This is a genomic window from Streptomyces sp. NPDC002776 (assembly GCF_053592195.1).
In genome coordinates this window covers 1-213,950 of record NZ_JBSFVG010000003.1, presented here as the reverse complement: position 1 = coordinate 213,950, position 213,950 = coordinate 1, and the positions used below count along the sequence as shown (strand labels likewise).

The 213,950-nt window shown below is 71.0% G+C and carries 185 protein-coding genes, 3 tRNA genes and 1 pseudogene; 75 read left to right on the top strand and 114 right to left on the bottom strand.

Features of this window, described 5'->3' with window-relative positions:
* Positions 1-363 precede the first annotated feature (363 nt).
* A complete protein-coding gene (locus ACWD11_RS08530) occupies positions 364-1,326 on the top strand; it encodes a nucleoside hydrolase (protein ID WP_389416737.1) in 963 nt (320 codons plus the stop codon).
* Here the strand turns inward: ACWD11_RS08530 and ACWD11_RS08525 are convergent.
* The 4 genes from ACWD11_RS08525 to ACWD11_RS08510 form a co-directional block, all read right to left on the bottom strand.
* Complete coding sequence (locus ACWD11_RS08525) at positions 1,323-2,075, bottom strand: GAF and ANTAR domain-containing protein (RefSeq protein WP_389416736.1); 753 nt, start codon at positions 2,073-2,075, stop codon at positions 1,323-1,325. The two genes, ACWD11_RS08530 and ACWD11_RS08525, sit on opposite strands and share 4 nt — an antisense overlap.
* 112 nt (positions 2,076-2,187) lie before the next feature.
* Entirely contained in the window at positions 2,188-2,865 is a 678-nt protein-coding gene (locus ACWD11_RS08520; protein WP_451282059.1) for a TIGR03943 family putative permease subunit, read from the bottom strand.
* Positions 2,862-3,830 carry a permease gene (locus ACWD11_RS08515; RefSeq protein ID WP_451282317.1) on the bottom strand — a complete coding sequence of 323 codons (969 nt, stop codon included), beginning with the start codon at positions 3,828-3,830 and terminating at the stop codon, positions 2,862-2,864. The genes ACWD11_RS08520 and ACWD11_RS08515 overlap by 4 nt, the downstream gene beginning before the upstream one ends.
* A gap of 83 nt (positions 3,831-3,913) precedes the next feature.
* Entirely contained in the window at positions 3,914-5,257 is a 1,344-nt protein-coding gene (locus ACWD11_RS08510) for a tetratricopeptide repeat protein (RefSeq protein WP_451282057.1), read from the bottom strand.
* A 124-nt stretch (positions 5,258-5,381) separates the two neighbouring features.
* Between ACWD11_RS08510 and ACWD11_RS08505 the strand changes: the two genes are divergently transcribed.
* Complete coding sequence (locus ACWD11_RS08505) at positions 5,382-5,582, top strand: hypothetical protein (RefSeq protein WP_451282056.1); 201 nt, start codon at positions 5,382-5,384, stop codon at positions 5,580-5,582.
* 31 nt (positions 5,583-5,613) lie between these two features.
* Positions 5,614-6,855 carry an amidohydrolase gene (locus ACWD11_RS08500; protein WP_389416732.1) on the top strand — a complete coding sequence of 414 codons (1,242 nt, stop codon included), beginning with the start codon at positions 5,614-5,616 and terminating at the stop codon, positions 6,853-6,855.
* A 23-nt stretch (positions 6,856-6,878) separates the two neighbouring features.
* On the opposite strand, the gene ACWD11_RS08495 is transcribed toward ACWD11_RS08500, so the two are convergent.
* The gene (locus ACWD11_RS08495; RefSeq protein WP_389416731.1) at positions 6,879-7,931 is read right to left on the bottom strand and encodes a hypothetical protein; all 1,053 of its coding nucleotides are present in this window, start codon (positions 7,929-7,931) and stop codon (positions 6,879-6,881) included.
* Between the two features lie 52 nt (positions 7,932-7,983).
* Entirely contained in the window at positions 7,984-9,174 is a 1,191-nt protein-coding gene (locus ACWD11_RS08490; RefSeq protein ID WP_389416730.1) for a PP2C family protein-serine/threonine phosphatase, read from the bottom strand.
* A 114-nt stretch (positions 9,175-9,288) separates the two neighbouring features.
* Between ACWD11_RS08490 and ACWD11_RS08485 the strand changes: the two genes are divergently transcribed.
* Complete coding sequence (locus ACWD11_RS08485) at positions 9,289-9,735, top strand: hypothetical protein (protein WP_451282053.1); 447 nt, start codon at positions 9,289-9,291, stop codon at positions 9,733-9,735.
* A gap of 58 nt (positions 9,736-9,793) precedes the next feature.
* Here ACWD11_RS08485 and ACWD11_RS08480 read toward each other — a convergent pair whose 3' ends face one another.
* Positions 9,794-10,324, bottom strand: coding sequence for an SH3 domain-containing protein (locus ACWD11_RS08480; protein ID WP_451282051.1), 531 nt, complete (start codon positions 10,322-10,324; stop codon positions 9,794-9,796).
* A gap of 153 nt (positions 10,325-10,477) precedes the next feature.
* Here ACWD11_RS08480 and ACWD11_RS08475 point away from each other — a divergent pair, with 153 nt between their 5' ends.
* Entirely contained in the window at positions 10,478-11,323 is an 846-nt protein-coding gene (locus tag ACWD11_RS08475) for a hypothetical protein (protein ID WP_451282049.1), read from the top strand.
* A gap of 76 nt (positions 11,324-11,399) precedes the next feature.
* Positions 11,400-13,340 carry an FUSC family protein gene (locus tag ACWD11_RS08470; RefSeq protein WP_451282047.1) on the top strand — a complete coding sequence of 647 codons (1,941 nt, stop codon included), beginning with the start codon at positions 11,400-11,402 and terminating at the stop codon, positions 13,338-13,340.
* Between the two features lie 78 nt (positions 13,341-13,418).
* On the opposite strand, the gene ACWD11_RS08465 is transcribed toward ACWD11_RS08470, so the two are convergent.
* Entirely contained in the window at positions 13,419-15,485 is a 2,067-nt protein-coding gene (locus ACWD11_RS08465; protein WP_451282045.1) for a PhoX family protein, read from the bottom strand.
* Positions 15,486-15,721: 236 nt separating this feature from the next.
* Between ACWD11_RS08465 and ACWD11_RS08460 the strand changes: the two genes are divergently transcribed.
* The 5 genes from ACWD11_RS08460 to ACWD11_RS08440 all read left to right on the top strand — a co-directional run bounded on the left by ACWD11_RS08460 (position 15,722) and on the right by ACWD11_RS08440 (position 23,825).
* On the top strand, positions 15,722-17,248 hold the full coding sequence (locus ACWD11_RS08460) for a VWA domain-containing protein (RefSeq protein WP_451282043.1): 1,527 nt from the start codon (positions 15,722-15,724) through the stop codon (positions 17,246-17,248).
* Positions 17,249-17,390: 142 nt separating this feature from the next.
* Positions 17,391-19,115: a methionine--tRNA ligase gene (gene metG, locus ACWD11_RS08455; protein ID WP_451282041.1), complete on the top strand. Its 1,725-nt coding sequence runs from the start codon at positions 17,391-17,393 to the stop codon at positions 19,113-19,115.
* Positions 19,116-19,208: 93 nt separating this feature from the next.
* Positions 19,209-19,574, top strand: a complete 366-nt coding sequence (locus ACWD11_RS08450; RefSeq protein ID WP_250077801.1) for a PH domain-containing protein — start codon at positions 19,209-19,211, stop codon at positions 19,572-19,574.
* Positions 19,575-19,712: 138 nt separating this feature from the next.
* The gene (locus ACWD11_RS08445; RefSeq protein ID WP_451282039.1) at positions 19,713-21,221 is read left to right on the top strand and encodes a polysaccharide pyruvyl transferase family protein; all 1,509 of its coding nucleotides are present in this window, start codon (positions 19,713-19,715) and stop codon (positions 21,219-21,221) included.
* Between the two features lie 81 nt (positions 21,222-21,302).
* Positions 21,303-23,825 carry an FG-GAP-like repeat-containing protein gene (locus ACWD11_RS08440; RefSeq protein WP_451282037.1) on the top strand — a complete coding sequence of 841 codons (2,523 nt, stop codon included), beginning with the start codon at positions 21,303-21,305 and terminating at the stop codon, positions 23,823-23,825.
* A gap of 31 nt (positions 23,826-23,856) precedes the next feature.
* Here the strand turns inward: ACWD11_RS08440 and ACWD11_RS08435 are convergent, their stop codons facing one another.
* On the bottom strand, positions 23,857-24,069 hold the full coding sequence (locus ACWD11_RS08435; protein ID WP_451282035.1) for a DUF397 domain-containing protein: 213 nt from the start codon (positions 24,067-24,069) through the stop codon (positions 23,857-23,859).
* The gene (locus tag ACWD11_RS08430; protein WP_451282033.1) at positions 24,066-24,941 is read right to left on the bottom strand and encodes a helix-turn-helix domain-containing protein; all 876 of its coding nucleotides are present in this window, start codon (positions 24,939-24,941) and stop codon (positions 24,066-24,068) included. The genes ACWD11_RS08435 and ACWD11_RS08430 overlap by 4 nt, the downstream gene beginning before the upstream one ends.
* A 163-nt stretch (positions 24,942-25,104) precedes the next feature.
* Here ACWD11_RS08430 and ACWD11_RS08425 point away from each other — a divergent pair, with 163 nt between their 5' ends.
* Complete coding sequence (locus tag ACWD11_RS08425) at positions 25,105-25,635, top strand: ATP-binding protein (protein ID WP_451282031.1); 531 nt, start codon at positions 25,105-25,107, stop codon at positions 25,633-25,635.
* Here the strand turns inward: ACWD11_RS08425 and ACWD11_RS08420 are convergent.
* On the bottom strand, positions 25,615-27,258 hold the full coding sequence (locus ACWD11_RS08420; protein ID WP_451282029.1) for an IS200/IS605 family accessory protein TnpB-related protein: 1,644 nt from the start codon (positions 27,256-27,258) through the stop codon (positions 25,615-25,617). The genes ACWD11_RS08425 and ACWD11_RS08420 overlap by 21 nt on opposite strands.
* Positions 27,251-27,826, bottom strand: a complete 576-nt coding sequence (locus ACWD11_RS08415; RefSeq protein WP_389416716.1) for an IS607 family transposase — start codon at positions 27,824-27,826, stop codon at positions 27,251-27,253. Before ACWD11_RS08415 ends, ACWD11_RS08420 begins: the two co-directional genes overlap by 8 nt.
* Positions 27,827-27,922: 96 nt before the next feature.
* On the opposite strand from ACWD11_RS08415, the gene ACWD11_RS08410 reads away from it, so the two are divergent.
* Both ACWD11_RS08410 and ACWD11_RS08405 read left to right on the top strand, forming a co-directional pair.
* A complete protein-coding gene (locus ACWD11_RS08410; protein WP_451282027.1) occupies positions 27,923-28,696 on the top strand; it encodes a helix-turn-helix domain-containing protein in 774 nt (257 codons plus the stop codon).
* A gap of 62 nt (positions 28,697-28,758) precedes the next feature.
* On the top strand, positions 28,759-29,106 hold the full coding sequence (locus ACWD11_RS08405) for a hypothetical protein (RefSeq protein ID WP_389417005.1): 348 nt from the start codon (positions 28,759-28,761) through the stop codon (positions 29,104-29,106).
* A gap of 205 nt (positions 29,107-29,311) precedes the next feature.
* Here ACWD11_RS08405 and aspS read toward each other — a convergent pair whose 3' ends face one another.
* Positions 29,312-31,075 (bottom strand): aspartate--tRNA ligase, encoded by a 1,764-nt coding sequence (gene aspS / locus ACWD11_RS08400; RefSeq protein WP_451282025.1) that lies wholly within the window; start codon positions 31,073-31,075, stop codon positions 29,312-29,314.
* Between the two features lie 142 nt (positions 31,076-31,217).
* Here aspS and ACWD11_RS08395 point away from each other — a divergent pair, with 142 nt between their 5' ends.
* Positions 31,218-33,347, top strand: a complete 2,130-nt coding sequence (locus ACWD11_RS08395) for a SpoIIE family protein phosphatase (protein ID WP_451282023.1) — start codon at positions 31,218-31,220, stop codon at positions 33,345-33,347.
* A gap of 8 nt (positions 33,348-33,355) precedes the next feature.
* Here ACWD11_RS08395 and ACWD11_RS08390 read toward each other — a convergent pair whose 3' ends face one another.
* The 4 genes from ACWD11_RS08390 to ACWD11_RS08375 all read right to left on the bottom strand — a co-directional run bounded on the left by ACWD11_RS08390 (position 33,356) and on the right by ACWD11_RS08375 (position 38,174).
* A complete protein-coding gene (locus tag ACWD11_RS08390; protein ID WP_389416712.1) occupies positions 33,356-34,405 on the bottom strand; it encodes an AI-2E family transporter in 1,050 nt (349 codons plus the stop codon).
* Positions 34,406-34,481: 76 nt separating this feature from the next.
* Positions 34,482-35,453 carry a pirin family protein gene (locus tag ACWD11_RS08385; protein WP_389416711.1) on the bottom strand — a complete coding sequence of 324 codons (972 nt, stop codon included), beginning with the start codon at positions 35,451-35,453 and terminating at the stop codon, positions 34,482-34,484.
* A 113-nt stretch (positions 35,454-35,566) separates the two neighbouring features.
* Entirely contained in the window at positions 35,567-37,513 is a 1,947-nt protein-coding gene (locus ACWD11_RS08380; protein ID WP_451282021.1) for an Ig-like domain repeat protein, read from the bottom strand.
* Positions 37,514-37,700: 187 nt separating this feature from the next.
* Positions 37,701-38,174, bottom strand: a complete 474-nt coding sequence (locus ACWD11_RS08375; RefSeq protein ID WP_389416709.1) for an SseB family protein — start codon at positions 38,172-38,174, stop codon at positions 37,701-37,703.
* Between the two features lie 153 nt (positions 38,175-38,327).
* Between ACWD11_RS08375 and ACWD11_RS08370 the strand changes: the two genes are divergently transcribed.
* From ACWD11_RS08370 to ACWD11_RS08355, 4 genes are all read left to right on the top strand, one after another.
* A complete protein-coding gene (locus tag ACWD11_RS08370; protein WP_451282020.1) occupies positions 38,328-39,164 on the top strand; it encodes an intradiol ring-cleavage dioxygenase in 837 nt (278 codons plus the stop codon).
* A 128-nt stretch (positions 39,165-39,292) separates the two neighbouring features.
* Positions 39,293-41,119, top strand: coding sequence for an acyl-CoA dehydrogenase (locus ACWD11_RS08365; RefSeq protein WP_389416707.1), 1,827 nt, complete (start codon positions 39,293-39,295; stop codon positions 41,117-41,119).
* Positions 41,120-41,197: 78 nt separating this feature from the next.
* Positions 41,198-42,490: a M18 family aminopeptidase gene (locus ACWD11_RS08360; protein WP_389416706.1), complete on the top strand. Its 1,293-nt coding sequence runs from the start codon at positions 41,198-41,200 to the stop codon at positions 42,488-42,490.
* A 61-nt stretch (positions 42,491-42,551) separates the two neighbouring features.
* Entirely contained in the window at positions 42,552-42,806 is a 255-nt protein-coding gene (locus ACWD11_RS08355) for a DUF6458 family protein (protein ID WP_389416705.1), read from the top strand.
* Here the strand turns inward: ACWD11_RS08355 and ACWD11_RS08350 are convergent.
* Both ACWD11_RS08350 and ACWD11_RS08345 read right to left on the bottom strand, forming a co-directional pair.
* Positions 42,794-44,623, bottom strand: a complete 1,830-nt coding sequence (locus ACWD11_RS08350) for an NHL domain-containing thioredoxin family protein (protein ID WP_451282017.1) — start codon at positions 44,621-44,623, stop codon at positions 42,794-42,796. The two genes, ACWD11_RS08355 and ACWD11_RS08350, sit on opposite strands and share 13 nt — an antisense overlap.
* A 29-nt stretch (positions 44,624-44,652) precedes the next feature.
* Positions 44,653-45,045: a cupin domain-containing protein gene (locus ACWD11_RS08345; RefSeq protein WP_389416703.1), complete on the bottom strand. Its 393-nt coding sequence runs from the start codon at positions 45,043-45,045 to the stop codon at positions 44,653-44,655.
* 52 nt (positions 45,046-45,097) lie between these two features.
* Here ACWD11_RS08345 and ACWD11_RS08340 point away from each other — a divergent pair, with 52 nt between their 5' ends.
* Positions 45,098-46,108 (top strand): GlxA family transcriptional regulator, encoded by a 1,011-nt coding sequence (locus tag ACWD11_RS08340; RefSeq protein WP_451282015.1) that lies wholly within the window; start codon positions 45,098-45,100, stop codon positions 46,106-46,108.
* A complete protein-coding gene (locus ACWD11_RS08335; RefSeq protein ID WP_389416701.1) occupies positions 46,105-46,602 on the top strand; it encodes an LURP-one-related/scramblase family protein in 498 nt (165 codons plus the stop codon). Before ACWD11_RS08340 ends, ACWD11_RS08335 begins: the two co-directional genes overlap by 4 nt.
* Before the next feature lie 30 nt (positions 46,603-46,632).
* Here the strand turns inward: ACWD11_RS08335 and ACWD11_RS08330 are convergent, their stop codons facing one another.
* The gene (locus ACWD11_RS08330; protein WP_451282013.1) at positions 46,633-47,406 is read right to left on the bottom strand and encodes a carbon-nitrogen family hydrolase; all 774 of its coding nucleotides are present in this window, start codon (positions 47,404-47,406) and stop codon (positions 46,633-46,635) included.
* A 179-nt stretch (positions 47,407-47,585) separates the two neighbouring features.
* On the opposite strand from ACWD11_RS08330, the gene ACWD11_RS08325 reads away from it, so the two are divergent.
* Together ACWD11_RS08325 and ACWD11_RS08320 are read left to right on the top strand one after the other, a co-directional pair.
* On the top strand, positions 47,586-48,410 hold the full coding sequence (locus tag ACWD11_RS08325; RefSeq protein ID WP_389416699.1) for a maleylpyruvate isomerase family mycothiol-dependent enzyme: 825 nt from the start codon (positions 47,586-47,588) through the stop codon (positions 48,408-48,410).
* A gap of 56 nt (positions 48,411-48,466) precedes the next feature.
* Positions 48,467-49,234: an SAM-dependent methyltransferase gene (locus tag ACWD11_RS08320; protein ID WP_389416698.1), complete on the top strand. Its 768-nt coding sequence runs from the start codon at positions 48,467-48,469 to the stop codon at positions 49,232-49,234.
* Between the two features lie 78 nt (positions 49,235-49,312).
* Here the strand turns inward: ACWD11_RS08320 and ACWD11_RS08315 are convergent, their stop codons facing one another.
* Together ACWD11_RS08315 and ACWD11_RS08310 are read right to left on the bottom strand one after the other, a co-directional pair.
* Complete coding sequence (locus tag ACWD11_RS08315; RefSeq protein ID WP_451282010.1) at positions 49,313-50,608, bottom strand: MFS transporter; 1,296 nt, start codon at positions 50,606-50,608, stop codon at positions 49,313-49,315.
* Positions 50,605-51,279, bottom strand: a complete 675-nt coding sequence (locus ACWD11_RS08310; RefSeq protein ID WP_451282009.1) for a GntR family transcriptional regulator — start codon at positions 51,277-51,279, stop codon at positions 50,605-50,607. Before ACWD11_RS08310 ends, ACWD11_RS08315 begins: the two co-directional genes overlap by 4 nt.
* A 200-nt stretch (positions 51,280-51,479) precedes the next feature.
* Between ACWD11_RS08310 and ACWD11_RS08305 the strand changes: the two genes are divergently transcribed.
* Positions 51,480-52,379: a D-alanyl-D-alanine carboxypeptidase family protein gene (locus tag ACWD11_RS08305; RefSeq protein WP_451282007.1), complete on the top strand. Its 900-nt coding sequence runs from the start codon at positions 51,480-51,482 to the stop codon at positions 52,377-52,379.
* A gap of 21 nt (positions 52,380-52,400) precedes the next feature.
* Entirely contained in the window at positions 52,401-53,339 is a 939-nt protein-coding gene (locus ACWD11_RS08300; RefSeq protein ID WP_389416694.1) for a D-alanyl-D-alanine carboxypeptidase family protein, read from the top strand.
* Between the two features lie 60 nt (positions 53,340-53,399).
* Here ACWD11_RS08300 and ACWD11_RS08295 read toward each other — a convergent pair whose 3' ends face one another.
* From ACWD11_RS08295 to pdhA (ACWD11_RS08285), 3 genes are read right to left on the bottom strand one after another with little or no spacing between them, the layout of a single operon-like run.
* A complete protein-coding gene (locus ACWD11_RS08295; protein ID WP_451282004.1) occupies positions 53,400-54,785 on the bottom strand; it encodes a dihydrolipoamide acetyltransferase family protein in 1,386 nt (461 codons plus the stop codon).
* Between the two features lie 10 nt (positions 54,786-54,795).
* Positions 54,796-55,773, bottom strand: a complete 978-nt coding sequence (locus ACWD11_RS08290) for an alpha-ketoacid dehydrogenase subunit beta (protein ID WP_389416692.1) — start codon at positions 55,771-55,773, stop codon at positions 54,796-54,798.
* A 1-nt stretch (position 55,774) separates the two neighbouring features.
* Positions 55,775-56,926 (bottom strand): pyruvate dehydrogenase (acetyl-transferring) E1 component subunit alpha, encoded by a 1,152-nt coding sequence (gene pdhA / locus ACWD11_RS08285; protein ID WP_389416691.1) that lies wholly within the window; start codon positions 56,924-56,926, stop codon positions 55,775-55,777.
* A gap of 552 nt (positions 56,927-57,478) precedes the next feature.
* On the opposite strand from pdhA (ACWD11_RS08285), the gene ACWD11_RS08280 reads away from it, so the two are divergent.
* Positions 57,479-58,474: a phosphotransferase gene (locus ACWD11_RS08280; RefSeq protein ID WP_389416690.1), complete on the top strand. Its 996-nt coding sequence runs from the start codon at positions 57,479-57,481 to the stop codon at positions 58,472-58,474.
* A 19-nt stretch (positions 58,475-58,493) separates the two neighbouring features.
* Here ACWD11_RS08280 and ACWD11_RS08275 read toward each other — a convergent pair whose 3' ends face one another.
* Positions 58,494-60,080 (bottom strand): protein kinase domain-containing protein, encoded by a 1,587-nt coding sequence (locus ACWD11_RS08275; protein WP_389417004.1) that lies wholly within the window; start codon positions 60,078-60,080, stop codon positions 58,494-58,496.
* Positions 60,081-60,419: 339 nt separating this feature from the next.
* Between ACWD11_RS08275 and ACWD11_RS08270 the strand changes: the two genes are divergently transcribed.
* A complete protein-coding gene (locus tag ACWD11_RS08270) occupies positions 60,420-62,033 on the top strand; it encodes a protein kinase domain-containing protein (protein ID WP_451282002.1) in 1,614 nt (537 codons plus the stop codon).
* A gap of 42 nt (positions 62,034-62,075) precedes the next feature.
* On the opposite strand, the gene ACWD11_RS08265 is transcribed toward ACWD11_RS08270, so the two are convergent.
* Positions 62,076-62,615: a bacterial proteasome activator family protein gene (locus tag ACWD11_RS08265; RefSeq protein WP_389416688.1), complete on the bottom strand. Its 540-nt coding sequence runs from the start codon at positions 62,613-62,615 to the stop codon at positions 62,076-62,078.
* 143 nt (positions 62,616-62,758) lie between these two features.
* Between ACWD11_RS08265 and ACWD11_RS08260 the strand changes: the two genes are divergently transcribed.
* Positions 62,759-63,148 carry a hypothetical protein gene (locus tag ACWD11_RS08260; protein WP_451282000.1) on the top strand — a complete coding sequence of 130 codons (390 nt, stop codon included), beginning with the start codon at positions 62,759-62,761 and terminating at the stop codon, positions 63,146-63,148.
* Between the two features lie 58 nt (positions 63,149-63,206).
* Here the strand turns inward: ACWD11_RS08260 and ACWD11_RS08255 are convergent, their stop codons facing one another.
* Positions 63,207-64,187, bottom strand: a complete 981-nt coding sequence (locus tag ACWD11_RS08255; RefSeq protein ID WP_389416686.1) for an NAD(P)H-quinone oxidoreductase — start codon at positions 64,185-64,187, stop codon at positions 63,207-63,209.
* Positions 64,188-64,337: 150 nt separating this feature from the next.
* Between ACWD11_RS08255 and ACWD11_RS08250 the strand changes: the two genes are divergently transcribed.
* Together ACWD11_RS08250 and ACWD11_RS08245 are read left to right on the top strand one after the other, a co-directional pair.
* Positions 64,338-65,336, top strand: coding sequence for an ATP-binding cassette domain-containing protein (locus ACWD11_RS08250; protein ID WP_389416685.1), 999 nt, complete (start codon positions 64,338-64,340; stop codon positions 65,334-65,336).
* Positions 65,333-66,181, top strand: a complete 849-nt coding sequence (locus ACWD11_RS08245; protein WP_389416684.1) for an ABC transporter permease — start codon at positions 65,333-65,335, stop codon at positions 66,179-66,181. Before ACWD11_RS08250 ends, ACWD11_RS08245 begins: the two co-directional genes overlap by 4 nt.
* An 11-nt stretch (positions 66,182-66,192) precedes the next feature.
* Here the strand turns inward: ACWD11_RS08245 and ACWD11_RS08240 are convergent, their stop codons facing one another.
* The 6 genes from ACWD11_RS08240 to pdhA (ACWD11_RS08215) are packed head-to-tail and all read right to left on the bottom strand — an operon-like array spanning position 66,193 to position 73,121.
* Positions 66,193-67,290, bottom strand: coding sequence for a potassium channel family protein (locus ACWD11_RS08240; protein WP_451281997.1), 1,098 nt, complete (start codon positions 67,288-67,290; stop codon positions 66,193-66,195).
* Positions 67,287-68,642, bottom strand: coding sequence for a molybdopterin molybdotransferase MoeA (locus ACWD11_RS08235; RefSeq protein ID WP_451281995.1), 1,356 nt, complete (start codon positions 68,640-68,642; stop codon positions 67,287-67,289). Before ACWD11_RS08235 ends, ACWD11_RS08240 begins: the two co-directional genes overlap by 4 nt.
* A complete protein-coding gene (locus ACWD11_RS08230) occupies positions 68,639-69,550 on the bottom strand; it encodes an NTP transferase domain-containing protein (protein ID WP_389416681.1) in 912 nt (303 codons plus the stop codon). The genes ACWD11_RS08235 and ACWD11_RS08230 overlap by 4 nt, the downstream gene beginning before the upstream one ends.
* Before the next feature lie 54 nt (positions 69,551-69,604).
* A complete protein-coding gene (locus ACWD11_RS08225) occupies positions 69,605-70,990 on the bottom strand; it encodes a dihydrolipoamide acetyltransferase family protein (RefSeq protein WP_451281993.1) in 1,386 nt (461 codons plus the stop codon).
* Positions 70,990-71,994, bottom strand: coding sequence for an alpha-ketoacid dehydrogenase subunit beta (locus ACWD11_RS08220; protein WP_351984077.1), 1,005 nt, complete (start codon positions 71,992-71,994; stop codon positions 70,990-70,992). Before ACWD11_RS08220 ends, ACWD11_RS08225 begins: the two co-directional genes overlap by 1 nt.
* Positions 71,991-73,121, bottom strand: coding sequence for a pyruvate dehydrogenase (acetyl-transferring) E1 component subunit alpha (gene pdhA, locus ACWD11_RS08215; protein ID WP_389416679.1), 1,131 nt, complete (start codon positions 73,119-73,121; stop codon positions 71,991-71,993). Before pdhA (ACWD11_RS08215) ends, ACWD11_RS08220 begins: the two co-directional genes overlap by 4 nt.
* 190 nt (positions 73,122-73,311) lie before the next feature.
* Here pdhA (ACWD11_RS08215) and ACWD11_RS08210 point away from each other — a divergent pair, with 190 nt between their 5' ends.
* A complete protein-coding gene (locus ACWD11_RS08210; protein ID WP_451118931.1) occupies positions 73,312-73,794 on the top strand; it encodes an Lrp/AsnC family transcriptional regulator in 483 nt (160 codons plus the stop codon).
* A gap of 1 nt (position 73,795) precedes the next feature.
* Here ACWD11_RS08210 and ACWD11_RS08205 read toward each other — a convergent pair whose 3' ends face one another.
* A complete protein-coding gene (locus ACWD11_RS08205) occupies positions 73,796-74,386 on the bottom strand; it encodes a TetR/AcrR family transcriptional regulator (RefSeq protein ID WP_451281990.1) in 591 nt (196 codons plus the stop codon).
* Positions 74,383-75,903 carry a 3-hydroxyacyl-CoA dehydrogenase gene (locus tag ACWD11_RS08200; RefSeq protein ID WP_451281988.1) on the bottom strand — a complete coding sequence of 507 codons (1,521 nt, stop codon included), beginning with the start codon at positions 75,901-75,903 and terminating at the stop codon, positions 74,383-74,385. The genes ACWD11_RS08205 and ACWD11_RS08200 overlap by 4 nt, the downstream gene beginning before the upstream one ends.
* 159 nt (positions 75,904-76,062) lie before the next feature.
* On the opposite strand from ACWD11_RS08200, the gene paaN reads away from it, so the two are divergent.
* Positions 76,063-77,754: a phenylacetic acid degradation protein PaaN gene (paaN, locus tag ACWD11_RS08195; protein WP_451281986.1), complete on the top strand. Its 1,692-nt coding sequence runs from the start codon at positions 76,063-76,065 to the stop codon at positions 77,752-77,754.
* Positions 77,755-77,825: 71 nt separating this feature from the next.
* Here paaN and ACWD11_RS08190 read toward each other — a convergent pair whose 3' ends face one another.
* From ACWD11_RS08190 to ACWD11_RS08180, 3 genes are read right to left on the bottom strand one after another with little or no spacing between them, the layout of a single operon-like run.
* Positions 77,826-78,575, bottom strand: a complete 750-nt coding sequence (locus ACWD11_RS08190; protein ID WP_451281984.1) for a TrmH family RNA methyltransferase — start codon at positions 78,573-78,575, stop codon at positions 77,826-77,828.
* On the bottom strand, positions 78,572-79,861 hold the full coding sequence (locus ACWD11_RS08185) for an HTTM domain-containing protein (protein WP_451281982.1): 1,290 nt from the start codon (positions 79,859-79,861) through the stop codon (positions 78,572-78,574). Before ACWD11_RS08185 ends, ACWD11_RS08190 begins: the two co-directional genes overlap by 4 nt.
* A complete protein-coding gene (locus ACWD11_RS08180; protein WP_451281980.1) occupies positions 79,858-80,565 on the bottom strand; it encodes a DUF5819 family protein in 708 nt (235 codons plus the stop codon). The genes ACWD11_RS08185 and ACWD11_RS08180 overlap by 4 nt, the downstream gene beginning before the upstream one ends.
* 205 nt (positions 80,566-80,770) lie before the next feature.
* Here ACWD11_RS08180 and ACWD11_RS08175 point away from each other — a divergent pair, with 205 nt between their 5' ends.
* Positions 80,771-81,904, top strand: coding sequence for an acyl-CoA dehydrogenase family protein (locus tag ACWD11_RS08175; RefSeq protein ID WP_451281978.1), 1,134 nt, complete (start codon positions 80,771-80,773; stop codon positions 81,902-81,904).
* A gap of 47 nt (positions 81,905-81,951) precedes the next feature.
* On the opposite strand, the gene ACWD11_RS08170 is transcribed toward ACWD11_RS08175, so the two are convergent.
* The 24 genes from ACWD11_RS08170 to ACWD11_RS08055 all read right to left on the bottom strand — a co-directional run bounded on the left by ACWD11_RS08170 (position 81,952) and on the right by ACWD11_RS08055 (position 111,198).
* Positions 81,952-82,281 (bottom strand): rhodanese-like domain-containing protein, encoded by a 330-nt coding sequence (locus ACWD11_RS08170; RefSeq protein WP_389417003.1) that lies wholly within the window; start codon positions 82,279-82,281, stop codon positions 81,952-81,954.
* 21 nt (positions 82,282-82,302) lie between these two features.
* On the bottom strand, positions 82,303-83,142 hold the full coding sequence (locus tag ACWD11_RS08165) for a hypothetical protein (protein ID WP_451281976.1): 840 nt from the start codon (positions 83,140-83,142) through the stop codon (positions 82,303-82,305).
* 71 nt (positions 83,143-83,213) lie between these two features.
* Positions 83,214-84,638: a DUF2252 domain-containing protein gene (locus tag ACWD11_RS08160; protein WP_389416669.1), complete on the bottom strand. Its 1,425-nt coding sequence runs from the start codon at positions 84,636-84,638 to the stop codon at positions 83,214-83,216.
* 157 nt (positions 84,639-84,795) lie between these two features.
* A complete protein-coding gene (locus ACWD11_RS08155; RefSeq protein ID WP_451281974.1) occupies positions 84,796-85,071 on the bottom strand; it encodes a hypothetical protein in 276 nt (91 codons plus the stop codon).
* A 34-nt stretch (positions 85,072-85,105) separates the two neighbouring features.
* A complete protein-coding gene (locus tag ACWD11_RS08150) occupies positions 85,106-86,098 on the bottom strand; it encodes an alpha/beta fold hydrolase (protein WP_451281972.1) in 993 nt (330 codons plus the stop codon).
* A gap of 218 nt (positions 86,099-86,316) precedes the next feature.
* On the bottom strand, positions 86,317-87,759 hold the full coding sequence (gene pcaB, locus ACWD11_RS08145; RefSeq protein WP_451281970.1) for a 3-carboxy-cis,cis-muconate cycloisomerase: 1,443 nt from the start codon (positions 87,757-87,759) through the stop codon (positions 86,317-86,319).
* 83 nt (positions 87,760-87,842) lie between these two features.
* The gene (locus ACWD11_RS08140) at positions 87,843-89,795 is read right to left on the bottom strand and encodes an FAD/NAD(P)-binding protein (RefSeq protein ID WP_451281968.1); all 1,953 of its coding nucleotides are present in this window, start codon (positions 89,793-89,795) and stop codon (positions 87,843-87,845) included.
* Positions 89,792-90,580 carry a 4'-phosphopantetheinyl transferase family protein gene (locus tag ACWD11_RS08135; protein ID WP_389416664.1) on the bottom strand — a complete coding sequence of 263 codons (789 nt, stop codon included), beginning with the start codon at positions 90,578-90,580 and terminating at the stop codon, positions 89,792-89,794. The genes ACWD11_RS08140 and ACWD11_RS08135 overlap by 4 nt, the downstream gene beginning before the upstream one ends.
* On the bottom strand, positions 90,577-92,784 hold the full coding sequence (locus tag ACWD11_RS08130; RefSeq protein WP_451281966.1) for an anthranilate synthase component I: 2,208 nt from the start codon (positions 92,782-92,784) through the stop codon (positions 90,577-90,579). Before ACWD11_RS08130 ends, ACWD11_RS08135 begins: the two co-directional genes overlap by 4 nt.
* A gap of 271 nt (positions 92,785-93,055) precedes the next feature.
* Positions 93,056-94,663, bottom strand: coding sequence for an FAD-dependent monooxygenase (locus tag ACWD11_RS08125; protein ID WP_451281964.1), 1,608 nt, complete (start codon positions 94,661-94,663; stop codon positions 93,056-93,058).
* A gap of 5 nt (positions 94,664-94,668) precedes the next feature.
* Positions 94,669-96,216 carry a class I adenylate-forming enzyme family protein gene (locus tag ACWD11_RS08120; protein ID WP_451281962.1) on the bottom strand — a complete coding sequence of 516 codons (1,548 nt, stop codon included), beginning with the start codon at positions 96,214-96,216 and terminating at the stop codon, positions 94,669-94,671.
* A complete protein-coding gene (locus tag ACWD11_RS08115) occupies positions 96,216-96,473 on the bottom strand; it encodes a phosphopantetheine-binding protein (protein ID WP_451118766.1) in 258 nt (85 codons plus the stop codon). The genes ACWD11_RS08120 and ACWD11_RS08115 overlap by 1 nt, the downstream gene beginning before the upstream one ends.
* A gap of 92 nt (positions 96,474-96,565) precedes the next feature.
* Positions 96,566-98,827, bottom strand: a complete 2,262-nt coding sequence (locus ACWD11_RS08110; RefSeq protein WP_451281960.1) for an MMPL family transporter — start codon at positions 98,825-98,827, stop codon at positions 96,566-96,568.
* Positions 98,828-98,893: 66 nt separating this feature from the next.
* The gene (locus ACWD11_RS08105) at positions 98,894-99,892 is read right to left on the bottom strand and encodes a transglutaminase domain-containing protein (protein WP_389416659.1); all 999 of its coding nucleotides are present in this window, start codon (positions 99,890-99,892) and stop codon (positions 98,894-98,896) included.
* Complete coding sequence (locus tag ACWD11_RS08100) at positions 99,889-101,451, bottom strand: class I adenylate-forming enzyme family protein (protein WP_451281958.1); 1,563 nt, start codon at positions 101,449-101,451, stop codon at positions 99,889-99,891. The genes ACWD11_RS08105 and ACWD11_RS08100 overlap by 4 nt, the downstream gene beginning before the upstream one ends.
* Positions 101,451-101,732, bottom strand: coding sequence for a phosphopantetheine-binding protein (locus tag ACWD11_RS08095; protein WP_389416657.1), 282 nt, complete (start codon positions 101,730-101,732; stop codon positions 101,451-101,453). The genes ACWD11_RS08100 and ACWD11_RS08095 overlap by 1 nt, the downstream gene beginning before the upstream one ends.
* A gap of 62 nt (positions 101,733-101,794) precedes the next feature.
* Positions 101,795-102,940 (bottom strand): SDR family oxidoreductase, encoded by a 1,146-nt coding sequence (locus ACWD11_RS08090; protein WP_389416656.1) that lies wholly within the window; start codon positions 102,938-102,940, stop codon positions 101,795-101,797.
* A 164-nt stretch (positions 102,941-103,104) separates the two neighbouring features.
* Positions 103,105-103,998, bottom strand: a complete 894-nt coding sequence (locus tag ACWD11_RS08085; protein ID WP_389416655.1) for an alpha/beta fold hydrolase — start codon at positions 103,996-103,998, stop codon at positions 103,105-103,107.
* Between the two features lie 200 nt (positions 103,999-104,198).
* Positions 104,199-106,850 carry a BTAD domain-containing putative transcriptional regulator gene (locus ACWD11_RS08080; RefSeq protein ID WP_451281955.1) on the bottom strand — a complete coding sequence of 884 codons (2,652 nt, stop codon included), beginning with the start codon at positions 106,848-106,850 and terminating at the stop codon, positions 104,199-104,201.
* Positions 106,847-107,053 carry a hypothetical protein gene (locus ACWD11_RS08075; RefSeq protein WP_389416653.1) on the bottom strand — a complete coding sequence of 69 codons (207 nt, stop codon included), beginning with the start codon at positions 107,051-107,053 and terminating at the stop codon, positions 106,847-106,849. The genes ACWD11_RS08080 and ACWD11_RS08075 overlap by 4 nt, the downstream gene beginning before the upstream one ends.
* Positions 107,050-108,057 (bottom strand): helix-turn-helix domain-containing protein, encoded by a 1,008-nt coding sequence (locus ACWD11_RS08070; protein WP_389416652.1) that lies wholly within the window; start codon positions 108,055-108,057, stop codon positions 107,050-107,052. The genes ACWD11_RS08075 and ACWD11_RS08070 overlap by 4 nt, the downstream gene beginning before the upstream one ends.
* 175 nt (positions 108,058-108,232) lie before the next feature.
* Positions 108,233-109,621, bottom strand: a complete 1,389-nt coding sequence (locus tag ACWD11_RS08065; RefSeq protein WP_451281953.1) for a class II 3-deoxy-7-phosphoheptulonate synthase — start codon at positions 109,619-109,621, stop codon at positions 108,233-108,235.
* 537 nt (positions 109,622-110,158) lie between these two features.
* The gene (locus ACWD11_RS08060) at positions 110,159-110,485 is read right to left on the bottom strand and encodes a LysR family transcriptional regulator (RefSeq protein WP_389416650.1); all 327 of its coding nucleotides are present in this window, start codon (positions 110,483-110,485) and stop codon (positions 110,159-110,161) included.
* Between the two features lie 47 nt (positions 110,486-110,532).
* Positions 110,533-111,198 carry a ScbR family autoregulator-binding transcription factor gene (locus ACWD11_RS08055; RefSeq protein ID WP_389416649.1) on the bottom strand — a complete coding sequence of 222 codons (666 nt, stop codon included), beginning with the start codon at positions 111,196-111,198 and terminating at the stop codon, positions 110,533-110,535.
* Between ACWD11_RS08055 and ACWD11_RS08050 the strand changes: the two genes are divergently transcribed.
* Entirely contained in the window at positions 111,176-112,360 is a 1,185-nt protein-coding gene (locus tag ACWD11_RS08050; RefSeq protein WP_389416648.1) for a ScbA/BarX family gamma-butyrolactone biosynthesis protein, read from the top strand. The genes ACWD11_RS08055 and ACWD11_RS08050 overlap by 23 nt on opposite strands.
* A gap of 532 nt (positions 112,361-112,892) precedes the next feature.
* Here ACWD11_RS08050 and ACWD11_RS08045 read toward each other — a convergent pair.
* Positions 112,893-113,657: an SDR family NAD(P)-dependent oxidoreductase gene (locus ACWD11_RS08045; protein ID WP_389416647.1), complete on the bottom strand. Its 765-nt coding sequence runs from the start codon at positions 113,655-113,657 to the stop codon at positions 112,893-112,895.
* Positions 113,658-113,836: 179 nt separating this feature from the next.
* Between ACWD11_RS08045 and ACWD11_RS08040 the strand changes: the two genes are divergently transcribed.
* Complete coding sequence (locus ACWD11_RS08040) at positions 113,837-114,823, top strand: NAD-dependent epimerase/dehydratase family protein (protein ID WP_451281950.1); 987 nt, start codon at positions 113,837-113,839, stop codon at positions 114,821-114,823.
* A gap of 307 nt (positions 114,824-115,130) precedes the next feature.
* A complete protein-coding gene (locus ACWD11_RS08035) occupies positions 115,131-116,351 on the top strand; it encodes a beta-ketoacyl-[acyl-carrier-protein] synthase family protein (protein ID WP_389416645.1) in 1,221 nt (406 codons plus the stop codon).
* Between the two features lie 84 nt (positions 116,352-116,435).
* Here ACWD11_RS08035 and ACWD11_RS08030 read toward each other — a convergent pair.
* Positions 116,436-116,519: transfer RNA gene (locus tag ACWD11_RS08030), tRNA-Leu, on the bottom strand.
* Positions 116,520-116,965: 446 nt separating this feature from the next.
* On the opposite strand from ACWD11_RS08030, the gene ACWD11_RS08025 reads away from it, so the two are divergent.
* The 6 genes from ACWD11_RS08025 to pknB all read left to right on the top strand — a co-directional run bounded on the left by ACWD11_RS08025 (position 116,966) and on the right by pknB (position 125,156).
* Positions 116,966-117,826 carry an FhaA domain-containing protein gene (locus ACWD11_RS08025; protein WP_389416644.1) on the top strand — a complete coding sequence of 287 codons (861 nt, stop codon included), beginning with the start codon at positions 116,966-116,968 and terminating at the stop codon, positions 117,824-117,826.
* Between the two features lie 10 nt (positions 117,827-117,836).
* Positions 117,837-118,352 carry an FHA domain-containing protein FhaB/FipA gene (locus ACWD11_RS08020; protein WP_250073558.1) on the top strand — a complete coding sequence of 172 codons (516 nt, stop codon included), beginning with the start codon at positions 117,837-117,839 and terminating at the stop codon, positions 118,350-118,352.
* Between the two features lie 98 nt (positions 118,353-118,450).
* Complete coding sequence (locus tag ACWD11_RS08015; RefSeq protein ID WP_451282315.1) at positions 118,451-120,019, top strand: Stp1/IreP family PP2C-type Ser/Thr phosphatase; 1,569 nt, start codon at positions 118,451-118,453, stop codon at positions 120,017-120,019.
* Positions 120,020-120,046: 27 nt separating this feature from the next.
* Entirely contained in the window at positions 120,047-121,498 is a 1,452-nt protein-coding gene (locus tag ACWD11_RS08010; protein WP_389416643.1) for an FtsW/RodA/SpoVE family cell cycle protein, read from the top strand.
* Entirely contained in the window at positions 121,495-122,970 is a 1,476-nt protein-coding gene (locus tag ACWD11_RS08005; RefSeq protein WP_389416642.1) for a peptidoglycan D,D-transpeptidase FtsI family protein, read from the top strand. Before ACWD11_RS08010 ends, ACWD11_RS08005 begins: the two co-directional genes overlap by 4 nt.
* Before the next feature lie 170 nt (positions 122,971-123,140).
* The gene (pknB, locus tag ACWD11_RS08000) at positions 123,141-125,156 is read left to right on the top strand and encodes a Stk1 family PASTA domain-containing Ser/Thr kinase (RefSeq protein ID WP_451281947.1); all 2,016 of its coding nucleotides are present in this window, start codon (positions 123,141-123,143) and stop codon (positions 125,154-125,156) included.
* Between the two features lie 70 nt (positions 125,157-125,226).
* On the opposite strand, the gene ACWD11_RS07995 is transcribed toward pknB, so the two are convergent.
* The 6 genes from ACWD11_RS07995 to ACWD11_RS07970 are packed head-to-tail and all read right to left on the bottom strand — an operon-like array spanning position 125,227 to position 129,330.
* The gene (locus ACWD11_RS07995) at positions 125,227-125,967 is read right to left on the bottom strand and encodes a class E sortase (RefSeq protein ID WP_451281945.1); all 741 of its coding nucleotides are present in this window, start codon (positions 125,965-125,967) and stop codon (positions 125,227-125,229) included.
* Positions 125,968-125,980: 13 nt separating this feature from the next.
* Positions 125,981-127,012 carry a class E sortase gene (locus ACWD11_RS07990; RefSeq protein ID WP_451281943.1) on the bottom strand — a complete coding sequence of 344 codons (1,032 nt, stop codon included), beginning with the start codon at positions 127,010-127,012 and terminating at the stop codon, positions 125,981-125,983.
* The gene (locus tag ACWD11_RS07985) at positions 127,009-127,647 is read right to left on the bottom strand and encodes an aminodeoxychorismate/anthranilate synthase component II (protein ID WP_351982853.1); all 639 of its coding nucleotides are present in this window, start codon (positions 127,645-127,647) and stop codon (positions 127,009-127,011) included. The genes ACWD11_RS07990 and ACWD11_RS07985 overlap by 4 nt, the downstream gene beginning before the upstream one ends.
* Positions 127,644-127,841 carry a hypothetical protein gene (locus ACWD11_RS07980; RefSeq protein WP_389417017.1) on the bottom strand — a complete coding sequence of 66 codons (198 nt, stop codon included), beginning with the start codon at positions 127,839-127,841 and terminating at the stop codon, positions 127,644-127,646. The genes ACWD11_RS07985 and ACWD11_RS07980 overlap by 4 nt, the downstream gene beginning before the upstream one ends.
* An 18-nt stretch (positions 127,842-127,859) precedes the next feature.
* Positions 127,860-128,531, bottom strand: coding sequence for a class E sortase (locus ACWD11_RS07975; protein ID WP_451281941.1), 672 nt, complete (start codon positions 128,529-128,531; stop codon positions 127,860-127,862).
* Positions 128,532-128,550: 19 nt separating this feature from the next.
* Positions 128,551-129,330 (bottom strand): DUF881 domain-containing protein, encoded by a 780-nt coding sequence (locus ACWD11_RS07970; protein ID WP_389416637.1) that lies wholly within the window; start codon positions 129,328-129,330, stop codon positions 128,551-128,553.
* A gap of 141 nt (positions 129,331-129,471) precedes the next feature.
* Here ACWD11_RS07970 and crgA point away from each other — a divergent pair, with 141 nt between their 5' ends.
* Positions 129,472-129,726, top strand: a complete 255-nt coding sequence (gene crgA, locus ACWD11_RS07965) for a cell division protein CrgA (protein WP_269660472.1) — start codon at positions 129,472-129,474, stop codon at positions 129,724-129,726.
* Positions 129,727-130,004: 278 nt separating this feature from the next.
* Here the strand turns inward: crgA and ACWD11_RS07960 are convergent, their stop codons facing one another.
* Together ACWD11_RS07960 and ACWD11_RS07955 are read right to left on the bottom strand one after the other, a co-directional pair.
* Entirely contained in the window at positions 130,005-130,892 is an 888-nt protein-coding gene (locus ACWD11_RS07960) for a rhomboid family intramembrane serine protease (protein WP_451281939.1), read from the bottom strand.
* 87 nt (positions 130,893-130,979) lie between these two features.
* Complete coding sequence (locus tag ACWD11_RS07955; protein ID WP_389416635.1) at positions 130,980-131,507, bottom strand: peptidylprolyl isomerase; 528 nt, start codon at positions 131,505-131,507, stop codon at positions 130,980-130,982.
* 278 nt (positions 131,508-131,785) lie between these two features.
* Between ACWD11_RS07955 and ACWD11_RS07950 the strand changes: the two genes are divergently transcribed.
* The gene (locus ACWD11_RS07950; protein WP_451281937.1) at positions 131,786-132,484 is read left to right on the top strand and encodes a DUF5324 family protein; all 699 of its coding nucleotides are present in this window, start codon (positions 131,786-131,788) and stop codon (positions 132,482-132,484) included.
* A gap of 135 nt (positions 132,485-132,619) precedes the next feature.
* On the opposite strand, the gene ACWD11_RS07945 is transcribed toward ACWD11_RS07950, so the two are convergent.
* From ACWD11_RS07945 to ACWD11_RS07935, 3 genes are read right to left on the bottom strand one after another with little or no spacing between them, the layout of a single operon-like run.
* Positions 132,620-133,033: a DUF2000 family protein gene (locus tag ACWD11_RS07945; RefSeq protein WP_389416633.1), complete on the bottom strand. Its 414-nt coding sequence runs from the start codon at positions 133,031-133,033 to the stop codon at positions 132,620-132,622.
* On the bottom strand, positions 133,033-133,647 hold the full coding sequence (locus ACWD11_RS07940; RefSeq protein ID WP_389416632.1) for a hypothetical protein: 615 nt from the start codon (positions 133,645-133,647) through the stop codon (positions 133,033-133,035). The genes ACWD11_RS07945 and ACWD11_RS07940 overlap by 1 nt, the downstream gene beginning before the upstream one ends.
* Positions 133,648-133,687: 40 nt before the next feature.
* Positions 133,688-135,010, bottom strand: coding sequence for an ATP-grasp domain-containing protein (locus tag ACWD11_RS07935; protein ID WP_451281935.1), 1,323 nt, complete (start codon positions 135,008-135,010; stop codon positions 133,688-133,690).
* Positions 135,011-135,126: 116 nt separating this feature from the next.
* Between ACWD11_RS07935 and ACWD11_RS07930 the strand changes: the two genes are divergently transcribed.
* Complete coding sequence (locus ACWD11_RS07930) at positions 135,127-136,353, top strand: MDR family MFS transporter (protein ID WP_451281933.1); 1,227 nt, start codon at positions 135,127-135,129, stop codon at positions 136,351-136,353.
* A gap of 90 nt (positions 136,354-136,443) precedes the next feature.
* On the opposite strand, the gene hisC is transcribed toward ACWD11_RS07930, so the two are convergent.
* Positions 136,444-137,541 (bottom strand): histidinol-phosphate transaminase, encoded by a 1,098-nt coding sequence (gene hisC, locus ACWD11_RS07925; protein ID WP_451281931.1) that lies wholly within the window; start codon positions 137,539-137,541, stop codon positions 136,444-136,446.
* Between the two features lie 136 nt (positions 137,542-137,677).
* Positions 137,678-137,750: transfer RNA gene (locus ACWD11_RS07920), tRNA-Ala, on the bottom strand.
* Positions 137,751-137,933: 183 nt separating this feature from the next.
* Between ACWD11_RS07920 and ACWD11_RS07915 the strand changes: the two genes are divergently transcribed.
* Complete coding sequence (locus ACWD11_RS07915) at positions 137,934-138,485, top strand: helix-turn-helix domain-containing protein (protein WP_389416628.1); 552 nt, start codon at positions 137,934-137,936, stop codon at positions 138,483-138,485.
* 154 nt (positions 138,486-138,639) lie between these two features.
* Positions 138,640-139,920 carry a serine/threonine-protein kinase gene (locus ACWD11_RS07910; RefSeq protein ID WP_389416627.1) on the top strand — a complete coding sequence of 427 codons (1,281 nt, stop codon included), beginning with the start codon at positions 138,640-138,642 and terminating at the stop codon, positions 139,918-139,920.
* A gap of 249 nt (positions 139,921-140,169) precedes the next feature.
* Here the strand turns inward: ACWD11_RS07910 and ACWD11_RS07905 are convergent, their stop codons facing one another.
* Both ACWD11_RS07905 and ACWD11_RS07900 read right to left on the bottom strand, forming a co-directional pair.
* Positions 140,170-141,432: a hypothetical protein gene (locus ACWD11_RS07905; protein WP_389416626.1), complete on the bottom strand. Its 1,263-nt coding sequence runs from the start codon at positions 141,430-141,432 to the stop codon at positions 140,170-140,172.
* A 178-nt stretch (positions 141,433-141,610) separates the two neighbouring features.
* The gene (locus ACWD11_RS07900) at positions 141,611-141,739 is read right to left on the bottom strand and encodes a DLW-39 family protein (RefSeq protein ID WP_389416625.1); all 129 of its coding nucleotides are present in this window, start codon (positions 141,737-141,739) and stop codon (positions 141,611-141,613) included.
* A gap of 328 nt (positions 141,740-142,067) precedes the next feature.
* Between ACWD11_RS07900 and ACWD11_RS07895 the strand changes: the two genes are divergently transcribed.
* Both ACWD11_RS07895 and ACWD11_RS07890 read left to right on the top strand, forming a co-directional pair.
* Positions 142,068-142,472 carry a DUF6344 domain-containing protein gene (locus ACWD11_RS07895; RefSeq protein ID WP_389416624.1) on the top strand — a complete coding sequence of 135 codons (405 nt, stop codon included), beginning with the start codon at positions 142,068-142,070 and terminating at the stop codon, positions 142,470-142,472.
* A 143-nt stretch (positions 142,473-142,615) separates the two neighbouring features.
* A pseudogene (locus ACWD11_RS07890) lies at positions 142,616-143,359 on the top strand (glycosyltransferase family 2 protein); the annotation flags it as partial.
* Here ACWD11_RS07890 and ACWD11_RS07885 read toward each other — a convergent pair.
* Positions 143,356-143,550 (bottom strand): ferredoxin, encoded by a 195-nt coding sequence (locus ACWD11_RS07885; protein WP_389416623.1) that lies wholly within the window; start codon positions 143,548-143,550, stop codon positions 143,356-143,358. The pseudogene ACWD11_RS07890 and the gene ACWD11_RS07885 sit on opposite strands and share 4 nt — an antisense overlap.
* Before the next feature lie 50 nt (positions 143,551-143,600).
* Positions 143,601-144,815, bottom strand: a complete 1,215-nt coding sequence (locus ACWD11_RS07880; RefSeq protein ID WP_451281929.1) for an amidohydrolase family protein — start codon at positions 144,813-144,815, stop codon at positions 143,601-143,603.
* Positions 144,816-145,239: 424 nt separating this feature from the next.
* Here ACWD11_RS07880 and ACWD11_RS07875 point away from each other — a divergent pair, with 424 nt between their 5' ends.
* Positions 145,240-149,163: an nSTAND1 domain-containing NTPase gene (locus ACWD11_RS07875; RefSeq protein WP_451281927.1), complete on the top strand. Its 3,924-nt coding sequence runs from the start codon at positions 145,240-145,242 to the stop codon at positions 149,161-149,163.
* A gap of 200 nt (positions 149,164-149,363) precedes the next feature.
* Here ACWD11_RS07875 and ACWD11_RS07870 read toward each other — a convergent pair.
* The 9 genes from ACWD11_RS07870 to dnaA form a co-directional block, all read right to left on the bottom strand.
* Positions 149,364-149,437 (bottom strand) — tRNA-Ile (locus tag ACWD11_RS07870).
* Between the two features lie 111 nt (positions 149,438-149,548).
* A complete protein-coding gene (locus ACWD11_RS07865) occupies positions 149,549-150,274 on the bottom strand; it encodes a DUF3566 domain-containing protein (protein WP_389416620.1) in 726 nt (241 codons plus the stop codon).
* Between the two features lie 17 nt (positions 150,275-150,291).
* The gene (gene gyrA, locus ACWD11_RS07860; RefSeq protein WP_389416619.1) at positions 150,292-152,886 is read right to left on the bottom strand and encodes a DNA gyrase subunit A; all 2,595 of its coding nucleotides are present in this window, start codon (positions 152,884-152,886) and stop codon (positions 150,292-150,294) included.
* A gap of 42 nt (positions 152,887-152,928) precedes the next feature.
* Complete coding sequence (gene gyrB / locus ACWD11_RS07855) at positions 152,929-154,998, bottom strand: DNA topoisomerase (ATP-hydrolyzing) subunit B (protein WP_451281925.1); 2,070 nt, start codon at positions 154,996-154,998, stop codon at positions 152,929-152,931.
* A 363-nt stretch (positions 154,999-155,361) separates the two neighbouring features.
* Positions 155,362-155,931, bottom strand: coding sequence for a DUF721 domain-containing protein (locus ACWD11_RS07850; protein WP_451281923.1), 570 nt, complete (start codon positions 155,929-155,931; stop codon positions 155,362-155,364).
* Positions 155,928-157,049: a DNA replication/repair protein RecF gene (recF, locus tag ACWD11_RS07845; RefSeq protein ID WP_451281921.1), complete on the bottom strand. Its 1,122-nt coding sequence runs from the start codon at positions 157,047-157,049 to the stop codon at positions 155,928-155,930. The genes ACWD11_RS07850 and recF overlap by 4 nt, the downstream gene beginning before the upstream one ends.
* A gap of 39 nt (positions 157,050-157,088) precedes the next feature.
* Complete coding sequence (gene gnd / locus ACWD11_RS07840) at positions 157,089-157,967, bottom strand: phosphogluconate dehydrogenase (NAD(+)-dependent, decarboxylating) (protein ID WP_389416615.1); 879 nt, start codon at positions 157,965-157,967, stop codon at positions 157,089-157,091.
* A 128-nt stretch (positions 157,968-158,095) separates the two neighbouring features.
* A complete protein-coding gene (gene dnaN, locus ACWD11_RS07835) occupies positions 158,096-159,226 on the bottom strand; it encodes a DNA polymerase III subunit beta (protein WP_389416614.1) in 1,131 nt (376 codons plus the stop codon).
* An 861-nt stretch (positions 159,227-160,087) separates the two neighbouring features.
* Positions 160,088-162,031 carry a chromosomal replication initiator protein DnaA gene (gene dnaA / locus ACWD11_RS07830; protein WP_389416613.1) on the bottom strand — a complete coding sequence of 648 codons (1,944 nt, stop codon included), beginning with the start codon at positions 162,029-162,031 and terminating at the stop codon, positions 160,088-160,090.
* Positions 162,032-162,416: 385 nt separating this feature from the next.
* Here dnaA and rpmH point away from each other — a divergent pair, with 385 nt between their 5' ends.
* The 9 genes from rpmH to ACWD11_RS07785 all read left to right on the top strand — a co-directional run bounded on the left by rpmH (position 162,417) and on the right by ACWD11_RS07785 (position 169,325).
* Positions 162,417-162,554, top strand: a complete 138-nt coding sequence (gene rpmH, locus ACWD11_RS07825; RefSeq protein WP_003975051.1) for a 50S ribosomal protein L34 — start codon at positions 162,417-162,419, stop codon at positions 162,552-162,554.
* 21 nt (positions 162,555-162,575) lie between these two features.
* Positions 162,576-162,947, top strand: a complete 372-nt coding sequence (gene rnpA / locus ACWD11_RS07820; RefSeq protein WP_186287966.1) for a ribonuclease P protein component — start codon at positions 162,576-162,578, stop codon at positions 162,945-162,947.
* Positions 162,944-163,297, top strand: a complete 354-nt coding sequence (gene yidD / locus ACWD11_RS07815) for a membrane protein insertion efficiency factor YidD (RefSeq protein WP_389416611.1) — start codon at positions 162,944-162,946, stop codon at positions 163,295-163,297. The genes rnpA and yidD overlap by 4 nt, the downstream gene beginning before the upstream one ends.
* Before the next feature lie 3 nt (positions 163,298-163,300).
* Positions 163,301-164,560: a membrane protein insertase YidC gene (gene yidC / locus ACWD11_RS07810; RefSeq protein ID WP_389416610.1), complete on the top strand. Its 1,260-nt coding sequence runs from the start codon at positions 163,301-163,303 to the stop codon at positions 164,558-164,560.
* Positions 164,561-164,575: 15 nt separating this feature from the next.
* Positions 164,576-165,088, top strand: coding sequence for a Jag family protein (locus tag ACWD11_RS07805; protein WP_250073626.1), 513 nt, complete (start codon positions 164,576-164,578; stop codon positions 165,086-165,088).
* A 128-nt stretch (positions 165,089-165,216) separates the two neighbouring features.
* Entirely contained in the window at positions 165,217-165,933 is a 717-nt protein-coding gene (rsmG, locus tag ACWD11_RS07800) for a 16S rRNA (guanine(527)-N(7))-methyltransferase RsmG (RefSeq protein WP_389416609.1), read from the top strand.
* Positions 165,934-166,217: 284 nt separating this feature from the next.
* Complete coding sequence (locus tag ACWD11_RS07795; protein WP_389417000.1) at positions 166,218-167,291, top strand: ParA family protein; 1,074 nt, start codon at positions 166,218-166,220, stop codon at positions 167,289-167,291.
* The gene (locus ACWD11_RS07790; protein WP_389416608.1) at positions 167,288-168,388 is read left to right on the top strand and encodes a ParB/RepB/Spo0J family partition protein; all 1,101 of its coding nucleotides are present in this window, start codon (positions 167,288-167,290) and stop codon (positions 168,386-168,388) included. Before ACWD11_RS07795 ends, ACWD11_RS07790 begins: the two co-directional genes overlap by 4 nt.
* 319 nt (positions 168,389-168,707) lie before the next feature.
* On the top strand, positions 168,708-169,325 hold the full coding sequence (locus tag ACWD11_RS07785; RefSeq protein ID WP_451281917.1) for a GNAT family N-acetyltransferase: 618 nt from the start codon (positions 168,708-168,710) through the stop codon (positions 169,323-169,325).
* A gap of 73 nt (positions 169,326-169,398) precedes the next feature.
* On the opposite strand, the gene trxA is transcribed toward ACWD11_RS07785, so the two are convergent.
* From trxA to ACWD11_RS07750, 7 genes are all read right to left on the bottom strand, one after another.
* Entirely contained in the window at positions 169,399-169,731 is a 333-nt protein-coding gene (gene trxA, locus ACWD11_RS07780; RefSeq protein WP_451281915.1) for a thioredoxin, read from the bottom strand.
* A 41-nt stretch (positions 169,732-169,772) separates the two neighbouring features.
* Positions 169,773-170,744, bottom strand: coding sequence for a thioredoxin-disulfide reductase (trxB, locus tag ACWD11_RS07775; protein WP_451281913.1), 972 nt, complete (start codon positions 170,742-170,744; stop codon positions 169,773-169,775).
* A 185-nt stretch (positions 170,745-170,929) separates the two neighbouring features.
* A complete protein-coding gene (locus tag ACWD11_RS07770) occupies positions 170,930-171,847 on the bottom strand; it encodes an anti-sigma factor family protein (RefSeq protein WP_451281911.1) in 918 nt (305 codons plus the stop codon).
* A complete protein-coding gene (sigM, locus tag ACWD11_RS07765) occupies positions 171,844-172,563 on the bottom strand; it encodes an RNA polymerase sigma factor SigM (protein WP_389416603.1) in 720 nt (239 codons plus the stop codon). Before sigM ends, ACWD11_RS07770 begins: the two co-directional genes overlap by 4 nt.
* A gap of 21 nt (positions 172,564-172,584) precedes the next feature.
* Positions 172,585-174,285 carry a protein kinase family protein gene (locus tag ACWD11_RS07760; RefSeq protein ID WP_451281909.1) on the bottom strand — a complete coding sequence of 567 codons (1,701 nt, stop codon included), beginning with the start codon at positions 174,283-174,285 and terminating at the stop codon, positions 172,585-172,587.
* Positions 174,286-174,402: 117 nt separating this feature from the next.
* Positions 174,403-176,670, bottom strand: a complete 2,268-nt coding sequence (gene murJ, locus ACWD11_RS07755) for a murein biosynthesis integral membrane protein MurJ (protein ID WP_451281907.1) — start codon at positions 176,668-176,670, stop codon at positions 174,403-174,405.
* A gap of 44 nt (positions 176,671-176,714) precedes the next feature.
* Positions 176,715-179,075 (bottom strand): DUF6049 family protein, encoded by a 2,361-nt coding sequence (locus ACWD11_RS07750; RefSeq protein ID WP_451281905.1) that lies wholly within the window; start codon positions 179,073-179,075, stop codon positions 176,715-176,717.
* 212 nt (positions 179,076-179,287) lie between these two features.
* Here ACWD11_RS07750 and ACWD11_RS07745 point away from each other — a divergent pair, with 212 nt between their 5' ends.
* On the top strand, positions 179,288-180,736 hold the full coding sequence (locus tag ACWD11_RS07745; protein WP_389416599.1) for a CCA tRNA nucleotidyltransferase: 1,449 nt from the start codon (positions 179,288-179,290) through the stop codon (positions 180,734-180,736).
* A 101-nt stretch (positions 180,737-180,837) separates the two neighbouring features.
* Here the strand turns inward: ACWD11_RS07745 and ACWD11_RS07740 are convergent, their stop codons facing one another.
* From ACWD11_RS07740 to ACWD11_RS07725, 4 genes are all read right to left on the bottom strand, one after another.
* A complete protein-coding gene (locus ACWD11_RS07740) occupies positions 180,838-181,314 on the bottom strand; it encodes an LppU/SCO3897 family protein (RefSeq protein ID WP_389416598.1) in 477 nt (158 codons plus the stop codon).
* A gap of 123 nt (positions 181,315-181,437) precedes the next feature.
* Positions 181,438-182,700 carry an MFS transporter gene (locus ACWD11_RS07735; RefSeq protein WP_451281903.1) on the bottom strand — a complete coding sequence of 421 codons (1,263 nt, stop codon included), beginning with the start codon at positions 182,698-182,700 and terminating at the stop codon, positions 181,438-181,440.
* 88 nt (positions 182,701-182,788) lie between these two features.
* Positions 182,789-183,871, bottom strand: coding sequence for an inositol-3-phosphate synthase (locus tag ACWD11_RS07730; protein WP_389416596.1), 1,083 nt, complete (start codon positions 183,869-183,871; stop codon positions 182,789-182,791).
* Positions 183,872-183,915: 44 nt separating this feature from the next.
* On the bottom strand, positions 183,916-184,599 hold the full coding sequence (locus tag ACWD11_RS07725) for a PadR family transcriptional regulator (protein ID WP_250073660.1): 684 nt from the start codon (positions 184,597-184,599) through the stop codon (positions 183,916-183,918).
* 355 nt (positions 184,600-184,954) lie between these two features.
* Between ACWD11_RS07725 and ACWD11_RS07720 the strand changes: the two genes are divergently transcribed.
* Together ACWD11_RS07720 and ACWD11_RS07715 are read left to right on the top strand one after the other, a co-directional pair.
* Positions 184,955-187,636 carry a transglycosylase domain-containing protein gene (locus ACWD11_RS07720; protein WP_451281901.1) on the top strand — a complete coding sequence of 894 codons (2,682 nt, stop codon included), beginning with the start codon at positions 184,955-184,957 and terminating at the stop codon, positions 187,634-187,636.
* 144 nt (positions 187,637-187,780) lie between these two features.
* Entirely contained in the window at positions 187,781-189,280 is a 1,500-nt protein-coding gene (locus tag ACWD11_RS07715; protein ID WP_389416594.1) for a glycosyltransferase family 87 protein, read from the top strand.
* Positions 189,281-189,398: 118 nt separating this feature from the next.
* Here ACWD11_RS07715 and ACWD11_RS07710 read toward each other — a convergent pair whose 3' ends face one another.
* From ACWD11_RS07710 to ACWD11_RS07700, 3 genes are all read right to left on the bottom strand, one after another.
* Positions 189,399-190,430, bottom strand: coding sequence for an alanine racemase (locus ACWD11_RS07710; protein WP_389416593.1), 1,032 nt, complete (start codon positions 190,428-190,430; stop codon positions 189,399-189,401).
* Between the two features lie 74 nt (positions 190,431-190,504).
* A complete protein-coding gene (gene femX / locus ACWD11_RS07705) occupies positions 190,505-191,626 on the bottom strand; it encodes a peptidoglycan bridge formation glycyltransferase FemX (protein WP_389416592.1) in 1,122 nt (373 codons plus the stop codon).
* Positions 191,627-191,801: 175 nt separating this feature from the next.
* Positions 191,802-192,116 (bottom strand): hypothetical protein, encoded by a 315-nt coding sequence (locus ACWD11_RS07700; protein ID WP_389416591.1) that lies wholly within the window; start codon positions 192,114-192,116, stop codon positions 191,802-191,804.
* Between the two features lie 265 nt (positions 192,117-192,381).
* Between ACWD11_RS07700 and rpsF the strand changes: the two genes are divergently transcribed.
* The 4 genes from rpsF to rplI all read left to right on the top strand — a co-directional run bounded on the left by rpsF (position 192,382) and on the right by rplI (position 194,108).
* Complete coding sequence (gene rpsF, locus ACWD11_RS07695; RefSeq protein WP_003956532.1) at positions 192,382-192,672, top strand: 30S ribosomal protein S6; 291 nt, start codon at positions 192,382-192,384, stop codon at positions 192,670-192,672.
* A gap of 77 nt (positions 192,673-192,749) precedes the next feature.
* The gene (locus ACWD11_RS07690) at positions 192,750-193,349 is read left to right on the top strand and encodes a single-stranded DNA-binding protein (protein WP_389416590.1); all 600 of its coding nucleotides are present in this window, start codon (positions 192,750-192,752) and stop codon (positions 193,347-193,349) included.
* 57 nt (positions 193,350-193,406) lie between these two features.
* A complete protein-coding gene (rpsR, locus tag ACWD11_RS07685; protein WP_003949403.1) occupies positions 193,407-193,643 on the top strand; it encodes a 30S ribosomal protein S18 in 237 nt (78 codons plus the stop codon).
* An 18-nt stretch (positions 193,644-193,661) separates the two neighbouring features.
* The gene (gene rplI / locus ACWD11_RS07680; RefSeq protein WP_250073675.1) at positions 193,662-194,108 is read left to right on the top strand and encodes a 50S ribosomal protein L9; all 447 of its coding nucleotides are present in this window, start codon (positions 193,662-193,664) and stop codon (positions 194,106-194,108) included.
* 146 nt (positions 194,109-194,254) lie between these two features.
* Here rplI and ACWD11_RS07675 read toward each other — a convergent pair whose 3' ends face one another.
* Positions 194,255-195,592 (bottom strand): MATE family efflux transporter, encoded by a 1,338-nt coding sequence (locus ACWD11_RS07675; RefSeq protein ID WP_389416589.1) that lies wholly within the window; start codon positions 195,590-195,592, stop codon positions 194,255-194,257.
* 460 nt (positions 195,593-196,052) lie between these two features.
* Here ACWD11_RS07675 and dnaB point away from each other — a divergent pair, with 460 nt between their 5' ends.
* Positions 196,053-197,531 carry a replicative DNA helicase gene (gene dnaB, locus ACWD11_RS07670; protein WP_250073678.1) on the top strand — a complete coding sequence of 493 codons (1,479 nt, stop codon included), beginning with the start codon at positions 196,053-196,055 and terminating at the stop codon, positions 197,529-197,531.
* 60 nt (positions 197,532-197,591) lie between these two features.
* Positions 197,592-198,977: a serine hydrolase domain-containing protein gene (locus ACWD11_RS07665; RefSeq protein ID WP_451281897.1), complete on the top strand. Its 1,386-nt coding sequence runs from the start codon at positions 197,592-197,594 to the stop codon at positions 198,975-198,977.
* 75 nt (positions 198,978-199,052) lie between these two features.
* Here ACWD11_RS07665 and ACWD11_RS07660 read toward each other — a convergent pair whose 3' ends face one another.
* Positions 199,053-199,505 (bottom strand): GNAT family N-acetyltransferase, encoded by a 453-nt coding sequence (locus tag ACWD11_RS07660; protein WP_389416587.1) that lies wholly within the window; start codon positions 199,503-199,505, stop codon positions 199,053-199,055.
* A gap of 129 nt (positions 199,506-199,634) precedes the next feature.
* On the opposite strand from ACWD11_RS07660, the gene ACWD11_RS07655 reads away from it, so the two are divergent.
* The gene (locus ACWD11_RS07655) at positions 199,635-200,852 is read left to right on the top strand and encodes an MFS transporter (RefSeq protein ID WP_451281895.1); all 1,218 of its coding nucleotides are present in this window, start codon (positions 199,635-199,637) and stop codon (positions 200,850-200,852) included.
* A gap of 171 nt (positions 200,853-201,023) precedes the next feature.
* Here ACWD11_RS07655 and ACWD11_RS07650 read toward each other — a convergent pair whose 3' ends face one another.
* Positions 201,024-201,890 carry a GNAT family N-acetyltransferase gene (locus ACWD11_RS07650; protein ID WP_451281893.1) on the bottom strand — a complete coding sequence of 289 codons (867 nt, stop codon included), beginning with the start codon at positions 201,888-201,890 and terminating at the stop codon, positions 201,024-201,026.
* A gap of 706 nt (positions 201,891-202,596) precedes the next feature.
* Here ACWD11_RS07650 and ACWD11_RS07645 point away from each other — a divergent pair.
* Positions 202,597-204,072, top strand: coding sequence for a globin domain-containing protein (locus ACWD11_RS07645; RefSeq protein ID WP_451281891.1), 1,476 nt, complete (start codon positions 202,597-202,599; stop codon positions 204,070-204,072).
* 2 nt (positions 204,073-204,074) lie between these two features.
* Here ACWD11_RS07645 and ACWD11_RS07640 read toward each other — a convergent pair whose 3' ends face one another.
* The 5 genes from ACWD11_RS07640 to ACWD11_RS07620 form a co-directional block, all read right to left on the bottom strand.
* Positions 204,075-204,557 carry an NUDIX hydrolase gene (locus tag ACWD11_RS07640; protein ID WP_389416583.1) on the bottom strand — a complete coding sequence of 161 codons (483 nt, stop codon included), beginning with the start codon at positions 204,555-204,557 and terminating at the stop codon, positions 204,075-204,077.
* A 49-nt stretch (positions 204,558-204,606) separates the two neighbouring features.
* Complete coding sequence (locus ACWD11_RS07635) at positions 204,607-205,512, bottom strand: LysR family transcriptional regulator (RefSeq protein WP_451281889.1); 906 nt, start codon at positions 205,510-205,512, stop codon at positions 204,607-204,609.
* A 232-nt stretch (positions 205,513-205,744) separates the two neighbouring features.
* On the bottom strand, positions 205,745-206,866 hold the full coding sequence (locus ACWD11_RS07630; protein WP_451281887.1) for a cystathionine gamma-lyase: 1,122 nt from the start codon (positions 206,864-206,866) through the stop codon (positions 205,745-205,747).
* Complete coding sequence (locus tag ACWD11_RS07625; RefSeq protein WP_451281885.1) at positions 206,863-207,354, bottom strand: low molecular weight protein-tyrosine-phosphatase; 492 nt, start codon at positions 207,352-207,354, stop codon at positions 206,863-206,865. The genes ACWD11_RS07630 and ACWD11_RS07625 overlap by 4 nt, the downstream gene beginning before the upstream one ends.
* Positions 207,355-207,360: 6 nt before the next feature.
* Positions 207,361-207,738, bottom strand: a complete 378-nt coding sequence (locus tag ACWD11_RS07620; RefSeq protein WP_389416579.1) for a phage holin family protein — start codon at positions 207,736-207,738, stop codon at positions 207,361-207,363.
* 60 nt (positions 207,739-207,798) lie between these two features.
* Here ACWD11_RS07620 and ACWD11_RS07615 point away from each other — a divergent pair, with 60 nt between their 5' ends.
* The 4 genes from ACWD11_RS07615 (at position 207,799) to ACWD11_RS07600 (ending at position 210,190) form a co-directional block, all read left to right on the top strand.
* Positions 207,799-208,116 (top strand): cupin domain-containing protein, encoded by a 318-nt coding sequence (locus tag ACWD11_RS07615; protein ID WP_250073700.1) that lies wholly within the window; start codon positions 207,799-207,801, stop codon positions 208,114-208,116.
* Positions 208,117-208,298: 182 nt separating this feature from the next.
* On the top strand, positions 208,299-208,511 hold the full coding sequence (locus ACWD11_RS07610) for a DUF5326 family protein (protein ID WP_389416578.1): 213 nt from the start codon (positions 208,299-208,301) through the stop codon (positions 208,509-208,511).
* 339 nt (positions 208,512-208,850) lie between these two features.
* Entirely contained in the window at positions 208,851-209,654 is an 804-nt protein-coding gene (locus ACWD11_RS07605; RefSeq protein ID WP_389416577.1) for an IclR family transcriptional regulator, read from the top strand.
* A 98-nt stretch (positions 209,655-209,752) separates the two neighbouring features.
* Positions 209,753-210,190: an SsgA family sporulation/cell division regulator gene (locus ACWD11_RS07600; RefSeq protein WP_389416576.1), complete on the top strand. Its 438-nt coding sequence runs from the start codon at positions 209,753-209,755 to the stop codon at positions 210,188-210,190.
* 163 nt (positions 210,191-210,353) lie between these two features.
* On the opposite strand, the gene ACWD11_RS07595 is transcribed toward ACWD11_RS07600, so the two are convergent.
* Positions 210,354-211,748, bottom strand: a complete 1,395-nt coding sequence (locus ACWD11_RS07595) for a YibE/F family protein (protein WP_389416575.1) — start codon at positions 211,746-211,748, stop codon at positions 210,354-210,356.
* A 253-nt stretch (positions 211,749-212,001) separates the two neighbouring features.
* Between ACWD11_RS07595 and thiC the strand changes: the two genes are divergently transcribed.
* Positions 212,002-213,807 (top strand): phosphomethylpyrimidine synthase ThiC, encoded by a 1,806-nt coding sequence (gene thiC / locus ACWD11_RS07590; protein ID WP_451281882.1) that lies wholly within the window; start codon positions 212,002-212,004, stop codon positions 213,805-213,807.
* Positions 213,808-213,950 lie beyond the last annotated feature (143 nt).

Here is a 213,950-nt window from a genome sequence, read left to right as displayed (position 1 = left end):
ACCGTCCGGGCGAGCGGGGCACCCGGCCGAGGGGCACGTCCCAGCCTCCGACCCTCGCCCGGATCGGCCCGGAGCACCCGGCCGGGGGCGCGCTCCAGCCTCCGGACCCCCTCGCCCGGATCGGCCCGGAGCACCCGCCGGGGGGCCGTGCTCCAGGCTCCGGATCCTGGCGTCCGTATCGGGTCCGGGGCGCCCCCCGGCCGGGGCGTGCCCCACGCTCCGGGCCCCGTCGCCCCGATCGGCCCGGTCGCGAGGTGCGGCACCTCTCGGCCGGTCGCGCGTGCCGGAGTTCGGGGCGGCGGGATGATCCGGGCGGCAGGCTCTAAGGTCGGTCGGGTAGGGACCGACGATGAGGGAGCGCCCGTGACCGGTCAGCCCATTCCGGTGGTCATCGACTGCGACACCGGTGTCGACGACGCCCTGGCCCTGCTGTTCGCCGTACGGCATCCGGGCCTCGATGTGCGGGCGGTGACCTGCGTGGCGGGGAACACCGACGTCGAGGGTGTCGTCCGCAACACGCTGACGGTGCTGGAGCACGCCGGTGCCGGGGACATCCCGGTCGCGCGGGGTGCCGAGCGGCCGCTGATCGAGCCGGTGCGCACGGCGCGCCACGTCCACGGCCAGGACGGGATGGGCGACCTGGGCCTGCCCGCGCCGACCCGGCGGCCGGTGGACGTGGACGCGGTGACGCTGCTGCGCCGCGAGATCCTGGCGTCGCCCCGGCCGGTGACGCTGATTCCGACCGCGCCGCTGACGAACATCGCCCTGTTGCTGCGTACGCACCCCGAGGTGGTGCGGAACATCGAGCGGATCGTGTTCATGGGCGGGGCGGTGGCGACCGGGAACGCCACACCCGTCGCCGAGTTCAACGTGTGGCACGACCCCGAGGCGGCGGCGGTGCTGCTCACCGCGGGGGTGCCGATCACGATGTACGGCCTCGACGTGTTCCAGCGGGTGCTGGTCCCGGCGGGGGACGTGGAGCGGCTGCGGGCGAGTGCGCAGCCGCGGCTGCGGCTGGCCGGGGAACTCCTCGCCCACCGCGACCCGGCCCTGTCGGGCGACCCCACGCCGTCCGGCGGTCTCGGTGACGCGGGCGCGGTATGCGCGGTCGTCGACCCGGCCGGCATCACCACCGAACTCCTCCCGGTGGAGGTCTCGTTGGCGCCGGGCCCGACCCGGGGCCAGACGATCGTGGACCGCCGCGCGCGTCCCGGCGAGGCGGAGATCCACGACGGGGAGCGGGAACAGCGGCTGGTGGACGTGGCGTTGGACGTCGACGTCGAGCGGTACGTGAAGCTGTGGCTGTCGGCGGTGGAGGGCGACTAGGCGCCCGGGGAGAACCGCAGCCGGTGGCTCACCACGTCGCGGGCCACGTCCGCCACCGTGCGCCCTCGGGCGAAGGCGTGGCCGCGCAGTCGGGCCACGGCCTCGTGGGCGCCGACGCCGAGCTGGGCCATCACCATGCCGATGGCCTGGTAGATGCCGTCGTGGTCGGGCGCCAGCCCGTCCAGCCAGCCGGACCGCCCCTGACCGTCCGCCCCGCCCTCCCAGCCCTCGCCGTCGCCGCTGTCCCGGGACAGCGCCATCACCGCCATGGTCATGGCTCCCGCCAGGGCCCGCGCCGTCCGCAGCTCGGTGGCGGAGAGCCCGCCGGGGGTGTCGCGGTACAGGTCGAGCGTGCCCACGCAGACCGCGTCGTCGCCGAGCGGCAGCGAGTACGCCGCCAGCACCCCGGCCTCCGTGGCCTCCTCGGCGAAGACCGGCCAGCGGTCCACGTCCTGCCCCTGCGTCAGGTCGGAGGCGAGCACCGGCCGCCCGCTGCGCACCGCGCTGGAGCAGGGTCCGTCGCCCAAGGTGGCTTGGAGGTCCGTCACATACGCGGCCTGCGCGCCGGTCGCGCACAGCCGCACCGGCATCTCGTCGTCGTGCAGCGAGACACTGGCTCCGGTCACCGGGAGCAGTTCCAGCGCGACGGCACAGAGCCGACGCGGGATCTCTGCGGGGCCGTTGCCCTCGGCCGGACGGCCGTCGCCGCCTGCGGCACCGCGGTGGTCGTCCCTGGGCCGCACGGTCACCGCCTCCTCACACCGTCGGCGCGACGCACACCGTCCCCCGTGCTCGACGGCCCTGCGGCCGTCCGCCCCCGGACTCCGCCCGACTACCCGGCGCCCAGGGGGCGAAACGCGCTCACCGCTTCTCGTAGGGGTTGGCCGGCTGCGCGATCCGCCGCACCGACTCCGCGTCGAGCACGGCCGGCCAGGCGTCGTCGCCGCCGAGTGTCCCCTCGGGGTGCCAGGTGCCGGTGACCGTGACCCAGGTGTCGTCCGGCGCGGCGGCGGCGCCCCGGATCTCGACCTTGCCGGCGGTGGCGTCGGCGGCACAGCAGGAGACCAGCAGCCGGGTGACGTACCAGGTGCCGTCGGCGTCGTGGGTGACGAACCCGGTCAGCCGGACGGTGCGGCCCTTCAGCGACCGTTCGCTGTCGTAGATCGCCCGGGAGGCGAACTCCCCGAGGGTCAGGTCGACCGGGTCCCCGGCGGGCAGCGCGGGAAAGGTCCCGACGCCCTGGGCGGCCCGCTCGGCGGCCTCGCGCTCGGCGCTGTAGGAGCCGAGGGCGGGCGGCGGGAAGAGCAGCAGGGCCAGGGCGGGCAGCGCGAGCAGCCAGGCGACCCGGGGACCGGGACCCGCATCAGCGGAACGCCCCGCCGCCACCAGCCCCAGCACCACCAGCACCGCCCCCGACACGACCAGGTACGGCCGCAGCCCGGGCTGGACGTAGCGCAGATACACCTCGCTGAACAGCGAGATCCGCAGCACCGCCGCGCCGAGGAGCAGCAGCAGGACCGCCGGTCCGTACCGCCTCACAGCAGCCACCACCCCACGAGCGCACTGCTCGTCACGGCGACCACCCAGGTCGCCGCCGAGAATCGGATCGCGAAGGCCCGCCCGAAGGTGCCCGTCTGCAACGCGATGAGCTTCAGGTCGACCATCGGGCCGACCACCATGAACGCCAGCCGGGCGGTCGGCGAGAAGCCGCTCAGCGAGGCGGCGACGAAGGCGTCCGCCTCGCTGCACACGCACAGCAGCACGGCCAGCACCGCCAGCATCAGGACGGCCGCCCACCCGGGCACGTCCAGCAGGGAGCGGGGCACCACGATGCTGAAGGTGGCCGCTGCCGCCGCGCCCACCACCAGGAAGCCGCCCGCGTGCAGGAAGTCGTGCTGGAGTCCGGCGACGAAGGCCCCCGCCTCGGAGCCGTGGTCGTGCCCGCGGCGTTTGCCGGGCCGCAGCCACTCCTCGCGCCCGAAGCGCACCCACAGCCATCCCATGACCACCGCCGTGGCCAGCGAGGCGACGAGCCGCCCCAGCACCATCTCGGGCTGTCCGGGGAAGGCGACGGAGGTGGCGACGAGCACCACCGGGTTGATCGCGGGCGCCGAGAGCAGGAAGGCGAGCGCGGCGGCGGGGGCGACCCCCCGGCGCATCAGGCTGTCGGCCACCGGCACGGACGCGCACTCGCACCCCGGCAGCACGACCCCGGCCGCACCGGCCACCGGCACGGCGAGCGCCGGGTTGCGCGGCAGCAGCCGGGTGAAGACCCGCTCGGGCACGAAGGCCCCGATCGCCGCCGACACCACGGTGCCGAGCAGCAGGAAGGGCACGCTCTGCACGGCGATGGCGGTGAACACCGTCCACCAGGCGGCCACGGCGGGCGTGTACAGGTCGAGCGCGAGGGTGGGCCCCAGCACGGACGCGACGGTGGCGATGGCGAGCAGCGCGGATCCGCCGACCACGGTGTACACGAGGGCGCGCAGGCCGCCGTAGACCATCGTCCGTTGATTCGCCACGTGCCCGCCCCAAGATCCCGCTCGCCCTGTGCCCCGGGCAGGCTAACCGCAGGTGCTGTGCGCGGTCACAGCGGAGGCTGTGCGGGTGCGGGTCCGAGGGTGGTGGTGCCGGGGGCCGTACGGTGCCCGAGACCCGTCCGGTACGCGTCCAGGGCGGCCTCCACCCGGCCGGTACGGCGGAGCAGGTCGCCGAGCAGCCGGCACAGGTCGGCCAGGTCACCGGCCGCGCCGGCCCGCTCCAGCAGGCTGAGCGCGCGGACGTAGTGCTCCTCGGCGGCCTCGGTGTCGCGGGCGTCCTCGGCGATGATGCCGAGCAGCCGGTGGGCGGCGGCGGAGTGCAGGGCGCCGCGTTCGGAGCTGAGGTCGGCCAGCACCTCGTGGAGCAGGGCGGCGGCCTCGTCGGACTTGCCGCGCCGGTGCAGGACGTCGGCCAGTTCGACGGCGACCTGGCTGGTGTAGAGGGCGGCGCGCTTGGCCGACAGCATGGCCCGCGCCTCCCGCAGCTCGGCCTCGGCCCGGTCCAGCTCGCCGTTCTGCGCGCAGACGTACCCGCGCATCCAGTGGCAGTGCGCCAGCTCGGTACGGATCTGGAGCCCGCGGTACAGCTCGGCCGCCTTGGCCAGGGAGGCGTCGGCCTCGGCGATCCGCCCCTCGGCGAGCAGGGTGCGGGCCACGGACCGGTGCATCCGGGCGACCAGCGCCGGGTCCCCGGCCCGCGGCGCCAGGGCGAGCGCCAGCTCGGCGGCCTGGGCGGCGCGCGCGTGGGCGCCCAGGTCCATGTACGGGCCGATGACACTGGCGTAGAGCAGCAACAGCGCGTCGGGGTCGTGCAGTCCGCCCCGGTTCAGCTCGTCGAGGGTGGACTCCAGCAGGTAGACGGCGTACCGCAGCTCCCCGGCGAGGTAGTGGGCGACGGCCCGTCCGCGCAGCGCCGGGACCCGCGTCGGCAGCGGGGCCGCCCCGAGCGCCTGCTCGGCCTGCTCGAAGTGGCGGCGGGCGGCGTCCAGGTCGCCGGTGTCGATACCGCACTCGCCGAGCCCGAGCAGCGCGGCCACCCGTTCCTCGACCAGCCCGTGCGTCTCCGCCTCGCCGAGCACCGCCGTGAACGCCTCGGCGGCGGCCTCGGTGGCGCCGGTGGCCAGGGTGCGCTGGGCGCCGGTGAGCTGGAGCCGCAGCTCGGTGGCGAGCCGGGCGGAGCGCCCGGTGACCAGCTCGTCGTAGGCCACGCCGAGCCGTTCGGCGATGTGCCGCAGCGCCTCGTCGGAGGCCCGCACCCGCCCGGCCTCCAGGGTGGAGACGTAGGCGGGCGTGTAGGCGGGTTCCGCCAACTGCTTCTGGGTCAGCCCGCGTTCCGCCCGCAGCTGCTGCACCCGGCGCCCGATCGTCACCGGGTCGTCGCGCTCCGACATGCCCAACTCCCCTGGTGCCCCTTGCCGTTCGCCTCGGACAGCCCCTAGGTTAAACCGGGAATTAAGCCTGCTTACCGGAACCGCTTAATACATCGCGTCCATACATCGCTGTTGCGAGGTCGCCGTGCTCGAACGCACCAGCACCACCGAGCGTTACGCCCGAGGCGTCGCCGCCGCCGCGGTGGCGGTGGCCGCGCTGACCCTGGCCGCGAACGCCGGTCCGGCGAGAGCCGCGGAGCCGGTCCGGGAACCGGGGGCGGTGTGTCCGATGGCGGCGGAGCAGACTCACATAGCCGGGAGTGACCACCCGGCTGCGCACAGGTGACGGACGTCATGAGGTCTGACAGGCTGAAGCCATGACCTCCCCCGCCGCTCGTGCCGCGCTGGATCTCACCTCCGATCTCCCCGTCACCGGCCTCGAGGACTTCTACCGGGACCTGCACCGGCACCCGGAGCTGTCCTTCCGGGAGCACCGCACGGCGGTCCGGCTCGCGGCGCGGCTGACCGCGGCGGGGTTCGAGACGGCCGAGGGGATCGGCCGTACCGGCGTCGTGGGGCTGCTGCGCAACGGCGAGGGGCCCACCGTCCTGCTGCGCGCCGACATGGACGCCCTGCCCGTCGAGGAACAGACCGGCCTGCCGTACGCCTCCACCGTGCCCGGGGTGATGCACGCCTGCGGGCACGACCTGCACGTCACCTGGCTGGCCGGGGCCGCCGAGGCGCTGGCGGCGGGGCGGGACGCCTGGTCGGGGACGCTGCTGATGGTGGGGCAGCCCGCGGAGGAGTACGGCGGCGGGGCGGCGGCGATGGTGGCGGACGGGCTCTACGACCGGTTCCCCCGTCCCGACGTGCTGCTCGGCCAGCATGTGGCGCCGGGTCCGGTGGGCGGGATCGCGCATGTGCCAGGGCTGATCATGTCGGCGACGACGGATGTGGAGATCGTGGTGCACGGGCGGGGCGGGCACGGCTCGCGGCCCGAGACGACGGTCGATCCGGTGGTGACGGCCGCGTTCCTCGTCACGCGCCTGCAGTCCGTGGTCAGCCGGGAGATGGCCCCGCGGGAGCAGGCCGTGCTGACCGTCGGGCGGATCGAGGCCGGTACGGCGGCCAACGTCATCCCGGCCACCGCCCGCATCTCCCTCAATCTGCGGACGCAGTCCGAGGCCGTCCGGGACCGGATGCTCGCGGCGATCCGGCGGATGGCGGCCGGGGAGTGCCTGGCCGCCGGCTGCCCGCGCGAGCCGGAGGTGACGGTGAGCGGGACGTTCGCCGTGACCGTCAACGACGCCGACACCGACCACCGGGTGGCCGCGGCGCACCGCGAGGTCTTCGGCGCCGACGCCGTGTTCGACCCCGGCCCGGCGATGGGCAGCGAGGACTTCTCGCACCTGGCCGTGGGCGAGCTGCCGTACTCCTACTGGTTCGTGACGAGCACCCCGCCCGCGCTCTGGGACGCGGCACCCGGCGACGATGTGCCGGCCCGCTCGGAGTCGGTGCCGAGCAACCACAGCCCGCTCTTCGCCCCCGACCTGGCCACGGTGCCGACGGGGGTGCGGACCCTGGTGTCGGGGGCGCTGTCCTTCTTGTCGGTGGCGTGACTACTTCATCTTCAGGTTCATCTTCACGAGCCGAGCCGCTGCAGCTGCCGCTGGACGTGGTCCAGCGCGCCCTGCCGCTGTCCCGGCACCCGGGTCCGCAACTCGGCCAGCGCGGGCCCCAGTTCACGGGCGAGCGCCGGGTCGTCGATGCGGCCCCACTGGTGGTGGGCCCGGTCCACGGCGGACTCGACGTCCGGGTCCGCCGCCGACTGCCCCGCGGCCAGCCGGGCGGACGCCACCTGGAGCCAGGCACGGCAGCTGCGGACGGCGTCCCCGGCGAACATCGCCAGATCGGCCCGGACTTCGGCCCAGTGCAGGGCCTCGGGCGAGCCCGGCCCGTGGGCGCGCACGGCGCTGCGCTCATGGTGGGCGGCGAGCGCGTCGGCGTCACCGTGCCGGCCGGCGTTCACGGCCTCGGTGATGACGGAGTGGGGGTCCGGCGCGGGGGCGCCGACGGCCCCGAGGACGAGGTCCCCGTACCCCTCCGGGCCCACCCGCGCCCACGCCTGCTGATGCAGCTGCGCCAGCTCCGGCCGCCGGCCGCTGCGCAGAATCGTGGCGACCGCCTTCATGTACGAGGGTGCCGCCACCGTCCGCCGCCGCGGGGGCGGCGCGATCCGGCCGTAGACCGCGCTGGTGCGCCCGCAGTCCAGCGGCTGGGTCCGCAGCAGCTCCCAGGCCGCCGCGTCCGCGTGCAGATCGAGCACCAGGCTGGTGCTGCCGGGCGCGCGCAGCCGCAGCTCCTCCCGGATCCAGTGCCAGGGCAGGGCCGTGTAGCGCACGGTCGACGCGGTCGTGCGGGCCAGCGCCAGGTGCACCAGCCGTTGTCGGCGGTCCAGTTGGAGCTGGCCGGTGAGGAACACGGTGAGCGGACCGGGAGCCGCGGCGGCGGCGCGCAGCCGGGTCAGCACGGCCTGCGGTTCGAGGGGGTCGGCGAGTTCGACGACGTTCGCCGTGTCCGTGCCCGCGAGCACCGCGGGCGGTACCGCCGCGAGGACGGGGAGCACGGACGCCGCGTCCACCAGACAGCCCTTGCCCGCCGGGGCGGCGGCGAGCAGCAGCACGGTTCCGGGCATCGGTCCCTCCCCATCCCCCGTCGATCACGTACGGCAGCACCGTAACGGGCTTTCACCCCGCCCGTCGTACGGCGAACACCGTGGTGTCATCGGCCAGCAGGCCGCCGCAGTGGCGCAGGGTGCCGTCGCGGACGAAGGCGACCAGCAGGTGCGGGTCGGTGAGGCGGGGGTCGGCGGCCACGGCGCGGGCGACCTCGTCGGCGAGCGGGTAGAAGGCGCCGGTGGCGTCCCGGGCCTCGGTGACGCCGTCGGTGGTCAGCAGCACCGTCTCGCCGGGGGCCAGGGCGCAGCGGAGCACCGGGGGCGGGCCCGCGGGGCGGGTCAGTTCACCCAGGCCCAGCGGAAGGGCCTCGCCCGGGGGCAGTTGCCGGACCCCCGAGGGGCCCGCGACCAGGGGCGGGTCATGGCCGAAGACGACCGATTCCAGGGTGCCGGGGTCGTCGGCGGGGAAGCTCAGCAGGACGGCGGTGGCGAAGCGGTCGGCGTCCTCCCGGCCGAGGGCCGCGCAGTGGGCGGCGTGCCGGACCATACGGATCTCCAGGCGTTCGGCGACGGTGGCGAGGTCCGGCTCGTGGTACGCGGACTCGCGGAAGGTGCCGAGCAGGGCCGCGGCCGCCTCCACCGCGCCGAGCCCCTTGCCCTGGACGTCACCGAGGAGGACGCGGGTGCCGTGCGGGCCGGGCTGGATGTCGTAGAAGTCGCCGCCCACCGCCGCCTCGACGTCGGCCGTGAGATAGACGGCGGCGTGGTCCAGGCCGCCCCAGCCCGGCGGCAGCGGACGCAGCACGGTGCGGCGGATGGTGTCGGTGACGTCCCGCATGTGCAGCATCCGCCGCTCGCCGCGCACCCGGACGGCGCAGGCCAGCGTGGCCAGGACGCCGCCGATCGCGCAGAGCAGGAAGTCGGCGAGCCCGGCCTGGAACTCCTGCGGCCAGGTGCTGTCCGCGACGAAGTAGGTGGTCGTGGTGAGCACCGCGAACGCGGCGGTGCCCCACACCCCGCAGATCGCCGCGGCGATACCCGGGACGAGGACCACCCAGGAGATGATCCGGAAGTCCCGGGCGGTGTTCCAGTCGGTCGCGACGATCGCGACGAGCAGCAGCAGCGGCGGCACCCAGGTCACGCTCCGGCCGCCCACCCGCAGGATCTGGTGCCGCTGGATACGGTCCGGGGACGCGGTGGCCACAAGCCTCCGGGGGCGAGCCGGGGGACCGCTCACCGGTCTCAGTCCGCGCCCGCTCATGCCGCCAGCGAAACACGCGGCCGTACGCACCGCATCTTCGAGTTGCCAGGCTCCCCGCCTCGGGTGTGCTCTGGAAGCCGGGGGCGGACAAGACCCCAAGGAGGAGGTGCTCCCATGGCTCATGCGGCACCCAGACCCGGCCGGCGAACGACCGGGGTGACGGTCACATCCGACGTCTTCAGCGAGCGCACCCACACCCTCGCGCGGTTCGGCATCCCGGTCGTCCTCGGTCTGGTCTACGGCTACTGGGCCGCGGCCAACCGGCGCGACGGCGGTGAGATCACCGGCTGGAACATCCTGTTCGGCTTCACCACCGCGATCACGTTCATGGTGCTGTGCATCGCGGTGGCCGTGCTGGCGCCCAGGCTGAAGAGGGAGCTGCACTCGCTGACGAAGTCCGCCTTCGCGGGCGCGGCCTTCGGCTTCCTGTACAGCCAGGCCGACGCCACGGTCCTCAGGTCCGTGACGATGAGCCTGCTGGTCACGGCGGGAGTCTTCGCGGTGTTCTTCTACCGCTACTACACGCACGAGGACGGCGAGGGCAATCCACTGCCCCGCTGACCCCCACGCGTGGGCCCCGGCACTGCTGCCGGGGCCCACGCGCTCCCTCACCTTCCCCTCACCAGCCGCCCAGCAGGCTCCAGCCGCTGGACGACGATCCGGAGGCGCTCCAGCTCCACGAGCCGGACGCGCTCCACGAGCCGGACGCGCTCCAGGAGTCGTTGACGTACGGGTCCTCCCAGTTGGTCCAGGACCCGTCCTTCCATACCGGACAGGGGTCCGCGCAGTTCGGCACCCGTGCCCCGCCGGTGTCGACGAAGGCGGCGCTGGCCCAGCCCTGGGCGCCCTCCAGCCAGTACCAGTGCGGGTTGCCGTTGACGCTCTGGCCGCGGACCTTGCACTCCACGCGGTCCTGGCTGCCCGGCGGGAGCCGGTCCACGACGGGCGAGTGAACGGTCGGTTCCAGCCTGACGTTGAGCTTCGTGTGGGAAACGACGGTGCCCCAGATCGGACCGCCATGGCCACCACCGCCGTGTCCGTCGGCGTAGCTGGGCGGTGCTGCCGCGGCTGCCGTCGCGCCCGCTGTGGCAGCGATCAGGGAGCCGCCGGTGAGCAGGGCCAGGGTCCGCAGGGCCGGAGTGGTGCGCATGATCGCCTCCTTCTCCCCAGCACCAGGAAACACCCGTTCGGGTGAACCCTCCACCGGAGAGCCGGGAGCCCAGTTCCCCCAAGGGGTCGGACCGCTCGGCCGGACGGCCGCTCACCGCTGGCGGGCCCGGCCCCGTCCGGCTTGCCTGAAGGCGTGTCCTCCCGGCTGCACAACGCCCTCTCGGCCGCGCTGATCGCGCTGGCCTGCCTCCTGGTGCCGTTCGGCGCGCTGGCCGCCTGGGTGTCGTACGGGCTCGCCGACACCGGCCGGTACGTCACCGCCATGGCACCGCTGGCCGCCGACCCGGCCGTGCGGGACGCGGTCGCGGACACGGTGGGTGACGGGATCGTGCGGGAGACGGACGCCGGGGCGCCGATGCGGCCCTTCGTGCACGACGCGGTGCGGTCCTTCACCGGCACCGCCGCCTTCCGCGCCGCCTGGGACAGCGGCAACCGGGCCGTCCACGACGCGGTCCTGCACGCCGTGCGCGACGGCGGCGAGGGCGAGGTGCGGGTCGATCTCGCCCCGGTCGCCGCCGAGGTGAAGCAGCAACTGGCCGCCGACCACGTGCCGCTGGCGCACCGGATCCCGGTCGAGCACACCGAGATCGCCGTGCTCCCCGCCGGTGAACTGGAGCGGCTGCGCCGGGGGTTGTCCGTGGTGGAGATCGCCGGATTCTGGCTGCCCGTCACGGCCGCGCTGCTCGCCGTCGCCGGGATCGCCGTCGCCGCCTGCCGCCGTCGCGCGGTGACCGCGACCGCGCTCGGCACCGCGCTGGGCGGCGCGTTCCTCGCCCTCGCCGTCTTCCTGGGCCGCCGGCTGACCCTGGCCGACCTGCCCGACACCGTGCACCGCCCGGCCGCGGAGGCGGTGTACGACGCGCTCACCGCGACCCTGCGCACGGTGTCCTGGCTGCTGGTCGCCGTCGGCCTGGCGGTGGCACTCACCACCTGGCTGATCGCCCGGTACAGGCAGTCTCCGGCGGCGCCCCGTCCTTGAGGACCACCGGGCCGTGCTCGCCGGTGTCACGCCGCACGGGCCCGGCTGATTCCCGCCGTCCGCCCATAATGGGCGCATGTCCCGCGAGTTCCCCATCGGCCTCACCCCTCCCGACTGGCTGGTCCGGAACCTCCAGGCACAGCCGGCCCCCGTCAACCGGGCGGCCGTGGCACGGGCGGCCGTCGCGATGGCGCTGCCGCTCGCCGTCGGACTCGCCGCCGGCGAACCGGCGTACGGGGCGCTCGCCTCCATGGGTGCGCTGTCCGGGGTGATCGGGGACACCGCCGACGCCTACCGCATGCGGCTCCTCAACATCGCCGTACCGCAGCTCTTCGGCGCCGTCGGCATCACCCTGGGCGCGCTGGTGTTCGGGCACGGGTGGCTGGCGGTCGCCGCCGTGACGGCTGTCGCGCTGGTCTCCGGGATGATCTCGACGATCGGCGCGGTGGCCTCCGTGTCGGGGCTGCTCCTGCTGCTGAACTCGGTGGTCGGGGCGGGGCTGCCGATGCCCGGCCCGTGGTGGCTGGCGCCGGTGCTGATGACCGGCGGCGGGCTGCTCGTACTGCTGCTGGCGCTGCTCGCCTGGCCGCTGCGCGGCGGGGTGCCGGAGCGGACGGCGGTGGCGGACACGTACCGCACGGTCGCCGATCTGCTGGCGGCGACGGGCCGGACGGAGTCGTACGACGCCGTGCGGCACACCGTCACCCAGTCCCTGAACCAGTCCTACGACCTCGTCCTCGCCCGGCGCACCCGCCACCACGGCCGCAGCCCCGAACTGACCCGCTTGCTGGCCCAGTTGAACGCGGTGATCCCCATCGTGGAGGCCGCCCCCGCCGCCCACCAGGACGGCAGGCCCCTGCCCCCCGAACTCTCCCAAGCGGTACGGCATCTCGCGCAGGCCGTGGAGACCGGCTTCACCGGCCCGATAGGACTCAGCCTCACCGTCCCGACGACCGAGACCGGGCGCGCCGTCGACCACGCCCTGCGCCATGCCGCCGACGTGGTCGCCGCCCCCGACGTGGACCCCCGCGGCATCGACGACCGGCTCGGCCGCCCCGCGGCCCTCGGCATCCGGGCCGCCCGCGCCGCCCGCAGCGTCGCCCTGTCCGCCGCCTCCTGGCGCTACGGCCTGCGGCTCGCCCTGTGCATCGGGGTGGCCCAGGTGCTGGTGTCGATCGTGCCGGTGTCGCGCTCCTACTGGGTGGCGCTGACCATCACCTTCGTGATGAAGCCCGACTTCGGCTCGGTCTTCTCCCGGGCCCTGCTGCGCGCGCTCGGCACGGTCGCCGGACTGGTCGTCGCGGCGGCGGTGCTCTCGCAGGTGCCCCGGGGCTGGTGGGACGTGCCGGTGATGCTGCTGCTCGCCCCGCTGATCCCGGCCCTCACGCCGCGCGGCTACGGCTATCAGACCGCGGCCATCACCCCGGTGATCCTGCTCCTGTCCGACACGCTCAACCAGCAGGGCACCGCCCTGCTCCTGCCCCGGCTGGTGGACTCGCTGATGGGCTGCGGCATCGCGCTGGTCGCCGGGTACCTGCTGTGGCCGGAGAGCTGGCACACCCGGGTCGGCGACCGGCTCGCGGAGGCGGTGGCGGCCACCGCCCGCTATGTGGAGGGCGCCTTCGGCGCGGACGCCGTCGACCCGTCGGCCCGCGCGCGGATGCGCCGCGGCCTGTACCGGGATCTGTCCGTCATCCGTACGGAGTTCCAGCGCGCCCTGACCGAACCGCCGCCCACCGGCCGCCGGGCCGCCGCCTGGTGGCCGCTGGTGGTCGCCGTGGAACGGATCGTCGACGCGACGACGGCGGCCCGGGTCCGGGTCAAGCACGGAGCGGTGCCGCCGTCGCAGGCGGAGGTCGTCCAGGTCGCCCGGCAGCTGAAGGAGCTGTCGGAGGGACTGCGGCAGGCGGAGGTGCTGTACGCGGTCCGCACCGACCTCACCGGACCGTCGGGCAGCGTGCTGGAGCCGCTGCGGCAGGAAGTGGCGGCGGCCAGAGCCATCGCCACCCCGCGCTGAGCGGCCGGGCACGGACGGACGCGGCCGCCGCCGCGCCGGTCCGGGCCCGGCCCCGGCTCACCCGCTCACCTGTGCGGGTCAGACGCCGATGTCGCGGCCGTCCTTGCGCCACACGGCCACCACGGACGGGCGGACGTAGGTGCCGGGCCCGTCGGGCCAGGTGGAGGCCGGGGTCTCGACCGTCGCGCCGTCGATCTCGCCCGGGTGCTGCACGGCGACCAGGACGCGGCGGTCCTGGACGATCGGGCCGCAGGTCTCGGCGCCCTTCGGCACGGTCAGGAACTGCTTGAGCTCACCGCGCCGGTCGCCGCGCGTGGCGACACCGAACAGGCCGTCGTGCGAGCCCAGCTGGGCGCCGTCGGTGGAGATCCACAGGTTGCCGTACGGGTCGAAGGCGACGTTGTCCGGGCAGGAGATCGGGCTGACCTGGTCCTTCGGGAAGCCCGCGAAGTAGGTCGCCGGGTCGCTGGGGTCACCGGCGACCAGGAACAGGCTCCACGCGAACCGGGTGCTGTCGGCGCGGTTCCAGCGCTCGGTCAGCTCCAGGATCTGGCCGTGCTTGTTGCTGTTGCGCGGGTTGGCCTCGTCGGCGGCGGCGTAGCCGGCCTTGCCGCGGTTGGAGTTGTTGGTGAGGGCGATGTACACCTTGCCGGTGTGCGGGTTGGGCTCGACGTCCTCGGGCCGGTCCATCTTGGTGGCGCCGACCTTGTCACCGGCGAGCCGGGTGAAGACGAACACCTCCTCGGCGGTCATGCCCTCGACGTGGCTGACGGCGCCCTTGGCGGTGGCGGTGGCCAGCGGGATCCACTCGCCGGAGCCGTCGAACTCACCGTCGGCCGGGAGCTTGCCGGTGCCGTCGATCTCGATGGCGGGCGAGTCACCGGTGAGCTTGGCGACGTAGAGGGTTCCCTCGTCGAGCAGCGAGAGATTGTGCTCGCGCACCGCGCGGCCGGCACCCTTCTTCATCCGCTTGGTGCCGACGAACTTGTAGAAGTAGTCGAACCGCTCGTCGTCACCGCTGTAGACGACGGGACGGCCGTCGTGCGTGAGCCGCACGGTGGCGCCCTCGTGCTTGAAGCGGCCGAGCGCGGTGTGCTTGCGCGGCGTGGAGTGCGGGTCGTACGGGTCGAGCTCGACGACATAGCCGAAGCGGTGCACCTCGTTGGGCTCCTGGGCCACGTCGAAGCGCTTGTCGAACAGTTCCCACTTGCGCTCGGTGGCGCCGGTGCCGATGCCGTACCGCTTGTCGGTGGCCCGGCTGCTGTTGGCGAAGTACTGGTTGAAGTTCTCCTCGCCGTGCAGCGTGGTGCCCCACGGGGTGGTGCCGCCGGCGCAGTTGTTGAGGGTGCCCAGGACCTTGGTGCCGGACGGGTCGGCGGAGGTCTTCAGCAGGTCGGACCCGGCGGCGGGGCCGGTGATCCGGACCTCGGTGGTGGCGGTGATCCGCCGGTTGAGGGGGTGCCGGGGAACGGGCTTGAGCTGCCCGTTCTTCTTGTTCCCCTCCACCACGACGGCGGACAGCCCGTGCGCGGCCCAGGCGATCTCGACCTGCTCGCGGGTGGGGTTGGCGGCGTCGTAGCCGCGGAACATCAGGATCTCGTCGGTGTACTCGTGGTTGGCGACGAGGATCTGCCGGTTGTACTCGCCGGGCAGCGGCAGCAGGGCGAGGTAGTCGCAGTTGTAGCCGAACTGCTGGGCCTGCGCCCGGGCGGTCTGCTTCTCCGGGTCGAAGGCGGGCGCGCCGCGCAGAATCGGCTCACCCCAGCGGATGACGACGTTCTGGCCGTAGCCCTCGGGCACGGTGACGGCGTCGGCGGTGTTGGGCGCGACGGCCGTGAAGCGCAGACCCCGGGCACCCTTGGCGGTGCCGGGCTTGCCCGTGCCGGCGGGTGCGGCCTCGGCGGCGGGCGCGGCAGCGACGGTGACGGCGGTACCGGCAGCGGCCGCGGCGGTCACGACGGCGGCGGCACGCATCACGCTACGGCGGCTCAGGGCGCCGGCGATGACGTCGCCGACGTACGGGTTGGCGGTGGTGTTGGGCACCTCGTGGAAACAGGCGTCACCACACCGGAAACGGCAGGTCATGGCGGAACGGCCGCCGGGATGGGAACCGTTCGTCCTGATGAGCGGCAGCGGAATGCGCACGTTGTTCTCCCCTTGCTTCCCCTTGGATCCAGCGTGACGGACGGTAGGTGGGCGTTTGTGCGAACGCGGGGACGAGCGATGAACGACGCGTGAACTGGAGGTATCGGTCGCTCGGTTGACACGAGCGACGTGACTCGGGGGAGGGCAGCCGAAGATCATCGCCGGGGGCGGCTAACCTTACGTGTCCGTCCTGGCCAGGGATTGACGGGCTACAACTCATCCGAAGGGTTGCGCACATGGGCATTCTCACTCTCCTGCGGAACGCATTGGGCCGCTCCCGCAAGGGACGCACGGCCGAGGCAGAGGGTGCGGAAGGGACAAAGCCGACCGTGCCGACGCAGCCTGCGCCGACCCCGGCGGCCGACCCCACCCCGACCCCGGCACCGGCGGCTGCCCCCACCACCCAGGTCCCGGAGCCCCGCCCGGCAACGGACGACGAGCACGACCTGGTAGCGGCGGCCTTCGACAACGTCACGGTCCCGAAGCAGACGACCACGTCGGAGACGGCAGAGCCGGAGCCGGAGCCGGTGGCGGAGACGGCAGAGCAGGAGCCGGAGCCGGAGAAGCCGGTGGTGGTGATCGAGCTCGAGCCGGTGGCGGAGACGCCCGAGCCGGTGGCGGAAGCGGAGGCGCCCGAGCCGGTGACCGAGGCTGAGCCGGTGGCGGAAGCGGAGACGCCCGAGGCTGAGCCGGTGGCGGAAGCCGAGACGCCCGAGCCGGTGACCGAGGCTGCGCCGGTGGCGGAAGCGGAGACGCCCGAGCCGGTGACCAAGACGCCCGAGCCGGTGACCGAGCCTGAGCCCGAGGCAGCGGCGGAGACGCCCGAGCCGAAGGCGGAGACGGCGAAGTCCGTCGCAGACGAGGAGCCCAAGCCAGTCGTAGCGGCGGAGCCGGTCGCGGAGTCGGAGCAGGTGGCGGAGGAGCCCGCGGCCGCCGACGGCGAGGACGCCCCACAGGGGCCACCCGCACCTGACAACGAGACCCGCACGGGTGGTGCGGGTGGGAACAACCCGGCCGAAGGCGAAGCCGAGGCCGAACCGGAGCCCACCCCGCCGGCCCCCGCCACCACCCTCACCCACCTGAAGACCACCGCCCCCAGCCTGGCCACCGCCTACAAGGCAGCCACCACCACCCTCAAGAAGAACAACCTCACCGGCACCCGAGCCAAGGTCCACCTCGTCCTCGACCGCTCCGCCTCCATGCGCCCGTACTACAAGGACGGCTCCGCCCAGGCCCTCGCCGAGCAGACCCTCGCCCTCGCCGCCCACCTCGACCCCGAGGCCACGGTCCACGTCACCTTCTTCTCCACCGAACTCGACGGCACCGGCGAACTCACCCTCACCGACCACGAGAACAAGATCGACGAGCTGCACGCGGCCCTGGGCCGCATGGGCCGCACCAGCTACCACGTAGCGGTGGAGGAAGTCGTCACCCACCACCAGAAGACGACCGCCGACACCGTTGACACCTCCGGCACCCCGGACACCCCCGCCACCCCCGCCACCCCCGCCCTCGTGATCTTCCAGACCGACGGCGCCCCGGACGCGAAGACCCCCGCCACCCAGGCCCTCACCGACGCCGCGAAGAACCACCCCCACATCCACTTCGCCTTCGTCGCCTTCGGGGAGCACGACAACAAGGCCTTCGACTACCTCCGCAAACTGAAGACCGGCAACACGTCCTTCTTCCACGCGGGCCCCACCCCCCGCGAGCTCACCGACACCGAGCTCTACACCGGCGTACTCGCGAACTGGAAGCCGTAACCGAAGCCGAAACCGAAGAAACCGAACCCGAAAAGACGACGGCCGCCCCCTTCCCACCCCTCAAAACGGGAAGCGGGCGGCCCACCCGTGTCGGCTAAGATTTCAAGGTTCGAAAAACAACCGACCCGGGAGCAGCCAAACCATGGCTCGACACCTCATCACCAGCGCCCTTCCCTACATCAACGGGATCAAGCACCTGGGCAACATGGTGGGGTCCATGCTCCCGGCGGACGTGTACGCCCGGTACCTCCGCCAGCGCGGCCACGACGTCCTGTACATCTGCGCCACCGACGAGCACGGCACCCCCGCCGAACTGGCCGCGAAGGAGCAGGGCCTGCCGGTGGCCGAGTTCTGCGCGCAGGCGCACGACGCGCAGAAGGCGGTCTACGACGGCTTCGCGCTGGCCTTCGACTACTTCGGCCGCAGCTCCAGCCCGCAGAACGTGGAGATCACCCAGCACTTCGCCCGCCGCCTGAACGAGAACGGCTTCATCGAAGAGCGCGCCATCCGCCAGGTGTACAGCCCCACCGACGGCCGCTTCCTCCCGGACCGCTACGTCGAGGGCACCTGCCCCCACTGCGGCTACGACAAGGCCCGCGGCGACCAGTGCGAGAACTGCACCCGCGTCCTGGACCCCACCGACCTGATCGACCCGCGCTCGGCGATCTCCGGCTCCACCGACCTGGAGGTCCGCGAGACCAAGCACCTCTTCCTCCTGCAGTCCAAGCTCCAGCACGAGGTCGAGGAGTGGGTCGCCCGCCACGAGGACGACTGGCCCCAGCTCGCCTCCTCCATCGCCCGCAAGTGGCTGAACGAGGGCCTGCTCGACCGCGCCATCACCCGTGACCTGGACTGGGGCGTCCCCGTCCCGGCCGACACCTGGCCGGAGCTGGCGGCGGAGGGCAAGGTCTTCTACGTCTGGTTCGACGCCCCGATCGAGTACATCGGCGCGACGAAGGAGTGGGCGGACGCGGCCCCCGCCGGGGAGACCCGGGACTGGAAGTCCTGGTGGTACGAGGCGGACGACACCGTCCGCTACACCGAGTTCATGGCGAAGGACAACGTCCCGTTCCACACGGTGATGTTCCCGGCCACCGAGCTGGGCGTGCGCGAGCCGTGGAAGAAGGTCGACTACGTCAAGGCGTTCAACTGGCTGACGTACTACGGCGGCAAGTTCTCCACGAGCCAGAAGCGCGGCGTCTTCACCGACCAGGCCCTGGACATCCTCCCCGCCGACTACTGGCGCTACTTCCTGATCGCCAATGCCCCGGAGTCGGACGACTCGTCCTTCACCTGGGAGCACTTCACGGCGACGGTGAACAAGGACCTGGCCGACACCCTGGGCAACTTCGTCAACCGCGTGCTGTCCTTCTCCAAGAAGCGCTTCGGCGAGGACGTCCCGGCCGGCGGCGAGCCCGGCGAGGCGGAGGCCCGCCTCGGCGAGGAGATCGCCCGCCTGCTCGCGGAGTACGAGCAGCAGATGGAGGCCCTCCAGTTCCGCAAGGCCGCGGCCGCGCTGCGCGCGCTGTGGTCGGCCGGCAACTCCTACCTGGAGGAGAAGGCCCCCTGGCTGGAGATCAAGACCGACAAGGACGCCGCGGCCCTGACGCTGCGTACCGCGATGAACCTGATCCACCTGTACGCGGTGGTCTCGGAGCCCTTCATCCCGGCGACCTCGGCGGCCATGCGCCAGGCCTTCGCACTCGCCGACGACACCGCCGCCTGGGTCTCGGCGGACGAGGCGAAGTCCCTGACCTCCGTCCCGGCCGGCACGCCCTTCACGGTCCCGCCGGTGCTGTTCGCCAAGCTCACGGACGAGGACCTGCAGACGTACAAAGAACGCTTCGGCGGGGACACAGCCGCGTAACAGCCCTTCTCGGACCCCTCACTCACCAGATATATCTGGCCAAGATCACACAGCCGGTCAAGGCCGTGTGACATTCGAGTGGGGGGTCCTCTCATGGCTCTTTTCGGCAACGCACACCCGATCGACCCGGCGCAGGCCGCGCAGGACTACGCCCGGCTGCTGGGCCAGGGTGAGCAGGTGCACGCCGCCTACCTGCTGGTGCGCGACACCATCCTGCTGACCGACCGCCGCCTGATCCTGGTCGACAAGCAGGGCATCACCGGCAAGAAGACGGAGTACCACTCGATCCCCTACCGCAGCATCACGCACTTCGCGGTGGAGACGGCCGGCACCTTCGACCTCGACGCCGAGCTGAAGATCTGGGTCTCCGGCGCCCAGCTCCCCATCACCAAGACCTTCACCAAGGGCGTCGACATCTACGAGGTCCAGGCCATCCTCACCCAGTACGTGGCCCGCTAGCGGTCCCCGCTCCGCGGACCGCTCCGGCGAACGGCGAACGGTGACCAGTCCTTCACTATCCCTTTACCTACCGATAGTGTTCGATTCAATAAATGTCATCGTTCGCCTCACCGGCGACCCTCAGCATCAAGGAACGTCGTGAAGCGCATCCTCATCCGCTCCGGCAAGAGCCCTTTCCGGGTCGCCACTCCGACGGAGTTCATCCACCAGGACCTCATCGGGACGAACACCGGCAATCTGCTCTTCAGCGACTCCGCGCACAAGATGCTGACGACACCGGACACCGAGGTCACCTCCAACGGCATCCGCACCAACCCCTCCGCCGAGCGCGCCGCGGAGATCAACGAGCAGTACGACGTCTTCGTCGTCCCTCTCGCCAACGCCTTCCGCCCTCAGTTCCAGGCGTCCCTGGACCGGCTCTCCACGCTGATCGAGCAGCTGACCATCCCCGTGGTGGTGTTCGGCGTCGGCGCCCAGGCCACCGACGACTACGCGACCGAGATGCTCAAGCCGATGGAAGCCTCCGTGAAGCGCTTCCTGCGGGCCGTCCTGGACCGGTCGGCGTCTATCGGCGTCCGCGGCGAGCTCACCGCCCGCTATCTGAAGGACCACGGCGCCCCGGACAGCGGCATCGACATCATGGGCTGCCCGTCGATGTTCCTGTACGGCGACACGTTCCCGGCGATCCGTGCCGCGGAGATCACCGCCGCCTCCCGGCTCGCCATCAACCTGTCGCCGAACGCGATACCCGTCGGCCCCCTCACCGGCATCGCCGAGTACGCCCACGCGCACTACCCGAACCTGACCTACTACGCGCAGAACACCGCGGACGCGGAACTGCTGCTGTGGGGCGACACCACGCCCGAGTCCGGCGTCGAGGACCCCTTCCCGCGCCGGCTCAGCCACGCCCTGCTGCGCGAGAACAAGGTGCGTATGCCGCTGGACCCGGCGACCTGGATAGACGAGCTGCGCGGCTACGACTTCGCCTACGGCACCCGCATCCACGGCAACATCGCCGCTCTGCTGGCCGGTACGCCCGCCGTCGTCCTCACCCACGACTCGCGCACCCTGGAGCTGTGCCGGTACTTCGACATCCCGCACCGCCCGCTCTCCACGCTGCCCGCCGACACCGACCCGCGCGACCTGTACGAGGCCGCCGACTTCTCGGGCATGGTCAAGGGGCACGCGGAGCGGTTCGAGCGCATCACCGCCTTCCTCACCCGCAACGGCCTGGACAACGCCTACCAGCACGGCGACGGCGGTGCCGCCTATGAGGCCCGCGTCGCCTCCCTGGACCTGCCCGCCTCCATGGAGGTCTGGGACGGCACCGAGGACGGCCGGATGCGCTACCGCATCAGCCGGCTGCGCGAGCGGATCACCGTCTCCGAGGACAAGCTCACCACGAAGCTCACGGCGGCCACCAAGAAGAACGCCGAACTGCGGGCCAAGCTGACCGCCGCCGAGAAGCGGGCCGCGCAGACGGCCGACCGGCTCGACGCCACCGTCCAGCAGCTGGAAGCCACCCGCAAGCAACTCGCCGCCCTCGAACGCCGCGTAACGGGCATGGAAAAGCGCGTCCTGGTCCGCCTCGGCCCGGCCCTCCGCCGCCGCACCCGCAAACTCTCCGGCTCCACGGACCGCCACTGACTCCCTGCGCCATGATCAACCGCTGATAGTATCCGGCCACTTGTTCGAGGGCGAGGGGCCCTCGCGGGGAGGGAACCTCACGTGGGCAGATTCGCCCTGTCGCGCCGCCGTCTCGCGGTCGCGATCTCTTCGGCTGCACTCGCCATGACCGGTAGCACGGTTCTTCCGGGCACCGCCGCCGCGGCTCCGATCGCCCCCTGGGGCACCGCCACCGCCATCACCGGTACCGACGTCAACACCTCCGTACGCGAGGTGGTCACCGCGGCCGACGGCTCCGCCGTGGCCGTGTGGAACCAGTTCACGGGCCCAACCGGAAACGAACGCACGCTGTACGCCGCGGTGCGCGCCGCCGACGGCTCCGCCTGGGGAACTCCGACCCTCCTGGCGACCACCCCGACCGAGGCCGGGAGGGTCGCCCTGCACGCTTCCTCGGACGGCACCGTGACCGCTCTCTGGGTGGAGTTCCCGAACGAGACCTCGCCCGGCTCGGGCGTCAACAACATCCGGATCGTCAGCTCCGTCCTCGCGGCCGACAAGTCCGCCTGGTCCAAGCCCGTCGAGCTGATCGGCACCGACGAGGGTTGGTCGGACGGCGGCATCGATCTCGCCGAGGCCCCCGACGGCACCCTCACCGCGGTCTGGGGGACCCGTGCCAACGCCGCGTCCAAGTGGGAAGTCAGCACCGCCACCCGCGGCGCCGACGGCACCTGGTCAGCACCCGTGCAGCTCAGCACCGCAGCCGCGGACGGCGCCCTCGCGGCTCACTCACCGAGCGTGGCCGTCACGCCCGATGGCACGACCGTCGTCGCCTACCGGCAGTTCCTCGGTGAGACGTCCCAGATCCGGACCGTGTCCCGGAAGGCCGGTACCACGGAGTGGACCGCGCCCGTCGCGGCAAGCGGCACCTACCAGTCGCTCAGCGAACCGGAGATCGCGGCGGCCGACGACGGTTCGGTGACCCTCGTCTGGCAGGGCCGCGTCGACGAGTCGGTACCGCAGACCATCCGCACCGCCACCCGGGCCGAGGACGGCACCTGGTCCTCCCCCGAGACCGTGGCCGGCACGGACAACCTCGTCAGCACACCCGAGCCGCTCATCGCCCCGGACGGCGACGTCACCCTCGTCTGGGTCGACTGGACCACTACGTTCGGCACCCGCACGGCCACCCGCGAGGCGGACACCGGCACCTGGTCGGCCGTTCGGACCCTGTCCACGTCGTACGTTCCCGAGTCGTACGACACCGCCATCGGCGACGACGGCACCATACGGGTGCTCTGGCCGCAGACGAGCGGCAGTGGGCGCGTGCTGATGGAAGCCGCGCGCAGTGACGGGACGTGGACGGCCGCCGCTCAGATACCCGGTTCCGCGAGCGGCAACGTCTTCGGCCGACTCAGCGTCGGGGCCGACGGCACCGCGACCGCCGTCTGGTCCGGCACCGCGAGCGGCAGCGCCAACGGGCGACTGTACGGCTCCCGCACCGCGTGGCCGGCACTCGCCGTCACCAACTCCTCCGTCCCGGGCACCGTCGCCCTCAAGGGCACCACCGCATCCTCCGCCGCCTGGGCGCCCACCTGGACGCTCAGCAGGCCCGTCTCGTCCTGGTCGGTGACGATCACCGACCGAGCGGGCAGGACGCTCCGTACCCTCGGCAGCACGACCGGCGACCTGAAGGTCACGGCGAGCTGGAACGGCCGTACGACATCCGGGGGTCTCGCTCCCAACGGCCCTCTGACCTGGAGGCTGAGCGCCGTCCAGGAGGGCGCGGCCCAGGCCGTGCAGCTGGCCTCCGGAACCGTCTCCGTCACCGGCGGCGCGGCGGTCGGCCGGGACTTCAGCGACCCGTCGGCCACTCCCGACGGCACAGGCGACCTGCTCACCCTCAACACGTCCGGCACGCTGACCTACCAGCTGGGCAAGCACACCACCGGAACGTTCTCCGGCAAGGTCAACGGCACCGGCTGGCCCACCACCGTCAAGGCCGTCCCCTTCGGCGACCTGAGCGGTGACCGCTGCAACGACGTCCTGGTCCGTTACAGCAGCGGCGCCCTGCGCCTCTACAAGCCGGGCTGCGGCTCAGCGGTCAAGCCGTCGACGTCGTACACCGCCCTCGCCACCAGCGGCTGGACCCAGTACGACGTGCTGACCTCACCCGGTGACCTCAGCGGTGACGGACGTCCGGACCTGCTGGCCCGCAACGCCTCCACCGGCGCCGTCTACCTCTACAAGGGCACCAGCACGGGCAAGCTCGCCGCCCGCGTGAAGCTCTACGACAACTGGAAGACGTACAAGAAGATCGTGGGCGTCGGCGACATCACCGGCGACGGCAAGGCGGACCTGCTCGCCCAGGACAAGACCAACACCCTCTACCGCTACAACGGCAAGGGCGACGGCACCTTCGCCTCCCGCGTGAAGCTGTTCACCAACTGGGGCAGCGCCTACAACGCCGTCGTCGGCGTCGGCGACATCACCGACGACGGCAAGCCGGACCTCGTCTCCCGCGACAGCAGCGGCTACCTGTGGCGCAACAGCGGAGACGGGAAGGGTTCCTTCGGCTCCCGCACAAAGATCGCGACTGGCTTCGGCGGCTACAAGTTCCTTTCATAGACGAGCCGTTCGGGGCGCTTGAAGTCGAGTGTCAGCGCCCCGACGCGTACGCCACGAAGTCAGCCCAGGCCTGCGGCGCCAGCGCGAGGCGGGGGCTGGCGTCGCGGTGCTTGGAGTCGCGGACGTGGATGGTGCCGGGGGTCGTGGCGACCTCAACGCAGGACTCGCCGTCGGTGCCGCCGCTGTAACTGCTCTTGAACCACGCCAGTTCGGAGGCGTCCCGGGCAGAGGCCTTGCGGATCATGTTTCTCCCAGCAGTTGCTCGATGAAGGCCAGCGACTCCCGTGACGAGAGCGCCTGCGCCCGGATGGTGCCATACCGCAGCTCAAGCGTGTGCAGCTGCTTCGGGTCGGTGATCGGCCGCCCGCTGAACGCACCGTCAGAACGACCTGCGGCCGTCCCGTCCGGGAACTTCAACAACTCGATCCTGCCGTCCAGACCAGGATGGGCCTCAGTGTTCGTCGGCATGACCTGAAGCGTGACGAAGTGCAACCGCCCCACCTCCAGCAGACGTTCGAGCTGCTGTCGCCACACCATTGTGCCTCCGACTCGTCGGCGCAGCGGGGCCTCTTCCAGCACGAAGTGAATCGACGGCGCAGGGTCGCGGTCGAAGACCGTCTGCCGAGCCAGACGAGCGGCCACCATGCGTTCCACGTCGTCGAGTGAGTAGGGCGGCTGCGCTGCCTTGATGACGTGCCGGGCGTGGTCAGGCGTCTGCAACAGTCCCGCGATGATGTTGCACTCATACACCCCGATCTCGGCCGCCTTGGCCTCCATCTCCGCCAAAGCCCGCACTTTCTTGGGGTACCGGACCTTGTCCACGTCCTCCTTCATCGCCGCGATTAACCCACCCGCTCCCAACACCTCGTCGGCCATGTCCAGATACTCGGGCCTGGGGATCCGCTTCCCGCCCTCGATCTTGTACACCATGTCCTCGCCGTACCCGAGCCGCTTCCCGAACTCCGCGGCCCGCATCCCCACCGCCTCCCGCCGCAGCTTCAACTGCCGCCCCACGGTGGCGACTACGGCCACGCCCCACTCATCGTCCGGATCCACCTCCCACCCCGGCTCATCCGCCTCCGTCCTGAGCCGTCCCGCCTCCGCGTCCACCGACATGTCCCGCGCCGCCCCTCCGTCGTACCGCCTCGTACCAGCCACGCCCCTACCCGTACGCACCGCCCCGACAAGCCCGGACAGCACCGGACAACCGCTGGACAGTCACCGTACGCAACCATGACGTCACTCCTCACGGTAGGGAGTTCCGGCCACGCTGAGTGACGTGATTCAGGAACTCGCCCAACCCGAGGGCCCCATCCGCAACTTCCGCGTCCTGCTGTCCCCCACACCCCGCGGCGCCCGCCTCGCCCGTCTGCTCGCGACGGAGGAACTGCGCAGCTGGGGACTCCCGTTGGACCCGGCGGCGAACATCGTCGCCGAGCTGGCGAACAACGCGGCCACCCACGGCCGCGTCCCCGGCCGGAACTTCCAGCTCCTGCTCTACGTGGTCGGCGACACCCTCCGTATCGAGGTCACCGACACACTCGGTGACTGGCTGCCGCACCCGCAGCCCACCACCACCGCGGACACCGCCGAAACCGGCCGTGGCCTGATCCTCGTGACCGCGCTAGCCGACCGCTGGGGAGTGACCCGGGACCTGCCACCCCGCAAGACGGTATGGGCCGAAGTCGAACTCGCTGCGCTAGCACCGGAGTCACCAAAGCCTGACGCCCCACGCTCCAGTCATACCTGCGCTCCCTATGAACCACCCACTGGGGAGAAAGCACCGTTCCTAGAGACTGAGCGGGAGTGAGTCCTGTTGCCAGAACCCATGCTCAGCCGAACACCCCGAACGGTCTTGGGTGTTCTGGTCCACCGCGTTCGCTCCGCGTCCGGCGCGCACGGATCGTGTCCGTGGTCCGGGAACGCGGGGGCGGTTTTCCTCGCTCCCTCGGTCGCCGGTTCGGGCCTGGGTGGTCCGATGCCCGTGCACATCGCTCTGGTGTGCACGGGGCGGTGTCGTCCGTCGCCTGATCCGGTATCCGAGGGCGCGCCTGCCGATGGCCACCGAGGCGGCGGCGTGTCGGCTGGTCTTGTGAGTTCTGCTGGTGAGGGGGGCTTGCCAGTGCTGGGCGCCCCAGACGCTGGTGTAGGCGGGATCGACGGCGATCACGCCGATGCCGGCTTCCGCGCACATGGACAGCAGGCGGGCGCGCAGGCGGCCGGTGGGGATGCCCGAGATGAGCTGCCTAAATCGCTTGCGGCGGCCGTGTTTCTCGCGGGTGGTGGAGTCGGTGAAGTCGAGGTCTTCGATCGCGATGGCCTGCACGCCGGTTTGTTTGGCCCAGTGCAGGAGGCGGGTGAGGGCGTGGCGGAGCTGGGCGTCGCGGTGCGAAGTGCTGCCGGTGAGCTGGTAGTCGAAGCGGCGGGGTGTGCCGACTGGGTTGCCGTGTTCGTCGAGGCGCCATGCGGCGAGGTGGTCGGCGTTGGTGTCCACGGCGATCACGCCGTCCGCGCGCAGCGTGGCTAGTGGCACGACGGGGAGTTCTTTGCGGGTCCAGGAGGCGTCGAGGTACCAGCGGCCCCGGACCGTGTCCAGGTGGATGCGGTAGGCCACGGACCGGTTCGCTTCGATCCGGTCTTGCCATTCGTCGCCCCGGTGCCAGAAGGCGACCTTCGCAGCCAGCACGTACCGGCCGTGCTTCGCGTTTGCGTGCTCGGCGAGGGGGGCGGGCAGCTTGATGCTGATCTCGCCGTCGGGGCTGACGCGGATCGTCTCGTTCCCGAACCTTTTGCCGGACTCGCCGTCGGCGGTCAGGAACCACCGCGCCGCCTCCCACTGTGCCCGCCACTGCGTCTCGGTCAGGTTCGCGGCGGTGAGGTGGTGACGGGTGCCCAGCAGTCGGCGGCCCCCGCGTGTGATCGACACGCGTCCGGCGTCGCGTTCGGCCGTGACCTGTTCGTACCGCTCTTCGAGGATCGCCAGGCGCCGGGACTTGCGGAACCACTCGTGCGAGGACCGGTAGCCGCCGGGCTTGCCCCGGCTGCCCCTCTCTGCGACGGGCAGGGACAGCCGGTGCCGGATCATGCGGATACCGGCATCCAGGGATTGCAGGTGTGCGTGCTGCGCACGCCGGGACAGTCCCCACTGGTCGTGCGTGCTGGACGTGATCGAACCGGCCCAGCGGGAGGACGACAACGCCGTCAGATCACGTTTGCGCCCAGCCCACGTGTCGGTGGAATGCTCCAGACCGTCACGGCATCTTCGGGCCAGATCACGCGAGGCCAGCGTGCCCAGGTGCGCGCCGACCAGGCGCAACACCTTCTCGTCCCCGGCCGTCAGTCCCTTGAGACGGTCGCGGATGCTGACGCCCGTCGGGCCGTCGGCGACGAACGGCCGGGCAATCTGCCGCAGCGGCCTGCGCTGGTCAGCCATGCTCGGCGGCCTCCAGCGCCTTGCGGGCACGGTTCTTCGCCGACCGGGGCCCGTACAGGCGGGCACAGAACGAGGTCAGCACCTCCACCATGTCCCGCACCAGGTCGTTCTCGACCTCGCTGTCGTCCAGCACGACCAGGCGGCGCCCGGTCGCGGACAGGGCGGCCTCGACCAGCTCGACGTTCATCCGACCGAGGCGGTCCTTGTGCTCCACCACCACCGCCTGCACAGCAGGATCGGAAAGCAGCCGCTTGGCCTTGGAACGGGCGCCGTTCATGCCGGAGGCGATTTCGGACTCCACCCGCACCACCCGGTGACCTGCGGTGGCAGCCCACCGGGCCAGCCGGGCGACCTGGCGCTCCAGATCGTCCTTCTGATCGTGCGAGGAGACGCGGGCATACAAACCCAGCCCACCGATTGCCTCGGGCGCGGCGTTGGCCCCCACGTTCACGAGGATCGTGCGCGGGCCGACCCGCTGGGCCGGTACCGGCAGCGTCCCCTCACGGAACCAGCGATACGCGGTCTGCGGATGCACGCCCTGCGTCTTCGCCCATTCCGTGAGATTCACGCTCTGACAACGACACTCACTTATACATGGTTACGCTCACTTACCCGACTCCGAGGGCCAGCAGTTGATGACCCCTCCGAGCGCCCGAACTCCGGTGTGGTCCACGACAACGTCCGCCTCACCGAGAACTTCACTGTGATCGGCAACGACCTCGCCCAGCACAAGGAGCTGTCGCTGCTCGCGATCGGGCTGGGCTGCTACATCCAGTCGGTGCGACCGGGCACGGCGATCGACATCAAGACCCTCGCCGCCCGCTTCCCGGAGGGCCCCACCCGCATCGCCGCAGCCCTACGCGAACTCGAAACCCACGGCTACCTGCGCCGCACCCGCTTACGGGCCCCCACCGGCCGGATCGTCACCCGCACGGTCTCCAGCAACAGGCCGGGCCACCGCACCACCCCACCCGACACGTCCACCAGGCCCGCCCGACGCCCGGCCCCGGACAAGCCGCCGCCCCGCAAACGGCGCCTCCCCGCCGTGCCCCAACCCTCGTACACCTCCCCGGCGCTCCTCCAGACAGCCGTCGACGTCCTCGCCGGCCTCCGCCGCCACGACCCCCGCCTCCTCCTCTCGGCCACCGACGCCGAACACCTGGCCCCGGGCGTCGCCGCCTGGCTGGAACGCGACTTCACTCCCACCGCCGTACGGCACGCCCTGACCGAGAACCTCCCGCTGGAGCCCTTGATCCGCCCGGCCGCCTTCCTGGCCCACCGCCTGACCGCCCAGCTCCCACCCCTGCCCCCGTTCCGTCCCCCGGCCCCGGAACCCAGACACCCCTTCCAGACCTGCGACGGCTGCAACCGCGCGTTCCGCGCCCCCACCCCCGGCCGCTGCCGCGACTGCCAACCCGACCCGAAGGAGTCCGTGTGACCACGCGAGCCCTCGCCCAGTCCGGCCCCGATACCCTGGCAGGGGTACTCCTGGAGGACACCATGAGCACACTGGCCGACCACGGGCGCGAGCTGATCCCCCGCCCCGAGCAGACCCCTGACGCCCTGCGTACGGCCCTCGCGGTCGTGGCTCCCGCCCGCTTGGAGGAGATGCAGGCCACGAAGGACGAGGCGTTCGCCAAGGCCGTGGAGTGGGAGTCTCTGAGCCCCGTACAGAGCTGGGTCCTCCTTTGGGCCCGGGACATCGAGATCGCCCGCCGTCCTGACCTGGCCGTCCGTTTCGAGCGCGCGCGGAGCACGCTGGAGGACGAGGATCCCGATGTCGCTCGGGAGGCTCTGCGGGAGCTGACCGCCGTACTGGACGAAGCCATGAAGGCAGTGCGCGGTTGAGCTGGAAGTGGGAGTACGCCTTCGGAGCGGAAGAAGCCGCCCGGGCCGCGCCCGCCGACTTTCTCGCCAGGGTGGCAAGCAAAGCGGATGAGCTGGTCAGGATCACGTACCTGGGTTTCTGAGGCCGCGAGCCGGTGAAACGACGCCGGCGCCGAGAACCCAAGTCGGTTCTCGGCGCCGGCGTCCTACGTCACCCGAGGTGGAACTACTTCGGCTGCGGCTTGCGCACCGACAGGTGGAGTTCCCTCAGCCGGGTCTCGTCCAGCTCCGTCGGCGCGCCCATCATCAGGTCCTGGGCGTTGCCGTTGAGCGGGAAGGCGATCGTCTCGCGGATGTTGGGCTCGTCCGCGAGCAGCATCACGATGCGGTCGACGCCCGGGGCGATACCGCCGTGCGGCGGGGCGCCGAAACGGAAGGCGCGCAGCATGCCGGCGAACTGCTCCTCGACGGTGTCACGGTCGTAGCCCGCGATCTCGAAGGCCTTGAGCATGATCTCCGGCTCGTGGTTCCGGATCGCGCCGGAGGACAGCTCGACGCCGTTGCAGACGATGTCGTACTGCCAGCCCAGGATGTCCAGCGGGTCCTGGGTCTCCAGGGCCTCAAGTCCGCCCTGCGGCATCGAGAAGGGGTTGTGCGAGAAGTCGATCTTCCCGGTCTCCTCGTCCTTCTCGTACATCGGGAAGTCGACGATCCAGCAGAACCGGAAGACGTCCGTCTCGAACTGGCCCGCCCGCTTGGCGGCTTCCACCCGCACCGCGCCCATGATCTTCGAGACCTCGTCGAACTCCCCGGCGCCGAAGAACACGGCGTGACCGGCGGCCAGGGACAGCCGCTTGGTCAGCTCCGCGACGTTCTCCTCGGTCAGGAACTTCGCGATCGGGCCGGACAGCGAGCCGTCCTCGGCCACGCGCACCCAGGCCAGGCCCTTGGCGCCCTGAGAGACCGCGAAGTCACCGAGCTGGTCGAAGAACTTCCGGGGCTGCGCGGAGACGTCCGGCACCGCCAGCGCGCGCACGTGCTTGCCGGCGAACGCCTTGAACTCCGAGCCCTCGAAGACGTCCGTGATGTCGACGAGCTCCAGCTGGGCCCGCAGGTCCGGCTTGTCGGAGCCGTACTTCAGCATCGCCTCACGGAACGGGATCCGCGGGAAGGGGGAGGTGACGGGGCGGCCGCCGCCGAACTCCTCGAACAGCTCCGTCATGAGCTTCTCGATCGGCTGGAAGACGTCCTCCTGCTCGACGAAGCTCATCTCGACGTCGAGCTGGTAGAACTCGCCCGGCGACCGGTCGGCGCGGGCGTCCTCGTCGCGGAAGCAGGGCGCGATCTGGAAGTAGCGGTCGAAGCCCGAGATCATCAGCAGCTGCTTGAACTGCTGCGGCGCCTGGGGGAGGGCGTAGAACTTGCCCGGGTTCAGCCGGGAGGGGACCACGAAGTCACGGGCGCCCTCGGGGGAGGTCGCGGACAGGATCGGGGTCGCCATCTCGTTGAAGCCCAGCGCCGTCATCTTGTGCCGGATCGCCGAGATGACCGCCGTACGCAGCATGATGTTGCGGTGCATGCGCTCGCGGCGCAGGTCGAGGAAGCGGTACTCCAGGCGCCGCTCCTCGTTGACGCCGTCCTCGGCGTTGATCGTGAACGGCAGCGGGGCGGCCGCGCCGAGCAGCTCGACCTCGCCGACCTCGACCTCGATCTCACCGGTGGGCAGGTCGGGGTTGACGTTCTCCGTGCCCCGCGAGACGACCTTGCCGTCCACCCGGACCGTGGACTCCTTGGACAGCTTGTCCAAAGCCTCGTAGGCGGGGGTGCCGGGGCGCGCGACGAGCTGCGTGATGCCGTAGTGGTCGCGCAGATCGATGAAGAGGATGCCGCCCAGGTCGCGCCGATTGTGCAGCCAGCCGCTCAGCCGGACGTCGCTGCCGACGTCAGAGGCGCGGAGCTCGCCGCAGGTGTGGGACCTGTACCGATGCATCGTCGTTCATCCAGTCTTCGCGGATCGGGGTCGTGTTTCACGTGAAACACCCCCAGCGTACCGGGCACGTGATGATCGGCTCCCCACCATTGTCGGCGGTCTTCGGTGGCAGCCTTCGATCTCCTGTTCTTAGAGTGGGTCAATGCGCACTGGTGAGCCCCTGCCCGCCGTGGAGGAGGTACTCGCCGCTCTGGCGACCGGTCAATGGCACTGGTCCACCGCCACCGGTCTGGTCACGGTGGACGCCGAGGCGGCCAGGCTGCTCGGGCTGCCCGCGGAGCCGGCCACGCTCCGCGAGTCCGAGGTGCGCGCCCGGCTCCACCCCGTCGACTGGAACGAGATCACCGGGGTGATCCAGCTCGCCGTCGCCGAGAACACGCTCGGCGAGGTACGGGTGCGGATCATGGACGAGCGGGGCGAGGTCGTCCGCATCACCCGCAGCCGCTTCAAACCCGGCTTCGACCCCGACAAGCGGTCCTACGAGGTGATCGGCACCCTCCAGGAGGTCACCGAGCCGACGCCGGGCACCCCGGCCGGGCGGCGTGCGGTCAACGGGGACTGGCGGCGCTCCCGGGAGGCGTTCCTGCTGGACGCGGGCCGGGCGCTGGCGGAGGCACGGTCCACCGAGGAGGTGCTGCGGGTCGCGGCGGGGCTGTCGATGCCGGGGTTCTCCCCGGACGGGCTCGCGGTGTTCGGCGTGGAGGCGGACCGGCTGACGATCATCGGCCACCACGGGCAACAGCCCGGCGACGAGGGCCCCTTCTCGCACATGTCCCTCCAGACCGACTACCCGGCCGCCGAGGTGGTGCGCACCGGCCGGGCGGTCTATCTCTCCTCCCCCGAGCAGTACCGCTCCCGCTACCCGCTGACCTGGCCGCTCGCCGCCCACTTCGGCCGCCGCTCCTGGGCGTTCCTGCCGCTGACGGTGGCCGGGCGCACGATGGGCGCCTGGATGGCCGCGTTCACCTATCCGGTCGCCTTCACCCCCGACGAACGCTCGGTGCTGACGACGGTGGCCCGGATGCTGGCGCAGGCGCTGTCCCGGGCGGGGGCCGCGGAGACCCAGCGGGAACTCACCGACGGCCTCCAGCGCTCCATGCTGCCCATGCTCGCCCCCCGGGAGATACCGGGCATGAGCGTCGCCGCCCGCTACGTGCCCACCGGCGGCGGCCTCCAGGTCGGCGGTGACTGGTACGACATGATCCCGCTGCCGGGAGGAGACCGGTTCGCCCTGGTCATCGGGGATGTGCAGGGCCATGACGTACGGGCCGCCGGGCTGATGGGCCAGCTGCGGATCGCCCTGCGCGCCTACGCCTCCGAGGGGCACCGCCCCGACGCCGTGCTCTCCCGCGCCTCCCGCTTCCTGCACGGCATGACGGACGGCGACCCCGACTCCCTCGACCTGCGCTTCGCGACCTGCCTGTACGTCGAGGTCGACCCCGCGACGGCGGCCCTGGAGATCGCCCGCGCCGGGCACCCGGACCCGGCGATCCGGCTGGCGGACGGCACGGTGCTGACCCGCCCCACGGCGGGCGGGCTGCCGCTCGGCATCGATCCGGACGCGGACTACCCGACGACCAGGGTCGTGATGGAGCCCGGCGAGACGATGCTGCTGTGCACCGACGGTCTGATCGAGACCGGCGGCCACGACATGGAGACCGGCTGGAAGCGGATCCGCTCGATCCTGGAGGCGCACCAGGGCGGCCCCGAGGAGCTGGCGGACGCCCTGGTGCAGGCGGTGCACGGGCCCTCCTCGCACCACACCACCGGTCCGCTGGCCGACCGGCGCGAGGACGACATAGCCGTGGTGCTGCTGTGCCGTGACGGGGAGGGCTGCGGTTGCGGGGAGTCCGTCGCCGTACGGCCCGCCGTGCGCCGCACGATGCTGACGGTGGCCCAGGACGAGCCCGAGCGGGTCGCGGTGGCCCGGCAGCTGTTGCGGGAGCTGCTGCACGACTGGCCCTCCGACGACCAGATCGACTCGGCGGTGCTGCTGCTGTCCGAGACGCTGACGAACGTCCTCGTGCACACCGACGCCGACGCCCTGCTGCTGGCCGAGGTGCGCGGTGAGGCGGGCGGGCGCCGGATGCGCGTGGAGGTCACCGACACCAGCGACGACCTGCCGCACAAGCGCCGCCCCGGTGAGCTGGCCTCCTCCGGCCGGGGCCTGATGCTGATCGAGCTGCTCGCGGACACCTGGGGGGTGGATCCGCGGGGCGAGGGCAAGAGCATCTGGTTCGAGCTGACCGAACAGGACGGGACGGGGACGTAGGTCAGGGACTACGCCTCGGGTGCGGGCTCGCGCGTGCGCAGCTCGTGGACGATCCCGAAGGCCGCCGCCGTGAGCGGCAGCGCCAGCAGCATCCCGAGGATGCCGGCCACCGAGGCGCCCGCGGTGATCGTCAGCATCACCACCGCCGGGTGCATCTGCACGGTGCGGCTCTGGATCATCGGCTGGAGCACATGCCCCTCCAGCACCTGTACGGCGAGCACGACGCCGAGCACCCACAGCGCGATCACGAATCCCCGGTCGGCGAGCGCGACGAGGACGGCGACCGCGCCGGAGAGGAAGGCGCCAAGGTAGGGGATGTAGGCGCCGACGAAGACCAGGGCGGCGAGTCCGACGGCGCCCGGCACGTCCAGGATCAGCAGGCCCACCAGGATGCAGACCGCGTCGATGAACGCGATGAAGGTGGTCCCCCGCATGAACCCCTCGATCGCCTCGAAGGCCCGTCGCGCCATCGCCTCCACGGTGTCGGCGGTCCCGCGCGGCGCCATCGTCCGCAGGGTGCCGGCGGCCCGGTCGGAGTCGCGCAGGAAGAAGAAGACGAGCAGCAGCGCCAGTACGGCCATGGCGATGGTCTCGCCGACGACGCTGACCCCGCTGATGACGCCCGAGGCGGCGGTGCCGCCGAACTTGGAGAGCAGTCCCCGGGCGTTGGAGGCGATGTCGTCCAGCGAGGTACCGGCGGCCCCGAAGTGATCGGCGAGATCCTCGGCGGCGGTCCGGAGCGAGGCGACGATCTCGTCACCGGAGTCGACGAGCGCGGCCACCACGAGGTACACGGCCCCGCCGACCACGGCCACCACGGCGACGCAGGTGACGGCGGCCGCGATCGACCGGTTGACGCCCGCCTTGACCAGGCGCCGGTGGAAGGGCCCGAGCAGGGCGCTGCCGAGCAGCGCGAGCAGCACCGGCACGATGGCCGTACGGAACTCCGCGCACAGCCGGATACCGACGTACACCACCCCGGCGACCAGCAGCGCCACGGCACACCAGGCCCCGACCCGCCGCACGGGTTCGGGAAGCAGCGCTCGGGAGTCCTGCACCCTCCCACCCGATCACGCGCGGGGTGGGCCCGCCTTCCGGCGGACCCACCCGGGTGACGAGATGTCAGTACGCGGCCTACAGCCCGCCCTCGGTCATCCCGTGGACGGCCGGGACGGTGCCGAGGCGGCCCTTCTGGAAGTCCTCGAACGCCTGCTGGAGCTCCTCGCGGGTGTTCATGACGAAGGGGCCGTAGTGGGCCATGGGCTCGCGGATGGGCTGCCCGCCGAGGAGGACGACTTCCAGGTCCGGGGTGTGGGAGTCCTGCTTGTCGTCCGCGCGGACGGTCAGCGAACCGCCGGTGCCGAAGACCGCGGTCTGGCCCAGGTGGATCGGACGGCGCTCGGCACCGACCGCGCCCTTGCCCGCCAGCACGTACGCCAGGCCGTTGAAGTCCTCGCGCCAGGGCAGGGTCAGCTCAGCGCCCGGCGCCAGGGTCGCGTGCACCATCGTGATCGGGGTGTGGGTGATGCCGGGACCGGCGTGTCCGTCCAGCTCACCGGCGATCACGCGCAGCAGCGCGCCGCCGTCGGGTGTGGTCAGCAGCTGCACGTTGCCGCCTCGGATGTCCTGGTAGCGCGGGGGCATCATCTTGTCCTTGGCCGGCAGGTTCACCCACAGCTGGAGGCCGTGGAAGAGGCCGCCGGACATCACCAGGTGTTCCGGCGGCGCCTCGATGTGCAGCAGTCCGGACCCGGCGGTCATCCACTGGGTGTCGCCGTTGGTGATGGTGCCGCCACCGCCCTGGCTGTCCTGGTGGTCGAAGATGCCGTCGATGATGTAGGTGACGGTCTCGAAGCCGCGGTGGGGATGCCATGGGGTGCCTTTCGGCTCGCCCGGCTGATACTCCACCTCACCCATCTGGTCCATCATGATGAACGGGTCCAGATGGCGGTAATCGATCCCGGCGAACGCGCGGCGCACCGGGAAGCCCTCGCCCTCGAAACCGCTCGGCGCGGTCGTGACGGCGAGCACGGGACGGGCCACGGCCTCCGCGGGTGCGGCGACTCGGGGCAGCGTCAGCGGGTTCTCGACGGTCACTGCAGGCATGTCGGTACCTCCTTGGGCGACGTACATCCGAGTTTAGTTGAGCATTGAACTTCCTGCCACCCGTAACGGCGGAAGCCCGGGAGGGCATTCCCCCCGGGCTTCCGCGTTCACCCTCAGTTGCTGAAGTACAGGTACTTCCAGGACCCGTACGTCGTCGAGTTCACGCTGTCACCGGACGAGCCGTTGACGTACACCGACCGCATCCGCGCCCGGATCCCCGACTCACCGGGCGCCCCCAGGGTCACGGCCGACTTCCCGCTGGTGCCGAGCGGGAAGTACTGCGAGTCCGCCGAGTACCACGTGCCCTGGTGGTAGACCTGGAGGTCGAAGCGCTGCTGGCGGCCCGGGTAGTAGGACATCGTCGTGGTGAGCAGCGGGTCGGTGTTCTTGTGGAACCAGTAGTACGTCGTCGACCCGATCTTCGCGGTCTTGTAGTGCTTGGTGACGGCGGTGGAGACCTTCACCTTGGCGTACGCCGTGACGTCCACCGTCTTCGGCTTGTAGCGGGCGTCGCCCTTGAACACCGCGGTGACGGTGGTGTCCCGGGTCATGTCCACCCATGCGGCGATGTTGCCGTCGGAGTTGACCGTGCCGCTCTTGATCAGCTTGTTCGGCTTGTCACCGCCGAAGGGGTTGGCCCAGATCTCGACCGAGCGGTTCTTGTACGTCGTGCCGAGGTGCGCGGTGAACTTGACGTCGGCGCCGTGGCTGTACAGCTTGCCGTTGTTGTTCAGGCTGAGCGAGGTCGAGGCACGGGAGACCTCGACGGTGTCGGAGGCGCTCACCGCGGTGTGCGCGGCGTCGCCCGCGTACTTCACCGTGTACTTGACCTTGCCGCCGGCCGGCGGGGTGTTGGTGAAGGAGTACGTGCCGTCGGCCTTGACCGTCACCGGGGCCAGCGCCTTGCCGTCGGGGCTCTCCACGTCGGTACGGGTGACGCTCAGCTGGACGCCGGCGGGCAGCGCCACGGTCGCCGAGATCTTGCCGGTGACGGTGAGCTGCTTGGCGCGGGTGGCGGTCGAGGGTGCGTTGACCGTGAGGGTGGGCGCGTTGAGGGTCGGCTGGGTGAGCGCCTTCAGGGCGTAGCCGCTGCCGTTCGGGACCAGGGCGAAGAGCCGGGAGGAGTCCGGGGCCCAGGCCACCTCGACCGCGCCCTGCGTGCCCATGCTGAACGTCCGCACCGGCTGCGTGGCGTTCGGCCGGTAGATCGCGACCTTCGTGCCCGAGATCTGGGCGACGTTTCCGACGCGGTCGATGTCGGCCCGCTGCCCGGCCGGGTAGGCACCGGCCTTGGTGAGGGTCCCGTTCGCGTAGGCGTGCCGGTCGGTGCCGTTGATCAGCACCTGGTCGCTGCCCGCGGCGAGGTCGATGTCCCCGACGCCGTCGTTCAGGGCGTACGAGTAGTCGTGCCAGGCGGTCACCACCGGCGTGCCGCTCGACACGTCGAGGACGGCCTCGGTGCCCGTGGAGTCCCCGGTCTCGCCGACGGCCAGCAGGCCCGGTCGCAGCGGGTCGGTGTCCAGCAGGGCCTGCCCCCACAGCCCCGAGCCCGTGCCCTCGGTCGGCACCTGGGCCAGCGCCACCGGGTCGGCGCCGCTCGCCGGGTCCACCGCCGGGTCGACGGAACCGAGGTCGCCGTCCCACTGGTCGCCGTAGCTGAACCAGACCTTCCCGCCGGCGAAGGCCACGTAGCGCGGGCCGTCCGTGGTGGCGACGGTGTAGCGGGCCTTCTCGTCGAGGGTGGCCGCGTCCAGCGCCACGATCTCGTGCAGCTCGGGTGAGGCCGCGTACAGGGTGCTGCCGTCGTCCGACAGGGCCAGGTCGGTGACGCCGGGGACGCCGCTCACCGATTCGAGCACGGCACCGGACCAGTCGGCGGCCACGACCGTGCCGGCCGCGCTGTCGCCGACGAAGACCCGCCGGTGGACGCCGTCCGCGACGATGCCGCCGGGCGCGCTGACCACGGCGCCGGCCGCCGACGCAGGACCGGCGGTCACGACGCTCAGCGCCGCCGAGCTGAACAGGACCGCGAGCGACGTCGCGGTCGAAATGCTGCGCATGCGCACAGTGTTGAACCCCCACAGAAGTCCCGGCGAGGCCGGGAGATGATGAGAGCGCCGCGCGGCACCCGGACGTGGACCGCGGGAAGGCGGTGACGTGCGGGGCGCGGCTGCCAGGGGGCACTCTATGGCATGCCTGTGACAACGGGGAGGGGGATATTCCGGCCCCCCGCCCGGTGCGGTCCGGCTAGCCGTACATCCGGCGCATCGCGAAGTCCACCATCTGCTCGACCGCCTTCGCGTCGAAGACCATGCGGTGCTCGCCCTCCATGTCGAGGACGAAGCCGTAGCCGGTCGGCAGCAGGTCGATCACCTCGGCGCCGGTGATGACGAAGTACTTGGACTCCTTGCCCGCGTACCGGCGCAGCTCCTTGAGGGAGGTGAACATCGGGATCACCGGCTGCTGGGTGTTGTGCAGGGCGAGGAAGCCGGGGTTGTCACCGCGGGGGCAGTAGACCTTCGAGGTCGCGAAGACCTGCTGGAAGTCCTCCGCGGACATCTGGCCCGTGGTGAAGGCCCGCACCGCGTCCGCGAGCGAGGGCGGGGACGGCTCGGGGTAGAGCGGGGGCTGCTGGCCGTAGCCGCCGGACATGGGCTGCTGCGGCGGGGCGTAGCCCTGTTGTGCGGCGCCGCCGTCCATGGGCTGGCCGTATCCATACATGCGCGCAAGCCTACCGAGCGGACGGAGGCGGAGGGCCGGTACGGAGGCGGAGGGCCGGTACGGCGGGCCGGGCGAACGACAGCGACCTGACAGCCACCGCACAGCGCGCGCACGTAACGTCCGACGCCGGAAGCCGAGCCCAGGAGGCAGACCATGCGCAGCCACCGCGACGACGAGGTCCACGAGCACGACCGGGGGCTCTCCTACGACCTTCCCGTGCTCGCCCGCCGACGGATGATCCGGCTGATGACGGGGGCGGGCCTGATCCCGCTGGTGGGCTGCTCCGCCGAGGACGACACCTCCGCGAGCCCCGCCGCCGCCTCCTCGGCCGGGTCCCCGTCCGCCGCTTCCTCCGCCGAGTGTGCCGTGATCCCCGAGGAGACCGCCGGTCCCTACCCCGGCGACGGTTCCAACGGGGTCAACGTGCTGAAAGAGAGCGGTGTCGTGCGCGGCGACATCACCTCCAGCTTCGGCGACTCGGCCGGCGGCACCGCCGAGGGCGTACCCCTGACGATCACGCTCACGGTCGTCGACGCCGCCTCCGGCTGCGGGACGCCCAAGACGGGCGCCGCGGTCTACCTGTGGCACTGCGACCGGGACGGCAACTACTCCCTGTACTCGGAGGGTGTCACGGAGGAGAACTACCTGCGGGGCGTCCAGGAGACCGACGACGAGGGCCGGGTCACCTTCACGAGCATCTTCCCGGCCTGCTACACCGGCCGCTGGCCGCACATCCACTTCGAGGTCTACGGCAGCCTCGCCGACGCCGTCTCGGCGACCTCCGTCACCAGCACCTCGCAGCTCGCGCTGCCCCAGGACGTCTGCGAGGCGGTGTACGCGACGGACGGCTACAGCCGAAGTGTGGCGAACCTCAGTCAGCTCTCCATCGGGACGGACAACATTTTCAGCGACGGCCACGATCAGCAGCTGGCGACGGTCACGGGCAGTACCGGGAAGGGGTACACGGCCACGCTGACCATTCCGGTGTGACCCGTCACAGATGGCCGGATCGAGGTTGCGCCTTATTACCGACGGGTAGCATCATCGGAGCTACTTGTTGGTACGTGAACTAGCGCGAGGATCCAGTGCCTCGCCGATCCCTCTACGGAGCCGTCGCCATGGGGCACTACAAGTCGAATCTCCGCGACATCGAGTTCAACCTCTTCGAGGTGCTCGGGCGCGACAAGCTGTACGGCACCGGACCCTTCGCCGAGATGGACACGGACACCGCGAAGAGCATCCTCGAGGAGATGACCCGCCTCGCGGAGAACGACCTCGCGGCGTCCTTCGCCGACGCCGACCGCAACCCGCCGGTCTTCGACCCGGAGACGAACACCGCGCCGGTCCCCGCGTCCTTCAAGAAGAGCTACAAGGCGTTCATGGAGTCCGAGTACTGGCGTCTCGGCCTCCCGGAGGAGATCGGCGGCACCACCGCTCCCCCGTCGCTGATCTGGTCGTACGCGGAGCTGATCCTCGGCGCCAACCCGGCCGTGTGGATGTACTCCTCCGGGCCGGCCTTCGCCGGGATCCTCTACGACGAGGGCAATGACGTCCAGAAGAAGATCGCCCAGATCGCCGTCGAGCGGACCTGGGGCTCCACCATGGTGCTGACCGAGCCCGACGCGGGCTCCGACGTCGGCGCCGGGCGCACCAAGGCCGTCCAGCAGGAGGACGGCTCCTGGCACATCGAGGGCGTGAAGCGCTTCATCACCTCCGGTGAGCACGACATGGAGGAGAACATCCTCCATTACGTCCTCGCCCGCCCCGAGGGCCACGGCCCCGGCACCAAGGGCCTGTCCCTCTTCCTGGTCCCGAAGTACCTCTTCGACTTCGAGACCGGCGAGCTGGGCGAGCGCAACGGCGTCTACGCCACCAACGTCGAGCACAAGATGGGCCTGAAGGCCTCCAACACCTGCGAGATGACCTTCGGCGACCAGCACCCCGCCAAGGGCTGGCTGATCGGCGACAAGCACGACGGCATCCGCCAGATGTTCCGCATCATCGAGTTCGCCCGCATGATGGTCGGCACGAAGGCCATCTCCACGCTCTCCACCGGCTACCTCAACGCCCTGGAGTACGCCAAGGAGCGCGTCCAGGGTCCGGACCTGGCGAACTTCATGGACAAGACCGCGCCCAAGGTCACCATCACCCACCACCCCGACGTGCGCCGCGCGCTGATGACGCAGAAGGCGTACGCCGAGGGCATGCGCGCCCTCGTCCTCTACACCGCCTCCATCCAGGACGCCATCGCCGTCAAGGAAGCCGCCGGCGAGGACGCCAAGGCCGAGCACGCGCTCAACGACCTGCTCCTGCCGATCGTGAAGGGCTACGGCTCCGAGAAGGGCTACGAGCAGCTCGCCCAGTCGCTGCAGACCTTCGGCGGCTCCGGGTTCCTCCAGGAGTACCCGATCGAGCAGTACATCCGGGACGCCAAGATCGACACCCTCTACGAGGGCACCACCGCCATCCAGGGCCAGGACTTCTTCTTCCGGAAGATCGTCCGCAACCAGGGCGCCGCGCTGAACGGCCTCGCCGAGGACATCAAGAAGTTCCTGGCACTCGGCACCGGCGGCGAGGAACTGGCCGGTGCCCGCGAGCACCTGGCCAAGGCCGCCGTCGAACTGGAGGCGATCGTCGGCCTGATGCTGACCGACCTGGCCGCCACCGAGCAGGACGTCAAGAACATCTACAAGGTCGGCCTCAACACCACCCGCCTGCTGATGGCCTCCGGTGACGTCGTCGTCGGCTACCTGCTGCTCAAGGGCGCCGCCGTGGCGGCCGAGAAGCTGGAGACGGCCTCCGCCAAGGACAAACCCTTCTACACCGGCAAGATCGCGGCGGCGAAGTTCTTCGCGGCCAACGTCCTGCCCGGTGTCACCGGTGCGCGCAAGCTCGCCCAGGGCGTCGAGCTCGACCTGATGGAGCTGGACGAAGCCGCCTTCTAGCCCCCACCTCTTTTCCCGCCAGGGCCCGCCTCCTCACAAACGGGGGGCGGGCCCTGGTACGTCGTTAAGGTGAACCCCATGAGCGAACCCTCCCGCTTCGACCGCGGCCACACCGACGACCTCATGTCCTTCCTGGCGGCCGGACCGTCGCCGTACCACGCCGTGGCGAACACCGCCGAGCGGCTGGAGAAGGCAGGATTCCGCCAGGTCGCCGAGACGGACGCCTGGGACGGGACGAGCGGCGGCAAGTACGTCGTACGGGGTGGCGCGATCGTGGCCTGGTACGTGCCCGAGGGCGCCGCGGCGCACACCCCGTTCCGGATCGTCGGCGCGCACACCGACTCCCCCAACCTGCGCGTCAAGCCGCTGCCCGACTCCGGGGCGCACGGGTGGCGGCAGGTGGCCGTGGAGGTCTACGGCGGACCCCTGCTCAACTCCTGGCTCGACCGCGATCTGGGCCTGGCCGGCCGGCTGACCCTGCGCGACGGCTCGACCCGGCTGGTGAACATCGACCGGCCCCTGCTGCGCGTCCCCCAACTCGCCATCCACCTGGACCGCGCGGTCTCCTCCGAGGGCCTCAAGCTCGACAAGCAGCGCCACCTCCAGCCGGTCTGGGGACTCGGCGACGACGTCCGCGACGGCGACCTGATCGCCTTCCTGGAGGAGGAGAGCGGACTGGCGGCGGGCGAGGTCACCGGCTGGGACCTGATGGTGCACTCCGTCGAACCGCCCGCCTACCTCGGCCGCGACCGCGAACTGCTGGCCGGGCCGCGCATGGACAACCTGCTCTCCGTGCACGCAGCGGTGGCGGCGCTGACGGCCGTGTCCGGCCCGGACCTGCCGTACATCCCCGTCCTCGCCGCCTTCGACCACGAGGAGAACGGCTCGCAGTCCGACACCGGCGCGGACGGACCGCTGCTCGGCGGAGTGCTGGAGCGCTCGGTGTTCGCCCGCGGAGGGTCCTACGAGGACAAGGCTCGTGCCTTCGCCGGGACCGTGTGCCTCTCCTCCGACACCGGGCACGCCGTGCACCCCAACTACGCGGAGCGGCACGACCCCACGCACCACCCGCGGATCAACGGCGGACCGATCCTCAAGGTCAACGTCAACAACCGCTACGCCACGGACGGTTCGGGCCGCGCGGCGTTCGCCGCCGCCTGCGAACGCGCCGGAGTGCCCTTCCAGTCCTTCGTCTCCAACAACTCCATGCCCTGCGGCACCACCATCGGACCGATCACCGCGGCCCGGCACGGCATCCGCACCGTAGACATCGGCGTGGCGATCCTCTCCATGCACAGCGCACGCGAACTGTGCGGCGCCGACGACCCGTTCCTCCTGGCGAACACGCTGGTCGCCTTCTTGGAGGGGTAGTCCGCGGCAGGACGGGGTACCCGCCAGCGACCGGAACCACCGGACAGGGAGGCGACAACTCATGGGCCTCGGCGGGTGCATCATCCTCATCGCCGTGGGAGCCATCCTCACGTTCGCAACGGATTGGAACATGGAGGGCGTCAATCTCGATCTCGTCGGGGTCATCCTGATGATCGTCGGATTGATCGGCGTGACCACGTTCAGCAGCATCGCCCGGCGCAGGCGGGTGGTGGTACCGCCCACCACACCGCCGACCGTGATCGACGAGGGGGGACACCGGCGCAACGACGGGTACAGCAACGGCTACGGCGCCTGAGCGTCCAGGCCCGCGAGTACCAGGGGCAGGCGGTCCGCTCCGCCTTCGACGAGGCGGACGGGCACGCCCCAGTCCTGCTGGTGCACATGGCAGGCCGGGTACTCGCGGGCGGGGTCGTCGTCACAGGACGCGGCCATCGCCGAGATGTGCAGGACGCCCTCCCCGATCCCGGGATCGAGGTGCAGGATGCGGGAGAGTTCCGTGTCCGCGCCCTCGCCCCGCAGCAGCAGGCCGGGCGGGGTGGCGGAGACCAGCAGACGCGTCGCGGGGCCGTACCGCGTGTCCGGCTTCTGGCCGGGCGGCGCCTGGAAGATCACGTCCAACCGGAGCGCGCCCGGGGCCACTTCGGTGGCGGCGCGCTGCGTCCGGTGGGCGACCGACTCCACCCGCACCGCCTCTTCGGGCAGCCGCAGCCGGGTCAGCCGGTGCCGGGCCGACTCCACGACCACGATGTCCTCGCCGGCCAGGACCGCGGCACTGGGCTCGCGCAGATCCGTGGCCAGGGTGGTGACCTCGCCCGTCGCCGGGTCGTAGCGGCGCAGGGCGTGGTTGTACGTGTCGCTGACGGCCACCGAGCCGTCGGGCAGCGCCGTCACGCCCAACGGGTGCTGGAACAGGGCCTGTCCGGCGGGGCCGTCGCGGTGCCCGAAGTCGAACAGGCCGGTGCCGACCGCGGTGCGCACGGTGCCGTCGGGATCCACCCAGCGCAGGGCGCTGGTCTCGGAGTCGGCGACCCAGAGGCGGTCGGCGGTGGCGGCGAGCCCGGAGGGCTGCGCGAACCACGCCTCGGCGGCGGGCCCGTCGACCAGCCCCTCGTTGGTGGTCCCGGCCGCGACGGCCACGGTGCCGTCCCGGAGGTCGTACGTCCACAGCTGGTGGATGCCCGCCATGGCGATCCACACCTCGCCCTGCCAGAAGGCCACGTCCCAGGGCGAGGAGAGGTTGACCTCCCGGCCGGGGCCGCGGGTGGCGTCGCCCCGCATCCACTGCTCGCCCGTGCCGGCCAGGGTCGTGGTGCGGCCCGACTCCGGGTCGAAGCGCCGCAGCCTGTGGTTCACCGAGTCGGCGACCACCACGGACCCGTCCGGCAGCAGCGCCAGACCCTGCGGCTCGTTGAACCGTGAGCGCACCGAGGTGCCGTCCGTCGCCCCCCGGCGGTCCCCCTGGCCGATCCGCCGCACGGCCGTCTCCCCGTCCGACGCCAGCTCCACCAGCTGATGCCGGGTGGTGTCACTGACCAGGAAGTTCCCGGACGGCAGCAGCACCGCCTTGCCCGGGAACCTGAGCGCGGTCGGCTCCGGCTCCGGCGCCACGTACGGCCCGTCGCCGCGCCGGAGCGTGCCCTTCGCCCCGTGCTCGGCCGCCAGCTCCGTCACCAGCCGCTCGATCGCGTGCCCATGCCCTTCCCCGGCGTGCTGGGCGACGACGTACCCCTCGGGGTCGATGACCACGAGCGTGGGCCAGGCCCGCACCGCGTACTGCTTCCAGGTCGCGAGCTCGGGGTCGTCCAGCACGGGATGCTCCACCCCGTACCGCTCCACGGCGTCCACGACCGCCTGGTGCACGGCCTCGTGGACGAACTTCGGCGAGTGCACCCCGACCACCACGACGGTGTCGGGGTGCTGGTGCTCCAGGGCCCGCAGTTCGTCGATGACGTGCAGGCAGTTCACACAGCAGAAGGTCCAGAAGTCCAGGATCAGTACGCGGCCCCGGAAGTCGGCGAGCTTCAGGTCCTTCCCGCCGGTGTTGATCCACCCGCCGCGGCCGGTCAGCTCAGGCGCGCGCACGCGGGCGCGGCGGGGTGCGGGAGCGGTCATGGATCAAGGGTGCCACCCGGCACCGACAGTCACCTCAGCGCGTGCCCGGTGGTGACGTCCACGTGGTCGGGGACCTCTTCGTGGCGGTCGCCGACGGTGGAGGTGCCGGAGGGCTCCAGCAGGAGGATGTCGGTGGGGACGGGGGCGTACGGCTTGTGCTCGGTGCCGCGGGGGACCGTGAAGACCGACAGCGGCGGCAGGACGACCGTGCGCTCCCCGGCCGGCTCCCGCAGGCTGATGTGCAGCTCGCCGCTGAGCACCAGGAAGAACTCGTCGGTGTCGTCGTGGACGTGCCAGAGGTGCTCGCCCTCCACATGGGTCACGCGGACGTCGTAGTCGTTGACCGTGGTGGCGATGCGGGGGCTCCACTGCTCGGTGAAGGAGGCGAGGGCGGCGGGCAGCGAGACGGGTTCGGGAGTCATGCCGTCATCGTGCGACTGTCCGGGGACGGCCCACGAGTGCTAGGAATCGCACATGACGCAAGGATCCTCTCAACCGCACCGGGTGGCCGTCATCATCGACGAGGGCACCAACCCCTTCGAGGTGGGTGTCGCCACCGAGCTGTTCGGCCTGCCGCGGCCCGAGCTCGGCCGGCCCGCCCCGCTGTACGAGGTCACGCTGTGCACGCCCACGCGCGCGGTGCGGATGAACCACGGGTTCTTCACCATGACCGGCACGGCCGGGCTCGACGCCGTGGACGACGCCGACACCCTCGTCGTGCCCGGGCGCCCCGACAACGTCGTCCCGCGCGGCGCCGACGTCCTGGACGCCGTCCGCCGCACCCACGCGCGCGGGGCGCGGGTGGTCAGCTTCTGCACGGGCAGCTTCGCGCTCGCCGAGGCCGGGCTGCTGGACGGGCGCCGGGCCACCACGCACTGGATGTGGGCCGAGGCGTTCCGGGAACTGCATCCGCGGGTGCGGCTCGAACCGGACGTGCTCTTCGTGGACGAGGGGCGGATCGGCGAGGGACGGATCCTCACCGCCGCGGGGAGCGCCGCCGCGCTCGACCTCGGCCTGTATCTCGTCCGGCAGGACCACGGCGCCGAGATCGCCAACGCCGTCTCCCGGCGGCTCGTGTTCGCCGCGCACCGGGACGGCGGGCAGCGGCAGTTCGTGGAGCGGCCGGTGCCCGAGGTGCCGGACGAGTCACTGGGGCCGCTGCTGGCGTGGGCGCAGGAGCGGCTGGGCGAGCCGCTGACGGTGGCGGAGCTGGCGGCGCGGGCCGCAGTGTCTCCGGCCACGCTGCACCGGCGGTTCCGCACCCAGCTGGGGACGACGCCGCTGGCCTGGCTGACCGGGGAGCGGGTGGCGCTGGCCTGCCGGCTGATCGAGCGCGGGGAGGAGCGGCTCGACGTCGTCGCCGCGCGCAGCGGGCTCGGGACGGCGGCCAACCTGCGCGCGCGGGTGCGGCGCGAGACCGGACTCAGCCCGTCGGCCTACCGGCGGCGTTTCGGACCGCGCACCGGGGAAGCCCTCGTGTCATGAGATTCCTCGTACGCGACCGGCTCCTCGGCTTCGGTGACGACTACTGGATCGAGGACGACCGGGGCAACAAGGCCTTCCTCGTCGACGGCAAGGCGATGCGGCTGCGGGACACCTTCGAGCTGAAGGACGCGCAGGGGCGGGTCCTGATCGACATCCGGCAGAAGATGCTCGCCCTGCGGGACACCCTGCTGATCGAGCGGGACGGCGAGCCGCTCGCGACCATCCGCCGCAAGCGGCTGTCCCTGCTGCGCAACCACTACCGGGTGGCGCTGGCCGATGGCAGCACCGAGCTGGACGTCAGCGGCCGGATCCTGGACCGGGAGTTCGCCGTGGAGTACGAGGGCGAGCTGCTCGCCGTCGTCTCCCGCCGCTGGCTGCACGTCCGGGAGACCTACGGCGTGGACGTGGTCCGGGAGGACGCGGACCCGGCGCTGCTGATCGCGGTAGCGGTGTGTGTGATCCACCTGGCGGAGAAGGAGCGGGAGGGGGACTGAACCGCCGTCACAGGCCGCGGTGACTTGTCGTCACAGGACGCGGTCCTTGAGTGCCGGGAACTGCTCCCGGGTGGCCGCGACCTTCGCCGGGTCGAACTCCACCGTGAGGATCTCCTCGCCGGGGCCCGCCTCGGCGAGGACCTCGCCCCAGGGATCCACCACGATCGAGTGACCGGCCTGCGGAACTCCCGCATGCGTCCCGGCCGTTCCACAGGCGAGCACGAACGCCTGGTTCTCCACCGCCCGCGCCTGAGCCAGCAGCGTCCAGTGCGCCCGGCGGCGCTCCGGCCAGCCCGCGGGGACGACCAGGGTCTCGGCGCCGTTGTCGACGAGCCCGCGGAAGAGTTCGGGGAAACGGAGGTCGTAGCAGGTGGCCAGGCCCAGGGTGGTCCCGGGCAGACGGACCGTCACCAGATCGCGTCCGGCGCCCATCAGCACGGCCTCGCCCTTGTCGAAGCCGAAGCGGTGGATCTTGCGGTAGGCGGCGGCGAGGTCGCCGGAGGGGGAGAAGACGAGGGAGGTGTTGTACAGCGGTCCGTCCGGGTCGCGTTCCGGGATCGAGCCGGCGTGCAGCCAGACGCCCGCGTCGCTCGCGGCCTTCGCCATCGCCTCGTACGTCGGCCCTTCGAGCGGCTCGGCCTCCTGGGCGAACTCCTCGTAGGCGAAGGCACCGGTGGTCCACAGCTCCGGCAGGACGACCAGATCGGCCCCGGTCTGCCCCCGTACCAGCGAGGCGGCCCGCTCCCGGCGCGAGGCGACCGATTCGCCCTCGTCTACGGCGATCTGGATCAGAGAGGCGCGCACACTACCACCGTCCTGGCATTCGACCCGATCACTCGGGCCTACGATCGTCACACGAAAGCACTGCCGGGGTGCCTCTCAGCAGCGTAACTTAACGTCTCAAGACGCCCGCCGACAGCCACCTCCCACTGGCATCGCCGCCACCACCTGCCCGTGTACCGACCGCCGAGGGGTCCCGTTCCGTGAGTCTGCATCCCACCCTCCAGCCCTACGCCGACGCCTGGACCCACTCCATCGAAGCGATATCCGAGCTGGTGCTGCCCCTTGTGGAGGGCGAGTGGAACCGGCGTACGCCGTGCCCGGGCTGGTCGGTCCGGGACGTGGTGTCCCATGTCATCGGCCTGGACTGCGAGATGCTCGGCGACCCGCGGCCCATCCACACGCTGCCCCGCGATCTGTTCCACGTCACCAACGACCACCAGCGCTACATGGAGATGCAGGTCGACGTCCGCCGCCACCACACGGCGCCGGAGATGACCTCCGAGCTGGAGTACACGGTCATCCGCCGCAACCGCCAGTTGCGCAACGAGTCCCGGGACCCGGGCACGAAGGTGCGCGGCCCGCTGGGCACCGAGCAGACCCTGGAGGAGGCCATGCGGGCGCATGCCTTCGATGTGTGGGTCCATGAGCAGGACCTGCGCGCCGCGCTCGGCCGGCCGGGGAACCTCGACTCGCCGGGTGCGCAGGTGGCGCGGGACGTGCTGCTGGCGGCGCTGCCGGACATCGTGGCGGTCAAGGCGGAGGCGCCGCGCAGTTCGGCGATCGTGTTCGACGTGCACGGTCCGGTCGAGTTCCTGCGCACGATCCGGGTGGACATCCAGGGGCGGGGCACGCTGGAGACGGCGCCCGCGCTGGGGCCCGCGGCGACGCTGACCCTGGACTGGGAGACCTTCGTGCGGCTGGCCTGTGGCCGGGTGACACCGGAGGGGGTCGCGGACCGGATCAAGGCGGAGGGTGACCTGGCGCTGGCGGGGGCGATTCTGCGGAACTTCACGGTGACGAAGTAGCGGGAGCGGCACAAAGATCTTGTGGCGCACGTCGGTTCGGTGCTTGTCTGCCTCCCATGACCGACATCGAGATCGACGGACCGCCCCGGCTGAGCCGCCTGACGTTCCACAACCCCCTCTCCGAGGCCCGGGCCGAACGGCTGGTGCGACGGGTCGCGGGCAACGAGCCCTCCACCGTGCTCGACATCGGGTGCGGGTGGGGCGAGTTCATGATGCGGGTGCTGGCCGTCGTGCCCGGGGCCACGGGCATCGGCGTCGACATCAACGCCGAGGATCTCGACCGTGGCCGCCGTGAGGCCGCGGAGCGCGGGCTCGCGGGGCGGGTCGAGTTCCTGGAGAAGTCCGCGCGGGACGCCGACCTCGGCCCGGCCGACCTGGTGCTCTGTCTCGGGTCCAGCCAGGCCCTGAGCCCGGTGGCGCCGCCCGAGTTCACCCTGGAGGCGCTGCGCGCCCTGCGCGGGCTGGTCAACGACGGTGGCCGGGTGCTGCTGGGTGAGGGCTTCTGGGAGCGCACGCCGACCGAGGAGGAGCTGGCCGGGATGTGGCCGGGGGCCGCCGTCTCGGACCACCACGACCTCGCGACCCTGCTCGACCTCGCCGTGACCGCCGGTTTCCGGCCCGAGTGGACGGAGACGGCGAACCTCGACGAGTGGGAGGAGTTCGAGTCCGGCTACCAGGCGGACCTGGAGGTCTGGCTCGCCCGCAACCCCGGGCACCCCTCGGCGGCCACCACCAGAGAGCGCCTCGACCGGCACCGGGCCCAGTGGATGACCTACCGCGGGATCCTGGGCATCGCCTACCTCACCCTGGTACCCGCCCAGTAGGGGCCCGGGACCGTGGCGTCGGTCCCGGCCCCGTGGGGACCCCGCCCCCGCCTGGTCGCGGACCGGCAGGGTCCCCGTTCACGCCGGGACGTGCACCGTCTTCACCCGGCTCGCCACCAGCCGTTCCCGCTCGCGGCGGGCCGCTCGGCCGCGCAGTCGCAGGATCTGGCTCACCCCGAGCGCCTGGAGCACGAACACCGCCGAGAAGGCGATCCGGTAGTCGTCGCCGGTCGCGTCGAGCAGGACACCGACGGCGAACAGGGTCGTCATGGAGGCGACGAAACCGCCCATGTTGGTGATTCCGGAGGCGGTGCCCTGACGCTCCGGCGGGTTGGCGGGGCGGGCGAAGTCGAAGCCGAGCATGGAGGCGGGGCCGCAGGCGCCGAGCACCACGCACAGCACGACCAGCAGCCACATCGGGGCGCGGTCGGCGGGGTAGGCGAGGGTCGCCGCCCACATCAGCGCGGTCGCGCCGACCGTGCCGAGCGCCAGCGGCAGCCGCGCCCCGTGGTGCCGGGCGACGAGCTGGCCGTAGACCAGGCCGATCACCATGTTGGACAGGACGACCAGGGTGAGCAGTTCGCCCGCGGTGGCGCGGGACAGGCCCTGGGCCTCGACCAGGAAGGGCAGGCCCCACAGCAGCAGGAACACCATCGCCGGGAACTGGGTGGTGAAGTGCACCCACAGACCGAGCCGGGTGCCCGGCTCCCGCCAGGACGCGGCGATCTGGCGCCGGACGTAGGCCACGCCCTGGTGCGGGACGGGCTCCGGTCCGTGGCCCTCGGGGTGGTCCTTGAGGAACAGCAGCAGCAGGACGAGGACGACGACTCCGGCGAGCGCGCTGCCCGCGAAGGCGGCGGTCCAGCCGACGCCGTGCAGCAGCCGGGCCAGGACCAGGGTGGAGACCAGGTTGCCCGCCATGCCGGCGAGCCCGGCGAGCTGGGCGATCATCGGTCCGCGCCGGGCCGGGAACCAGCGGGTGCCGAGCCGCAGCACGCTGATGAAGGTCATGGCGTCCCCGCAGCCGAGCAGCGCCCGCGAGGCGAGGGCCATGCCGTACGTGGGGGAGAACGCGAAGCCCAGCTGTCCCGCCGTGAACAGCACGACGCCGATGGTCAGCACCTTCTTCGTGCCGAGCCGGTCGACCAGCAGGCCGACGGGTATCTGCATGCCCGCGTAGACGAGCAGCTGGAGGATCGAGAACGTCGACAGGGCCGAGGCGTTGACGTCGAAGCGGTCGGCCGCGTCGAGTCCGGCGACCCCCAGTGACGTACGGAAGATGACGGCGACGAAGTAGACCGAGACGCCGATGCCCCACACGGCCAAGGCGCGCCGGCCGCCCGGGGGATCACCCGGCAGGGCCGCGGCGCTCATCGGACCTCACCCCGGGCCAGGTGCGAGAACCAGCCGACGTGCCGGTGGACGACGCCCACGGCCCGCTCGGCGTCACCGGAGCGCAGCGCGTCGAGGATCTCCTCGTGCTCGGTGAGGGTCTTGGCGATCCGGTCGGGGTGGGAGTGCATGACGGCGACGCCCATGCGCAGCTGGCGGTCGCGGAGTTGGTCGTAGAGGCGGGAGAGGATGTCGTTGCCGCCGCTGCGGACGATCTCGGCGTGGAAGCAGCGGTCGGTGACGGCGGCCGCGGCCAGGTCGCCGACGGCGGCCTCGGCCTTCTGGCGGGCGAGCAGGTGTTCGAGGCGCTCGATGAGCGCGGCGGGGGCGGGCACGGCCTTGCGCGCCGCGTGCTCCTCGACCAGCAGCCGGGTCTCCACGACATCGGCGATCTCCTGTGCCGACACCGGCAGCACCAGGGCGCCCTTCTTCGGGTAGAGCTTGATCAGCCCTTCCACCTCCAGGCGCAGCAGCGCCTCGCGCACCGGGGTGCGGGAGACCCCGACGGCCTCGGCCAGCTCGCCCTCGGTGAGCAGGGTGCCGCCCTCGTAGCGGCGGTCCAGGACGGCTTGCTTGACGTGGGCGTAGACACGGTCGGCGGCGGGCGGCTGCTTCACGGGGGCGGGGGTCGGGGCGGGCGGCGCTGACGGCATGAGCACATCTTAGATACAACACGTACGCATGAGGGAGCGCGTTTCATCATGCGGACCTTCGAGATGCGGACCTTCGATTCGTCCCAGCAGCCGCACAACCTTCTGTGCTAGTTACGTGTCACACACTTGCGGCCCCTTCTCCATCCCTCTTCAACTCGGCCGCACACCAGGGGCATTCGACTGCATACGGGGTATTTGTGTTGAAAACCGCATATCAGGGCTTCCGCGTTCGCAGGGTCGCAGCCGTCGTGGTCACGACCGGCGCGATGTTCGTCACCGGAGCCCTCACCGCGGCACCGGCGCAGGCCGTGACGACGCCCAGCATCACCGCCAAGGGCGGGTATCTGATGAACAGCGCCACAGGCAAGACGCTCTACTACAAGTCCCCCAACACGAAGCGGCTGACCGCCTCCACCACGAAGATCATGACCGCCAAGGTCGTGCTCGCGCAGTCGAACCTGAACCTGGACGCCAAGGTCACCATCAAGAAGGCGTACAGCGACTACATCGTGTCCCGGGGCGCCTCGTCGGCCCGGCTGATCGTCGGCGACAAGGTCACCGTCCGTCAGCTGCTCTACGGGATGATGCTGCCGTCCGGCTGCGACGCGGCCATGGCCCTCGCCGACAAGTTCGGCACCGGCTCGACGGTCTCGGCCCGCACCAAGAACTTCATCGCCAAGATGAACAACAAGGCCAAGCAGCTCGGCATGACGAACACGCACTTCGACTCGTTCGACGGCATCAGCAATGGCTCGAACTACTCCACGCCGAAGGACCTGACGCTGCTCGCCCGCAGCGCGATGAAGCACTCCGCCTTCAAGTCCGTCGTCAAGACCACGTCGTACACGGCGAAGACGGTCACCAGCAGCGGTTCCATCCGCACCATGGCGGCCTGGAAGAACACCAACACGCTGCTCGGCTGGAACGGCACGCTCGGCGTCAAGACGGGTTCCGGCACCTCGTCCAAGTACTGCCTGGTCTTCGCCGCCACCAAGAACGGCGAGTCCGTGATGGGCGCCGTGCTCACCTCGTCCTCGGCGGCCAGCCGCACGACGGACGTGCAGAAGCTCATCAACTACGGCTACGCCAAAATCAGCTGACACCTACTCGGAGCGTTCATAGTGATAACCGGCATCAAGGGCATACGCCTGCGCCGCACCGCCGCCGTCGTGGCCACCACCGGCGCGCTGGTCGCGGGCGGCGCCCTGGCTGCGCCCGCTCAGGCCGCGACCGCACCCACGGTCAGCGCCAAGGGCGCCTTCATGCTCGACAGCACGACCGGTTCCACGCTGTACAGCAAGTCCGCCGACACCAAGCGGCCCATGGCGAGCACCACCAAGATCATGGCGGCCCGTGTGGTGCTGGCCATCCCGGACGTCAACCTGGACACCAAGGTCACCATCAAGCAGGCCTACCGGGACTACGTCGCCGCCAAGCAGGCGAGCACCGCGGACCTGAAGACCGGCGACAAGGTCACCGTCCGCCAGCTGCTGCACGCGCTGATGCTGCCGTCCGGCTGCGACGCCGCGATGGCCCTCGCCGACAAGTTCGGCACCGGCACCACGGTCGCCGCCCGCACCAAGAACTTCATCGCCAAGATGAACAAGAAGGCCGACGCGCTCGGCCTGACGAACACGCACTTCGACTCGTTCGACGGCAACTCCACGCAGAACACCAACTACACGACGCCGCGCGACCTCGCGAAGCTCACCCGCAGCGCGATGAAGTTCTCGACGTTCGCGGGCATCGTCAAGAAGACCAAGACGGTGCAGTACGCCACGTCGAGCACCGGCGCCACCCGCACCTACACCTGGTACAACACCAACACGCTGCTCGGCTCCTACAGCGGCGCGCTCGGTGTGAAGACCGGCACCAACACCCCGTCCGGCCCGTGCCTGGTCTTCGCCGGCACCCGTAACGGCAAGACGGTGGTGGGCGTGCTCCTCAACGACCCCAACCGGTTCACGGACGCCGCCAAGCTGATGGACTACGCCTTCGGTTCGACGACGGCGTCCACGATGCAGCTGCGGACGCTTCCGTCCGGCGCCCAGCGCGACTGATCCCCCGGGAACAGCCGGAAGGGGCCCACCACGATCACGTGGTGGGCCCCTTTCCGTGTGCTACGCCCAGGTGATCAGCCGCTTGGGCTGCTCCAGGACCGCCGCCACGTCGGCCAGCACCTTCGAGCCCAGCTCGCCGTCGACCAGGCGGTGGTCGAAGGAGAGGGCCAGGGTGGTGACCTGGCGGGGCTTGACCTTGCCCTTGTGGACCCACGGCTGGAGCTTGATCGCGCCGACCGCGAGGATCGCGGACTCACCGGGGTTGAGGATCGGGGTGCCGGTGTCGACGCCGAAGACGCCGACGTTGGTGATGGTCACCGTGCCGCCCTGCATCGCGGCGGGGGACGTCTTGCCGTCCCGCGCCGTGGCCACCAGCTCGCCCAGGGACTCGGCCAGCTGGGGCAGGGTCTTGTCGTGCGCGTCCTTGATGTTCGGCACGATCAGACCGCGCGGGGTGGCCGCGGCGATGCCCAGGTTGACGTAGTGCTTGAGCACGATCTCCTGGTTCGCCTCGTCCCAGGAGGCGTTGATGTCCGGGTTGCGCTTGATGGCGACCAGCAGGGCCTTGGCGATCAGCAGGAGCGGGTTGACCCGCAGCCCCTGCATGTCCTTGTCCTGCTTGAGTTCTTCGACCAGCTTCATCGTGCGGGTCACGTCCACCGTCACGAACTCCGTGACGTGCGGGGCCGTGAACGCCGAGCCCACCATCGCCGCCGCGGTGGCCTTGCGGACCCCCTTGACCGGGATCCGGGTCTCCCGCGCGCTGTCGTACGCCGCCACGGGCGCCGCGGCGGCCGGGGCGGGAGCGGCCACTGCGGGCTCCGGGGCCTTCGGCGGGGCCACGGCCGCGTGGACATCCTCGCGGGTGATGATGCCGTCCGGGCCGGACGGGACCACCGTGCTCAGGTCGACCCCGAGGTCCTTGGCGAGCTTGCGCACCGGCGGCTTGGCCAGCGGGCGCTCCTTCACCACCGCGGGACCGTGGCCGTTCAGCTCGGTCTGCACCGCCTGCACGGCCTGGACCGGGGCCTCCTGCACCGGGACCACCGGGCCCTTGCGCGGGCGGCGCTTGGTCGAGGACTCGGCCACGCCGTAGCCGACGAGGACCGGCTTACGGCCCTCGGGCTTCTTCTCCTGAACGGGCTCCTGCGCGGGCTCCGGGGCGGCTTCGGGGGCCGCCGCACCGCCCGACACGTCCACCGCGATGATCGACGTGCCCACGTCCACCGTGGTGCCCTCGGGGAAGTGCAGGGCGCGGACCACACCGTCGTAGGGGATGGGCAGCTCGACGGCGGCCTTGGCCGTCTCGACCTCGCACACCACCTGGCCGTCGGTCACCGTGTCACCGGGCTGGACGTACCACTTGAGGATCTCCGCCTCGGTGAGGCCCTCACCGACGTCCGGCATCTTGAATTCGCGTACGGACGCTTCCGTCATCGTCGTCACGACCCTCTCCTCAGTACGCCAGGGCACGGTCGACGGCGTCGAGCACCCGGTCCAGGCCCGGCAGGTACTCCTCCTCCAGGCGCGCCGGCGGGTACGGGGCGTGATAGCCCCCGACCCTGAGCACCGGGGCCTCCAGGTGGTAGAAGCAGCGCTCGGTGATGCGGGCGGCGATCTCCGCGCCGGAGCCGAAGAACACCGGCGCCTCGTGGACCACGACCAGGCGGCGGGTCTTCTCCACCGACGCCTGGATGGTGTCGAAGTCCAGCGGGGAAACCGAGCGCAGGTCCAGCACCTCCAGGGAGCGGCCCTCCTCGGCGGCCGCGTCGGCGACTTCCTGGCAGAGCTTCACCATCGGGCCGTAGGCGGCGAGGGTGACGTCGGTGCCGGCGCGGACGACCTGCGCCTTGTGCAGCGGTCCGGGGATCGCCTCGGTGTTGACCTCGGCCTTGTCCCAGTAGCGCCGCTTGGGCTCGAAGAAGATCACCGGGTCGTCGCTCTGGATGGCCTGCTGCATCATCCAGTACGCGTCGGAGGAGTTCGACGGGGAGACGATCTTCAGTCCCGCCACATGCGCGAACAGCGCCTCGGGCGACTCCGAGTGGTGCTCCACCGCGCCGATGCCGCCGCCGTAGGGGATGCGCACGACGACCGGGAGCTTGACCTTGCCCAGGGAGCGGGCGTGCATCTTGGCGAGCTGGGTGACGATCTGGTCGTAGGCCGGGAAGACGAAGCCGTCGAACTGGATCTCCACCACCGGGCGGTAGCCGCGCAGCGCGAGGCCGATCGCGGTGCCGACGATGCCGGACTCGGCGAGCGGGGTGTCGATGACCCGCTCCTCGCCGAAGTCCTTCTGGAGCCCGTCGGTCACCCGGAAGACACCGCCGAGCTTGCCGACGTCCTCGCCCATGACGAGCACCTTGGGGTCGGCCTCCAGGGCCTTGCGCAGCGATTCGTTGATCGCCTTGGCGAGAGCCATCTTCTCGGCCATGTCACTTGCCCCCTTCAGCGTCCGCGAACGACGCCTGGTAGGCGGCGAACTGGGCTCGCTCCTCGTCGACGAGCGCATGCCCGTCCGCGTACACGTTCTCGAAGATGGCGAAGTGGTCCGGGTCCGGCATGGCACGGACCGCCTCGCGCACTCGTCTGCCCAACGCCTCGGACTCGGTCTCCAGTTCCGCGAAGAATCCCTCGTCCGTGTGGTGTGCGGACTCCAGGTACTGGCGAAGGCGCAGGATCGGGTCCTTGGCCTCCCAGGCCTGGCGCTCCTCGTCGCCCCGGTAGCGGGTCGGGTCGTCGGAGGTGGTGTGCGCGCCCATGCGGTAGGTGTACGCCTCGACCAGCGTCGGCCCCTCGCCGCTGCGGGCCCGCTCCAGGGCCCACTTGGTGACCGCGAGGCAGGCCAGGACGTCGTTGCCGTCCACCCGGACGCCCGGGAAGCCGTAGCCCTGCGCGCGCTGGTAGAGCGGGACGCGGGTCTGCTTCTCGGTCGGCTCGGAGATCGCCCACTGGTTGTTCTGGCAGAAGAACACCACCGGCGCGTTGTAGACGGCCGAGAAGGTGAACGACTCCGCGACATCGCCCTGGCTGGAGGCGCCGTCGCCGAAGTAGGCGATCACCGCGCTGTCCGCCCCGTCCTTGGCGATGCCCATCGCGTAGCCGGTGGCGTGCAGGGTCTGCGAGCCGATGACGATCGTGTACAGCTGGAAGTTGTTGCTGTTCGGGTCCCAGCCGCCGTTGTTCACGCCGCGGAACATGCCGAGCAGATTGGTCGGGTCGACCCCGCGGCACCAGGCGACGCCGTGCTCGCGGTAGGTCGGGAAGACGTAGTCGTCCTCGCGGGTGGCCCGGCCCGAACCGATCTGGGCGGCCTCCTGGCCGAGCAGGGAGGCCCACAGGCCCAGCTCGCCCTGGCGCTGCAGGGAGGTGGCCTCGGCGTCGAAACGGCGGGTGAGCACCATGTCGCGGTACAGACCGCGCAGGTCTTCGGGGGTGAGGTCGGCGACGTACTGGTCGTACTCGGCGTTCTTGACGCGCTTGCCCTCGGGGGTCAGCAGCTGAACCAGCTCGGGCTTGGGGCTCGGGGACTTCTTGGTCCCGGCGCTGCGTCGCGGCTTGCGCGCGGCAGTGCTCTCCACGGTCACGTGTGCTCCTCCGTCGGTCCGGTCCCCCGGGGTTGCCGGTGAAACCAGTGCGGCTCACCTGGTCCGACACCCGTGCACGGGGTGGGTGTCACTCGGCCGGAACAGGCGTGACAGGTGCCCCGGCGAGCGCCCTGCAACCATCACGTTACCCAGTGCTCCACATTTCTGTGAAACCCCGTTTGACCTGCGATTTTGCTTGGATTTCCAAGTAAATCGCGAGGGGCTCGAAGAGTACTGGTCACAGCCTTGCAGGAGGCCGGAGCAACGGCACGTTATCCCGCGCACCCAGCTCAGAGGAAGAGTTTGCGCCGCTGACTTGCCGCCGGGCGAAGAAGGAAAAATCCGGGCATTCCTGCCGGGCGCCCGGGACGGCCGCCGACGCGATCGTGCGCGATTCGGCAATTCGGCGGGCGCGACGGTATCGGAAGCCACTTCGGGAGCATCTCGTGACCAAAAGCGACTGACGCTGCCTTTCTGTGACAACGCCCAGCTCACGGGGCCGGTGGGTGCCCTAGCATCTGCCGCGTGCCGCGCCCTTGTGTACCACCCCCCGTGCATCCCGCGCCCCCGCTGGGCGCCCTGCTCCGCCAGTACGCCGCCGGCGGTGCCGTCGCCTGTGTCCCCGTGGACCAGGGGCTGCTCAACCGCGGCTACCGGCTCCGCACGACCCGCGGCCGGTACTTCCTCAAGCACCACTTCGACCCCGAGACCGCCGACCCCGCCGCCATCGCCCGCCAGCACCGGGCCACCCGGCGCCTGGCCGACCTCGGTGTCCCGGTCGCACCGCCGCTGCCGGGGCGGGACGGCCGTACCGTCGCGGTGATCGGCGGCCACGCCTACGCCCTGCACCCCTGGATCGACGGCCGGCACCGGCACGGCGGCCAGCTCGCCCCGGGGCAGTGCGCCCGGCTCGGGGCGCTGCTGGGGGCGGTGCATGCGGGTCTGGAGCGCGTGATGCCGCCTCAGGGGCGGGCGCCCGCAGTGAGCGCGGACCCCGAGGAGACCTTCGTGCTCATCGAGGACCTGCTCGCCCGGGTGCGCCGGCACCGGCCCGCCGACTCCTTCGACGCGCTGGCCCGCCACCGGCTGCTGGAACGGCGCGCGCTGCTGGAACGGCACACCGGCCGGCGCCCGCCGTGCGGCGGCTCGGTGGGGTGGGTGCACGGGGACTTCCACCCGTTCAACCTGCTGTACCGGGGCGACGCCCCCGCCGCGATCGTCGACTGGGACCGGCTCGGGGTGCAGCCGCGCGCGGAGGAGGCGGTACGGGCCGCCGCGATCTTCTTCGTGCGGCCCGCCGGCACGCTGGACCTGCCGAAGGTACGGGCCTACACGCGCGCGTACCGGCGCACCGCGGGCGCCACGCCCTCCGAGCTGGCGGCGGCCGTGCACCGGGTGTGGTGGGAGCGCCTGAACGACTTCTGGATGCTGCGCTGGCACTACGAACGCGGCGACACCCGCGCGGACGCGCAGTTCCCGGCCGCCTCGGCGCTGGCGGTGTGGTGGACCCGGGAGTACGACCGGGTGTGCGACGCGTTCGTGCGGTGACGCCCGCCGGCGCGACCCGTCAGTCCTCGCCGCCGGCGCCGCCGTCGGTGCCGCCGTCGGTGGTGCCGCCGATGATCTCGTCGGTGGGCTCCTCCGTCGGTTCGTCCGTGGGCTCGCCGGTCGGCTCCTCGGTCGTCGGCTCGTCCGTCGGCTCCGTGGTGGTCGGCTCGTCCGTCGGCTCCGGCTCCGTCGGCGACGGGGTGACCGAAGGCTCCTCGGGAGGGGTCCAGCCCGAGCCGCCGCCGCCGGTGCCCGAGCTGTCGTCGGTGGCCGTGTCGGTGGGCTCCTCGGTCGCCTCGTCGGTCGGCTCCTCGCTGGCCGTCTCGTCGTCCTTGGACTGCGTGGCGGTCGGCGACTTGGTGGTGTCCGTGCCGGGGCTCTTGCCGTCCCCGCCGTTGAGCGCGAGGGCTACGCCCGCCGCGATGGCGATCACCGCGAGAACGGCGAGGATCCACAGCTTGCCCCGGCCGCCGCCCCGGTTGCCCTGCCCCTCGAAGCCGCCGTCGTCCCCGCCGTACCGGCCGCCGGGCAGGATGGGCTGCGGGATCGCGGAGGTGCTGGAGGCGTCCGCGCCGGAGTGGCCCATCACCGCGGTCTGCGCGAAGCCCGCCGCGGGGGTGTGCCGGCCGTCGTGCAGGTCGACCGGCCCGGTGTTCCAGGTGCCGGTGTGGCCGCCCTGGTCGTACAGCATCTGCAGGCCGTACTGGACCAGGCCGCGCATCTCCTCGGCGGTCTGGAAGCGGTCGTCCGGCTCCTTGGCGAGGGAGCGCATGACCAGGCCGTCCAGCTCCGGCGGGCAGGCGTCGGAGGCCTCCGACGGGGGCGTCGGGATGTCCTGGACGTGCTGGTAGACCACCGAGAGCGGGGTCTCGCCGGTGAACGGGGGCCGCAGCGCGAGGAGTTCGTAGAGGAGGCAGCCCGTCGCGTACAGGTCGGAACGGTGGTCGACCGCCTTGCCGAGCGCCTGCTCGGGGGAGAGGTACTGGGGGGTGCCCATGACCATGCCGGTCTGGGTCATCGTCGTGGACGCCCCGTGCAGGGCGCGGGCGATGCCGAAGTCCATGACCTTGACGGCGCCGTTGTTGGTGATGATGACGTTCGCCGGCTTGATGTCCCGGTGCACGATGCCGTGCTGGTGCGAGTAGGCGAGCGCCTCCAGCACACCGGAGACGATGATCAGCGCCTGCTCGGGGCCGGGCGCCTCGGCGTTGAGCAGGAGGTCGCGGATGGTGCGGCCCTCGACCAGTTCCATGACGATGTACGGCACGCTCTGGCCGCCCACGAAGTCCTCGCCGGAGTCGTACACGGCGACGATGGCGTGGTGGTTGAGGCCGGCCACCGACTGTGCCTCGCGGGTGAAGCGGGCCTTGGAGACCGGGTCCTCGGCGAGATCGGCGCGCAGCAGCTTGACCGCGACGGTGCGTCCCAGCCGGACGTCCTCCGCCGCGAAGACCTCGGCCATGCCGCCCCGGCCGAGTCTGCGGGTGAGCCGGTACCGGCCGTCGCCGACCAGCCCGCCGTTACCCCACAGCTCCGGCGCATCTGACATACCGCCGCCAGCCGCCTCGGGGTCGGACGGGCCCTGAGCGCGCTGCTGTGCCATCAGTCCTCGCCGTCGTTTCTGCCCGCGGTGCGCGCGGTGTTGTTACGGTCTCCGTCGGCCACGCTACAGCCTCCGCGCAAGCCGCCGGTCCGGGACGGACCAGCGGCCGGTCCGTGACAGACCGGCCATGAAACCCGCTAGCCGGTCCGTCGTGCAAATTCTGTGTACCGGCCGTACGGCCCCTGTAACGCTTGCGCGACGCTTCTTTCGCGTACGGTCACGGATCGGGCACCGAGCTTGACGTGTCAGTGCCCTGGGGCAGACTTGGCCGGGAATAGCACTGTCGATCAACACGGATCGTCGACAAACGCCGGGCCAACGGGCTATGGGGGACGCGGAGACATGAGCCAGGACGGCGCACAGGGGCGGTATGCGGGACGGGCGCTGGCGGCCGGCCGCTATCAGCTGCGCGACTTGCTCGGCGAGGGCGGCATGGCCTCGGTGCACCTGGCCTACGACGCGGTGCTGGACCGTCAGGTCGCGGTCAAGACGCTGCACACCGAACTCGGCCGCGAGCAGGCCTTCCGCGAGCGCTTCCGCCGCGAGGCCCAGGCCGTGGCCAAGCTCACGCACACCAACATCGTCTCCGTCTTCGACACCGGCGAGGACGATGTCGACGGGATGACGACTCCGTACATCGTCATGGAGTACATCGAGGGCCGCCCGCTCGGCTCGGTGCTCGACGAGGACGTACGGCAGCACGGCGCGATGCCCGCCGACAAGGCGCTGAAGATCACCGCGGATGTGCTGGCGGCGCTGGAGATCAGCCATGAGATGGGGCTGGTCCACCGCGACATCAAGCCGGGCAACGTGATGATGACCAAGCGCGGCGTCGTCAAGGTCATGGACTTCGGCATCGCCCGCGCCATGCAGTCCGGTGTCACCTCGATGACCCAGACCGGCATGGTCGTCGGCACCCCGCAGTACCTCTCCCCCGAGCAGGCGCTCGGCCGCGGCGTGGACGCGCGCTCCGACCTCTACTCGGTCGGCATCATGCTCTTCCAGCTGGTCACCGGGCGGCTGCCGTTCGACGCGGACTCGCCGCTGGCGATCGCGTACGCGCATGTGCAGGAGGAGCCGGTGGCTCCGTCCTCCGTCAACCGCTCGCTGCCGCCGGCCGTGGACGCGCTGGTGGCCCGCGCGCTGAAGAAGAACCCCAACGAGCGTTTCCCCAGCGCCGAGGCCATGCGCGACGAGTGCCTGCGGGTGGCGTCCTCCTTCCGGGCCGCCGCGCCGAACATCGTGCCGGGCTCGCCGGCCGCCAGCGGCTCGGGCGTCGGTTCCGCGGTGTTCCCGCCGGTCGACCAGTCGACGTCGGCGCCCACGGGCCCGGTCCACACGCCGTACCAGCCGGCCCCGAACCCCTACGGCACCCCGGCGCCCACCCCGGCCCCGTCGTACGGCTATCCGCAGCAGCCCGGCTACCAGACCCCGGCGCCCGCGGGCTACGGCGCGACTCCGCCGCCGTACAACATCACCCCGCAGCCGGCCGGGTCCGGTTCCGGGGGCGGGGGACGGAACAACAAGCCGGTGATCATCGGCTCGATCGTGGTGTCCGTGCTCGCGGTGGGCGGCCTGGTCGCCGCGCTGACGCTGAGCGGCGGGGGCACGAAGGACGACGAGGGCGGCGCGAGCCCCAGCCCGTCGGCGACGACGGCGGAGGGCTACCGCGGCCCGGACCCGAGCCGGACGATCGACCCGGAGGAGTGCAGCGAGCCCCAGGAGTCGTACAACGACCCCAAGAAGGTGGAGATGCCCAACTTCGCCTTCAAGAACATCGACTCGGTGAAGAAGTGCCTGAAGGCCGCCGGGTGGTCGGCCGACACCCGGGACGTCGACGAGTCCACCTGGGGCGACGGCACGGTGATGAAGCAGTTCCCCGCCGCGGGCACGGACATCGACCCCGAGGACCCGGGCACGTTCCAGTTCGACGTCTCCTCGGGCAACCCGGCGTGACCGGGCTGCCCGCTGCTCGTCGGCGGTAAGGGTGGTCCCGGGCTACAGGTAGGGCCCGCCCGAGCGGCCGCCCGGGTGGTGCTGGTCCTCGCCCTCGTGGCCGACGCCCGGGGGCAGGGCCCGGCGCATCTGCTCCAGCTGGGCGCGGGCCGCCATCTGCTGGGCGAACAGCGTGGTCTGGATGCCGTGGAAGAGGCCCTCCAGCCAGCCGACCAACTGGGCCTGCGCGATGCGCAGTTCCGCGTCGGACGGGGTCGCCTCGTCGGTGAAGGGCAGGGACAGCCGCTCCAGTTCCTCGACCAGCTCCGGGGCCAGGCCGTCCTCCAGCTCCTTCACCGAGCTGGCATGGATCTCCTTGAGCCGGACCCGGCTGGCCTCGTCGAGTGGGGCCACGCGGACCTCCTCCAGCAGCTGTTTGATCATGCTGCCGATCCGCATGACCTTCGCCGGCTGTTCGACCATCTCCGTCACGGGAACCTCACGGGAGTCCTCGTCGCCTCCGCCGCCGATGGACATCCCGTCCTGGCCCACGACCAGGATCTGCGGATTCTCCGGCGACCGTTCGTTCCTCGGCATCTCCATGCCGCCATTCTCTCGCACGCCTGCATCCCATCAGCGTGGTGCCCCCCACGGCAGGTGATCCACCGTTTACGTACCGGGACTTTCCGTCACCCGGTGGCGGAGTCCGGCATGCCCGACATGACAGTCGGTGTGAGGCTTGGTCCGTGACTCGATGGCTGCGGACAGTACGGGCGACGGCGCTGGCCGTCGTCCTGGTGGCGGGTTGGGGGTGCCCGGTGGCGTACGGCGAGGAGGCCACGCCGTCGGCGTCCGGCTCGGCGTCCCCCTCGCCCTCCTGGGCCGGAAGCGCGGCCGGGCAGGGGCGGGAGCGGCCCGGCCGCCAGTGGGTGAGCGTGCCCGAGGAGGAGACGCCCCCGGCCGAGCCCTCCCCGGCGGCTCCGGCGGAGGCGGTCGGCTCCCCCGTGTCGGCCGGGCAGGACGTCGTACGGGCCGAGCCCGTCATTCCGGTACTGCCGCTGGGCAGTGGCCTGGTGCTGATCGGGCTCGGCCTCGGGCTGGCCTTCCTGGGGCTGCGGCTCAGACGGACGGACTGAGCCGCCCGCCCCTGACCTACCTGGCCCCACACGAGCAGCCCGCCCGCACCTGATCCACCTAACCCGTCACGAGCAGCACCTTTCCGACGTGCCCGCTCTCCTCCACGATCCGGTGCGCGTCCGCCGCGTCCCGCATCGGGACCTCCCGGTCGACCACCGGACGCACATGACCGCCGTCCAGCAGCGGCCACACATGCTCGCGTACGGCCGCCACGATCGCCGTCTTCTCGGTCAGCGGGCGGGCCCGCAGCGAGGTCGCACTGATCGCGGCCCGCTTGCTCAGCAGGGTGGCGATGTTCAGCTCGCCCTTGATGCCGCCCTGCATGCCGATGATCGCGAGGCGGCCGTTGACCGCGAGGGCCCGGACATTGCGGTCCAGGTACTTGGCGCCCATGTTGTCCAGGATGACGTCGGCGCCCGCCCCGTCGGTGGCCTTCCTGACCTCCTCCACGAAGTCCTGCTCCCGGTAGTTGACCAGGATGTCCGCGCCCAGCTCGGCGCACCGCTCCAGCTTCTGCGGGGTGCCGGCGGTGACCGCGACCTTCGCGCCGACGGCCTTGGCGAGCTGGATCGCCATCGTGCCGATGCCGCTGGAGCCGCCGTGCACCAGCAGCGTCTCGCCCGGCCGCAGGTGGGCGATCATGAAGACGTTCGACCAGACCGTGCAGACCACCTCGGGCAGCGCCGCCGCCCGCACCAGGCCGACGCCCCGGGGCACGGGCAGCAGCTGCCCGGCCGGGACGACGACCTTCTCGGCGTACCCGCCGCCCCCGAGCAGCCCGCAGACCTCGTCGCCCACGGACCAGCCGGCGACACCGGGGCCGATCTCGGCGACCCGGCCCGAGCACTCCAGGCCCGGGTAGGGGGACGTGCCGGGCGGCGGGTCGTAGAAGCCCTGCCGCTGGAGGATGTCGGCCCGGTTCACGGCGCTCGCCGCCACCTCGACCAGGACCTCGCCCTCTCCGGGCACCGGATCCGGTACCTCGGCCCAGACCAGCGCCTCGGGCCCACCGGGTTCGTCAATCGTGATCGCATGCATGAGGGCGACGCTACTCCTCGGTCCCTGGTCCCATCCCGGCTCGGTCCTTGGACCGGTTCCCCCGAAAAACCCTGTGCGCAACCGATGAGTTTGCGCGACGGTAAAGGTCTTTCCCTGCGTAAACCCGTGTACGCGGAAGGACATCCCACCATGAGCCAGCACACGTCAGCCCTGGCCATCGAGACGGCGGGTCTGGTGAAGACGTTCGGCGAGACCAGGGCCGTCGACGGCGTCGACCTGTCGGTCCCGGCCGGTACCGTCTACGGCGTTCTCGGCCCGAACGGCGCCGGAAAGACCACCACCGTGAAGATGCTCGCCACCCTGCTGCGCCCCGACGGCGGCGAGGCCCGCGTCTTCGGCCACGACGTCGTGCGCGAGGCCGACGAGGTACGCGGCCGGGTCAGCCTGACCGGCCAGTACGCCTCCGTCGACGAGGACCTCACCGGCACCGAGAACCTGGTGCTGCTGGCCCGGCTCCTCGGCCACGCCAAGCAGGCCGCCCGGCACCGCAGCGAACAGCTCCTGGAGGCCTTCGGACTGACGGAGGCGGCCGGCAAGCAGGTCAAGCACTACTCGGGCGGCATGCGGCGCCGTATCGACATCGCCGCGTCCATTCTCAACACGCCCGATCTGCTCTTCCTCGACGAGCCGACGACCGGGCTCGACCCGCGCAGCCGCAACCAGGTGTGGGACATCGTGCGGGCGGTGGTCTCCCAGGGCACCACCGTGCTGCTGACCACGCAGTACCTGGACGAGGCCGACCAGCTGGCCTCCCGGATCGCGGTCATCGACCACGGCAAGGTGATCGCCGAGGGCACCAAGGGCGAGCTGAAGGCGTCCGTCGGCGCCGGATCGGTCCATCTGCGGCTGCGCGATCCCGAGCAGCGGCCGGAGGCGGAGCGGGTGCTGCGGCTCGCGCTGGACACGGACATCCAGCTGGAGCCCGATCCGGTGGCGCTGACGGCCCGGCTCGGCGCCGCGACCGGCGACAGCGCGGCGGAGCAGGCCTCGCGGGCGCTCGCCGAGCTGTCCCGCAGCGGCATCACGGTCGACAACTTCTCGCTGGGCCAGCCCAGCCTGGACGAGGTCTTCCTCGCCCTCACCGGACACGACACCAGCCACGACACCAAGGACGAGGTGGCGGCATGAGCACCGCGACAACCCCAGAGGCCAAGGAACTCGCCCCGGTCAGCGCCGACTCGCTCGCCGCGCTGCTGGTGACCGGTGAGCGGCCGCCTCGGCCGAGCGCGCTGTCGGCCTCGCTGACCTTCGGTTGGCGGGCGATGCTGAAGATCAAGCATGTGCCGGAGCAGCTCTTCGACGTCACCGCGTTCCCGATCATGATGGTGCTGATGTACACCTACCTGTTCGGGGGCGCCCTGGCCGGGTCCCCGAAGGAGTACATCCAGTTCCTGCTGCCGGGCATCCTGGTGATGTCGGTCGTGATGATCACTATGTACACGGGCGTCTCGGTCAACACCGACATCGAGAAGGGCGTCTTCGACCGGTTCCGGTCGCTGCCGATCTGGCGGCCGTCGACGATGGTCGGCTATCTGCTGGGGGACGCCCTGCGCTACACCATCGCCTCCGTGGTGATGCTCGTCGTCGGCATGATCATCGGTTACCGCCCGGACGGCGGGGTCACCGGCGTGGTCGCCGGGATCGCGCTGCTGGTGGTGTTCTCGTTCGCGTTCTCGTGGATCTGGACGATGTTCGGGCTGCTGCTGCGCACCGAGAAGTCGGTGATGGGCGTCAGCATGATGGTGATCTTCCCGCTGACCTTCCTGTCCAACGTCTTCGTCGACCCGAAGACCATGCCGGGCTGGCTGCAGGCGTTCGTCAACAACAGCCCCATCACCCACCTGTCCTCCGCGGTGCGGGAGCTGATGGCGGGTGACTGGCCGGCCGACGAGATCGCCTGGTCGCTGGGGTGGGCCGGGCTGTTCGTGCTGGTCTTCGGGCCGATCACGATGCGGCTGTACAACCGCAAGTAGCCGGAAAGCAGTCAGTCCTGGGGAATCGGGCGGACGTCGGGCGCGATCTGGACGCCCGGCGTGGCCCGGACGATGGTGATGACCCGGTCCGTGGCCTCCAGGGTGCCGACGGCCGGGTCGTCGTATCCGAGCACCCGGTGCCCGCGGACGACGCTCACCACCAGGTCGGACGTCTCCCGGGGCCCCTTGCCCACCTCGGCCTTTATGACCGGCCTTTCGATGATGTCGAGCCCGCTGCCCTGCTGGATCAGGTCCTCCATCACCATGCCGGCCGCCGGGCTGAGCACCGACAGGCCGAGCAGCCGTCCGGCCGCGCTGGCGCTGGTGATGACCGCGTCGGCGCCGGACTGCTTGAGCAGCGGGGCGTTCTCCTCCTCGCGGACCGCGGCCACGATCTTCGCCCCGCGGTTGAGCTGGCGGGCCGTCAGCGTCACCAGCACGGCGGTGTCGTCGCGCTGGGTGGCGATGATGATCTTCCGGGCCTTGTGCACCTCGGCCCGCATCAGCACATCGCTGCGGGTCGCGTCGCCCACGATCCCCGCGTAGCCCTCGGCGGTCGCGGCGTCGATCACCTTGGTGGAGGGGTCGACCACCACCACTTGCTCCTTCTTCAGTCCCGTCGCGCAGACGGTCTGGATCGCCGAGCGTCCCTTCGTACCGAAGCCGACGACGACGGTGTGGTCGCGCAAGGCGGACCTCCAGCGGTTCAGACGCCATTCCTCCCGGGTGCGCTCGGTGAGGACCTCCAGCGTGGTGCCGACCAGGATGATCAGGAACAGCACCCGCATGGGCGTGATGACAAGGATGTTGGTGAGCCGGGCTGTGTCACTGACCGGCGTGATATCGCCGTAGCCCGTGGTGGAGAGGCTGACGGTCGCGTAGTAGAAGGCGTCGAGCAGGTCGATGGAGCCATCGGAGCTGTCACCGTAGCCGTCACGGTCGGCGTAGACGATGAGCGCGGTCGCCACCAGTAGCGTCAGCGCCATGATCACCCGCTTGGCGACCTGGCGGAACGGGTGCTCGACCACCTTCTTCGGCAGCTTGACCCGGTGGGTCACCAGGTGTTCGTCCGGCTGGCGGGCGATGACGTCATAGCCCGGAAGTTTCACGTGAAACACACCCCGATCCCGGAGGACGCCCATGGCAGGTCCAGCAGTTCCGCCTCCGCACCGGCCGCGGTCCCGCCGGGCGGTACGACGGCCAGGGCGTCGGCGGCCGCGATGCCGCGCAGCATCGCCGGGCCGTTGTAGTGCAGCGGCACGGCGTGGTCACCGCGCAGCACGACGGGCACCAGCCGGGTGTCGTAGGGATGCCCGTGCGCCGCGTCCTGCAAGGGCAGGGTGTACGGCTCGGGGGCGGGCCGGGCCGTGAGGGCGCGCAGCAGGGGCTCGGCGAGCGTCAGCAGGCCGGAGACGGCCGCGAGGGGGTTGCCCGGCAGGCCGACCAGGTGCTGGTCCTCCTTGAGGCGGGCCAGCAGCATGGGGTGGCCCGGACGTACCTTGACGCCGTCGACCAGGAGCTCGGCGCCCAGGCGGCGCAGGGTGGGGTGGACATGGTCCAGGGGGCCGGAGGCGGTGCCGCCGGTGGTGACGATCAGCTCGGCCTCGGAGTAGGCGAGGGCCTTGTGCAGCGCCTCGGCGTCGTCGCCGAGCCGGCGCACGGTGGCGACCTCGGCGCCGAGCGCGCGCAGCCAGGGCGGCAGCATCGGGCCGAGCGCGTCCCGGATCAGCCCGTCGTGCGGGAGCCCTTCGGTGAGCAACTCGTCGCCCAGGACGAGCACTTCGACGCTCGGGCGGGGCAGGGCGGTCACGCTGTCGTAGCCCGCCGCGGCGGCGAGGCCCAGGACGGCCGGGGTCACCAGGGTGCCGACGGCGAGGAGTTGGTCGCCGGAGCGGCACTCCTGTCCGCGGGGGCGGATGTCCTGGCCGTGCTGGAGGTCGCGGGTGGCGTGCAGGTGGCCCTTGTCGTCGCTGCGGCCGTGTTCGCTGCGCAGGACGGCGGTGGTGTCCAGGGGGATGCGGGCGCCGGTGGCGATACGGGCCGCCTCGCCGTCGGTGAGCGGGGCGGGCGCCGCGTGTCCGGCGAGGACGCCGCACTCCCGTACGGTCCAGGGTCCCGGTCCGGCGACCGCCCAGCCGTCCATCGCGGAGGTGTCGAAGGAGGGCAGGTCGGTGAGGGCGGTGAGGGGGGCGGCCAGGGTGAGGCCGAGGGCCCGGTCGAGGGGGACGGAGAGGGGGGTGCGGCGGGCGCCGGGGCGGCGTCCCGCGCGGGCCGCGAGGGCGCGGGCCTCGGGCCAGGGGGTGGCCCGGTGGTCCTCGGCCGGGTGCTGCGGGGCGCTTTCGGGCCGGGGCCGCGGGGTGGGGGTGTGCTCGCCGGTGGGGCGGTTCTCCTTCACGAGCGCCAGTACCTCCTCGACGTCGAGGTCCTCGGCGTCCTCGTCCCGGACGCTGCGGGCGGTCATCCGGCGTCCGGGGTGGAGTTCGGTTCCGCGTCCGCGGTGGCGGCCGGGGTCTGCTCCGACGCCCAGCGCGCGGCGAGGTCCGCGGCCTTGCGGGCGGCCTCGGCGACCGCCTGGGGGCCGCCCTGGGCCTGGGCCGCGGCGTAGCCGACGAGGAAGGTGGTCAGCGGCGCCGCGGGGCGCGCCACGCCGTGGGCGGCGTCGCGGGCGAGGTCCAGCAGGAGCTTGGTGTCGACGTCGAGGTCGATGCCCAGCTCGTCCTTGACTGCGGAAATCCATTCATCCAACACGTGCCCATGCTCCCTGATCCGTGCCCTGGCGGTGGCGATGTCGTCCCAGGTGTCGCAGTCGAAGGACGCGACGGGGTCGGGGACGCGGCTGAGGCGGAGGCCGGCGATGAGCCTCCGCAGGGGAAGACCGGTGAGGCCGCCGTGCTCCTCGGAGAGCGCGGCGAGCCCCTCGCGCAGCGCCCGTGTCCGGTACGCGGCGACGAGGGGCTGGTCGCGGCCGTCGGCGTCGGTGAGCAGCACACCGTCGTCGGTCCCGTCCCGCAGGGCGGCCGTCAGCCGCCGTACGGTGCCCTCTTCGAGGAAGGGCAGGTCGGCGGAGAGCACGACGACGAGGTCTGCGGTGGTGGGGCGCAGGCCCGCGGCGAGGGCGGCGAGCGGGCCGCCGCCGGGCGGGTCCTCGCGGGCCCAGGTCACCGGGCGTGCGGTGGGCCTGGGGTCGGCGACGACGACGGTGCCGCGCGCGCGGGCGCAGGCGGTGAGCACCCGGTCGAGCAGCGGGCGCCCGCCGACGCTCAGGCCGGGCTTGTCGGCGCCGCCGAGCCGCCGGGCCGCACCCCCGGCGAGCACGACGGCGTCGTACGCCTCAAAACCCGGCTCTGCCGGGGGCTCGTACGCGGTCACCCCCTGAGTATGCGTGCCGCGGCGATCACAGGGAATGCGGGGGCGGCCGCGTGATCAAAGGGTGCGCAGCAGAACCGCCGGCTGTTCCACGCAGTCCGCCACATAGCGCAGGAAGCCGCCCGCGGTGCCGCCGTCGCAGACCCGGTGGTCGAAGGTGAGCGAGAGCTGCACGACCTGGCGGACCGCCAGCTCGCCCTCGTGCACCCACGGCTTGGGGATGATGCGGCCGACGCCGAGCATCGCGGCCTCGGGGTGGTTGATGATCGGGGTGGAGCCGTCGACGCCGAACACGCCGTAGTTGTTCAACGTGAAGGTGCCGCCGGTGAGTTCCCCGGGCGTCAGGGCGCCGGTGCGGGCCGACTCGGTGAGCCGGGCGAACTCGGCGGTCAGCGACTCGGCGTCCCGCGCGTGGGCGTCCCGGACGACCGGGACGACCAGGCCCCGCTCGGTCTGCGCGGCGAAGCCGAGGTGGACGTGGTCGAACCGGACGACCTCCCTGGCCTCCGTGTCCACGCTGGAGTTGAGCTCGGGGAACCGGGCGAGGGCGGCGGTGCAGATCCGGGCGAGCAGGGCCAGCAGGGAGATCTTCCCTCCCCCTGCCGCGTTCATCGCGGCGCGGGCGCGCATCAGCTCGGTCGCGTCGGCGTCCACCCAGCAGGTGGCGTCGGGGATCTCGCGCCGGCTGCGGGAGAGCTTGTCGGCCACGGCACCGCGGATGCCCTTGAGGGGGGTGCGGGTCACTCCGTCGGCGACGGCGGCGATGGGGGTGACGGGAGTGTCGGCGGGCGCCGGGGCCGGTGCCGGGGCTGTGCGGCCCTGGGCGGGTGCGGCGGCGGCACGCAGGGCGTACTCCACGTCGGCGCGCAGGATCAGTCCGTCGGGGCCGGAGCCGGTGAGCTCCCGCAGGTCGAGGCCGTTCTCCCGGGCTAGGCGGCGGACCAGGGGGGAGATCACGGGGACGGGGCCGTCGGGGACCTCGGGGGCCGGTGCGGGGGCAGGGGTTGCGGGCCGCGCGGGCGCCGGAGCTGGGGCTGCGCTGCGCGCGGGACCCTGGCCGTTCGCCGCCGCGGCCGGCGCCGGGCCGGTGGACGCCGGCTGGGCCGGGCGCACCCGCCTGCGTCGCGCGGGGGCCTCGGAGGTGCCGTAGCCCACCAGGACGTTCCCGGAGCCCTCGGCCGGATCGCCGTCGGCGTCCGCCCCGACGGCGACCGTGATCAGCGGTGCTCCCACGGGAAGCTCCGTGCCCTCCTCGCCGAAGCGGGCGGTGACCACACCGGCGTAGGGGCAGGGGACGTCGACCATCGCCTTGGCCGTCTCGACCTCGACGACCGGCTGGTCGACGGCGACGACATCGCCGACCTGGACCAGCCAGCGCACGATCTCCGCCTCGGTGAGCCCCTCACCGAGGTCGGGAAGCTTGAACTCCAACACCTGTGCCATCAGCTCTCGGCCTCCCATTGCAGACGCCCCACGGCGTCCAGGATCCGGTCCACGCCGGGCAGGTGGTGACGCTCCAGCATCGGCGGCGGGTAGGGGATGTCGAACCCGGCCACCCGGAGCACCGGCGCCTCCAGATGGTGGAAGCAGCGCTCCGTGACGCGGGCCGCGATCTCCCCTCCCGGGCCGCCGAACCCGCCCGACTCGTGCACGACGACCGCTCGTCCGGTCCGCCGCACCGAGGCGCAGACCGTCTCGTCGTCGAACGGCACCAGCGAGCGCAGGTCGACGACTTCGAGGTCCCACCCCTCCTCCCGGGCCGCCTCGGCGGCTTCGAGGCAGACGGGCACGGACGGACCGTACGTGATGAGCGTGGCGCTCCGGCCCGAGCGCCGCACCACCGCGCGGCCGATCGGTTCAACGCTCTGCGGCTCCTCGGGGTTCCAGGAGTCCTTCGACCAGTAAAGGCGCTTGGGCTCCAGGAAGACGACCGGGTCGTCGGAGGCGATGGAGGCGCGCAGCAGGCCGTAGGCGTCGGCGACGGTGGCGGGGGTGACGACATGGAGCCCCGGGGTCGCCATGTAGTACGCCTCGGAGGAGTCGCTGTGGTGCTCGACGCCGCCGATGCCGCCGCCGTAGGGCACGCGGATGGTCAGGGGCAGCGGCATGGCGCCCCGGGTGCGGTTGCGCATCTTCGCGACATGGCTGATCAGTTGCTCGAACGCGGGGTAGGCGAACGCGTCGAACTGCATCTCCACGACCGGGCGCAGGCCGTACATGGCCATGCCGACCGCGGTGCCGAGGATGCCGGCCTCGGCGAGCGGGGTGTCGGTGCAGCGGTCCTCGCCGAACTCCTTGGCGAGTCCGTCGGTGACCCGGAAGACACCGCCGAGGGTGCCGACGTCCTCGCCCATGACGTGCACGGACGGGTCGTCCGCCATGGCGTCGCGCATCGCGCGCGTGAGGGCCTGTGCCATGGTGGCGGGCTTCACCGCGACGGTGGTCATCGCTGGTCCCCCTCGGCGTCCAGCTCGGCCTGCAACTGGGCCTGCTGTGCGCGCAGTTGCGGTGTGGGTTCGGCGTACACGTGGGCGAACAGGTCCCGAGGGTCGAGCTGCGGGTCCTGGTTCATGCGGTCGCGCAGGTCGGCGGCCATCGCCTCGGCGGCGTCCCGCGCGGCCTGCTTGCCGGCCTCGTCGAGCAGGCCGCGCTCGGTCAGCTCGTGCTCCAGCAGGGCGATCGGGTCGTGGCCGCGCCAGGTCTCGACCTCGGAGTCCCCGCGGTAGCGGGTGGCGTCGTCGGCGTTGGTGTGGGCGTCGATCCGGTAGGTGACCGCCTCGATCAGGGTGGGGCCGCCGCCGGCCCGCGCGTGGCGCACGGCGTCGGACAGCACCTCGTGCACGGCGGCGGCGTCGTTGCCGTCCACCAGCCGGCCGGGGATGCCGTAGCCGACGGCCTTGTGGGCCAGCGACGGGGCCGCGGTCTGCTTGGCGAGCGGGACGGAGATCGCGAAGCCGTTGTTCTGCACCAGGAAGACGACCGGCGCCTGCCACACGGCGGCGAAGTTCAGCGCCTCGTGGAAGTCGCCCTCGCTGGTGCCGCCGTCGCCGACCAGGGCGAGCGCGACCACGTCGTCGCCCTTGAGGCGGGCGGCGTGCGCGAGGCCGACGGCGTGCGGGAGCTGGGTGGCGAGCGGCGTGCTCAGGGGGGCGACGCGGTGCTCGCGGGGGTCGTAGCCGGTGTGCCAGTCGCCGCGCAGCAGCGTGAGCGCCTGGACGGGGTCCACCCCGCGGGCGACGGCGGCGAGGGTGTCGCGGTAGCTCGGGAAGAGCCAGTCGCGCTCCTCGAGGGCGAGCGCGGCGGCGACCTCGCAGGCCTCCTGGCCGGTGCTGGACGGGTAGACGGCGAGCCGGCCCTGCTTGGTCAGGGCGGTGGCCTGGGTGTTGTACCGACGGCCGCGCACCAGTTCGGCGTACAGGCGGCGCAGCAGGCCGGGGTCGGCCCGGTCCGCCGCCTCCGTGCCGAGGACGCGGTAGGGCTCCGCGTCGGGCAGCAGGGGCGCGGGGTCGGTGCGGGGCTGCCAGGCGGGCGGCGGCGATGGCCGGTACGCGCCCCGCTGCTCCATGACCGTCATGACGGCACCTCCTCGTGGGAGCGGCTACGGGAGGCGTGTCGGCTGTGACCCGCCTCACCTACCGATTGTTCGGTCGTCGGCACATTTTGGCTACAGGCGCCTCCAGGCTGTGGACAAACGGTTCTCCACAGCCTGCAATGAACGCAGGACGTCCACGACAGGGAGGCGGGGGGACATGGCACCTGAACAAATGGCCGAGGGTCCCGAGGGCCCCGGTCTGCCGCCCCCGCGTCCCCTGGACGCCATCGATCAGGACATCCTCCAGATGCTCCAGGCGGACGGCCGTGCCTCGATACGGTCCGTCGCCGAGCGGGTGCACGTCTCGCGGGCCAACGCCTACGCGCGGATCAACCGCCTCATCGAGGACGGCGTCATCCGGGGCTTCGGCGCCCGCGTCGACCATGAGCGCGCGGGGCACGGGACGTCGGCGTACATCACGCTGAAGATCGTGCAGAACAGCTGGCGCACGGTGCGCGAGCGGCTCAGGGAGCTGCCCGGGGCCTCGCACATCGCGCTGGTGGGGGGCGATTTCGACGTGCTGCTGCTGGTGCACACGCCCGACAACCGGGCGCTGCGCGAACTGGTGCTCACCCGGCTCCAGGCCATCCCAGAAGTGCTCAGCACCCGCACCCTGCTGGTGTTCGAGGAGGAGGACCTGGAGCCGCAGGGCTGACTCAGGCGGCCCGGCGCAGGCCGCCGAAGACCAGCTGCACGACGGCGCCGGCGACCTCGCGCTCGTTCATGCCCCGGCCGTCCGGGCGGTACCACTCGACGATCGAGTTGATCATCCCGAAGACGAGCCGGGTGGCGAGCCGCACCTCCACGTCGCCGCGCACGTCACCGTCGGCGGCCGCCGCCTTCAGCAGCTCGGCGACCTTGTGGTCGAAGTCGCGGCGCCGCTCCAGGGCCCACCGCTCGGTGTCGGTGTTGCCGCGCACCCGCAGCAGCAGCGTCACGTACGGCAGCTCGGCTATCAGCACCTCCACCATGCGCCGTACGACGTGCTCCAGGCGGTCGGAGGCGGGCCCCCCGCGCGCGGGCGGCTCGTCGAGGATCCCGAAGAGACCGTCGAGCGCCCGGCTCACGGCGCGGCGCAGCAGTTCCTCCTTGCCGGTGACGTGGTGGTAGATCGACGACTTGGAGATGCCGGCCGCGCGCGAGAGGTGCTCCATGGAGGTGCCGTCGTAGCCGCGCTCGTTGAAGACCCGCACGGCGACCGTCAGCAGCGTCTCGGGGGTGTACGTGTCGCGCTTGGCGGTGGTCATGAGCCGTTGCCCTCCCGCTTGTCCGTGGCGTACGCGTGCCGGTACAGCGCGAGGGAGGGCGCGTACCGCCCGGAGGGGTCGCGCAGATGGAGGTCGTCGAGGAGGGAGTAGGCCCAGTTTCGGCCGAGCCGGCGGCTCCACTCGAAGGGGCCGAGCGGGTAGTTCACGCCGAGGCGCATCGCGGTGTCGACGTCCTCCTCGGTGGCCACGCCCTTGGCGACGGCGTCATGGGCGAGGTCGATGATCCGCGCGACCGTACGGGCGACGATCATGCCGGGCACGTCGCCGATGACGCTGACGTCCTTGCCGAGCGCCTGGAACAGGCCGGTGGCCTCGGCGAGGGTCTGGGGAGAGGTGTCCTGGGAGGCGGACAGGGCGATCCGGGTGGCCCGGCGGTAGTCGAGCGCGAGGTCGAAGTAGACGACGTCCCGGAACTCCACCGACGTCTGCCCGTCGGCGAGCGCCAGCTGGCCGCCGGACGGCAGCACCAGCCGGGTGCCGTGGTCCTCCTCTTCCTCGCGCACCGGGATGCCCGCCTCGCGCAGCAGGGTGAGCAGTTCGGCGGCCGGGCCCAGATCGCCCTCGGCGACGACGTACGCGGGCGGGCGCTCCCGCTCGGCGGTGTGCGGTTCGGGTCGCTCGGCGGCCCCGGCGGAGTAGTCGTACCAGCCGTGCCCGCTCTTGCGGCCGAGGCGGCCGGACTCGACGAGGCGGCGCTGGGCGAGGGAGGGCGTGAAGCGGACGTCCTGGAAGAAGGACTGCCACACGGAGTGCGTGACGGACTCGTTGACGTCCTGGCCGATCAGGTCGGTCAGTTCGAAGGCGCCCATCCGGAAGCCGCCGCACTCGCGCAGGACGGCGTCGATGGTGGCCGGGTCGGCGCCCTGGGCCTCGTGGACGGCGAAGGCCTCGGCGTAGAAGGGCCGCGCGATGCGGTTGACGATGAAGCCGGGGCTGTCCGCGCAGGCGACCGGCGTCTTGCCCCAGGCGCGTGCCGTCTCGTACGCGCGCGTGGCCGAGGTGACGTCGGTGGCGAACCCGGAGACCACCTCGACCAGCGGCAGCAGCGGGGCGGGGTTGAAGAAGTGCAGGCCCACGAAGCGGCCGGGGTGGGCGAGGGCGCCGCCGATGGCGGTGACGGAGAGGGAGGAGGTGTTGGTGGCGAGCAGGCAGTCGTCGGCGACGACCTCCTCCAGTGCGCGGAAGAGGTCCTGCTTGACGTCGAGGCGCTCCAGGACGGCCTCGACGACCAGGGCGCAGTCGGCGAGGTCGGTGAGGTGCTCGGCGGCCGACAGGCGGGAGCGTGCCGCGTCCCGGTCGGTATCGGTCAGGCGGTCCTTCTCGACGAGCCGGTCGAGGCGGGCGCCGATCGCGTCGGCCGCCTCCTGGGCCTTCCCGGGGACGGCGTCGTACAGCCGTACGGGGTGGCCGGCGACCAGCGCGACCTGGGCGATGCCCTGGCCCATGGTGCCGGTGCCGACGACGGCCACGGGGCTGCTGAGGTCGATTGCTGTCATGTGCGCGATCCTCCCGCACGGGGTTTTCCACAGATGCGGCGGACCCCCTTGTACCGACCGATCGTTCGGTTACTCTAACTCTCGATGGCTCTTCCTGCCCATGTTTCTGCCCGGTCATGAACTCGACGGAGAGTTCTTGAGACGAGGAGTTGGTCCCGCATGGCCACCGCCCTGACCCCCTACGAGCTGATCGCCAAGCACCGGCCCACCCTCGACCAGGCGCTCGAAGCCATCCGCACGCGCGCGTACTGGTCCCCGCACCCCGAGCACCCCAAGGCCTACGGCGAGAACGGCAGCCTGGACATGGCGGCGGGCAAGGCCGCCTTCGACGCCCTCCTCGGCACCCGGCTCGACCTCGGCCAGCCCGGCACCGACGACTGGGTGGGCGGCGAGGTCTCCCCGTACGGCCTCGCGCTCGGCGTGGAGTACCCGCACGCCGACGTGGACGTGCTGCTGCCCGCCATGAAGGCGGGACAGCGGGCCTGGCGGGACGCGGGAGCGGAGACCCGCGCGGTGGTCTGCCTGGAGATCCTCAAGCGGATCAGCGACCGCACCCACGAGTTCGCGCACGCGGTCATGCACACCTCCGGACAGGCGTTCATGATGGCGTTCCAGGCGGGCGGCCCGCACGCGCAGGACCGTGGCCTGGAGGCGGTGGCGTACGCGTACGTGGAGCAGGTCCGCACGCCCGAGAACGCCGAGTGGACCAAGCCGCAGGGCAAGAAGGACCCGCTCGCGCTGACCAAGGCGTTCACGCCGGTGCCGCGCGGGATCGCGCTGATGATCGGCTGCAACACCTTCCCGACCTGGAACGGCTACCCGGGCCTCTTCGCCTCGCTGGCCACCGGCAACGCCGTCCTGGTCAAGCCGCATCCGCGCGCGGTGCTGCCGCTCGCGCTGACCGTCCAGGTCGCGCGCGAGGTGCTGGCCGAGGCCGGGTTCGACCCGAACCTCGTGGCGCTCGCCGCGGAGCGGCCCGGCGAGGGGATCGCCAAGACGCTCGCCCTGCGCCCCGAGATCCGGATCATCGACTACACCGGCTCGACCTCCTTCGGCGACTGGCTGGAGACCAACGCCCGGCAGGCGCAGGTCTACACGGAGAAGGCCGGGGTCAACACGGTCCTCGTCCACTCCACCGACGACTACAAGGGCATGCTGTCCAACCTGGCGTTCTCGCTGTCGCTGTACAGCGGGCAGATGTGCACGACGCCGCAGAACCTGCTGATCCCCCGGGACGGCATCCGCACGGAGGAAGGTCCGCGGACCTTCGACGAGGTCGTCGCCGATCTCGCCCGCTCGATGGAGGGCCTCCTCGGTGACGACGCCCGCGCGAACGCGCTGCTCGGCGCGATCGTGAACCCGGACGTCAAGGCGCGCCTGGAAGCCGCGGCGGGCCTCGGCGAAGTCGCCCTCGCCTCCCGCGAGGTGACCAACCCGGACTTCCCGGACGCGGTGGTGCGCACGCCGGTCATGGTCAAGCTGGACGGCGCCAAGCCGGACGACGAGGCCGCGTACATGAGCGAGTGCTTCGGCCCGGTCTCCTTCGCGGTGGCGGTGGACTCGGCCGGCCACGCGGTGGAGCTGCTGCGGCGGACGGTCCGGGAGAAGGGCGCGATGACCGTCGGCGCGTACACCGTCGACCCGGAGGTCGAGGAGGCCGTGCGGGAAGCCTGTCTGGAGGAGGCGGCGCAGTTGTCGCTGAACCTGACGGGCGGGGTGTACGTGAACCAGACGGCCGCGTTCTCGGACTTCCACGGGTCCGGTGGCAATCCTGCCGCCAACTCCGCCCTCACCGACGGTGCGTTCGTCGCCAATCGGTTCCGGGTTGTCGAGGTGCGGCGGGAGGCCTAGGAGCTCGGGGGGGGGCGGTGGATTGCGCGGCCGGCTGTTCGTCGTGGCTTGTCGCGCAGTTCCCCGCGCCCCTAAAGGGGCGCTCTCGTGCCCGCGCTCCAATGGAACAGGGTCATCCCTACGCTCGTCGCCAGGTTGTAGCTGGACACCTGGGGGCGCATCGGCAGGGACAGCAGGTGGTCCGCACGCGCGCGTACCTCCGGTGACAGGCCGCTGCGCTCCGAGCCGAAGGCCAGGACGGCGTCGTCCGGGAGCCTGACGTCCCGGATGTCGTCGCCCTCGGGGTCCAGGGCGAACAGGGGGCCCGCGGGGAGTTCGTCCGCCGCCAGGCGTTCCACCGCGGTCGCGAAGTGCAGGCCGGCGCCGCCGCGTACGACCGTGGTGTGCCAGGGATCGAGCGTCCCGGTGGTGATCACTCCCGTCGCCCCGAAGCCCGCCGCCAGGCGGATCACCGCGCCCGCGTTGCCGAGGTTGCGCGGGTGGTCGAGGAGCACGACCGGGGCGGTGCGCGGGGTCCGGGCCAGCAGTTCCAGGTTGGCCGCGCGGGACGGCCGTAGCGCCAGTGCCGCCACGGCCGTGGGGTGCGGGCGGGGGACCAGGGAGCGGTACGTCTCCTCGGGGACCTCCGTGAGGAGGGCGGCCAGGGTGTCCGTCACGTCCGGGGCCAGTTCGTCGGCCAGGGCGAGGGCCGCCTGCCGGTCCACCGCCACCGCCACCGGGACCCGGGCCGCGAAGCGCACCGCGTGCTTGAGGGCGTGGAAGCCGTCGAGCAGCACGGCGGTGTCGGCGAGGCGGTGCCAGGTGGTGACGGGCGCGGTCATGACGGGGAGCCTACGTGGCGCGGCTCGGGGTTCTCCGGGCTGCGGGGCTCCGGGAGCGCCGTACCGCCGCCCTTGCCCCGCCGCGGCAGGCGGGCCGCCCGGGCGCCCAGGCGGCGCAGGAACGCCGTGGGCAGGAAGACCACGTCCGCCGCGATCATCGCCAGGGAGAAGAACGGCAGGCCGAGGACGACCGCGATCACCGCGTGCTCCGTGATCATCGCGGCCAGCAGAACGTTCTTGACCCGCCGGTTGAACAGCGTAAACGGGAAGGCGACCTGGACCAGGACCGTCCCGTACGTCACCAGCATCACCAGGGTGCCGCTGGCCGAGAGGGCGTCGGCGAGGGCGGGCCAGGGGGAGAAGTAGTCCAGGTGCAGGGGGTAGTAGACGGCGGTGCCGTCCTGCCAGCGGGAACCCTGGATCTTGTACCAGCCGGCGGTGGCGTAGATCAGACAGGCCTCCGCCATGATCACCAGCAGGGCGCCGTTGTGCACGATGTTCCCGACGACGTCGAGCAGGATCCGCGGCTGGTCCGTCCGCGCCCGGCGCCCGACCAGCCACCACACGGCCTGGGCCGCCCACATGCCCCACAGGATCGCCGGTATCAGCCCCTGCCCGCCGACCCATGTCTCCAGGAAGGCCACTCCGACAGCGACCGCCCGCGCGGGTCCGGACCCGGCCTCGTCGGAGGGCCAGTCGTCGCCGAGCTTCCCGGTCAGCGTCGCCCCGGCCAGCACCAGCCCGAGCACGCCCCACAGCAGCGGACCCACCCGGTCCGTCACCCGCTCCCCCCGCGCGCGTGCCGCCCGTTCCCGGCCGGCCCTGCGCGCGTCCAGCGACCACACCTGGCCGCAGCGGATGAAGACCAGGTAGATGCACATCAGGTGCAGGACGTTGTCGCCGCCGTCGCCCATGAAGACGGAACGGTTCTGGAGCGAGAGCACGCCGACCATGAACAGCACGGACGCCGTGCGGGTCCGCCAGCCCAGCAGCAGCAGGACGCAGGCGAGCACGGCGAGCGCGTAGACCGTCTCGAACCACAGCCGGCTGTCGGACCACATCAGCACCGAGAAGGCGCCGTTCATGTCGATCAGCCGCTCGGCGAGCCCGAAGCTCCAGGGGCCGTCGGGACCGTACAGCTCGTGGCGGTGGGGCAGCTCGCGCAGCAGGAAGAGCAGCCAGGTCACGGCGAAGCCGATCCGGACCACGGCCGTCTGGTACGGGCCGAGAGCGGAGTCCGTGACCCGGGCGATGCCGGCCGAGAGCGCGAGGGCGTAACGGTTCATGCCGGGTCCCCCTCGGCCTCGTCCGCGGGGACCTCCCACCAGGGCATCTCCCGGTAGACCGGCTTGTCCGACACCTGCTCCCGGCTCCACTCGGGCGGGCGGACGTGGGTGGTGGACGAGCGGAGCTGGACGCGCTCGACGACTCCGCCCGGTCCGGCCGCGTCCTCGCGGTCCAGGCGCAGGACCACGATCCGGCGCAGATACGACTCGGCCAGCTCGCCGCGCTCACCGACCGGGCGGTTGTCGCTGCCGTGGGTGGCGAGCAGGAAGTCCCAGGCCCGGCGCAGTTCGTTCTGCTGGGTGTGGCTCGGCAGCAGGTTGCCGTCGATGTCCCGGCCGTCGCGGGCGGACAGGTCGTACCAGCCGGTGGTGCGCATCTCGCCGTCCGGCTCGCGGATCTCGGCGCGGGCCTGGACGGCGATGTTCTGCTGGAGCGGGTTCGGCGCGAACAGCTTCCAGTTCTGCTCGAACTCCGGGTAGATCCAGTCCTCGATGGCCGAGCCGTGCTGCTTGCTGACCGTGTTCGAGGGCGCGACGTGCAGGAAGACCATGCCGATGTGGACACAGACGGCCACCGCCACGACCGCGAGGGCGAGGGCGGCGGCGATCTGGTAGCGGAGCCTGAGGGCGGCCACACCGGTCCGGGGTCCGGGCGCGGGCGGCGGCCCGTGGCGGGCGTCGCCCGCTGCGTCGTACGCGTCCATTGCGCCCCGTCTCCCGATGCCGGTCCCCGACAGGGCGTGCCCCGGACGGCCCTGCTCGGGGTGACACCTTACGGCGCCCGGCTCACGACGGGGTCACGTCCGCCGAGCGGTCGGTAGGTGCCCTGTCCGTACCGTTCCCTTCTGCTGGAACGTGTTCTATCTTGACGCTCCGTCAGATCTCCGTGGGCGCGGGAGGGCAGGGACCGTGGACTTTTCCTTCACCGAGGAGCAGCAGGCGGCGGCCGAGGCGGCGCGGGGGGTGTTCGCCGGGGTCGCGCCGGACGCCGTGCCGAGTCCCGCGCTCACCGCGGGCGCCGTGGCGGAGGACTTCGACCGCGCGCTGTGGGCCCGGCTCGCCGACGCCGACCTGCTGAGCCTGCTGCTCGCCGAGGAACACGGCGGGGCGGGACTCGACGCCGTCGCGCTGTGTCTGGTGCTGCGGGAGGCGGCGGGGGTGCTGGCTCGGGTGCCGCTGCTGGAGCACAGCGCGGCACTCGCGGTCCTGCAGGCGTACGGCGGTCGGGAGCTGCGGTCCGGGCTGCTCGCGCGGGCCGGGCGGGGGGAGACCGTGCTGACCGTCGCCGCGCACGGGCGCACCGGGCACGACCCGGCGCAGCTCGCGGTGACCGCGCGACGCGACGGCGCCGAGTGGGTGCTGGACGGTGCGCAGACGGCCGTGGCGTGGGCCTACGACGTGGATCTCGTCGTCGTACCGGCGTCCGCGGACGGGGACCGGACGGTGCTCGCGGTGGTGTCGCCCGGGCAGGACGGGCTGGGGCTCGCCGAGCAGTACTCCACCAGCGGGGAGCGGCTCGGGGAGGTGCGGCTGGACGCCGTGCGGCTCGCGGAGCGGGACGTGGTGGAGGCGCCGGGGGCCTGGGAGCGGCTGCGGGAGCTGCTGACGGTCGGGACGTGCGCGCTGGCGCTCGGCCTCGGTACCCGGGTCCTGGGGATGACCAGCGAGTACACGGGCAAGCGGGAGCAGTTCGGCCACCCGCTCGCCACCTTCCAGGCGGTCGCCGTGCAGGCCGCCGACCGGTACATCGACCTGCGGGCGATGGAGGCCACGCTGTGGCAGGCCGCGTGGCGGATCGCCGCGCAGGCGCCGGGGGCGCTGCCCGTCGCCGGGGATGTCGCCGTGGCCAAGATCTGGGCCTCGGAGGGGGTACGGCGGATCGTGCAGACCGCGCAGCATCTGCACGGCGGGTTCGGGGCCGACGTCGACTACCCGCTGCACCGGTACCACGCCTGGGCCAAGCAGCTGGAGCTGGCGCTCGGCCCGGCGGCGGCGCACGAGGAGGCGCTGGGGGATCTGCTGGCGGCGCATCCCCTGAGTTGAACTGGGGGACTGGGGGACTGTGGGTCAGGGGGTTATGGGACTGGGGGTTACAGGACGAAGCCCGGCTTGCCGTCGTCCGTCACGACCGGTCGGCCACTCGCTGCCCAGACCTGCATGCCGCCGTCGACGTTCACCGCGTCGACGCCCTGCTGGACGAGGTACATCGCGACCTGGGCGGAACGGCCGCCGGAACGGCAGATCACGTTGACCCGGCCGTCCTGCGGGGCGGCCTCGGTCAGCTCGCCGTACCGGGCGACGAAGTCGCTGATGGGAATGTGCAGGGCCCCTTCGGCATGGCCCGCCTGCCACTCGTCGTCCTCGCGGACGTCCAGGAGGAAGTCGCCGTCCTTGAGGTCCGCGACCTCCACCGTGGGCACACCTGATCCGAAATGCATGACTCAGACGCTACCGGAGGGCGGGGCGAGCAGGTCCGCCAGTTCCGCCTCACGTGCGGAGACGTCCGACAGCAGCTGCTCGGCGATCTCCTCCAGCAGCGTGTCCGGGTCGTCCGGGGCCAGCCGCAACATGGAGCCGATCGCGCTCTCCTCCAGCTCACGGACGACGACCGTGAGCAGTTCCTTGCGCTGGGAGAGCCACTCCAGGCGGGCGTAGAGCTCCTCGGCGGGGCTCTGCGGGGGCTCCTCGGGGACCGGGCCCGCCGCCCACTCCTCGGCCAGCTCCCGCAGCAGGGCCTCGTCGCCCCGGGCGTACGCGGCGTTCACCCGGGTGATGAACTCCTCCCGGCGGGCCCGCTCGGCGTCCTCCTGGGCCAGGTCGGGGTGGGCCTTGCGGGCCAGCTCGCGGTAGAGCTTGCGGGCCTCCTCGCTGGGGCGCACCCGCTGCGGGGGCCGTACCGGCTGGTCCGTGAGCATCGCGGACGCCTCCGGGAACAGGCCCTCGCCGTCCATCCAGCCGTGGAACAGCTCCTCGACGCCCGGCATCGGCATGACCCGGGCCCGGGCCTCCTCCGCCTTGCGCACGTCCTCGGGGTCGCCGGAGCGCGCCGCTCTGGCCTCGGCGATCCGGGCTTCCAGCTCGTCGAGGCGGGCGTACATCGGGCCCAGCTTCTGGTGGTGCAGCCGCGAGAAGTTCTCGATCTCGACGCGGAAGGTCTCCACGGCGATCTCGTACTCGATCAGGGCCTGCTCGGCAGCCCGAACGGCCCGCTCCAGCCGCTCCTCGGGCCGGGGCACGGACTCCTCGTCGGGCTGGGACTGCTCGGCTTCCGGGGTCGTCACCCGACCAGACTAGGCCACCGGCCGAGGGCGCCGGACGGCTCGCCGATCCGCCCGGGGTCGGACGGGATGCCTCATATCCCCGTCTCCGCCGCGATCCTCCCCGCCCGCACCGCCGTCACCAGCTCCGCGTGGTCCGCCTCGGTGCGGTCGGCGTAGGTGACCGCGAAGGTGGCGATCGCCTCGTCCAGTTCCTCGTTCTTGCCGCAGTAGCCGGCGATCAGGCGGGGGTCGGCGCAGTGGCTGTGGGCGCGGGCGAGCAGCGCGCCGGTCATGCGGCCGTAGTCGTCCAGCTGGTCGGAGGAGAGGGCCGTCGGGTCCACGCTGCCCTTGCGGTTGCGGAACTGGCGTACCTGGAAGGGGTGGCCGTCGACGGTCGTCCAGCCCAGGAGGATGTCGCTGACCACCTGCATGCGCTTCTGGCCCTGGATCACCCGGCGGCCCTCGTGGTCCGCCGTCGGGGTGTCGAAGCCGGCCGTGGCCAGGTGCGGGACGAGGGCGGAGGGGCGGGCCTCCTTGACCTGGAGGACCAGGGCCTCGCCCCGGTGGTCGAGGAGGAGGACCACGTAGGAGCGGGTGCCCACGCTGCCGGTGCCCACCACCCGGAACGCCACGTCGTGCACCGCGTGCCGGGCCAGCAGCGGGAGACGGTCCTCCGAGACGGTCTCGGCGTACCGCTCCAGGGACGCGGCCACCGCGGCGGCTTCCTCGTCCGGGACCCGGCTCAGTACCGGCGGGGCGGCCACGAAGCGGCGGCCGCCGTCCGGTGTCGGCTCCGTCGACTTCGCCGCGAACCGGCCGCTGGTGTTGGAGCGGGCCTTCTCGGCGACCCGCTCCAGCGTGCCGAGCAGGTCATGGGCGTCGGTGTGGGAGACCAGCTCCTCGTCGGCGATGGCGTTCCACGCGTCCAGCACCGGGAGCTTGGCGAGCAGCCGCATCGTGCGCCGGTACGCGCCCACCGCGTCGTGCGCGGCCTGGCGGCAGGTGTCCTCGGACGCGCCTCCCTCCCGGCCGGCCAGCACCAGCGAGGCCGCGAGCCGCTTCACGTCCCACTCCCAGGGGCCGAGCACCGTCTCGTCGAAGTCGTTCAGGTCGATGACCAGGCCGCCGCGCGCGTCGCCGTACAGGCCGAAGTTCGCCGCGTGTGCGTCGCCGCAGATCTGGGCGACGACCCGGGTCATGGGGGTGCGGGCCAGGTCGTGGGCCATCAGGCCCGCGGAGCCGCGCAGGAAGGCGAACGGGGTCGCCGCCATCCGGCCCACCCGGAGCGGCGCGAGCTCCGGGATCCGGCCGCGGTTGGACTCCTCCACCGCCGCCGTCGCGTCGGGGCGGGACAGGTCCAGTTCCAGGAGGGCGTGCGACGCGCGCGGGACGCGGTCCCGCAGCGCCTTGCCCTCCTGCTTGGCCGTGCTGTTCCCCGGCCACTCGGCGAATCCGGGCACCCGGGGAAGCCGCCGCTCGCCCGACTCCGTCGTCTCCTGCCCATCGGCGTCGCTCACACCGACCGCCTCCCCCCGTACCGGGGCCGTCCCCCGGCCCGCACGAACATCAACTCGTGCCGACGGTACAGCGGGGGGAGGCAAACGCGTCAGTCCCTGTGGACAACCGGGGTCCGGGCTTGTGGACGAGGCCGGGTCTGTGGAAAACCCCGTACCCCTATCGGGGTCCGGCCGGGTCTCCCCGCACGCTCAGGAACGCCGTGAACGCCTCGATCACCAGCCGCAGCGACGCCTCCACGGCCGCGTCGCCGTCCGGCGTGGCCGCCGGGCGGACGGGCACGGCACCCGGCTCCCTGCTGCGGCCGGTCTCCAGGTAGGCGAGGACGTCCTCGGCCCGCAGCGGTGCCCCGTCGGCGGGGCGGGGCAGGGCGTCGAGCAGACCTTGCAGGGTGTCGAGCAACTGCCGCCGTTCCGCGGCGGGTTCGCGATTCATACCGCCAGGCTGGTGAAGAGTGGTCAAGGACCGTTCAAGGCGCCGCCAACCTTTCGGGGCGCGGCTGGTCGGCGGTGGTGGCGAGGATGAAGCGGGCGACCGCCTCGGGTGCGTCGTGCATCGGAAGGTGACCGCATCCCGGCAGCACCTGCGCCACCGTTCCCTCTGGGAGTTCGTCGAGGAACCGGGCCTGCCCGGCCCGCAGGACGGCGTCCCGGGAACCGAACGCCACGCGCACGGGGATGCCTATCCCCTGGCCGCCGGTGAACCGCGTCGTGCTGACGGCCCGCCAGGTGGCCTCGAACCCCGGGGCCCGGGCCATGTCGCGGGCGGCGGCGCGGGCGTGGGCGTAGGGCACGCGCACGGGGCGGCCGTAGATGCCCGCGAGCAGTGCGGTGCGCGCGGGCGCGGTCCGCAGGAGGGGGGCCGCGGGGCCGGCCAGCCAGGGGGCGGCCCGGCGGCAGGAGCGCAGGAGGAGACGGGTGGTGAACGGGGTGGTGTCGCGCCACAGGCCCGCCGGGGAGATCAGGCTCAGGGTGCGGACCCGGCCGGACAGGGCCAGTTCCAGGCCCACCCAGCCGCCGAGGGAGTTCCCCGCCACATGGGCCGTCTCGATTCCCCGCGCGTCCATGAACCGTCCCACGGCCCCGGCGAGCTCCCGCGCGGTGGGCCGCAAGTCCGCCGCCAACGCGGGGCTGTCGCCGAAGCCGGGCAGATCCACGGCCAGCACCTCGTGCCGCGCGGTGAGCCGCCCGATCACCGGCCCCCAACACCGCCGACCACTCCCGATGCCGTGCAGCAGCAGAAGGGGAGCACCGGTGCCGTGCCGACTGTGCGCGAGGGCGGGAAGCGGCGCGGCGGCGCCCCGGCCCGGCTCCCCGGCCGCGGACGACTCCCGCCCCACACCCGAGGCCGCGCCCACCCCCCGGCCCGGCCCAAGGCCCGGCTCCCGCCGCAAGCCCGACGCAGGGGACGGCTCCCCGCCCGCGGCCGAGCCCGGCTCCGAGCCCTCCACATCAGGCTCCAAGTCCGGCCTCCGCCGCACGCCCGAGGCCGTGGACGGCTCCCCGCCCACGCCCGAGACCGCGCCCACGACTCGGTCCAAACCCCGGCCCGAGCCCGGATCCCGCCACCGGCCCGCGGCCGTGGACGCCTCCTGGCCCGCTCCCGGCTCCGGGCCCGGCTCGCCCCCCGGACCCGCGGCCCAGCGCCATCGGCCCCGGTCCGCCGACCCCCCGCTGCTGGTCATGCCGCCGTCCGGGCGGGGCTTGGCGTCGGCACGGTGGCGGGGGGTCCGGCGGCCTCCGTTGCGCGGTCCACCAGGTAGGGGGCCGCTCCGAGGTACTGGGTGGGGTCCAGGAGTGCGGTGAGCTCCGCCGGGGTCAGGTGGCGGAGGATCTCGGGGGCCGTGGCCAGGACCTGGGCCAGGTCCGTTCCCTGGTCCGCCGCCTCGTGCGAGGCACGGGTCAGCAGGGACCGGGCCGCCGACTTTCCGAGCAGCGGGGTGAGGACGGCGGCGACCCGTTCGGAGACGATCTGTCCCCCCGTCAGGTCGAGGTTCCGGCGCATGCGTTCCGCGTCGACCGTGAGGCCCTCCAGCAGTTCCGCCGCCGTGTGCGCCGAGCCGCCCGCCAGCCGCAGGCACTCCCGCAGGGGCGCCCACTCCGCGTGCCAGGCGCCGCCCGAGCGCTCGTCCTCCGCGAGCATGGTGCCGTACAACACCGCGGCCAGCTGCGGCACCTGGAGCGCGGCCGAGCGCATCAGCGTGGCCAGCACCGGGTTCCGCTTGTGCGGCATCGCCGAGGACGCGCCCCGCCCGGCCACCGCCGGTTCGGTGACCTCGCCGACCTCGGTGCGGGCCATCGACTGGACGTCGACGGCGATCTTGCCCAGCGCGGACGTGAGGTAGGCGCACACCGCGCCCGTGTCGGCTATCGGCGTCCGCAGCACATGCCAGGGCAGCGCGGCCGGGGCCAGGCCGGTCTCCCGCGCGTACTCCTCGACCAGGCGGCCGGCGTAGTCGTCGCCGACGGGACCGGCGTGCTCCAGGTAACCGGCCAGGGTTCCCGCGGCGCCGCCCAGCTCGACGGGGAGGGAGGCGGCCAGTTCGTCCAGTCGGCGGCGGGCGTCGGTCACCAGCTGGAGCCAGCCCGCCGCCTTCAGGCCGAAGGTCGTGGGCACGGCGTGCAGCGTGAGGGTGCGGCCCGCCATCGGGGTCGCCCGGTGGGTGCGGGCCAGGCGCTCCAGGGCCGCGACGCAGCGGTCCAGGTCGGCGCGGACCAGGGCGGCGGCCCGCCGGACGACCAGCATGGTGGCGGTGTCCAGGATGTCCTGGCTGGTGGAGCCCCGGTGCACGTACTCGGCGGCGGCCGGGTCCTGCGCGGCGACCACGGCGGTCAGCGCCTTCACGAACCCGACGACGGGGTTGGCCGTCTCCCGGGCCGCACGGGCCAGCGCGACGAGGTCCAGGCGCTCGGGGTCCGCCGCGTCCACGATCGCCCGCGCCGCCGACCGGGGCACCGTGCCGAGCCGGGCCTGCGCCCGTACCAGCGCGGTCTCGGCCTCGACCATGGCCGCCAGCCAGGCCGCGTCGGACACCGCCGCCTCCACGGGCGTACCCGCCCGCACCGGGGACAGCAGCCCGGAGTCCAGGAGGGAGGAGGGCTCCGGGGAGAGTGGGATGGTCATGAGGTGGTCCTCTTCCGGTGATGGTCAGGGGGCTCCCGGAGCACCCGCGGCCCGCGCCGCCGGGCGCGGGCCGCGGGCCGGGGTCACGCCGCCGTCCGCTCCAGACGGTCCCGCCGCTCCAGCACCGCCGAGAGCGCCGCCTGGGCGATGGCGTCGGAGTCGGTGAGGGTCACCGAGTTGACGCCGGGGCGGATCCCCGCGGCCGTCACCCAGTGGACCGACTCCGTGGGCACGCCGAAGGCGAACCGGCGCGGGTGCGGGCGCCGGGCGGCGTCCAGCAGCTGGAAGGGGCGCGGGGTGACCGCGAGCCCTTCGGTGTAGATCCAGGTGCCGTTGCGGGTGGCGATCCGGTGCGTGGCGCACTGGCCGGTGTCCAGCAGATGCCGCAGCAGCGGATCCTCGGTGCGGCTGAGCGTGATGTCGGGCAGCCGCGCCTCGATCAGCACCTCGGCACTGATCCGGGAGCCCGGCACCAGCGGTGAGTGGGCGTGGAAACCGTGCCGGTCGACGTCGACGCGCAGACCGGGGCCGACGATGTGCAGCACCCCGGCCTCGATCAGCGCCGCCGCCTCCTCGATCCGGGACACGGGCGGCCCGATGGAGAGGAAGGCGTTCAGCGGCGTGTACCAGCGGTCCAGGTGCTCACGGTGCGAGTCGCCGTGCAGTCCGCCGTGGTCGACGACGAGCCGGATCTCGTTGCGCAGGTCGCGCAGCACGTCCAGGGCGGCCTTCAGCGGACCGCTGACATTGCCGCTCCGCGCCTCGGCGACGTCCTCGCGCAGATGGTCCAGCAGCCAGGCGGTGAAGTCCTCGGGGCCGCCGAACTCCTGGTCCCGGTACGGCTGGGAGAGCCGGTCCCAGTCCCACCGGTCCTTCTCGCCGATCTCGTACGCGTCGAGCACCGTCTCCTCCGCGGACGTGCCCGGCAGCGCGCTGAGAAAGGCCCGCTGGAAGGCCTCGGCGCGGTCCCCGCGACCGCGCGAGGCCAGCAGCGTCCGGTAGTAGACGGTCTCGACCTCCTTGGCGACCAGCGGCCACACGTCCCGCAGGAAGTCGGCGCCGCCGGAGCCGCGCGCCGCCCGCATCCGGGCGATCCGGGCCGGGGTGAGCAGCAGCGGCTCGTGCCGGCCGTGCGGCCCCTTCTCGTTCTCGCCGCGCGCCTGGTACGGCACCCCGCGCCGGGAACCAGCGTACAGCCGGGGCTCACGGCCGGACGGCAGGTAGACGAGACGGCCGGACACACGGGTGAAGCTGCCGCCGCGGCCGGTGGTGAGCAGGGCCATGTAGTCGAAGAAGTTCAGCCCCAGGCCGCGCAGCAGGACCGGCTGACCGGGGCGGATGCCCTCCAGGTCGGTGTCGGCCGGGTTGGCGGGGGCGAGGTGGGTGAGGCCGTACTCGCGGGCGAGGTCGGCGAACTGCTCCTCCACGGCCGTCGGCCGGGCCGGCAGATGGCCCTGGGCCAGGACGACGGCGTCCAGGTGCTCCAGAACCGTGCCGCTGTCCAGGGTGACCCGCTGGCGTGGTGGGTGCCCGGTCGCCAGGGCCGCGGCCTCGTCATCCAGGGCCACCGCGCGGGACCGGTGCCAGGTGACGGTCACGCACCGCGGGGCCGCCGCGACCGTGCGCTCGAACGCCCAGCGCAGGTAGTGGCCGTAGAACGCCCGGGTCGGATAGGTGTCGGGGCCCAGCGCCCGGGCCTCGGCGAGCACCGGGGCGGGGTGGTGCCCGGGGATGTCACCGGCGGCCAGCGACTGGGCCCAGGCGTGCAGGCTGGGGCCCGGTTCCAGCGGTCCGGTCAGCTCGACGCTGGCATCGGTGAACACCGAGATCTGTCCGGCCACCGTGTTCATCAGCAGGTGCGCGGACTGGGTGGTGCGCCAGACCTGGCCGGCACCCGGCGCGTGCGGGTCGACGACATGGATGCCGATGGCGGTGTCGGGGGCGGCGGCACGGGCGGCGGCGCAGAGCCGCTCGATCACGGAGAGACCCCGCGGGCCGGCGCCGATCACGCACACGGTGTGCTGTCTGGTGGTCATGTCTGCTGTCCGTCCTGCTGGATACGGGACTCGGTACGGGAAGTGGGGGAACCGGACGGCCACGGCAGGGCGACCGCCGCGATCATGCGGCTGCCGACGACGGCGCAGCGGCCCGTGGTGCCGGGCGCGGGACCGCGTACGACGGTGAACGTGACCGGTACGGCCGGGTCCTGGCCGGCCGGCGGCTCCTGCCACGCCAGCTCCACGGACTGGAAGGAGACGCCGTCCTGGGTGTCGGGCGGCAGCGCCTTGTACAGGGCCTCCTTGACGCAGAACAGCCGCAGCACGGCACGCGCCGGGTCGGGGCTGTCGCGCAGCCGGTCGCGCTCCTCGGGGGTGCACACGTAGTGCACGGCGGAGAGCAACTCCTCGCCGGTGTCCAGGGGTTCGATGTCGACGCCGAGCCCGACACCGCGGTCGGGCCCGGTCACGCACAGGGCGACCCGGTTGGTGTGACTGAGCGAGCCGGCCACGCCGTACGGCCAGCTCGGCGCCCCCCGGCCGTCGGCGCCCAGCCAGCGGGGCATGCCGGTCAGCGCGGCGGTGGCCCGGGCCGCGGCCAGCCTGCCCGCGGTGAAGGTCTCGCGGCGCAGCGGCGCGGTGTAGCCGCGCAGCAGCTCCCGGACCGGCGCGGGCAGCCGGCCGAAGTCCAGTTCGCCGGTGTGCGCCTGCGCCGCGATCACGGGCGGCTCGAACAGGGCCGCCACGGCGGCCAGGTCGACGGGCTCGGGGTCACCGCTCACCGGCGCCGCGGCCGGCGCCGGGGCCGGGAGCAGGGCGCTCACCGCAGGGCTCCGACCGGGGTACGGGCCAGACCGGCGACCGCGTTGTGCACCACGAGCCGGCCGGTGCGCCCGGCGTAGGTCATGATCGACTCGGGGTGGAACTGGACCGCGGCGAGCCGGCGTCCGGGTGCCTCCACGGCCATCGCGACCCGTCCGTCCTCGGTGGCCGCCGTGACCCGCAGGGAGTCGGGCAGCCGGGCCGGGTCGGCGTACAGGGAGTGGTAGCGGCCGACGGTGAAGCTCTTGGGCAGGCCGTCCAGGAGCATCGAGTCGGCCTCGGTGCGCCGGACCCTGGAGGGCTTGCCGTGCACCGGCTCGGGCAGCACGTCCAGGGTGCCGCCGAGATACTCGACGATGCCCTGGAGGCCGAGGCAGACGCCGAACACCGGGATGCCGAGCCGTTCGGCCTCGGCGAGCGTGGCGCCGACGCCGAAGTCGGACGGGGTGCCCGGTCCCGGCGAGAGGACCACCAGGTCGGGCCGCTGCTCGGCGAGCAGCGGGAGGTGTCCGCCGCTGCGGTAGGTGCCGACCTCGGCGCCGGTCTCGCGCAGATAGCCCGCGAGGCAGTGCACGAAGGAGTCGCGGTGGTCGACGAGCAGGATCCGCCGGCCGGTGCCGGGACCCTCCGTCACGGTCAGCCGGGGCACGGCCGCCGTGGGCTCGTCCAGGACGCCGAGCAGCGCCTTCGCCTTCAGCTCGGTCTCCAGCTCCTCGTCCTCGGGGGTGGAGTCGTGCAGCAGGGTCGCGCCGGCCCGGACCGTGGCGACGCCGTCGTGCAGATGGATGGTGCGCAGGGTCAGGACGGTGTCCAGGCCGCCGTCGAACCCGATCCGGCCCACCGCTCCCCCGTACCAGCGGCGCGGGGAGCGCTCGTGCCGTTCGATGAACTCGACCGCGGACAGCTTGGGCGCGCCGGTGACGGTGACCGCCCACAGGTGGGCGAGGAAGGCGTCCAGGGCGTCCCGGTCGGGCCGCAGCACGCCCTCGACCCGGTCGACGGTGTGGATGAGGGTGGAGTACATCTCGATGCGGCGGCGGGCGGTGACCTGGACGGTGCCGGGCAGGCAGACCCGGGACTTGTCGTTGCGGTCGACGTCCGTGCACATCGTCAGCTCGTGCTCGTCCTTGGCCGAGTTGAGCAGGGTACGGATGCGTTCGGCGTCCTCCAGGGCGTCCCGGCCGCGGGCGATGGTGCCGCTGATCGGGGAGGTCTCGACGAGGGCGCCGGCCGCGTCGCGCGGGTCGACCCGGACGAACATCTCCGGTGAGGCGCCGACCAGGTACTCGTCCTGGGCGAGGTTCATCAGCAGGCTGTGCGGGGCGGGGTTGCGCTCGCGCAGGGTGCGGAACAGCTGGGACGGCGGGCGCCGCACGACGCGGTGGAAGGACTGGCTCGGTACGACCTCGAACAGGTCGCCGGAGCGGAAGAGCGGGCCGGCCTTCTCGACCACGCGGGCGTACTCGCCGGGGGCGTGGTCGCGGGGCGGGGCCTCGGTGGCCGGGACGAAGCGGCGGGCCGGGGTGGAGCGGTCCAGGCCGTCGGTGCGGGAGGCGCCGACGCGGAACTCGTAGTCGTGGCGGGTCGCCTCGTCGGCCTTGAGGTCGAGTTCGTAGAGGGTGTCGGGCAGGTGCAGCACCATGTCGCGGTCCTCGGCGGCGCGGTGCTGGGTGAGGGTGACGGGGTCGACCTGGAAGATCAGGTCGTAGCCGAAGGCGCCGTACAGGCCGAGCAGCGGGTCGTCGCCGATCGCCAGCCCTTCGACGACGGCCCGGACCACGGCGAACACGCCGACCTGCCGGGTGCGGTCCTCCTCGGCGAAGGTCCCGTCGGGGACGCCGCCGCGCACGCGCAGGGTGTCACCGTCGGCCTCCACCCGACCGCCGGGTCCGATGGCGTCGGAGAACAGCGCCAGCAGGGCGGGGAGCAGGACTCGGCCGCGCTGGTTGAGCGCGGTGGCCCGTATCTCCGGGCCGGTCGCGGTGATCTCCACGGGTGGGTCGCAGTAGCCGATGACCCGGTCGGGCCCGCGGAACAGGAGCATTCCGCGGCGTTCGTCGAGCGTGTCCTCGAGGTCGGTGCGGAGGGTGGCGGCGGAGCCGAGGAGCTCCGTGGTGCGGACGACCTCGACTCCGACGGGTGTCGTCCACCGCCCGGACGGGGCTGCCCGGCCGGTGCGCGGCCGGGAGGTTTCCAGCAGGGGCATCCCCCAAATTCCTTTCGTGAACCCGGTGATGTCCGGGGCTGGCATGAGGTCGACCCGCGACGGGGACGCGGGAGCGGGTGGTCTGGCGGGTGTGGGTCGGCGGGTGCGTGTGTGTGGGGGCTGGTCGCGCAGTTCCCCGCGCCCCTGGGGAAGCTGATCGGCCGGAGTGATCACGCGCCGAGGGCCGGAGCGGGTGGGCCGGCGGGTGCGGGTGCGTTGTGGCTGGTCGCGCAGTTCCCCGCGTCCCTGGGGAGTTGAGGGGCCGGAGTGGTCAGGTGGTGGTGGTCCATACCTCCGTGGCTCGGGCGGCTTGGACGTGGGTCCAGCCCTGGTTCAGTTCTTTCGGGCGGCAGACGTACGCCGTGGGGGTGCCGGCCGCCGTCAGGCGTTCGGCGAGGGCCGAGCGGGCCGTGCGATCGGCGCCGGGGAGTCCCGCGCCCGGGGCCACGGCCACGATGTCGAGGGGTACGGCGGCGGCGAGCGCGGCGACCGAGTCGACGAGCCCGGACACCGGCTCCTCCGCCGGCGCCGGCGCCTCGACCAGCAACCCCAGCACCGCGTCCGGGAGTTCGGCCCGCAGCGCCCTCAGCCGTTCCCCGGCCTGCTCACCGGCGGCGACCAGCAGGGGCCCGTCATGGCCCGCGGGCGGCCGCTCCCCGGGTGCGAGGAGCAGCGCGTCGCCCGCAGCCGCGGACCCGCCGGCCGGCACCAGCGACGGCACCGGTCCCTCCGGCAGCGCCGTCACCCCGTCGCCGATCTTCGCGAGCTGGGGATCGAGCCGCAGCAGCACGTCCGCGGTGGACTGACCGGTGCGGGTGAGCAGCCGCAGCATCAGCGTGGCCGGGTCCAGGGCGCGGTGCTCCTCGGGGTGCGACCACATCCGCAGGCTGGCCCAGGCGGCCTGCTGCACGGACTCCACGATCGGCCGCCGGGTGGCCTCGTAGGCGGCCAGCGCCGCGTCCACGTCGTCGCTGTGCTCGGTGAGCCGGTGCGCCAGCTCCACCGCGTCCTCCAGCGCCAGCGTGGTGCCCGAGCCGACGGAGAAGTGCGCGGTGTGCACGGCGTCCCCGAGCCCCACCAGGCGCCCGGTGGACCAGCGGGCACCGGAGATGTGCGGGAAGGTCAGCCAGCGCGAGCCGTTGCCGAGCAGCTTCGCCCCGCGCAGGTGCTCGGCGAACACCTCGGCGCAGAACGCCATGGCCTGCTCGTCGTTCCAGCCCGGGGGCTTGGTGGCACCCTCGGTGAAACCGGCCCGCTCCCAGGTCCGCTCGCCCAGCTCGACCAGGAACGTGGACCGGTCCGGGCCGTAGGGGTACACATGGGCGCCGACCGGCCCGTACGCGCTGTCCGCGAACAGGAACGTCATCGCGTCGAAGGCCCGGTCCACCCCGAACCAGGCGTACCGCCCCCGCCCGGGGACGACCTCGGCCCCGAACTCCCGGGCGAACGCGGTCCTCGTGCGGCTGCCGGAGCCGTCGGCGGCGACCACGACGTCGTAGCGCCCGAGCAGTTCGCCGGCGTCGGCCTCGGTGCCGAAGTGCAGCCGGGCGCCCGCCTCCTCGGCGAGTTCGGTCAGCGCGGTGAGCAGGCCGCGCCGCTCCACCGCGGCGAAGCCGTGGCCGGAGGAGCGGACCCGCTCGCCGTCCCGGCGGACCTCCACGTCGTCCCAGCGGGCGCCGCGGTCCAGCAGGGCGGCGACCACGTCGGGCGCGGCGCGGCGCAGCCGGGCCAGGCTGAAGCGGGAGAAGACCACGCCGAAGCCGTAGGTGGCACCGGCCGGGCTGCGTTCGTAGACGTCGACCTCGTGGCCGCCGAGGCGGCGCAGCAGCAGGGCCAGCATGAGCCCGCCGGGGCCCGCGCCTATGCAGGCGACGCGCATGCCGCTCACGCTCCTTGGTCCACGGGCGGCACCGGGGCGGCGCCCGGCATGCCGTCGGCGAACCGCTCCCGCAGCTTGCGGCGCAGGATCTTGCCGGCCGCGCTGCGCGGGATCTCGTCGACGAACTCGATCCGCACCGGCCGCTTGTAGCTGGCGAGTTCGCTCGCGCAGGCCTTCAGCAGGCCGGCCGCCGAGAGCTCCTCGCCCTCGGCCACCACGAACGCCACCGGGACCTCGCCCCACTCCTCCGAGGGGGCGCCCACCACGGCCGTGTCGGCGACGCCGCGCTGGGCGCCGAGGACCCGCTCGATCTCGGCCGGGTAGACGTTCTGCCCGCCGCGAATGAGGACGTCGTTGATCCGGTCGACCAGGTAGAGGTAGCCGTCGGCGTCGGAGTAGCCGAGGTCACCGGTGCGCAGCCAGCCGTCGCGCAGGGTGGACTCGGTGGCCGTGGGGTTGCGCCAGTAGCCGCGCATCAGACCGTCGCCGCGGACGCAGACCTCGCCGATCTCGCCGGGCGGCAGCGCCTTGCCCTCCTTGTCCTGCACCTCGATGTGGCAGCCGGGCAGCATCCGGCCGGCCGAGCGCAGCCGCAGTTCCCGGGCGGCGGCGTCGGCGCCGTGGTCCTCGGCCCCGCCGAAGACGACGGTGGCGATCGGGCCACCGCCCTCGGTGATGCCGTAGATCCCGCGGAACGGGCAGGGGAAGCGCTCCAGGGACTCGCGCAGCAGCTCCTCCGGCATCGGGGCGCCGCCGAACATCACGTCGACGAGGGTGGACAGGTCGGTGGAGTCGAACGCCTTGGTGCGCAGCGCGAAGCGGACCATGGACGGCACCAGGAAGGCGCGGGTCGCGCCGCGCTGCTCGGCCTCGGCGAGGAACCGCTGCGGGGCGAACTCCCGCTGCAGTACCAGAGTTCCGCCGGCCGCGAGCAGGGCCAGGCCGATCACCATCGAGCCGTGGAACAGCGGGCACGGGTTGAGCATCACGTCGTCGGCGGTGAACCGGGCCTCGCCGGCGAGCGCCGTGTAGCAGGCCGACACCGAGCGGTGGGTGACGGCGACGCCCTTGGCCCGGCCGGTGGTGGCCGAGGTGTGCAGGATCGCGACCAGGTCGTCCATGTGCGGCAGCGGCAGTGTCCGGCGCGGGGTGGCGAGCAGCTCCTCGTAGGCGGGGCTGTCCAGGGCGAGCCGCCAGCTGTCGCCGAACGCGTCGCCGAGCCGGTCCAGGACGCCCTGCTCGGCGATCACGCCGCGCGGCGCGGAGTTGGAGACGACGTGCTCGACCTCGGGGGCCGGGAAGGAGTGGTTGACGGGGCAGACGATCGCCCCGGCCTTGCCGGCCGCGATGTACAGCTCCAGCACCTCGACCCGGTTGGGCGAGCTGACCACCAGGCGCTCACCGGGGCCGATGCCCCGGTCCAGCAGGGCGGCCGCCAGCGCGTCGGTCCGTTCGTCGAGTTCGCGCCAGGTGAGCGAGAGCCGCTCGTCGGCGAGGGCCAGGGCGTCGGGGCGCTGTCCGGCGTGCCGCCGGACGAAGTGGGCCAGCCACATCAGCGGACCTCGCTCACGGAGGCGGAGCGGGCGGTCAGCACCTGGTCGATGCCGGCGACGGTGTGCAGCGCGGTCAGTTCGTCGTCGTCGAGCGGGCTGCCGGTCTGCTCCTCGATGGCGAGGGCGAGCCGGATCAGGTCGCCGGAGTTGAGCCCGGCCGTCGTCAGGTCGTCGTCACGGCCGATGCCGTCGAGAAGTTCGGGCAGGTCGACGAACTCCAGCAGGAGCGCGTGGCCCGGGGTGAGCTGGTCGGACATGGGAGTTCCCCTCGGATGTTCGGATGGGAAGTGAGGCCCGGCGGGGCCCGGGTGGCCGTGGGCCCCGCCGGGGGTTCTGCGCGCCGGCCGGGTCAGCGGCCGACGTCTGCGGGCGTACGCCCGGGGTCCACCGACGTGTCGGCGCCGGCGGGCGCGGGGACCGGCTCGTCCTCTCCTTCGCTCAGGCCGAACCGCTCGTAGACCCGGGTCAGCGGGCGCGGGGCCCACCAGTTGTAGCGGCCGGCCAGCCGCATGAAGGCCGGGACCAGGACACCCCGGACGAGGGTGGCGTCCATCAGCACCGCCAGGGCGAGACCGAGGCCGAGCAGCTTCATGTAGGTGATGCCGGAGACCAGGAAGGAGACGAAGACCAGGGCGATCAGCGCGGCGGCCGCGGTGACCAGGCCACCGGTGCGCTGCAGGCCCAGGGCGACGGCACGGGTGTTGTCGCCGTTCCGGTCGTACTCCTCCTTGATGCGGGAGAGCAGGAAGACCTCGTAGTCCATGGAGAGGCCGAAGGCCACGCAGAACATCATGATCGGGGTGGTGGCCACGATGCCGCCGGTGACGGTGAAGTCGCCGGTCAGCCACATCAGGTTGCCGTCCTGGAAGACCCAGACCATGGCGCCGAAGGTGGCGGTGAGGCTGAGCAGGTTGAGCACGAAGGCCTTCACCGGCATCAGCACGCTGCCCGTCATCAGGAACAGCAGCACGAACGTGGAGACGGCGATCAGCAGCAGCGCCCACGGCATGCGGTCGGTCAGCGAGGTCATCGTGTCCTTGAAGGAGGCGGCGGTACCGGCGACCTTCACGTCCTCGAACGGCGCCTTCGCGTCCCGGATGTCACCGACCAGGTCCTGGCCCTCGTCGGTGTAGGAGCCGACCTCCGGGATCACCGACAGCCAGGTGCCCTCGCCCTTTTCGTAGCGCTCGCTGATCGCGCCGGCCGGGGCGATCTGCCTGCCGTCGGTGTAGGAGCCGGTCAGGGCGTCGACGCGGGCGACGTTGTCCAGCCGCGACAGGGTCTCGGCGTAGGCCGCGACCTTGGTCTCCCGCTCGGCCGGGGTGCCGGCGTTCTCGGCGACGACCATGAGCGGTTCCATCTCGCGGGCCGAGTAGTCCTCGATCAGGACCGTGCCCACCTGGTGGGCCTCGGCGTCCGCGGGCAGGGTGCGTTCGTCGGCGAGGTTGAGCTTGATGCCGAGGAACGGCGAGCCCAGGAAGAGCAGGATCACGATGACACCGGTGGCCAGCGGCAGCGGGCGGCGCATCACCAGGGTGGCGAGGCGGTGCCAGAAGCCGTTCTCCACGGCCTGCTCGGGCTTCTTGCGGTTCCAGGACCACTTGTTGATCCGGGTGCCGATCACCGCGAGCAGCGCCGGCAGCAGCACCAGGGCGGCGACCACCGCGAAGGCGACGACCGCGATACCGGCGTAGGCGAAGGAGCGCAGGAAGTACATCGGGAACAGCAGCAGCGCGGAGAGCGAGAGCGCCACGGTGATCGCCGAGTACAGGACGGTACGGCCCGCGGTGCGCAGGCTGGTGGCGATGGCGTCGTTGACGGCGACGCCCTTCTTCAGCTCCTCCCGGTACCTGCTGACCACGAACAGGCTGTAGTCGATGCCGAGTCCGAGCCCGAGTCCGGTGGTGAGGTTCATCGCGAAGACCGACACGTCGGTCAGCTCCACCAGCACGCGCAGCACACCGAGCGCGCCGATGATGGCGACGATGCCGACGGCCAGCGGCAGCAGGGCCGCGATGACCCCGCGGAAGATGAAGACCAGCAGGATCAGGGTGAGCGGCAGCACCAGGGTCTCGGCGAGCGCGAGGTCCTCCTGGGTCTGCTCGTTCATCTCCGCGTACGCCTCGGCCCGGCCGCCGAACTGGATCTGCAGACCCTCGAAGCCGTCCTCGTAGTGCGGGCGCAGCTTCGCCAGGTAGTCGTCGACCTCGTCCTCGTTGCCCTCCAGGTGGGCGAGGACCAGCGCGGAGTCGGACTTCTCGGCCTTCAGCGAGGGCGCCTTGTCCAGGGTCCAGTAGGAGGCCGCCTCCTGGACGCCGTCCTCGGCGGCGAGCTTCTCGGTCAGCTCGGCGCCCTTGGCGGCGGTGTCCGGGTCGTCGACTCCCTTCGGGGTCTTCACGAGCAGCACGAGGTTGGGCTCACCGGTGCCGAACTTCTCGCTGAGGATCTCGTTCGCCTGCGTCGAGGGGGCGTCGGGCACCTCGTAACCACCGGAGGACAGCTTGCTGTTGACGGCGCCGCCGAGTCCTCCGGCCACGACACAGAACAGCAGTCCCAGCCAGAGAACCAGCTTCCGGCGGCCGGTCGCCAAGGCGGCCAGCTTGTTGAACATGGGTATTCCTCCAGGAATGACGGGGCGGGGCAACGCCCCGATGGGGGGATGTGTCCGCCCGTACGCTCAGGCGGGGGTACGGGCGGCGGGGAGTTGACGGCAGTCGACGCGGACGTGTCCGCCGGCCACGCAGTCGTGCACGGCCAGCGACTCGTCGACGGACCGGTCCCAGGCGAGGAGCCGGTTGTGCACCGAACCTCGGGTGAAGTCGGCGAACTCGGGGTGGGTGGTCCGGTGCCGGGAGCCGAGGTACGCCAGCACCGGGTCCAGGAGCAGCCAGCGGCCCTCCTCGAACACCTCGGTCCAGGCGTGCTCGACGCCGACCAGACCGAGCAGGAAGCCGCGCCGGGTGCGGGCGCGGACGCCCGCCTCCTCGGCCCACCGCTGCATCTGCCAGGCGGCGACGACACAGTCCACGGCGCGGTGCTCGATCGCGGCGGCGGGGCGGGCCCGCAGTGCCTCGGGCACCCAGCCGTACTGGTACTCGCCGGAGACCAGCCGGTCGAGCAGGTCGTCGTGGATCCGGCGGACGGTGTCGGTGCGCGGGGCGTCCCGGTGGCCGCGGGTGGTGACCGTGGCCACCATCGAGCCGCCCTCCTCCTTCGTCCACTCGGTCAGCCGGCCCTCGTACAGCTTGGGGGCGGGTTCGGCGGGGACCGGGGTGGTGACACAGCTGGTGCAGCCGGCGGCCGAGCAGGTGGCGGTGAGCCGGATCCGGGTGACGCGCTCGGTCAGCCACTGCTCGGGCTGTCCGGCCGCCATCCGCATGCACTGGCGTTCGCCCAGCTCGGCCAGGGAGCGGCCGAGGCCGGACCGGAGCCCGAGGTTGCGTACGTCGTGGTGGTCGTAGCGCAGCCCGTCCGGGGTCTCCTCGGCGGGGAAGCCGGCGCCGACCAGGTTCTCCAGGACGGCCTCGTCGACGGCGAGTTCGCGGGCCGCCTCCTCGTGGGTCAGCCGGGCGTCGCGGTACTCCTGGGGCACCGCGACGAGCCGTTCCACCGCCGGGAGCCAGTGGTGCCAGAGTTCCGCCGCCGTGGTGGTCCGGCGCGGCGCGGCGGTCGTCATCGTTCCTCCCCTGCCGTGGCCAGGACCGGCAGGTCGCCCGCGGCCAGCCGGCGCGCCACCTCCAGTCGCTTGACCTTCCAGGTCGCGGTGTGCGGGATGTCGTCCCAGCGGCACTGCACCGGCGCGGCGAGCCCGGGCAGCGCGGCGACCGCGCGGCGCCAGGCGGCCAGGTCCAGCGGGGCATCGCCGCGGGTGACCACGAGCGGGACCGCGGGGCCGTCGGGCATCGGGATGATCACGGCCTCGGTGAGCTGCGGCAGGGCTTCGAGGATGTCGTCCTCGGCCGCCAGCAGGCTCGCCACGCCGCTGCCCCGGTCCACGATCCGGTCGAACAGGTGCAGACAGCCGCGGTCGCTGACCAGGCCGTAGTCGCCCATCGCCCACCAGCCGTCGACCCGCTGGTCGGGGGAGCCGAGGTAGCTGGGGGTGACGCCGGAGGAACGGGCGAAGATCTGGCCGGGGGTGCCCTTGGGGGCCTTGTCGCCCTCGTCGTCGAGGACGCGGATCTTGGTGTGGCCGAGGACGGCCCGGCCGACGCACCGGCCGTCGTCGCAGCGGCTCTTGAGCTTGTGGGACTTGACGGTGACCGGTCCGGTCTCGGTCTGGCCGTACGCCTGCATGTAGCGGGCGCCGGGCCGGGCGGCACCGAGCAGGGTGCGGATGGTGCGCGGGTGGGCGGCGTCGAAGGAGCTGACGAACAGCCGGGTCTGCGCGAACAGTTCGGGCTGCCGCTCGGCCACCTCCTCCCAGCGGATGAAGGCGTTCGGGACGGTCTCCACCACGCCCGGCCGGACCGCGGCGAGCAGCTCGGCCGCGTTCTCGGGGGCGGTGTCGGTGAGGAAGCCCAGCGGCAGGCCGAGCGCGAGGATGGCGAGCATCCCGGACATGCAGCGGGCGTGCACCGGGGAGAGGCACATCAGGTACGGGTCGCGCACCCGCAGCACCTTGCCGATGGTGATCTGCGGACGGGCGTGCCCGGCGAAGCTGTGCACGGAGTGCAGCACCAGCTTGGGCACCCCCGTCGTGCCCGAGCTGTGGGTGACCAGCTGCGGGGTGTCCTCGCGGGGCACGGCGGCGGGCGGGACGGTGCCGCGCTCGGCGTCCAGCAGGGACAGCCCGTGCTCGCCGCGCTCCCCGGCGTACCAGCGGGGCAGCACGGGGTCGACGGAGTCCAGCACGCCGGCCGCCTCGGTGGTGGCGTCGGTGATGATGGCCGCCGGGGCGGCGCGTTCCGTCATGACGCCGAGCGCCTGAAAGCCGACGGCCGAGTGCACCAGCACCGGCACGGCGCCGATCCGGGCGCAGGCGAAGGCCAGCAGGGGTATGTCGAAGTTGGGCTGCTTGACGACGAGGATGCGCTGTCCCTCGGTGACGCCGGCCCCGGCGAGCAGGGCGGCGGCCTCCTCGACCAGGCCGGCGAAGGCGGCGTAGTCGAAGTCGCGGCCGGCCTGCGGGAACAGGTCGAGCGGCCGGTCGAGGCGGATCGGTACGGCGCCGTGGCGGCGGGCGGCCTCGGCGGGGGCGGTGGCCAGCGCGAGCCGGCGGTTCACGCGGGCCATCACGCACCCCCCGCCTTGGCCGTACGGCGCTCCAGGTGCCCGGTGACGTGGGCGAGCAGCGCTTCGTAGGACGAGAACGCCTCGGTCGGCTGGTCCAGGTCCCACTCGATGCCGAAGGCGTCCTCGACGTCGGCGAGCAGGCGCATGAAGCCCGCCGACGTGAGCCCCAGGTTCCACAGCGACGCCGTCCGGGCCGCCGGGTCGTCCAGCGGCAGCGGAGCGCCGACCGCGTTCTCCAGCAGGCCGCGCAGGTGCTCCGCGACCGTCGTGCTGTCGTACATGTCTCCTCCAGTGACGGCCCGCGGGGTCGCGCAGGCTCGGGGTTTCGTCGTCGACGGACGGGTCAGGCCGCTACGGGGTGGACGATGCGGTCGTTGCCGCTGTTCTCCTCGAAGCCGCGCAGGGTGCGCAGGTAGTAGAGGAGGTACTCGGCCAGCTCCTGCTCGCCGGTGGGCGCGTAGGAGGCGTCGGCGCCGCAGACGGCGGCGGTGTTGGTGAGATCGAAGCGCTTGTTGTAGCGCAGGTAGGAGCGGTAGAAGTTCATGCCGCCGTCGAGGGCCTCGTCGATCGCGGTGAAGCCGTCGCGGTCGTCCACCCACAGCGGCTCGCGCAGGCCGAGCAGCTCGAAGATCTGGGTGACCATGTCGCGGACCTTGGGGCCCTCGGAGTTGCCGAGGTGGAAGTACGTCTCCGGCGAGTCCGACAGGGAGATGGCCACGGCGTTGCGGGCGACGATGTCGACCGGGACGAGGTTGACCACGGTGTCGGGGTCGGCGAGCAGCCGGACCCGGGCGTGCGAGAGGAAGGTGCCGAGCTTGCGGGAGGCGGTCTTCTTGAAGACCAGCACCTGACGGGCGAAGCCGTACAGGCCCGACCAGTTCAGCCCGTGCCGGGTGACGCTGTGGCCGATGACGACGGTGGGCCGCAGGATACGGATCCGCAGGTCGCCGGCGGCCTCCTCGACGAGGGCCTCGGCCCGCATCTTGGTCTGCTCGTAGCAGTTGTTGGCCACCGACGGGTCGGTCACCGGACCCTCGGTGATCAGGTCGGTGCGCGAGCCCGCCACGTAGGCGGTGGAGACGTAGTTGAAGGTGCGCGCGCCGACCTTGCGGGCGAGCTCCAGGACGTTGGCGGTGCCCTGGACGTTCTGCGCCTCGATCTCGGTGCGGTACTCCTCCTCGTAGCGCAGCGAGGCGGCGCAGTGCCAGACCTCGTCGACCGGCGGCACCCCGGTCAGGTCGGCTCCGCAGCCGTCCACGGTCATGTCGCCGTGCACGGCGACGGTCCGGCGCAGGATCTCCGGGTGCAGGTCGGAGCGGCCGTAGCCGTCCGCCATCGCGGAGAGGGTGTCGTGCAGGCGCTGCGTCGCCTCGGCGTCGTCCTTGCCGCGGACCAGTGCGATGACGGGGTCGTCGGTCTTGTCGAGGAGTTCGAGGACCACGGCTCCGCCGACGAAGCCGGTGGCCCCGGTCAACAGACGTGTTGTCATGAGTGCTTGTCTCCAGCGTCGGGACGTGGTGTGCGTCGTTGTGGTGCTGCGGTGGTGCAGCGGATCGGGGTTCGGGGGGTCGGGGGGTGCGGGCGGGCGGCGCGGAGGGGGGCCGGCGGGTCCGGGGTCACCGGGCCCCGGCCGTCCCCCGGTCGCCCGTCCGGCTACGCGCCGGTGACCGCGGTGGCGGTCTCGGACGCGTGGCGCGCCTCCAGCTCGTGTACGAACTCGGAGACGGCCGTCTGGAAGCCCTGCGGGTCGTCGAAGAACGGGACGTGGCCCGCGTGCTTGAGGGTGACGGCGCGGCTGTCCGGGATGCGGTTGAGCGCGTCCTCGATGACGGACGCGCTCCAGGCGAAGTCGCCGTCGCCATTGATGATCAGCGTCGGGGCGGCGAGGCGGGCCAGCTCCTCGGGGTCGTCCTCGATGTCCAGGGAGGCGAGCAGGTTCTCGCGGATGGAGCCGACGGAGAGCAGGGACAGGAAGTTGTCCTTGAGCGCCAGGTAGGCCGCGGTGCCGCCCTCGTGGATCATCTGGTCCGGGAAGACCAGCGGGTAGAGGTGGCCGAAGAGCTGCTGGGTGCCGCCGGACTCCAGGCTCGCCAGCCAGGAGCGGCTGACCAGCTTGCGGCGCAGGGTGCCGTTGGGCGAGAACGCCGGGCCCACCAGGACCAGGCCGGCCACGCGCTCGGGGTACTTGAGCGCGAACTCCCGGGCGATGAGGGTGGATATGGACGTGCCGACCAGGTAGGTCTTCTCGATGCCGAGGTGGTCCAGCAGGCGGCGCACGTCCTCGACGTGGTCCCCGAACGTGACCGGCTCCGGGCCCGGGTTGGAGGCGCCCTGGTTGCGCAGGTCGTAGTGGACGAGCCGGAAGTCGTTCGCCAGCTCGGTGGTGAAGTTCCGCCAGATCGGGCTGACGATGTAGAAGTTGTTCAGCAGGGTCACCGCCGGGCCCTCGCCGCTGTCCTCGTAGTACAGCTCCCCGCCGCCGGGCAGGGCGAGCGCGGAGTGGTTGAGGTAGCGGACGTCGAGCTGGCCGAACTGCTGGTCCGTCATGGGGTCTCCTTGGATGGTTCGTTCGGACGTGCGACGGGGAGCGATCCGGACGGGCGACCGTCGCCGGGGTCCAGACTCCGGTGGCCCGTTCAACACCCGCCCAAGGCGTGTCCAAGAGCGGGAAAACGTGCTGTTCAGGGCCGTTTTTCGGGGGTTGTGCGGGGCGCTGGTGCGGGCGTTCGGGACAGGCTGGAAATGAGTTATGTGGCGGGGGTCACCGGACGCCGCCGCGGCGGCCCGGGAACCGGCCCGTGCGGCCGGGCCGCGAGCGGCCCACGGCGAACGGCCCCGGCGCCGTAGGACCGGTCGACGTCGGGCCCGACGGGGTCGGTACGGCGGGCCTCCGGCCAGGCGGGGTCGATACGACAGGCGTCGGACCGGGCGGGGTCGTTCCGAGGGGAGTCGGTCCGCCTGGCGTCGTCCCGGGGGGAGTCGGCGCGGGCGGCGTCGATCCGGGGGGAGTCGGCGCGGCGGGCCTCGTCCCGGGCGGGGTCGGTACGGCCGGCGTTGTTCCGGGGAGAGTCGGCGCGCCCGGCGTCGGACCGGGCGGTGTCGGCGCGGCCGACGTCGGAGCAGATGGGGTTGATGCGCCCAGCGTCGTTCCGGGAAGAGCCGGTACGGCCGATGCCGGACCGGGCAGGGTCGGCGCGGCGGGCGTCGTCCCGGGCGGGGTCGGTACGGCGGATGTCATCCCGGGAGGAGCCGGTACGGCCGACGTCGGACCGGGAGGAGCCGGTACGGCCGAAGTCATCCCGGGAAGAGCCGGTACGCCCGACGTCGGACCGGGAAGAGTCGGCGCGGCCGACGTCGGACCAGACGGGATTGATGCGCCCGGCATCGTTCCGGTGAGACTCGGCGCCCCCAGCGTCGGACCGGACGGGGTCAGTGCTCCCCACGTCGGACCGGGCGGAGTCCCTCTGTCCGGCGTCGGACCAGGCGGAGTCCCCCTGGCCCGCGTCGGACCGGGCGAAGCCGCTCCGCCCGACGTCGGACCAAGCCGAGTCCCTCCGCCCGCCGACCCCGCCGGCCGCGTGCGCCAGGACACCGAACCGGACGATCTCCGGCACCCGGAAGGTGGCCGAGGCGCCCCGCCGGTCGTCGGCGAGGACCAGGACGTGCCGGTCCAGCAGCCGCCCCACCACCGACTGGGCGCCCCAGGTGTCGAGTTCGAGCACCGCCTTGACCTGCTCGGTGTCGAAGGGTCCGGGCCCCGCCGCGGCGAGCAGGAAGACCGACCTGCGCAGCCAGGGCGCGAGCCGGGCCAGGGCGCTGTCCGCGCGGGCGAGCGCCGCGCAGGCCTCGTCCTGGAGTTCGGCGACGAGACGGTCGTCGTCGAGGAGTCCCGCGGCCAGGTCGCTGAGCGTCCACATGGGCCGCGCCGCGTACAGCTCGCCCACGGCACGCAGCATCAGCGGATGCCTGCCCATCCGGGTGACCATGTGCCGCAGCGCCGCATGGTGCCCGGTGATGCGCTCCTCGCCGACCAGCCGCTCGAAGAACGCGGCCGCGTCCTCGGCGCCGAGCGGCCCGAGCGTGAGGCGCCGGGCGCCGGGCAGTCCGGACAGCCGGACCCGGGAGGTCACCAGGGTCAGGCAGGAGTCGCCGCCGGGCAGCAGCGCGAGCACCTGGTCGGTGGCCGCGGCGTCGTCGAGCAGCACGAGCAGCGAGCGTTCCCGGGCGGCGGCCCGGAAGAGCGCCGCGAGCCCGTCGGTGTCCTCGGGCTGCCGCGGCCGGCCGATGCCGAGCCCGTCCAGCAGGGACCGCAGGACGGCCTCCGGGGAGCGCGGCCGGTCGGCGGCGTCGTGCAGGGAGGCGTACAGCAGCCCGTCGGGGAACCGTTCGGCCATCGCGCGGGCGGCCCGTACGGCGAGCGCGGTCTTGCCCACGCCGGCCGGGCCGAGCAGGGTGATCACCTGGGCTCCGGGAGCGGTGAACGGCTCACCGATCCGGGCCAGTTCCCGCTCACGCCCCGTGAAGTCGGGTGTCTCCAGCGGCAGTTGGTCCACCGCCGGAGTGACACGCGCCGGGGCCGCGGGACGCCGTACGACCACCCTCTCGGGCTTGGCGGCGGGCGGCAGGACCTCGCGCAGTATGTCCTGCTGGAGCTGGCGCACCCGCTCGGAGGGCTCGATGCCCAGGTCGTCGACGAGCCGGTGGCGCAGCCGCAGATAGGCGTCGAGGGCCGTGCTGCGCTGCCCGGACCGATGGGCGGCGATCATCAGCTGGGCGGTGAACCGCTCGTCCAGCGGGTGGTCCACGGTGAGCCGGCGCAGCTCCGCCACCAGCGCCTGGTGGCGGCCGAGCTGGAGGTCGGCCTCGATCCGCAGCTCCAGGGCGCTCAGCCGGGCCTCGCCGATCTGCGCGATCCGCGCGGTGAGCAGCGGACCGGCCTCCAGGCCCGCGAACGGTTCGCCGCGCCACAGCGCGAGCCCTTCGCGCAGCAGCCGGGCGGCGTCCTCGGCCGCTCCGGAGGCGAGCGCGGCACGGGCCCGGCCGGCCCGCTGCTCGAACTCCCACAGGTCCAGCTCCCCCGGCCGCGCCGTCAGCCGATAGCCGCCCGGCCCGGTCTCCAGGCGCTCCCCGGCGGCGTCGGTGCTGCCCTTGAGGGCCTGGCGGAGCTGGTAGATGTACGTCTGCACGGTCTTGCGGGCCAGCCGCGGCGGCTCCTCGTCCCACAGCTCCTCGACGAGGGCCTGCGTGGAGACCAGATGGTTGGCGTCCAGCAGCAGGACGGCCATGGCCCGCCGTGCCATCGGGGCGGTGAGGGTGCGGCGCTCGCCGCCCACGTGGATCTCCAGCGGGCCGAGCACCTTGATGCGCAGCTCGGGCAGGCCGGTGACGGTGGCGGTCATGTCGTCCTCCTCCGGCCCTTGGCGTTGCCCCGGTCCCGTGCGGCCGGGTGCGGTGCCGTGTTCTGGGGGGTCACCGTGCGGGCCGAGACCAGGCGGCCGGGGCAGGACGACTCCGGTTCGAGGCCGCCGGGCAGCAGCAGGCCGAGGAAGTGCTCGACGGTTCCGTAGCGCGCCGTCGGGGCGGCGCCGGTGGGCGCGCTCATCGCCGGGCTCCGGCGTTCGCGGCGGCGTCGGTGTCCACGGCGTCGGTGTCCAGTCGGTGGACCATGGCGCGGCGCTCCTTGCGGAACTCGCTGGGCGTGACGCCGTAGCGGCCGCGGAACAGGCGGCTGAAGTGGGACGCCCCGTACAGACCGGCCCGCTCGCCGATCAGCGCGACGGGCAGGTGGTCGAGGGCGGGGTCGGCCAGTTCCGACCGGCAGCGGGCGAGCCGCTCGTCGCGGATCCAGCGGGCCGGGCTGACGCCGAACTCCTGGAAGATCTTTTGCAGGTAGCGCAGCGAGATGTTGTGCCGGCGGGCGACCTCGACGGGGCTCAGGCTCGGTTCCGCGAGGTGCTCGCGGACATGGGCCTGGATCCTCAGCATCAGCGCCTGGCGGGCGATCTCGCTGTCGGGGGCGAGTTCGCGCATCCGCTCGGCGAACAGGACCGCGGTGAGCCCGGCGACGCTGCCGCCGAGCAGGTCGACGGCCGTCTCGACCTCCTCGCCGTGCCGGTCCAGGCCCTCCAGCAGGCTGCTCAGCAGGGCGGCGGCACCCTGGTCGCCGCTCCAGGCGCGGGCGGTGAGCCGCTGGGTGTCGGCGGCGGTGAGCCCGACCAGGGAGTGGGTCACCATCACGTCGACCATCCGGAACTGGTCCGGCATGATCACCTTGAACGGGCGCCCGGTGTCGAAGGAGATCAGCTGCGGAGGCCGTACGACGCCGTGGCGGCCGTCCTGGAACACCCAGACCTCGCCGTGCAGCGGCCGGCACATCCGCAGCCGCGACCGCTCACCGGCACCGATCAGCCGGGCCGGCCGCACCAGCTCGCGGGGGCCGCCCTGGACGAGCGAGACGGTCACCTCGCCGAAGCGGTGGCGGGCCGTGGTCCCTTCGAGGATCTCCTCGTGGCTCTTGACGATCTGCAGGCCACCGCGTTCCGCGGGCGGCGGATCGGACGTGCACCTGCGCAGCTGGCGGGGCTTCACCTCACTGACACGTTGCATCGCGTACCCCCTGTTCCGATGTCGGAGCTCTCGATGAAGCACCCCAAGAGAAACATACCCGCATGCGGGTTTTCTACTTGGATCGGGAGTTTCGATGATTCGGCCAGGGCCCGCCGGTGCGGCCGGCCGTCTCCGGTCCGGCCGCACGGCCCGGTATGCGGTGCGAAGGTGCTGGTCAGGCCGCCTGCGCGATCCGCGGGCGGGCGGCGGCCGGGACGCCGCGGTCGGCGTACAACTCGGCCACCTGGAAGGCGAGATCGAGTGCCTGGTAGCGGTTGAGGCGGGGGTCGCAGGCAGTCTGGTAGCGCCGGTGCAGATCCGTCAGACCGATCGGGTGGCCGCCCCCCACGCACTCGGTGACGTCGTCGCCGGTGAGCTCGATGTGGATGCCGCCGGGGTGGGTGCCGAGCTCGCGGTGCGCCTCGAAGAAGCCGGTCACCTCGTCCAGGACGTCGTCGAAGCGGCGGGTCTTGTGGCCGCTGGCCGCCGAGAAGGTGTTGCCGTGCATCGGGTCGCAGATCCAGGCGATCGGCGCCTCGGCCTCGGCGGCCGCCTCCACGAGCGAGGGCAGCACGTCCCGGACCTTGTCGCGGCCCATGCGCGCGATGAACGACAGCCGGCCCGGCTCCCGTTCGGGGTCGAGCCGGTCGATGAGCGCGAGCACCTCGTCCCGCGAGACCGACGGACCGAGCTTCACGGCGACGGGGTTGCGCACGGCGGCGGCGAACGCCACGTGCGCGTGGTCGAGCTGGCGGGTGCGCTCGCCGATCCAGACCATGTGCCCGGAGACGTCGTAGGCGTGCCCGGTGCGCGAGTCGGTACGGGTCAGGGCGGCCTCGTAGTCGAGCAGCAGCGCCTCGTGGCTGGAGTAGAACTCCGCGAGGTGGAACTCGCCGGGGTCGGCACCGCAGGCGGCGAGGAAGGTCAGGGCGCGGTCGATGTCCCGGGCGAGGGCCTCGTAACGGGCGCCGATGGGGGAGTTGTTGACGAAGTCGCGGTTCCACTCGTGGACCTGGCGCAGGTCGCCGTAGCCGCCGGTGACGAAGGCGCGGATGAGGTTCAGGGTGGAGGCGGAGGCGTGGTACATGCGCTTGAGGCGTTCCGGGTCGGGCCGGCGGGCCTCCTCGGTGAACTCCTGGCCGTTGACGGCGTCACCGCGGTAGACGGGCAGCGTGAGGTCGCCGCGGACCTCGACCGGCCGGGAGCGCGGCTTGGAGTACTGGCCGGCGATCCTGCCGATCTTCACCACGGGCACGGAGGTGGCGTAGGTGAGGACGGCGGCCATCTGCAGCAGCGTCTTGACCTTGTCCCGGACCTGGTCGGCGGTGACCCCGTCGAAGGTCTCGGCGCAGTCGCCGCCCTGGAGCAGGAAGGCCTCGCCCCGGGCCACCCGGGCGATGCGCTCGCGCAGCTGGTCGCACTCCCCGGCGAACACCAGCGGCGGGTAGGACGCCAGCTCCTCGAGTACGCCCTTGAGGGCGTCCGGGTCGGGCCAGTCGGGCTGCTGGGCGGCAGGAAGCAGGCGCCAGGAATCCACATCCGTGATGCGCTGATCAGCGTTCATGTCGGGCTGAGCCTCACTCTTGTCCGGGGACGGGTGTCGGTTCGGGAGTCCGGGGAAGGGCCGGTGCGGGGCCCTGCGGGCGCGGGTCCTGGGGTACGGAGCGGCCCTCCCGCCGACCGGGACGCTCCTCGCCGGGGGATGTACGAGGAGGGCACCGGTCGGCGGGAGGGCCGCGACTCGGGGGGCGAGCGACATCCGGCCCGCCTACGGCCCCGGACTCACCGCGATGCCCCGACTCTACGAACGCCCCCGCCCCCGTGGTTGCCACCCCGCGCACCGTCCCTTGCCGAAACACGCGTGAGCGGACGTGAAGGCCGGAACTTAATATTCCGCGGGCGCCGGAATTGATCATTCCGAGCGAGGGGATCAAGAAAGGGGAATTCGAGGGACTTCTTTCGGCCAAGCATGAATGCGGAAGCGTAAATTCGGAATTACTTCTTCCGGGACCCGGGAAGACCAAAGGGCGGCCCCGGACCACCAGAGCCGCCACACCTGCCCACTGCCTCGCGCCTGCCGCGCCGCCGGCGCAAGCCCTTGCTACCGGATTCGCGCACCGCCCCTGGCACGTTGGCGCACACCCGCCCGGCGCACCGGAGCCGTGCACACCGCGTCCGTGGCCACCGCCCGCCGCCCCTCCTCCGCCGCCTCGAGGATGGTCCGGGCGTACGGCAGCAGCCGCAGACCCGCCTCGGTCAGCGCCAGTTGACGATGGCTCCGGTCGAACAGCGCCGCCCCGACGGACTCCTCCAGGTTCTGGATCTGCGCCGTCACCGTGGACTGCGCGTAGTTGAGGTTGCGCGCCGCCCGGGTCACGCTCAACTCGGCCGCCACCTCACGAAATGCCCGTAGCTGCTGGATCTGCACGTGCCGCTCCCCTCCGGCGGCCCCCGCAGGGCCGCCCAGAACCACTCTCAGACGGAGCTGTGGACCGCGGCCCCGCGGGTCAGCCGCTTGCCGCGCTCGGCGGTGATGTCGAGCCGGGCGTACACCTCGGGCCGGGCCAGCGAGCGGGCCATCAGGTCGTAGAGGACGGCGATCCGCTCCTCCACGTCGGCCCGGTTCGTCATGATCTCCGACAGCAGCTGCACGCCGGTGAAGGCGCCCACCGCCGCGTCGGACACCGTCCCCACATCGATGCCCGGCACCAGCTCCCCCAGGTGCTGGGCCTCCCCGAGCAGCCGGGTACTGACCTCGATCCAGGCCCGGTAGGGCACCTTCCGGTCGATCACGTCATGCCCCTGGTCGACCGCGAGGCGAATGCTGCCCTGGAGCATCCGGTCGAAGGTGAGCCGGTGCGCCACGAGCAGCGTCACGTCCACCCACTCCTGGAGCTTCGGCGCCCCCGGCTCCTGCGGCGGCGCGAAGTACCGGAACTGCTCCGCCACCTGCTCGTCCAGGACCGCCTGCGCCAGCTCCGCCTTGGAGGTGAAGTGGAAGTAGAAGGCCCCCTTCGTCACACCGCACCGCTGGTAGACGTCCGAGATCCTCGTGGCGGAGTAACCGCACTCCGCGAAGACCTCGCCCGCCGCTTCCAGAATCGCCTGGCGTGTCCTGATGGCTCGATCCTGCTGCGCCACTGGGCCCCCTTCCTTCGTCGTTGTTGATGATGAACACATGCGGGACTCATATGCGGAACCACCGGCTCTCATTGAAAAACATACCCGCATGCGCGTATCTTACCGGCGGGGTTGGAACCAGTCACCCGTCATGCACCTTCTCGTTCCAGAAGGAAGAGCAATGACCACCAACATTGGTATTCACCGGGGCCGACACCGCCACGGGGGGATAAGGAAGACGGTGTTTCCGGCCAGGCCGGCCGCACCGCTCAGGCCGTGCATCCCGCCGTCCGCGGCGTCGGTCGACACCAGGCTCGTGCATCGCACGTACCGGAAGGACGTACTGCCGACCGGCATCACCAAGCACGACGACCGTCACTACACCGTCTTCACACAATGGCCCGCCGATCACCGCCGTTTCACGGACCAGGAGGGCAACTTCCTGCCGTCACTGGTCATCGAGAGCGTCCGCCAGGCCGTGATCCTGGTCGCTCACGACGGCCTCGGCGTACCGCTCGGGCACCAGTTCCTGGTGTCGTCCGCGCACCACCGCGTGGACCCGGGCCGGCTGCTCGCACCCGGCGCGCCGGCCCGGCTCGAGCTGGACGTCTCCCTCCACGACCTCAAGCACCGCCGGGGCGTGCCGTCCTCGCTCCAGGCCCGGGTGGTCATCCGGGTGGACGGCGAGATCATCGGCACCGGCGGCGGCGACTGCTCCGTCATGACCGCCGAGGTCTACCGCCGGCTGCGCCGCGGCCGTACCGACACCGCCTGGCCCGCGGCGCTCGCCGCCCCGCTGCCCGCACCCGTGCCCGCCCGCTCCGTCGGCCGCGCCCACGACTGCGACGTGGCCCTGGCTCCCGGGGACACCCCCGGCCACTGGCTGCTGCGGGCCGATGTGACCAACGAGTTGATGTTCGACCACCCGAACGACCATATGCCCGCCATGGTCCTCCTCGACGCCGCCCAGCAGGCCGCGCACGCCGTCTTCGGCGAGCGCCCCTTCCGGCCGTCGTCCTGCGAGGTCCTCTGCTCCCGCTACGTCGAGTTCGACTCCCCCTGCTCCGTCCGCGCCGACCTCCGGGACGACGGCCCCGGCGGATACGTCCTGTCCGTGACCGGACACCAGGACGGCGAGCAGGTCTTCGAGATCCTGTTCCGGGAACTGCCCTCCGCGCGCTAGGCGGTCACCGCCCGGCCCCGCCCGTCCGCGGGAGCCCGTACGCGCAGAGCCGGCACCTCCTCCCGGACCCCGCCGGAAGCTCACCGGCCGCACGGCCCACCCTCGGGCACCGCCCTTGCGACGCTCCGCTACCGACGCCCAGGCGCTCGCGCCGCCCCAGCCGCACATCCGTACCCCGGCATGTGTGGCCCCCGCGGCCCTCACGCGCCGGGTCCTCCTCGGCGTGACCTCGCCGGCATCCGCCCATCCACCGCACCGCCCTTCGACCTTCGTCCCGCAGTCAGCTGACCCGGCCCGCCCACGGGCCGTCGCTCGCCGGCCCACCCCGTGAACCGCCGTCGTGCGCGGCGGCCCGGGTGGGCGGGGCCCCGGCCCCGGCCGGGCACCGCGCCTCGTTCCGCCTCAGTTCAGGAGCCCGTCTCCCATGACCCGCACCGCCGGAGCCCGCACGGCACGACCTGCCACCGCGGCCCCTCCGCCCCTCCCCCCGCACCCCTCGCCCGCCGGCCACCGCCGCCCGGCACCACCCTCCTCACCGCACCGTCCAGCCGCCGTCCACCGGCACCGTCGCGCCGACCACGAACGAGGCCCGGTCGCTGCACAGCCAGGCCGCCGCCTCGGCGATCTCCTCCGGCCCCGCGATCCGCGGCAGCAGCGCCGCCCGCGCGAGTTCGTCCGCCACACCGGGAACCTTCGCCATCCACGCGTCCGTCATTTCGCTGTGGGTCGCCCCGGGCACAAGGGCGTTGATCCGAATTCCACTCGCCGAATATTCAGCGGCGGCCGCCTTCGTCAATCCGATGACCGCATGCTTGGCGGCGATATAGGGCGCGGCCACCGGAGTCGCCACCAGCCCCGCCGTACTACTGGTGTTCACAATGGCGCCACCTCGGCCGAGCATCGCTGTGATTTCATGGCGGAGGCAGTTCCACATGCCACGGACATTGGTGTCCATGAGGGTGTCGTAGACCTCGTCGCTCATCAGGTGCATGGGCGTGCCCTCGGCCGCGACCCCGGCGTTGTTGAACGCCACGTCGAGCTTCCCGAATCTCTCCAGAGCCGCCGCCACACCCGCCGCCACCTGGTCGTTCCTCGCCACGTCGACGACGACGCAGTGAGCCTCGTACCCCTCGGCACACAGCTCGTCGACGAGCGCGGCGAGCCGTTCGTGGCGGCGGGCGGCCAGGGTGACCGACGCACCCTCCCGGCAGAAGACCCGGGCCGCCGCCGCCCCGATGCCACTGCTGGCGCCCGTGATGAACGCGTGCTTTCCGTCAAGAAGTCCGCCGTTCGGCATGGCCTCATCTCACCCGTCTGCTGAGTCCCCGATTCGCGCCGTACTCGGTTCCGGCTCGAATTCCCGCACGCTCCCTTTACGCACCGACGGCAACCCCACGCGCCGCTTTCTTCCCCCCTCCGTGCCGCACTGCCTGCCCTGATCCCTTTTCCCGAGACGAGATCGGAAAGAAATCCCACATGGCACCCACGCGACGGATACTGATCACCGGTGGCACCGGCTTCGTGGGCTCCCACGTCACCGGCCTGCTCTCCACCGGCCCTGCCGCGCTGGACTCCCCGCAGCTGCGCCTACTCGTCCACAACCGCCCCCCGGCCCTCGACGACACGGGCCGGGTGGAGGTGCGCCACGGCTCGCTGCGCGACCCGCGCTCGCTGCGCGGTGTCTGCGACGGCGTGGACACCGTGCTCCATCTGGCCTCGCTGATCGGCGGCAGCCCCGCGGACTGCGCGGCCGTCAACGACGCGGGCACCGAGGCCCTGCTGGCGGAGGCCGCCCGCGCGGGGGTCGAGCGGATCGTCCAGCTGGGCACCACGGCCGTCTACCGGGACGAGCCGCACACCGGGGCCAGGGAGGGCGAACCGGAGCTCGGCCCGTCCTCGCCGACCAGCGTCAGCAGGCTCGCCGGTGAACAGCGGGTCCTCGCGGCCGGCGGCCTGGTCCTGCGCCCGCATCTGGTCCACGGCCCCGGAGACGTCTGGGTGGTCCCGGCGCTGGTGGACTTCCTCACCGCCTTCCCCCACTGGATCGACGGCGGACGTGCCCGCACGTCCGTGATCGGTGTGCACGATCTGGCCCGGGTCGTGGCCGCGCTGGCCCTGCGGCCCGAGCTGCCGCGCGGTGCGGTCCTGCACGCGGCCCGGCCGGAGCCGGTCCTGGTGCGGGACCTGATCGAGACGGTCTGCCGCGAGCTGCGGCTGCCGCCGCCCGAGGGCGAGGTGTCCTACGTCCGGGCGGCCGCGCTGACCGGCGCCGACCGGGACAGCCTGGTCCGGCGGCGTCTGTCGTTGCTCGCGGTCGACCACTGGTACGACAGCTCCCGTCTGTGGCAGTTGCTCGACATGGCGCCCACGGGTGCCTTCGCCCGTGACTTCGCCGTCGGTGCCACCTGGTACCGGTCGCTCCTGGCCCGCCGTACGGACGGCGAGTTGTTCTCCACGAGGTGACGACCGGAACCGTGACACGGCCGCGAACCCCACCGGACTGTCCCCGGTCCGGTGGGGGCGCCGCTGCACCGAGGACACGCTAGGCCGCCACGCCGCGATCCTCTCGCCCGGCCGCGCACGCGCAGTGGCACATCCGCGCACGACGACAGGGGTGCCGGAACGGCGGTTCGACGTGCCCGTACCCGGTGCCACGTTCACGCAGGATCTCTGGCCCGTTCGCGTCCGGCGGGCCCGTCCGGCCGTCCGCCGGGCGATGGTGTCAGGACGTATCGACGAATTGGCCCCGCCGGATCCGAGGAGAGTTCAGATGGCCCCGCACGGTGACGACGTACTGGTGACAGGTGTCGGTGCGCTGACACCGCTCGGCGCGACCGCCGCCGCGTCCTGGGACGGCCTGCTGGCCGGGCGTTCCGGCGTCCGCGACCTCGGCCCCGACTGGCCCGAGGAGCTGCCGGTGCGCATCGCCGGCACCGTGGCGGGCGATCTCACCGAGGCGATCGGCCGGGCGCAGGCCCGCAAGCTGGACCGGGGCGAGCAACTGGCCGTGCTGGCCGCCCGCGAGGCCTGGCAGGACGCGGGGGTGCCGCGGGTCGAGCCGGAGCGCCTCGCGGTCGTCGTCGGCACCGGCATCGGTGGCATCCTCAGCTCGCTGGGCCAGGACGACCTCTACGAGAGCACGGGCATGCGGCGGCTGTCGCCGTTCGCGGTGCCGATGCTGATGCCCAACGGCCCGGCCGCCTGGGTCTCCATGGAGCTCGGCGCCCGGGCCGGCGCCCGCGCCCCCGTCAGCGCCTGTGCCTCCGGCGCGGAGTCCCTCGCGCTGGGCCTGGACCTGATCCGGGCGGGCCGCGCCGATGTCGTCGTCGCGGGCGGCACCGAGGCCACCCTGCACCCGTTCATGATCGCGGCCTTCGCCCAGATGAAGGCGCTGTCCGTGCGGGGCGGCGACCCGGCGGCGGTGTCCCGCCCGTTCGACGCGGCCCGCTCCGGGTTCGTGATCGCCGAGGGAGCCGCCCTGGTCGTCCTGGAGCGCGCGGAGTTCGCCCGGGCGCGCGGGGCCCGGGTCTACGGCGCGCTCGCGGGCGCGGCCGTGCAGTCCAGCGCCCAGCACATCACCGCCTCCGACGCGGAGGGCCAGATCCAGGCGATGCGCACGGCGCTGGCCGACGCGGGCGTCGAGGCGCGGGACATCGGGCACGTCCACGCGCACGCCACCTCCACCCCGAGCGGGGATCTCGCGGAGGCCGAGGCGCTGCACAAGGTGGTCGGCGACGAGGCCGCGGTCACCGCCACCAAGTCCATGACGGGCCACATGCTGGGCGCCTCCGGTGCGTTCGGCGCCCTGTCCACGCTGCTGTCCCTGCACCACGGGGTGGTCCCGGCGGTCCGCAACCTCGACGAGCAGGACCCCGAGATCCGGCTCGACGTGGTCCGCGGCGAGAACCGCACCGGCTCCTGGGACGCGGCCCTCGCCAACTCCTTCGGCTTCGGCGGCCACAACGTCAGCCTGGTCATGAAGCGCGCCTGAGAGCTTCCTCACAGAGGAGACGCCTCTGCCGGTCACCGGACAACAAGAAAGAGCGGCATCTGATCGATGCCGCTCTTCCGGTAGTGCGCGAGGGGGGAGTTGAACCCCCACGCCCTTTCGGGCACTGGAACCTGAATCCAGCGCGTCTGCCTATTCCGCCACCCGCGCATTGGGTGTGTCCTCAGGCCCTGTCCCTTGCGGTTCCGCGCCTTCCGACATCGAGAACATTAGCACGCTGGACCGGGTGGGTTCACATCCCTTCCGCCGGGGCAGCAGCCCCCCTGCGCGGCCCTGACGCGTCTCAGGCCGTCTCTGTTCACGTATCAACCTCGTACCGGTCCGGCCCGTCTGCCCCACAGCCGGTCCGGGTCCACAGTCAGGTGCGGGACACTGGTCTGCGGCCGCCTCTACGATCCTTGGCAGGAGTACGCCCGAGAAGAGTTCGAAGGCGAGCTCCACAGGGAACTTCGTCAGGCGTCGACACCCGTCGACCGGGCCGACAGGGGGAACCAGCCGATTCACCGGCGCGTGGATACGATCAGTAAGCAGTACCAGGTAAGGCAGTACCCGCAGGGCGGGACGCAGGACACAAGCAGCTACGGAGGAGGTGCCCCATGGGAGTCCTGAAGAAGTTCGAGCAGCGTCTCGAAGGTCTGGTCAACGGCACGTTCGCCAAGGTGTTCAAGTCCGAGGTCCAGCCCGTGGAGATCGCGGGAGCCCTGCAGCGCGAGTGCGACAACAACGCGACCATCTGGAACCGTGACCGCACGGTCGTCCCCAATGACTTCATCGTGGAGCTCAGCGCACCGGACTTCGAGCGCCTGAGCCCCTACTCCGGGCAGCTCGGCGACGAGCTCGCCGGCATGGTCCGCGACTACGCCAAGCAGCAGCGCTACAGCTTCATGGGCCCCATCAAGGTCCACCTGGAGAAGGCCGACGACCTCGACACCGGCCTGTACCGCGTACGCAGCCGCACCCTGGCCGGCTCCACCGACCAGCAGGGCGGCCAGCCCGCCGCCGCCCCGGCCGGACGCCCCGGCGGCTACGGCTACCCGCCCGCCGCCGCTCCGGCCGCGCCCGCGGGAGCCCCGCCGATGCCGAGCGCGCCGCCCCCCGGCGGCGCCCGCCCCGGCGGCTACGGCTACCCCCAGCCCGCAGGCGGCCCGCGTCCCGCGGCGCCCGCGGCCGCCGGCCGCACCCGCTACTGGATCGAGATCAACGGCACCCGCCATCAGATCTCCCGCGCGACGCTCGTGCTGGGCCGCAGCACCGAGGCCGACGTGCGGATCGACGACCCCGGCGTCTCCCGCCGGCACTGTGAGATCCGGACCGGAACGCCCTCGACGATCCAGGATCTCGGGTCCACCAACGGCATCGTGGTGGACGGACAGCACACCACCCGCGCTACGCTCCGCGACGGCTCGCGGATCGTCGTGGGCAACACCACCATTCTCTATAGGCAAGCCGAAGGGTGAAGCGGGGGCAATGTCAGAGCTGACCCTCACGGTCATGCGGCTGGGTTTCCTGGCCGTCCTGTGGCTGTTCGTGATCGTGGCCGTGCAGGTCATCCGCAGCGACCTGTTCGGTACGCGCGTCACCCAGCGCGGGTCGCGCCGGGAGGCCGGACGCCAGCAGCAGCAGGCGCGCCAGGCGGCGCCACCACAGCAGCGCCAGCAGACGGGCGGCGGTGGCCGTCAGCGCCGTAACGCCCCCACCAAACTCGTGGTCTCCGAGGGCACCCTCACCGGCACCACGGTCGCGCTCCAGGGCCAGACCATCACGCTGGGCCGGGCGCACGACAGCACGATCGTGCTGGACGACGACTACGCCTCGAGCCGGCATGCCAGGATCTACCCGGACCGCGACGGCAACTGGATCGTCGAGGACCTGGGCTCCACCAATGGCACGTACCTCGACCGATCGCGGCTGACGACCCCGACCCCGATTCCGCTGGGCGCGCCGATCCGCATCGGCAAGACCGTTATCGAGCTGCGGAAGTAGTGCTGCATCATGAATAGGCGCGAGCGGAGCGAGCACGCAGCGGAGGCCCCCACGACGGGCCCCGGCGCGCTCCCGACCGGAGGGTGGGCACCGTGCGGATGTACCCGGAGCCGACGGGCGAGGTGCGCATGAGTCTGTCACTGCGCTTCGCCGCCGGATCGCACAAAGGCATGATCCGGGAGGGCAACGAGGACTCCGGATACGCCGGTCCCCGGCTGCTCGCCATCGCCGACGGCATGGGCGGCGCGGCGGCCGGCGAGGTCGCCTCCTCCGAGGCCATCTCCACCATCGTCGCCCTCGACGACGACGTGCCCGGCTCCGACATCCTCACCTCGCTCGGCACCGCCGTGCAGCGCGCCAACGACCAGCTGCGCTCGATGGTCGAGGACGACCCTCAGCTGGAGGGCATGGGCACCACGCTCACCGCCCTGCTGTGGACCGGGCAGCGCCTGGGCCTGGTGCACGTCGGCGACTCGCGCGCGTACCTGCTGCGCGACGGTGTGCTCACCCAGATCACGCAGGACCACACCTGGGTGCAGCGGCTCGTCGACGAGGGCCGGATCACCGAGGAGGAAGCCACCACCCACCCCCAACGCTCCCTGCTGATGCGGGCGTTGGGCAGCGGCGACCATGTCGAGCCGGATCTGTCGATCCGCGAGGTCCGGGCCGGCGACCGCTATCTGATCTGCTCCGACGGCCTCTCCGGCGTCGTGTCCCACCAGACCCTGGAGGACACCCTCGCCAGCTATCAGGGCCCCCAGGAGACCGTGCAGGAGCTCATCCAGCTCGCGCTGCGCGGCGGCGGCCCCGACAACATCACCGTGATCGTCGCGGACGTCCTCGACCTGGACACCGGGGACACCCTCGCCGGGCAGATCTCCGACCAGCCCATCGTGGTCGGCGCCGTCGCCGAGAACCAGCACCAGCTGCACGACAACGGCATCATGCAGACCCCCGCGGGCCGCGCCTCCGGGCTCGGCCGCCAGGTGCCCGGACAGGGCGGCGGAGGCGGCGAGTTCGGCCCGCCCGGCTCCGGCGACACCACCGGCTACATCTCCACGGCCGACTTCGGCGACTACGGCGACGACGACTTCGTCAAGCCCCGCAAGGGCCGCAAGTGGCTGAAGAGATCCTTCTACTCGGTGCTCGCGCTGGCCGTCGTCGGCGGCGGTCTGTACGGCGGCTGGCGCTGGACGCAGACCCAGTACTACGTGGGCGCCAACGGCGAGCACGTCGCCCTGTACCGGGGCATCAGCCAGGACCTCGCCTGGGTCTCGCTGTCGGATGTGGAGAAGGACCACCCCGAGATCGAACTCAAGTACCTCCCGCCGTACCAGCAGGAGCTTGTCGAGGCGACGATCCCCGAGGGCGGGCTCGACGACGCCCAGAAGAAGATCGACGAGCTGGCCCTGCAGGCCTCCGCGTGCAAGAAGCAGTCCGAGCGGCAGGCGGCCGAGCGCGAGCGGAACTCCCGGACCGGCGAGGGCGAGGCCGGAGGCACCACGGGAACCACGCGTACCTCCCTCACGTCCAAGGCACCGACACCCACGCCGTCGGACAAGCCCTCGAACTCCCCGTCCCCGTCCGCGACCGCCCCTACTCCCACTCCCGGCCCCACCCTCTCGGAGGAAGAGCAGAAGGTCGTCTCGAAGTGCGGTACGCAGTAGGCAAGCCGTGAGAGGCCCCGTCACACGATGAGCAGTACGCCCAACACCTCGACGCATCACACGTCCACGATCGGCTCCATCGGCGCACCGAGCCGACGCAACACCGAGCTCGCGCTGCTGGTGTTCGCCGTCGTCATTCCGGTTTTCGCCTATGCCAATGTGGGGCTGGCGATCAATGACGAGGTGCCCACCGGCCTCCTGGGCTACGGCCTGGGCTTCGGTCTGCTGGCCGGGGTCGGCCATCTCGCGGTCCGCAAGTTCGCGCCGTACGCCGATCCGCTGCTGCTGCCCCTCGCCACGCTGCTCAACGGCCTGGGACTGGTCGCCATCTGGCGTCTGGACCAGTCCAAGCGCCTGCAGCAGAGCAACATCTACGTCGAGGCGGCACCGCGCCAGCTGCTGTACTCGGCGATGGGCCTCGCCCTGCTGGTGTGCGTACTGATCCTCCTCAAGGACCACCGCGTCCTGCAGCGCTACACGTACATCTCCATGGCCGCAGCGTTGTTCCTGCTGGTCCTGCCGCTCGTGCCCGGACTCGGCGCGGATGTCTACGGCGCCAAGATCTGGATCAAGATCCCCGGCCTCGGCACGCTCCAGCCGGGTGAGTTCGCGAAGATCGCCCTCGCGGTCTTCTTCGCCGGCTACCTCATGGTCAAGCGAGACGCCCTGGCACTGGCCAGCCGCCGCTTCATGGGCCTGTACCTGCCGCGCGGCCGCGACCTCGGACCCATCCTCGTGATCTGGGTGCTCTCGATCCTCATCCTGATCTTCGAGACCGACCTCGGTACGTCCCTGCTGTTCTTCGGGATGTTCGTCATCATGCTGTACGTCGCCACCGAGCGGACCAGCTGGATCGTCTTCGGTCTGCTGATGTCCGCGGTCGGCGCCGTCGGCGTGGCGAGCTTCGAACCGCACATCCAGACCCGTGTACAGGCCTGGCTCGACCCGATGCGCGAGTACGAGCTCTCCCGTGCCGGGGTCCAGGACGGCATCGTCCACTCCGAGCAGGCCATGCAGGCCCTGTGGGCGTTCGGCTCCGGCGGCACCCTCGGCACCGGCCTCGGACAGGGCAACTCCGACCTGATCGGCTTCGCCGCCAACTCCGACTTCATCCTGGCCACGTTCGGCGAGGAGCTGGGCCTGGCGGGCGTCATGGCGATCCTGCTGATCTACGGCCTGATCATCGAGCGCGGCATCCGTACCTCGCTGGCGGCCCGCGACCCGTTCGGCAAGCTGCTGGCCGTCGGCCTGTCCGGCGCCTTCGCCCTTCAGGTCTTCGTGGTGGCCGGTGGTGTCATGGGCCTCATCCCGCTGACCGGTATGACGCTGCCGTTCGTGGCCTACGGCGGTTCGTCCGTCATCGCCAACTGGGCCCTGATCGGCATCCTGCTGCGGATCAGCGACACCGCGCGCCGCCCGGCGCCCACCCCCGCCCCCAACCCCGACGCCGAGATGACCCAGGTGGTGCGCCCGACATGAACAAGCCCCTGCGCCGGATCGCGATCTTCTGCGGACTTCTGATCCTCGCCCTGCTCGTCCGCAACAACTACCTGCAGTACGTCAAGGCCGACGACCTGGCGGACGACAGCGAGAACCGCCGCGTCAACATCGAGCGGTACTCGACCAAGCGCGGAAACATCATCGTCGACGGCAAGGCGATCACCGGCTCCGTGGAGTCCGAGAGCGGCGACTACAAGTACAAGCGCACCTGGACCGACGGGGCCATGTGGGCGCCGGTGACCGGCTACTCGTCGCAGGCTTTTGGCGCCAACCAGCTGGAGCGGCTGGAGGACGGCATCCTCACCGGGACGGACGACCGCCTCTTCTTCCGCAACACCCTCGACATGCTGACGGGCAAGCCCAAGAAGGGCGGCAGCGTCGAGCTCACCCTCAACGCCGCCGCGCAGAAGGCCGCGTACGAAGGACTCGGCTCCAAGAAGGGCGCCGTCGCCGCGATCGACCCGGCCACCGGCAAGATCCTGGCGCTGGTCTCCACCCCGTCGTACGACCCGTCGAAGTTCGCCGGGAACTCCGACAAGGACGCCGAGGCCTGGAACGCCGTACAGAAGAAGAACAACCCCGACGACCCAATGCTGAACCGGGCGCTGCGCGAGGTCTACCCGCCGGGGTCCACCTTCAAGGTGGTCACCGCGGCCGCGGCGCTGGAGAACGGTGAGGTCTCCGGGATCGACGAGGCGACCAAGACGCCGGACCCGTACCAGCTGCCGCAGACCACCGGGGACCCGCTCACCAACCAGCACGGTGAGTGCAAGAACGCCACCCTGAAGTACGCGCTCATGGTGTCCTGCAACACCGTCTTCGCGAAGATGGCCGACAACGTCGGCAACGAGAAGATGATCGAGCAGGCGGAGAAGTTCGGCTTCAACGACCCGGAGCTGGACACCCCGGTGCGTGCCGCGGAGAGCATCTACCCCGAGGACAACGCGCCGCAGAACGCCATGGACGGCATCGGCCAGGCCTCCAACCGGGCCACCCCGCTGCAGATGGCCATGGTCGCCTCGGCTGTCGCCAACGACGGCAAGCTGATGAAGCCGTACATGGTCGACCAGCTCAAGGCCGCGAACCTCGACACCATCGCGACCAACGAGCCGGAGGAGCTGTCCCAGGCCGTCTCCGCCGACACCGCGCAGAAGCTCCAGGAAATGATGGAGGCCGTGGTCAACGACCCGCAGGGCACCGGCTCCAGCGCGCGGATCGACGGCGCCACGGTCGGCGGCAAGACCGGTACCGCCCAGCACGGCCTGAACAACAGCGAGAAGCCGTACGCCTGGTTCATCTCCTACGCCAAGCTGTCCGACGGCAGCTCTCCGGTGGCGGTCGCCGTGGTCGTCGAGGACGGTGCCGCCAACCGTGACGACATCAGCGGCGGCGGTCTGGCCGGCCCGATCGCAAGGGACGTGATGAAGGCAGTCATCGACAGCAAGAAGTGACCCCGCTCACGTTGCCTTCACATCGGTGCACGTTGCGATACCGGTCCTGTATCGGGTGACGGGCTTGGCCAGGTCACACAGAGCGAGCCGGGTACGGTAGGCCCGGACGGCAGCCTCCGACCGTACAAGCATGCCGGTCGGGACCGACGGAGAGGGCTGGTAGGTAGCTTATGGAAGAGCCGCGTCGCCTCGGCGGCCGGTACGAGCTGGGCCAAGTGCTCGGCCGTGGTGGCATGGCCGAGGTCTACCTCGCGCATGACCAGCGCCTCGGCCGCACCGTGGCAGTGAAGACGCTGCGCGCGGATCTCGCGCGAGACCCGTCCTTCCAGGCCCGCTTCCGCCGGGAGGCCCAGTCGGCCGCCTCGCTCAACCACCCCGCGATCGTGGCGGTCTACGACACGGGCGAGGACTACATCGACAACGTGTCGATCCCGTACATCGTCATGGAGTACGTCGACGGTTCCACCCTGCGTGAGCTTCTGCACAGTGGCCGCAAGCTGCTGCCGGAGCGCTCGATGGAGATGACCATCGGCATCCTCCAGGCGCTGGAGTACTCGCACCGCAACGGCATCGTCCACCGCGACATCAAGCCGGCCAACGTCATGCTGACGCGCAACGGCCAGGTCAAGGTCATGGACTTCGGTATCGCCCGCGCGATGGGCGACTCCGGGATGACGATGACGCAGACGTCGGCCGTCATCGGCACCGCCCAGTACCTCTCGCCGGAACAGGCGAAGGGCGAGCAGGTCGACAACCGGTCCGACCTCTACTCCACGGGCTGCCTGCTGTACGAGCTGCTGACGGTACGGCCGCCCTTCGTGGGCGACTCCCCGGTGGCCGTGGCCTACCAGCACGTCCGCGAGGAGGCCCAGCCTCCGTCGGTCTTCGACCCCGAGATCACGCCCGAGATGGACGCCATCGTCCTGAAGGCGCTGGTCAAGGACCCGAACTACCGCTATCAATCCGCCGACGAGATGCGGCTCGACATCGAGGCCGCCCTCGACGGCCAGCCGGTCGCGGCCACGGCGGCGATGGGCTCGGTCGGCTACGGCGGCTACCCCGACGACCAGCCGACGACGGCCCTGCGCTCCTCGGACGCCGGCGCCACGTCGATGCTGCCGCCGATGAACCCGGACGACGGCGGCTTCGGCTACGACGACCGCCCGGACCGGCGCCGCCAGAAGAAGAACAACACCTCCACGATCCTGCTGGTCGTGGCCGCGGTGCTGGTCCTGGTGGGCGCCATCCTGATCGGAAAGTGGATCTTCGACGGCGAGGGAGTCTCCAACAACACCACGAAGGCGCCGGACTTCGTGGGCCTCACCCTCGAGAAGGCCGAGCAGCGGGCCAAGAACGCCGAGCTGACGCTGAACCCCACCGAGAAGCCCTGCGAGGACCAGACCAAGGGCAAGATCTGCTCGCAGACGCCGACCGGGGGCGCGACCGTCGACAAGAACTCGACCATCGACGTCGTGGTGTCGACCGGTGCGCCGAAGGTGGCGGTGCCGAGTGTGCTCGGGGACTCCTTCGAGGACGCCAAGGCACGGCTGGAAGACGACAAGTACGAGTTCGTCGTCAAGAAGAAGGAGGAGGTGTCGTCGGAGCCGGAAGGCACCGTCACGGCACAGGACCCCGAACTCGGCGCGGAGGTCGAGAAGGGCTCCACGATCACCCTCACCGTGGCCAAGGCCGAGGAGAAGGCGACCGTTCCCGATGTCGTCGGCAAGTCCTGCGACGAGGCGAAGACCCAGATGACGGCCAGCGAGCTGGTCGGCGAGTGCACCGAGGTCGAGACCCAGGACCCGAACCAGGTGGGCAAGGTCATCAAGACCACCCCCGCGGCCGGCCAGACGGCCGACCCCGGTTCCAAGGTCAACATCGAGGTCGGCAAGCAGCCCGCGAACACCCAGGTCCAGGTCCCGCAAATCCAGGGACAGAAGCTCAAGGACGCCAAGAAGATGCTGACGGACGCGGGCCTGGCGGTCGGCAACATCGGCGGATCCCAGGACGACAACGCCACGGTCCTCAGCTCCAACCCGGCCCCGGGCACCGCGGTCAACAAGGGCCAGACCGTCGACATCATCGCCGTCGACGGCGGCGGCGAGGACGGCGGCAACGGCAACGGCAACGGCAACGGAGGAATCTTCGGCGGAGTGAACGGCGTGACGCTCCGCACGGAGAACTGACCCCGGCTCAGCCCGTACGACGGCCCCGGATCCCCTTCAGGGGGAGCCGGGGCCGTCGTCGTACCTCTGGCTAGCGCAGTTCCTTCGGCGGGGTGCGCTGGGCGTCGACCTTTTCCACGCGGTCCAGTTCGCCCCACACGACGAAGCGGTAGCGGCTCGTGTAGACCGGGGTGCAGGTCGTCAGGGTGATGTAGTGGCCCGCCTTGGTGCGGCCCGATTCCTCGGGGACCGCGCCGAGGACCTTGACGTTGTACTTCGAGGTCTCCGGGAGGGCGGCGTAGACCTTGTAGACGTACCACTTGTCCTTCGTCTCGAAGACGATCGGGTCGCCCTTCACCAGCTTGTCGATGTTGTGGAACTTCGCGCCGTGGCCGTCGCGGTGGGCGGCGAGGGAGAAGTTGCCCTTCTTGCCGGAGGTCGGCAGGGTCGCCTTGACCGGGTCGGTGTAGTAGCCGGCGACGCCGTCGTTGAGGATCTTCGCCGTCGTGCCCTTCTCGACCAGGATCTCGCCCTTGGTCATGTCCGGGACGTGCAGGAAGCCGATGCCGTTCTTGGAGTCGTAGGCCACCGGGCCGTCACCGGCGTCCTGGGCCCAGCCGTCGCGGACCTGGTCGCCCTGCTGGTCCGCCTTGCGGTCCGCGATGACGTTCGTCCACCACAGGGAGTAGACGACGAACAGACCCAGCACCAGGCCCGCCGTGATGAGGAGTTCACCGAAGACGCTGATCGCCGCCGCGACCCGGCCGGGACCCCGGCGCCGGGGGGAGGTGGGGGTGCCCGTCAGCTCTTGCTGCTCGGTGGTCGCTGCCACTGTTCATCTGCCCTTACTGGACGAGCGCATCCGGCTTGCCCTTGCTGCGCGGCCGTTCCTCGGCCATCTTGCCCCAGACGATCATCCGGTACTTGCTGGTGAACTCCGGCGTGCACGTGGTGAGGGTGATGTAGCGGCCGGGCCCGGTGAACCCCGAGCCCTTCGGCACGGGGTCCAGCACGCTCACATTGCTCGGCGCCGTCACCGGCAGCATCGAGGCCATCTTGTAGACGAAGTAGTCGTCCTGCGTCTCCACGACGATCGGGTCGCCCGGCTCCAGCCGGTTGATGTAGCGGAACGGTTCCCCGTGGGTGTTGCGGTGCCCCGCGAGACCGAAGTTCCCCGTCTTCGCCTCCGGCATCGCCGTCTTCAGCGCGCCCTCCGCGTAGTGCCCGACCATCCCCCGGTCCAGCACCTTCTTGCTGCTGATGCCCTCGGCGATGGGGACCACCACATCCAGCTTCGGGATGTGCAGGATGGCGAAGCCCTGCCCCGGCTCGAAGGTCCCGGGGTTGCGCTTGCCGCTCTCCCAGTCCTCCTGGAGGCTGTTCTTCTCCTTGTCGGCCTGCGCGTGCGCCCGCACGTTCGTCCACCACAGCTGGTAGCTGACGAACAGCAGCATCAGCACACCGGTGGTGATGAACACCTCGCCGATCGCCCGGCTGACCAGCACTCCCGGACTCGGCTTGCGGGCCCGCGCCTGCCGGCGCGCCTCCACCCGCGACAGCGGCCGGTCCGGCGCCGACTCCGCGGCGGACGCCTGAGCCGCGCCCCCATGACGCCCACGACGCCGCTTGGCGGCCTTTCTGCGGGCCGCACGCCCCCCGCCCGGGGTTCCGGAAGCGGCGGCACCGGACCCGCCCGCAGACGGGGATATCGGCCCGGACGGTTCCGGAACCCGCAGCGCCACCGTCTCGTCGTCGGCCGGCGCCCAGGGCTCCGCCGGCCCCGCGCTGTCGTACCACCCCCCGAGCGCACCGGAGTCCCCGTACGGCTGCTCTCCGTACGAGGCACCGGACTCGCGCTCGGGGCGCAGTTGGGTCACGCCGTGGCCCTGCCCACCACCGGGGCGAGCCCCGTCGACCTCGCCACGGCACCCTGGTCGCCGCACTCCGCCAGCCAGTTCGCCAGCATCCGGTGACCGTGCTCGGTCAGCACCGACTCGGGATGGAACTGCACGCCCTCGACCGGGAGTTCGCGGTGGCGCAGGCCCATGATGATGCCGTCGTGGGTGCGCGCGGTGACCTCCAGCGCGGCGGGCACGGTCGCCGGCTCGGCGGCCAGGGAGTGGTACCGGGTGGCCGTGAAGGGGGAGGGCAGGCCGGCGAAGACGCCCTTGCCCTCGTGCTCGACGGGCGAGGTCTTCCCGTGCAGCAGCTCCGGCGCCCGGTCCACCACACCGCCGTACGCCACCTGCATCGACTGCATGCCCAGGCAGACGCCGAAGACGGGAACGCCGGTGGCCGCGCAGTGGCGGACCATCTCGACACAGACGCCCGCCTCCTCGGGAGTGCCGGGTCCGGGCGACAGCAGCACACCGTCGAAGCCGTCCTGGGCATGCGCCGTGGACACCTCGTCGTTGCGCAGGACCTCGCACTCGGCGCCCAGCTGGTAGAGGTACTGGACCAGGTTGAAGACGAAGCTGTCGTAGTTGTCGACGACGAGAATGCGCGCGCTCACTGGTTGTCCACCGTCACATCACCGAAGGGAAGAAGGGGCTCGGCCCACGGAAAGACGTACTGGAAGAGGACGTACACCGCGGCCACGACCAGCACGAGTGAGAGCAGGGCCTTCACCCACGCGTTTCCCGGCAGATGCCGCCAGATCCAGCCGTACATGCCGTCCCTTCCGTAGCGCCACGGCACCAGACTCACGCCGTACCGCCCACCAGACTAACGGCGCAGGGCCGCTGGTTTCCCGGCCTCCACGGGCTGTGTGGCGTCCAGATGCGCCCAGACGATCAGCCGGTGACTGTGGCCCCACTCCGGTTCGCACGTGGTGAGCGTGAGATAGCGCCCCGCGCGCGTGTACCCCGACTTACGTGGGACGGGGTCGATCACCTCAATGTCCGTGGGCACGGTCTTGTAGGGACCCTTGTCGATGCGGTACGTGAACCAGGTCGTCCCGTCCGTCAGCACCACCGCGTCACCCCGGCGCAGCCTGGGGAAGTCCTTGAAGGGGTCGCCGTACGTCCGGCGATGGCCCGCGACCGAGAAGTTGCCCCGCTGCCCGAGCCGCGCGGTGTGCGCGTAGTGGCCGAGGCCCTTCTTGAGGGTGCCGGTCGTCGTGCCCTCCAGCACCGGCCTGTTCCACGTGAAACCGAGCCGCGGGATGTACATGATCGCGAACGGCCTGCCGCTCCGGTACGCAGCCGGCTCCGGCGGGCTGCTCGGCGTGGGCCGCACGCTGTCGCGCGCCCACTGCTCCTGGAGCTGGTCGATCTGGTCGTCCATCACATGGTCGGCCTTGACGCCGGTCCAGAACAGCACATAGGCGACGAACAGGACGATCACGGTGCCTACGGTGATGCACAGCTCGCTGACGGTCCTGACGACAAGGCGCACCGGCGGCTCCCGGTCGGTCTCACTCCACGGGCTGGGCGTACTGCAGATCCACTGTGCCCGAGTAGCCGGGAAGAGTCACCGCCCCGTCCTCGGTCACTTTCCAGCCCAGGCCGTAGACATTGACGTAGACCATGTAGTTCTGGATCGCCGGACTCTCCGCGAGCGCCTTCTGCAGCTTCTCCGGCTCCCCGACCGCCGTGATCTTGTACGGCGGTGAGTAGACGCGGCCCTGGAGGATCAGGGTGTTGCCGACGCAGCGCACGGCGCTGGTGGAGATCAGCCGCTGGTCCATCACCTTGATGCCCTTGGCGCCGCCCTGCCAGAGCGCGTTGACCACGGCCTGCAGGTCCTGCTGGTGGATGACCAGGTAGTCGGGCTGCGGCTCGGGATAGCCGGGGAGCTTCGCGGTGGCGTCCGGCGGGGCGTCGTTCAGCGTGACCGTGATCGCCTCGCCGGTCACCTTCTGGGTGCCCGCGCTCTTCTCCAGACCCGCGAGCTTCTCGTCCTCGGCCTTGGTGCTGCCGTCGTCCCGCTCCGCGAGGCTCTCCACGTCCTCGCGCAGGGCGGCGTTGGACTCGTCCAGCTCGCCGTTCTTCAGGCTCCGCTCGTGGATCAGGTCCGACAGCTTCAGCAGGGAGGCGTCCGTGCGGATGTTGGTGCCCTTGGCCGTGTTGAAGCTGGTGAAGAAGATGAGGCCCGCGAGAGCGAAGACGGCAGCGGTGAGCACCCGCACGGGCCGGAAGCGGTGCCCGCGGGCAGGACTGGATCCCGGTGGGGGGAAGTCGGCAGAATTGCTCAACGTACCCTTATCTCCTTCGGCGCCACGGAAGCACTACGCTAACGGACGCCCGGGGGAGCACTCAGTGTCCCCTTGTACGCTGCCCCGAGCCAGCCACAGTTCCCTGCGCGGCCACACAGCGCATCGACAGGAGAGACCCTCGTGCCGAAGTCACGTATCCGCAAGAAGGCCGACTACACGCCGCCGCCGGCGAAGCAGGCGACCGCCATCAAGCTGACCAACCGCAGCTGGGTGGCGCCCGTGATGCTGGCCATGTTCGTCATCGGGCTGGCCTGGATCGTCGTGTTCTACGTGACCGACGGTTCGCTGCCCATCGACGCCTTGGGCAACTGGAACATCGTGGTGGGCTTCGGGTTCATCGCCGCCGGATTCGGCGTCTCCACGCAGTGGAAGTAGCGGCCACCACCCGGTGAACCCACCTCTGCCCAGGGCTATCCCCTGAGTTATCCACAGCGGTTTTCCACAGTGGGGAAAAGAAAGACGATCTGTGGATAACCCCTGGGGCGTTGACGCCGGTGTGACCGAAGTACCGGCATTCGAAAACGCGTTCGCCCCCTGCCTGACCTGCGGAAACGCGGGTCGGTGACAGGGGGCACAGCTGTTCCCGAACGGTATGCACAAGATCCGGCACTTGCTGTGGACAACAGTCCCGCTCAGGTGGGGATACGCACAGCTCAGGTGAGCTGTGCGGTCCTGAGCAGGACGATCCCGACGATCACCGCCAGCACCAGCGCACAGGTGCCGTACTGGATGAGGGCCCGCCGCTCACGCGGGGCGTGGACCATGCCGTAACCGATCACCACGCCCGCCACGAGGCCGCCGATGTGGGCCTGCCAGGAGATGTTGAAGCCGGGGTTGAAGGTGAAGAGCAGGTTGATCGCCAGCAGGGCGAGGATGGGCCGCATGTCGTAGTTCATGCGCCGCATCAGGACGGCGGTGGCACCGAAGAGCCCGAAGACGGCACCGGAGGCGCCGAGGGTGGCCGTGGTGGGGGAGGCCGCGAGATAGGCGAGGGTGCTGCCCGCCAGGCCCGACACCAGGTACAGGGTCAGATAGCGGCTCCGGCCGAGGGCGGCTTCCAGGGGGCCGCCGAGCCACCACAGGCTGAGCATGTTGAAGCCGATGTGCCAGATCGCCTCGTGCGTGAACACCGAGGTGAACAGGCGGTACCACTCCCCGCCCGCGACGCCGTAGACGGGCGTGTAGGGCTCGGTGGGCACGGCACCGAGCAGGTAGAGGTCGCTCAGCAGCGACGGCCGGGCCTGCACGGCGATGAACACCGCGATGTTGATGCCGAGGAGGATCTTGGTGATCAGCCGGGGGTCCGCGGTGAGCGTGCCGCCCGCGATCGTGCGCGGCCGGGCCGCGGCGGGCGGGTGTCCGGTGCCGGAGCCGGTGCGCACGCAGTCGGGGCACTGGAAGCCGACGGAGGCACTGACCATGCACTCGGGGCAGATGGGGCGCTCGCACCGGGTGCAGCGCACGCCGGTCTCGCGTTCCGGGTGCCGGTAGCAGCCGGGCAGGCCCTGGGCCTGGTGCGCGCTGTCTGGCGCCTGGTCCATGAGATCCCCTAAGTCGTCGTCCCGGCGTGCACCCGCCCCGCCCATTTTTACGGATGAGCGGGGCGATTGGTTCCCTTCGGACAGGGCCTAGCGGGTCTCGACGACGACGGACTCGATGACGATGTCGGTGACCGGGCGCGTGGTGCGCGGGTTGATCTGGGTGGTGGCGATGGCGTCCACGACCTTCTGGCTGGCCGGGTCGACGACCTCGCCGAAGATGGTGTGCTTGCGGTTGAGGTGCACGGCCGGGGCGACGGTGATGAAGAACTGCGAGCCGTTGGTGTCCGGGCCGGCGTTGGCCATGGCCACCAGGTACGGCCGGTCGAAGCGCAGATCGGGGTGGAACTCGTCCTCGAACTCGTAGCCGGGGCCGCCGATGCCGGTGCTCAGCGGGTCGCCGCCCTGGATCATGAAGCCGCTGAGCACCCGGTGGAAGATCGTGCCGTCGTAGAGGGGGGTGCTCGACCGCTCCCCGGTGGCGGGATTGGTCCACTCACGCTCGCCCTTGGCGAGTTCGACGAAGTTGCGCACCGTCTTGGGCGCGTGGTTCGGCAGAAGCCGTACGTCGATGTCGCCTTGGCTGGTCTTCAGGGTGGCGTGGAGCTGCTCGGCCACGATGTGCCTTCCTTTGTCTACTGGTGACCCTCCGATCCTTGCAGAAATCCGGTCGAGTGGCCCCGAGCCGGGGGCGGGCAGCGGCGATCCGTGGCATTGTCGACGACAAGCTCCCGTTGCCCGGTATTCATCTGTCTGACCTTGATGCCACTGTGTGAACCTGATGCCTCTGCGTGACCCGGATGCCAGCCCTTCACATGCCCCCACGCTCATTCACAGGCATGATCCCTAAAAGGGTGGAAAGTCGAAATACGTAACGCCACCGAGGAGGAGGAACCGTGACCCGCAAAGACAGCGTGCGCGCCGCAGCCGGCTCGGCGAAGGACAGCGTGCGGCACGCCGCGGAAGTGGTGGCGCCCTACGCCGGCACAGCCAAGGACTCGGCCGTGCAATACGCACAGGAGGCACGCGTACGGCTTGCGCCGAAGGTGTCCCAGGCCGCCGAGCAGGCCCGCGTGCAGTACGACGCCCTGGTCGCCCCGCGACTGGAACAGGCCCTCACCCATGTGCCGCCGAAGGTCGACCACGCCGCCCAGGAAGCCGCGCTCCGCACCCGTATCGCTGCCCGCCAGGCGGCCGAGTACTCCCGGCCGAGGCTGGAGCAGGCGGTTGCGGTGGCCGTGCCCATGAAGGACGAGGCCGCGTCGCGCAGTGCGGCCGCGCTGGCCGCGCTGCGCGGACAGGTCTCGCCCCAGGAGATCCACAAGCTGGTCCGCAAGCACGAGCGCCGGGCGCGGGCCGGTCGGCTCGCGAAGACCCTGCTGGTCGCCGGTGCCCTGACGGGTGCCGCCTTCGCCGCGTGGAAGTGGTGGGACAAGCAGGCCAACCCGGACTGGCTGGTCGAGCCCCCGGCCGCCACCGAGGTCCCGGAGTCGGCCCCCCTCGCCTCCGTGGACGGCAGCGCCCCCTCGGTCCTCGACCCCGAGGTCCAGGAGAAGGAGGCCGAGGAGGCCGCGAACCGCGAGGAACGCCCGTGATCTGACGGCGTTCCGAGCCCAGCGCCCCGTGGGGCGGGAGACCTGTCGGGGGTTTCCCGCCCCACGGTGCTGTTTCACGTGAAACAGCGCCCGGGGGCCGTGGCCGGGGAGGTGATCGATCCGTTCGACGAAGCGTCAGCCGCGGTAGACACTGAAGCGCTTGGTCAGGGTGCGTACCAGCTCATGCTCCCCCACCACGCCGACCGCGCAGACGCCCAGTTCGCCCGGCGCGGCTCGGGCGATCAGGTCCCGGTAGGCGTCGAAGGAGTTGCTGAGCGACTGGCCCTGGGCGGTGAACAGCACGGTGGGCAGTCCCTCGGCCCGGGCGGCCTGGGCAAGAGCGGTCAGATGACTGCTCCGGCCGGAGAGCACCAGGGTGTTGAAACGGATGCCGGCGTGCAGCGCGCCCTCGGCGTCACGCACGTCGTCCGCGTAGATCCGGTCGTCGAGGCGGGCCAGCTGGCCCATGACGATCGCGGAGGCGTTGGCGACCGCTCCCGCGTCCAGCGACTTGTCGACGGCGATGGCGGTGCGGAGGAGATCGGACACTACTGCTGGTTCCTTCGCTCGAACACGACGAAGCTCATCGGCGTACCGGCCGAGAGCACCTCGATGGTCTTGAGACCATAGTGGTCGGCGCAGGTCTGGTTGGTGATGGCGGCCGCTCTACGGGGGTTCTCCAGGGCGCCACGGCAGGCCGCGCTGTTGGACGTGGCCTGGACCGCGTCGTCCGCGCGGCTCGCGACACCGGCTTCGAACAGGACCCTGGTCGCCGGGTGGTAGTGGACGGTGTCGAAGCGGTGGAGGGCTGCATGGTCCTCAGGGGCGGCGAGGACCATGTCGGGCAGCGTGCTGACGAACGCCTCGACCGCGAGCAGTTGCGGGTCGAAGAAGAAGGAGCGGATCTCCGGGTAGGCGCCGGCGACGAGCAGCGCGTCGTGCCGGCCGTCCTTCACCGATGTGGCGGCGAGTTCGAATGACGGATAGCCGAACAGCCGGCCCGCTCGTCCGTGTGCCGCCGCCCACCGCATTCCCACGGTGACGCTGCAGGTCAGACCGGCGGGATCGTCCGCGAGTGTGGCGGCGGAGTGGTAGCGCATGGTCGGGGTGATTTCCGTGGCAAATGCCGCCGCCTGCTGATAACCATCGATCTGTGCAGTCATGGTTCAGCTCCCTCTCACATAAGAGAAGAAGCGGGAATAATCACTGCTCGATTTCATAGAAACCCACCCCGTCGAGATATCGAATCGTCCCCATGTCACGGTGGACGATTTCTTCCACTTCATGCATCAGATTGACGATCACGGGATACGTGGTGTCGTCCACGGTCGGCACGATCCGGTCACCCGCCCGCACGAGCTCCCACGCTTCCCGGAAGCTCTCCATCGACTTGATCCGGTCGAGCTCGGGATATCCCGCGAGTGTTCCTGCGACCGGAGAAATGAGCGCCACCCAGGCGAAGTACCGGTCGATCTCGTAGGGCTCGCCCCGGCGGGCGAGGAAGCGCCTGGGCCGGACATAGGCGTCAACGGCCCAGTCCAGCTGGGACTCGCCGGTGGCCAGCTGGGCGTAGTACGGCAGGTCGCCACCGGACAGCCGGGCACCCGCCTCGATGAGACAGGGGCCCTGCGGGGTCATCTTGAGCTCCACATGCGCCGGGCCGTGCCGGATGTCGAGCGCGTCCAGTACGGCGAAGGCGTACTGGACCAGCGCGTCCTGGACCTCGCCCCGGCGCGGCACGATGTAGCACGCGCCGGACAGGTCCGTGATCCCGTTGACGGAGTACCGGGAGCTGCGCCAGATCTCGGCGGCGTGGTGGCGGCCGTCGAGACTCGCCGTATTGACGATGTACTCCGTACCCACCAGGTATTCCTGGGCGAGGACCGCCGTATTGGTCGCGGAGAAGATGTCGTCGGACCCGATGAGCCGGCGGAAGGCCTCGGCCGACTCCTGCGGAGTGTCGCAGAACGAGACGCCGTCCCCGCCCGCACTGCGCAGCGGCTTGACGACGATCCGGCCGCCGGTCTCCCGGTGCCAGTCCACCAGTTCGGCCTCGGTCTCGGCCCGCAGCTGCCGAGCGGTGAGCAGGCCCGCAGCGCGTACGGCCTCGGTCATCGCGGCCTTGTCCCTGCGGGCCTCGCTGAGTCGGGTGCCGTTGGACGGCAGTCCGAGAGCCTCGCCCAGGACGTCGGCGAAGGCCACTCCGTACTCGCCGCCGGCCATGACGGCGACCGGCCGGTACGGGGCGAGCTCCTTCAGGGTCCGGTCGAGATCACCGTCGTGCACGATGTTCGCCGCGTAGTTCTCCAGCGCCGGGCACGACGACCGGTACACCGCGGGCGGCTCGGGGGAACTCTGGACCCGTACGCACGGAAATCCGGCCCGAATAAACACCGGCGCTATATGGCGAGCGGTCTGTGGAACACCGTGCGATGCCGTTTCATAGATATCCACGAGAACAACATGTGGCTTCCCTGCCGTACGAGCGTTAGTTTTCACTACTTCCCCCGTGCTCGTTGAAACCATATGCATCCTTCACTGCTCCCACGCGGTCCGTCAACCTCCTATCTCACCATCCGGAATGGAGCTCGCCAGCAGCCGACATCGACAGCCGAGCCACTATCGTGCAAGGATTTCCGCCCATGTGGACCAAGCGAAATCCCGCCACGGTCGGGCGTTTTTCAGCCATAACCCAGGCCAGATTCGGCGGCCTTCCCCGACCTTTCTGGATTCTCTGGTCAGGAACCCTGATCAACCGGCTCGGCACGATGGTCATCCCCTTTCTCTCCTTTTATCTGAGTCGTGAGCGGGGATTGGCCGCCACGGAGGTCGGTGCCGTTCTCGCGGTGTTGGGGATCGGCGGGGTGCTCTCCCAGCCGATCGGTGGAGTGATCGCGGACCGCTGGGGCCGTCGCGTCGCGTTGACCGGCGGCATGCTGGCCACGGGCGCGCTCATGCTGGTCCTCGGCTACGCCGAGAGCACCCCCGTCATCGTCGTGGTGGTGTTCCTCCTCGGCATCGCCCTGGACCTGTTCCGGCCCGCGTCCCAGGCGATCGTCGCCGACCTGTTCCCGCCCGAGGGACGCCCCAGGGCCTTCGGGATGCTGCTCTGGGCGGTGAACCTGGGCTTCGCCCTGTCCATGGCGCTCGGCGGGGTACTGGCCAGGGACGGGTTCCTCACACTGTTCTGGATCGACGCGCTGAGCTGTGCCGTCTTCGGCCTGCTCGTCTGGCGGGGGGTGCCGGAAGGGCCTACCCATCAGACCGGGGTCGGCCAGGGGCGCGCCACCGACGTCCTGCGGGATCACGTGATGGTCATCTTCGTTCTCCTGACCCTTCTGTGCGCCTTCGTCTTCATGCAGGCCCTCACCACCCTGCCCCTGGCCATGGAACGGCAGGGGCTGCCCACGTCCTCGTACGGCCTGGTCATGGCCCTCAACGGGCTGACCATCGTGGTGCTCCAACCGCTGTTGGGGCACCGGCTCGGGCAGTTCGACCGCACCCACGGGCTGGTCCTCGGCATGGTGCTGATGGGCGCCGGCAACGCCGCCACGGCCTGGGTGTCCACCACCCCCGGGTACGCCGCCGCGGTCGCCGTCTGGACGGTCGGCGAGGTCCTGCTGACCTCGATCGGCTCCGCCCTGGTCGCCGACCTGGCACCGGAGCACCTGCGCGGCCGGTACAACGGCCTTTACGGACTGGCCTGGGGGGTCGGGTCGTTCACCGCGCCGCTAGGCGGCACCCGTCTGCTGGAGACGGGAGCCCCCGTGCTCTGGTACACGTGCGCCGCGCTGTGCGGTGTGGCGGCCGCCGGGCAGTGGGCCCTCCGCGGCGCGGTCCGACGCCGGATCGTGGCGACCGAGGGCTGACCGAACGGCGGCCCGGTCGCACTCACCCGGGACACCGCGCTGTCCCGCCTTCCGCGGAGCGGCCCGGTCCAGCCTTCCCGAAGCGCAGGTTCACCTGCCGGTTGTCTCCTTGTGGAAACGCTTCGCCGCGACGAGGACGCGGTCGTTCGCGGTGCGCTCCCCGAGGGTGATCCGCACGCCCTCGCCGTCGAACGAGCGCACCAGGATTCCCTCGTCCTCACAGGCCTGTGTGAAGGCAGCCGTACGCTCGTGGGTGGCGAGCCACACGAAGTTGGCATGCGACGGAGGCACGGCCCATCCCTGCTCGGTCAGTGCCGACGTCACCCGGTCCCGCTCGGCCACGAGCGCGGCCACTCGTTCCCGCATCAGGCCGTCGGCCTGCAGTGAAGCGATGGCCGCGTCCTGCGCGAACCGGGTCACCCCGAACGGCACGGCCGTCCTGCGCAGCGCCACTGCGACGGGTTCGTGCGCCACGGCGAAGCCCACTCGCAGTCCGGCGAGCCCGAACGCCTTGGAGAAGGTGCGCAGGACACAGACATTGGGGCGGTTCCGGTACACCTCGATCCCGTCGGGAAAGTCGTCGTCTCGGACGAACTCGATGTACGCCTCGTCGAGAACCACCAGCACGTCCGAGGGAACCAAGTCGAGGAAGCGTTCCAGCTCCGCTCGGCGCACGATGGTTCCGGTGGGATTGTTGGGGTTGCAGACAAAGACGAGTCTGGTGCGCTCGGTGATCGCGGAGGCCATCGCGGCGAGGTCGTGCGCCGCCCCAGTGGTGTTCGGGACCCGCACGGAGTCCGCCCCCACGATCTGCGTGAGTACCGGATACGCTTCGAACGACCGCCAGGCATAGAGGACTTCGTCCCCCGGACCGACGGTAGCCTGAAGCAGCTGCTGTGTGACGCCCACGGATCCCGTGCCCGTCGCGATGTGGGACTCCGGCACGTCGAGGTACCTGGAGAGCTCACGGACGAGTTCCCCGCAGGCCAGATCGGGATAGCGGTTGACGCTGGCCGTACCGGCGAGCGCCCGCTCCAGCACGCCGGGGAGCGGCGGAAAGGGGTTCTCGTTGGAGGACAGCTTGTACACGGAACCGGCCTGCGCGCCGGAAGACGACACTGAGCGCCCCGGCCGGTAGCCGGGTATCGACTCGAGGACCGGCCTCAGTCTGGGTGCCTGCTCGCCCACTCGCTCTGCCTCCTCAGCTCACGACAACATGAGCGGCTGTGGTCCTTTGAGCCTTTCGGCCCGCCATGCTGAGCACCGTAAATCAGCAGAGCCCCTCTGACCTGCATCTACGCAGGTCAGAGGGGCTCTCGGGCTGTGGAGCCTAGGGGAGTCGAACCCCTGACATCTGCCATGCAAAGACAGCGCTCTACCAACTGAGCTAAGGCCCCTCAACAGGGGACGTCCGGCCGGAACGGTCACGCATCCGGTGGGCGCCGCGCACCAGAGTACCGGGTCGCCCGGGGTATCTCGCAAAAAGATTGGGGGTCCCGGTGGCCGACCACTCTCCGTAAGATGCTCCGCGTGGTTCGCTGGAGCGAACCGCGGTTCTGGGGAAGCGATGGGGAGACGCAATGGACGCCGCACAGCAGGAAGCGACAGCGAGAGCGCGGGAACTGCAGCGGAACTGGTACGGGGAGCCGCTGGGGGCGCTCTTCCGTAAGCTGATAGACGATCTTGGTCTGAACCAGGCTCGTCTGGCGGGGGTACTCGGCCTGTCCGCACCGATGCTGTCGCAGCTGATGAGCGGTCAGCGGGCGAAGATCGGCAATCCGGCCGTGGTGCAGCGAGTGCAGCTGCTCCAGGACCTGGCGGGGCAGGTCGCGGACGGCAGTGTGAGCGCGGCCGAGGCCACCGAGCGCATGGACGAGATCAAGAAGTCTCAGGGGGGCTCGGTGCTCAGCAACAACACGACACAGTCGACGACCCATTCGGGAGCGCCCACGGTCAAGCGGGTGGTCCGCGAGATCCAGTCGCTGCTGCGCTCGGTCGCCGCCGCCGGTGACATCATCGAGGCCGCCGACACCCTCGCCCCGACCCACCCGGAGCTGGCGGAGTTCCTGCGGGTCTACGGGGCGGGCCGCACCTCCGACGCGGTCGCGCACTACCAGTCCCACCAGAGCTGACCCCGCGCCCCGGTCGCCGAAGGGGGTTCGGCGGGCCGGGGGGACGGAGGAGAGATGCGAGGGGGTCGCATCTCAGCGGCGCGAGGGGGAGTCGTATCGCTCGTCGAGGGGGAGGCAAGGGGGGTAAGCGGAGGGGGAGGAGCGGCGCACAGCCATGGGTGAGGTCTTCGCCGGGCGGTACGAACTCGTCGACCCGATCGGACGCGGAGGGGTGGGCGCCGTATGGCGCGCCTGGGATCACCGCCGCCGCCGGTACGTGGCCGCCAAGGTGCTCCAGCAGAGCGACGCGCACTCCCTGCTGCGCTTCGTGCGCGAGCAGGCCCTGAGGATCGATCATCCGCATGTGCTCGCCCCCGCCAGCTGGGCCGCCGACGACGACAAGGTCCTGTTCACCATGGACCTGGTCGCCGGCGGTTCGCTGGTCCATCTGGTCGGCGACTACGGCCCCCTGCCCCCGTTCTTCGTCTGCACCCTGCTCGACCAGCTCCTCGCGGGGCTCGCCGCGGTGCACGCCGAGGATGTGGTGCACCGTGACATCAAGCCCGCCAATGTGCTGCTGGAGGCCACCGGCACGGGCCGGCCGCGGCTGCGGCTGTCCGACTTCGGCATCGCGATGCGGCTGGGCGAGCCACGGCTGACCGAGACCAACCTCGTGGTGGGAACGCCCGGTTACCTCGCGCCGGAGCAACTGCTGGGCGCGGAACCGGACTTCCCGGCCGATCTGTTCGCCGTAGGGCTGGTGGCGCTGTATCTGCTGGAGGGGGCCAAGCCGGATGCCAAGGCGCTGATCGAGTATTTCGCGGCGCATGGCACCCCGGGGGCACCCAAGGGGATTCCCGAGCCGCTGTGGCAGGTCGTGGCGACGCTGTTGCAGCCGGATCCGCAGGCGCGGTTCCGCACGGCGACCGGGGCCCGCAAGGCGCTCGCCTCGGCGGCCGAGCTGCTGCCCGAGCCGAGGCCCGACGACGAGATCATCGAGATCTTCGACCAACTCGGTCCGCTGCCCGAGGGGTTCGCTCCCGAGGGGCCGCTGAAGAGGGCACCCGGCGTGGACGCCACCCCGCCGAAACCCAGGCCCATGTCGGACACCGGCAGCTTCCACCTGCCACCGCCTCAGGCACAGCCCCAGGAACAGCAGCAGCCCCCGCACAGCCCCGCTCATGTCCTGTCCACCCCCCGTCCCCACGTCCCGCAGTACCCCGCGCAGCCGCCCACTCCGGTGCCGCACCGGCGTTCCGACACCGCCTCTACTGCTTCGTACACCGCTCAGGCCCCGGAGGTTCCCCCTCCGACCACAGGCCACCGCACGGCCCGCCGCCGAGCCGCCCGTCAGGCCGCCCGCCGCCCCGGCCCGCCCTTGAAGATCGCGCTCCCCCTGCTGCTGCTCGCCCTGGCCCTCTACGCCACGGGTTTCTGGGCCCTGGCCCGCACCTGACGACGGACACCGACCCCGCAGGCGGCCCCGACCCCGGAGGCAGACCCGACCCCGGAGGCAGACCCGACCCGGAGGCGGCCCCGCCCGCGGAGGCGGCTCAGACTCCGGAGGCGACCCCAACCCCGCAGGCGACCCCGACCCCGGAGGCCCCGCCCCAGCACCGGAAGCCCCGCAACACCCAAGCCCGTCTACCCCGCGACCCCGCCCTCGCCCCGGGCGCCCGCCCCCGCTGCCCCCGCCGCCCCCGCCTCACGAAACCCGGCGTCGCCCCGCCGTCGTCCACACCGCCAGCACCGCCACGATCACCGTCCCGCCCCCGATGCCGCTCACCGCGAGGATCGTCATCAAGGCGTCGTCGTCTCCCGCGCTCCCGCCCCCGGAAGGCACCCCGCCCAGCTCCCCCGCGCCCCCGGGCGGCGCGAACACCCCCTGCGGCAGGAACCGGCCGTCATAGGCCGGCCCGCTCCGCGCCGGGCCCTCCACACGCACCCGCAGCGTCAGGGCGAACGGCCCGTCCCCGAACCGCTCGGCCACCTGTGCGCTCAGATGCACCACGAGGTAGTAGGAGCCCCCGAACCGCATTCCCCTGATCCGGTCGCTGTTCCCGTACCGGTTCTCGTACACCGCCGGCGGCAGCGGATCCAGCGAGGCGGAACGCCGGCTGCCGTTGTAGTTGAGGCTCGCGTCGTCCAGCGGCGCCCGCACCGGGTTGTGGACCGACAGCTCCAGCGCCCCCACGACCACCCGGGAGCCCTCCCCCGAAGCGGCCAGCTCGGCGGTGGCGTACAGCCGCTCCCCCCAGTCGACCGGCACCTTGTAGAACACGGTCCGCCCGGGCGGCAGGTCCGAGCGCCACACGCCCTGCCCGAGCGGGACGGCGGAGGCGAACCCCGCGCCCCCGTCCCGTCGTACCGCCTCGTCCGTCAGGGGCGCGGGTGTGCCGGAGTCCCAGGAGCCGGGGGCACTGGTCGGTGCGGCCCGGTCCAGCGGGGGCTCCGAGAAGGTGGCGAGTTCCAGGTCCCAGGCGACGTCGCCGGGGGCCGGCGTACCCACCCGCTCCACGACCACGTAGTAGGGGCCCGCCTCCGCGCACCGCCCGCGGTCCCCGGACCGTTCCCGCATCGCCACGGCCGTGAGCGGACGCGCGCTGCTGCCGCCGCCGAAGGTCTCCGTCTCGAAGGAGCAGGAGCCGCCGTCGGCGTCCTGCACCGACACCCGGATCCCGTCGGAGGCGGAGACGGCCGCGTCGGCCGGCGGGACCGCGGTGGCGGAGACGTACGCGGTGGAGGTGCCGTCCAGGTCGAGGCGGTAGTAGACGTCGGTGCTCACCGGCAGCGAGCTGCGGTACGCCCGTCCGGGTTCCAGCCGGGCGGCGTCCGCCGTGCTGCCGACGCCCGGGACGGTGGTGGCGTCGGGGGAGAAGCCATAAGGGGTCGGCGCGGGGGCCGCAACCGCGGAGGGCAGCAGGGCACCGGTCCCGGTCGCGCACAGCACCGCCGTCACCACGGCCACGCGGCACACCGCACGCCACCACGCCGTAGGCCGCCCCATCACGCGCCACCCCTTGTCGTCGCCGGACCGGGAACGTGCCCCATCCTGCCCACCCGGGCCGCGAGCCATCCGCGGAAAACACAAAACCCCGACCGCAACCACGGCCGGGGTCTGTTCTCAGCTCAGCTTGTCGGAATTCTCACGAACCCGCGGGCACGGAGTCGGTCGCCTCCGTCCACAGGTCCTGCTCGGCGCGATCCGCCTGGATCTGGCGGTACACAAGGAGCCCGCCGATGGCGGCCAGTGTGACCAGGAGAAGCTTCTTCACCGCGCGACCTCGTCCTTCGTTGACGTAGGGGACCTCTGGCGCCCGACTATACACACCGACCGATATCGATCGGTGACCTGTGCGAGCCCGCCAACTCACCGCGCCTGGACCGCAGTAGCAGCGGCGGTCGGCACTCCGATCCGAGGGTGATCGCCCCCTCACGCACGGTGATTTTGGGCTCCCTTCTCCGCGTTTCCGGCCACTTGCACCCATCCGAGTGGTGTTCATCTGAACATCGACGCGCCACGGGCGTAGGTCCACCACTTCGCGGCCCCCATACACATCATGAGGAAAGTACGCAAATCGCCCAACCTGAAAGTGAGGGGCCATGGCCCGGAACAAGGTCATGAAGCTGTGGACCGCCATCGTCACCGCCTTCCTCGCGCTGTGCACGGCGCTCGGACTCGTCACCACGACCGCCGCCGCGGCCGTACCCCCCATCGAGTCGGCCCGCACCAGCGGCAGCGACAGCACCGCGCAGGCCCCGGTGCCGGCGATGTCCCTCTGGACCTGGTCCTACGCCAGGTCACTGCCCCCCACGATGAAGCAGCGCATCCGCGCCGAGGCGCACGGCAAGACACCGAGCTGCCGCCACCACGGGCCCGCGGACACGGAAGCGGATCCGGCCGCGCTCGACTGCGACTCCACCGATGCCGAGGCGGAGACCGAGGCGGAGGCCGAGGCGCCCGCCGGAGCGACCACCGGCACCAGGGACATCCCCCTCCAGCGCTGACCGCGCACCGCCCGCGCACCTGATCCTTCTCCCCCATCCGTCCTGGCGAACTTGCGTACAGCTCCGCCCTGTTCCGAGGCCCGGCCACGCGAAGACGCGGCCGGGCCTCGTCGTAGCCTGGCCCCATGTCTCGCACACCCGCGGTGCGCCGGCGGGTCGTCATCGTCACCGCTGTGCACGGCCCCTCCGCCCGCTTCCTGCCGGAGGCGTACGCCTCGTTATGCGCGCAGGAGCTGCCCGACGGCTGGGATTGGCACTGGCTCGTGCAGGAGGACGGGACGAGCGACACCGTCGCCCCCCATGTCCCCGACGACCCCCGTGTCACCTTCCGCCAGGGCCGGTCCGGCGGCCCCGGAGTGGCCCGTACCATCGCGCTCGCGCACGCCGACGGCCCCTATGTGAAGGTGCTGGACGCCGACGACCGGCTCACCCCGGGAGCGCTCGCCCGCGATCTCGCGGTCCTGGAGCGCGACGCGGGGATCGGGTGGGTGACCTCACGGGTGCTGGATCTGCTGCCCGACGGTTCCACCGCCGCCTTCCCCCACGACCCCGACGACGGCCCGGTCGAGCGTGGCGCGGTGCTGGACTTCTGGCGGGCCAACGACTTCCGCGCCCAGGTCCACCCGGCCTCCCTCTGCGTACGCCGCGAGCTGCTGCTCGCCCTCGGCGGCTGGATGGCGCTGCCCGCGTCCGAGGACACCGGGCTGCTGCTCGCCCTGAACGCCGTGAGCCGCGGCTGGTTCTCGGCCGAGACCGGGCTGCTGTACCGGAAGTGGGAGGGGCAGGCCACGGGCCAGGCATCGCACGTCGATCCGGCGGAGCGGGCGGCGCGGATGGCGGTGGCGGAGGCACGCGCGCGTGCGCTCGCCGCCAGCCGGTGGAGCTACGACTCGCCGATCACGATCGCCTGGGACGGGCACAGTTCCGCCGCCTCCCGCACCTCCGGCTCGCCCCCGCTGTCCTCACGCCCGGCCCTGACGGCCCCGAAGCCGTCCCGCACGGTGAAGACGGACGGCACGCGGTAGACGCACTCGCCGGATCCGTAACACAACTCGGGGTCCACGGAGACCTTCGTCATCTGCACTCCCGTCTCTCCCCGGGTGACTGCCCCCGCCGGAGGGCCGTCAATCAGCGGTCGAAGGGCAGATCGAGCATCCGGATGGCGTTGCCGCGCAGCAGCTTGTACGTCACCTCGTCCGACAGGCCCGCCATGTGCTCGGCCGCGACCTGCTTGGTGTGCGGCCAGGTCGAGTCGACGTGCGGATAGTCCGTCTCGAAGGTGGCGTTGTCCACCCCGACCGTCTCGATGGCCTCGATGCCGTGCCGGTCCCGGAAGAAGCAGCAGAAGATCTGCCGGTAGTAGTACGTCGACGGGGGCTCCGGGATCAGGTCCTTCACCCCGCCCCAGGCCCGGTGCTCCTCCCAGACGTCGTCCGCGCGCTCCAGGGCGTACGGGATCCAGCCCATCTGCCCCTCGCTGTAGGCGAGTTTCAGCCGCGGGAACTTCACCAGGACCCCGGAGAAGAGGAAGTCCATCATCGAGGCCATGGCGTTGTTGAAGCTCAGCGAGGCCTGCACGGCGGGCGGCGCGTCCGGGGAGGCGGCCGGCATCTGGGAGGAGGACCCGATGTGCATGTTCACCACCGTGCCGGTCTCCTCGCAGGCCGCGAAGAAGGGGTCCCAGTAACCGGTGTGGATCGAGGGCAGTCCGAGATAGGTGGGAATCTCGCTGAAGGTCACCGCCCGGACCCCGCGAGCGGCGTTGCGGTGGATCTCCGCGACCGCCAGGTCGATGTCCCACAGCGGGATCAGGCAGAGCGGGATGAGCCGGCCGCCGCTGTCGCCGCACCACTCCTCGACCATCCAGTCGTTGTAGGCGCGCACACAGGCGAGTCCGACCTCCTTGTCCTTGGCCTCCGCGAAGGTCTGGCCGCAGAAGCGGGGGAAGGTGGGGAAGCAGAGCGAGGCCTCGACATGGTTCATCTCCATGTCCGCCACACGGGCCTTGGGATCCCAGCAGCCCCGCCGCATCTGCTCGCGGGTGATCCCGTCAAGCGTCATCTCGTCCCGGGAGAACCCGACGGCCGCGATGATCCGCTTGTACGGGAAGAACTCGCCCTCGTACTCCCACCAGTCGGTGATCTGGCCGTCCGGGTCGGTGGTGAACCGGTACTTTCCGCCCACGTACTCCAGCTCACCGATGCCGGCGGTGAAGGGTTTGGGGCCTTTGTCCCGGTACTTGGCCGGAAGCCAGGTCTCGAAGAGGTGCGCGGGCTCGATCACGTGATCGTCCACGCTGATGACCTTGGGCAGTTCCCTGGTGCCGTTCACGACCTCGACCACGCCGGCTCCCTCCCGCCTCACATCTGACGGTTCGTCAGAAATGAAGGTAAGCCCACGGGGTGAAAGCGGCAAGCATCAGGGGCAGGCGAGGGGAGCGGATGCCGCGTCGTTCGGCACCGGTCCCTCCCCTCGCGGGGACCGGTGCCAAACGACGCGCTGGTGTCGGTCCCCGCCGGAGCGGGACCGAGGACTCGGGAGGTCTCGGGGTGCGCGGACGGGAAATCGTTCTTCCGTCACTGCGGCAAAGGCAGCGGAGGCCGGCAGCCTCTCCGGACGACGCGCGGTTGACTGGCTACGCGGTGTGATCCTGCCAGTTGGGACCCTTCCCGAGGAGGTTCCGGTTTTCCGCTCAGGGCTTTGGCCCAGGTCAGCCGTATAAAGTGAGTTTTCCGGTCCGGACGTCCAGGTGCGGGGAAAGTAAGGGGTGGAGGCCTTGAGTTCCGACTCAGGGGCACGCACAGCCTTCGCGGAACGCCTTGCGCTGCTGTACCGGGAGGCCGGGAACCCGCCCCTCAAGCGGGTGTCCGAGGCGGTCGTCCAGCTCCAGCGGGTGGATGAACGAGGGCGTCCGGTACGGGTTTCCGCGCAGCGCATCAGCGACTGGCGGCGCGCGAAGAACGTACCGGCACAGTTCGCCGCCCTGGCCGCCGTACTCCAGGTGCTGATCCCGCAGGCGCGGCGGGCCCGTCCGGCGCCGGTCTCCCCCGGGCTGTACGACCTGCCGCAGTGGCAGGTGCTGTGGGAGCGGGCGGTGGCCGACCCCGTCTCCGAGGAAGCGGCCGAGGAGCCGCCCCCCGCGGTGAGCGTCTGCCCCTACCGGGGCCTTGCCTCCTACCGCCAGGAGGACGCCCGGTGGTTCTTCGGCCGGGAGCGCAGTACCGCGGCCCTGGTCGAGCAGCTCCGGTCGGCGGAGCGCGGCGGCGGGCTGCTGATGCTGGTCGGCGCCTCGGGCGCGGGGAAGTCCTCGTTGCTCAACGCCGGTCTGGTGCCCGCCGTACAGGACGAACGGGACGTGCTGCAGCTCGTCCCCGGCGCCGATCCCCTGGCCGAGCTGACCCGGCGGATCCCCGAACTGGCCGCGGTGGGCGGGCGGGAGAGCCCGGGGTTCGGGGACGCGGCGCGGGACGCCGTCGCGGCGTGGGCCGGGCGGACGCCCGGGGCCCGGCCGGTCGTCATCGTCGACCAGTTCGAGGAGGCGTTCACCCTCTGCGCCGACGAGACCGACCGCCGCACCTTCATCCAGTTACTGCACGCCGTCGCCTCACCCGCCGCCGACGGCGCCCCGGCCCCCGCACTCGTCGTCCTCGGCATACGCGCCGACTTCTACGAGCAGTGCCTCGGCTACCCCGAACTCGCCGACGCCCTCCAGCACCGGCACATGGTGCTCGGCCCGCTGACCAGCGCCGAGCTGCGCGATGCGGTGACCGGACCGGCCAAGGCCGTCGGCCTGGAACTCGAACCCGGCCTCGCCGAACTGATCGTCCGCGAGGTCAGCGCGGACGGCCCGCGCGGCGCCCATGACGCCGGGGTGCTCCCGCTGCTCTCGCACGCCCTGCTGGCCACCTGGCAGCGCCGCAAGTCCGGGCGGCTGACCCTGGCCGGCTATCGCGCCGCCGGCGGAATCCAGGGCGCCGTCGCGGCGACCGCTGAGCGGGCCTGGTCCGGCCTCGACCCGGCGGCCCGTACGGCGGCCCGGCTGCTGCTGCTGCGGCTGGTCCGGCTCGGCGAGGACACCCAGGCCACCCGCAGGCGCGGCACCCGGCGGCAGCTGGCGGCGGAGTCGGCCGACCCCGACAAGACGGAGGAGTCGCTCGAAGCGCTGGTCCAGGCCCGGCTGGTGACCCTCGACGCGGAGACCGTGGAGATCACCCACGAGGCGCTGCTGCACGCCTGGCCGAGGCTGCGCGAGTGGATCGACGAGGACCGCGGCGGCAACCTCCTGCGCCAGCGCCTGGAGGAGGACGGCCGCTCCTGGGAGGACTCCCACCGCGACTCCTCCCTGCTCTACCGGGGCTCCCGGCTGGAGCAGGCGCACAGCTGGGCGAGGTCGGCGGGGGACACCTTCCTGACCCGCAGCGCGGTGGAGTTCCTGGCGGCCTCGGTACGGCTGCGCCGGCGCACCCTGTGGGTCCGGCGCGGTGCGGTGGCGACGCTGGTGGTGCTGGCGCTGGTGGCCGTGGGCTCCGCGGTGGTGGCGTGGCAGCAGCGCAACGACGCCGTGTTCGAGCAGGTGGTGGCCGAGGCGGACCGCGTGCAGTACACCGACCCGTCGCTGTCGGCCCAGCTCGACGTGGTGGCGCACCGGCTGCGCCCGGACGACGAGGGCACCAACAACCGGCTGGTGTCCATCGTGAACGCCCCGCTGGCCACCCCGCTCCTCGGCCACACCGGCGCCGTCTACCTCACCTCCTTCAGCCCCGACGGCAAGCTCCTGGCCACCGCCAGCTACGACCGCACGGTCCGGCTCTGGGACGTCGGCGACCCGCGGCGCCCCAAACCCCTGGGCAAGCCGCTCGTCGGCCACACCAGCTGGGTGAGCAGCGCGGTCTTCAGCCCGGACGGCCGCACCCTCGCCAGCGCGGCGGACGACGGCACGATCCGGCTGTGGGACGTACGGGATCCCCGCCGCCCCAAGCCGCTGCGCACCCCCCTGACCGGCCACCGGGGCACGATCTACCTGCTCGCGTTCAGCCCCGACGGCCGCACCCTGGCCTCCGCCGGCGAGGACCGCACGGTCCGCCTGTGGGACGTGGCGGGCCCGGACCGCCCGAAGACCGTCAGCACCCTCACCGGCGCCCGCGCCGCCGTGCGCTCGGTGGCGTTCAGCCCGGACGGCGACACGCTCGCCGCGGGCGGCGACGACGACACGATCCGGCTGTGGAACACCGCCGACCCGCGCCGCCCGAAGCCGTACGGCACCCCGCTGACCGGTCACACGGACCTGGTGCACTCCGTCGCGTTCAGCCCCGACGGCCAGACCCTGGCCAGCGGCGCCGCCGACGACGCCGTACGCCTGTGGGACGTGACGGACCCCGGCCGCGCCACCGCGCTGGGCCCGCCCCTGACCGGCCACACCGGGCCCATCTGGTCGGTGGCCTTCAGCCCCGACGGCTCCACGCTCGCCGCGGCCAGCGCGGACAGCACCGCCACCCTGTGGAACGTCAGCGATCCGGCCTACCCCGCCCAGGTCGGCGAGCCGCTCGCGGGCAGCAGCGGGGAGATGTACGCGCTGGGCTTCAGCCCGGACGGCAGGACCCTGGCCACCGGAAGCGGCGACAGCAAGGTGCGGCTGTGGTCGATCCCGGCCTCCGACATGTTCGGCCGCAGCGGCGCCTTCCGCCCCGACGGACGGGTCCTCGCCACGGCCGCCCGCGACGGCAGCGTCCGGCTGTGGAACGTACGGAACCCGGACCGCCCGGCGACCCTGAACAAGCCGTTCATGCCCGACGACGGCGGCCAGCGCTCCCTGCTGTTCTCACCCGACGGCCGCACCCTCGCGGTGCTGACGGGCGCCCGCGCGGTCTTCCTGTGGGACGTCTCCGACCCCACCCGCCCGGTCTCCCACGGCCCGCCCCTGACCCTGCGCACCCGCTTCATGGGCCCCGACGCCCTGGCGTTCAGCCCCGACGGCCGCACCCTCGCCACGGCCTACGACGACCGCACCCTGCGGCTGTGGAACATCTCCGACCCGCGCCGGCCGACGCCCTACGGCTCCCCGCTCACCGGCCACCGCGGTTACGTCAACACCCTCGCCTTCTCCGCCGACGGCCGCACCCTCGCCAGCGGCAGCGCGGACGGCACGATCCGGCTGTGGAACACCGCCGACCCCCGGCACACCACCCCGGTCGGCTCCCCGCTCACCGCCCACGAGGGCCCCGTCAACGTCCTCGCCCACAGCCCCGACGGCCGCACCCTGGCCAGCGGCAGCGACGACGACACGGTCCGCCTGTGGGACGTCACCGACCCGGCCGGGACGCGCGAGCCCGCGGCCACGCTGACCGGTCACACGGAGGCGGTCGTCTCCCTGACGTTCAGCCAGGACGGCCGCACCCTCGCCAGCGGCGGCAACGACAACACGGTCCGCCTGTGGAAGGCCGCCACCCCCTCCGAGGCGGCCCCCATCGGCGAGTCGATGAGCCCCAACGCCAAGACCGGCAACTTCCTGTCCTTCAGCCCCCGCAGCAACATGCTCGGCGTATCCAGCGGCACCGACACGGTCCGCCTGTGGAACCTCGACGTCGACCGGGCGGTGAACCGCATCTGCGCCACCACCCGCGGCGTCCTGACGGAGGAGAAATGGGACGAATACCTCCCCCGGCTCTCCTACGACCCCCCGTGCGACCCGTGACGACCACGTGATCCCGCTCACAACCCCCACCCGGTCCCGAACGGCCGCCTCCCGCCGCTCCACCAGCCTTGTTACTGTGGTTCACAGCCCGATCGCTGGTGCATCCCCCGTCGCCAGCGATCGGGTCTTTTCACGCCACGTCAGCGCCCCCGCACAGAAGAAAACCCCCGGTCCTGCTGGACCGGGGGTTTCTCGAACTGTGGGGCTAACAGGATTTGAACCTGTGGCCTCATCCTTATCAGGGATGCGCTCTAACCAACTGAGCTATAGCCCCGCCGCGCTCTGCGGTGTGTGTCCCGCGCGCTGACTCCTGAAGATTAGCGCACGACGTGCGCAGTCCCAAAATCGGTTGTCGGGGAGGCGTCAGGAGAGGTCGGAGCGGTGTTCACTCGTCCTCGGCCAGCGTCAGCTCCACGCCGCCGACGAAGCCGGCGGAGAGGTTGTAGATGAAGGCGCCGAGGGTGGCGAGGGCCGTGGCGAGGACGACATCGATGACCGCGATGATCGACGTGAACATCAGGACGTTCGGCAGCGACAGGAACGACTGGAGGTCGAAGCCGTTGGACTCGTTCGAGCCCGTCGCCTCCGAGATGGTGCCGCCGACCGTCGAGAAGACGCCCATCGCGTCCATGACCATCCACAGCACCGCCGCCGCGACGATGGTGCAGATGCCGAGGGCGATGGAGAGCAGGAAGCTGACCTTCATCACCGACCACGGGTCCGCCTTGGCCACCCGCAGACGTGCCTTGCGGGTGCGCGGCACGGTCCTGGCACCCGTGCGGGGCCTGCGGACCGCGTTCGCCGGGGCGGCGGCCGCCGGGTAGGCCTGCGGCGGGTGGTAGGGCCCGGAGGAAGGCTGGGGCTGCCGCTCGCCGGGCAGCGGCGACGGCGCCGGCGCGGGCTGCGCCGACTGCTGTTGAGCCGCCGGGGCCTGGCCGGCCGCGTACTGCTGGGCCTGCGGGCCTCGGGTGTCCGTCACAGTTCCCCCCTGGGATCCATGCGTATCGGGCGAGGGCGAGTCCGTGGTCTGCGCGGCGGAGCCACGGCCGCCGCCGTCCGTCTCCGTACCCGTAGAGGTACCGGCCGATCCGGCGCCCGTGGCTCCGCTCACGTGACTCACTCCTCGTGCTACTCGGCCGAGGGCGCCTCACCCTCGTCCGTGCCGGCGGCCTGGGCCGTCTCGGCGGTCTCGTCCACGGCGTCCACGCCGTCGACTTCCTCCGCCTCGCGCCCCGCCTCGGCGTTACGTGCGATACCGACCACGGCATCGCGCTTGCCCAGGTTGATCAGTTGGACGCCCATGGTGTCACGGCCCGTCTCCCTGACCTCGTTGACTCGCGTACGAATCACACCGCCGCCCAGCGTGATGGCGAGGATCTCGTCGGTCTCCTCGACCACCAGCGCGCCGACGAGCGATCCGCGGTCCTCGACGATCTTGGCGGCCTTGATGCCGAGACCGCCACGTCCCTGGACGCGGTACTCGTCGACGGGGGTGCGCTTCGCGTACCCACCGTCGGTTGCAGTGAACACGAACGTACCGGGTCGAACAACATTCATCGAGAGCAGCTCGTCGCCCTCGCGGAAACTCATGCCCTTGACACCCGAGGTGGCACGGCCCATCGGGCGCAGCGCATCGTCCGTTGCGGTGAACCTGATCGACTGCGCCTTCCTGCTGATCAGCAGCAGATCGTCCTCGGACGAAACGAGCTCGGCTCCGATCAGTTCGTCGTCGGAACCGTCCTGCTGCTCCCGGAGATTGATCGCGATGACGCCTCCGGAGCGCGGCGAATCGTAATCCTTCAGAGAGGTCTTCTTCACCAGACCGGCCTTCGTGGCGAGCACCAGGTACGGCGCCGCGTCGTAGTCCCGGATGGCGAGGATCTCGGCGATCGCCTCGTCCGGCTGGAAGGCCAGCAGGTTCGCCACGTGCTGGCCGCGCGCGTCCCGGCCGGCGTCCGGCAGCTCGTAGGCCTTGGCGCGGTAGACGCGGCCCTTGTTGGTGAAGAACAGCAGCCAGTGGTGCGTGGTCGAGACGAAGAAGTGGTCGACGATGTCGTCTTCCTTCAGCTTCGCGCCGCGCACACCCTTGCCGCCGCGCTTCTGCGAGCGGTAGTCGTCCGTCTTGGTCCGCTTGACGTAACCGCCGCGCGTGATGGTGACGACGATGTCCTCTTCGGCGATGAGGTCTTCCATCGACATGTCGCCGTCGTAGGGCACCAGCGTGGTCTTGCGGTCGTCGCCGTACTTCTCGACGATCGCGGCGAGTTCCTCGCTGACGATGCCGCGCTGGCGGACCGGCGAGGCCAGGATCGCGTTGTACTCGGTGATCTTCGCCTGGAGCTCGTCGTGCTCCTGGACGATCTTCTGGCGCTCCAGGGCGGCCAGTCGGCGCAGCTGCATCTCGAGGATGGCATTGGCCTGGATCTCGTCGATCTCCAGGAGCTCCATCAGGCCCGTGCGCGCCACGTCGACCGTGTCACTGCGCCGGATCAGCGCGATGACCTCGTCGATGGCGTCCAGGGCCTTGAGCAGACCGCGCAGGATGTGCGCCCGCTCCTCGGCCTTGCGCAGCCGGAACTTCGTACGGCGGACGATGACCTCGATCTGGTGCGTCACCCAGTGGCGAATGAACGCGTCCAGGGAGAGGGTGCGCGGGACGCCGTCGACGAGCGCCAGCATGTTGGCGCTGAAGTTCGACTGAAGGTCGGTGTGCTTGTAGAGGTTGTTCAGCACCACCTTGGCGACCGCGTCCCGCTTCAGCACGATGACCAGGCGCTGACCGGTGCGCGAGGAGGTCTCGTCGCGGACGTCCGCGATGCCGCCGATCTTGCCGTCCTTCACCAGGTCGGCGATCTTCTGCGCGAGGTTGTCGGGGTTGGTCTGATAGGGGAGCTCGGTGACCACCAGGCACTGGCGGTTCTGGATCTCCTCGACCTCGACGACCGCCCGCATGGTGATCGAGCCACGGCCCGTGCGGTACGCCTCCTCGATGCCCTTGCGGCCGACCACCAGGGCGCCGGTCGGGAAGTCGGGGCCCTTGATGCGCTCCATGAGGGCGTCCAGGAGCTCCTCGTGAGAGGCCTCCGGGTTCTCCAGGTACCACTGGGCGCCGGCCGCGACCTCGCGCAGGTTGTGCGGCGGGATGTTGGTCGCCATGCCGACCGCGATACCGGCCGAGCCGTTGATCAGCAGGTTCGGGAAGCGGGCGGGCAGGACGGTCGGCTCCTGGGAGCGGCCGTCGTAGTTGTCCGTGAAGTCGACGGTCTCCTCGTCGATGTCGCGGACCATCTCCATCGACAGCGGCGCCATCTTGCACTCGGTGTAGCGCATGGCCGCCGCCGGGTCGTTGCCCGGCGAGCCGAAGTTGCCGTTGGAGTCCACCAGCGGCATCCGCATCGACCACGGCTGGGCGAGGCGCACCAGGGCGTCGTAGATCGAGGAGTCGCCGTGCGGGTGGTAGTTGCCCATGACGTCGCCGACCACGCGCGCGCACTTGTAGAAGCCGCGCTCGGGCCGGTAGCCGCCGTCGTACATGGCGTACAGGACGCGGCGGTGGACGGGCTTGAGGCCGTCCCGGACGTCCGGCAGCGCGCGGGACACGATGACGGACATCGCGTAGTCCAGGTACGAACGCTGCATCTCCGTCTCGAGCCCGACGGGCTCGACACGCTGGGCGATGATGCCGCCCTCTTCAGAGGTGACGGGGGTGTTCTCGTCGGCCATTGCTGGTGAAGATCCTTCCTGGTGCGGTCAGCTGAGACCGACTCAGATGTCGAGGAACCGGACGTCCTTGGCGTTGCGCTGGATGAAGGCGCGGCGCGCTTCGACGTCCTCGCCCATGAGGACCGAGAACAGGTCGTCGGCCTGGGCGGCGTCGTCGAGGGTGACCTGGCCGAGGACGCGGTGCTCCTGGTCCATCGTCGTGATGCGCAGCTCCTCGGCGTTCATCTCGCCGAGACCCTTGAAGCGCTGGATGGAGTCCTCGCGCACGCGCTTGCCGCGCTGGCGGCCCATCTCGATCAGCGCGTCACGCTCGCGGTCCGAGTAGGCGTACTCCACGTCGTCCCGGCCCCACTTGATCTTGTACAGCGGGGGACGGGAGAGGTACACGTGCCCAGCCTCGACCAGCGGCCGCATGAAGCGGAACAGGAAGGTCAGCAGCAGGGTGCTGATGTGCTGCCCGTCGACGTCGGCGTCCGCCATCAGGATGATCTTGTGATAGCGGAGCTTCTCGATGTCGAAGTCCTCGTGCACACCCGTACCGAAGGCGGAGATCAGCGCCTGGATCTCCTGGTTCTGCAGGATCTTGTCGATCCGCGCCTTCTCGACGTTGAGGATCTTGCCCCGGATCGGGAGGATCGCCTGGTACTGCGGGTTGCGGCCGGACTTGGCCGAGCCGCCGGCGGAGTCACCCTCGACGATGAAGATCTCGCACTTGGTGGGGTCGTTCGACTGGCAGTCCGAGAGCTTGCCCGGCAGCGACGCCGACTCCAGCAGGCCCTTGCGGCGGGTCAGGTCGCGCGCCTTGCGGGCCGCCACGCGCGCGGTGGCCGCCTGGATGCCCTTGCGGATGATGTCCGCGGCTTCCACCGGGTTGCGGTCCAGCCAGTCGTTGAGGTGCTCGTAGACCGCCTTCTGGACGAAGGTCTTGGCCTCGGTGTTGCCCAGCTTGGTCTTGGTCTGGCCCTCGAACTGCGGCTCGCTCAGCTTCACCGAGATGATCGCGGTGAGACCCTCGCGGATGTCGTCGCCGGTGAGGTTGTCGTCCTTCTCCCGGAGCAGCTTCTTGTCGCGCGCGTACTTGTTGATCAGGTTGGTCAGCGCCGCGCGGAAGCCCTCTTCGTGGGTGCCGCCCTCGTGCGTGTGGATGATGTTGGCGAAGGAGTACACGCCCTCGCTGTAACCGCTGTTCCACTGCATGGCGATCTCGAGGGAGAGGGCCTTGTCCTTGTCCTCCGCCTCGAGGTCGATCACCGAGGGGTGCACCACGTCTCCCTTGCGGGAGTTGAGGTACTTCACGAAGTCGACGATGCCGCCCTCGTAGTGGTACGTGACCGTCTTGACCTCGGCGGTCTCGTCCGCGCCGGCCTCGTCCGCCCCGGAGGTGGCCTTCGCCGAGTCGCGCTCATCAGTGAGTTTGATCGTCAAACCCTTGTTGAGGAACGCCATCTCCTGGAAGCGCCGCGAGAGCGTCTCGAAGGAGTAGTCCGTGGTCTCGAAGATGTCGCTGTCGGCCCAGAAGGTGACCGAGGTGCCGGTCTCCTCGGTGGCCTCGTGCTTGACGAGCGGCGCCGTGGGGACGCCCATCTTGTAGTCCTGCGTCCAGCGGTGGCCGTCGGTGCGGACCACGACGGCGACCTTCGACGACAGCGCGTTCACCACGGAGACGCCCACGCCGTGCAGACCACCGGAGACCGCGTAGCCGCCGCCGCCGAACTTGCCGCCCGCGTGCAGCACGGTCAGCACGACCTCGAGGGCCGGCTTGCCCTCGGAGGCGACGATGCCCACCGGGATGCCACGGCCGTTGTCCACGACCCGCACGCCGCCGTCGGGGAGGATCGTCACCTCGATGGTGTCCGCGTGACCGGCCAGCGCCTCGTCGACGGAGTTGTCGACCACCTCGTACACGAGGTGGTGCAGGCCGCGCTCGCCGGTCGAGCCGATGTACATACCGGGTCGCTTGCGGACCGCGTCCAGACCCTCGAGGACGGTGATGGCACTCGCGTCGTACGCCGTGGCATGGGCCTCGGGTACGCCTGCCACGGCGTCGGTGGACGGGATGTTCTCGTTGGGGTTGCCGGAATCGGCCACGAAGCGCCCTTTCTGGCACAGCACTAGCCAGGCTCGTCGGCAGGTTGCCGGAGCGGCTGCGGCATGTTGCGTTGGTAAGCCTTGATCAGCGTTGCTCAGCGTTTCCCGGGCGGTCCCCACGAGTGGGGCGGGATTGGCTTCCAGTCTACCGGTAGCGCCGACAGTGATGGGGGTTTGCCGGTACCTGAGTCCGCATGTGCCGCCCTGAACCGGTCTCTCCCGACTCCCCATATACGGAGCGGGGCTCCAAGAGGCTCACAGCGGCACTCAGCGCTTCGAGGTGTCAACCCTTTGCTACTTGGGAGTCAGGTCGCCCGCACGAGGGGATCCGCGACCGCGTTCAGTGCTACGCCGGAGCCGTCCCGAACTGCCGGTACGTGATGTACGTCACCCATAGGTGTCGCCGGGTCCGGTGCTGCCCGGGGCCCTGAGGGGGCCGTAGCGGCGTTCGGGGCCGCCGGGGCCCAGGACCTTGATCACCTTCACCGTGCCGTGCCCGAGATCCTCGTTCAGCCGGGCCACCAACTGCGGGGCGAGCAGCCGCAGATTCGTCGCCCAGGCCGTCGAGTCGCACCGCACGACCAGCACCCGCTCGTCCTCGTCGTAGGTCTGCGGCTCGCAGTGGTTGGCCAGGTCCGGCCCCACGATCTGCGGCCAGCGGCCCATCACCCCGCCCACCGCGGCCGGCGCCTCCCAGCCGCGCTCGGTGATCAGCCGGTTGATGGCGGCACCCAGCGCCATCGGGTCGCGGCCGTCGGCGCGCGCACCGGAGCGCAGGCCGCCGCCGCGCCGCGCCTGCCTCTTCTGCTGCGCCGCGTCCCCCCGCGCGCGTGCCTGTTCCTTCGCCGCGCGCAACGCCACGCGCGCGAGGTCGACGCCGGACGGCTCGGGGGCCTTCTTCACCGGCTCCTCGGCCTTCTTGGGGCCCACAACTTTGCGGGGATCGTCGGCGGTCATACGCGCTCCACCGCCCCCTCGGCCACGGCGTACCGCGCCCCCGCCAGCACGTGCGGCACGTCGTCCTCGACCGCCGCCGTCACCAGCACCTGCTCCCCGGGGGCGACCAGCTCGGCCAGCCGCTCGCGGCGCCGGGTGTCCAGCTCGGCGAAGACGTCGTCGAGCACGAGCACCGGCTCATTGCCCTCGGCCCGCAGCAGGTCGTACGAGGCCAGCCGCAGTGCCAGCGCGTACGACCAGGACTCGCCGTGCGAGGCGTACCCCTTGGCGGGCAGCTGCCCCAGCTTGAGCAGCAGATCGTCGCGATGCGGACCCACCAGGGTGACGCCCCGCTCGATCTCCTGCTTACGGGCGTCCGCGAGCACGGACATCACCTGCTCGTACAGAGCCTCACGCGTGTGTGCCTCGCCGGGCGCGGACGGCTTGTACTCCAGCGCCAGCGGGCCGCCGCCGGGCGCCAGCTGCTCGTACGCCTTGTCCGCCAGCGGCTGGATCGCGGCGATCAGGTCCATGCGCTGGGCGAGCAGTTCGGCGCCCGCGCGCGCGAGGTGCTGGTCCCACACGTCGAGGGTGGACAGGTCCATCGAGCGGCCGCCGTGCCTGCGGGCGAGTACGGCCGACTTCAGCAGGGTGTTGCGCTGCTTGAGCACCCGGTCGTAGTCGGAGCGCACGCCCGCCATGCGCGGGGAGCGGGCGGTGATCAGCTCGTCGAGGAAGCGGCGGCGCTCACCGGGGTCGCCCTTCACCAGCGCCAGATCCTCCGGCGCGAACAGCACCGTACGCACGATCCCGAGGATGTCCCGCGGCCTGACCTGCGACGATCTGTTGATCCGGGCGCGGTTGGACCGGCCGGGGTTCAGCTCCAGCTCCACCAGCTGCTGCCGCTCGCCCTGCCGGATCTGCGCCCGGATGATCGCGCGGTCGGCGCCCATGCGCACCAGGGGCGCGTCCGAGGCGACGCGGTGACTGCCGAGGGTGGCGAGATAGCCGACGGCCTCGACGAGGTTCGTCTTGCCCTGGCCATTGGGGCCCACGAAGGCGGTGACGCCCGGGTCGAGCGGAACCTCGACCCGGGCGTACGAGCGGAAGTCGGCGAGCGACAGATGCGTGACGTGCATGGTGGTGCGCCGACCTCCCCCGGTGCTGGTTCTCGCTGGTTACTGCTTCTTCTCGACCGCGTGGCCGCCGAACTGGTTGCGCAGCGCCGCGATCATCTTCATCTGCGGGGAGTCCTCTTGGCGGGAGGCGAACCGCGCGAACAGGGACGCCGTGATCGCGGGCAGCGGCACGGCGTTGTCGATGGCGGCCTCCACGGTCCAGCGGCCCTCGCCGGAGTCCTGTGCGAAACCGCGCAGCCGGTCCAGGTGCTCGTCCTCGTCGAGGGCGTTGACCGCGAGGTCCAGCAGCCAGGAGCGGATGACCGTGCCCTCCTGCCAGGAGCGGAAGACCTCCCGCACGTCGGTGACGGAGTCGACCTTCTCCAGCAGCTCCCAGCCCTCGGCGTAGGCCTGCATCATCGCGTACTCGATGCCGTTGTGGACCATCTTCGCGAAGTGCCCGGCGCCGACCTTGCCGGCGTGCACCGAGCCGAAGTCGCCCTCGGGCTTGAGCGCGTCGAAGACCGGCTGCACCTTGGCGACGTTCTCCGCGTCGCCGCCGTACATCAGGGCGTAGCCGTTCTCCAGGCCCCAGACGCCGCCGGAGACCCCGCAGTCGACGAAGCCGATGCCCTTGGCGGCCAGCTCCTCGGCGTGCTTCTCGTCGTCCGTCCAGCGGGAGTTCCCGCCGTCCACGACGACGTCCCCGGGCTCCAGGAGCTCGGCGAGCTCGTCGATGGTCGACTGGGTGGCGGCACCGGCCGGGACCATCACCCACACGACGCGCGGGCCCTTGAGCTTGCCCACAAGCTCTTCCAGGCTGTGGACATCCGCGAGGTCCGGGTTGCGGTCGTATCCGACGACGGTGTGGCCCGCGCGGCGGATCCGCTCGCGCATGTTGCCGCCCATCTTGCCGAGGCCGACGAGACCGAGCTCCATCAGTTGTTCCTTAGGTTGCTGTGGCGTGACTGGCACCTTCGTACCCATGTCCGAGCCTAAACCCGGACCGTCACGCACACCTGTGGGCATACGCGCTCAAACGTATGCCCCGACCTGCGGTGTTGCCGTCAGCCGCTGAGCCGGACCGGCATGATCAGGTACTTGTACGCCTCGTCCGCCTCGGCGTCCACCGCGGGCTTGCCGCTCAGCAGCGCCGGCTTCGTCGAGGTCGTGAACGACAGCTGGGCCACCGGGGAGTCGATCGCGCTCAGGCCGTCCAGCAGGAAGGTGGGGTTGAAGGCGATCGAGATGTCGTCGCCCTCCAGCTGCGCGTCGACCCTTTCCACAGCCTGTGCGTCGTCGCTGGAACCGGCCTCCAGGATCAGCACGCCCTGCTCGAAGCTGAGCCGCACCGGGGTGTTCCGCTCGGCCACCAGCGCCACACGCTTCACGGCCTCCACGAACGGGGCCGTCTCGATCACCGCGACGGAGTTGAACTCGGTCGGGAACAGCGTGCGGTACTTCGGGAGGTCGCCCTCCAGCAGCCGGGTCGTCGTCCGCCGTCCCGCGCCCTCGAAACCGATCAGGCCCTCACCGGCACCGGAGCCGGACAGCGCCAGCGTCACGCTGTCGCCGCTGGTCAGTGCCTTGGCGGTGTCCAGCAGCGTCTTCGCGGGCACCAGCGCGACCGCGGACGCGTCAGGGTTCTCCGGCTTCCACAGGAACTCACGGACCGCGAACCGGTAGCGGTCGGTGGAGGCCAGCGTGACCCGGTCGCCCTCGATCTCGATGCGCACACCGGTCAGCACCGGCAGCGTGTCGTCACGGCCGGCGGCGATGGCGACCTGGGAGGCCGCGGAGGCGAAGACCTCACCGGGGACGGTCCCGGTCGCGGTCGGCATCTGCGGCAGCGCCGGGTACTCCTCCACAGGCAGGGTGTGGAGGGTGAATCGCGAGGAGCCGCAGACCACGCTCGCCCGTACACCGTCTGTGGAAATCTCCACCGGCCGGTTCGGCAGCGCACGGCAGATGTCGGCGAGCAGCCGGCCGGAGACGAGGACCGTGCCCTCCTCCTCGACCTCGGCGTCCACCGACACGCGTGCGGAGACCTCGTAGTCGAAGCCGGACAGGCTCAGCTGGCCGTCCTCGGCCTTCAGCAGCAGGCCGGCGAGGACAGGGGCCGGCGGGCGGGCCGGGAGGCTGCGCGCCGCCCAGGCCACGGCCTCCGCGAGTACGTCGCGTTCCACCCGGATCTTCACTGTTGCCGCCTCCTGCTGTTGCCGGCGCTTCTCGGCCTGCCTGGCTTCGTCGTCTGTCGCGGTGTCCTCGGTCCCTGTGTTCGGGGAGGGACACCGGGGAACAGTCTGACGCACGGCACTGACAGTAGGTGCCCCTCGGGGTCAAGTCGTGACGAGGGGCAGCCGGGAGCCGGAGGGCGAGTTGTGCACAGGACCCACTTCGAAACGGATTCCCAGCTCTCTCTAGTCGTCAGTAGTAGTAGGGCCTGTGGAAACCGTGGATAACTCCGTTTGCCCAGCTCAGGGCGCAAATTTTGTCCACCGGTCCTGTGGGCGGAGGCGGTGGACAACCGGGCGTATCTGTGGAGAACAGAAAGTTCTGCACACCCCGTGCACAGGTTGAGGCGAGTTCTCCCCAGCACCGTCCCCAGGTTTACCCGGCTTTCCCACAACCCAACCCGGCACCTTCGTGTGACGCCTTTCACTCGCGTCGGTGAGAAGGTGCGTCGCGTTGCCGAACAGTGGACAACCATGTGGAGAAACCGGCGATCGCTGGGGACAACCGGCCCCAGCCTGTGGGTTGCCGGTGGACAACTCCGTGCACACCCTGTGGACCGACGCGTTGTCCACAGTCTGTGGAGATCCTTCGTCCACGAATCCACAACCGGCTGAGCTGGGCTGATGGTCTTTCAACAGCGCAGCCTGTGGACACGATCTGGACAACTCCGCAGTCCCCAGGATGTGGACGGAAGAAAGTCACCGAATCTGTGGAGAGTGGCCGTAACCTCGCAGGTAATCGAACACCGGGTGACACCGGCACAACGAGGAACGCCCCCCGGATCTTCTCCGGAGGGCGCCCTGGATGCCGTGTCGGCGTGGCTGTCAGCCGTTCTTGATGCGGTTGGTGAGCTCGGTGACCTGGTTGTAGATGGAGCGCCGCTCGGCCATCAGATTGCGGATCTTGCGGTCCGCGTGCATCACCGTCGTGTGGTCGCGGCCGCCGAAGAGGGCGCCGATCTTGGGCAGCGAGAGGTCCGTCAGCTCACGGCAGAGGTACATCGCGATCTGGCGGGCCGTCACCAGCGCGCGACCGCGCGAGGTACCGCACAGGTCCTCGACCGTGAGGCCGAAGTAGTCCGCGGTGGCGCCCATGATGGCCGTCGAGGTGATCTCGGGGGCGGAGTCCTCGCCGCCCGGGATCAGATCCTTGAGGACGATCTCCGTCAGGCCCAGGTCCACCGGCTGCCGGTTGAGCGAGGCGAACGCCGTCACCCGGATCAGCGCGCCCTCCAGCTCGCGGATGTTGCGCGAGATCCGCGAGGCGATGAACTCCAGGACCTCCGGCGGGGCGTTGAGCTGCTCCTGGACGGCCTTCTTGCGCAGGATCGCGATACGGGTCTCCAGCTCGGGCGGCTGGACGTCGGTGATCAGGCCCCACTCGAAACGGTTCCGCAGCCGGTCCTCCAGCGTCACCAGCTGCTTGGGCGGCCGGTCGCTGGAGAGCACGATCTGCTTGTTGGCGTTGTGGAGCGTGTTGAAGGTGTGGAAGAACTCCTCCTGCGTCGACTCCTTGTCCGCGAGGAACTGGATGTCGTCGACGAGCAGGATGTCCATCTCGCGGTAGCGCTTGCGGAAGCTGTCGCCCTTGCCGTCGCGGATGGAGTTGATGAACTCGTTGGTGAACTCCTCCGAGCTCACGTAGCGCACGCGCGTGCCGGGGTAGAGGCTCCGCGCGTAGTGCCCGATCGCGTGCAGCAGGTGGGTCTTGCCGAGTCCGGACTCCCCATAGATGAAGAGGGGGTTGTACGCCTTCGCGGGCGCCTCGGCGACGGCGACGGCGGCCGCGTGGGCGAAGCGGTTCGACGCTCCGATGACGAAGGTGTCGAAGAGGTACTTGGGGTTCAGGCGCGCGGTCGGCTCGCCCGGCCCGGTGGCCGGCGCGGGCTTCGCGCCCAGCGGACCGGGGGCGCCGCCGGCGGAGGGCATCGAGGACCCGGCCGGTCCGCCGCGGTGCCCGTGACCCGGGCCGGGGCCCGTGCCGCCGGACGGCTCGTGGCGCTCACGGCGGGAGTCGCGCTGGTCGTAGTCGGAGCGGCCCTGGCCGTAGTCGCCGCGCGGTTTGTCGTAATCGGGGCGCGGCTTGTCGTAGTCGGAGCGCTGACCCTCGTACTCGGAGCGCTGGCCGTCGTAGGGCGGGCGGTCCATCGACTGCGGGCGGTAGTCCTGCTGCTGACCGTAGCCGTCCTGGCCGTAGCTGTCCTGGGACGGCGACGCGTAGGGGTCGCGCTCGGGGAAGCCGAGGCGCTGCTGCTGCCAGCTGTACTCGTCCTGCTGCGGACGCGGCCAGGCGCCGGGCTCGGGGCGCTGGTACTCGGACGGGTAGGCGGGGCGGGCCGTCGGGAGCTGGTCGCCCTGATCGGACCGGGCCGGGTAGGCGTCGCCGTCGGCGCCGCGGTGGCGGCCGTAGCCCCCCTCGTACTGGCCGGAGGGGAGCTCGGGCTCCTCGTAGCGCGGCTGGGAGCGGGGTGCCGGAGAGGGCGAGGGATCGCCGGCGGAGTCGTCTACGGTGATCGCGATGCGGATCGGGCGCCCGCACTCGCGGCTCAGGGTCTCGCTGACGACCGGCGCGAGACGGCCCTCCAGTACGCCCTTCGCAAATTCGTTCGGTACGGCGAGCAGGGCGGTGTCCGCGACCAGAGCCAGGGGCTGACAGCGGCGGATCCAGTGCTCGTCCTTCGCCTCGACCCCCTGGCCCCGGCCCTCACCGAGGAGCTGCTCGAGTACTCGTGGCCACACTGCGGCAAGATCGGCAGGTACGTCAGCCACAGGGCACGCTCTCTCACGGGTCCCACGAACGTGTGATGTGGGACGAATCGGGATTCAAATCGGGTGGGACGGGCGAATCGGAGTTCAGCCACGGTAGTCAGGGCGACGGGTGCGGTTCAAGTTGTTGTCCCCAGCCTGTGGACAGTGTCTCCCGGCTGCCCCTGGTTTGACCGGATGGCGTAGCCCCGCGTACCGTAACCAGGTCGAGTTGTCGATGGCTGCTGCCGCCTGCCTCCGATGGGCACAAGATCACGTCCCCGCCAGTGCGGGGGTGAACCGGTGATCGGGAAGCGGTGCACTCGGGCGTAACGCGAGCTACTCGTGGGCGCACGGTGACAGCCAGGACGGCACCCGCAACCACCGATTTGATTTCTGGAGCCCCCGAGTGAGCAAGCGCACTTTCCAGCCGAACAACCGTCGTCGCGCCAAGACCCACGGCTTCCGGCTGCGTATGCGGACCCGTGCCGGCCGCGCGATTCTCGCGACCCGCCGTAGCAAGGGTCGCGCCCGACTGTCCGCCTGATCCCGGTCAGGTCATGCCGTCGTGCTGCCCACCGAGAACCGGCTGAGGCGGCGCGAGGACTTCGCGACCGCGGTACGACGGGGCCGCCGGGCCGGCCGTCCGACCCTCGTCGTCCACCTTCGTAGCGGTGCCACGGACCCGCACGCGCCTGGGGAGAGCGCTCCCCCGACGCGTGCGGGTTTCGTCGTGAGCAAAGCCGTCGGCGGTGCGGTCGTGCGCAACAAGGTGAAGCGCAGGCTTCGCCATCTGGTGCGCGATCGGGTCGACGTCTTTCCCCCCGGTAGCCTGGTAGTCGTACGAGCGCTGCCCGGTGCGGGTGACGCGGACCATGCACAGCTGGCCCAGGACCTGGACGCCGCTCTGCAGCGGCTGCTGGGAGGGGGCGCGCGATGAAGTACCCGCTACTGGCCCTGATCAAGATCTACCAGTGGACGATCAGTCCGCTGCTGGGGCCGGTCTGCAAGTACTACCCGTCGTGCTCTCACTACGGCTACACAGCCATCGACCGGCACGGTGCGGTCAAGGGCACGGCGCTCACGGCCTGGCGCATCCTGCGCTGCAACCCGTGGTCGCTGGGCGGTGTGGACCATGTCCCGCCGCGCAAGCGCCCGCGATGGCACGAGATGCTGCGGGGCGCATGGCGCGCACGCAAGGGCGGGCCCTCCGCCGCCGAAACGGCCACCGAGGACCATGGTTCTTCGAGCCCGGCCGCAGAGACCCCGTCCCATGCCCAAGGAGCATGATTAGTGGACACGATTGCCAGCCTCTTCAGCTTCATCACGACACCCGTTTCCTGGGTCATCGTCCAGTTCCACAAGGTGTACGGCGCCCTCTTCGGCGAAGACACCGGGTGGGCCTGGGGCCTGTCCATCGTGTCCCTGGTGATTCTGATCCGTATCTGCCTGATCCCGCTCTTCGTGAAGCAGATCAAGGCGACCCGGGCCATGCAGACGCTGCAGCCCGAGATGAAGAAGATCCAGGAGCGCTACAAGAACGACAAGCAGCGCCAGTCCGAAGAGATGATGAAGCTGTACAAGGAGACGGGTACCAACCCGCTCTCCTCGTGCCTTCCCATCCTGGCGCAGTCGCCGTTCTTCTTCGCGCTGTACCACGTGCTCAACAGCATCGCGAACAACGACACCATCGGTGCCATCAACCAGGGCCTGCTGGACAGCGCGCAGAAGGCCCACATCTTCGGTGCCCCGCTGGCCGCGAAGTTCACCGACAGCTCGTCGGACGTCGCGGCGCTGGACGCCTCGCTGACCACCGTCCGCATCGTCACCGCGGTCATGATCGTCCTGATGTCGGCGTCGCAGTTCTACACGCAGCGCCAGCTGATGACGAAGAACGTCGACACCACGGTGAAGACGCCGTTCATGCAGCAGCAGAAGATGCTGCTGTACATCTTCCCGGTCATGTTCGCCGTCTTCGGCATCAACTTCCCGGTCGGTGTCCTCGTCTACTGGCTGACCACCAACGTGTGGACCATGGGCCAGCAGATGTACGTGATCCACAACAACCCGACCCCGGGTTCCAAGGCGCAGGCCGCCTACCTGGACCGCCTCACCAAGCACGTCACGCAGCACGGCAAGGCGCGCCGGCGCAGCCAGCGCGTCATCATCAAGGCGATCGTCGCCAAGGGCCGTGACCGCAACGAGTACGAGCGCAAGTTCATCAACGGCCTGAACAAGGCGGGTCTTGCCGCGCAGACCGACGGCAGTGTGGTGAAGAGCGAGTCGCCCGTCGCCGTCGAGACCGAGGACGGTACGCCCACGACGGCGCCCAAGCGCCAGCAGCCCAAGCGGCAGAGCAAGTCCCGGCGTCAGTCCGCCGTCGCGAAGGCACCGGGCGGTGAGCCCGAGGCCAAGACGTCGCTGACCAAGTCCGATGCGCCGGAGGACGCCAAGCCGCCCGCTGCCAAGAAGGGCGGCTCCGGAACCCGCAGCAAGGCCCAGTCCGGACAGCGCAAGGGTCCGCAGCGGCCCAAGTCCCCGTCCAAGAAGTAAGAAGGAGTCCATCCCGTGACGGAAGGCACCACCTCCGCCGCTGCCGAGGGTGCAGACACCCTGACCCGCCTGGAGCAGGAGGGCGAGATCGCGGCGGACTACCTCGAGGGTCTGCTCGACATCGCCGATCTCGACGGCGACATCGACATGGACGTCGAGGCCGACCGCGCCGCTGTCTCGATCATCAGCGACGCGGGCAGCCGCGACCTGCAGAAGCTGGTCGGCCGCGACGGTGAGGTGCTGGAGGCACTCCAGGAGCTCACGCGCCTGGCCGTGCACCGGGAGACCGGCGACCGCAGCCGGCTGATGCTGGACATCGGCGGCTACCGTGCCCAGAAGCGCGCCGAGCTCTCCGAGCTGGGCGCCAAGGCGGCGGCCGACGTCAGGAACACCGGCGAGCCGGTGAAGCTGAAGCCGATGTCGCCGTTCGAGCGCAAGGTCGTGCACGACGCCGTCAAGGCCGCGGGTCTGCGCAGCGAGTCCGAGGGCGAGGAGCCGCAGCGCTTCGTCGTCGTGCTGCCCGCCTGATCGGTCCGTACGTTCCTCCGGCCCCGTCTGCCCGGCAGGCGGGGCCGAACTTTGTCAGCCTGATAGTTCTGGTGGTTCTGGTGTCGGCGCCCGGGTGGCGCTGACACGGTACGGAAGGACGGTCCCTCGTGACGGAGGCAGCGGAGCTCCCCCCCGCGCCCGAACAGGCGCGTGAGGTGTTCGGTGATCGCTTCGCGGACGCGGTCCGATACGCGGAGCTGCTCGCGGAGGCGGGCGTGCAGCGCGGTCTGATCGGGCCCCGTGAGGTGCCCCGGCTCTGGGAGCGGCATCTGCTGAACTGTGCTGTGCTCTCGGAGGTCGTGCCCGAGGGGGTGACGGTGTGCGATGTCGGGTCCGGGGCGGGACTGCCCGGCATTCCGCTGGCCCTGGTCCGGGAGGACCTGAAGATCACGCTGCTGGAGCCGCTGCTGCGCCGGACGACCTTTCTCACCGAGGTCGTCGAGCTGCTGGGCCTCGATCATGTGACCGTCGTCCGGGGCCGTGCCGAGGAGGTCATGGGCAAGATCCAGCCGGTCCATGTGGTGACGGCACGGGCCGTGGCCCCGCTGGACCGGCTGGCGACCTGGGGCATCCCACTGCTCCGCCCGTACGGGGAGATGCTCGCGCTCAAGGGCGACACCGCCGAGGAGGAGCTGAAGAGCGCCGCCACGGCGCTGAGCAAGCTCGGCGCGGTGAGCACCTCCGTCCTGCAGGTCGGCGAGGGCCTGGTGGACCCGCTCTCGACGGTGGTGCGGGTCGAGGTCGGGGAGAGCCCCGGCGGGGTGCGCTTCGCTGCGAAGCGGGCGAAGGCGGCGCGGACCGGACGGGCCCGACGGCGCCGTTGAGCAGGGGGGCGTCTCTGAACCGTCCTGAGGACGAGACGTACTCCACACAAGCTGCCAAACCTACGCATGCCGGAGTGTCGGCGGCGAATCGGCCTCGGCTGCTGTGCATCGTGTTTCACGTGAAACGTCGCTCACTGTTGCACGGCATCATCGGCCGGGGCCGCGCCGCGGCCGAACCCCGCGACCGTAAGCCTCTCGGGTCACTCGGAGGGGCAAAGGAGTTGTCCACAGAGGTGGATTTCTCCACAGAAGACCAGGGCTCACTGGTTCACGACCCCGAAGACATGGGAGGCTCTGTTCATTGCGAGCCTGAAGTCGAGGAGAGTGAATCCTTGCGGTCCGACGCCAACATCGCGGGACCGATGACCGATCCGGTCCCCGGTCCCCGTACCGAGTCGATGGGGGACGATGTTTCACGTGAAACACCGCCCCCGATGGACGACACTCCCATCGGTCGTGCTGCCCAACTGGCGGTGGAGGCTCTTGGCCGTGCCGGTGAGGGTCTTCCACGGCCCGACCAGACCCGGGTCATTGTGGTCGCCAACCAGAAGGGTGGTGTCGGCAAGACGACGACGACCGTCAACCTTGCCGCGTCGCTGGCTCTGCACGGTGGCCGTGTCCTGGTGATCGACCTCGACCCCCAGGGCAACGCGTCCACGGCCCTGGGCATCGACCATCACGCCGAAGTTCCGTCGGTCTACGACGTGCTGGTCGAGAGCAGGCCGCTCGCGGAAGTCGTCCAGCCCGTCCCCGATGTCGAGGGTCTCTTCTGTGCCCCCGCCACAATCGATCTCGCCGGTGCGGAGATCGAGCTGGTGTCCCTGGTGGCACGCGAGAGCCGGCTTGAGCGGGCGATTCAGGCGTACGAGCAGCCGCTGGACTACATCCTCATCGACTGCCCGCCCTCCCTCGGCCTGCTGACGGTCAACGCCCTGGTGGCCGGGCAGGAGGTCCTGATCCCGATCCAGTGCGAGTACTACGCCCTGGAGGGCCTGGGTCAGCTGCTCCGCAATGTCGAACTGGTACGGGGGCACCTCAACCCCACCCTGCATGTGTCGACGATCCTGCTCACCATGTACGACGGCCGGACGCGCCTCGCGTCCCAGGTCGCCGACGAGGTGCGCAGCCACTTCGGCGACGAGGTGCTGAGGACGAGCATTCCGCGCTCGGTCCGGATCTCCGAGGCACCGAGCTACGGCCAGACGGTGCTGACCTACGATCCGGGATCCAGCGGCGCGCTGTCCTATCTTGAGGCGGCACGAGAAATCGCGTTGAGGGGTGTCGGCGTCGGCTATGACCCGACCCACGCCCACGTCGGCGCACAGAGCGACCCGAGCATGGTGGAGGGGATCCAGTGAGTGACCGACGGAGGATTGGTCTGGGCCGTGGCCTGGGCGCACTGATCCCTGGCCCAGCGGACAGCACGGCGGCCCCGGCCGCGGCGGGAAGCGTCGCGTCCGCGTCGCCGACGGCCGTTCCCGTGCTGACCACCGATCGTGGCGTGGCCGCGGCGAAGGTGACCGCGCTGCCGCCTGTTTCACGTGAAACAGAGGAGCCGTCGGTAAACGGCACGGCGGAGATGCCCGCGCCTCCCATCGGCGCCCACTTCGCCGAGCTCCCTCTCGACTCCATCTCGCCGAACCCGCGCCAGCCGCGTGAGGTCTTCGACGAGGACGCGCTTCAGGAGCTCGTCACCTCCATCAAGGAGGTCGGACTCCTCCAGCCGGTCGTCGTACGCCAGCTGGCTCCGGGCCGCTACGAACTCATCATGGGTGAGCGGCGCTGGCGGGCTTGCCGTGAGGCGGGCCTGGAGGCCATCCCGGCGATCGTGCGAGCCACGGACGACGAGAAGCTCCTCCTCGACGCGCTGCTGGAGAACCTGCACCGCGCCCAGCTGAACCCGCTGGAAGAGGCCGCCGCCTACGACCAGTTGCTGAAGGACTTCAACTGCACGCACGACCAGCTGGCGGACCGCATCGGCCGTTCCCGCCCTCAGGTCTCCAACACCCTGCGGCTGTTGAGGCTCTCGCCGAAGGTGCAGAACCGGGTGGCGGCTGGCGTCCTTTCCGCCGGGCACGCGCGGGCGCTGCTCTCGGTGGAGGACCCGGAGGAGCAGGAGCGGCTGGCCTACCGTGTGGTGGCCGAGGGCCTCTCGGTCCGGTCCGTCGAGGAGATCGTCACCTTGATGGGCTCCCGGGCCCAGAAGGCGCCGAGGGCCAAGGGGCCGCGCGCCGGTGGCCGGGTCTCCCCGGCGCTGACCGACCTGGCGACCCGGCTCTCGGACCGCTTCGAGACCCGCGTGAAGGTCGAGCTGGGTCAGAAGAAGGGCAAGATCACCGTCGAGTTCGCCTCGCCGGACGACCTTGAGCGGATCCTGAACACGCTCGCCCCGGGCGAGCGGCTCGCTCTCCAGAAGAGCCTCCTGGAGGACGGCGCGGAGGACACCGAGGACTGACCTCCTGGGACTTGTGCCAGAGCGGACCCGCTGAAGGGCGGGCCGTGTCCGGTCGTACCGGAACACGGCCCGCCCTTTGCCTTCTCCCGGTATCGATGCCAACGCATCGTGGATACGATGCGATCGGGTATGGCGCATCCACCTGGCGGCACCTCTTAGGGGAGGCGGGGGCCATGCGAACGGTGAGCCGGACCGGACTGGTGAGCGCGGGTCTCGGCCTGGGGGCGGTCGGCGGGTTCGTCGGCAGCCTGCTCAGGGAACGGAGCGCCCTGACAGCCGCCCGTGACGCAGCGGGCGAGGGAAGCGAGGATCAGCCTTCATGGGGCGTCGGCTCGTACCGCTCACGCTGGACAACCTTCAGGACATTCCCCAGCGCTGCCGCTCGTGTGTCTTCTGGGAGCTGGATCCCGTCAGCGGCAAGGCCGCGGTAACCGGCGGCACGTCGGAGCTGGAGAAGGAATCCTGGATCTCCGCCGTGCTGCTGGACTGGGGGTCCTGCGGCCGGGTCGTCTACGTCGACGACGTCCCGGTGGGCTTCGTGCTGTACGCGCCTCCGGCCTACGTCCCCCGCTCGACCGCGTTCCCCACGAGCCCGGTGTCTCCGGACGCCGTCCAGCTGATGACGGCGTTCATCCTGCCCGGGTACCAGGGGCAGGGGTTGGGGCGGGTGATGGTGCAGACGGTCGCCAAGGATCTGTTGCGGCGGGGCTTCAAGGCGATCGAGGCCTTCGGTGACGCGCGCTGGAAGGAGCCCGGGTGCGTGCTCCCCGCCGATCACTTGCTGGCCGTGGGCTTCAAGACGGTACGGCCTCATCCGGCCTACCCGCGGCTGAGGCTGGAGCTGCGGACGACGCTCTCCTGGAAGGAAGACGTGGAGATGGCGCTGGACCGTCTGCTGGGGGCCGTGCAGAAGGAACCGGTGCTGCGGCCGCTGTGAGACCTACAACGGACACAGCAAAAGGGCCGGCCCACATGGGCCGGCCCTCTTCGTGTTTCACGTGAAACAACGGCTAGTCGGCGATGAAGTCCTCGAGGTCGCGGATGATCGCGGCCTTCGGCTTCGCACCGACGATGGTCTTGGCGACCTCGCCGTTCTGGTAGACGTTCAGCGTCGGGATGGACATGACGCCGTACTTGGCGGCCGTACCCGGGTTCTCGTCGATGTTCAGCTTGACGATCTCGATCTTGTCGCCGTACTCGGCGGCAATGGCCTCGAGGGACGGCGCGATCTGGCGGCACGGACCGCACCAGGCGGCCCAGAAGTCCACCAGGACGGGCTTGTCGCTCTTGATGACGTCCTGCTCGAAGGAGTCGTCGGTCACATTCTTCAGGGTGCCGGCCACGGCGGGCTCCTTAACTGGTTGGTGCGTGGGGCGGGTGGAGGTCAGACGGCGGCGGTCTTCTCGGGCTCGGCCTTCTCCTCGTCCGCGAGGGCGGCGAGGAAGCGCTCGGCGTCGAGGGCGGCGGAACAACCGGTGCCGGCGGCGGTGATCGCCTGGCGGTAGGTGTGGTCGACCACGTCGCCGGCGCCGAAGACACCGGCGAGGTTGGTGCGGGTGGAGGGGGCGTCGACCTTGAGGTAGCCCTCCTCGTCGAGCTCCAACTGGCCCTTGAAGAGTTCGGTGCGCGGGTCGTGGCCGATCGCGATGAAGAGGCCGGTGACCGGAAGGTCGGAGAGCTCGCCGGTCTTGACGTTGCGCAGCTTCAGAGCCGCGAGCTTCTGGTCGCCCTGGACCTCGGCGACCTCGCTGTCCCACACGAACTTGATCTTCGGGTCGGCGAAGGCACGGTCCTGCATGGCCTTGGAGGCGCGCAGGGTGTCGCGACGGTGGACGATCGTCACCGATTTGGCGAAGCGCGACAGGAAGGTGGCCTCCTCCATCGCGGTGTCGCCGCCGCCGATCACGGCGATGTCCTGGTCCTTGAAGAAGAAGCCGTCACAGGTGGCGCACCAGGAGACGCCGCGGCCGGAGAGGGCGTCCTCGTTCGGCAGGCCGAGCTTGCGGTGCTGGGAGCCGGTGGCGACGATGACGGCCTTGGCGCGGTGGACCGTGCCCGAGGTGTCGGTGACGGTCTTGATCTCGCCGGAGAGGTCGGCGGAGACGATGTCGTCCGGGATGAGCTCGGCGCCGAAGCGCTCGGCCTGACCGCGCATGTTGTCCATGAGCTCGGGGCCCATGATGCCGTCCTGGAAACCGGGGAAGTTCTCCACCTCGGTGGTGTTCATCAGGGCGCCACCCGCGGTGACGGCCCCCTCGAACACCAGCGGCTTCAGCGACGCGCGCGCGGTGTAGAGCGCCGCCGTGTAGCCGGCGGGCCCGGAGCCGATGATGATCACGTTACGGACGTCGCTCACGGCTTAGTTCCTCGTCTCTGGACTGCGTCATAGGTCCGGTGGGAGCCCGTTTCAGGACTCTCACCCCACCCAACGGATCCTAAGGGGCGCGCATTCCCGCTGTGTCCGGGCACACGAAGGGGCGACACCGCTTAGCGCCTACCACGCAGGGCGGAGACGAAGCGTCCACGCCTGGGAACAGGTGCTCAGGAGGTGCGGGTATAGGTGTGGGTCAGCAGAACGTCGCCCTTGCCCACGGAGGGGTCACTCACGCAGGCCGTGTCCACGATGTACGCGGTGACCTTCGTGGAGTCGGACGGGTCGGACAGGACCACCAGCAGCGCCTCGGTGCCCTGGTAGATCCCTTCCTCGGTCACCAGGGCGGTGTCGTTGCGCCCGATGCCGTCCTGCACGCAGCCGGGGACCGTCGGCTGCTTGAAGACATGGGGCTCCTTGGAGCCGGGAACGGATTCCACGCCCATGCTGCTGAGCGGTGTCCGGCCGTCGCCGGTGGTCTTCTCGGCGAGGAGATCGTCGACCTGCTGCTCCAGGGTGCTCGCGGCGAAGGTGTCCGAGGCGGTGGCCTGCCTGCTCTCGCTCTCGGGTCCGCCGTCCGATCCGTCATGGAGCGAGGACAGCAGTACGGAGCCGAGTCCGAGGGCCGCCACGGTGAAGACGGTTCCGAGGACGGCGATACGACGGCGTCCGCCCCGTCGTCGCTCCTTGCGGCCGGGGCCCGTGGTCGAGGGGCGGGCGTGGCCCGCGGGACGGTCCGCCGTGACCGATGTTTCACGTGAAACACGCGCCTCGTCGTCGGAGCGCTGGGGCGTGCCGAGCGGCACCGAGGGCGTCGCGTCCTCCGGAGCCGTGGCGTCGAGCAGCGCCTCCGCGGCAAGTGCGGCGTCGATCCGTCCGGCGACGTCGGCAGGCATCAGCGGGGGTCCGGGCAGGGTGCCCAGCAGTCCGCGGATCTCCTCCAGGGACGCGTAGACGTCCGCGCACAGGTCGCACCCCGTGAGGTGCTGTCGTACGTCCGCGCTGCGGGACGCGGGAAGCAGGCCCTCGGTGAGGTCGGAGAGCTCGGTGACGTCCGGGTGCCCGGCCGTGTCTGTCGTCGACGTCACGCTCGCCCACCTCCGCCCTTCACAGCAGCTGAATCACTTGGCCCGGCGTCGCCCGGACCTGCGGCATGCGGGGCCGCTGCCGGTGGGACGGATGTCCCCTCCGCACGGTTCCGCCCCTCGCGCGCTTCCTTGCCGGTGTTTCCCGGCCGCAGATGGGTGAGCAGCGGCAGCAGTCTGGCTCTGCCCCGTGCACAGCGGCTCTTCACGGTGCCGGTGGGGACGTCGAGGATGCGGGCGGCCTCGGCGACGGGGTAGCCCTGCATGTCGACGAGAACGAGCGCAGCCCGCTGATCGGGCGGGAGCGTGGCGAGGGCTTCCAGCAACTGCCGATGCAGATCGTTCCGCTCGGCCGGCGCGGCGGCCGACTCATGCGGCTCCAGGAGTTGTTCGAGCCGCTCGGTGTCGTCGACGGGGGAGGTCTTGCGGGAGGCCGCTTTACGGGCCCGGTCGAGACAGGCGTTCACCGTGATCCGGTGCAGCCAGGTCGTGACGGCCGACTGGCCCCGGAAGGTGTGGGCGGCGCGGTAGGCGGAGACCAGCGCGTCCTGAACAGCGTCAGCGGCCTCCTCGCGGTCGCCGAGCGTCCGCAGGGCCACGGCCCAGAGCCGGTCGCGATGGCGGCGCACGAGTTCGGCGAAGGCGTCGGGGTCGCCCTCTACGTGGCGGGCCAGGAGGTCCTGATCGCTAGCGTCGGCGAGTGCGGTGCTGTCCGCCATCGGACCCCCTCCCCTCCAGCCTCAGCCGGTCACCTTGATGTCCATGACCCTGCCGCGCCACTTGCCGTCGTCCGCCTGTATCGGCAGCTCGGTCAGCCACACCAGCAGGTACCGGGAGTTGAGGCTCTTGCCCGGCTTGAGCGTCACCGTCGTGCCCGAACCCTCGGCCACCTTGGCGTAGCTCTCCAAGGACGTCGGCACCGCACCGGTGCTGCTGGAAGCGGCACGGAGTTCGACAGATGTACTGCCCATGAAGGAGACGGTCACCTTGCCGACCCGCTGGGCCTTGCCGAGGTCGAGGATGACGCCGACGCCCGGCTTCAGGTTCCCGAAGGTGGCGTTCCCGTAGAAGCTGGTCTGCCAGAACGACGCCGGGTCGGCGTCGTAGACCTTGTACACGTCCGCCGGGTACTCGGTACCGTCGTCGCCGAGCGGGTCGAAGTCATGAGCCTCCTGGATGGCGATCGGCTTGCCTGCCGTCGGCTTCTTCGGGCTCTTGTCGTTCCCGTCGGTCGTCTGCGTCTGGTTGGTGTCCTCCGCCTTGTTGCCCTGGTCCATGAGGGCGTCGGCCAGTTGCCAACTGCCCAGGCCCAGGGCGGCGATGAGCAGCGCGGAGACGGCCCACTTCAGGGCCCTGCCGGTGCGGCTCTGGAGCGGGGGCGGCGGGGTCGGGACCGGCTGGACGGCGCCGGGGTGCGGGGACTGGCGGCCGTAGGTGCCCTGCTGGTACGTCGTGTGCTGGTAGTCCGGCGGTGCGGTGAACGCCGGCTCCGGCGGGCGGATGCGGGGCATCTCGCTGATCGCCTTGACCAGTTCCTCCGGCGTGGTGCACGGGGACTCGTGGCGGGAGGCGGTCGCGCCGTCGTTGACGAGCGCGCGCATGGCCAGCTCGGACAGCCCGCGGTGCACACCGGCCCGCACCTGGTCGGGCGCGATCAGACCGATATCCTTGGGCAGCCCGGTCAGACCGTAGGCGTCGTTCTCGTACGGCCAGCGCTGGGTGAGCCCCGCGTACAGCAGGGCCCCGATCGCTTCGGTGTCGGCGCGCTGCGGGGTCTCCGAACTGATGCCGCGCAGGGCGGCGTTGACGGCCAGTCCGCGGATGCGCCACTGACCGGTCGAGGTACGCAGCACCGCGTTCGGGTTCAGCCGCAGATGCGCGAGGCCCTCCCGGTGCGCGGCGGCCATGGCGGCGGCGACCTGGGAGACCATCTGGTAGCCGTCGTACGGCTCCAGCGGACCGGCGGAGAGCAGGGCGGTCAGCTCGGTGGCGTCGGGCAGCCACTCGTGGACGACGTAGACGACGTCGTTCTCCTCGACGGCGTCCAGCACCTGGACGAAACGCGGGTCACCGAGCAGCGCGGAGGAGCGGGCGGCGGCCAGCACGGAGCGGGCCCGTGAGTGGTCGGCGGGCAGGATGTGGACGCCGACGGCACGCCGCAGTTTCTCGTCCACCGCACGCCAACTGCTGAACCCGTCCAAACGGGTGACGCACTCCTCGAGCCGGTAACGTCTGGCGAGCTTGTGACCGCTGTGCAGTTCGGGCGGTGAGGCCTTCCCGGAACCCTCGGTCCCGCCACTCCCCTGTGCCTCGTCGGTGTCCGTGTCCCGCTCCCGATTCTGGGCCACCCCGTCGGCCGTGGACTGGTCCGCCTGAGCGGTCAGCGGCTCGTCGCCGCTGTTGTCTGCCACGTCGACGGCAGCCGTGCTCCGTTCTGCCACCGTCGCTCCTGCCTCCCCATCCGTTGGGCGCTCCAGACGCCGAAACCAATTGTGCCCACAGTCCGCCGCAATGCACGACACGCGGTGGCGGACGATGGTTGTGCGCGTACCCCCGCCTCAGCGCCCCAGACGCCCGCGGACCATGCCGACCAGCGAGTTCAGCTCCTCGATCCGCATCTTGCGGGCGAAGACGAAGAAGATCCCGAGCAGGACGGCTCCGCCGGCCAGCAGGGCGGCGAAGGAGCCGAGGGCGCCCTGGCCGAGGCTCTGGGCGATGCCGTAGCAGGCCGCACCGCTGAGCAGCGCGGCCGGGATCGAGGCGATGCAGAGCCTGGCGTACGTCCGCATCACCCGTGCGCCGTCCAGGTCGCCGCCCAGCTTCTTGCGCAGCCGGGCCCAGGCGACGCCGACGCCGATCGCGTAGGCCAGACCGTACGAGGCGGCCATGCCGACGACGGCCCAGCGGGCCGGGAGGACGAAGAAGCAGACGGCCGAGGCGACCGCGTTGACGGCGGCCACGATGACCGTGTTGTAGAAGGGGGTCCGGGTGTCCTCGTAGGCGTAGAAGGCGCGCAGCACCACGTACTGCACGGAGTACGGGATCAGGCCGAGGCCGAAGGCCATCAGCATGAAGCCCATGTTGGTGGCCTCGCTGGTGCCCGAGGTGCCGAACATCAGCGTGCACATCGGGATGCCGAGGGCCACGAAACCGAAGGCGATGGGAACGATCGCGACGGCCGTCGTCCGCAGGCCCTGGGAGATGTCGTCGCGGACGGCACCTTGGTCGCCCTCGGCCGCCGAGCGCGAGAGGCGCGGCAGCAGGGCGGCCATCAGCGAGACGGTGATGATGGCCTGCGGCAGGCCCCAGATGAGCTGGGCGTTGGCATAGGCGGCGAAGCCGGTTCCGTCGACGTCGGCGTTGACGCCGGCGGCGGTGGACAGCTGGGTGACGACGAGCGCACCCGCCTGGTTGGCCAGGACGAACAGGATGGTCCACTTGGCGAGCATCGCCGCCTTGCCGAGACCGTGGCCCTTCCAGTCGAAGCGCAGCCGCGGCCGGAAGCCCGTCTCGCGCAGGTAGGGGATCATCGCCAGGGCCTGGACGACCAGGCCGAGCAGCACACCGAGGCCGAGGAGCCGCTGGCCCTCCGGCGGGATGCTGGTGACCGCCATGCCGGAGCGCTCCGCGGTGCCGTACACCCACAGGAACATGCCGAGGGTCACGATGATGACCACGTTGTTCAGGACCGGCGTCCACATCATCGCGCCGAACCTGCCGCGGGCGTTGAGGATCTGGCCCATCACCACGTGGACGCCCATGAAGAAGATCGAGGGCAGGAAGAAGCGGGTGAAGGTGACCGCCACGTCGTTGGCGGCGGGGTCGTTGGCGACCTTCGTCGACAGGGCGCTCACCAGGAGCGGCGCGGCGAGCATCGCGAGGGCGGTGAGTGCGGCGAGCGCCACCATCACCAGCGTCAGCAGGCGGTTCGCGTACGCCTCGCCGCCGTCCTCGTCGTTCTTCATGGCGCGCACCAGCTGCGGCACGAAGACGGAGTTGAGGCCGCCGCCGACGGTCAGGATGTAGATCATCGTGGGCAGCTGGTAGGCGACCTGGAAGGTGTCGCCGAGCAGGCCCACACCGAGAGCGGACACGATCATCGCCGATCGGATGAACCCGGTGAGCCGGGACACCATGGTGCCCGCCGCCATCACCGCGCTCGACTTCAGCAGGCCCCCGGCCTTCCCGCCCCTCCTGGCAGCGGGTACGGGAGGCGGTGAGGCCGGCGGCGGGACGGGCGCGGTGCCGAGGTTCATGGTGGCGTCGGCCGCGGGCGGCGGGGCGGGCGTCTGCGGCTGCTGGTACGGCCCCGGCTCCGGCGCCTGGCCCGGCACCGATGGCTGCTCGTACGGCGGGGTGGAGCCCTGCTGCTGGTCCCTGAACAGGTGGGCGAAGGCGTCGGGCTCGTGGCGCTCGTCGGAGGAGTGCGTGACCAGGTCGTCCACGCCCACGTACTGCGTGGTGCGCGGGTCGTCGCCGTACGGCAGGTACTGGGTGGCGCCGTCCGGCTCGGGCGCCGGGGTCTGGGCCCACACGTTCGGGTCGGGCGCGTAGGGGGACTGCTGGGGCTGGGCGTACAGCGGCTGCTGCGGCGCGTAGCTGCCCGGGGGCGGCGGGGGGTGCGCGGCGCGGTCGTAGAGCGCCTCGGCGACCGGGTCCTGGGCCGAGAGGTCCTGGGCCCGGTAGGGGTCCTGCTCGTAGGCGTCCTGGAGGTACATGTCCGCCGGGGGCTGCGGCGGTACCTGGCCCTGCTCGGGCGGCGGGCCGTCGGGGTAGCCCGAGCTGCCCGCGGCCTGGCCGCGGTCACCGTCGTACGGCGCGTTCATGGTTACCCCACCTCATCGTCCCCGGCCCACCGGCCACGACATCCTCAACGGTCCACTCTCTCACCCGTTCCGGACGGGTCGGCGCTTTCCACTGGGGTGTCCCCTGCCGGGTCACTCGGCTGCTCATACTCGCCTGCCCCGGCACCGGTTGCGGACTCCTCCACAGGACGGTCCTCGGCGCCCTCGGGGTTCTCCGGGACGGTGGCGATCTCCTCGGGGCCGGTCTCGCGCGGCTCGCGGGCGGCACGCTTGCGCTGCGTGTACATCCGAAAGCCGGCGAGGACGAGGAGGAGGAAGCCGCCGCCGATGACCAGCATCACCGTCGCGGTGAACTCGGTGACCCGCACATCGAACTTCACGGGGTCGCCGTACTTCTGCCCGTCCTCGGTGTAGAGCTGGGCGATCACCTCGGCCCGGCCGTTGGCCTCGGCGGAGGTGGTGAACTTCACCGTCTGGCTGTGTCCGCCCGAGACCGTGACCGGCTGCTCCTCGTAGGCGTAGCCGCCGATCTTCAGGCGCCTGGGGCTGGTCGAGGTGAGTCTCAGGACCAGGTTGTCGACGCCCTGGACCAGGTTGTTCTGCACGGTCACGGGGATCGTGGCGCTGCGGCCGGACAGCTTCGTCTCGGACTTCTCGATCAGCGTGACCTGGCCGGCCAGGGATTCCAGGTACGCCTCCACGTCGTTGCGGTACACCACCGCATCCGTGCCGCGACCGCGCCACGACGTGGACATCTCACGGTTCATGGCGCGACCGAAGGGGGTCACGACCCGGGACTCGTTGTTGAGGATGACCTTGAACTTGCCGAGCTTGTTCTGGGTGGCCGCGATCTGCTCGAAGGCCGACCGCTGGAGCTCCTGCTTGCGCAGCGCGGAGGGGTAGGCGGACGCCGCCGGGACCGTGGTCGTGGCGTCCGGGTCCGGCTTGGCCGCGGCGGCCTCGGTGAGGTCCTGGGACTCGGTCCAGCCGCCGTCCTGGAGGGCGGTCAGCGCCTCCGCCAGCGCCCGGGCCTGGGCGCCCGTCGGCATGCGCTGCGGGGCGACGACGATACTGCGTTCCTCGTCCGTCTGGAGGTTCAGCGCCAGGCCCTGGGCCAGGAACCGCTGGACGGCGAGCGTCGAGGCGGACGCCCTCGTCATGTCGCCCTGGAACAGGGTGGACAGCCTGGCGTCCGCGACCACCGCCGTCGTGCCGCCGCCGATGGGGCGGGCCGCGGACGGCGTGTAGGTCAGGCCCGCCGTCTCGTCCAGGCTGTCGCTGCGCGCGATCACCTTGTCCGCCCCGGCCGAGGTGGCGACCTTCACGATGGACGGGTCCACGGCGCCGTCCACCGGCCAGGCGAAGTCGGTGGTCGGCTCCACATGGAGGATCGAGCCGACGGTGTCGGCGGCGACGTCGGTCGCCTCCTTGAGGTGGCCGAGCGAGCCGGTGACGGCCGTGCCGTTGTGGGCGAGGGACGCCAGGTCGGGGTCGGCGAAGGGCAGCGCGACGACCTCGTTGTCGGCCACCGCTTCCTGGAGCCCGACGAGCCACCGCTTGGCGAGCTCCTGGTCGGCGCGGGTGCCGGCGGTGGTGGAGTCGCCCTCGCCCTGGACCCGGTAGCTGCGGGTCATGGCGTCGACGGAGGCCAGCAGGTCCGGATCGACCACCCAGGTGACGTCGAGATCCTTGCCGAGGGAGACCATCTGCTCCAGGCGGCCGCCCGGCGCGAGCTCCTTGGCGAGGTCGTTGTCGCGGAAGACCGGCGTCTGCGACTCGTTCGACCCGGTCTGCGCCGTCATGTGGGCGGTGGAGATCAGCGGCCACAGCACGGTCGTCCTGGTCTGGGCGTCGGGCCCGTCGGGCAGCCACGGCAGGAAGGTCCGCTGGATGCCGAGCACCTGAGGCCACGGCTGAGCGGCGGTCTGGCCGGACAGCGAGACCGCGACCTGGTAGATGCCGTTGTCGCCCAGGTCGAGCTCGTCGACCGGCACGGAGATGGTGAAGGGCTGGGCGACGCCCGGAGTGAGCGTGGAGAACTCCTCGACGTACTTTCCGCCGACCGGTTCCCCGTCGCTGCCCGGCTGGTGGCCGGTGGCCTTGGCGGCGGTGTCGATGCCGGAGCGGGTGTTCAGCTCCTGGCCCACGCGCAGGTCCACCTGGGCGTCGGTGACCGCCTGCCTGCCGTTGTTCGTCACCGTGCCGGACATGGTCAGCGTGTCGCCGTCCGTAGGGACGCTCGGGGTGAGGGAGTCGACGGAGACAACGACCGTCTCGTCGATGCCGGCGGCCTGGGCGGGTGACGCGGCGGGCAGCTGCAGCAGCCCCGCCAGCAGGGGGACACCGGCGAGCAGCGCCCCGGTGCGCCGCAGCCAGCAGCGGGCAGGTGAGGCACTGGTCCCCTGGAAGTCTGCCGCCTCGGCCACGCGCTCGCCCGTCCCTCGTCGTCGTCAGTGGTCGTCGGAATGTGCGTCCACGCATGGTAACGATGCGCGCTGAGGGGAAGTGCCGCGGACTGCGCCACAAGATCGGCTCGTGCGCTCCGGCTGTCCCGTATGTGCCCGTATAAAGGGGAGCGGGTCTGTGCACGTTTAATGGAGGCGCTGGCGGCGGGTGCGGCCACGTACCCTCTTTTGTTGTGCCGAACGCCAACGAAGACAACCTCAGCGTCCTGAGCCAGGTGCAGCACCGCGCGGTGAGTGAACTGCTGCGGGTCGCGCCAGTCGCCGACGAACTCGCCCGCCGCTTCCAGGAGGCCGGGTTCTCACTCGCCCTGGTCGGCGGGTCGGTACGGGACGCACTGCTCGGCCGGCTCGGCAATGACCTCGACTTCACCACGGACGCCCGCCCCGAGGACGTCCTCACGATCGTGCGCCCGTGGGCGGACGCCGTGTGGGAGGTCGGGATCGCCTTCGGCACGGTGGGGGCGCAGAAGGACGGCTACCAGATCGAGGTCACCACCTACCGGTCGGAGGCCTACGACCGGACCTCGCGCAAGCCCGAGGTGTCGTACGGCGACTCCATCGAGCAGGATCTGGTCCGCCGTGACTTCACGGTGAACGCCATGGCCGTCGCGCTGCCGGAGAAGGAGTTCATCGACCCGCACGGCGGTCTCGGTGACCTGGCGGAGCGTGTACTGCGCACCCCGGGCACGCCCGAGGAGTCCTTCTCCGACGATCCGCTGCGGATGATGCGCGCGGCGCGGTTCGCGGCGCAGCTCGACTTCGAGGTGGCCCCCGAGGTCGTCACGGCCATGCACGAGATGTCCGAGCGCATCGAGATTGTCTCGGCCGAGCGGGTGCGGGACGAGCTGAACAAGCTGATCCTCTCCGCCCAACCCCGGAAGGGGCTGACCCTGCTCGTCGACACCGGGCTCGCCGAGCGGGTGCTGCCCGAGCTGCCGGCCCTGCGGCTGGAGAGCGACGAGCACCACCGGCACAAGGACGTGTACGAGCACACGCTGATCGTCCTGGAGCAGGCGATGGCCCTGGAGGAGAGCCGTCCCGACCTGACCCTCCGGCTGGCCGCCCTGCTGCATGACATCGGCAAGCCGCGCACCCGGCGCTTCGAGAAGGACGGCCGGGTCTCGTTCCACCACCACGAGGTGGTCGGCGCGAAGATGACCAAGAAGCGGATGACGGCCCTGAAGTACTCCAACGACCTGGTGAAGGACGTCTCGCGGCTGGTCGAACTCCACCTGCGCTTCCACGGTTACGGCACCGGGGAGTGGACGGACTCCGCGGTCCGTCGCTATGTCCGGGACGCCGGCCCGCTGCTGGACCGGCTGCACAAGCTGACCCGCTCGGACTGCACCACCCGCAACAAGCGCAAGGCCGCCGCGCTCTCCCGGGCGTACGACGGTCTGGAGGACCGGATCGCCCAGCTCCAGGAGCAGGAGGAGCTGGACGCGATCCGTCCGGACCTCGACGGCAACGACATCATGCAGATCCTGGGCGTCGGCCCGGGCCCGGTGATCGGTCGCGCCTACCAGCACATGCTGGAGCTGCGGCTGGAGAACGGCCCGATGGAGCGCGACGAGGCGGTGACCGCACTCAAGGAGTGGTGGGCCGAGGCGGAGCAGGGATGAAGCTGTGAAACGGGGTCATGTTTCACGTGAAACATGACCCCGGGCACGCGAGAGGGGCGGTGTTTCACGTGAAACACCGCCCCTTCGGCTTGAGCGAGGGACTACTTGGACGTGTAGTCCGACAGGCAGAGCGTGAAGTCGTCGCTGCCACCGGTCTCGGTGTACTCCGAGTACTTGGTGCGGTCGCAGCCGGCCGTGGTGCCGTCCTTCTTGTCCTCGACCTTGTACGCGGCCTTGGAGTCACCGCAGTCCACGACCTCCAGGCCCGGGTCGGTCGTGCTGTCCGGGTCCGAGATGCTCATGCAGTCCCCGACCTTCGCCGTGGCCGCGTCGTCCCGGCTCGCTATGAAGCCGCCGACGACGACCGAGACGACGGCCACACCGATGACGATGTTCTTGATCGTCTTGAAGCTGAGCTTGCGACGCGGCTGCTCCGGCGGAACCGGCGCGTAGGGGGCCGCACCCTGCTGCGGGAAGCCCGGCTGCTGCGGGTACGGAGCCTGGCCCTGGGGCTGGGCGTACGGGTTCTGACCCTGAGCGAACGGGTTCTGGCCCTGGGGCGGCGGCGGAGTGGTCACTTGGGGGTCCCCCTAAGAACATGGCTGATGGCGCGACCGGAGCGCGCGTAAGACCCACGTAAGTTATCGGGCCCCACTGACACACCTGTAACCAGGAGGGGCTCTGTGGCATTGATGTGACACTTACCGGCGCTCAAAGCGGGCCATAGTCACCGCAACCGCTCCGTAGATAACGGCGACTGTTATCACCAGGGGCACCGAGCGGCCGTCCGGCGGCAGTATCAGGGCCGCGACTGCGGCGGCGCCGACGAAGGCGACGTTGAACAGGACGTCGTAGAGGGAGAAGACGCGGCCGCGGAAGCCGTCGTCCACCGAGGACTGGACCACGGTGTCCGTGGCGATCTTGGCGCCCTGGGTGATCAGCCCGAGGACAAACGCCGCCACCAGCATGGGGGCCGCGGCGAACGGCAGCCCCAGCGCGGGCTCCAGTACCGCCGCCAGGCCGGCGCACACGACGATCCAGCGGCCGGGACCGAGCCGCCGGGCCGCCCAGGGCGTCAGGACGGCCGCAGTGAAGAAGCCGGCGCCGGAGACACCCAACGCCACTCCCAGCAGGGCGAGTCCGTCGTCGGTGGTCGTGGAGTAGGCGTACCGGCACAGCATCAGCAGCATGACCAGCAGGGCGCCGTAGCAGAAGCGCATCAGGGTCATCGCGCCGAGCGCCCACGCCGCCTCCCGGCGTGCGGGGGTGGCCAGATGCCGTACTCCCGCCACCAGATCGCGCGCGGTTCCGGCGAGCGCCGTCCGCAGGCCGGGCTGTACCAACTCCCGGTCGGGTCCCAGCAGATCGCGGGGCATCCGCAGCGACGCCAGCGCCGCGCACAGGTACAGGGCAGCGCCGAGCAGCACGACCGCCGCGTCGGAGTCCGACACCAGCAGCCGTACGACGAAGGCGAGGCCGCCGCCCACGGTCGCGGCGAGGGTTCCGGCCGTCGGGGACAGGGAGTTGGCCATCACCAGGCGCTCGTCGTCGACGACGCGCGGAAGGGAGGCGGACAGCCCGGAGAGGACGAAGCGGTTGACGGCGGTGACGCACAGGGCGGAGACGTAGAAGAGCCAGTCCGGGACGGGGCTGAGCATCAGCACGGCCGTCGCCGTCGCCAGCAGGGCGCGCAGCAGGCTGCCGTAGAGGAAGACCTGGCGTCGCCGCCAGCGGTCCAGGAGAACGCCGGCGAAGGGGCCGACGAGGGAGTACGGCAGGAGCAGGACCGCCATCGCGGAGGCGATCGCGGCGGCCGAGGTCTGTTCCTCGGGGGAGAAGACGACGTAGGTGGCGAGCGCGACCTGGTAGACGCCGTCGGCGCCCTGGGAGAGCAGCCGGAGGGCGAGCAGACGCCTGAAGTTGCCGAAACGCAGCAGGACGCGCAGGTCGCGGGCGACGGACATGGGGCTCAGCCTCACATACGGGAAGGTCCCCGGGCCGTACGACCCGGGGACCCTTCGCGGCCCTGGCAGGAGCAGCTCGCGAGCCTTCTTAGCGCTCGACCTCGCCCTTGATGAACTTCTCGACGTTGGCGTACGCCTCGTCGTCGAAGTACTGGACCGGCGGGGACTTCATGAAGTAGCTCGACGCGGAGAGGATCGGACCGCCGATGCCGCGGTCCTTGGCGATCTTCGCGGCGCGCAGAGCGTCGATGATGACACCCGCGGAGTTCGGGGAGTCCCAGACCTCGAGCTTGTACTCCAGGTTCAGCGGGACGTCACCGAAGGCGCGGCCCTCGAGGCGGACGTACGCCCACTTGCGGTCGTCCAGCCAGGCCACGTAGTCCGACGGGCCGATGTGGACGTTCTTCTCGCCCATGTCGCGGTCGGGGATCTGCGAGGTGACGGCCTGCGTCTTCGAGATCTTCTTGGACTCGAGGCGGTCGCGCTCCAGCATGTTCTTGAAGTCCATGTTGCCGCCGACGTTGAGCTGCATGGTGCGCTCGAGACGGACACCGCGGTCCTCGAACAGCTTCGCCATCACGCGGTGCGTGATGGTGGCGCCGACCTGCGACTTGATGTCGTCACCGACGATCGGGACGCCGGCCTCGGTGAACTTGTCCGCCCACTCCTTGGTGCCGGCGATGAAGACCGGGAGGGCGTTGACGAAGGCGACCTTGGCGTCGATGGCGCACTGGGCGTAGAACTTCGCCGCGTCCTCGGAACCGACGGGCAGGTAGCAGACGAGGACGTCCACCTGACGGTCCTTGAGGATCTGGACGACGTCGACCGGCTCCTCGGCGGACTCCTCGATGGTCTCGCGGTAGTACTTGCCGAGACCGTCCAGGGTGTGACCGCGCTGGACCGTGACGCCCTTGTTCGGGACGTCGCAGATCTTGATGGTGTTGTTCTCGCTGGCACCGATGGCGTCCGAGAGGTCGAGGCCGACCTTCTTCGCGTCGACGTCGAAGGCGGCGACGAACTCGACGTCACCGACGTGGTAGTCGCCGAACTGCACATGCATCAGGCCCGGGACCTTGGACGCCGGGTCGGCGTCCTTGTAGTACTCGACGCCCTGCACCAGCGATGCGGCGCAGTTGCCCACGCCGACGATGGCTACGCGAACCGAACCCATTCCGGTTGCTCCCTGTGTGTACGAGTGAGGCCCAAAGCGAGCTCTCACGTGGCGGTGTCGTCGGGCGTATCCGTCCCGGGGTCATCCCCGGGACGGGGCAGGCCGCCCGTCGCTCCAGATGTGGTGTCCTGCTGAGCGGGTCCCCCGGTGGCGGACCCCTTGAGGTCCCTCCCGGCCCGCTCGCTCTCGATGAGCTCGTTCAGCCAGCGCACTTCGCGCTCCACGGATTCCATTCCGTGGCGCTGGAGCTCAAGCGTGTAGTCGTCGAGGCGCTCCCTGGTGCGCGCCAAGGAGGCGCGCATCTTCTCCAGACGCTCCTCCAGGCGGCTGCGGCGGCCCTCCAGCACGCGCATGCGGACATCGCGCGAGGTCTGCCCGAAGAAGGCGAACCGAGCGGCGAAGTGCTCGTCCTCGTACGCGTCGGGGCCGGTCTGGGAGAGCAGGTCCTCGAAGTGCTCCTTACCTTCCGCCGTCAACCGGTAGACGATCTTGGCGCGGCGGCCGGCGAGGGACGCTGCGAGGGCGTCCTCGGGGGCGCTCCCCGGCTCCTCGATCAACCAGCCGTTGGCGACCAGCGTCTTGAGGCAGGGGTAGAGGGTTCCGTAGCTGAACGCTCGGAACACGCCCAGTGACGTATTGAGTCGTTTGCGCAGCTCGTAGCCGTGCATCGGGGATTCGCGGAGCAGGCCGAGGACGGCGAACTCAAGGATCCCGGAACGCCGGCTCATCCGCTCGCCTCCTCGTCTTATCTCGCGCTGATGTATCGACTCGATACATCATGACGATAGAACGGCCTCCCGCATGCGACAAGAGGGGAAAAGGTGAACGGGATCACATCACTGATTCATGGGATGCGAGTTGCCTGATTTGGGGTGAACTTCGGGGCTCGGCGGGTTTTGACGGTGCGTAGTCTGTGCGCCATGCACACCACCGGGAACCAAGTGACGTCTGGGGGCGTCGTCGTCCCCGGTGCAGTACGGGTGAATGCGGGAGCGCCCGCATCCGTACTTCGGGGGGACCGGAAACCTGCCGCCGTTTCCAGGCGCGTCACACGGGTGCGCCTGCCCGAGGAGTAGTCGTTCGATGAGCGAGCACCGTCGCAAACCGTCGCAGCCGCCGCAGGGAGGTGGACGTGCCGCGGCCCGACGCGGCCAGTCCGGCTCGTCCTCCGGCCGCCGCGCGGCACCGCGAGGCGCCACCGGGTCACCCGCCGACTCCTATGGGACGAGTTCCCACGGGTCGGAGTCGTACGGTCCGGGTGGTGAGGAGCGTCCGTACGGCGGTCGCGCCGAAGCCCGCCGCGCGGCCCAGAGGAGTGGGGGTGGCCGCCGGAGAGCGGCCGAGCCCGGCCGGGGTGTTCCCGGCGGTCCGGGGAGGGGCCGCGGCCGGGCCACCGGACCCGTCAAGAAGCGGATCATCGACTACCCGCGCGCGGGCAAGTACGGCTGGCAGCGCTGGGTGCCGTCCTGGAAGCTCGTGTCCGGCCTGTGCGTGGGCTTCTTCGGCAGCCTGGTGGCCATCGCCGGCATCGGCTACGCCATGGTGGGCGTCCCCGACGTGGCCAAGACCGCCGAGGCGCAGAACAACGTCTTCTACTGGGCCGACGGCTCCCAGATGGTCGCCACGGGTGGCGAGACCAACCGTCAGATCGTCAGTCTGGAGCAGATCCCCGAGGAGATGCGTAACGCGGTCATCTCCCAGGAGAACAAGACTTTCTACACCGACAGCGGCATCGACCCCAAGGGCATCGCCCGCGCCGTGCTCAACATGGCCAGGGGTGGCGAGACGCAGGGTGGCTCGACCATCACCCAGCAGTTCGTCAAGAACGCGATGCTGGACGATCAGTCGCAGACGATCTCGCGCAAGTTCCAGGAGATCTTCGTCGCGGTCAAGGTGGACGCCAAGTTCAACAAGGACCAGATCCTGGCCGGCTACCTGAACTCCGCGTACTACGGCCGCGGCGCCTACGGCATCCAGGCGGCCTCGCGGGCCTACTTCAACAAGGACTCGGTCGACCTGAGCCCCGGCCAGTGCGCCTTCCTCGCCGCCATGCTCAAGGGCCCCACCTACTACGACCCGGCCGGCGCGACCTCCATCGACCCGGCTGCCACGCCCGACGCGAATCGCAAGCGGGCCAAGATCCAGATGCAGGACACACTGGACAAGATGGTCGAGTACGGCCACCTCGACGCTGCGACCCGGGCCAAGTACACGGAGCTCCCGGCGTACCAGAACCCTCGGTCGAACACCGCGCTGAGCGGCCAGGTCGGCTACCTCGTCGACCTCGCCAAGGCGTACGTGATCAACAACACGAACATCACCGCCGAGAACCTCCAGCAGGGCGGCTACTCGATCTACACGACCTTCGACAAGAAGAAGGTCAAGGCGCTCGAGGCCGCGGTCAAGAAGGTCCTGAAGGAGAACATCGACCCCAAGAAGCGCTCGAAGGACACTCACGTCCAGTTCGGCGGGGCTTCGGTGGACCCAGAGACGGGTGCCATCCGGGCGATCTACGGCGGTGAGGACGCGACCAAGCACTTCACCAACAACGCCGACGTCACCGGTGCCCAGGTCGGCTCGACGTTCAAGCCCTTCGTCCTCGCGGCCGCCATGAAGTGGGGTGTCCGTGATCCCGAGGGCCCAGCGGAGCAGGCACAGGACGAGCGGACCAAGGTGTCCCCGAAGAGCCTGTACAGCGGCCAGCACGCTCTCAAGATCAAGAACTACGACGGGACCGTCTGGCACGACGACAAGGGCAAGGAGTGGCTCCAGGCCAACGACGGCGACGAGTCGCTCGGCGAGCCGCCGAACTACCAGGTCGACCTGCGCACCGCGATGCAGTTCTCGGCGAACTCCGCCTTCGTGCAGCTCGGCATGGACGTCGGTCTGGACAAGGTGAAGGAGGCCGCCGTCGAAGCGGGCATCAAGGAGGACACCCTGACGGGTACGACCTTCCCCTCCTTCTCGATCGGCATCTCCGAACCAAGCGCGATCCGCATGGCGGGCTCGTACGCCACGTTCGCGGCCAGCGGAAAGAAGCGTGAGCCGTTCTCCGTGACGGAGGTCAAGAGTGAGGAAGGCACGGTCTTCCGGCACAAGGGCAAGACGGAGCAGGCCTTCACCGCGCAGGTGGCCGACAACGTCACCGACGTCCTGAAGACCGTGGTCGAGAAGGGTACGGGTACCAGCGCCCAGCTGACCGGCCGTGAGGTGGCCGGCAAGACCGGTACCACCGACGGCAACAGGTCGGCGTGGTTCGTCGGGTACACCCCGCAGTTGTCGACCGCGATCAGCATGTTCCGTTACCCCGACGACGAGAAGATCAAGAACCGCAGGTTCCTGAAGATGTACGGCACCGGTGGCCAGCAGTCGATCCACGGCTCTTCGTTCCCGGCCGAGATCTGGCAGGACTACATGGAGCAGGCGCTGAAGGGAGAGCCGGCCAAGGCCTTCCCCACTCCGGAGCCCATCGGTGTGGTCATCAACGACATCCCGGAGCCGACGCCGACTCCCACGGTCAGCGAGACGCAGGAACCCAGCCCGACGCCGACCCCGACGCCCAGCCAGACGGAGCCCTCTCCGACGCCGTCCACGAGCGAGACCTGCCAGTGGGGCTGGTGCGAGGACGACGGAGGCACGGACACCGGTGGCACGGGCGGAGAGGTGACCACGTCTCCGTCGCCGACGGACACCGGTGATCCCGGCGGAAACGGCAATGGGAACGGCAACGGCGGACTATTCGGCGGCGCGGACTCGACCGGCTAGTCCGTCCGGCCGGGAAACCGGCGGATGTCCGGTTGGGCGCCATATCGCCGACCGAGGGTGTTTCACGTGAAACATGGGCCGCCGCACCGACCAGGTGCGGCGGCCCTCGGCGTATTCCCAGGCGCGTACGGCAGGATGTGCCCCATGCCCAGTGCAGAGACGACGCAATCGAGCGTGCACGAGCCGGACCCGGTGCGGCCGACCAAGGACGACGAGGTGGCCCGCAGCGGCAGCGAGCTGATCGGCGGCCCCATCGGTCGGCGTGCCCTGCTGGGGACGTCGTGGTGGACCCCGGTGCGGGTCATCGCGCTCGTGGCGATCGGCGTGTTCACCCTCGGCCTGGTCCAGAAGGCGCCCTGCTACAACGGCGCCTGGTTCTTCGGCGCCAGCTCGCAGTACACCCACGCCTGCTACTCCGACATCCCGCACCTGTACCAGGGGCGTGGCTTCGCCGACGGCCTCGTGCCGTACTTCGACAGGCTCTCCGGCGACATGGAGTACCTCGAATACCCGGTGCTGACCGGTGTGTTCATGGAGGTGGCCTCCTGGCTCACGCCGGGCAGCGGCAGCATCCAGGACCAGGAGAAGTGGTACTGGATGGTCAACGCGGGGATGCTGATGGCCTGCGCGGCCGTCATCGCCGTCTGTGTGACCCGTACGCATGCCCGGCGTCCTTGGGACGGACTGCTCGTCGCGCTGGCGCCGGCCTTCGCGCTGACCGCGACCATCAACTGGGACCTGCTGGCCGTCGCTCTGACGGCCGCCGCGATGCTGATGTGGTCGCGGGGCCGCCCGCTCGCCTTCGGTGTTCTCCTGGGGCTCGCCACGGCCGCCAAGCTCTATCCCGTCCTGTTGCTCGGCGCGCTGCTCGTGCTGTGCTGGCGTGCGGGGAAATGGCGGGACTTCGGCAAGGCACTGGGCGGTACGGCCGTGGCCTGGGCGGTCGTGAACGGCCCGGTGATGCTGCTCGCCTTCGACGGCTGGTCGAAGTTCTACACGTTCAGCCAGGAGCGCGGCGTCGACTTCGGGTCCTTCTGGCTGATCATGGCCCAGAACTCCAGTGACCCGCTCTCCACCGACACCGTCAACAACCTCGCCACCCTGCTGATGCTGCTGTGCTGCGCCGGTGTCGCCGCGCTCACGCTGACGGCGCCGCGGCGGCCTCGGTTCGCGCAGCTCGTGTTTCTGATCGTGGCGGCGTTCATCCTCACCAACAAGGTCTACTCGCCCCAGTACGTGCTGTGGCTGATCCCGCTGGCCGCGCTGGCCCGGCCCAAGTGGCGGGACTTCCTGATCTGGCAGGCCTGCGAGGTGGCGTACTTCCTGGGCATCTGGATGTACCTCGCGTACACGACCAGCGGAGACGCCCACAAGGGGCTGCCGACCGACGGCTACCACTGGGCCATCGGTGTGCATCTGCTGGGCACGCTCTACCTGTGCGCCGTGATCGTCCGGGACATCCTCATGCCGGAGCGGGACGTGGTGCGCCGGGCGGGCGACGACGATCCCTCGGGCGGTGTGCTCGACGGGGCGGAGGACGTCTTCGTGCTCGGCGCCGCGGCCCGTCCGCCCAAGCACGCGGCGCACTGCGACGGGCCGCAGGTGGAGTGGGGCGGGCCGGGGGCGGGCGAGCGTTCGCTCTGAGTGAACGGTCTCTGGGAGGCGTGGACTACGCGAACGGCTGAAGGTCGTATGTCGTAGACCAGCGAAAGGCCGTGCACGGGAAGCGTGCACGGCCTTTCTGCTGCCCTGGTGGGCGGGCTCAGCGGTCGACGAGGCGGTCGAACTGCGTGGTGGTGTGGCGCAGATGGGCCACCAGCTCGTCCCCGACCTTCGGCTCCGGCGCGTCCGAGGGCACGAACAGGATGGAGACCTGCATGTGCGGCGGCTCGGCGAACCAGCGCTGCTTGCCGCCCCAGACGAACGGAGAAAGGTTCCGGTTGACGGTGGCGAGGCCGGCCCGGGCGACGCCCTTGGCGCGCGGCATGACGCCGTGCAGCGCCTTGGGGGCCTCCAGCCCCACCCCGTGCGAGGTGCCGCCCGCCACGACGACCAGGAAGCCGTCGGAGGCCGCCTTCTGCTGCCGGTAGCCGAAACGGTCGCCCTTGGAGACGCGGGTGACGTCCAGGACGGCACCGCTGTACTCCGTGGCGTCGTGGTCCCCCAGCCAGAGCCGGGTGCCGATACGGGCGCGGAAGCGGGTCTGCGGGAACTGCTGCTGGAGCCGGGCCAGTTCGTCGGCCTTGAGGTGGCTGACGAACATCGTGTGCAGCGGCAGCCGGGCCGCGCGCAGGCGGTCCATCCAGCCGATGACCTCCTCGACGGCGTCCGAGCCGTCGGTGCGGTCCAGCGGCAGGTGGATGGCGAAGCCCTCCAGCCGGACGTTCTCTATGGCGGAGTGCAGCTGCGGCAAGTCCTGCTCGCTCACCCCATGCCGCTTCATCGAGGACATCACCTCGATGACCACCCGGGCGCCCACGAGGCCGTACACGCCGTCGATCGAGGACACCGAGCGGATGACCCGGTCGGGCAGCGGCACCGGCTCCTCGCCGCGCCGGTACGGCGTCAGCACCAGCAGGTCACCGCCGAACCAGTCCTTGATGCGCGCGGCCTCGTAGGTCGTGCCGACCGCGAGGACGTCCGAGCCCAGCCGCGTGGCCTCCTCCGCCAGGCGTTCGTGCCCGAAGCCGTAGCCGTTGCCCTTGCAGACCGGGACGAGGCCCGGGAACTGCTCCTGCACGTGCTTGTGGTGCGCCCGCCAGCGCGCGGTGTCGACGTAGAGCGTGAGCGCCATGGCCGGACCTGGAACCTTTCTGGTGGCTGCGGTGTATCAGAGGTATGGAAGCTATCGAAGCAAATGCCTGGGGCTCAGCGGCGCGACATGTAGATGTCGAGCGCCTTGTGCAGCAGCTTGTTCAGCGGGAAGTCCCACTCGCCGAGGTACTCGGCGGCCTGCCCGCCGGTGCCCACCTTGAACTGGATCAGGCCGAAGAGGTGGTCCGACTCGTCCAGCGAGTCGGAGATGCCCCGCAGGTCGTAGACGGTCGCGCCGAGCGCGTAGGCGTCGCGCAGCATCCGCCACTGCATCGCGTTCGAGGGCCGGACCTCACGGCCGATGTTGTCGGAGGCGCCGTAGGAGTACCAGACGTGCCCGCCGACCACCAGCATCGTCGCGGCGGCCAGGTTCACCCCGTTGTGCCGGGCGAAGTACAGCCGCATGCGGTTGGGGTCCTCGGTGTTGAGGGCCGTCCACATGCGCTGGAAGTACCCCAGCGGGCGGGGCCGGAAGTGGTCGCGCACGGCCGTGATCTCGTACAGCCGCTGCCATTCCTCGAGGTCGTGGTAGCCGCCCTGGACGACCTCGACGCCCGCCTTCTCGGCCTTCTTGATGTTGCGGCGCCACAGCTGGTTGAAGTTCTTGTGGACCTCTTCCAGGGAGCGGTTCGCCAGCGGCACCTGGTAGACGTAGCGCGGCTGGACGTCGCCGAAGCCGGCGCCGCCGTCCTCACCCTGCTGCCATCCCATACGGCGCAGCTTGTCGGCGACCTCGAAGGCGCGCGGTTCGATGAAGTCGGCCTCGATGTCACGCAGTCGCTTCACGTCCGGGTTCTGGATGCCCTGCTTGATGGAGCCCGCCTCCCAGCGCCGGATGATCACCGGCGGACCCATCTTCACGGAGAAGGCGCCCTGCTGCTTCAGGTGCGCGAGCATCGGCTCCAGCCAGTCGGTCAGATTCGGCGCGAACCAGTTGATGACCGGGCCCTCGGGCAGATAGGCGAGGTAGCGCTTGATCTTGGGCAGCTGGCGGTAGAGGACCAGGCCCGCGCCGACCATCTCACCGGTCCGGTCGTCGAACCACCCGAGGTTCTCGGAGCGCCACTCCGCCTTGACATCGGCCCAGGCCGGAACCTGCATGTGGCTCGCCGACGGCAGGCTCTGGATGTATGCCAGATGCTGCTCGCGACTGATCGTCCTCAGGGTCAGGCTCATTCGGGGCGCTCCTCGGGCTGGTGTGTCCCCATGGGTTCAGGGGCTCCGGCTCTCGCGCCGAAGCCTACTGCGCCTCGTGAGCGGCCTGACTGGGCGTACGGCAGCTTCGCCCCGGCTTTTGGGCCACCGGGGCGATCGCCGGCCGTGTCGGAGAGGTGTGAGGTGGTCCCTGGCGTCAGCCGACGACCCCGCCGAAGAGACCACCGTGCGCCATGCCCAGGAAGAAGCCGATGCTCGCGGCGCCCAGTCCCACGATCAGGCCGAAGCGCTCACGTGTCGTCTCCGACACCCACTGACCGTAGGCGCCGGTGGCGATCCCCAGCAGGCCGGTCCAGGAGCTGAGCAGATGCAGGTCATGGAACATCGCCGAGACGAAAGACGTGAGGCCCAGCACCAGGGTCACCGCGAGCAGGGCGTCCTGGAGAGGGTGGGGCTTTCCGTCCGTGGCGAAGAGGCCTCCGACGGGGTTGGGTCGCATTGCTTGTGCCATGAGGGCACCTCCTGCGGAAGGGCGGCGCATCGTAGCGCCGTACACACCCGATGTATCCAGATTGTCGGCCCTCCCGGCCGGATTTCAACCCGAAGGGGGTGTGCGGGTAGTCTGTAGCGTCTGCACCGGTGTCTGCCCATGTCACGGCCGGGACTCCTGAGAGGGACCCCGATTGTCAGTGGCGGCCGATACCGTTGCGTACGCATCACAACCCTCCTGCCACGGAACGACCGTGGCCGCTGAGTCCAAAGGAGGTGGGTTCCACATGCGTCACTACGAGGTGATGGTCATCCTCGACCCCGATCTGGAGGAGCGCGCTGTCGCCCCCCTGATCGAGAACTTCCTCTCCGTCGTCCGTGAGGGCAACGGAAAGGTCGAGAAGGTCGACACCTGGGGCCGTCGTCGTCTCGCGTACGAGATCAAGAAGAAGCCCGAGGGCATCTACTCGGTCATCGACCTGCAGGCCGAGCCTGCGGTCGTCAAGGAGCTCGACCGCCAGATGAACCTGAACGAGTCGGTCCTCCGGACCAAGGTCCTCCGTCCCGAGACCCACTGAGCTCCTCCGCTCAGTTGATCTCGGGTTCCGAGTAGCAGCACCAGCAGCCAGCAGCAAACCCGCCGAGAGGTTCCCCCATGGCAGGCGAGACCGTCATCACGGTCGTCGGCAATCTTGTCGACGACCCCGAGCTGCGCTTCACCCCTTCCGGTGCGGCGGTCGCGAAGTTCCGTGTCGCGTCCACTCCCCGCACCTTCGACCGTCAGACGAATGAGTGGAAGGACGGCGAAAGCCTGTTCCTGACCTGCTCGGTCTGGCGGCAGGCGGCGGAGAACGTTGCCGAGTCGCTCCAGCGAGGCATGCGCGTCATCGTGCAGGGCCGGCTGAAGCAGCGGTCCTACGAGGACCGTGAGGGCGTCAAGCGCACGGTCTACGAGCTGGACGTCGAGGAAGTCGGCGCCAGCCTGCGCAACGCCACGGCCAAGGTCACCAAGACCGCCGGCCGCGGTGGCCAGCAGGGCGGTGGCTTCGGCGGCGGTGGCGGTGGCGGCCAGGGTGGCGGCGGCTGGGGCGGTGGCCCCGGCGGCGGTCAGCAGGGCGGCGGCGCTCCCGCCGACGACCCGTGGGCGACCGGCGCTCCTGCCGGTGGCCAGCAGGGCGGCGGCGGTGGCGGCTGGGGTGGAAACTCCGGCAGCGGCGGCGCTGGCGGCGGCTACTCGGACGAGCCCCCCTTCTAGGCCCTCGGGCCAAGGGTGGGTCGTACCCACACTTCTTGATCACACAGGAGATACACCATGGCGAAGCCGCCTGTGCGCAAGCCGAAGAAGAAGGTCTGCGCTTTCTGCAAGGACAAGGTCACGTACGTGGACTACAAGGACACGAACATGCTGCGGAAGTTCATTTCCGACCGCGGCAAGATCCGTGCCCGCCGCGTGACCGGCAACTGCACGCAGCACCAGCGTGACGTCGCCACGGCTGTGAAGAACAGCCGTGAGATGGCGCTGCTGCCCTACACCTCCACCGCGCGATAAGGGAAGGGTGACCGACTCATGAAGATCATCCTCACCCACGAGGTCTCCGGCCTCGGTGCCGCGGGCGACGTCGTCGACGTCAAGGACGGTTACGCTCGCAACTACCTGATCCCGCGGAACTTTGCGATCCGCTGGACCAAGGGTGGCGAGAAGGACGTCGAGCAGATCCGTCGTGCTCGCAAGATCCACGAGATCCAGACCATCGAGCAGGCCAACGCTGTGAAGGCCCAGCTCGAGGGCGTCAAGGTCCGCCTGGCCGTCCGCTCCGGCGACGCCGGTCGTCTCTTCGGTTCCGTCACCCCGGCCGACATCGCTTCCGCGATCAAGGCTTCCGGTGGCCCCGAGGTCGACAAGCGCCGCATCGAGCTCGGTTCGCCGATCAAGACGCTGGGCGCTCACGAGACGTCCGTGCGTCTGCACCCCGAGGTTGCCGCCAAGGTCAACATCGAGGTCGTCGCGGCCTGATCGCCGTGCTCGGCTTGAAGAGCTGAGAGAAGGGGCCGCGCCCATGGGGTGCGGCCCCTTCTTCGTGCCTGGCGCCTCGGCCATGTTTCACGTGAAACAGGAACTCGGCCATGTTTCACGTGAAACGTCGGTTTCACGTGAAACAGTCAGCGCGTCGCGCCGGTGACGATCCAGCGACCCGAGCGGGCGCGGAGCCAGAGGGTCACCATCCGGACCGTCATCATCAGGGTCATCGCTCCCCAGACCGCGGTCAGTCCCCCGCCGAGGACAGGGACGAGCAGGGCGACCGGAGTGAAGACGGCGAGGGTGACCACCATGGCCCATGCGAGATACGGGCCGTCGCCCGCGCCCATCAGTACGCCGTCCAGGACGAAGACCACGCCGCAGATCGGCTGGGAGAGCGCCACCATGAGCAGAGCGGGCAGGGCGGTGTCCTGGACGACCGAGTCGCTGGTGAAGAGCGGCAGCAGCAAGGGCCGCGCGATCATCACGAGCAGGGCCAGGACGACACCGGCCGCGATGCCCCACTCCACCATGCGGCGACAGGCGGCGCGTGCCCCCTCGGCATCGCCCGCACCGAGGTAGCGGCCGATGATCGCTTGCCCGGCGATGGCTATCGCGTCCAGAGCGAAGGCGAGCAGGCTCCACAGCGACAGGATGATCTGGTGGGCCGCGATGTCGGCGTCGCCGAGGCGGGCGGCGACCGCGGTGGCGATCATCAGGATGGCGCGCAGCGAGAGCGTCCGCACCAGCAGGGGCACACCGGCCTGGGCGCAGGCCTTGATGCCGGTGGCGTCGGGACGCAGGGAGGCATGGTGCTTGCGGGCGCCGCGGACGACGACCACGAGGTAGGCGGCGGCCATGCCGCACTGGGCGATGACGGTGCCCCAGGCGGATCCGGCGATCCCGAGGCCGGCGCCGTAGACGAGGCCGACGTTGAGGACGGCGTTGGCGATGAAGCCGGCGAGGGCGACGTACAGCGGTGTCCGGGTGTCCTGGAGTCCCCGCAGGACGCCGGTGGCGGCGAGGACGACGAGCATCGCCGGTATGCCGAGTGCGGAGATCCGGAGATAGGTGATCGCGTACGGGGCCGCCGTGTCGGAGGCGCCGAAGAGTTCCACGAGGAACGGTGCTGTGGGCAGGACGACCGCGATGACAGCGGCACCGAGGATGAGGGCGAGCCAGATGCCGTCCATGCCCTGGCGGATGGCGGCCTGGAGATCACCGGCGCCGACGCGTCGGGCGACGGCCGCGGTGGTGGCGTAGGCAAGAAAGACGAAGACGCTCACGGCGGTCATCAGGAGTGCGGAGGCGACGCCGAGACCGGCGAGTTGGGCGGTGCCCAGGTGGCCGACGATGGCGCTGTCGGCGATGACGAACAAGGGCTCGGCGACGAGTGCGCCGAAGGCCGGGACGGCCAGCGCGATGATCTCTCGATCGTGCTGACGACGGGTGGCCTTGGGGGTCGCGGGAGCCTGTGTCATGAGCACCAATCTAATCGTCCACAGGTAAGAGATGCAATGGAGAAGTGACCCTTACTGTTCGTCTCAGCGTGTGTGCTCTCGCGCACCGTTCGAAGTGATCTTGCGCCGACGGGAAAACTTTTTCTTCTGCACAGCCGGTGGATGGGATATGGGCAGGTCAGAGGTGGTGTTTCGGAAAGCTGCGCGGCTTGTTCACAGGGCTGTCCACCGGGTCGTGCACAGGTTTTGCGGAGTTCTCCACAGCATCCGGGCCGTCGTCCACATGGCCTGTGGATAACCAGATTGGCTGACGGTGCCGCGGGGCCTACCGTGGACCGGCGCCCGCTCCGTCCGTCGGTCGAGAAAACGACACAAAACCGACGGCGCCAGAACCGGAGTTGGGCGTCTTATTTGTCAGTGGCGTGCCGTAGAAATGAGAGGCACGCGAGGGTCCGCTCGGCGGACGGGAGGAGGTGGCTCGGTGAGTATTTCCGAGCCCTTGGACGACCCGTGGGCCGACAGCGGGCCCAGTGATCGTCTGCCTGCTTCCCGCCGCCGCAGTGACGGGGGCCGGGGCCGGGACGAGCAGCACGACCGAGGCCGGGAGAGCGGCGAGTGGGACGGCGGCGGTTCGGCCTTCGAGCGGGTGCCGCCCCAGGACCTGGACGCCGAGCAGTCCGTCCTCGGTGGCATGCTCCTGTCCAAGGACGCCATCGCGGACGTCGTCGAGGTCCTCAAGGGCCATGACTTCTACAAGCCCGCGCACGAGACGATCTTCCAGGCGATCCTGGACATCTACGCCAAGGGCGAGCCGGCCGACCCCATCACCATCGCCGCCGAGCTCACCAAGCGCGGTGAGATCAACAAGGTCGGCGGCGCCTCCTATCTGCACACCCTCGTCCAGACGGTGCCGACGGCGGCGAACGCCGAGTACTACGCGGAGATCGTCCACGAGCGCGCCGTCCTGCGCCGCCTGGTGGAGGCCGGGACCCGCATCACTCAGATGGGATACGCGGCCGACGACGATGTCGACGAGATCGTCAACCGTGCCCAGGCGGAGATCTACGCCGTCACCGAGCAGCGCACCAGCGAGGACTATCTGCCGCTCGGCGACATCATGGAGGGCGCGCTCGACGAGATCGAGGCGATCGGCTCGCGTACCGGCGAGATGACCGGTGTGCCCACCGGGTTCACCGACCTCGACTCGCTCACCAACGGCCTGCACCCCGGCCAGATGATCGTCATCGCGGCCCGTCCCGCGATGGGCAAGTCCACGCTCGCCCTGGACTTCGCGCGGGCGGCGTCCATCAAGCACAACCTCGCGAGCGTCATCTTCTCCCTCGAAATGGGGCGCAACGAGATCGCGATGCGTCTGCTGTCGGCCGAGGCGCGGGTGGCCCTGCACCACATGCGCTCCGGCACCATGACGGACGAGGACTGGACGCGGCTGGCGCGCCGGATGCCGGAGGTCTCGGCCGCGCCGCTCTACATCGACGACTCCCCGAACCTGTCGATGATGGAGATCCGCGCCAAGTGCCGCCGGCTGAAGCAGCGCAACGACATCAAGCTCGTGATCATCGACTATCTCCAGCTGATGCAGTCCGGTGGCTCCAAGCGATCCGAAAGCCGTCAGCAGGAGGTCTCGGACATGTCCCGTAACCTCAAGCTGCTGGCCAAGGAGCTGGAGGTCCCGGTGATCGCGCTCTCCCAGCTGAACCGTGGACCCGAACAGCGCACCGACAAGAAGCCGATGGTGTCCGACCTGCGTGAGTCCGGCTCCATCGAGCAGGACGCCGACATGGTGATCCTGCTGCACCGTGAGGACGCCTACGAGAAGGAGTCCCCGCGCGCGGGCGAGGCGGACATCATCGTGGGCAAGCACCGTAACGGTCCGACGGCGACGATCACGGTGGCCTTCCAGGGCCACTACTCCCGCTTCGTCGACATGGCGCAGACCTGATCCCTCCGCTCAACGCTGATGCGCTCGACTCCCGCGGCCCCCTCGGGGTGGACTGGGGGGATGACGACACCTCAGGAAGAGTTGCTGCCCGGGACCCGGCGGGCGCTGTCCCACCGGATCGCCGTGGCCCAGGCCGAAGGGCGGACGCCCTCGCTGGTCGCGGCGGTCGTGCGGAACGGGCGCGCGGTGTGGCACGGATCCCGGACCTCGGTCGAGGGGCACGGTCCCGACGAGAACGTGCAGTACCGGATCGGCTCGATCACCAAGACCTTCACGGCCGTTCTGGTCATGCGGCTGCGCGACGAGGGGCTGCTCGACCTCGGTGACCCGTTGGAGAAGCATCTGCCGGGGACCGGCGCGGGGGAGGCCACGATCGCCGAACTGCTCGCCCACGCCGGCGGTCTGGCCGCCGAGTCCCCGGCGCCCTGGTGGGAGCGGACGCCCGGCTCGATGCGGCCCGAACTCGCCGATGTACTCGGAGAACGGCCCTTGCTGCACCCCGTGGGCCGACGCCACCACTACTCCAACCCCGGCTACACCCTGCTGGGCGCTCTGGTGGAGAAGCTGCGAGGGGCGCCCTGGGAGGACGCACTGCGCAGTGAAGTGCTCGAACCCCTGCGACTGAACCGCACCAGCGGGCGCCCGAAGGCGCCGCACGCGGGCGGCTGGGCGGTGCACCCCTGGGCCGATGTGATGCTGCCGGAACCCGCGGAGGACCTGGGGCGGATGGCTCCGGCCGGGCAACTGTGGTCCACCACGGCCGACTTGGCGCGGTTCGCGGCCTTCCTGGTCAAGGGGGACGACCGGGTGCTGAGCGCGGCGAGCGTACGGGAGATGCGGGAACCGGCCGCGCCGGGCGAGTCCGCGGATGTCGCCGACGGGTCCGCGTACGGACTGGGACTGCAGATCCAGCACCGGCACGGCCGGCTGCTCGCCGGGCACTCGGGGTCGCTGCCTGGCTTCCTGGCGAGCCTCTTCTTCAGCGAGAGCGACGATGTCGCGGCGGTCGTGCTCGCCAACTGCACCTCGGGCCCGCTGCTCTCCCTGGTCGCCGCCGACCTGGTGCGGATCGTCGCCGAGGCGGAGCCGCGGATCCCCGAACCCTGGCGGCCCATGACCGACGTCGATCCTGCCGTCCTGGAACTGGCGGGCCAGTGGTACTGGGGGACGTATGCCTTCGCGCTGCGGTTGACGGCCGATGGGTTCGTCTCGCTGGAGCCGTTGTCCGGCAAGGGCCGGCGCTCACGGTTCCGGGCCAACGGTGACGGCACCTGGACCGGTCTCGAGGGCTACTACGCCGGAGAACTCCTCCAGGCCGTACGGCGTCCGGACGGGACGGTGAGCCATCTCGACCTCGGGTCGTTCGTGTTCACGCGTCAGCCGTACGACGAGGGGGCTCCGGTGCCGGGTGGGGTGGACCCGGAGGGGTGGCGGGGGATTCCGTAGCGGCTGCCGAGGGGGAGCGCCCTGTTCTCAGCCCTGTCTCAGCCCTGTTTCACGTGAAACAGGGCATCCCGGCCGTCACAGGACGCGCTTGAAGCCCACGTGCGAGGCCTCGAAGCCGAGCCGCTGGTAGAAGCGGTGGGCGTCGGTGCGGGAGGCGTCCGAGGTCAGCTGGACGAGTTGGCAGCCCTGGCGCCGGGACTCGTCCACTGCCCACTCGATGAACTGCGTTCCCAGGCCGCTGCCGCGCTCGTCGGCGTGGACGCGGACGGCCTCGATGACGGAGCGGGTGGCACCCTTGCGGGAGAGTCCGGGGATGAGCGTGAGCTGGAGGGTTCCGACGACCCGTCCTCCCCGCTCGGCCACCATCAGATGCTGGTTGGGGTCACGGCTCAGGCGGTCCAGGGCCGTCAGGTAGGGGGTCAGGTCGTCGGGCGACTCGCGCTGGGCCCCCAGGGGGTCGTCGGCGAGCATGGTCACGATCGCCGGAACGTCGTCCGCGGTGGCGGGGCGTATCTCAAGATCTCCCATGCGGCTCACCCTATGCGGAGGGCGAACGCCGGCGAGGATCGGTTGCCTTCGCTTGCAGATAAAGCGCGTATGCAAGTATTGTCCTGACGCGTAAAGCTCTACTGCAATCTTCTGGGAAGGTGGCTCCCTATGCCGCTCGCGCTCCTGGCCCTGGCGATCGGGGCCTTCGGAATAGGGACGACCGAGTTCGTGATCATGGGCCTGCTGCCCGAGGTCGCGGCCGACTTCGGGGTCTCGATCCCTACCGCGGGCCTGCTCGTGACCGGCTACGCGCTTGGCGTCGTGGCCGGAGCGCCGCTGATGACCGTGGTCGGCACCAGGGTCTCCCGCAAGCGGATGCTGATGCTGCTGATGGGCCTGTTCATCGCCGGAAACCTGCTCTCCGCGCTGGCCCCGGCCTTCGCCGTCATGCTGACCGGCCGCATCGTCGCCTCACTCGCCCACGGCGCCTTCTTCGGCATCGGCTCGGTCGTCGCGGCCGAGTTGGTCGCCCCGGACAAGAAGGCCGGCGCCATCGCGATGATGTTCACCGGTCTCACCGTCGCCAACGTCGTCGGTGTCCCGCTCGGCACCTTCGTCGGACAGTCCATCGGCTGGCGCGTCACCTTCGCCATCGTCGCCGCCCTCGGCGTGATCGGCCTGACCGGCATCGCCCGCCTGGTCCCCGACCTGCCCCGGCCGGAAGGCGTACGGCTGCGCCATGAGCTGGCCGCCTTCAAGAACGCCCAGGTCCTGCTCGCGATGGCGATGACCGTGCTCGGCTTCGGCGGAGTCTTCGCGGCCATCACCTACATCGCGCCGATGATGACCCACGTCACCGGTTTCGCCGACGGTTCGGTCACCTGGCTCCTGGTGCTCTTCGGGCTCGGCATGGTCGGCGGCAACCTCGTCGGCGGCCGGTACGCCGACCGCGCGCTGATGCCGCTGCTGTATGTCTCTCTGGGCGCCCTCGCCGTCGTGCTGGCGCTGTTCACGCTCACCGCCCACCACAAGGTCCTGGCGGCCGTCACCATCACGCTCATCGGCGCCCTGGGCTTCGCCACCGTCCCGCCGCTGCAGAAGCGCGTCCTCGACCAGGCCCACGGTGCTCCGACCCTGGCCTCGGCCGTGAACATCGGGGCCTTCAACCTCGGCAACGCGCTCGCCGCCTGGCTCGGTGGCGTCGTCATCGCGGCCGGCCTCGGGTACACCGCCCCCAACTGGGTCGGCGCCGCCCTCGCCGCGTCCGCGCTGCTCCTGGCCTTCCTCTCGGCCGGCCTGGAACGCCGCGACCGGAGGACCGGGGCCGTCGTCGCCGGGTCCACGCCCGTCCCGCCCGTCGAGAAGCAGGCCGTGGCCCACCGCTGACCGGGCGGCGTGAGGCAGACCCTGGCCCACCGCTGCCCGGACGGCGAGAAGCAGGCCCTGACCCACCGCTCACCGAGCGGCGAGCTGAAGGCGGCCTTGTTCCACCGCTGACCAAACACGACCGCCGGTTCCCGACAGCTCCGGGAACCGGCGTAGTCGTGTCCGGGTGGCTCAGCCCGCCGCCACCGTGAGAGGGGCGAACCGCCGCTGCCAGTCCCCGGGCAGCTCGGGGATGCCGTAGATCATCACCGAGTTGAAGGCGACGGATGCCAGGCCCCGCTCCTTCGCCCAGGCCAGCAGCTCTTCGTGCCGTACGTCGATGTCGGTGCGCAGGGGCCGGTCGGTGTGCGCGGCGAGGGAGGCGATCAGGGACTGTGCGGTCCGGGTGTCACGGGCGATCAGTGGGCCGACGACATGGGTGTCCATGTTGGGCCAGGCGGCCGCGAATCCGGTGATCCGGCCGTCCTCCTCCGCCACCCGCAACTGATCGGCGAAGGCGGGCAGCCGGGTGAGCAGATGTGTGCGGTCCGAACCGAAGACCTCTTCGTCGAGCCGGAGAATCGCGGTGAGGTCCTCGGCGGTGGCCGCGCGCGTGGGGACCCCCGGCTCCGGGCCACGGGGCGTGAAGTAGCCGCGCAGCATCTCGGCTCGGCCCGTGGCCTTGAAGCCGAGTTCCTCGTAGAGCGGCCGGCCGTTCGGCGTCGCGTGCAGCGTCAGCGGGGTGGTGCCCTGGGCCGAGAGGACGTGCCGCATCAAGTGACGCCCGATGCCCCGGCGGGCGTGCTGCTCGGCGACCAGCACCATGCCGATGGCCGCCAGATCGGGGCGCCCGGGCCGGCCGTACTCGGTGACCACGCAGGCGCCGATGAGCCCGCCGTCGGGGTTGTCGATGCCGTAGCCCTGGCCCGCGGTGAGGAGGAAGCCCCACTTGTGTTCCTCCCGGGGCCAGCCCCGGTTCTCGGACAGGTCGGCGCAGGCGGCGAGGTCACGCGGCGTCAGGGGGCGGATGGGCAGAGCGGCGGGGGAAGGTGTCGACACGCAGGTCAGGCTGTCTGACGGGTGGCCTTGCCGTCCACCCGTTTCCGAGGAGTCGTACGAGCTTTTGCCCACAGCATGGGCTTGGGCTCCGGGGGCACGATGTTTCACGTGAAACATGGACGAACACCTCGCGCCGGACCGGCCGGACAGGGGCCCGTTCGCAGCCGTACCGACCTCCGGGGCGATCGGCGACGACCGCCGACCCCGTCCGGCCATGCGGCACTCCATGGAGCAGGATCGACGGGAACCCTATGAATTGGTGCGGCCTGCCCGGTAATTGAAAGAAGTCACGGCTTCACCCCCGGTCGTCATGTGACGGGGGATGGGGGGACTTGTGTGCGGAGCGCTGGCCGGTAGGGTCGACTCCGGTTCGCATCCGGGACGGGCTCCGGAATGACCGCACACGACCCGTGCGAGCCGGGAACAGGGCAACGCAGCCTAATGGGACGGAGAGATCGAAGACCCGCGATTGCGCTTATGCGGCCGGGGTGGGCACACGCGGTGGGACGCTGCGGTGACAGGACTGCGGCCAATATCACAGTCTTATGTTACTTGTCCGTACGAAGCGTGCATACAGGTTTGAATGTGGCTGTACGGGCCAGGGGCACCGAACGGGAAAGCAAGCCGTCTGCGGGGGAAAGCAGGCACCTTCCGGCCGAGGAAGTGCGCAGACCGACCGAAAGATGTTCGAGGCGAGGCACACACCATGGACGCTCCGACCACCACGTCGGCCGACAACGGCACTTCCGGCGGCGGCAGCGGCTGGTTCACGCCGCGCACCCAGCCGACGACCAGTCAGGGCAGTGAGCCGGAGACGACCGAGGGCAACCGGCTGGCCGCGATGCGCCCGGTGAGCAGGCCGGGGGCCGACGCCGGGGCGACCCCGGGTGCGCGGCAGGAAGCTGCACGGCCTGTAGCGCGGGAGGCCACAGCGCCCGCAGCGCAGCAGGCCACACCGCCCGCAGCGCCGGAGGCCACAGCGCCCGAGATACCCCTCCACCCCTCCACCACCCCCACCCCGCCCGAGCCCCGTCTCTCCGGTCAGCGCCCCGCCGCAGCGCAGCAGGCCTCCCCCGACGCCGTACTGGTCCGCCGGACGATGGCCGAAGTCGGTCCCGTCGCCGACAAGGTGACCTCCTACTTCTACGCGCTGCTCTTCGTCCGCCACCCCGACCTCCGCTCCCTGTTCCCGGCCGCCATGGACACCCAGCGGGACCGGCTGCTCAAGGCGCTGCTCACGGCGGCCGAGCACATCGACAACACCGAGGTCCTGGTCGCGTATCTGCAGAACCTGGGCCGGGGCCACCGCAAGTACGGCACCCGGCCCGAGCACTATCCGGCCGTGGGCGAGTGCCTCATCGGCGCGCTGAGCAAGTACGCCTCCGCCGTCTGGGACGCGGAGACGGAGGCGGCCTGGGTGCGGACGTACACGACCATCTCGCAGGTGATGATCGACGCGGCGGCCGCGGACGAGCTGCGCGCCCCGGCCTGGTGGTACGCGGAGGTCGTCGCGCACGAGCTGCGGACCCCCGACGTCGCGGTCGTCACCGTCCGCCCCGACCAGCCCTACCCCTTCCTCGCCGGTCAGTACACCAGCCTGGAGACACCCTGGTGGCCGCGGATCTGGCGGCACTACTCCTTCGCCTCGGCGCCTCGCTCCGACGGGCTGTTGTCGTTCCATGTGAAGGCCGTCCCCGCGGGGTGGGTCTCCAATGCGCTGGTGCACCGTGCCCGGCCCGGGGACATCCTGCGGCTCGGCCCGCCGGCCGGCTCGATGACCGTGGACCACACCACCGACAGCGGACTGCTCTGCGTCGGCGGCGGCACCGGCATAGCCCCCATCAAGGCCCTGGTCGAGGATGTCGCCGAGCACGGCGAGCGGCGGCCGGTCGAGGTGTTCTACGGCGCCCGCAGCGACCACGACCTGTACGACATCGACACGATGCTCAGGCTCCAGCAGGCGCACCCGTGGCTGGAGGTGCGCCCCGTGGTGGACCGGCACGGGCTGGTCCAGTTGCCGGACGCCATACGGGAGTTCGGACCCTGGTACGAGTACGACGCCTATGTCTCGGGCCCGCCGGGGATGATCCGCACCGGTGTGGACGCCCTCCGGAACACCGGTGTCCCCGCGGAACGCATCCGCCATGACGCACTGGAGGAACTGGTCGCCGCGGGGAGCTGAGCTCAGCCCAGGTCCGGGGCGTGCATGGCGCGTACGCCCTCGATGTTGCCGTCCAGATAGTGCCGCAGCGACAGCGGGACGAGGTGGACGGAGGCGATGCCGACGCGGGTGAATGGCACCCGCACGATCTCGTACTCGCCGATCGGCTCGTCGACCTCCGGACCGTGCCGCAGGGACGTATCCATCGACACCAGACGGCAGACGAAGAAGTGCTGCACCTTCACCCCGGTCGCGCCGCCGTCGTCGCCGATGTGCTCGACGGTGTCGACGAAGCAGGGGACCACATCGACGATCTTGGCGCCGAGTTCCTCGTACACCTCGCGGTGCAGGGCGTCCACCACGGTCGTGTCCGTGGGCTCGACCCCGCCGCCGGGCGTCAGCCAGTAGGGATCCATGCCCGGCTTGGTGCGCTTGATCAGGATCAGGTCGTCACCGTCCAGCAGAACGGCGCGGGCGGTGCGCTTGACCACGGGTCGGACGGTCATGGGAGAAATGTGGCCCGGCTGGTTCCACGTGAAACATCGCGACGGCGGCTCAGCACCAGTCGGCGGCCGCCTGCAGCAGCCACTCATGGGCGCGCGCGATGTGCGGCATCACCAGCGTCCCGGTGCGCACCACCAGGAAATACGTCCGCAGCGGCGGTACGGCGGGTTCGTGCAGGGCGACGACGTCACCGCGCTCCAGGGCGGGCGCACAGAGATAGCGGGGCAGCACCGCGAGGCCGGCACCCGCGACCGCGCAGGCCAGGGCCGCCCGTAGGTCGGGGACGATGACGGTGCCGGGCACGGCCGGGCAGGAGTCGAAGACGGAGGCCCAGTAGCGGGAGACGAAGGGCAGCGACTCGTGCACCTCGATCACCGGCACGTCCTCCAGTGCGGTCGCTCCGCCGCGGCACGGTGGTGCGGCGCAGATCCTCCCGGCCCACCGGGGAGCGGCGAGCAGGACCTGCTCCTCGTCGCAGAGCGCAGTCGCGGTGAGCAGAGCGCCGCGCGGGCGGGCGGTGCAGATGGCCAGATCATGATGTCCGGCGGCCAGCCCTTCCAGTGTCTCCTCGGCGTTTCCGAAGGAGGCCCGCAGCGCGAAGCCCTGGCCGTCGTCGCCGGTGAGCTCGGTCAGCGCGGGCAGGGCCCGTTCGGCCGTGAACTCGGGCGGTCCGGCGAGATGGAGGGTGCGCAGGGAGGACTCGTCGTCGAGGCCGGTCTCGGTGATCTCGACCAGGGCGTCCAGGTGCGGGGCGGCCTTGTGCGCGAGTTCGTCGCCGATGGTCGTCGGGGTCACGCCGCGCGCCTGCCGGAGGAACAGGGGGCGGCCCAGCTGCCGTTCGAGGGTGCGTATCTGGGAGGTCACGGCGGGCTGGGACAGCCCGAGCAGGGCGGCGGCGCGGGTGAAGGAACCGGCCCGGTGCACGGTCACGAAGGTGCGCAACAAGGCCAAGTCCATGCCCCACCCTCCCCTGTTCAGCCCTCCTCAAGCCCCCCGGCCGGGCCCAACTATAAATATGTCGATAGGCCTGTGTCGCTACTGTGATTGGACACTGACACACAGTCAACTAGCCTTGTTCGCGCGGTTCTTCGCGCGCGGAACCGAGGACGGTCCGAGCCACGAGGGGGGAGGCTCGGACCGTCCGTTGTACGTAGCGCAAGCCCCGCCGAGGCGCTCAGCGCGCCGACTCCTACAGCGCGCGCAGCACATCCGCCACCAGGTCCCCGGCGTCCTCGGCACCCACCGACAGCCGGATGAAGCCCTCCGGCACCGCGTCCCCGCCCCAGCGCCCGCGCCGCTCGGCCGTGGACCGCACGCCGCCGAAGCTGGTCGCGTCGTCCACGAGCCGTAGCGCGTCGAGGAAACGGTCGGCACGCGCACGCGTGGGGAGCGTGAAGGAGACCACGCACCCATAGCCCCGCATCTGCCGGGCCGCGGTCGGGTGGGAGGGGTCGGCCGGCAGCCCCGGGTAGCGCACCCCCAGCTCCTCGGGCCAGTCGCGCAGCGCCTCGGCGACCGCCAGGGCGGTGGCGTTCTGCCGGAGCACGCGCAACTGGAGCGTGGCGAGGGAGCGGTGGGCGAGCCACGCCTCCATGGGGCCCGGAATCGCGCCGACGATCTTGCGCCAGCGGCGGACGGCGGTCATCGCCTCGCCGGCGCGTCCGCAGACGTAGCCGAGCAGGATGTCACCGTGCCCGGTGAGCTGCTTGGTGCCGCTCGCCACCGAGAAGTCGGCGCCGAGCTCCAGCGGGCGCTGCCCCAAGGGCGTGGCGAGGGTGTTGTCGACGGCCACGAGGGCGCCACGCGCGTGTGCCGCCTCGACAAGGCGCCGGATGTCGCAGACGTCCAGGCCGGGATTGGAGGGCGTCTCCAGCCACAGCAGCCGGGCGCCGTCGAGGACGTCGAGCTGAGCGTCGCCGCCGGTCGGCGCGGTGCGCACCTCGATGCCGTACGCCCTCAGCTGGTCGCGTACCAGGGGCAGCGCCTGGTAGCCGTCGCTGGGCAGCACGACCGTGTCCCCGGCGCGCAGCTGGGAGAACAGCACCGCGGAGACGGCGGCCATGCCGGAGGCGAACACCAGCGTCTCGACGCCGTCCTCGTCCGGCGCCTCCAGCTCCCCGATGGCCCGCTCCAGATGGGTCCAGGTGGGGTTCTCGTCGCGGCCGTAGGTGTACGGGCCGGTGGGGTCGCCCGGCAGATGGAAGTGCGCGGCGAACACCGGACCGGGCAGGGTGGGCTCGTGCTTGACCGGCTCGGGCAGTCCGGCGCGCACCGCGCGCGTGCCGTCTCCCGGGCTCCCGGCGGCGCTCACGCCGCCCGCTCCCCGGTCTCCTGGCGCACCGCGTCCAGCAGACCGCCGCTCGCCGCCTCGACCATCGCCAGGCACTCCTCGAAGCCCCCCGCGCCCCCGTAGTACGGGTCGGGTACGTCGAGGTCGTCGCCGGCAGCGGGGCCGTAGGAGCGCAGCAGCCGCACTTTCGCCGCGTCCTGCTCGGTGGGAGCCAGCCGGCGCAGCGCCTTGAGGTGGCTCTCGTCAAGCGCCACGACCAGATCCAGACGGGCGAACCAGGACGCCTGGAACTGCCGGGCGATATGGCTGCTGTCGTAGCCGTGCAGCTCCAGGACCGCGACCGTGCGCGGGTCGGCCGGGTCCCCCTCGTGCCAGCCGCCCGTGCCGGCGCTGTCGATGTCGATCAGGCCGTCGAGCCCGGCCTCGGCCACCCGCGCGCGGAAGACGGACTCGGCCATCGGGGAGCGGCAGATGTTGCCGGTGCACACGAAGCAGACGCGGTAGGTCATCGGCGCTCAGTCCCCGTCGGGCAGGACGACGTTGAGCGCCCAGGAGACGACCGAGATGATCAGGCCACCGAGAACGGCGGTCCAGAAGCCCTCGACATGGAAGCTCAGGTCGACGGTGTCGGCGAGCCAGGAGGTCAGCAGCAGCATCAGCGCGTTGACGACCAGGGTGAACAGGCCGAGCGTGAGGATGAGCAGCGGCAGGCTCAGCAGGCTGACGACCGGCTTCACCAGGACGTTGACCACGCCGAAGATCAGCGCGACCAGGATCAGGGTGCCGACCTTCTTGCCGGTGCTGTCGCCGGTGAGAGTGATCTTGTCCAGCAGCCATACGGCGACCGCCAGGGCACCCGCGTTGGCGATCGTCTTGACTACGAAATTCTTCATGTGTCTGATCGTGGCAGACGAGATCAGCTGCGAGCAGTGTGACGAGGGCGGGCAAGAGCGATGAAGGCATTCCGGCTGGATGAACTGGAGGCGGAACGCGCCGCCAATGACGGCGCCTACCTGCAGTTTCTGCGTGAGCGGAACATGTCGGTCGGTCTGTACGCGCTCGACGCGGGCGATCACGATCCCCAGCAGCCGCACCAGCAGGACGAGGTCTACTTCGTCGTGAGCGGCCGGGCCGCGATCACGGTCGGCCTGGAGACCACCCAGGTGGCGCGCGGCAGCGTGGTGTACGTGCCGGCCGGCGTGGCCCACAAGTTCCACCACATCAGCGAGGACCTGCGGGTGCTCGTGGTGTTCTCTCCGCCTGAGAGCTGAGGGTCCGACCCCCGGATTCCCTAGGGGATCGATCAGGGGAGGACAGGGGGCGCGAGGCCCCCGCCGGAGCCCTCCGCGCCCCTAGCATCGAAGGCAGGCAAGACGAGACGGCTCGCCCGCGCAGCGCGGGCCGTCCTACCGGACCCGGCACAGTGACGGGCGGAGAGGTAAGGACGAGGGCGATGGGTGAGATCTTCGCGGGACTGCCGTGGTGGGTGAAGTGGATCGCGGTACCGGTCATCGCCCTGGTGGTGTTCGGCGGGCTGATAGCGAACATCGTCGGCTTCGTCATCGGGCTGCTGTTCAAGGTGCTGGTCTTCGTGGCCCTGGTCGGCGGACTCATTTACGTCGTACGGAAGTTCACGTCGAGCGCTTCCTCGCGGAGCGACTTCTGACGGGCCCACGTGCACCGGGCGAGCGGTAACCAGAAGCACTGGTTCCCTCGGCCGAGGGAAGTTTCCCTGGCAGGCCGTCTGCGAGCGGTGACGGACGAATAGAGTCCGGAAATCGACGCGGGGACGACCCCGCGAGCGGCGTACACCCCCACCCGTGTTCCCCGCACGGGCTGCCCCCTCGCGCTTCGGGAGTGACCCTTGGCCACGGTTGACACCGCACCCTCCGAAAACCCGACAGTCCGCAACCCCACAGTCCACACCCCCACAACCCACAACCCCACAGGCCGCGCACCCGACCGGGCCCCCCACCCCGGCGCCGGGACCCGCGCCCGGCCCCCGGTGCAGCCGACGCCCGAGCGCTCCGGGAATCCGCCCGATCCGGCGAGCGCCGCCCACTCCGCGACCCTCATCGGATCCGTCCAGCGCGCCATGCGCCTGCTGGAATCCGTCGCCGAGCACGAGCACGGCGCCCCCGCCAAGCAGCTGGCCCGGGAGAACGGCCTGGCGCTGCCCACCGCGTACCACCTGCTGCGCACCCTCGTCCACGAGGGCTATCTCCGCCGGGACAAGGGCCTGTTCTTCCTCGGAGAGGCAGCCGAGCGGCTGGGCACCAGCGGAGCCCAGCAGAAACGTCGCAGCTCGGTCGCCGACGCACTCGCGCACTGGCGGGACGCCATCGGGGTGCCCGTGTACTACGCGGTGTACCGGGACGGCGAGATCGAGGTCATGTGCGTCTCCGACACCCCGGGCAACCCCGCGGTCGAGGAGTGGGCCGACTTCCGGGAGACCGGGCACGCGCACGCCATCGGGCAGTGTCTGCTGGCCCAGGTGGACGAGGCCACCCGCCGCGACCATCTGGAGCGCTATCCCGTGCAGCCCATCACCCCGTACACCGTGCGCGACGACCACACGCTGCTGCGCCGGCTGGACCGGATGGACCGGATGGAGATGGTGACCGAGCGTCAGGAGTACGCGCTGGGAACGGTGTGCGCCGCGATTCCGATCACCGTCGGTACCACGGCGGCGACGATGGCCATCTCTCTCCCGGCCCACCAGGCCGACCGGCTGCTGGTCGCGGCCCGGCAACTGCAGAGCGAGATCGGACGGCATCTCGGGTCGCTGGCGATCTCTATCAGTATCTGAAAACTCACTCCTTGTGATCTCCCGTGTACGTTCAGCAAGATTCCTCTGTGTCGGGGAACCATTCCTGGCCACATCCACGGCAGATGACGGGGTAGGCGATGCACGAGTCCGTACAGGCAGAGGTCATGATGAGCTTCCTCGTCTCCGAGGAGCTCTCTTTCCGCATTCCGGTGGAACTGCGGTACGAGACCTGCGATCCCTACGCCGTGCGGCTGACCTTCCATTTGCCCGGAGACGCGCCGGTGACCTGGGCCTTCGGGCGGGAGCTGATGATCGACGGGGTGGGTCGGCCATGCGGTGAGGGTGATGTGCGGGTTTCCCCGGCCGACCCCGACGCGCTTGGCGATGTGCTGATCCGGCTTCAGGTGGGCGGCGATCACGCGCTGTTCCGTTCCTCCGCGGCGCCGCTCGTGGCGTTCCTCGACCGCACCGACAAGCTGGTGCCGCTGGGCCAGGAGGGTGCGCTGTCCGACTTCGACGCCAGTCTTGACGAGGCACTGGACCGCATCCTGGCGGAGGAGCAGAGCGCGGGCTGAAGCGGTGCGGCAGGGCGGCGGGAGACAGCCGTAACGCTTCAGCAGGCGGCCTGGGGTTGTGCAGGAACGCTTCTTCGCTGCACCGGGCCGTTGAGGCCGGAACCCAACCGTCCGTTGAAGCCGAAACCCAACTGTCGGGAGGTCCAGGCGGCGGCCCCGGGCCTCACCGCTTCCGCCGTCGCCCCCGTCCCCCTCGCGCCGGAGCCGGGCGTCCCCCGGCCGCGGCGGGCTCCCGCTCGGGGCGGTCGGAGGCGACCATCAGCGCGGCCAGGGCCGTGGTGACCGGGACCGAGGCGACCAGGCCGATCGAACCGACCAGGGTGCGCACGATCTCCTCCGCGACCAGCTCACTGTTGGCGACCGTGCCCACACTGCTCTGCGCGATCGAGAAGAGCAGCAGCAGCGGCAGCGCGGCGCCCGCATAGGCCAGGACGAGGGTGTTGACGACGGACGCGATGTGGTCGCGGCCGATCCGGATGCCGGCCCGGTACAGACCCCGCCAGCCCATCGTCGGGTTGGCCTCGTGCAGCTCCCAGACGGCCGAGGTCTGGGTGACCGTCACGTCGTCGAGGACACCGAGGGAACCGATGATGATGCCGGCGAGCAGCAGACCGCTCATGTCGATCTCCGGGTACAGCCCGTGGATCAGACCGGTGTTGTCGTCCGTGTTGCCGGTGAGGGCGGCCCAGTCGATGAAGACCGAGCCGAGGATGCCGATCAGCAGCAACGAGATCAGCGTCCCGAGAACCGCCACGGACGTCCGGGCCGACAGGCCATGGCACATGTAGAGGGCGATCAGCATGATGGCGCTCGACCCGACCACCGCCACGACCAGCGGGTTCGATCCCTGGAGGATGGCGGGCAGGATGAAGAGGGTCAGCACCAGGAAACTGACGGCGAGCGCGATCAGCGCCATGACACCGCGCAGCCGACCCACCGCCACGACGGCCAGCGCGAAGAGCCCGGCGAGCACCGCCATCGGGATCCGGCGGTTGACGTCGGTGACCGAGTACTGGAGGTCCTTGGGCGCCGAGGGCTCATAGGCGACCACGACCTCCTCGTCCTCGTGCAGCTGCCGCGACTGGTCCGGCTGGACGATCTCGGTGAAGGTGCGGCCCTTGTCCTTGCCGGAGTCGACGCGGATCGTCGCCTTCTTGCAGGTGCCGTCCTCCTGCTGCTGCGCCGAGGAGCCCTCCGCGGTGGAGGTGTCGCCGGTCGGGGGAACCCCGGAGGCGTTCACCGAGGAGCAGCTGACCTCCTCGACCTTGGTGACGGTGGCCTGCTGGGTCTGACGGTCGAAGCCGACACCCGTGCGCTCGTGCGAGGGCGCGCCACCCGGCCACAGCACCGCGAGCCCCACGACGACCGCCGCGGCGAACGGGATGAGGATCGCCGCGATGACCTTGCGCAGATGCTTGGAGACCGGGGCCGCCGGGCCATGGGCATGGCTGTGGGAATGGCCGTTTCCGTGCCCGTGCCCGTCACCACCACCGGTGGATCCGGAACCGGGGCCGCGGGGCGGCTCGGGCGGGAACGGGGGTTCATGCGTCGTGGTCACCGACCGATCATCGCAAGAACGACCGGGGCCCCCTGTTCACCGCGCCCGAATTGACGCTAGCGTGGGGGCACCTTTGTACACGCGGGAGCTCGGAGCACCGGGCTGAGAGGGCGCTGACCTCCGTCCCAGCGATGTTTCACGTGGAACGTCACCACACGCGAGTGACGTTGCACACGAAACATCGGCAGACGGAAGCCGCTGCGTCGACCGCCGAACCTGTTACCGGGTAATGCCGGCGTAGGGAGTAGGTCTCATGACCATCAAGGACGCACGCACGCCTGCCTCCACGCAGAACACGACGAACGGTGCGAACGGTTCGTCGAGCGATGAGGCCGGGAAGTCCATCGGCTGGCACAAGGCGTACGTCGAGGGCTCGCGCCCCGATCTACAGGTGCCGGTCCGTCAGGTGCACCTCACCAACGGGCAGTCCGTCACGCTGTACGACACCTCCGGCCCGTACACCGATCCGGGCGTCGACACCGACGTCCGCCGGGGACTTTCCCCGCTGCGGGAGAACTGGATCATCGGCCGCGGCGACACCGAGGAGTACGCGGGCCGTCCCGTCCGCCCCGAGGACGACGGGATCAAGCACACCTCACCGCGCGGCGGGCTGCGCAACCTCGACGCGGTCTTCCCCGGCCGCCCCCGGCTGCCGCGCCGCGGCCGGGACGGGCAGGCGGTCACCCAGCTCGCGTACGCCCGCCGGGGCGAGATCACGCCCGAGATGGAGTACGTGGCCATCCGGGAGAACGTGGCGCCGGAAGTGGTCCGAGAGGAGATCGCGGCAGGACGTGCGGTGCTGCCGGCGAACGTCAACCACCCGGAGATCGAGCCGATGATCATCGGCAAGCGGTTCCTGGTGAAGGTGAACGCCAATATCGGCAACTCCGCGGTGACGTCCTCCATCGAAGAGGAGGTCGAGAAGATGACCTGGGCGACCCGGTGGGGCGCCGACACGGTCATGGATCTGTCCACCGGCCGCAACATCCACACCACCCGCGAGTGGGTGCTGCGCAACTCCCCCGTCCCCATCGGCACGGTGCCGCTCTACCAGGCCCTGGAGAAGGTCGACGGCAAGGCCGAGGAACTGACCTGGGAGATCTACAAGGACACCGTCATCGAGCAGGCCGAGCAGGGCGTGGACTACATGACGGTCCACGCGGGCGTCCGCCTGCCGTATGTGCCGCTGACCGCCAACCGCAAGACCGGCATCGTCTCCCGCGGCGGTTCGATCATGGCCGCGTGGTGCCTCGCGCACCACAGGGAGAGCTTCCTGTACGAGAACTTCGAGGAGCTCTGCGAGATCCTCGCCGCCTACGACGTCACGTACTCGCTCGGCGACGGCCTGCGGCCCGGCTCGATCGCGGACGCCAACGACGAGGCGCAGTTCGCGGAGCTGCGGACGCTCGGCGAACTCAACCGGATCGCCAAGAGCTTCAACGTCCAGACCATGATCGAGGGCCCGGGACATGTCCCGATGCACAAGATCAAGGAGAACATCGACCTTCAGCAGGAGATCTGCGAGGAGGCGCCGTTCTACACGCTCGGCCCGCTGACGACGGATGTCGCCCCGGCGTACGACCACATCACCTCCGGCATCGGTGCCGCGATGATCGCCTGGTGGGGCACGGCCATGCTCTGCTACGTCACGCCCAAGGAGCACCTGGGCCTGCCCAACCGGGACGACGTGAAGACCGGCGTCATCACCTACAAGATCGCCGCCCACGCGGCCGACCTCGCCAAGGGCCACCCGGGCGCTCAGGACTGGGATGACGCCCTGTCCGACGCCCGCTTCGAGTTCCGGTGGGAGGACCAGTTCAACCTGGCCCTCGACCCGGACACCGCCCGGGAGTTCCACGACGAGACCCTCCCGGCGGAGCCGGCCAAGACCGCCCACTTCTGCTCCATGTGCGGTCCGAAGTTCTGCTCGATGAAGATCTCCCAGGACATCCGCCGGCAGCACGGCAGCACGGCGGGGGAGATCGAGGACGGGATGGCCCAGAAGTCCAAGGAGTTCGCAGCCGCGGGCAACCGCGTGTACCTGCCGATCGCGGACTGAGCACCGAGAACCGGTCCACGTCGGCCGAGGTCGGGCTGTTTCACGTGAAACAGCCGCGCCACAACACGCCACCACACACAAGGAGACGGGCGCCCCCAGAGCCAAAAACCACAAGCCCGGCGCGGGGCGGACAAGGGGGGGGC

Bases quoted from the DNA above. Each gene is read 5' to 3' on its own strand.
- ACWD11_RS08515 (WP_451282317.1), bottom strand. From the start codon at position 3,830: ATGGTCTACGGCGGCCTGCGCGCCCTCGTGTACACCGTGGTCGGCGGA.
- ACWD11_RS08510 (WP_451282057.1), bottom strand. From the start codon at position 5,257: ATGTCGGAGCGCGACGACCCGGTGACGATCGGGCGCCGGGTGCAGCAG.
- ACWD11_RS08500 (WP_389416732.1), top strand. From the start codon at position 5,614: ATGACCTCCCCCGCCGCTCGTGCCGCGCTGGATCTCACCTCCGATCTC.
- ACWD11_RS08495 (WP_389416731.1), bottom strand. From the start codon at position 7,931: ATGCCCGGAACCGTGCTGCTGCTCGCCGCCGCCCCGGCGGGCAAGGGC.
- ACWD11_RS08490 (WP_389416730.1), bottom strand. From the start codon at position 9,174: ATGAGCGGGCGCGGACTGAGACCGGTGAGCGGTCCCCCGGCTCGCCCC.
- ACWD11_RS08485 (WP_451282053.1), top strand. From the start codon at position 9,289: ATGGCTCATGCGGCACCCAGACCCGGCCGGCGAACGACCGGGGTGACG.
- ACWD11_RS08480 (WP_451282051.1), bottom strand. From the start codon at position 10,324: ATGCGCACCACTCCGGCCCTGCGGACCCTGGCCCTGCTCACCGGCGGC.
- ACWD11_RS08470 (WP_451282047.1), top strand. From the start codon at position 11,400: ATGTCCCGCGAGTTCCCCATCGGCCTCACCCCTCCCGACTGGCTGGTC.
- ACWD11_RS08460 (WP_451282043.1), top strand. From the start codon at position 15,722: ATGGGCATTCTCACTCTCCTGCGGAACGCATTGGGCCGCTCCCGCAAG.
- metG (WP_451282041.1), top strand. From the start codon at position 17,391: ATGGCTCGACACCTCATCACCAGCGCCCTTCCCTACATCAACGGGATC.
- ACWD11_RS08450 (WP_250077801.1), top strand. From the start codon at position 19,209: ATGGCTCTTTTCGGCAACGCACACCCGATCGACCCGGCGCAGGCCGCG.
- ACWD11_RS08435 (WP_451282035.1), bottom strand. From the start codon at position 24,069: ATGATCCGCAAGGCCTCTGCCCGGGACGCCTCCGAACTGGCGTGGTTC.
- ACWD11_RS08430 (WP_451282033.1), bottom strand. From the start codon at position 24,941: ATGTCGGTGGACGCGGAGGCGGGACGGCTCAGGACGGAGGCGGATGAG.
- ACWD11_RS08420 (WP_451282029.1), bottom strand. From the start codon at position 27,258: ATGGCTGACCAGCGCAGGCCGCTGCGGCAGATTGCCCGGCCGTTCGTC.
- ACWD11_RS08405 (WP_389417005.1), top strand. From the start codon at position 28,759: ATGAGCACACTGGCCGACCACGGGCGCGAGCTGATCCCCCGCCCCGAG.
- aspS (WP_451282025.1), bottom strand. From the start codon at position 31,075: ATGCATCGGTACAGGTCCCACACCTGCGGCGAGCTCCGCGCCTCTGAC.
- ACWD11_RS08395 (WP_451282023.1), top strand. From the start codon at position 31,218: ATGCGCACTGGTGAGCCCCTGCCCGCCGTGGAGGAGGTACTCGCCGCT.
- ACWD11_RS08385 (WP_389416711.1), bottom strand. From the start codon at position 35,453: ATGCCTGCAGTGACCGTCGAGAACCCGCTGACGCTGCCCCGAGTCGCC.
- ACWD11_RS08380 (WP_451282021.1), bottom strand. From the start codon at position 37,513: ATGCGCAGCATTTCGACCGCGACGTCGCTCGCGGTCCTGTTCAGCTCG.
- ACWD11_RS08375 (WP_389416709.1), bottom strand. From the start codon at position 38,174: ATGTATGGATACGGCCAGCCCATGGACGGCGGCGCCGCACAACAGGGC.
- ACWD11_RS08370 (WP_451282020.1), top strand. From the start codon at position 38,328: ATGCGCAGCCACCGCGACGACGAGGTCCACGAGCACGACCGGGGGCTC.
- ACWD11_RS08365 (WP_389416707.1), top strand. From the start codon at position 39,293: ATGGGGCACTACAAGTCGAATCTCCGCGACATCGAGTTCAACCTCTTC.
- ACWD11_RS08360 (WP_389416706.1), top strand. From the start codon at position 41,198: ATGAGCGAACCCTCCCGCTTCGACCGCGGCCACACCGACGACCTCATG.
- ACWD11_RS08355 (WP_389416705.1), top strand. From the start codon at position 42,552: ATGGGCCTCGGCGGGTGCATCATCCTCATCGCCGTGGGAGCCATCCTC.
- ACWD11_RS08350 (WP_451282017.1), bottom strand. From the start codon at position 44,623: ATGACCGCTCCCGCACCCCGCCGCGCCCGCGTGCGCGCGCCTGAGCTG.
- ACWD11_RS08345 (WP_389416703.1), bottom strand. From the start codon at position 45,045: ATGACTCCCGAACCCGTCTCGCTGCCCGCCGCCCTCGCCTCCTTCACC.
- ACWD11_RS08340 (WP_451282015.1), top strand. From the start codon at position 45,098: ATGACGCAAGGATCCTCTCAACCGCACCGGGTGGCCGTCATCATCGAC.
- ACWD11_RS08335 (WP_389416701.1), top strand. From the start codon at position 46,105: ATGAGATTCCTCGTACGCGACCGGCTCCTCGGCTTCGGTGACGACTAC.
- ACWD11_RS08320 (WP_389416698.1), top strand. From the start codon at position 48,467: ATGACCGACATCGAGATCGACGGACCGCCCCGGCTGAGCCGCCTGACG.
- ACWD11_RS08315 (WP_451282010.1), bottom strand. From the start codon at position 50,608: ATGAGCGCCGCGGCCCTGCCGGGTGATCCCCCGGGCGGCCGGCGCGCC.
- ACWD11_RS08310 (WP_451282009.1), bottom strand. From the start codon at position 51,279: ATGCCGTCAGCGCCGCCCGCCCCGACCCCCGCCCCCGTGAAGCAGCCG.
- ACWD11_RS08290 (WP_389416692.1), bottom strand. From the start codon at position 55,773: ATGGCCGAGAAGATGGCTCTCGCCAAGGCGATCAACGAATCGCTGCGC.
- ACWD11_RS08270 (WP_451282002.1), top strand. From the start codon at position 60,420: ATGAGCCAGGACGGCGCACAGGGGCGGTATGCGGGACGGGCGCTGGCG.
- ACWD11_RS08265 (WP_389416688.1), bottom strand. From the start codon at position 62,615: ATGGAGATGCCGAGGAACGAACGGTCGCCGGAGAATCCGCAGATCCTG.
- ACWD11_RS08255 (WP_389416686.1), bottom strand. From the start codon at position 64,187: ATGCATGCGATCACGATTGACGAACCCGGTGGGCCCGAGGCGCTGGTC.
- ACWD11_RS08250 (WP_389416685.1), top strand. From the start codon at position 64,338: ATGAGCCAGCACACGTCAGCCCTGGCCATCGAGACGGCGGGTCTGGTG.
- ACWD11_RS08245 (WP_389416684.1), top strand. From the start codon at position 65,333: ATGAGCACCGCGACAACCCCAGAGGCCAAGGAACTCGCCCCGGTCAGC.
- ACWD11_RS08235 (WP_451281995.1), bottom strand. From the start codon at position 68,642: ATGACCGCCCGCAGCGTCCGGGACGAGGACGCCGAGGACCTCGACGTC.
- ACWD11_RS08225 (WP_451281993.1), bottom strand. From the start codon at position 70,990: ATGGCACAGGTGTTGGAGTTCAAGCTTCCCGACCTCGGTGAGGGGCTC.
- ACWD11_RS08220 (WP_351984077.1), bottom strand. From the start codon at position 71,994: ATGACCACCGTCGCGGTGAAGCCCGCCACCATGGCACAGGCCCTCACG.
- pdhA (WP_389416679.1), bottom strand. From the start codon at position 73,121: ATGACGGTCATGGAGCAGCGGGGCGCGTACCGGCCATCGCCGCCGCCC.
- ACWD11_RS08210 (WP_451118931.1), top strand. From the start codon at position 73,312: ATGGCCGAGGGTCCCGAGGGCCCCGGTCTGCCGCCCCCGCGTCCCCTG.
- ACWD11_RS08205 (WP_451281990.1), bottom strand. From the start codon at position 74,386: ATGACCACCGCCAAGCGCGACACGTACACCCCCGAGACGCTGCTGACG.
- ACWD11_RS08200 (WP_451281988.1), bottom strand. From the start codon at position 75,903: ATGACAGCAATCGACCTCAGCAGCCCCGTGGCCGTCGTCGGCACCGGC.
- paaN (WP_451281986.1), top strand. From the start codon at position 76,063: ATGGCCACCGCCCTGACCCCCTACGAGCTGATCGCCAAGCACCGGCCC.
- ACWD11_RS08190 (WP_451281984.1), bottom strand. From the start codon at position 78,575: ATGACCGCGCCCGTCACCACCTGGCACCGCCTCGCCGACACCGCCGTG.
- ACWD11_RS08185 (WP_451281982.1), bottom strand. From the start codon at position 79,861: ATGAACCGTTACGCCCTCGCGCTCTCGGCCGGCATCGCCCGGGTCACG.
- ACWD11_RS08180 (WP_451281980.1), bottom strand. From the start codon at position 80,565: ATGGACGCGTACGACGCAGCGGGCGACGCCCGCCACGGGCCGCCGCCC.
- ACWD11_RS08155 (WP_451281974.1), bottom strand. From the start codon at position 85,071: ATGAATCGCGAACCCGCCGCGGAACGGCGGCAGTTGCTCGACACCCTG.
- pcaB (WP_451281970.1), bottom strand. From the start codon at position 87,759: ATGACCATCCCACTCTCCCCGGAGCCCTCCTCCCTCCTGGACTCCGGG.
- ACWD11_RS08140 (WP_451281968.1), bottom strand. From the start codon at position 89,795: ATGACCACCAGACAGCACACCGTGTGCGTGATCGGCGCCGGCCCGCGG.
- ACWD11_RS08130 (WP_451281966.1), bottom strand. From the start codon at position 92,784: ATGCCCCTGCTGGAAACCTCCCGGCCGCGCACCGGCCGGGCAGCCCCG.
- ACWD11_RS08125 (WP_451281964.1), bottom strand. From the start codon at position 94,663: ATGCGCGTCGCCTGCATAGGCGCGGGCCCCGGCGGGCTCATGCTGGCC.
- ACWD11_RS08120 (WP_451281962.1), bottom strand. From the start codon at position 96,216: ATGTGGCTGGCCCACTTCGTCCGGCGGCACGCCGGACAGCGCCCCGAC.
- ACWD11_RS08115 (WP_451118766.1), bottom strand. From the start codon at position 96,473: ATGTCCGACCAGCTCACCCCGGGCCACGCGCTCCTGCTGGAGTTCGTC.
- ACWD11_RS08110 (WP_451281960.1), bottom strand. From the start codon at position 98,827: ATGTTCAACAAGCTGGCCGCCTTGGCGACCGGCCGCCGGAAGCTGGTT.
- ACWD11_RS08105 (WP_389416659.1), bottom strand. From the start codon at position 99,892: ATGACGACCGCCGCGCCGCGCCGGACCACCACGGCGGCGGAACTCTGG.
- ACWD11_RS08100 (WP_451281958.1), bottom strand. From the start codon at position 101,451: ATGGCCCGCGTGAACCGCCGGCTCGCGCTGGCCACCGCCCCCGCCGAG.
- ACWD11_RS08095 (WP_389416657.1), bottom strand. From the start codon at position 101,732: ATGTACGACAGCACGACGGTCGCGGAGCACCTGCGCGGCCTGCTGGAG.
- ACWD11_RS08090 (WP_389416656.1), bottom strand. From the start codon at position 102,940: ATGACAACACGTCTGTTGACCGGGGCCACCGGCTTCGTCGGCGGAGCC.
- ACWD11_RS08085 (WP_389416655.1), bottom strand. From the start codon at position 103,998: ATGACGGACCAGCAGTTCGGCCAGCTCGACGTCCGCTACCTCAACCAC.
- ACWD11_RS08080 (WP_451281955.1), bottom strand. From the start codon at position 106,850: ATGACCGCCACCGTCACCGGCCTGCCCGAGCTGCGCATCAAGGTGCTC.
- ACWD11_RS08075 (WP_389416653.1), bottom strand. From the start codon at position 107,053: ATGAGCGCGCCCACCGGCGCCGCCCCGACGGCGCGCTACGGAACCGTC.
- ACWD11_RS08070 (WP_389416652.1), bottom strand. From the start codon at position 108,057: ATGCAACGTGTCAGTGAGGTGAAGCCCCGCCAGCTGCGCAGGTGCACG.
- ACWD11_RS08065 (WP_451281953.1), bottom strand. From the start codon at position 109,621: ATGAACGCTGATCAGCGCATCACGGATGTGGATTCCTGGCGCCTGCTT.
- ACWD11_RS08050 (WP_389416648.1), top strand. From the start codon at position 111,176: ATGGCTCGATCCTGCTGCGCCACTGGGCCCCCTTCCTTCGTCGTTGTT.
- ACWD11_RS08045 (WP_389416647.1), bottom strand. From the start codon at position 113,657: ATGCCGAACGGCGGACTTCTTGACGGAAAGCACGCGTTCATCACGGGC.
- ACWD11_RS08040 (WP_451281950.1), top strand. From the start codon at position 113,837: ATGGCACCCACGCGACGGATACTGATCACCGGTGGCACCGGCTTCGTG.
- ACWD11_RS08035 (WP_389416645.1), top strand. From the start codon at position 115,131: ATGGCCCCGCACGGTGACGACGTACTGGTGACAGGTGTCGGTGCGCTG.
- ACWD11_RS08025 (WP_389416644.1), top strand. From the start codon at position 116,966: ATGGGAGTCCTGAAGAAGTTCGAGCAGCGTCTCGAAGGTCTGGTCAAC.
- ACWD11_RS08020 (WP_250073558.1), top strand. From the start codon at position 117,837: ATGTCAGAGCTGACCCTCACGGTCATGCGGCTGGGTTTCCTGGCCGTC.
- ACWD11_RS08015 (WP_451282315.1), top strand. From the start codon at position 118,451: ATGTACCCGGAGCCGACGGGCGAGGTGCGCATGAGTCTGTCACTGCGC.
- ACWD11_RS08010 (WP_389416643.1), top strand. From the start codon at position 120,047: ATGAGCAGTACGCCCAACACCTCGACGCATCACACGTCCACGATCGGC.
- ACWD11_RS08005 (WP_389416642.1), top strand. From the start codon at position 121,495: ATGAACAAGCCCCTGCGCCGGATCGCGATCTTCTGCGGACTTCTGATC.
- pknB (WP_451281947.1), top strand. From the start codon at position 123,141: ATGGAAGAGCCGCGTCGCCTCGGCGGCCGGTACGAGCTGGGCCAAGTG.
- ACWD11_RS07960 (WP_451281939.1), bottom strand. From the start codon at position 130,892: ATGGACCAGGCGCCAGACAGCGCGCACCAGGCCCAGGGCCTGCCCGGC.
- ACWD11_RS07940 (WP_389416632.1), bottom strand. From the start codon at position 133,647: ATGACTGCACAGATCGATGGTTATCAGCAGGCGGCGGCATTTGCCACG.
- ACWD11_RS07935 (WP_451281935.1), bottom strand. From the start codon at position 135,010: ATGGTTTCAACGAGCACGGGGGAAGTAGTGAAAACTAACGCTCGTACG.
- ACWD11_RS07930 (WP_451281933.1), top strand. From the start codon at position 135,127: ATGTGGACCAAGCGAAATCCCGCCACGGTCGGGCGTTTTTCAGCCATA.
- ACWD11_RS07915 (WP_389416628.1), top strand. From the start codon at position 137,934: ATGGACGCCGCACAGCAGGAAGCGACAGCGAGAGCGCGGGAACTGCAG.
- ACWD11_RS07910 (WP_389416627.1), top strand. From the start codon at position 138,640: ATGGGTGAGGTCTTCGCCGGGCGGTACGAACTCGTCGACCCGATCGGA.
- ACWD11_RS07895 (WP_389416624.1), top strand. From the start codon at position 142,068: ATGGCCCGGAACAAGGTCATGAAGCTGTGGACCGCCATCGTCACCGCC.
- ACWD11_RS07885 (WP_389416623.1), bottom strand. From the start codon at position 143,550: ATGACGAAGGTCTCCGTGGACCCCGAGTTGTGTTACGGATCCGGCGAG.
- gyrA (WP_389416619.1), bottom strand. From the start codon at position 152,886: ATGGCCGACGAGAACACCCCCGTCACCTCTGAAGAGGGCGGCATCATC.
- ACWD11_RS07850 (WP_451281923.1), bottom strand. From the start codon at position 155,931: ATGACCGCCGACGATCCCCGCAAAGTTGTGGGCCCCAAGAAGGCCGAG.
- recF (WP_451281921.1), bottom strand. From the start codon at position 157,049: ATGCACGTCACGCATCTGTCGCTCGCCGACTTCCGCTCGTACGCCCGG.
- gnd (WP_389416615.1), bottom strand. From the start codon at position 157,967: ATGGAGCTCGGTCTCGTCGGCCTCGGCAAGATGGGCGGCAACATGCGC.
- yidD (WP_389416611.1), top strand. From the start codon at position 162,944: ATGAAGTACCCGCTACTGGCCCTGATCAAGATCTACCAGTGGACGATC.
- ACWD11_RS07795 (WP_389417000.1), top strand. From the start codon at position 166,218: ATGGGAGGCTCTGTTCATTGCGAGCCTGAAGTCGAGGAGAGTGAATCC.
- ACWD11_RS07785 (WP_451281917.1), top strand. From the start codon at position 168,708: ATGGGGCGTCGGCTCGTACCGCTCACGCTGGACAACCTTCAGGACATT.
- sigM (WP_389416603.1), bottom strand. From the start codon at position 172,563: ATGGCGGACAGCACCGCACTCGCCGACGCTAGCGATCAGGACCTCCTG.
- murJ (WP_451281907.1), bottom strand. From the start codon at position 176,670: ATGAACGCGCCGTACGACGGTGACCGCGGCCAGGCCGCGGGCAGCTCG.
- ACWD11_RS07735 (WP_451281903.1), bottom strand. From the start codon at position 182,700: ATGTCCGTCGCCCGCGACCTGCGCGTCCTGCTGCGTTTCGGCAACTTC.
- ACWD11_RS07730 (WP_389416596.1), bottom strand. From the start codon at position 183,871: ATGGGTTCGGTTCGCGTAGCCATCGTCGGCGTGGGCAACTGCGCCGCA.
- ACWD11_RS07725 (WP_250073660.1), bottom strand. From the start codon at position 184,599: ATGAGCCGGCGTTCCGGGATCCTTGAGTTCGCCGTCCTCGGCCTGCTC.
- ACWD11_RS07720 (WP_451281901.1), top strand. From the start codon at position 184,955: ATGAGCGAGCACCGTCGCAAACCGTCGCAGCCGCCGCAGGGAGGTGGA.
- ACWD11_RS07715 (WP_389416594.1), top strand. From the start codon at position 187,781: ATGCCCAGTGCAGAGACGACGCAATCGAGCGTGCACGAGCCGGACCCG.
- ACWD11_RS07710 (WP_389416593.1), bottom strand. From the start codon at position 190,430: ATGGCGCTCACGCTCTACGTCGACACCGCGCGCTGGCGGGCGCACCAC.
- femX (WP_389416592.1), bottom strand. From the start codon at position 191,626: ATGAGCCTGACCCTGAGGACGATCAGTCGCGAGCAGCATCTGGCATAC.
- ACWD11_RS07700 (WP_389416591.1), bottom strand. From the start codon at position 192,116: ATGGCACAAGCAATGCGACCCAACCCCGTCGGAGGCCTCTTCGCCACG.
- rpsF (WP_003956532.1), top strand. From the start codon at position 192,382: ATGCGTCACTACGAGGTGATGGTCATCCTCGACCCCGATCTGGAGGAG.
- ACWD11_RS07690 (WP_389416590.1), top strand. From the start codon at position 192,750: ATGGCAGGCGAGACCGTCATCACGGTCGTCGGCAATCTTGTCGACGAC.
- rpsR (WP_003949403.1), top strand. From the start codon at position 193,407: ATGGCGAAGCCGCCTGTGCGCAAGCCGAAGAAGAAGGTCTGCGCTTTC.
- rplI (WP_250073675.1), top strand. From the start codon at position 193,662: ATGAAGATCATCCTCACCCACGAGGTCTCCGGCCTCGGTGCCGCGGGC.
- ACWD11_RS07675 (WP_389416589.1), bottom strand. From the start codon at position 195,592: ATGACACAGGCTCCCGCGACCCCCAAGGCCACCCGTCGTCAGCACGAT.
- ACWD11_RS07665 (WP_451281897.1), top strand. From the start codon at position 197,592: ATGACGACACCTCAGGAAGAGTTGCTGCCCGGGACCCGGCGGGCGCTG.
- ACWD11_RS07660 (WP_389416587.1), bottom strand. From the start codon at position 199,505: ATGGGAGATCTTGAGATACGCCCCGCCACCGCGGACGACGTTCCGGCG.
- ACWD11_RS07655 (WP_451281895.1), top strand. From the start codon at position 199,635: ATGCCGCTCGCGCTCCTGGCCCTGGCGATCGGGGCCTTCGGAATAGGG.
- ACWD11_RS07645 (WP_451281891.1), top strand. From the start codon at position 202,597: ATGGACGCTCCGACCACCACGTCGGCCGACAACGGCACTTCCGGCGGC.
- ACWD11_RS07640 (WP_389416583.1), bottom strand. From the start codon at position 204,557: ATGACCGTCCGACCCGTGGTCAAGCGCACCGCCCGCGCCGTTCTGCTG.
- ACWD11_RS07635 (WP_451281889.1), bottom strand. From the start codon at position 205,512: ATGGACTTGGCCTTGTTGCGCACCTTCGTGACCGTGCACCGGGCCGGT.
- ACWD11_RS07625 (WP_451281885.1), bottom strand. From the start codon at position 207,354: ATGACCTACCGCGTCTGCTTCGTGTGCACCGGCAACATCTGCCGCTCC.
- ACWD11_RS07620 (WP_389416579.1), bottom strand. From the start codon at position 207,738: ATGAAGAATTTCGTAGTCAAGACGATCGCCAACGCGGGTGCCCTGGCG.
- ACWD11_RS07615 (WP_250073700.1), top strand. From the start codon at position 207,799: ATGAAGGCATTCCGGCTGGATGAACTGGAGGCGGAACGCGCCGCCAAT.
- ACWD11_RS07610 (WP_389416578.1), top strand. From the start codon at position 208,299: ATGGGTGAGATCTTCGCGGGACTGCCGTGGTGGGTGAAGTGGATCGCG.
- ACWD11_RS07600 (WP_389416576.1), top strand. From the start codon at position 209,753: ATGCACGAGTCCGTACAGGCAGAGGTCATGATGAGCTTCCTCGTCTCC.
- thiC (WP_451281882.1), top strand. From the start codon at position 212,002: ATGACCATCAAGGACGCACGCACGCCTGCCTCCACGCAGAACACGACG.